Raw genomic sequence first — 227801 nt, forward strand, 5'->3', positions numbered from 1 at the left:
GGTCCATCCCGCTCGACAAGGCGCTCGACGACGTCCTCGTGGCGTTCTTTGCCAATGGCGAGGCCCTGCGCAAGGAACACGGTTATCCGGTCCGTCTCGTCGTGCCGGGTTGGGAAGGCAATATGTGGGTGAAATGGGTCCGGCGCATCGGCATCTATGACCAAGCTGTCGAGAGCCGTGAAGAAACCTCCAAGTACACCGATCTTATGCCGGATGGTCGGGCGCGGAAGTGGACCTGGGTGATGGATGCAAAATCCGTGATCACATCTCCCAGCCCGCAGGTCCCGATCCGTCACGGCAAGGGGCCGCTGGTCATTTCGGGGCTTGCATGGTCCGGCAATGGCAAGATCACCCGCGTCGATGTCTCCACGGATGGTGGCGTGAACTGGCAGGAGGCCCGGATCTCCGGAGACGCCAAATCGAAGGCGCTGACCCGCTTCCATCTCGACATCAACTGGGATGGCAGCGAACTGCTCCTGCAGTCGAGGGCCATCGACGAGACCGGCTATGTCCAGCCGACAAAGGATGCGCTGCGTGAAATCCGCGGACTTAACAATGTCTACCACAACAACGGAATTCAAACCTGGTGGGTCAAGGCCGACGGGGAGGTCGAAAATGTCGAAGTTGCGTAATCGTCTCCTTCTGTCGCTCGGGCTGGTCCTGCTTTCCACGCCAGCGATGTCGGAAAAGCTGGGGCTCGGACGTCCGGCTCTTCCAGAAGAATTGGCCGCCTGGGATGTCGCAGTGCTCCCCGACGGCAAGGGGTTGAAGCCTGGTTCGGGTGACGTGCTCACCGGTGAAGAAGTCTTCGGCGAGAAATGTGCAGTCTGCCATGGAGAATTCGCGGAAGGCATCGACAGTTGGCCTGTACTCGCCGGAGGCGATGGCACGCTGACCGATCGGCGGCCCGTCAAGACGATCGGCAGCTACTGGCCGCATTTGTCGACCGTCTGGGACTATGTGCATCGCTCGATGCCGTTTGGCGAGGCGCAGACGGTGACGGTCGACGAGACCTATGCGATCACCGCCTTCCTGCTCTATTCCAACGGGCTGGTCGACGAAGACTTCACACTGTCCGACAAGAATTTCACCGAGGTGACCTTGCCGAATGCAGACGGCTTCTATCCCGACGATCGCGCGGAGAGTGAGTATCCGCGGTTCAAGAGAGAACCCTGCATGAAGGATTGCGGTGCGCCGGTCAAAGTGACCAAGCGCGCCATCGAGTTGAATGTGACGCCAGAAGATCCCGACGGCAGGCCCGCCGGTACCTTGCCTCCCCTCGACACCTCGGCTGCGTCAGCGCCCGCGCCGCCGGCGGCTCCCGCACCGGCCGAGGTGGCCGAGGCGGCGAGCGACCCGGCCCCCGTACCTGCGGCAACCGTGCCAGCAGCCGATGTTCCTGCTGTCGCTCCGGCTGCCGCGCCAATTGAAACTGCGGCCCTGGATCCGGCCCTTGTCGGGCAAGGCGAAGCCGCTTTCAAGAAGTGCTCGGCCTGCCACAAGGTCGGCGAGGGTGCAAAGAATGGAACCGGGCCCGTGCTCAACGGCATCTTCGGAGCCGCCGCCGGTCATGCCGACAAGTTCAAGTATTCCAAGGCGCTTACGGACAAGGCGGCAGAAGGGCTGGTCTGGAACGAGGCCGAACTGGACGCCTTCCTCGAAAACCCGAAGGGCTTCATGAAGGGCACGAAGATGGCTTTTGCCGGGCTCAAGAAGCCGGATGAGCGTGCGGCGATCATCGCCTATCTGCGCAGCCTGGGGAACTGACACAATGGCAAGCCGTGGCTCGATCAGGCTTGCTCTCGTTATCGGCCTTCTGGCTTGGGAACCCGCTATCGCCCAGGAGTTGGGCAATTCGGCCGACGGCGCTCGCCTTTTCAAACGCGAGTGCTCGTCCTGCCATCACGTCGGTGCAGGCGCTCGAAATCGGGTAGGACCACAGCTCAATGGGGTTTTCGGCCGCAGAGCCGGGAGCATCGAGGGCTTCAAGTACTCGAAGTCGATCACCCGCATGGGGCAGGACGGCCTGGAGTGGCACCTTGAAACACTCGACGCCTATCTCACCAATCCGAAGAGTCTGGTTTCGGGCACTCGGATGAATTACCGCGGGATCGCGGAGACCGAAGACCGCTCGGCGATCATGGCCTATCTTCGTGAATGGTCGGACAACCCGCGCGATATTCCCGAAGCCGATCCGACGGCAAGCAAGCCGGAAGTCGATCTGGATCCCGCGATCCTCGGGATCAAGGGTGACCGCGAATATGGGGAGTACCTGTCCTCCGAGTGCACAACCTGCCACCAGAGCGACGGCTCCGACAAGGGCATTCCATCGATCACCAACTGGCCCGCTGCCGATTTCGTCGTCGCCATGCACGCCTACAAGCGCAAGCTCAGGCCGCATCCGGTGATGCAGATGATGGCAGGTCGTCTGTCGGAAGAAGAGATCGCCGCCCTCGCCGCCTATTTCGAAGAGGTTCAATAACCACGGGTGGAATCAACCGCTCAGGGAACGACAAAAGGGGAGAACGCTCATGAAACTGACAAGACGTACACTCATCGGATCGGGCCTGACGGCTGCAGCACTTCTCGCGGCACCCTCGGTTTTCGGTCAGGCAAAGCCGAAGATCGTGATCATCGGCGGTGGAGCGGGTGGCGCAACAGCCGCTCGCTATCTCGCCAAGGACGGTGCAGGCGCGCTGGATGTGACGCTGGTGGAAGCCAATCCTGTTTATACGACCTGCTTCTTCTCCAATCTCTATCTCGGCGGTTTCCGCGAATTCGAAAGCCTCCAGCACGGATATGACAAGATCGCAGCCGGCGGCGTCACCGTAATCAACGATCTCGCCACCGGCGTTGACCGCAACGCCCGGACTGTGACGCTGGCGGGTGGCCAGACGCTTGCCTATGATCGGCTGATCCTGTCTCCCGGTATCGACTTCAAGGATGGGTCCGTGCCGGGCTGGTCGGTCGAGGCGGCGGAAAAGATGCCGCATGCCTATAAGGCTGGGCCGCAGACGCAACTGCTGAAGTCGATGGTGGAGGCGATGCCGGCGGGTGGCGTCTTTGCGATGATTGCGCCGCCCAATCCTTACCGTTGTCCTCCCGGTCCTTACGAGCGGATCAGCATGATCGCTCATCTGCTGAAACAGAAAAACCCGACCGCCAAGATCATGGTGCTCGACCCGAAGGACAAATACTCGAAACAGGCCCTCTTCGAAGAAGGCTGGGCGAAGCATTATGACGGCATGATCGATTGGATCGGTCCGGATTTCGGGGGCGGTGCCGTGGAAGTTCGTCCGGACAGCATGGAAATCGTGGTCGACGGAACGGTGGAAAAGATCGATGCCTGCAACGTGATCCCCGGCCAGATTGCTGGCAAGATCGCACAGATTGCAGCCGTCACCGACGACAAGGGCTGGGCTCCCGTGCATCCGGAAAACATGAAGTCCAAGATGGACGACAATGTCTATGTGCTCGGCGATTCCAGCGCCCAGGGGGACATGCCGAAATCGGGTTTCTCGGCGAACAGTCAGGCGAAGGTTGCGGCCATGTCCATCCGCGGCGAGCTCCTGGGATCGAAGGTATTCCCTGCGAAATACTCGAATACCTGCTGGTCACTGATTGCGCCCGATGACGGCGTCAAGGTCGGTGCTTCCTATCAGCCTACGCCCGAGAAGATTGCGTCAGTGGAAAGCTTCATCAGCCAGACGGGCGAGGACGCGGCTTTGCGCAAAGCGACCTACGAGGAAAGCCTCGGCTGGTACGAGGGTATCACCACGGACATGTTCGGCTGATCGAAAACAAGGGAGGTGGCCCTCAGGGCTGCCTCCAGGACTTGGAGGGAATGATGTTGCTGCGGCGTAGATTTCTGGCAGGCATGGGTGCTTTCGGCGCGGCCGCGCTCCTGGGGCCGCAACGTGTATGGGCGTCCGCGCAGATAGCATTCGGTGACGTCCGGATCGACACGCTCTCGGACGGAAACCTTATGCTGCCGGCTGACTTCATCCTTGGCGGCATGCCGGAGGCCGAGCTCAAGGTGGTCGTCGAGGCTTTCGGCTTGTCGAGGGATCAACTGACCCCGCCATGCAACGTCACCCTGTTGCGCGATGGAACCCATACCGTTCTGTTCGATGTGGGGGCCGGCCCCGATTTTCAACCCTCAGCCGGCAAACTGGCCGAAGCCTTGAACCTGCTCAATGTGCCCGCCGAAGATGTCACCCATGTGGTGTTCACCCATGCTCATCCGGATCATCTGTGGGGCGTGCTTGATGATTTCGATGAACCGGTCTTTGCCAATGCCGCACACCTGATCGGACGCGCCGAGTTCGACTACTGGACAGATCCCGACACCGTTACCTCCATCGATCCGGCCCGCACGACGTTTGCCGTCGGCGCCGCCCGTCGCCTCTCCGCCATGGCCGATAGTCTCACCTTGCTGGAGGATGGCGGTGACGTCCTACCCGGTGTCGTTGCTCATCTCACGCCCGGCCACACGCCGGGCCACATGTCGTTTCGCGTAGGCGAGGGGCAGGACGCCGTCATGGTGGTCGGGGATGCCATCGGCAATCACCATGTAGCCTTCGTCCATCCCGAATGGAAGTCGGGCTCGGATCAGGATGCCGAGATGGCCGCGCGAACACGAGTGACGCTGCTTGACGACATGGCCAGGGACAAGACAGCGATCATCGGTTTTCATCTGCCGGATGGTGGTATCGGTCATGTCGAGAGAGAGGCCACAGGTTACCGGTTCGTCACTGGAGTCTGAGCCAGGCCGTGAACGACATCGGCACTGGCATTCGACTGATCAATCAGGAAATCCGTCAACACGGCTCCCACCCACATGCAGAAGAGGGCGAGCCAGGCAGTTGCTGCAAACACCGAGCCGCCCGTCACACCTGCTCCGATCGCACAGCCGCCGGCCAGCATCGCGCCGAAGCCCATGAGCACCGCGCCCAGCATCGAGCGGCGCATCTGTGTCTCGTGGGTGAAACCTTCGAATTTTAGCTGCCTGGAAAGGAGAGCGGACAGGAATGCCCCGAACACGACCCCAGGGATCAGGCCGATCTCAAAATCGAGTGCATGGTCTTCCGTCAGGAGGAACATCAGGGTGCTTGCCGAAGGGCCGGAGAAGGTAAGGGAATTGACTGTCACGGGCTCGAAAGCGGATTGTGCCAGAGAGAATGTGAAGATCCAACCAACCGCAACCGCGAAGCCCACGCCAGCGGCAAAGAACAATTTCGTCCATCCAATTTGGCGCCGAATGGCGAGAAACACGGCGAATGCGGCCGTCACCAGTCCGAGTATCAGCCCGCTTCCTGCCGGCGCGCCGATCATGGCAAGTAGATCGACATTCTGGCCGGCCGGTGTCGTCCAGAATGCAGCAAGATAGCTGCGCGCTGGAGCAAGCCAACCGTGCAGAGCCATCTGGGCAACGACAGCAAAGATCAGCCCCGAGATGAGTGAGCGCAAATTTCCAGTGGAGGCGAGGACCAGCAATCGGCCAGAACATCCCCTGGCGAGCACCATCCCGATGCCGAACATCAGCCCGCCGATGACGGCACCCGACCAACTGCCGGTGATCGACATCACCCGTGACGCGGACGGATCGAACAGGCCGGCCAAAATGGCAGCCTGCACCCAGACGACAGCGGTGGAAAAGGTCAGAAGCCAGACAGCCATTCTGGGCCCGACCTCGCGTCTGGCGACTTCAACCGTTGCTGCGCGTAGGCAGAAAGAGGATCTCTGCGCAGAAAAGCCGAAGATCGCTCCGGTGAGCGCGCCCAACAGCGCACCCAGCGCCGCCTCATCGAGGAGATCGAGCAGAGGAGCGAAATCCATTTTGAGTCCTGCCGGTGGTTGGGCAACAATATGAATATAAGAATAGTTCGAATTATATATGTCGTCAATTCATCGTCGGTTCAAATGCTGCTTGTCCTTCCCAAGCACCGTTGGCACACCGCATTACGGGTTTTCAGAACCGTCGGCGATGGGTAGGATGACGGTTGCCCGTAAGCCACCTTCTGCCCGGTTAAGAAGTGTGACATCCCCGCCCTGGGCGCGTAGAATGTCACGCGCAATCGTCAGGCCGAGACCGTGCCCACCGGTGTCGCGGGAACGGGACGCCTCGAGGCGCTCGAAGGGGCTGAACACGCGTTGTAGGTCCTGCGGTGGAATTCCGGGTCCGTCGTCATCGATATGAATGCGGGCGATGGATCCGTCCAATTCACCGCTGACGTGAACCTTCTCGCCGTATCTCTGGGCATTTTCGATGAGGTTGCGAACGGCGCGGCGCACCGGTAGCTCCCGCAGTGGTGTCGTGACGACCGGCATGCTGCCGAGTGTCACCGGGCTCGCGGTCGTGTTGAGCTCTTCTGCGAGGCGGGCGACCAGCGCGAAGGGGTCGGACGAACGCTTGTCACCTGTTTCGCTGAGCCCCCGAGCATAGGCCAGGGTCGTCTCGGTCATCTCCTGCATTTCATCGAGAATGCGTGTGATCCGCTCGCGCAGCTGATCCTCATCGACGAATTCGGCTTGCAGCCTGAGGGCCGTGATCGGGCTTCGCAGATCGTGGCCAAGCGCTGCCAGAATGCGGGTCCGCTCGTGGACTGCGTTCACAAGGCGTGCATGCAGACTGTGGAGTGCCTTCGCCAGGACCTTCACTTCGCTTGGACCGGTTTCGATGCGCTCCGGTGGGCCCCGGTCCAGATCCAGGGCGTCTGCCGTGCCGGCAAGCTGCCGCAAGGGAAGGGTGATGCGTGCCACCAGGAAACGCATGACGATCCAGACGGCGAGGGCAGAGAGGATCGCGCCGAGCAAAAGCCGCGGCGGCATGAATGCGCCGGGCCGCTCCAGGGAGGCCTCGATGTTAAGCCATTGACCGTCCGACGTCGGAAGAGACAAGCGCAGGATTGCTGGTATGAGGCCAATCCGTCGCGCGAACGCCGCCACGGGTTCATAGCCTGGATGCTCGACCGAACCGCCACGCGCTCCCAGCTCCATGCGCGCGTCTTCATCTGATGTCCCAGCGACGACGGTTGGCGTGTCGCTCAGCCGGAATATCACGCGTTCAGATCCGGCGGCCGAAAGAACGTCGTTCCTCGCCGGTTCAGGGATCGTCGGCAGGAGACCGACCAGGCGTTGACCCTGCCTTACAATATCCGCCCTTTGCTCCTCCACATGGGAGAGGCCCCGCTCGGCACCGAACAAGGCGAGGAACAGGATCTGGGTAAAGATCAGCGCGGCAAGGGTGGTCAGTCCGATCTGGGCGCTGAGATCCCTGGGCCATCCAACTCTCATGGCAAGACTGCCACGTCACAGGCGAGGCTGTAGCCTCCCGCCCGTATCGTTGTGATGATCGTCGGGTGTCCCGGATCGGGCTCGATCTTGCGACGCAGCCGGCTGATCTGGTTGTCGATCGCCCGATCAAAGACGTCTGGGGCCCGACTCTCGGTCAGATCCATCAACTGATCTCGGGACAGGACAAACCGGGGGCGTTCGAGGAAGACGATGAGAAGACGGAACTCCGTCGAGCTCAACGATATCTGCTTTTCGTCCTCGTCACGTGTCAGCTCCCGCGTATCCGTGTTCAGTGTCCATCCGGAAAAGGAAAGGCGTCGGCCGGAAAGGCTGCCGGCGAGGCTGGTCGTTCGACCGGTCCGCCGCAAGATGGCCTTGACCCTTGCCAGCAATTCTCTCGGGCTGAAGGGTTTCGGCAGGTAGTCGTCAGCTCCGACCTCAAGGCCGACAATGCGATCCGTCTCTTCGGCCAAGGCACTGAGCATCAGGATCGGTGGCCCACCTGCGCTGCTCAGCCGACGTGCGATCGAAAGGCCGTCTTCACCCGGCATCATGACGTCCAGGATCACGAGATCGAAGCGTCCGCCATGCAGGCACTTGTCCATCTCGGTTGCGTCGCGCGCAGCCGTGGTCCGGAAACCGTTCTTCTCAAGGTAACGGACCAGTCCGTCGCGGATGTCGCGATGGTCGTCGACGATCAGGATATGTGGACTTGGGTCGCTTGAGGTCATGGCACGTTTCTAGCGCATGATGGGGACCGTGTTCCACTCCTCCTTTGTCACGCCGGGTGTCAGTCCGCCGATCTGCGACAAACCGTTACAAAAGGGACCGCAGACGGCATCATCGTGCGACATGCATCCGTCATCACATGTCCATCGCAGTCGAGGCGGGGTGAAACAAACTTCGCCGCTCAAGACGCGCAAACAAGATCCGATGAAGAGGAACGCAAAATGCATAGTCTCAAGAAAACTCTGATCGCTGCCATGGCTCTGGCTGCTTCCGCCGCACCCCTGATGGCTCAGCAGCAGGGCAATCCTGGCGCCCACTTCCTAGAGAACTGGGATCTCAACGGAAATGGCGAAGCCACCCTTTCCGAATTGCAGTCCAAGCGCGGCGACGTCTTCCTCACCTTCGATTCCAACGAGGACGGGTTTATCGATGCCGATGAATACGTGTATTTCGACGAGGCGCGCGCCAACGACATGAAGGCCAATGCCGGCGGACATGGTGGGCATGGTGGCAGAGCCGACCGGGCGTCCCAGGGAATGACACTTCAGAACAACGACGCCGACCAGGACGGCAAGGTGTCGCGGGACGAATTCCTCGGGGGTGTCGTCGCCTGGATGGGCATGCTGGACCGGAACACAGACGGCGTCGTGACCACGGCTGATTTCGGTCGATAAAAGCCAGGCTTGCGTGGCTTTGTCGAATCTTTCCTCACCAGACATCCGCTTGGATGTCTGGTGAGGCTCGCAAACGCACGATATCGAACAACAAAAATATAGGTCTTTTTATATGTGTCTTGTTGCAGCCTAATCGCTGAGGCATCTTTACCGGTTGGGAAGATCGGGACGAAGGTCTTGAAGTCAACATCCCATTCAAAGATCGGCAGGAACGGGTGACCTGCAATATCAGCCACTGATGAAAAAAAGCCTCCCGATCGATCTGAACCTGTCCGAGCCAAAATTACCTCGACAGCGCAGCTGGTTTCGCAAGTGGTAACTGCTGGTGCTGCTGGTCCCAGTCTTCATGTTCTCAGGTGCTGTGCTGGGAATGTCTTTTCAGCTGACGGGATGGCAGAAGTTTCACGCGCTGGCGGGCTTCGACGCCGTCGCAATTCACGTCAAGCAAGGCCATGTCGACGAGTTTCTCGATGCTTTCCGGATCAACTATGAAGGAACCCGCCGCGAACCGGGAAACCTTCGCCTTGACGTGCTACGCAGCCCCGAGGATGACCACCGCAAGACCGCGCATTACTTGGAATGCGTCCGCCACATTGATCCCATCATCACAGGCCCGCGGACGAAAACCTTCTACAATGTGGAGATGGCCGATTTTGCGACGGACTGTCCCATTCAGTTGGCGCGGCCTTGCATATCGGATGGCAAGTCGTGCCGTGGACGAGTAAGTTTCGGACGGACATAGTGTATGTCCGCCCGTTTTGCTTAAGTCTGCTTCAGACGGATCTGATGGCACCACCATCCACGCGGATCTTGCTTCCCGTAACATAGGAGGCTGGCTCGGAGGCCAGGAAGATGGCAACGGCGGCAAATTCCTCCGGCCGGCCATAGCGTCCCGCCGGAATGCCGGCTGCGGATTCGGCGGCGACCTCCTCGACACTCTTGGCTGAGCGGCTGGCTGCGGCTGCGTCGAGTTCGTCCACCCTTTGTGTGTGAATGCGCCCCGGAAGAATCACGTTTACAGTCACGCCTTCCGCGGCCACTTCCGCAGCGAGTGTTTTCGACCAGCCGATCAGGGCCGAGCGAATGCCATTGGACAGCGCCAGCCGTGCGATCGGCTGCTCTACGCCAGAGGAGGCGATCGATATGATCCGACCCCAGCGCTTTTCCCGCATGCCAGGCAGAAGACTGGTGGTCAGATGGAAGATGTTGGCGGCCATCGTCTCGAAATGATTGAGCCAGTCCGTCCGTTTCGCATCGACGGCTGCGGCCGGTGGCGGGCCGCCAGAATTGTTGACGAGGATGTCGACACCCCCATCTGCTACGAGCGACTGGACGGCCTTATTCACGCTGTCGATATCGGAGAGGTCGAGCTGGAGCGGGATGACGGTACCTGACGTTGGTGCGAGCTCGGAAGCCCATGCCGAGATGGCCGAGGTGTTGCGGGCGGCGGCATGGACCGTCACCCCTTCTTCCGCGAGCCCTCGCGCGATCGCGGCACCCAGTCCACGGCTTGCACCCAGAACGAGAGCGGTTTTGCTTTTCAAGCCGAGTTCCATCAGCCGAGTTCCTTCAATCTTCTGTCCTGGCGCGCGATCAGGCGCTCGATCTCGCTGATATCGGCGGGAGACAGGGCTCCCCCCGGTTTGCGCAGTGCCGGCGTGGCGATCGCGCCGCGTTTCGCCATGATGTATTTCCGGATGGAAAGGCCAAGTCCCGGCTGCTGTTCGTAGCGCGCGAGGGGAAGATAAGCGTCGAAGATGTCCTGCGCGCGCTCCGGATTTCCCTGCTCGCTATAGTGAACGACGTCGCGCATCATTTCCGGATAGGCAAAGCCTGTCATGGCGCCGTCTGCCCCACGTGCCATCTCTTCGGGCAGGAAGACGCCGCCATTGCCGCACAGGATTGATATGCGCCTCTTGCCGGTCGTCTCCGAGGCGGTCCTTAGTGCGGTAATCTTGGAAAGACCGGGCCAGTCCTCGTGTTTGAGGCAGACGCAGGTCGGGATCTGATCGATGATCGTCTGGATGACGGAGACGGGGATGGTGACGCTCGTGACGAGCGGGAAATCCTGCAGCACGAAAGGCGTATCGCCGATGAACTCCGCCGCCTGCTTGTAGTAGGTGACGATCTGCTGATCGTTGCGCAGGGACGAGGGCGGAGCGATCATCACACCTGCCGCGCCGTCATCCATGACCATCAAGGTCAGGGCCTGCATCTGGGCAAAGCCCGCAGCAGAGACACCCGCCACAACCGGCACGCGGCCATCGACCCTGCGAAGGATACGGCGTACATAGGTCTGCGATTCCTCGATGGTCAGCTTTTGCGCTTCGCCCATCATCCCAAGCACGGTCAGTCCCGTTGCGCCGCGCTCGAGGTAGAAATCGACCATGCGGTCCGTGCTTTCCAGATCGAGATCACCCGTCTCCGTGAAAGGGGTGAGGGCTATGACGTAGACGCCTTTTGCCTCTTCATTCAGCCTCATCATTGGCTGTCTCCTTGATGTTTCGGATATCGTGCATGGCCAAAGAAGCCTTCGGGTTGGCCAATCATGTTTTCGAGCCCCATGCGCTCCATCAGCAACCGGGCTTGCCTGTCGGCTTCTGCGACGACCTCATCGATGTCGGTCAGCAGAGGGCGGCCGCCTTCGAGCAGGATCTGCCCGTCGATCACAACGGTGTCGACGTCATTGCCGTTGGCGAAGTAGGCAAGGCGGAAGATCGGCATCTGGTAGGGCGCGAGGTGAGGGCGCTGCATATCCACCACCACGATATCGGCTTTCTTGCCGACATCAAGGGAGCCAAGGTCCCGATCGAGCCCCAGGGCGGTCGCCGCATCGATCGTCACCATTTCGAGGGCCTTGCCCGGAGGCAGGACCGAGGGATCGCGAAAATGCGTGCGGTGATAGTGCATGCATTGCTGCATGTGCCGGAACATGTCCGCCGATCGGTCTGGCGCAGTTGCATCGGAGCCGATGGCCACCACAGCACCAGCCTCGATCAGTTCGATCGCCGGGCACCGGCCGAGGATGGAGGCGATGGCGCTGGGGTTATGGGCGATGCAGGTGCCGGTATCGGCAATGATCCGGATTTCTTCAGGCGTGATGTCGATGGCGTGGGAGAGGAGCGCATCCGGTCCGAGGATGCCGAGCTTTTCGGCGCGGGAGACGGAGCCCTTCCAGTGGCCATCCTGGGTGAAGGCCACGCCCGCCTCGCGCGAGAGCGCCCGCACGGCCTTGGTTTGTGCGACTGCTGCTTCGTAGTCTGCGGCTGACATGTCGCGCTGATGTTCGTCACGCAGGACGGGGGTGAGCAAGGCGATCTTCATTCGTCCGCGCCCGTGCCATAGGTCCATGAGTTTGCGGCTGACGGCAAACTGCTCCTCGAAGGTTACAGGCCGTTCTGACGCCTTGCCGTCGTGCCACGATGCATAGGTTCGCGGATGCGGAGGGCGGGTCGGTCCGACGGCGACGACCGAGCGCGTGCCGACTGCCGCGACGCCCTCGCAATGGGCGCTTCCATAGGCGACGTCATCCGTCCGCATGATCGTGTCGCCGCCACCGAGAAGCGAAACGCCGGTGGTGACGCCGAAGCGCAGGCGTTCGAGGGCTGCGAGCCGCGCCTCTGCGAACCAGAATTCCGGTGTCGAGCCGACAGTATAGGCAGCGTTGCAGATCTCTTCCCAGTGATTGCCTTGCTCCATGCCCATGGTCTTGATCAGACCGTGGCCGGCATGGGCATGCACGTCGATCATGCCGGGCATCACCACCTTGCCGCTGGCGTCGATATTCCGCTCGGCCTGGTATTCTCTGGCGATCTCGTCTGCTTGCCCGACCGCGACGATGCGATCGTCGAGAACGGCGAGCGCACCGTTGTCGAGAACGCGGCGACTGCAGTCCATGGTGAGGACGGTGCCACCGCTGATGATCAGGTCGGCGCGCCTCATGGTGCTCTCTTCCCGGACTGGAAGTCAGGGAGCCGCGTCACGTCGAGCACGCAATCCTGTCGCATGCGCCAGTCCGGCCAGGACCCGGACAGGCCTGTCACCCTCAGGGGATTGTAGAGATAGAGCCATGGGGGATCCACTTGCAGCGCGCGGAAGGCCTTCTCGAAGATCTCCGCACGTTCACGTGGATCAACAGTTGCCCGCCCCGCGTCGAGCAAGTCTTCGGCCTCGGCATTGTGAAAGCCCAGCCACCAGGAGCCTTGGGCTCTGTGATCGATCTTCTCGGCTAGGATGCGGAAGGTGCTCAAGGGGCTTGAATCGAAGACGCACATGTCGCGCACCTGCTTCAGGCGGACACCATGCGCATAGGCTTCGCGGTCTGTGTGGCGGTGAACGTTCAGCGTCACACCAATTGGGGCAAGCTGCTCCGCAAGAGCGGCTGTCAGTGCCTCGGCTTCATCGGGAAGGCGTGTCGGGCAGTCGACCTCGATGGTCAGGCTTTCGGCAAAGCCGGCCTCGGCAAGCAGCTTTTTTGCCTGATCGCGGTCAGGGCGCAGATCCTCCGATGGCAGGCTGCCGAAATGCACGGGGCTGACGAAGCCGGTCAGTGGCTTTGCTGCACCTCTCACCACCCGATCGATCAGGGCCTGGCGGTCAATCGCCAGATTGAGAGCGCGGCGGACGCGGCTGTCGGTCAGCGGCCCCTTGAAGGCATTGAAGAGATAGATGATGGCGACGGGGACGAGCGATGTGACCCGCGTATGCCTGGCCGTTTCTTCGAGCGCCTTGGATGCTTCGAAATCGAGGCTGTTTGCCACCTGCGCCTGGCCGGAGATCAGCATCTCCAGCCGCGCTTCCCGGTTTGGTTCCAGGCGGAACGTCAGTTCGGCATTGGCTGGTCGCTCGCCATGCCAGCTATCGAAACGCTGGAGGTGCAGGGCATGGCCGGGTTCGCAGGAAACCAGGTGGTACGGCCCTGTGCCGACCGGCTGCGCTGTGTCTCCCGCCTCGTAGCGGTCCAGTGCCGAGGGAGCGACCACGTAGCCGTAAACCAGGATATCGAGGAGATCGGCGATCGGCTTCGACAGGCGGATGGCGACTGTCAGGGGATCGACTGCCTCGATCTCCGCGTCTCCGAGATACTGATGCCAGACCCCGGGCGCGCCGAGCGTGTAGCCTTTGTCAGGGCGGGCCATGCGTATCAGCGATTGGCAGACGGCGGCCGCATCGCAGGGGCTGCCATCGTGAAATCTCAAGCCTTCGCTCAGCCTGAACGTCCAGTGTCGCGCATCTGGTGTAACATCCCAGGAGCTTGCGAGTGCTGGCACGTAGCCACCATCCTTGCCATAGCGCACAAGCCCGTCGAACAGGGCGTCGAAGACGGCCAGCATGTCATTCGCATCGGTGCAGTCATGCGGGTCTTCGAGGGCAAGGCGCGGTTGAACAATGACGACGGGCGAACTCACTGGCTTTTCCTTTCGGCATCGTTCCGATCATGGAGGTGGCATGCAACGGCGCTGCCATCCGGTTGGGGCGTCAAGACAGGACGCTCGATCGCACATCGATCGAAGGCCATGGGGCAGCGCGTCCTGAAGCAGCAGCCAGACGGCAGGCGCAGGGCACTTGGCACTTCGCCGACGATTTCGATCTTCGGTTTTGACAGCGACTTGTCGATGGTCGGCGCGGCCGAAAGCAGAACCTGCGTGTAGGGATGTTTCGGCTGGCTGAACAACTGGTCGCGGCTGGCGGTCTCCACCATGAAGCCGAGATACATGACCCCAATCCGGTCGGCGATGTGGTGAACCACCGAGAGGTCGTGCGAGACGAAGAGATAGGAGAGGCCGAACTCGTCGCGCAGGTCCATCATCAGGTTGAGGATCTGCGCCTGGATCGAGACGTCGAGCGCCGAGACGGGCTCGTCGGCGATGATGATCTTTGGCCGGACCGACAACGCTCGTGCGATGCCGATCCGCTGCCGCTGACCTCCCGAAAACTGATGCGGGTAGCGTCCAGCCTGTTCGGCATTGAGGCCGACCTTTGCCAGAAGTGCGATGGCCTCGTCATGGAGTTCGCGTCGGCTGAGCTTGCCCCCGGCCTGAGCGCGCCTCGGCTCCATCACGATGTCCCTGACCCGCTGCCGGGGGTCGAGGGAGGCATAAGGGTCCTGGAAGATCATCTGCAGCTTGCGGCGGATCGGGCGCATTTCGCGAAACTGCATGCGGGAAATGTCTTCCCCGTCGATCCGGATTTCGCCTGCGGTCGGCTCGTAGATCCGGGCAATCGTCTTAGCAACGGTCGACTTGCCGCAGCCGGATTCGCCTACCAGCGCCATGACCTCGCCCGGTGCAATCGACAGGTCGACACCGTTGACCGCCCGCAATTGTTTCTGGGGAGCGAGAAGCTTTCCCTTTCCGAACTGTAGCCGATCGAAAAGCCCCCCCACGGGGAAGGCTTTGACCAGACCTCGGACCTCAAGCACGGGGGTCGTCATAACGCCGTCTCCTCCAGCGGGAAGTGGCAGGCTGCATCGAGCGAGCCGCGTACGGGGGTAAGAGCCGGCGTTTCTGCCGAGCAGATGGCCTGGGCCCGGAAACACCGGTCCCTGAAGCTGCATCCCTTTCCGAGCGTGCGGATGTCCGGCACAGTGCCGGGTATCTGGCTGAGACGTTCCCGGCGATCGGTGATCTTGGGAATGCTGTCGAGGAGCCCGCGCGTATAGGGATGGGCAGGGGACTCGATGATCTCGCTCGTTAGCCCCCGCTCGACGACCTTGCCGCAATAAAGCACGACCACCCGGTCCGCCATCTCGGAGACGACGGCGAGATCGTGGGTCACGAGGATCATGGCTGCTCCGCGCTCGACAATCTGGCGCCGCATGAGCTTCAAGATCTGGGCCTGGACGGTGACGTCGAGCGCCGTGGTCGGTTCGTCCGCGATGATCAGGCGGGAACCGGCCAGGAGCGCGATGGCAATCACGACGCGTTGGCGCATGCCGCCCGAAAACTGGTGCGGATAGGCGTCGAGGCGGCTGGCGGCCTCCGAGATGCCGACATCCTCGAGCATCTCGATGCAGCGTGCGCGTCGCGCGCTCTGGTCGAGGTCGGTATGCAGACGCAGCATTTCGTCCATCTGGCGCCCGACCGTGTAGACCGGATTGAGAGACGTCATGGGGTCCTGGAACACCATGGCGATCTGGCCACCACGCACAGCGCGCATCTGGTCCTCGCTCTTGCGCGTCAGATCTTCGCCGGCAAAGACAATGCTGCCTGCCTCGATCCGTCCGGGTGGGTCAATGAGGCCGAGAATGGAAAATCCGATCACGGATTTCCCGCCGCCGGACTCGCCGACAAGGCCGACCACCTCGCCCGGGCGGACGTCGAAGCTGACGCCGTCGACGGCTTTCACCACGCCGCCGAAGGTATGGAAATGTGTCTTTAAATCCCGGACTTCGAGAAGTGCTTCACCCATGGTCGCTGTCTCCCTCGTCATCTCAGCCGCGGATTGAGTTCGTCCCGCAGGAAATCGCCGAACAGGTTGATGCCGAAGACGAGGAACATGATGAACAGTCCGGGAAACGCAGAGGTCCACCAGATGCCCGAAAACAGGACGTCGAAGCCCTCCTTGACGAGAAGGCCGAGCGAGGGCTCGGTGATGGGGACGCCGACGCCAAGGAAACTGAGCGAGGCTTCGATCAGAATGAAGGTACCAACCTGGATCGTAGCGACCACGATGAGCGGCGTCATGACGTTCGGCAACACGTGGCGCAGGATGATCTCGCCGTTTCCGAGCCCCGCCACCTTGGCCGCCTGGATGTATTCCTTCTGGATCTCGCTCAATGTCGATCCGCGAACGGTACGGGCGTAAACCACCCAGCCGACGGCGGTGAGCGCGATCAGAACCATGCCGATGCCCGTCCCGAAGGCCGACATGAGGAAGAGCGCGATCAGCATCGAGGGAAACGACAGCTGAATGTCTGCGATGCGCATGATGATGCTGTCCACCATGCCGCCGTAGTAGCCGGAGATCAGCCCGAGTGCTGTCCCGATCACGCAGGAGAAGATCATGGCGGCGAGGCCGATGAAGGCGGAGATCCGCGCGCCATAAACTATGGATGCGAGCACGTCGCGACCCTGCCCATCTGTCCCGAGCAGATACCTGCTATCACCACCCTCCAGCCATACCGGCGGCTTGAAGCTGTCCATCAGCTCCAGCTGGGATACGTCATAGGGATCCTGGGTGACAAGCAGCGGCCCGAATGTCGCAAGCAGGGCGAAGAAGGCGAGCAGTGCGCTTCCGAAGACGGCCGGCAGGTTTCGGCGGTAGTGAAAGAAGAATTCTGAAGAGAAGAACCCGGTCATGCGATCCTCACTTCACGGTAATGCGGGGGTCGATCAGCGTGTAGACGATGTCGACGATGAAATTGATGGCAACGAAGATGAAGGCGGTCAGCATCAGGTAAACGACGATGACGGGGCGGTCGCCGCGGTAGATGGAATCGATCAGCAGCTTGCCCGTGCCGGGCCATGCGAAGATGGTTTCGGTGATCGTTGCAAAGGCGATGAGATCACCGAGCTGCAGGCCGAAGATCGTCACGACCGGAATGAGAGCGTTCTTCAGGCCGTGCCTGAACAGGATGTTCTGGCGGGATGCGCCTTTGGCACGGGCGAACCGCATATAGTCCTGCCGCATCACCTCCATCATGCCCGCACGGGTCATGCGCAGCATGATGGCTAGGGTGGCCAGCGCCAGTGTCACGGATGGCAGGATGATGTGCGACCAGCCGTCCGCCGTGAAGATCGATATGCGCAGCCCTAGGATTTCGACCGTATCGCCGCGTCCGGAGGAGGGCAGAAACTGGTAGCGGACGGAGAAGAAGAAGATCAGCATCATGCCCACCCAGAACCCGGGGAGGGAAATGCCGAGCAGTGAGCCCGCCATGATGCCGCGAGACACCGGCTTGTTCGGATTGGCCCCGGCATAGACGCCGAGCGGCACGGCGATCACGGTCGCCAGCATGATTGCCACCAGCACCATTTCGATCGTTGCCGGCAGACGCTCCAGGATGAGGTCCATGGCGGGCTGGCGGAACACATAGGAGCGCCCGAAATCGCCCTGCAGCATGTTGCCGAGGAAGATGAAATATTGGCTCAGCAGGGATCGATCGAGACCCAGCAGACGGCGGGCCTGCTCGATCTCGGCGGTGGTGGAATCGATCGGGATCACCATGAAGACGGGATCGCCGGTAAAGCTCATCATCAGGAAGACGATGACTGATACGCAAAAGAGTACCAGCACCATCTGCAGGAGCCGCTTGATCGTATAACCCAGCAAGGCAGTGTCCCGTCATGAAGAAGTGAGAAATTCGGGACTGTCTCCCTAAAGGTCGACAGTCCCGCGCTCGTTCGGGTCGGGGCTTATTCCTTGACGTCGATCTCGTAGGCCCAGAGGAACTTGTCCGCACGCGGTGTCATCTCGACATTGGTCTTTGCGGCATAGAGATCCTGCTCGTAGTGGATCGGGATCATCGGGATGTCTTCCATCAGGATCTTGGTGACTTCCTGCAGGTATCCGTCGCGCTCTTCGAGCTTGGAGGTCGCATCGGCCTTGTCGATCAATTCGTCCACCTTCGGATTGGAATAGGATCCGCGGTTGACCTGGCCGTAACCTTCCTTCTTGTCGCGCGAGTAGAACATCACGCTGTACATCGAGCCGCCGTCACCGGAGGGAACGTCCCAGCCGCTCATGATCATGCTCGACTTGTCGCTCGGGACCCGGATGTAGCCGAAGAAGTTGGACTTCGGCATCAGGTTGAGCTTGAGATCGACCTTGATCTTGCCAAGCATCGACGCAAGCGCCTGCGCGATCTGCTGATCGTTGACATAGCGGTTGTTGGTGGTGTCGAGGGTCACCGTGAAGCCATCGGCGTAGCCGGCCTCCGCCATGAGAGCTGCCGCCTTCTCAAGATCGAAGGGATACATGTCTCGGAAGCTTGCGCCGTCGACATAGCCCGTGTGGGAAGCAGGGATGTATTGCTCTGACGGGGTCGACAGGCCGTTCATGATGATCTTGTTGATCGCACTGACGTCGATTGCGCGGACCATGGCTTCACGGACACGTCGATCCATCATCGGATTCTTGTCGAGCGCGACGGTGGGGCTCTTCTCACGATGGTCGATGGAGACCACGACGTTCAGCAGGCTCGGCTTGGTCATGACCTTGTAGCGGTCATCCGCCTTGACGCGGTCGACGTCGCGGACGTTGAGATCCTGGATGACATCGACTTCGCCGGTCAGCAGGGCTGCCGTGCGGGTGGCGCCATTGGTGATCGGACGGAACGTGACTTCTTCGATCTTCGGCGCACCGGCGAAGTAGTCGGCATTGGCGGCAAGCGTGATGTGATCTTCCTTGATCCATTCGACTAGCTTGTAGGGGCCGGTGCCGACAGGCTTCAAGTCCAGCTGCTCGTCGCCCACTTCCTTCGCATATTTCTCGCTGAGGATCAGGACGGCTGCCAGATCGTTCGGCAGGACCGCATAGGGCTTGGGCGTCTTGATCTCGACGGTGTAGTCATCGATCGCCGTGAAGGACGCGATGTTGGCGCCGAGATTGGCCATCAGCGACTTCTTCAGACGGTCGAGGGTGAAGACGACGTCGGACGCCTTGAAGTCTTCACCATTGTGGAACTTGACGCCCTGGCGCAGCTTGAACACCCAGGTCGTGTCATCCTTGAGCTCCCAGCTCTCTGCAAGGCCGGGTCCGAAGGACAGGTCGGCATTGCGGCGGACCAGGGGATCGTAGATGTGGTAGAACATGATGTTGCTGGACAGCTCCTCGCCCGCCTGGGGGTCGAGATTGACGGCGTCCGACGTCAGGCCGACGGTCAGTTCCTTGGCATGGACCAGGCCTCCCAGGGCCGTCGAGCTCAAGAGGACGAATGCGGCAAGGGCCGCGATACGTCCAGATTTCATGCGAAGATTCAGCATTCTTAGTTCCCCTTTTTTGGTATGCCGACATGTTTGCATGCGCGTTTTCACCGAAGTACGGATTGCACCTCGATCTGGTAGCCTTCCGGGTCTTCCAGCACGAAGGCTCGAATTCCGAGAGAGACGCTGTCCTTTGGTTCCGTCAGCCCGATCGCGTTCTGGCTTGAGAGAAAGCGATGCCAGGCGTCGACATCGGGCACGCGTATGCAAAGCTGCACAGGCTTGATCGGATTGGCGCGATGCATTCCGCGGGTCTCGTCGACAAGACCGACATAGGCATGCTCGGCAATCTTCAGGATCTTCGACCAGCCCTGATCGATCTCGAGCGGGAAGCCCATGACCTCTGTGTAGAAGTCCAACGCTCTGGGCAGGTCGACGTAGTAGAAGAAGGTGATGGCCTTCTCGACGATACCGTCATCGGGCCGGGTGGGTGCCTCAGTCATGTTGTGAGATCCTTGGGAAACCATGTGCTTTCGCTGCGGCGCAGATAGCGTCCGCTGCCGGGCTTGTTGAGGACCGATCGGCCGTCATAGGCGAGCCTGCCCGCGTGATAGGTTGCGGCCACCCGGGCGGCGAAACGCCGTCCGTCATAGGGGCTCCAGTTGAGGCCGTCCTGGGCACGGCTCGCGTCCCAGACATCGTCTCCCTCGGCGAGGATCGTGATGTCGGCATCGGCACCGGGGACGAGAGCCCCCTTGCGTGGATAAAGGCCGAAGAAGCGGGCGGGGCGTTCGGCGAGATATTTGGCGCTGTAATGCGCAGCATCGACGCCGCGCTGTTTTGCGACGGTGTAGAAGGCAGGCAGCAGCGTCTCCATTCCGGGTACGCCCGCTCCGGCATCGAAGATGCTGTCGGTGAACTTGTTGTCGATCGGCCAGCTGGAATGATCGGAGCTGACAAAGGCAATCCGGCCCTCGATCAGTTCCTGCCAGAGTCGATCGATCTGGCCGGGGCGAATGGGTGGGTTGACCTTCATCCGCGCGCCGAGCTCTTCACCGTCGCGTTCGGGATCGAACCAAAGGTAATGAACACAGAGTTCGCCGGTCGCCCTGAAGCCCTCTTGCGCATAATTGTCGACCAGCTTGAAGCCGCGCGGCGTGCTGATATGGACGATGTGGGCATGTCCGCCGGTATTGGCGGCGAGTTCGAGGAAGTGCACGGTCGATGCCAGTTCCGCGACTTCAGGCCGGCTCGGCGAATGCGCGGTGATGCCGTTTCGACCCTCGGCCCTTGCGCGCGCAACTCGGGAGCGCACGATTTCCTGATCTTCGTTGTGCAATCCAAGCGGCAGGTCGGTTGCCGAAAGCGCTTCCAGCAGATCCAGGGCGAGGGCCGCATCGATCCTCGGAAAACGGGTGGGGCTGCTCTCGAATGCGGAGATCTTGAAGGCGACGACGCCACCATCGGCGAGCGATTGCACTTCGTTCAGGGATTGCCCGGGCATGACCGTGCCGTAGAGCGCGACATCGCAATGGGCAAAGCGTTCCACGGCTTCGACCTTGGCGTCCAGATGCTCCCTGGCGCTCAGCGGGGTCGGGTTGTCGTAAGGCATATCGACGATGGTCGTGACCCCGCCGGCAATGGCAGATCGGGTCGTCGGTTCGATCCCGGGGAGGCCGAGATAGCTGCCCGCATGGGTCTGGCCGTCAACGATCCCCGGCAGGACGAAAGCGTCTCCAGCGTCGTGCACGGTGGCGGCTGCAGGGGCTTCGCCTTCTCCGATTGCGTGGATGATCGAGCCTGAGATCGCGACCCAGCCATTGGAGATGGTCGTTTCAGGCGTAACGATCCGCCCACGAATGACGAGATCAATGCTCAAAGCGCCCTCCTGCGATAGCCGAGTTCAGCCTGCATACAGGCAAGGGCGACGCCGGCCTGAACCGGGTCGATGACGGGCAAGCCCAGTTCCGTCTGCAAAGCCTCCCGGTAGGTCCCGAGGCCGGCGCAGCCGAGGATGACTGCCTCGGCACCATCCTCATCGCGAAGCACGGAGGCGATGCGCGTGACAGGAATGACAGCGTCTTGGGCGATGAGTTCAGCAACGGTCATGTCGATCGACCGATCGCCCGCAAGCCTGCCATCGAGTTGAAGGTCCTCAAGGTAACGCCTGTGGCGGTCAATCGAGGACGGTCCCATCGACACGATCCCGAAACGCTGTCCAAGCCCGAGCGCTGTCAGATACGCCGCTTCGGCAATGCCGACGACCGGGACATTCGTGGCGGCTCGTACGGCCGAAATGCCGGGGTCCGAAAAGCATGCGATGACGATGGCGTCTGCCTTTGCCGCTTGCACAGCTTCGATCAGCATCGGCACGACTTCGGCGACATGGGCATCCGTTTCGATACCCACAGGCGCGCCCTCGAGCTCAGTGCAGCGGATTTCGTGGCCCTTGCCTTCGAACGGTTTCAGGCACGCTTCCATCGAGCGTGTGACTACCTTCGAGCTGTTCGGATTGATCACCAGGATCTGTGCCACTGTTCCTCCAGGGACGGCTCTCCAAAGTCGTCATGCTGTGATATGCATCGTAGTATACTAAGAAATATCTCATGTCAAAGGCCGGCCGCCTTGCGAAGTCAGAAAAAGTGGAGGAAGACAGAATGGGGCGTAAAGCCTTATGATCCACGAGTGGGTCCACAGACCCCATCGAGTTTGGAGAGAAGCCGTCTTGCAGAGCCTCAGCGTTGAAAGTGATACCTCGCCGGCCCGGCAGAAGAAAATTTCCCTGACGGAGACCGCTTATGTTTCTCTGCGTGCGCGGGTGCTTTCCGGCTCATTGAGACCCGGGGCCGAGTTTTCTGAGCTCGAGCTGGCAGACCAGCTTGCCATGAGCAAGACGCCGGTGCGGGAAGCGCTTGGTCGATTGGTGGCGGAAGGACTGATCGAAGCCTTTCCGAGGCGCGGCTACCGGGTTACGCCCGTGACGGTAAAGGACATCAATGATCTCTTTGCGATCCGCGCGATGACCGAAGGTACGGCCGCCGCCATGGCCGCGCTCAATCTTTCAGCTGCAGACCTCGATCGGCTCGAAGCGCTGGCGGAAGCCCGCTACGACCCGCACCAGGGCGAGAGTGTCCAGTCCTTCGTCAAGGCCAACCGCGATTTCCACCTGGCGATCGCCGAGGGCGCGAACAATCCGCGGCTGTTGGCGCTGGTTGCCGCGCATCTCGACGAATGCACGCGTCTCTTCTACCTCGGTGCAGTTAGTCGCGACGTCAATCCGGAAACCAGCGCGGATCATCGACACATTGTCGATGTCTTGCGCCTGCGTGACCCCGACCTTGCCCGTGCGGCGATGGTCGAACACAGCGAGCACACACAGAAGGGCGTGCTGAAGGCCCTGATTTCTAGCGACACCACGGCGCTGACGCTATAGTGAGAGGCCGAGCATGCCGCGCCATATGTGGGGGTTTACACAATTCTCTGCGAGATCAGGCCGCCGCAACCAAAACATCCAGACGCAGGAAACTGAACGCGGTTTTGCGTGTTTGCGCTATGGGCGGATCTCACAAGACCGTTAATCCATGCTCTGATCCCCCTGGAGTGTGCCCCGTCTGTTGTCGAAAACGGCGGAAATCATGATCGGCTCCGGGCTTGTTGGAAGGCCAGCGGGAACATCAGTCGCCGGTCGGAGAGCAGGCGTTTCGGACCGCTCTCGATCTTCAGCGGGCGACCGGCCTTTCAAGTGGCTCGCTTACTGCGCTCGACGGTGGCTGGAGTGAAAAGGCATCGCCTAAAGTGCAGGCCGCTCGAAGCGTGCAAGATCGGGCTGCCACAGGTCCTGAACCTCCAGCATGTGACGGGCCTGACAGTAAAGGGAGAAAATCGTGGTCAGTGATACGACCAGATCGGGACGATCAACAGATGCTCGGTCAAAGGCCCTGACCAGAGCGTATTCAGCCGGTCCTCGCTTCACAAGCTCCCGGGCGAGTAACGCTGTTGGCCCGGCGAAAAGCGCCTGGCGCTGGAAGTCCTTCCTTTCGCCGGAAAGAGCCACATAACGCTCAAGGCGGGTCATGAAGTGACTGGGTGCGAACAATCGGTTGAGAAGCCACGTCATTCCCGATCGCAATTGCTCCTTGCTCATCTGAGCTGGAATGATGTTCGTGCTGACAAGTGAGGCTGAGTGATCGGATCCTTCGGTCAGGCGTCCCTCTTTGAGCAAGCGCGTGTGAAGCGGGGTTGTCTCGGGCGCGACGAGCACTCCTGGACTGATCAGAGGAAGAGGCATGCTCTGGATAAAGTCGAACTGCCGTTCAAAGATATCGACACCATCCTGATCGAAGCCGACGATGATGCCCCCATACACCATCAAGCCATGTTGAACGATCGTCTCGACCTGAGCAATGATGTCGTGCCGCAGGTTCTGGCGCTTGCCTGCCTCGGCGAGGCTTTGTTCATTGGGTGTTTCGATGCCGACGAACAGGGTTTCGAAACCGGAATTTCGCATCAGTGCGAGAATGTCGTGGTCGCGACTGATATCGATGGACACCTGCGTAGCGAAAGCTAGGCGCTCGTCCGGTGGGCGCGTATTCCAGTCCAGAAGCCGTTCGAGTAGCGCCCTGGTGCGCCGTCGCATCACCGTCAGATTGTCATCAGCGAAGAAGACACTGCGAACACCGCGATCACGCAGGATATCGAGTTCAGCGGTAATCTGGTCCGGCTCCTTCCATCTCTGCTTGCGTCCGAGATACTGGATCACGTCACAGAATTCGCAGTCGAACGGACACCCGCGAGACGTCTGGACCTGTGCAGACCAGGTCCGCTCGAGCGGATAAAGGTCCCAGCGCGGCACAGGTGAATCGACAAGCGCAGGCTTGCCTCCTTGATAGGTGGACTTGTATTTCCCTAAGGCGAGGTCTTCGAATAGCTCTCCGGCAATCTCTTCGATCTCGCCGATGACGAGAATGTCGCAATGCTCTCTGAGGGCATCCGGCGACAAAGAGGCATAGGAGCCCCCGATCAGCACGATCTTGCCGCGGCGTCTGAACTCGGCCGCAAGCTCGATCATCCGGGCCTGTTGGGTCACTTTTCCCGTGATGCCGACGTATCGAGCCGGATGGGACAAATCGACAGGATCGAGACGCTCCTCGCAGATCGTCACCTTCCAGTTGTCAGGGGCGAAGGCTGCGACCGTCGGGGTTGCCAGATCGGCAATCGCTGTCGCATTGACACCCGTCCATGCGCCGAGAACCTCCAGGCCAAAATAGCCCGGAGCGTTTTCTTCCGGATTGATCAGATAGATTTCGTGCATTGCGCAGGTAACCGCAGCGGGTGAGACCTCAGGAGAAGCAGACCTTGACGTTACGTCTGCCTCCCCCAATCATTCCGGGTTTTGCTCTGTCTTCCTGCCCCGCGTTGGGGCGGACACCATGGTTAGGGTGCTACTCGCGCAAGCCCTTAACCGAAGGATATTTTCTGACCACCCGGTTGCTTGATCCTCGGCGGAGCCATGATTCCCCCTGCGACGAGTTCCAACTCGTCATCAGACAGTTCATCATTTGTGGAAGCGTGATGGGCCAATGCCACGCTTAGCTCCTCGCTGGTGAACGAGAACCCTTCGCGCTCTCCAAGGGCAACGACGGCGTCTGCACCTTCCTGCAAGGCCACAGTCGCCTGCGCCTCCAAGGCCTGGTCGCTCCGCACGTGTTCGTAGAATTTTTCCAAAGCATCGATCGACATGACATGTCCTTTCTAGTTTTCAATTGTGAGCGGGATATACGCTTGAGGGTCCATGTGATCTCAAGATGGTTTCGACCCTGTCAGCGATCGGGGCAAAGCGGCGGCGGGTCAGGTGGACCATGCGTGGCCGCGAGGTGTCGGTGTAGTAAAGGGCCAGCGACTGGGGGCCGAAGAGCTCAACCTGCTTCCTGTAGCAGTGAAAATAGGCACCCACGGCGATGGCCGTGTGCCAATAGCTCGGATCGAGAAAGGCCTCAAAATACTCGATCAAAGGATCGGTTGGAGTGCCGTTCAAGCTCTCCGAGCCGGACAAGGTTTGCCAGCGCTCGCTGGAGGGGCCGGCCAGTACCCAGCCGACCAGTTCGCCCTGACGGCGCACCAAGCAACTGACTTCCGGCTCCAGTCGCGGCCACAGTCGCAATGGCCCTTGCATTTGCGCAGCATCATCGACAGCCAACAGATCCTTGACCCTTTGTTCGTCGGCGGCAGTCAGGCACAGCGGATCGAAACTGTAGACTGATTGCTTTGTCAGCTTCTCAGAGACCGGCGCCCAGCTTCCGACTGCCCCCACCATTGGGCCGGCTCTTCCGAGTACGAAAAGCCCGTCTTCGACTGGCGCGGTCCAGCCGGCCCGGACCAGCAGAGCACCAAGAGCTTCATGCCTTAGTCCGCGCTCCACAAATCGCACGGACATGGAGAGCGCGCCGCGTCCAAGCGCATCAGCCATCCAGGTTTCAAGAAGCCGCTGGCCCAGCCCCCTGCGGCGGTGCGCTGTTGCCACAATCAGTGACACCAGTTCTGCCTGTCCCTTATCGTCCACGAAGCCGAGTGCCAGGCCTACCGGTAAGCCTGCAACGACCGCGCCAATGGCAAACCAGCGGGGCGGAAGTTTCGCCATCAATGGACGCAGGCGCGGAAAGGTCAATTGAGAAAACAGGCTGGCATTGCCTTGAAGAGACAGGAGCCGAGCCTCGCCGCATGAGGCGGCCGGTAGGGAGGCTGCGTCAGCAAGCAGTGACGTTCCTCTGTGTGTCTTGTCCGTGATCATCAGCATGCACCTTTGGTCACCGGATATCTCCCGGCACCTGATTGGCCGGCAATGTGAAGCGACAGGTTGCTGATGAAAAGTGATCTGCGACGTATCTCTCCGTTGCGCCCAGATTTGGCCTCGCTGTTCGAAACCGATTGGTCGCACTTGCAATCGAGATCCGATAAGCCCTCAAATTACTGTTTTGGCTGAAGGGGCAAGCCACACCATGACGAAGATGCAGCGGGGAGACTTGGTCGATGAGCGCTGACAAGCTCTTTCGTCAGGAAGCGCTCCAGAAGCTTGCTTCCCCTGAACGGCTTGATGAAGCCGTACAAATCAATTCCAGAGGAACCTGGATTGCGGTCACGGCATTCGTAGCGCTTGCCTTACTCTTTGGGCTGTGGAGCGTGCTTGGACGAATTCCCTCGCGTGTCGAAGGACAAGGGATATTGCTCCTTTCGGGGGGGAACGTCATCGACACAGTCGCGCTCGCATCGGGCACTCTTGTCACGCAAGGTGTGGCGGCTGGTGCGGCGGTCACGCCGGAAATGACGATCGCGCGGATCGAGCAACCTGACATCGCGCTTCGGTTGGCGGACATGAACCGTCGCCTTGAAACGCTGATTGCAAACCGGCAGCAAGCATTGCTGGATGAAGAACAGCTGCGTCAGGCAAGACTTTCCAATACGAAAGCACGACGTGTTGCCTATGAAGGAAGGTCGCGAGACGCCCGACAGCGCCTCGAGGCCTATCAGGCGCAACTGAAGCGGCAGGAAAATCTGGTCGCCACTGGTGCGCTTGCTGTTGCAACCTTGCAGCAAACGCGGGAACAGATAGAGCTTGCGTCCCAGGATCTGTCCAATGTCGAAGCCAGCCTTCTGGAGATGGAGGCCTCAGGCTTTGCCTCGGATGCCGAGAGCCGGCGTCTGATCAGCACGCTTGATCAGGAGGTCGGCAAGGTTGAGGCAGAGCGGGATCAACTCGCGCAGACGTTGAGTGAATTCGGCAAGGTTCGGGCGCTTCAGTCTGGAACGCTGGTCGAATGGAAGGTCCCGTCCGGCACCTTTGTCGTGTCCGGAGCACCGGTCGCAAGCATCGCAACGGGCGATGGCGGCTTGGAAATGCGCCTTTTCTTACCACCGGCCAGTGGCAAACGGGTGCGGCCGGGCATGCGCGTCGACATCGAAATCTCCGGTCTGCCGCGCGAGCAATGGGGAACGCTGACCGGCCATGTCCACTCCGTCTCCGATTTTCCGGCGACCCGGGAGGGAATGCGCGCCATCCTGCAGAACGACACGCTGGTCTCAAGTTTCTCGTCGGATGGGGCACCTTTCACAGCGGTGATAACGCTTGATACAGATCCTTCTGCGGTGAGCGGCTATCGCTGGGTTGGAGGACCAGGCCCGGCCCAGGCGCTCAGCCATGGTGCGATCGGCAAAGCCAAGGTCACGATCGAAGAGCGCGCTCCCATCGATTTCCTGGTCCCCATGCTTCGCAGACTCACGAGCGCGTAACATGGCACCACGACCTCATGCCAAGCGGCGCAAGCCGGTGCCGACTATTCTGCAGATTGAACAGACCGAATGTGGGGTCGCTTGTCTCGCCATGATCCTGGCGTCATATGGGATGCATATCGGCCTCGAGCGACTGCGCGAAATGGCCGGTGTCTCGCGTGATGGCACGAGAGCAAGCAACCTCTTGAAGGCTGCTCGCAGAGTAGGCCTGACGGCGAAGGGGTTTCGCAAAGAGCCTGAACAACTCCACGAAGTTCCATGGCCCGCCATCCTGCACTGGAACTTCAACCACTTCGTGGTTCTTGAGGGGCTCAACGCAAGTTTCGCCTATCTCAACGATCCCGCGACTGGTCGGCGCAAGATCCCTCTGGATGAGCTCCGCCAGGCATTTACCGGTGTCGTCATTGCGTGTGAACCAGGCGCCGACTTCGAACCCTCAGGAGCGCAGCCATCCGTTCTTTCCGCTCTAGCGGAGCGGCTCGCAGGCACCCGGGCACTCTTGCCGCAGATCATCGTCGCATCCGGTCTCCTGGTCGTGCCTGGGGTCGCTCTTCCGGTGCTGTCCCGGGTCTTTGTCGATGACATATTGACCACCCGACAGACAGACTGGATCATTCCCTTCACTGTCCTCCTGGCGACCATCACGCTTGCGCAGGCGGCGCTCGTCCTGCTGCAACAGATGCTGTTGGCAAGGCTGGAGGTCCGCCTTGCCTTTCTTCCAGCGACGAAAATGCTCTGGCATATGCTGCGCCTTCCGATGAGCTTTTACGCTCAGCGTCATCCCGGCGAACTGGCAAATCGGCTGGACGCCAATGAAAAGCTGGCCAATCTTCTTTCAGGACAGTTTGCAACAAGCATTTTCAACCTCTTGAGCATGATCGTCTATGCAGGTGTCATGCTTCTGCTTGACCCGGTGCTGGCTGTCGCAATCATTCTCTTGCAATGCATCTATTTCCTCACGCTCAGCGTATCAAACCGTCTTCAGTCCCGTAATGCCCGGCTGCAAGCGGCGCAGTCGGGGAAACTGATTGCGGCGACGGTTGGCGCGATCCGAGCTATCGAGACCATCAAGGCATCCGCAACGGAACGGGAGGCATTCCAGCGCTGGGCGGGGCATCAGGCCCGGCTTTTAAGCCTGCGCAGCAGCCAGGGCAGGGTGGAGGCTCTGATTGGGATCGTGCCTGGGCTTCTTTCTGCCTTGTCAGCCGCAGCAGTTTTGGGCTTGGGCGGGCTGCGCGTCATGGACGGCGCAATATCGCTGGGGACTCTGATTGCCTTTCAGGCCCTGGCGGTCAGCTTCTACACCCCCATCGCCAGCCTCGTGCAGCTTGCCGGTCAAATACAAATGGTTAAGGCCGACATTGATCGTGCCGATGACCTTATGAGGGCGCCTGCCGCGCACTTTGAGGCTGAGGATGCAACACCGGCCAGTTTCGAATTGCGGGCCGAAGACCTGGTCTTCGGCTACAGTCCTCTCGACCCTCCCTTCGTCAATGGGTTCTCGCTGACATTAAGACCGGGTGCGCGGGTGGCACTTGTTGGCGGGTCCGGCAGCGGCAAAAGCACGGTTGGTCGCCTCCTTGCAGGTCTGTTCACTCCGTGGTCAGGCACGATTTCCATCGGGGGGATTGGGCTGAACGAATTGGATCCAGCACGCCGAGCGGCGATATGCGGCTATGTCGACCAGGAGATCTTCCTGTTCGAAGGCACGGTCGAGGATAATCTCAGCCTTTGGGACCCGGGCGTTTCGGATCGTCGCCTTATCCGGGCACTCTCTGATGCCGCCGTTCTCGATGACGTCATCATGCGCAAGGGCCAGCTCCTGTCTCAGGTCAATGAAGGGGGTACCAACTTCTCGGGAGGGCAGCGCCAAAGACTGGAAATCGCACGCGTTCTGGCCGCCGAGCCATCAATTGTCATCCTCGACGAAGCCACCTCAGCGCTTGATCCGGCAACGGAAAAGCGGATTGACGACAACCTGCGGGCACGCGGCTGCACGACCATCATTATCGCCCATCGGCTCAGCACCATCCGAGACTGTGACGAGATCATCGTCATGAAGGACGGGCGGATCGTCGAACGCGGTGACCATGAGACCCTGATGGCGGCTGCAGGAGAATATGCCGCGCTGATTGCTGAGGGTGCGGGTCATGGCTGAACCTCAAGCGACCATTGCCGGTGGCGCCAACAGACCCCTGTTTCTTGACGAGGCCGACCGCTTCTACAGGTTGATGCGTGGTTACGCCGATCTTTTTGCGATAGGCGGAGACGGTCTCAGACGGCATCTGTTCCGTATCGAGGTCGGTGAATATCTGTTTCCAGCCGTCTCTTTCGGCCAGCATCGTCTGTGCGCCATCGGTTCTCTTGGTTCGGAGTTTGCGGTCTGCGAGGCAGGCGCCCCAAAGCCACCGCCGGAAGCCGTCATGTCTTGGGTTCAGGCGATGATCGGTGTCCTAGGCCAGACGCCGCAGGGCTGGACTGATCGCATCCTCTTGACGGGAGAGTTCGATCTGCCTCAGGGCATGACAGTCTCTGCACCTCATCGGACACTCTGCTTCGTTCGCCCCTTGGACGGAACCGCGACCTGGTGCGATCGAACCTGGCCAGTTGGCCTTGAACTGCCGATCACCTCGACGACCTCGGTGACCGCCATTTCCGATGCGACCCTGCAGGTATCAGCCGAGTGCCCCGACCCCGCGATTTTGGTAGAAGGCCTCTGCTTCATCGGTGGCGAGGTCCTGTCGCAACTAGATCGCGAGGCGGCTCAACATGGCGCCCAGCTCGAAGATCGGCTTAACATCCGCCGTCAGGCCATGGACCGAAGCCTTGGCAAAAGCCTTTCGGATCTGCTGACCTTGAGGGAGCCGAAAACCGGTCAAATGTCATCTGCCCGGCTTTCGGTTTTTGTTGCCGTCATGCAGACGAGCGGATTGGATGTATCACAAGCTCTGCGACGGGATCTCGAGGCTCTGGGCGACAAAGGCTCTTACGAGCCGCTTTTGCGATCTGCGGGCCTTTACTATCGCCAGGTGATGCTCGACCACGACTGGTGGCACCATGACGGCACTGCGATGCTCGCAACGCTGAAGGATGGATCGCCCGCAGGCCTGGTTCCGGGCAAAGGCGGCGGTTGGCTGCTGGTGACGAACGAAGGTATGCGTCGCGTAACCAAACCGCTTGCGCAAGAGGTTTCAACGGGGGCGCTGCAGATCTATCCGCCGCTTGAGGATCGCCCCATAGGCCTCCTCGAAACCATGCGGTTTGGCTTTTCCGGCACACGCTACGATGTTGTCGCCACAATCACCGTGGCGCTGGTTGCCAGTTTGGTGGTCATGGTCCCGCCGATCGCAGCCACCATGCTTTTTCAGCATGTCGTGCCAGCTGGCGACCGGGGCAATCTGCTATTCATACTGGCGTCACTGGTCGCGCTTGCCTTTGGCCAGTCTGCCTTCGAACTGATGCGCAGCCTTTGCGTCGCACGGATAGAAACGCGTCTCGATTCGTCGATACAGGCTGCGCTTTTCCAGCGCCTTCTGAGGCTTCCAGTGAATTTCTTTCGGGCCTATTCCGCAGGTGATTTGACGGAACGGGTGCTGGGCATTCAAGAGGCACGCCAGATGATCACCGGCGCGACCATGTCTGGACTCTTCGGCGCGATGGGTGTGATCGCAAGTGCCGGGGTGCTGGTGTTCCTCGACTGGCGACTGGCATTGACGGGCATCGCTGTCCTTGCCCTCTTTCTTGTCATCTCGGCAATCCTCTCCTTCAGGCAGCTTGCACAGGAAAGACGCCAAGCAGCGATCCGGGGCCAGAACCAAGGTTTCGTGCTTCAATTGCTGATCGGCATGACAAAGCTGCGCGCAGCCCATGCGGAGAAACCGGCCCTCGCCCAATGGGCCTGGAAGAGCCTTGAGCACCGAAAGGCTTTTGCCACGTCAAGATCCATCCAGTCCGTGCATGCAGCACTTCTGGCACTGATGCCGTGGCTTTCCTTGCTGATGATCTATGTCACGCTTTTGTGGCTGATGAAGTCTGATCAGCAGCAAACGGCGCTGCTTGCTCTCTTGCCGTCTGGTGGAAGCACCGCTTCCACTGCGCTGCGCGAGCCTTTGACGGCCGCAGCCTTTATCGGTTTCACGACCGCCTTCGGGCAGATGACGACCGGATTGAAGGCGACAGTCGAGGCGTTTACCCATCTGGCAAGCGTGGCCCCCTTGGCAGAACGCACAGCCCCCGTGCTGAAAGCCGTGCCAGATGATGCCTCGACCAGTCGGGGATCATCACCACAACTCACCGGCAATCTTGTGTTCCGCAATGTCAGTTTCCGCTACGGCATGGATAGCCCCCTCGTTCTGAAAAACCTCGATCTTGAGATACAGCCGGGCGACTTCATCGCGGTCACCGGCCCTTCTGGGAGTGGCAAATCCACATTACTGCGCCTCATCCTGGGCTTTGAGACACCGGATACTGGCGAGATCTTTTATGATGGTATCCCGTCGCATGGGATCGAGCTTGCGTCGCTCCGGTCCCAGATCGGCATCGTGTTGCAGAATGGGGGCTTAAGCGCGGGCTCGATCTACGACAACATCGTCGGATCCTCCGGTCTAGGCGTTGCCGATGCATGGGCTGCGGCCAGAATGGTGGGCCTGGCAGAAGAAATAGAGAGCATGCCGATGGGCATGCACACCGTCCTGAACGACGGCGCCATGACCATCTCGGGTGGGCAAAGGCAGAGGATCCTGATTGCCCGAGCGCTGGTCAGAAAACCGCGGATCCTTCTGTTCGATGAAGCAACCAGCGCCCTGGACAACCGGACCCAGGCGATCGTCACACGCAGCCTGACCAGTCTCGAGGTTACGCGCATCGTCATCGCGCATCGTCTGAGCACCATCAAAGAGGCCGACCGGATCATCGTCCTCGATCGTGGCAGCCTCGTCGAAAGTGGCACTTACAACGACCTGATTAGCGCGGGCGGCACCTTCAGTGACCTCGCCCGCCGGCAATTGCTCTAGGAGATGGTATGCGCAAGGTTCTCTACATCCTTGGCCAGTTGAACGATGAAGATGCCGAATGGCTCGCCCGAACGGGGCGTATCAGGACCTGTAAGGAAGGTGAGGTTCTCATCAACGAGGGTGTGGCAACCCAAGATCTCTACTTCGTCTTGGACGGAGAAGTGGGCGTGCAGATTAAGGGCGTCGGCGAGGTTGCCCGCCTGGGTCGCGGTGAGGTGGTGGGCGAAATGTCCTTTGTCGATTCATCTCCGCCCTCCGCAACAATCCTGGCGCATGGTGGTGCAAGAGTGCTGGCGGTGGAGAAGGCCGCGATCGACGCACGTCTGCGACGGGATAACGGATTTGCCGGACGCTTTTACAAGGCCATCGCAATTTTTCTGGCCGATCGACTGCGCTCGACCATGGGTCGCATGCGCAGCACGGAAGGCTTGCATCGCGATCAAATCATGGACGATGAGCTCGATGAGAGCATTCTCGATCAGATTTCCCTCGCTGGCTCAAGGTTCGAACACATGCTGTCAATCCTGTCGAAGGTAAATTGAAGCCCATGGGGTGGGGCCAGCGAAGCTTACCCACCGCGAAAACCGTCATCGAAGTCTAAGCAATCCAGACGATGAAAGACAAAAGTAGAAGGATCACGCTCAGCATGGCCAATGGACCGGGCATACTGGACAGCCTCAAAGGGCAGTCGAGATCCTGGGTTGCCGAAAGCCTGCTGAGCGCTTGTGAACGAAAAAGTCGAGCCCCCTTGATCAGGGGCAAATCGGCGTCTTTCTCTGAAGACATGACACAGTGAACTCCCAGACATCAAAGTGGCAGCTAAATCACTCTGCAGCAGGGCAGCAAGAGGATATTGACGCCCCAGCTTTCCTCGGACGCCTCAAAGGCTTGATCAAGGGCAATAGGCGGTCGGTGCATACACCGCAGCTGCGCCAGTCTGCGCTCACCGAATGCGGTCTCACGGCATTGGCAATCATCTTTGCCTGGCACGGGGTCGATGTTTCACTCGAGAGATTGCGCAATGAGATCGGCTCGAGCCGACTGGGGCTCACGGCCCGCCAACTCCTCGAACTTGCCCGACGCTATGATTTCGAGACCAAGGCTTGTCGGCGTGAGATCGATCAACTGGCGACGCTTCCCCTGCCATTCATCGCCCACTACCGCTTCATACATTTCGTCGTCGTCGAGCATGTTTCAGACCAGCATGTCACGATCAACGATCCTGCAAGCGGGCCACAGCGTCTGACGATTGAAGAATTTGCCAGGGACTTCACCGGAATCGCCCTGACATTCATCCCACGCTTTGCGCCGCCGCCGCCGCCGGTCCATCCAGCAAGGCGTGAATTCTGGCTGCAGCTGAGCGACAATCGGGTTGCGGCAACCATCATTCTCCTGCTTTGCCTGCTGCAAACATCAGCAGTCGCGTTCGCGCTCGTGAGCATGGCCAAGGCTCTGGACGGACATCAGAAACCAAGCGTTGCGCTTCTCGCGTGGATCCTGGCGGCCATCTTGCATCTATTGCTGCACTGGAGCACCGAGAGCTTTGCAGAGCGCCTTTCCAATCGGGCACGAGACCTCACATGGCAGCGTTTCAAGAGTATGCCGCCCCAATGGTTTTCTACAAAGACGGCAAACCAGCTCGCGGATATTTTGATCCTCGGTGAGCGCTGGTCTTTGTTGCTACCCATTGCCGTTTCGCTTCTACGGTCGCTGCTCTTGATCCCGGTCGTTCTGGTTGCGCCGTTGATCCAGCTGCCCAATGGACTGGTCATCACATCGTTCACGGCAATCGCCTCTTGTATTGTTCTTGCAGCATGCCTTCGTCGCGGCGAGACCCGGATGAGAAGTATGCGTGAGGCGCAGCTTCTTATCCTGCCCAATACGCATATCCTTGCAGATCTTGAGAGCCGACAGTTTGCAGGGCGCGACAGCGAGCTCACCTCTTATCTGGCAGCAGAGCACGCTCAGATGCATTCGCAAGCACAGGTCAGCCTGGGCTGGCGGGCGAAACTCGATGTCTTGGTGTCTCTGCCGATTGTCCTCGCTCTGGCGATCATCATGACCGACGGCCTAGTCAGTCAAGATTGGGGAACTGCCGCAGCACTTGGCACAGTTTGTGTCGTGATTGGTCTCTGCCTGCGAACGGCACGACGCAGTTTTCCGGTTATTTCAGAAGTGATGGGACTGCTCTCGCGTTTGCACGACCTGCGTAACACAGACGCTGATCTAACAGGATTGCAGTCGCACCCGGGATCGCCCGCAGGCCTCGCCATTCATCTTGACGATACGAACCTGTTTTTGAGCAAGGGTGATCTGCTGCAGATTACTGGACCGTCTGGAAGCGGAAAGACACGACTGGCGCGCCAGATTGCAGGCCTCGAACCAAGCCCGAATGGCACCATTACCTTTGATGGAATGGCGACCGAAACGCTCTGTCATCAGGGATCGCCGCGGGTGCTGCTTGTCGACGAGCAGGTTCTCACGATCTCCGGCAGCCTGGCGGAGAACCTCTGTCTCGGTGATCGCCGCTTCGACCGCCAGGCCTTGGACGAGGTGCTGGATCTGGTCGAGCTCAATCAGGAGCTTTGCCAGCGTGGAGGGCTGGATCTGGAGCTTTTCGCGGACAGGCGGCTGTTGAGCGGCGGCCAGCTCCGTCGCCTGGCGCTTGCCCGCGCGCTGTTGCGCCAACCTTCGGTCATCGTTCTGGATGGAGCCCTCGATGCCCTGGATTCACCGCTTGCTGGACGTATCGTCAAGCGGCTGCGGGAACGACATATACTGGTTCTGATTGGTGAGCGTGGCACGCAATCACGCCGGCCGGACGCGACCATCGATCTGGGCCGTTGCTGATGGTCGATGTCGCGCGTTGTCTGGCAATCTTGGCGCAGGGCCTTCACCATAGGCAGGAAGCAGAGCTTCTGGTTGCAGCGCAAAAGCGGGGGCTTTCGCTTCGGCGCGTCCTGATGCAAGACCGGAACTGGAGAAGGCAGGATCTTGGGATCCTGGTCGCCTGGCAGGCATCGACAGAGCAATTCGTCGTGATCGATGTCACTGGCTGCGGATCACCATCTCGTGTCAGCATCGATGGCAGCCGGCAACGGCTGTCCAGGGTCGATTGCGCAGCCTTGAATACAGACATGCTTGCTCTTGCGACGCCGCAGGGGCGCTCGATCCACGCAAGCCTTGCTGCTCTCGCACTTCTCGTCATGCTGGCGGCACAGGCCTTGGTTCTCCTCGTAATTTCGGGTCATCCGCCTGGAATGCGCGCGGCATTGATCTTGTCGCTGGCGGGCCTTGCATGGATTGTGGCGCGCGTTGCCTATTCAATTGCCGCGTCGCGGGCGTCCATCTTGCTCGGATGGCGTCGTCATTCTGATCTCTTGGCCGAAATACTCGACGGAGGAGTGACGATCCTTCAGAGTCGCACGCCTCACGACTACGCCCGGGCGATGCGTGCATTGTTGAAGAACCGGGTCAAGACCTTGCGCGGAAGAATGGCCCTTCCGATGGGGCTTGCCAGTCTGTTGCCGGGTCTTGTGGCCTTGAGCATTTCGGTTCCGCAACTTGGTCTCTACTACGCTCTCACCTGGGCACCCCTGCTGGCTGGCGCAATCGCTTCTCGCCGTTTGGTGGGACTGATCGAAAATGCGGAAGGGCAGAGTTTGGGCGAGATGGAACAGCGGCTGGATCTCGCGGCGCAAGGCAGCTTGGGTTTGCGGCCGTTGGGCGCGGAGAGTTTTGCCCTGACGCGTCTGGAGGCTGCTCTGAGACGTCAGAGAAGACTTGCCCGTCGAAGGAGGACGCTGCAGCAGGTTATCCTTGCGTGTGAAGCATTGTTATTCGTGCTTGCAGGTGCGGTATCGATCATCTCAACAATGGACACGCCCCTCATCGGTTTGGTCACTGTGGCCAGCTTTATGGTTGCGCTGGGACTTGTGGAAGTCGGTCGCGCAGCAGCCGCCATGACTGCGAGCGGGGGATCGTCACATGATAACGCGTCCAAGAGTCGGTTCACACGCGACCTGGCTGAGGAGCACGAAGCACTCGAATCCATCGAACTGATTGCGGTCTCCTTCCAGTATCCCGGAGCGTCTCGCCCCCTGTTCAAGCCGCAAGATCTCAGCATCCGGCGGGGCGAGATTGTTGCCATCACAGGACCGTCCGGTGCAGGTAAATCGACCTTACTGAGGCTCGCCCTTGGCATCTTGCCGCCGACCACGGGTGAGGTGAGGATCAACGGGAAATGCGTTTGCGCACGAGAGCAGAAAATCTGGCGAAGACAGCTTGGTGTTGTTCTCCAGGATGAGCATATGGCCGTCGACACCCTCAAGTCCTTCCTGCAGGGGATGAGCGGCCTTTCACTCGAGACAGCGCTTCGAAGTTCCGACAGGCTTGGCCTTCTCAAGGAGATCGAGGCTTTGCCCATGGGCATTCAGACACTCGTTGCACAAGGGATGGTCCCGGCGGGTTTGCGGGAGCGCTTGCTGATTGCAAGGGTTCTCTTGCGGCAGCCATCACTGCTGATCCTGGACGAAGCGACAACTGGTCTCGACGAAGAGTTCCAGACCAGACTTCTGGAAGAGCTGCGCACAGCCGGGATCGGTGTCCTGATCGCAACACACCGCAAAAGCGTGGTGGCAATCGCTGACAGATGTGTGACGGTGACCCCAATCTAAACAAACGAGGCCTAAGGCCGCAACACTTCACCGGGTCAACAAGCCTGGTTCTTCCACTGCGAGTTTTAGGACAACAGCGGCTCAAAGAGGCGATGCCGTTCTTCCGACCAGCTGGCGCGTGGGGTTAGGTCGCCCAACAGGGAATAGCCGGGCGACCCTGAGGCAGGTCCTTATTTCGGCTTCCTCTCCGGATATGGAGGGCCGTAGAGAATAAAGGCGCTGAAAGATGTGCCGCCGGATGCGAGATCCAGCAATTCATCTGGCAATTCATCCAGTTTGAATGGGGCCCGCAAGACGATCGTGGCTTCGCCCGGCTTTTCCTCGATCACGTTGATCTTCAGGTTCGTGAGTGGGTTTTCCCGCTCCAGCACTTCGGCCAACGCCGCATGGGGGTCCTGTTTGAGACGTTCACGGAAGGCCGTGTCGTTGTTCGCCTTTTCAACCACGGCCTTTTCAATGTGAAGTCGCAGGTCGGACATCACATCAGTTTGCGCATTTAACATATTATCACCAGCATCTTTATAGACATCTGAATATTCAGACTTTCCAAGTATCGAGTCTTAAACGGTAAGGTCAATAATCATCCTGATGTTGGATACCGTCCAAAGCTGGGCAGAAATAACTTAGGGTTTTGAAGGCGGTCGCACCACACTGTAGATAATTTCCACGCTGATATCGCAGGGGCTTTGCTTTGGAACGACTGAATGACTCCATACATTTCATTCAAATTGAAAGCATACGTGAGAAAGAATTTCTGGAAGACTGTGCCGGTCTCACCTGGAAAAGCTATCGGCCGTTTCTTGAGGCAGCGCAGTGCGACAATCGCCTGGCTCTGGCCGCATGCGTGGGAAGCGTCCCCGTGGGATTGTGGTTGTCTGCCAGAACTCCTTCTGAAGACACACCGAAAACCCACACCCTTCTGTCGCTGTTTGTCGCTCCGGAATGGCGACGTCGCGGCTTGGCGACTGACCTCATGCAGGCGGCTGAGGGCGAGCTTTCAGCTCTTGGAATCTCATCCGTGACCACCAGCTATTCGTCGATATTGCCTGGCGCCGACGCGATGTCCTGCTTGTTGCGCAAACAATCATGGGCTGAACCTGTACCAGACCGCATTCGCATCTGTGGCCGTGTCGGTGATACGTTTGCCACCTCAAGGGCCTGGGATTTGCTGCTCAAGCGGCTGCAGCGCCAAGGTGTCCGCTATCTGAGTTGGGAAGAAGCCGGTGACGGCGTTCTCGAGCAAGCTGCGGCGATGGTCGATGCAGGTGAGGCACCCGCGTGGTCTGACCCGCGCCCATGGAAGGACGCCCTTTCCGCAGAGTTTTCACTGGCTATCTTCGATGGGGCAGTGGGCCTAGCCGGTTGGGTCATATGTGAGCGTCAGGGGAAATTGGACCGCTGGTATTTTCCCATTGGCTGGGTAACGCCGCCCGAACAGGATCGCGGGACCTTGGTTGGCGCATATCTTGAAGGCTCGATGCGCATTCAGACGGGCAACGGCGCGTCGGCACTTGCCGTCCTTGAGGCCTCACCCAGACAAGGCCGCGCATGGAGATTGTTCGAGAAGCATTTCTCCACGCTCGCACTTTGGTCCGATCGCCTGCTGATCTCACAGAAAAATCTCGGCATTGAACCGACACTGCTGATTGAATAGCTGCGAGAGCCACCGCGTCGGCCCTGTTTCGCAGGCGATAACCGACCAGCCCGCGCATTTGCAATCCAGGCGGCGACCATACCCAGTAGGGTATTCTGAAGGCGCTGACCTCTGGCGATACCTCGGCGTTGACATTCTGTAAGGCCGCCTCAGTAATCGGCTGAGGTTGCCTTTATCCAGCGGAACGGCGTTCGCCGACTTACCACCCGCGAATGCCTGTGCCCCAATGCTCTACGGTCTATGCTCGGACTGAATTCCAGCTCGACCTCGCCTCAGCGGCTGGCGACCAGCACGCCCGCCCCGACCATCAGGGCTCCAGCTCCGCGATTGAGTACGCCGATCTTTTTCGGATCAGACAGGGCCGTCTTTGCTTTGTAGCCGAGGAGCACATGCCCTCCGACTACGATCACCTCTATCAGGGCAATGATAAGCAGCAGTTCCACGGTATCGGACACGGTGAGGGGACGGATTCCGAGCACCCCCGGCAGTAGAGCCAAATAGAAGATCGGCATCTTGGGGTTGGAGATGTTGAGGAGGAAGCCCGTGAGGAACAGGCGGATCAGGCCGCCCCGCATCACGCGAGGTTTGATCTCTGGCTTCGAGCGCCACATCATGATGCCCGTGTAAATCAGGTAGATAGCACCGACATATTGGATGAAGCGCAGATTTTCGTTCATGTATTGGGCGATGGCGTTGAAGCCGATGGCCGCAAGGATGACGAAGAGAAAGATGCTGCAAACGACGCCGACACCATAGGCGACACCATGGGCAGGGCCGCTGGAGACGGTCTTGGATAAGATCGTCAGGTTGTCAGGGCCAGGGCTCGCCGCGAATACGAAGAAGGCCAGGCTAAACGTCAGAACTGTTTGTAAGTCCATCATGCGCTCCTTTTCTCCGTTAACTCATCGAATTTGAAATATCCGCCTTTGAAGTAATCGGTTCCGAGCTTCTTATAACGCTCAGCAGGGGCAGTATAACCGAACTCGAGGAAGAGCATTAGTGCATTCCGCACCTGCGCCGTGTGTTGAAGATCGGTGTGATAGAGCTTGTCGCTGCAAGGTCCACGACGTCATTTGCCTTTAGCAGGCGCATCTGACACCCGATGACATTTTGTGGGCGATCGCCCGCTCCGTCTGGATCAATCGACCCAGGGCAGAGTGCCCCTTGGCATACGGTGGGCGGCGGCCGTGGCGATAGCGGCGAGGATGAGGACCAGAAGCGTCGACAGGACGGCGACCGCGGCTGCTGCGGTGGAGTTGCCTTCGTATTGCAGGGCAAAGATCATGACCCCGATCGTTTCGTTGCCGGACGACCAGAGCAGGGCCGAGAGCGTCAGTTCGTTCAACGCCGTCATGACCACGAGGATCGCGCCGGCCGCCGCCGCGGGCAATACACCCGGCAGGAAGATCGCCAGGATGCGGCGCAACAGCCCGGCGCCTGTCACGCGGGCGGCTTCGTCAAGCGAGGGATCGGCTGACTGTGCCGCGGCAGCAACCGGCCGCAGGACCAGTGGCAGGAAGCGCGCCAAGTAGGCGATGACGAGGATCATCATCGTTCCATAGATCGAGATCCCGACAAGCGGCAGAGGCTTCAGGAAAGCGAGGATCATGCCAAGGGCGACGACTGTTCCGGGAACAACCCAGGGGGCTTCGATGATGATGTCCAGCAGTCGCAATACCGGGTTCTGCCGGCGCCTGGACACAAACGCCAGCGGCACGGCGACGAGCATTGAGATGGCAGCCGTGATCAACGCGAGTAAAAGCGAATTGGCAAAGGCGCGCCTTACAGTCTGATTGTCGAGGACAGCGTGGAACTGATCGAGGCTGATCGTATCTGGCCCAAATGCCACGCCTATGGCCGGCAAGAGTGCGGTCATCGTGAGAGCTGCGAGGGGCACCAAAGACAGGATCAGCACAAGGATCCAGATCAGGATCTCGATCACGGGTGCGCTGCGTCGCGCCACGAAGGGGGCGCCCGCCGGCAATGGCACGGCGAGACGGGTTGCAACGACATTGCGCATGACGATCGCGATCGCCGCCATTGCGGCGAGCACGAGGGCCAGCGTTGCCACCTGGCCAGCCGCTGCCGGACCAAAGCCGTTGAGGCGCTGGTAAATCAGAGTCGTCAGGACAGAAATGCGGCCGGGAATGCCGAGCAGTGCCGGCACGCCGAAATTGCCGATCGCGGCGGTGAAGGCGATCAGACTGCCGGCGAGAACCGAGGGCATGACGATCGGCAGCACGATGCCGGTTCCGATCCGCCCGGGCGGGATGCCGAGAATGCGCGCAGCTTCGATCAGGTCGGATGGCAGCGCCCGCAATGCGGCGCGCACGGCGATGAAGACGAGCGGCATGTGCTCGATGCCCATGACCAGTGCTATTCCGCCCACTGAATAGAGTGGATTGGTAGAACCCGGCGCTGCGGCAAGGCCAAGTGGTTTGAGGATCGGTGATTGTGAGCCGAAGAGTTCGATCCAGGCGAGCGCCATGGTTTGCGACGGCACGATCAGCGGCATCAGGATGAGGAAGGTCAGCGCTGCGCGTGTCCTGAGCTTGAGCAGGCTGACGGCAAAGGCAAGCGCCACGCCGATGAGCGTCGAGACGACGACAGACAGAAGGGCCGTCTGCAGCGTGCTGGAAAGCGCCCTGAGCGTCGAGCGGCTGGACAAGGTGGCAAGCATCAACCCGAGCGGTGTACCGTCCTCGCCGGGCTGGAAGGCGCTGGCAAACAGCCGGGCGAGCGGCCAGAGCGTCGTTGCGGCGACATAGAGAACGAGAAGGGAGACGAGCAGATGCTCGCCTCCCCAAGCCGGTATAGCCTTTCGGGTCTTGCCCCAGGCGGTGTCACGCATGCTAGGATCAGCCGCCGAAGAGCTCGGCGAACTTTTCCTTGTTCTCGGTGTCGGCCTTCAGCATGGCATCGCTGTCGGCAGGCAGGATTTTCAGCGTGGAGAGGGCCGGATAGCCTTCCGGCTGCGTGACGCCGGGCAGGATCGGGAAGTAGCCCTGGGCGGTCGCCTGTTCCTGCGCGGTCTTCGACAGCTGCCAGGCGACGAAGGTCTTGGCGGCGTCCACTGCATCCGAGCCCTTCAGCACGGCAACCGGCTGGGTGATCGAGCTCACGCCTTCGGTCGGGAAGACGAAGTCGACGGGCGAGCCCTTCTTCTTTGCATTGAGCGCCATGTATTCGATAATGATGCCATAGGCCTTCTCGCCGCGCGCAACGGCCTCGATGACCGTGCCATTGCCCTGACCGGCAACGGCGCCGGCCTCTGCCAGCTTCTCATAGTATGCCCAGCCGAATTCCGGTTGCTGCGTCATGGTGCCGACATGGATGACGGCGGCACCCGAATAAAGCGGGCTCGGCATGATCAGGCTCTTGGCAGCGTCAGCCGCGAGCAGGTCGTTCCAGCTCGTCGGGGCCGTCTTCACGAGGTCGGTGTTGTAGACGATGCCCGTGGTGATCACCTTGGTGCCGAAGAAAGTCTTGTCGGCATCGATGAAGGCAGGATCGATGCCCTCGACCGCAGCGTCGGTGAAGGCGAGCAGGCGGTCGTCGTTCTTCAGCTGGGTCATCGCGACAGTGTCGGCGATCAGAATGACGTCGGCGGGGCTATTGCCGGCGGCATATTCGGCCTGCAGCTTGGCCATGACTTCGGTGGTGCCGGAGCGGAAGAGCTCCACTTTGATTTCCGGGTGGTCGGCGTTGAAGGCTTCGATGACCTGGGTCATCTGATCCTGCGGCTGCGAGGTATAGACGGTGATCGTGTCCTGGGCCTGTGCGGTGAAGGCGAGACCGGCAAGGATCGTGGTGGTGAGGAGCGTGCGGATAAACATGGAAACCTCATTGAAGGGGGCGGAGCAGGCCCGGAAATTGTCGAATGCCGGCCCTTGGGCGGCAGGAGTTGTCGCCTAGCGCAGCGAGATGACGCCCGGACGACAGGTCGATGATCTTCGTGTGACATCGCCGTTGCTGGGAGTGCCCCCGCCTTCGCCGATCACCCAGCCGTCCGTGATGACAAGTTCGATCGGCGTGCCCGGCGCGATCCGCTCGTCGAGTGGCAGGCTGACGACGTCGCCGTCGATCTCGGTCGGCAGGCAATGGCTGAGAAGGCTGCCGTTCTGAAAGAACTGGCCGACGAGTTCGGTCTTCAGATGTCCGCCCTCGTTGACGCGCTTGAGATCCGAGGCATGAAAGCAGAGCCAGCCATAGCCGACGGGTGCATTTCCCGGCATGTCGAGAAGTTGCTGGCCAAGCATCACCCGGGTCCGGCCGCCTTCCGATTTGAGCACCCGGACCGGCAGTGTGCGACCGCGCCCGATGAAGCGGGCGACCATCGGCGAGGCCGGCTTCCGGTAGAGCTCCTCCGGCGTTGCCAATTGCTCCAGCCGACCGTGGTCCATGACGGCTACATGGGTCGCGACCGCCATGGCCTCGTCCTGGTCATGGGTGACGAAGACGAAGGTGGAGCCGGTCAGGCTGTGGATGCGACGGAATTCGGCAAGCATCGCCTCGCGCAGATGCGCGTCGAGGTTGGCGAGCGGCTCGTCGAGGAGGATCAGATTTGGTCGGGTCGCAAGCGAGCGGGCCAGCGCCACGCGCTGACGCTGTCCGCCGGACAGCTCGTGCGGGCGTCTGTCGCCGAGACCCGCGAGGCCGACGACCTTCAGCACCTCCTCGATCCGTGCGGCGCGTTCCCGGGGTTTCAATCCGCCGACCTTCAGGCCAAATTCGATGTTGCCGCGCACGGTCATCGTCGGCCACAGCGCGTAGGACTGGAATACCATGCCGATCCCCCGCTTCTCTGGAGGAAGGAAGGTACCATCACCGGCGACGATCGTCTCGTTGAAGCGAATTTCGCCCCCGTCAGGCGCCTCCAGCCCCGCGATCAGCCGCAGCACGGTGGTCTTGCCTGAGCCCGAAGGACCGAGCAGGGCGAGAAATGCACCGTCGGGGATTGTGAGCGAGACGCCGTCGACAGCCTGAAAATCGTCGAATCGCTTGGTGACGGTGGAAAGAGTAAGACGCGGCAAGGCTTTGGGCTCCCGAGTTTCCCTCGTCCTTTGCCACGTTCAGATGACGTCTGGATGAAGCCGCTGGCGTAGTTGCCATCTCCTCGGTGGTGAGCTTGTGGTGACCAATTTCAGTGGCTGTCATCCGTGTATTCGAGCAGAAGTTTCGCCTGTTTGAGATGCGGTGCGTCGATCATTCGGCCAGCGAAACGGAGCGCGCCTGAATTGGGATTGGCGGCAAATGCGTCGACGATCGCCTGGGCCTCGGCCAATTCCTTTGCGGAAGGCGTGAATGCCTGGTTGATGACGGGCACCTGCGCGGGATGGATCGCCATCATGCCATTGAAGCCGTCGAAGCGGGCGCGCCGCGCATAGGCCGCAAGCCCGTCCGCATCGGCAAGCGCGGGGTAAACGGTCTCGATCGCAGCCACGCCGGCCGCGTGGGCGCCAAACAAGGTCAGGGAGCGGGCGAGTTCGTAAGGGGCGGTGTAGCGGCCCGTCTCGTCGCGTGCGCCAAGCGCCCCGATGGCCGCCGGCAGGTCTTCCGCGCCCCAGGTCAGGCCGACAAGCCGGTCGCTGACGGATGTGTAGGAGCCCAGCTGGAAGATCGCGGCCGGGGTCTCGGTCGCGATCGGCAGGACGGGGATGCCGGGCGCTTTTGCGCTCAGGGCTTCTACCGTTGAAGCCCCCTCCGCCTTCGGCAGCACCAGCCCGTCCGGCGGCACTTCAAGGATCGCTGCGAGATCATCGTCCAGAAGGCCGCTGTCGAGCGGGTTGATACGGACGAGAAGCGGGATCCTGCCTTTGGTCAGGCGGAGGAAGTCCGCCGCCGCCCGCCGGGCCGCAGGCTTGGCGTCCAGCGTCACGGAATCCTCGAGGTCTAGGATCAGGGCATCGGCGCCGCAGCCGAGTGCCTTCTCCATGCGATCGGGTCTGTCACCCGGCACGAAGAGTAGCGAGCGCAGCCTCATTGGGGCCTCCGCGAGACGAGTGCGGAGCGCAGGCACTGGCAGACCAGTTCGCCCCGCTGGTTGAAGAGTTCATGCCGGAAGGTGACGATGCCGGCGGTTGGGCGCGATCGACTTTCTCTCAGGTCGGCAATCTCGCTCTCTGCCCGCATCGTGTCGCCGATGAAGACCGGCTTCGGCATGACGACCTTGTCGTAGCCCAGATTGGCAACCAGTGTGCCGAGCGTGGTATCGCCGACCGACAGGCCGACCATCAGCGAAAAGGTGAAGGTGCCGTTGACGAGGATCTGGCCGAATTCGCTCGCCTTCGCCGCTTCAACATCGAGGTGCAGCGGCTGCGGATTGTGGGTCATCAGCGTGAACATCAGGTTGTCCGTTTCGGTCACAGTGCGCCGGATCTCGTGAGAGATCCTGTCGCCCAGTTTCCAGTCTTCGAAATAGCGTCCGGCCATCATCCGTCTCCCTCGATCCTGACGAGCAGGCTGCCCTCGACGACCTGGCTGCCCAGGCAGGCTTTCAGTTCGGCAACTGTGCCATCGAAAGGCGCATGCAGCACCTGCTCCATTTTCATGGCCTCGATGGCGATCAGCGGCTGGCCGCGTTTGACGAGGTCACCCTTGGCAACGGAAACGGCGATGATGATACCCGGCATTGGCGCGATGATGGCGCCGTCGCTGGAGCCTCCACCATGACCAGCATGCCCGGCCCGCGGTGTTCCGAACTCCCACGCCTCGCCATCATGGAAAAGAACCCCGTTTTCCATTCGGACCGTCGTTTGAGCGCCATTCACCTGAACCAGATAAGGCCTCTTTCCAATGTCGACGGCGACCTGCCGGTCGATCTCGGCATTGAGGCGAAACCCCGTCAGAGCCGTCCAGACATCCTGCGATTGTTTCGGTAACAGGGCCGTTGCAGCGGCCTGCAAAACCGCTTCAGCCGGTCCACCTGGTGGCACAAGGTCTTCGACATGTCGCTCGATGAAGCCAGTGTCGACGGCGCCTGCCAGGAAGTCGGGATGGCGGAGCGTGCGGACGAGGAAACCGGCATTGCTGTGCACCGGCCAGACCTCAACCTTGCCCGTACCTTCGCAAAGCTTGCGGATCGCCTCTTGCCGGCTGGCGCCGTGGCTGATGAGTTTGGCCAGCATCGGATCATAATGCGGGGTGACTTCATCTCCCTGTTCGACGCCGCTGTCGATCCGAAGCGTATCCGGCAGACGAAGATGATCGAGCCGACCGATCGACGGCAGGAAACCGGTTGCCGGATTTTCCGCATAGAGCCGGGCTTCCATGGCCCAGCCGGTGATGGAAAGCTGATCCTGATTCAATGGCAGAGGCTCGCCAGATGCGATGCGCAATTGCCATTCGACCAGATCCTGTCCTGTGATCGCCTCGGTCACGGGATGCTCGACCTGGAGACGCGTGTTCATTTCCATGAACCAGATGCGATCAGCACGCAGGCCCTCGGAGGCGTCGGCGATGAACTCGATCGTACCTGCGCCGACATAATCGACCGCGCGGGCGGCCTTGACAGCCGCCTGGCAGACCGCATGCCGGGTCACAGCATCCATACCGGGCGCCGGTGCTTCCTCGATCACCTTCTGGTGGCGGCGTTGCAGCGAGCAGTCGCGTTCGAAGAGATGCACGACATTGCCCTTGGTGTCGCCAAAAACCTGCACCTCGATATGACGCGGTGAGAGGATGTATTTCTCGATCAGCACGCGGTCATCGCCGAAGGAGGACGCCGCCTCGCGCCGGCAACTGGCGAGCGCTGTTGCAAAATCCTCCGTCCGCTCGACGCGGCGCATGCCCTTGCCACCGCCGCCGGCCACCGCCTTGATCAGCACCGGATAGCCGATGGTATCGGCTTCGCGCTGCAGTCGTTCCGGGCTCTGGTCTTCTCCGAGATAACCGGGTGTGACCGGCACGCCGGCTGCGATCATCCGCTGTTTGGCGGCATCTTTCAGGCCCATGGCCCGGATGGCCGCCGGTGGCGCCCCGACCCAGACCAGACCCTCGGCCATCACGGCTTCGGCAAACTCGGCATTTTCCGACAGGAAGCCATATCCGGGATGGATCGCCTCAGCGCCGCTCCTCCTCGCCGCTTCGAGAATGCGGTCCTGCCGCAGGTAGCTGTCGCGGGCCGGCGCCGGACCGATCGGCAGCGCCTCATCGGCCTTGCGCACGAACGCCATGCCAGCATCCACATCCGAATGCACCGCAATCGTTCGGATGCCGAGCCGTTTTGCCGTGCGAATGATCCGCCTTGCGATTTCACCGCGATTGGCAATCAAGAGGCTTTCCATCATCTTTGCCTCACATCCGGAAAATGCCGAACTGCGCCCGTTCTGGGATCGGGGCGTTCAGCGTTGCGGAAAGGGCGAGGCCAAGCACGTCGCGGGTCTGGGCGGGGTCGATGATGCCGTCATCCCACATCCGGGCCGTCGCGTAATAGGGGTTGCCTTCGTCCTCGTATTTCTGGCGGATCGGCGCCTTGAAGGCCTCGGCCTCCTCCGCCGTCCAGCCTTCGGCGTCGCGATGGACGGTCGCCAGGACAGAGGCGGCCTGCTCGCCTCCCATCACCGAAATGCGCGCATTGGGCCAGGAAAACAGGAAGCGTGGCTGAAAGGCGCGGCCGCACATGCCGTAATTGCCGGCCCCGAAACTGCCGCCGATCAGCACAGTGACTTTCGGCACCTGTGCGCCCGCGACTGCGGTCACCAGCTTGGCGCCGTGTTTGGCGATGCCTTCCGCCTCGTATTTCCCGCCGACCATGAAGCCGGAAATGTTTTGCAGGAAGAGCAGCGGAATGCGCCTCTGGCAGGCGAGTTCGATGAAGTGTGCGCCCTTCAGCGCACTTTCGGAAAACAGGACGCCATTGTTGGCGAGGATGGCGATGGGCATGCCCCAGAGACGGGCGAAACCGCAGACAAGGCTTGCCCCGTAGAGCGGCTTGAACTCCTGCAGTTCGGACCCATCGACGAGACGGGCGATCACCTCGCGCACGTCATAGGGTGTGCGCAGGTCCTGCGGGACCACGCCGTAGAGCTCACTCGGGTCGAACAGGGGAGGGCGCGGTTTGTCCAGCTCAATGTCCACCGTCTTCGGTCGGTTCAGTGTCGCAACGATGTCGCGCACGATCAGTAGCGCGTGTTCGTCGTTTTCCGCCACATGATCGACAAGGCCGGACTTGCGGCCATGCACATCGGCCCCGCCCAGATCTTCGGCCGAGATCACCTCGCCGGTTGCGGCTTTGACCAGGGGTGGACCGGCGAGAAAGATGGTGCCCTGGTTGCGGACGATCACCGTCTCGTCGGACATGGCCGGCACATAGGCGCCGCCCGCCGTACAGCTTCCCATGACGCAGGCGATTTGCGGAATGCCGGCGGCAGACATCTGCGCCTGATTGTAGAAGATCCGGCCAAAATGATCGCGATCGGGGAAGACCTCGGCCTGATGCGGCAGGTTGGCACCGCCGGAATCCACAAGATAGATGCAGGGCAGTCGGTTTTCAGAGGCTATCTCCTGGGCTCTCAGGTGCTTCTTTACCGTCATCGGGAAATAGGCGCCGCCCTTCACCGTCGGATCATGGGCGACGATCATGCATTCGCGACCGGAGACACGGCCTATGCCCGTGATCATGCCCGCGCCCGGCGCCTCGTCACCATACATGCCGCCTGCCGCCAGTTGCCCGATCTCCAGGAAAGGGGAGCCGGGGTCGAGCAGTCGCAACACGCGATCCCGGGGCAGAAGCTTGCCACGCGCGACATGACGTTGGCGATGGCTTTCAGCCCCGCCCAATGCGGCGGTGGCCACCTTCGACCGCAATTCTTCGGCAAGCGCGGCGTTGCGGGCCGCATTGGCCTTGAAGCTTTCGCTGTCACGGTCGAGCATGGTCGAGAGTATCGGCATCAGCTTGTCTCTCCCGCGCCGATGACCTCCCGGCCGATCAGCATCCGGCGCACCTCGTTGGTACCAGCGCCGATATCGAGGAGCTTTGCATCGCGCCAATAGCGTTCGACGGGCCAGTCTTTGGTGTAACCCGCGCCACCCAGCGCCTGGATCGCCTGTTCGGCCACCTTCACCGCGCTTTCCGAGGCATAGAGGATCGCACCGGCGGCGTCCTGACGCGTTGTCCTGCCGGCATCGCAGGCTCGCGCCACGGTATAGACATAGGCGCGGGCGGAGTTCAGCGCCACGACCATGTCGGCGATCTTGGCCTGCATCAGCTGGAAGCTTCCGATCGGTCGACCAAACTGCCGACGCTCCCTGACATAGGGCAGGACGACGTCGAGGCAGGCCTGCATGATGCCGAGCTGGATGCCGGAAAGCACGACCCGCTCATAGTCCAGGCCGGACATCAGCACTTTCACCCCGCCGTTCAGCGGACCCATGACGTTTTCCTCAGGCACGAAGCAGTCCTGGAAAACGAGTTCGGCCGTCGGCGAGCCGCGCATGCCGAGTTTGTCGATCTTCTGGCCGATCGAGAAGCCGGGGAAATCCTTTTCGATGAGAAAGGCCGTGATGCCCTTCGATCCCGCTGCAGGATCCGTCTTGGCATAGACGACGAGCGTCTGGGCATAGGGAGCATTGGTGATCCAGAATTTGGTGCCGTTCAGGCGAAAACCGCCCTCGACCCTGTCGGCGCGGAGCCGCATGGAGACAACGTCGGATCCGGCGCCGGCTTCGGACATGGCAAGGCTGCCGACATGGTCTCCGGAAATCAGTCCTGGCAGATATTTCGCCTTCTGCTCATCCGAACCCCAGCGCGCGATCTGGTTGATGCACAGATTGGAATGCGCGCCGTAGGACAGGCCGGCCGAGGCCGAGGCGCGGCTGATTTCCTCGCAGGCAACGACATGTTCGAGATAGCCAAGACCCAGACCGCCGTCCGTTTCCGCAACCGTCATGCCATGCAGGCCGAGAACGCCCATGGCCGGCCAGAGTTCGCGCGGAAAGCGATCCTGCGCGTCGATTTCGGCGGCGATCGGCGCGATTCGTTCGCGCGCGAAACGCGCTGTCGTCTCGCGGATCGCCTCCGCCATTTCGCCAAGCCCGAAGTCCATCTCAGTCATGTGGCTTCCTCCAGGATATCCTGTCATGCGGTCCGGCCCAAGTCGGTCAGATATGCAGCGCGTGTCCCAAGGCCCTCAGAGAGGCTTCCTGCAGGGCTTCGCCGCGTGTCGGGTGTGCATGGATGGTCGCGGCGATATCCTCCAGCCGCGCGCCCATTTCGATGGCCATTGCGAAGGTCGAGGCAAGTTCGGAGACGCCCGCTCCAACCGCCTGAAGCCCCAGCACGACATGGGTATCGGACCGCGCGACGACGCGTACGAAACCATCTTCATCCTCCACCGTCATCGCCCGTCCGTTTGCGGTGAAGGGGAACTGGCCGATCTTGACATCGAAGCCGTGTCTGCGGGCTTCCTCCGGTAAGAGGCCGGCGCTGACGATTTCCGGATCGGTGAAGCAGATGGCCGGAATGCAGCGCTTGTCCCAGGCGCGCTTGCGGCCGGCAACGATCTCCGCGACCATTTCGCCCTGCGCCATGGCCCGATGCGCCAGCATGGGCTCGCCTGTCACGTCGCCGATCGCGTAAACCCCGCGCATGGATGTGTGGCAGCGGTCATCGACCTGCAGGAACGAACCGATCCGGTCGAGATCGAGTTCTTCCAGGCCAGAACCCGTGGTGCGCGGCCGTCGCCCGACAGCGACCAGAATGCGATCGGCCGGCAGCTCGCGCCGTCCCTCTGCGGTCTCGACGACCAGCGCCTCGCCCGTGTCGGAAAGCCCGACGGCCCTTGCCTCCGTCAGCACCTTGATGCCGCGTTCGCCCAGCCTGCGCAGAACCGGTTTGACCAGATCGGCATCGTAGAGCGGCAGGATCTGCGATGTCGCCTCAACCACGGTGACCTCGGACCCCATCCGGGCGAAGGCCGTTCCGAGTTCGAGCCCGATATAGCCGCCGCCCACGACGACGAGCCGTTTGGGCAGTTCGGTCAGCGACAAGGCTTCGGTGGAGGAAATCACTCGCCCGCCAAACGGCAGGGCTGTAAGCTCGACGGAATCAGAGCCGGTCGCAATCACCACGGTTTCGGCGCGGATGACCTGCTGGCCGGTTTCCGTGGACACTTCCACGGTCTTGCCGTCACGAAAACGGGCGCGGCCATGAACGATCTTAACCCGAGCCTTCTGCAGGAGGCCGGAGACACCACCGGTCAGTCTGCCGACAATCGCGTCCTTCCAGGCCATGGTTTTGGACAGATCGATCGAAGGTGCCTCGACGCGAATGCCAAGGGCGTTCTCGCCGAGGGAGAGGGCGCGGGTCTTGTCGAAGGTCTCCGCCGCATGGATGAGCGCCTTCGAAGGAATGCAGCCGACCGTCAGACAGGTGCCACCGGGGCGGCCTTCCTCAACGATGACGGTATCAATCCCAAGCTGTCCTGCCTTGATGGCGCAGACATAGCCCCCGGGACCGGCACCGATTATGAGAAGCTTGCAGGAAATCTCTTTCATGGCTCAGCCTTCGATAAAGATCAGCGCCGGGGTCTCCATCAGCACCCGCAGGCGCTGGACGAAGGTCGCCGCATTCCAGCCATCGACGACCCGGTGATCGAAGCTGGAGGACAGGTTCATCATCTTGCGCGGCACAAACTGCGTGCCGTCCCAGATCGGTCGGATCGCGATCTTGTTGACGCCGACGATCGCGACTTCCGGGTGGTTGATGACAGGGGTCGAGACGATGCCGCCAAGCGCTCCGAGCGAGGTGATGGTGATGGTCGAGCCGGTCAGTTCGTCCCGCGTCGCCGTGCCGGCGCGGGTGGCTTCGGCAAGCCGGTTCATCTCGCTTGCGCAATCCCATATGCCGCGCGCCTCGGCATGTTTGACCACCGGCACGGCAAGACCGGCGGCGGTCTGGGTGGCGATGCCGATATGCACCGCGCCGAAACGGGTGAGCACGCCGGCATCGTCGTCGAAGGTGGCGTTGACATCAGGTTGCTCGACGACCGCCTTGACCATGGCGCGCATCAGGAAGGGCAGGAGCGTGAGCTTTGGCTGGTCAGGCCGGCGTTCGGCATTCATCTTGGCGCGCAGTTCTTCAAGCGCTGTGACGTCCACTTCCTCCACATAGGTGATGTGGGGAATGCGCGAGGTGGAGACGACCATTTTCTCGGCGATCCGGCGCCGAAGGCCGGTCAGTTTGATCTCCTCCCGCGTGGTCTTCTTGGCGAGCCCGGAGACCGCAGGGGCTGGATCGGCACCGCGAGCGAGATAGTGCTCGACATCCTCGCGCAGAATGCGTCCGGCCGGACCCGATCCGCGCAACAGGCGCAGGTCGATGCCGTTCTCGCGCGCCAGCAGGCGGACCGAGGGGGCGGCGAGCGGCTTGTCGAATTCGGGTGAGGGTTGTCGGGCCGGAGGTGTGGCTGGTGCTGCCGGCGTGGCAGACTTGGGCGGCATGAGTGCCGGTTCGTTGGTTGTCGTTGCCTGTTGCGGCTCGGTTGTCGCGTCCACCGTCTCCGGTGTCGCCGGCTTCTCGTCTGCACCATCCGTTGCGATCCGGATGAGGGGCGCCTTGACCGCGATCGTGTCTCCCACTTCGCCGCCAAGCCAGACCACTGTGCCACTGACGGGTGTGGGGATCTCCACGGTCGCCTTGTCGGTCATCACAGCGGCGACCATCATGTCCTCGCGCACGGGATCACCGATCTTCACCATCCATTCGACAAGCTCAGCCTCGGCCACGCCTTCGCCGACATCGGGCATCTTGATCGTGAATTCGCCCATGGCTCAGGCCTCCATGACGTCGATGAGCGCGCGGCCGACCCGCGCAGGTCCCGGGAAATAGTCCCATTCCTGCGCATGCGGATAGGGCGTGTCCCAACCGGCCACGCGCATGACAGGCGCTTCCAGATGGTAGAAGCAATGCTCCTGCACCAGCGACACGATTTCGCCGCCGAAACCGGAGGTCAGTGTCGCCTCATGCACCACGACGCATCGGCCCGTTTTGGTGACCGACTTGACGATCGTGTCGAGATCGAGCGGCATCAGGCTGCGAAGGTCGATCACTTCGGCGTCGATGCCGGTCTCCTCAGCTGCGGCCAGCGCCACATGCACCATGGTCCCGTAGGTGATCACGGTAACGGCGGAACCCTCGCGGCGGATGTCCGCCTTGCCGATCGGGATCGTGTAATAGCCTTCCGGCACCTCGCCCAGTTCATGGCGGGACCAGGGCGTCACGGGCCGGTCGTGATGGCCGTCGAAGGGGCCGTTATAGAGGCGCTTGGGCTCCAGAAAGATGACCGGATCCGGATCCGCAATCGCAGCGGTCAGCAGGCCCTTGGCGTCATAGGGATTGGACGGGACAACCACTTTCAGGCCGCAGACATGGGTGAACAGTGCTTCCGGGCTCTGGCTGTGGGTCTGTCCGCCGAAAATGCCGCCGCCGGTTGGCATGCGCACCACGATCGGGCAGGTAAAGTCGCCATTCGACCGATAGCGGATGCGGGCCGCCTCCTGGGTCAGTTGGTCATAGGCGGGATACATGTAGTCTGCGAACTGGATCTCGACGCAGGGCTTCAGGCCATAGGCCGCCATGCCGATTGCGGCTCCCACGATGCCGGATTCGTTGATCGGCGTGTCGAAGCAGCGGGTCTTTCCATATTTTGCCTGCAGACCTTGGGTGCAGCGGAACACGCCGCCGAAATAACCGACGTCCTCGCCAAACACGACCACGTCGTCGTCGCGCTCCATGGAGACGTCCATGGCGCTGCGGACCGCTTCGATCATCGTCATTCTGGCCATGTCAGTATCCTGCCTTCTGACGCTGGCGGCGCAGGTGCGGGGGCATTTCGGCATAGACACCTTCGAAGATGTCCCGCACGGAAGGTTTGCCGCCGGCATGCAGCGTGCCGTTTTCCTCGGCCTTGCGCTGGGCCGTGATCACCTCGTCCAGGATCTCGGCTTCGGCCTGCACATGCCGTTCCTCCGACCATGCGCCTCTGTTGATCAGGTGTTTCTTCAGCCGCAGCACCGGATCCCCGAGAGGCCAGGCTTCGGATTCCGTTTTCGGGCGGTAAGCGCCCGGATCGTCGGATGTGGAATGCGCGCCGACCCGATATGTTACGTATTCCACGAGCGTCGGTCCTAGATTGCGCCGTGCCCGCTCGGCGGCCCAGCAGGCGACCGCGTAGACTGCGAGATAGTCGTTCCCATCGACCCTGAGCGCCGGAATGCCAAAGCCCAGCCCACGGGCGGCAAAAGTGCCCGAACCGCCGCGGGCAATGCCCTGAAAAGTGGAGATGGCCCACTGATTGTTGACGACGTTAAGGACCACGGGCGCCCGGTAGGTCGAGGCGAAAACCAGAGCCGAGTGAAAATCCGACTCGGCTGTCGAACCGTCGCCGATCCAGGCGGCGGCAATGCGGCTGTCGTTCTTGATCGCCGATGCCATGGCCCAGCCGACAGCCTGGACATACTGGGTGGCGAGATTGCCGGAAATGGTGAAGAAGCCATGTTCCTTGGAGGAGTACATGATCGGCAACTGTCGCCCGCGCAGGGGATCGGCCTCGTTCGAGAAGATCTGGTTCATCATCTCGACCATTGGATAGTCGTCCGCGATCAGAAGTCCGGCCTGCCGATAGGTCGGGAAGTTCATGTCGCCCTTCTGAAGTGCCTTGCGAAAGGCGCAGCTGACGGCTTCCTCACCGAGATGCTGCATGTAGAAAGAGGTCTTGCCCTGCCGCTGTGCCATCAGCATCCGAGCGTCGAAGGCTCGGAGCGTCATCATGTGGCGCAGGCCGGTTCGCAGTTCGTCGTCCGTCAGCAGGCCTGCCCAAGGGCCGACGGCCTCGCCATCGCGGTTCAGAACGCGAATGATCGAATAGGCGAGGTCCCGGATGTCCTCGGCGGCCGCATCGACCGGAGGCCTCGGCACCGATCCGGCCTTGGCAATCTTGACGTTGGAAAAATCGGGCTGGCCGCCCGGCCGAACGGCAGGTTCGGGGACATGCAGGCTCAGATGCGCAGGTTGCACCATCAGTCTCCTCCCGTGAAACCTGCTCCTCTCCCCAGGAGCAGATCAATCGAAGTGAATGGTAAGCGTCTTGTGAGTGGCAAGCCATGACAAAACTGCATCCAATTCTTTGGCCAGTTTTGCCATATGTCTTATGGGACAGCAGATGCCGGCTTTTGCCGTCTAAAGAGATCTGGAACTCTTGCGGAAAGCCTCGGGGCTCACACCCATCCATTTCTTGAAGGCCCGATAGAAGGCGCTCGGTTCCGAATACCCCAGGCGGGCGGCAATATCGCTAACGGTATCATGGGTGTTCATCAGCATGTCCCTGGCAAGATCACGGCGAATGTCGTCCTTGATGCTGGCATAGCTTTGTCCTTCGTCATGCAGGCGGTGGCGCAGCGTCGAAGACGACATCCGCATATCGCGAGCCAGATCTGCGAAGCTGCCCCAGTCTGCAGGCCCCTTCTGGTTCAATCGGCGTCTGACGGCAGCAGCCGTGCCGGCGTCATAGCGATAGCGGATCAGGATATTGGCCGGCGCTCCCCGAAGGAATTGCCGCAATGCCTGCTCGTTGCGCGCGATCGGCAAGGCCAGCATGGAGGAATCGAAGCCGAGGCGGCTCACCGGTTGCGAGAAGCGAATGGGAGCGCCGAAGAAAAGCCGGTGTTCGGCACTCAGTTTCGGTTCGCTGCAGCGAAAATCCACAAGGCGGATCGGAATACGTCTGCCCACCAGCCAGCAGGTCAATCCATGCAGGATGATCCAGTAGCTGCGATAGGCGAAGGCGGAGCGGGGTTTTCCGGTTTCGCAAAGCTCGATCACTGCGGTGCCGTCGCGAACCTCAAGCCGACCTGTCGGTTCCCCCAGGACGACATTCAGAAAACGCAAGGCCCGCCGCAGGGCTCGCTCCAGCGTTGGCGCATGCAGCACGCAATGGCACAGGAGCGTGAAGCTGCCGCGTGGCATCGTTCGTTCGCCGAGACCGAAACACTCGTCATTCAGCTCCTCGGCAATTGCGAGCCAGAGGCGCCCGAAAGTCTGGGTCGAAACCGGTTGGTCCACGACAGGCGGAAGACCGAGCCGGGACAGAAGCGGCTCTGTGGGCCTGCCTGCGCGTCTGAGGCTGTCGAGTGCCTCCTCGACGAAACCCGTCGAGATCATATGTCGTTCGGTCTCAGCCATGGTCCTCGTTCGACCTCAAGTGCGTCAGTGGCAAAAGTGGCCTCAAGAATGGATCAATTTCGTCATCGGTTGCAACTGTGAAACGCAGTAGAGTTTGCGCCATCGGCAGCTTCAGGCGAGGACTGAAGGGGAGGAGGGTCGATGCGCATCGAGAATGGCTGTTTCATCGTGACCGGCGGTTGCTCCGGACTTGGCGCGGCGACGGTGCGCATGATCAGCGAGGCGGGCGGTCGTGTCTTGATTGCCGATCGTGATCGCGATCGGTGGCCATCGCTTGTGCGGGAGCTCGGCGACAACGTTGCTTTTCTTGAAACAGACGTGACGCGTGCGCAGGATGGCGCTGCGGCAATCGAGGCTGCGACGAAAGCTTTCGGCAATGTGCGGGGATTGATCAATTGCGCCGGTGTGGCGCCTGCGGAGAAGGTTGTCGGCCGCGACGGGCCGCATGGGCTGGAGAGCTTCGAACGCACGATCGGGATCAACCTTGTCGGCACCTTCAACATGGTCCGGCTAGCCGCTGCCGCGATCCAGACGAACGAACCCGATGAGGAGGGTGAACGTGGCGTCATCATCAATACTGCTTCCGTTGCCGCCTTCGACGGCCAGATCGGGCAGGCGGCCTACGCTGCCTCCAAGGGCGGTATTGCTGCGATGACCTTGCCAATTGCTCGTGAACTCGCACGGTTCGGCATTCGCGTCATGGCGATTGCGCCGGGTGTGTTCGAAACGCCGATGATGGCGGGCATGCCGGAGCAGGTGCGCGAAGGTCTCGCGTCCAGCGTGCCCTTTCCGCCCCGCCTCGGCAGGCCGGTCGAATTCGCAGCCCTCGCCCGCCATATCATTGAAAACACGATGCTCAACGGGGAGGTCATCCGCCTCGATGGAGCCATCCGCATGGGCGCGCGCTGATCGCTGCTGAAGGAGAAAAGATGGGAGTTCAGGATCCAATCGTCATTGTCGGTTCTGCCCGAACCCCGATCGGGGGCTTTCAGGGCGAGCTGAAGGAGATGACCGCAGCCGCGCTGGGCGCTGCCGCCATCCGGGCGGCGCTCGACCGCAGCGGGCTTCCAGTCGAGGCCGTCGAAGAGATCCTGTTCGGCTGTGTCCTGCCGGCAGGCCAGGGCCAGGCGCCTGCAAGGCAGGCCGCGATCGGTGCCGGTCTGCCTTTCTCGGCGGGGGCTACGACCGTCAACAAGATGTGCGGTTCGGGCATGAAGGCCGCCATGCTCGCCCATGACTTGCTGGTTGCCGGGAGCGCCTCCGTCGCTGTTGCAGGCGGCATGGAGAGCATGACGAATGCGCCCTATCTGCTGGACCGCGCCCGCGCCGGCTACCGGCTCGGACATGGGCGTGTGCTCGATCACATGTTTCTCGACGGGCTCGAGGATGCCTATGACAAGGGCCGGCTGATGGGCACCTTCGCGGAGGATTGCGCCGAGGCCTACCAGTTTACGCGCGAGGCACAGGACGCCTATGCCGTCGCCTCGCTCACGCGGGCAACAAAGGCTATCGCCGATGGCGGCTTCGATCGCGAAGTCGTGCCGGTTGTCGTCAAATCCGGCAAGGCTGAACAGGAGATCAGCCGCGACGAGCAGCCAGGCAAGGCAAAGCCGGAGAAGATCCCGACGCTGAAGCCCGCCTTCCGCGACGGCGGTACGGTGACGGCTGCCAATTCCAGCTCGATCTCCGATGGTGCGGCTGCACTCGTCCTGATGCGACGCTCGGAAGCGGAGCGGCGCGGTCTTGCCCCGCTTGCCACGATCCTTGGGCACGCCACGCATTCGCAGGCGCCTAGCCTGTTTGCCACCGCGCCGATCGGTGCCCTCCAGAAGCTCTCCGATCGCATCGGCCTGCCACTTTCAGAGATTGACCTGTTCGAGATCAATGAGGCCTTTGCGGTCGTCGCCATGGCCGCGATGCGCGACCTCGATCTGCCGCATGACAAGGTCAATATTCATGGCGGTGCCTGCGCGCTGGGCCATCCGATCGGCGCCTCGGGCGCGCGGATCCTGGTGACGCTTATCGCCGCACTCGAACGGTACGATCTGAAACGCGGCATGGCGGCTCTCTGCATTGGCGGTGGCGAAGCCACGGCGATTGCCATTGAGCGGGCGTGATTGGAGGAAGACGGGATGGTTCTTTCGGAGCTTCAACAGCAGATCCTCGAGATGACGCGCAGCTTTGCCCGCGAGCGGCTTGCCCCAGGTGCCGCCGAACGCGACCGGCAACACCGTTTCCCACGCGAGGAACTGACCGAAATGGGTGAGCTTGGGCTGCTTGGCATGCTTGTGCCGGAAGCCTATGGGGGCTCGGACACCGGTGTGCTCGCCTATGCGATCGCGGTCGAGGAAATTGCCGCGGGCGACGGCGCCTGCTCGACGATCATGAGCGTCCACAGCTCGGTGGGTTGTGTGCCGATCCTGAAGTTCGGCACGGAAGAGCAGCGGCAGCGCTTCCTGCCGAAACTGGCTTCGGGAGAATGGATCGGCGGCTTTGCCCTGACCGAGCCACAGGCCGGATCGGATGCCTCCAACCTCAAAACCCGCGCACGGCGCGAGGGTGATCATTACATCATCGACGGTGCCAAGCAGTTCATCACCTCGGGCAAGAATGGTCATGTCATCATCGTGTTTGCCGTGACTGATCCCAGTGCGGCCAAGAACGGGATCACGGCCTTTATCGTGCCGACGGATACACCGGGCTACGAGGTCGTGCGCGTCGAGGAGAAGCTCGGTCTCAACGCGTCAGACACCTGCCAGATTGCCTTTAACGGGATGAAGATTCCCGTCGAGAACAGGCTCGGCGAGGAAGGGGAAGGTTATCGTATTGCGCTTTCCAATCTGGAGGGAGGGCGCATCGGGATTGCGGCCCAATCGGTCGGCATGGCGCAGGCGGCCTTCGAGGCGGCGCGCGATTATGCAGGTGAGCGAAAGGCTTTCGGCAAAGCAATCGCCGAGCATCAGGCGGTTGCCTTCCGCCTCGCCGATATGGCGACACAGATCGAGGCCGCACGACAGCTCGTCTGGCATGCAGCTTCGCTGCGCGAGGCCGGCATTCCCTGCATTTCGCAAGCCTCGATGGCCAAACTCTTCGCGTCCGAGATGGTCGAGCGCGTCTGCTCGGATGCGATCCAGATCCACGGTGGCTATGGCTATATGCGGGATTATCCGGTTGAGCGGATCTACCGGGATGCGCGCATCTGCCAGATCTACGAAGGGACCAGCGACGTTCAGCGCATGGTGATTGCGCGAAACCTGTAGGATGCCACATTGGGAGCGCTCGGGGACGGACGTGAAAACAGGGAGGAAATGCTATGCTTGAGACGATAGCCTTCATTGGTCTTGGCAATATGGGTGGGCCGATGGCTGCCAATCTCGTCAAGGCGGGGTATCCGGTCCGAGGCTTCGATCTTTCTGAAACAGCGAAGCTCGCCGCGACAGCAAGCGGCATCACGCTCTGTGATACGGCGGCGGAAACCCTGACCGGCGCCTCGATCGTCATTACCATGCTGCCTGCCGGTCATCATGTCCTGTCGGTCTGGAGCGAGCTCGTCGGGGCAGTCGATCAGGGGACGCTGATGATCGACTGCTCGACGATCGATGTGGACAGCGCCCGCAAATGCCATGCGCTTGCCAACGAGGCCGGCTGCCTGTCGCTCGATGCGCCGGTCTCCGGCGGAACGGCCGGGGCAAGTGCCGGCACGCTGACCTTCATGGTCGGTGGGGAGGCGGATGCTTTGAACCGGGGCCGCCCTGTGCTTGAAGCCATGGGACGGCGGGTCGTCCATTGCGGTTCGGCCGGTGCCGGCCAGGCTGCCAAGATCTGCAACAACATGATCCTCGGGATCACCATGGCGGGGGTCTGTGAGGCCTTCGTACTCGGTGAAAAGCTCGGGCTCTCGCATCAGGCCCTGTTCGACGTGGCCTCGACATCATCGGGCCAGTGCTGGGCGATTAGCACCAACTGCCCGGTTCCGGGTCCCGTTCCGACATCGCCGGCAAACCGGGACTACAAGCCGGGCTTTGCCGCCGCCCTGATGCTCAAGGACATGCGGTTGTCGCAGGAAGCGGCAAAATCGACCGGTGCGGCTACGGCTCTCGGCGCGCATGCGACTGAGCTTTACGAGCTCTTCGACCAGCTCGGGCATGGCGGCGAAGATTTTTCGTCGATCATCAACACCATCAGAGACAGGTCTCCCTGAAGAACAAGTTGCGGAGGCCCTTAAGCGACGAGCGGCATCAAGCCACCAGTACAGAGCTTGAGCTGCCGTGAACTCACGCGCTTCAGCAAGGCGGCATCATGGCTGATGGCAAGGATGCCGAGGCCCTGGCGGCGACGCTCCATGAGGAAGGACCAGATTTCCACCTGGGTGATCGGATCAAGCATGGCGGATAGTTCGTCGGCGACCAGGAAGCGGGTGTCGGGGCCAAGCGCCCTCGCCAGCACAACCCGTTGCAGTTCGCCGCCCGAGATTTCGTGCGGGTAGCGATCAAACCAGGCACGCGACACGCCGATGGCATCCAGCGTCTGATCATCCGGCTGCCAGGCTTCTGTGATGATCCGGCCCAGCCGCCATCGCGGATTGACGGCGAAGATCGAGGACTGGTGGATGTGTTGAACCCCGCAATAGCCCGGGGCAGGGGCTGCACCATCGAGGAGAACCTCACCCTTCTGGGGCTTCAGATAGCCCGCCACGATGCGGCCGAGCGTCGATTTGCCGGCGCCGGAGAGGCCGGAGAGGCCCAGGATCTCGCCTTCTTTAAGCGTCAGCGATGCACCCTCGAGGATGGTTTTTGCTTTGCCAAAACCGAAGTCGACATCTCTTACCTCAAGCACGCGCAGCCTCCCGCGCAAGCGGTGCGGCCGAGAATTGGTTTCCCGGCATGGCAAGCCAGAGCGCCCGCGCATAAGGTAGCGTCAGTTTCTGCCCCTGATCTGAAAACGCATTGGCCGGCTCGGTGCCCAGCAATCTGCCCTGTTCCAGGATAGCCACCCGGTCGGCATGGGAGACCGCGGTGATGAGATCATGTGTGATCAGAAGCACGGCCTTGCCGCGATCGGCGAGGCGGCGGAGATGACGAAGGACGTTTTCCGCAGCGTCCGGATCGAGCCCGCTTGTCGGCTCGTCGGCAACGATCAGATCGGGTTCCCCGATCGTGGCGATGGCGAGAAGCAGGCGGCGTGCCATGCCACCCGAGACCTGATGCGGATAAAGCCGCATGACTTCGGCGCCGAGGCCGAAGCTCTCAAGCGAGTCGATCAGCTCTGCCGTCGTTTTCGCTTTGCCGCTGCGTTTGGCGGCCCATAGCAATTGTTTGCCGCAGCGGGCCAGCGGATCGAGATGGCTGAGCGATTGCGGAACCAGCGCCATGCGCGGGCCTTGGCCTTTGCCGCCATTCGCCGCTTCAACCTGCTCCCCGTTCAGCGATATGTTGCCGCGCACGACAGCATTTTCCGGCAGAATGCCGAACAGGGCATGGGCAAGCAGGCTCTTTCCAGCGCCGGAAGCGCCCACCAGCGCCAGGATCTCGCCGCGATCCACCTTCAAGTCGATGCCGTCGAGGGCCGGTACTTCGCAGCGATGGATCAGGCCGTCGTAGCGCAGGAAGCCGATGGAGAGGTTTTCGACTGCAAGCATCACGTCTGCTCCTGCCGGGGATCGGTGAGCAGCCTCAGCCCATTGCCGATGGCATCGAAACTCAAGACCACGAGCAGCAGCGCCAGCCCCGGAAACAGACCGAGCCACCATTTGCCGGCGGAGAGGTAGCGCATGGAATCCGACAGCAAAACGCCGATGGCGGGTTTGGACGGTTCCAGTCCGAAGCCGATGAAGGTCAGGCCCGCCTCATGCAGGATGGCATGGGGGAACAGAAGCACGAGGCCGACGAGCAGCTGCGGCACGAGATGCGGCAGAAAATGATGCCGACCGATGTAGAACCAGGATTTGCCGAAGTGCCTGGATGCCTGCACGAACTCTGCCTGGCGCAATTGCAGCAGTTCGGCCCTCAGAATGCGGGTGAGCCGCGGCCAATGGGTGACGGCAACCGCAATGATCACCGCCGTGGTGCCGCCGCCAAGACCGAAGGAGATGAGGATCAAAAGCACGAAATGCGGCAGTCCCATCGCGGCATCGATCAGGAAGGACACGGCTTCATCGGCGAGCCGCCCGCCTGTTGTCGCCACAAGTGCAAGCAGCATGGCGATGACGACCGAGCCTGAAGCCGCAATCAGGCCAACCCAGAAACTTAAAGCCAGGCCATGCAAGGTCCGGGCGAACATGTCGCGTCCGAGCTGATCGGTACCGGCTAGATGGGACAATGACGGTCCAAGCAGGCGCGTGGAAAAGTCGGCATCAATGCCAAAGCCCCCAAAGAGATGGGTAGAGACGAGCACGGCAGCCAAAGCGAGCGCTGCGATGGTTGCGACTACAAGCGTTCGTATCCTGTGTCCGTCTGGCGCGCGGTCTGGGGCGGAGGGCGGGAGATCGAGGATTGCACTCATGCGATGCGCACTCCCGACGCCATGCGCGGATCGACCAGCCGGTAGAGAAGATCGGCAATCGCGTTGCCTAGGAAGACGACAAAGGTCAGCGCCAGTGTGATCGCTAGGAGCAGGGGCACATCGCCACGGATCCCGGCTTCCACGGTCGCCTTGCCGAGCCCCGGATAGGAAAACACCTGTTCGGCCAGAACCGAGCCACCGAAGAGTTCGCCGAGCGAGGCAAAGAGAACCGTGACCGCCGGGAGCGCTGCATTGCGTGCGCCATGACGCAAGGCAATGTCCATGCGCGAGGCGCCTTGCGCCTTGGCATAGAGCGCATAATCGGACTGCATGATCTCGATCATCTTGGCACGCGTGTGCAGCGCGATCTGGGCAATGCCGAGCACGCTGAGCGCCATCAGCGGCAGGGCAAGATGCCGGGCGCGATCAGCCAAGGTCACGTCATCAGGCAGCACGCCAATCGGAGCAGCACAGCAGATGGGCGCCCAGTTGAGCCCGACTGCAAAGACGACGAGCAGCATTATCGCCAGCCAGAAGGTGGGCGTCGACGCCAGCACATAGGAATAGAGCCGGATCACCCTGTCCGCCCAGGAGCCGGAAAAGGCACCGGCGATCACGCCTAGGGCGAAGCCGAGCACGCCGGAGAGCAGCCAGGCAAGCCCCATCAGGGGAAGCGACGCCTTGAACCTCGAGACGAGGACGTCGGCGACCGGCGCGTTATAGGTCATGGAGTAGCCTAGGTCGCCCGCCATCAGATTCTTCGCCCAACGCCAGAACTGCGTGGACGTAGGTTGGTCGAGCCCCCATTTCTCGGCAATCAGGGCGCGCTGCTCAGGTCCGACACGCGCGATGTCGGCGCCGAGATAGGCGTTGATGGGATCGACAGGGGAGTTCTTCGTCAGCGCAAAGGCAACGATCGCGACGGTCAGAAGGACGAGCACAAGCCGGATCGCCTTTGCAGCGATCAACCCGACCCAGCCGAATTGGCCCGCCTTACTCACACGTCCATTTCCAGTTCTGGATCATCGCGGTAACCGGCCATCCATGGCCATGCGGTTCGATCTGGGTGGCGCCAATCTCCAGGCATTCGTTCACGTAGTAGATGTGGTCGAGGTTGACGAGCCAAGCCCATGCGGCATCGCCCTTGGCACCGAAACCAGTCGTCCCGTCCCACTCGGCTTTTTGCCAGTCTGGGAAGGAGGCTTCCAGGCTTTGCGCACTCTGCGCTGCGGCAAGATGCCGGTCGACGGCGGGGTTTGCATAGAAGCCGGCGTTAAAGAATTCCACGCCGCCAAGGCTCGACTGGTAGAGATTGTAGACCTCGAGCGGCGAATGGCTGCCCCAGCCAAACATCACCGGCTCGGAATGCATGATGCGGTCGATTTCGTCCCAGCTCTTGCCGGTAGCCGTCGCTTCGATGCCGAGGCCCTTCAATTGTGCCGACACGGTTTCAGCCAGCATGCGTCGTGTGGAATCCGAAGCGGGGTAATTGATTGGGAAGGCTGCCCGGAGGCCATCTTTCACACGGATGCCGTCGTTGCCGAGCGTCCAGCCAGCGCTCTCCAGCTCGGTTTTGGCCTGCTCGAGATCGAAGCTTACCGCTGCGTCCGGATTGGACCAGGCGAGCCCGTCGGCCGGGCCCGCTGCCGGGCTCCCGTGACCGAGCAGGGCGACGTCTACCAACTGATTTCGATCGATCCCGAGATTGACGGCACGGCGGATGGCAGGGTCGGCGGTAACATCATTGCCGAGTTTCTTGCCCTCGCCGACGACCTTGCCCTCGTCTTTCACGATCGGGAAGACGATGCCTCTGTTGTCGACGGACCGGGTAACGATCTGCTTGAAGCCCTGTGGCGGCGTATCGGCGGCCGTTGCCGGCACGGAGACCATGTCCACCTGCCCGGCTTGTGCTGCCGCGAGACTCGTATCTTCTTCGGTAAACAGGAAGGTGATCCGCTCGAATGGCCCGGTCTCGCCATAATAGTTCGGGTTTTTCTCGACGATCAGCTGCTGGCCTTCGGTCCAGGAGACGAGCTTGTAGGGACCAGATCCGATCGGATTTCGCGCGTAGCCCTCGCCATAGCCGTCCGAGGGTACGATGCCGAGCGCATAGAGGTTCTCGGTGAAGGTGATCCAGGGCTTATTCAGCTTGATCTCGACGGTCTGATCGTCAATGACGCGGGCGGCCTCGAGTGCGGTCAGGTCAGCGGCGCTACCGATCTTGGCCGCCTCGTTGAAGGTGAAAGCGACGTCTTCGGCGTCAAGCGGCGAGCCGTCGGAAAACCGTGTGTCCGGCCGGAGCCTGATGGTCCATGTGAGCCGATCATCGGAGAGCAACCATTCCGTCGCCAGATCGGGACGGGTCTTCAAATTGGCATCGCGTGTCAGAAGGGTCGATTGAAAAAGCGGATGACCATAACGTCCCCAGCCCGTCAGAGGGTCGTAGCCGCCTTCGGGTTCGCCGCCGATGGCGAGCACCAGTTGCGATTTCGGCGTGGCAAGGGCGGTGCCTGACAAGACGGCGGCAGCGAAAGCAGTCGAAACTGCAAGCCGCAGAATTGCCTTGGTCATGAAAATTCCCCTATACCCAATCAGATGGTGTCGTAAGCACCCCCTAAGTGGCAGGACAATAATGCTGGGTGTGTATGATGTCTATATCAAAACATCATACGAAGGGAGTTTGATATGCAGCGCGTGACGATCACCCTTGATGACGACCTGATGCAGGAACTCGATGCGCTGATTGAGACACGCGGGGATCAGAACCGGTCGGAGGCGATCCGTGATCTCGTGAGAACGGGTCTGAAGGAAGCTACCCGAAATTCGAAGGGTGATGAACCCTGCATCGGCGTGCTGAGCTATGTCTACGATCACGCGGCCCGCGACCTTGCAAGGCGGCTGACAAACAGCTTCCATCATCATCACGACCTGACGATCGCGAGCCTGCATGTGCATCTCGATACCGAGAATTGCCTCGAAGTCGGCATCCTGAAGGGGTCGATGAACGAGGTGCAGCATTTTTCCGACCACATCACTGCAGAGCGATCGGTGCGCCACGGAAGTGTCCAGATCATACCACTGCAGGGCAGCGAAGACTGACCGCTCGGTTGGGTGGTCCATCCTTCGTCCCAGCCTCAAGCTCCGACAGGTCTCACCGAGCCTGGTGTGACGCCTTCGTGACCTCGGATCTGATTTCCGCCCCATGCTCGTCCAGTCGCGGTGGAGGCGAGACAGCAAATTCCGGCTCGCCGTCAAAGCTGTAAGGTGGCCGGACGGTCGTGAAGTCTCCCATCTCGGCGTTCGGAACGGTGACGGCAATTTGCAGATGCCTTGCTTGTGGGTCTTCGAGCGCCTCGTCGCTGTCGTAGGCCGGCGCATAGGGCACTTCGTTCGTTTCCAGCAAACCGCACCATTCGTCACGCGGTTTGCTTCGAAATACCGGAGCGAGAATGTCGATCAGCTCATCCTGATGCCGGATGCGATCCAGGCGCTCGCGGAAGCGGGGATCGTCTGCCAGGTGGCGCTGCTGGGTCGCATCGAGCAAACCTTCCCAGAACTTCTGTGGCGAGGAGAGATGGAAGGCGATCCATTTCCGGTCGGCGCATTCGAAGGTGTAGGATTGGCTGACCACCGGTCGCGACAAGGGCCCCATGACCTCTCCGGCGCTGTAGTAATGGGTAAAACTGTCCAGATTGAAGTGGCTCATGGCCTCCAGCATCGAGATATCTAGCCTGCGGCCCTTGCCTGTCTTTCCGCGCTCGATCAGGGCCGCGAGGATGCCGGTTGCCGCATAATGTCCCGTCACCGCATCGGCCAGAGCCGGGCCGATAACACGGGGTCGGTCGGGTGGTGTCACGAGGCGCAGAAAGCCGCTGGCCGCCTGTGCCACAGTGTCGTAGGCCGGTCTGTCGCGCGCCGGCCCTGAGGTTCCGAAGCCTGAAATCGCGCAGTAGACGAGCCTCGGATTGAGTGCTCGCAGTTCGGTTTCGCCCGCGCCGAGCTTTTCCGCGACCCCCGGCCGGAAGTTCTGGATGAACACATCTGCCGAAGCGATCAAGGCGAGAAAGACCTCGAGATCTTCGGGGTTTCGTGTGTCGAGGGCGATGGAGCGCTTGTTACGGTTGTAGGTCTGGAAATGCGGCGAGTAGAGCCCGCCTTTAAAGGCCCGGAATGGATCGCCTTCTCCGGGGCGCTCGACCTTGATGACGTCGGCACCGAGGTCTGCCAGTTGCATCGCTGCGGCCGGACCTGTGATGTAGGTCCCCATCTCGATGACCCGAATGGACTGAAGCGGCTTCATTCGGATGTCTCTCCGTCATAGGAAATGGCCAAATCCGCATGGTGGGACAGGATGAAGCCGATCGGGCGTTCGCTTTCCTCATAAAGATGGGCAGCAAGGCCGGCGGCGCGGGCGATCAGCGGGACCGCCTTGAGAGCCGCGAGCGGCCATCCCGCATCAAGCATGACGGCTGGAATGGCGCCCGAGACGTTGATGGGCAAAGGCCGGTTCATGATGCCGGGCGCGAGGTTGCCCAGCAGTCTGAGGGTGGCGATGTGCTGCCCGGAAATCTGCAGTTCGTCGGCCACGGCCAGCAGACGGTCCGCGCGGGGATCTCCGCCTGCATGCTGGGGATGACCAAGCCCCGGAACCTTCCGGCGCTCTTTCAGGAAAACATCAAGCGAGTGGCGGACCGCCGCTTCGTTTCCGCCAGCGGCGACCAGTTCGGCCAGATATCGTCCCGCGACCTCCGATGAGCCGGCAACAACGGTGCCCATGCCGAGAAGACCGGCAGCCATCGCGCCTTGCCAGGCCTCGGGGGCTGCTGCAAGCGTCATGCGGGCCGCCTGCACCGACGGAACCAGTCCGTGCTCGGCAATCGCGACCAGACAGGCATTGAGGGCCGTGGTCTGTCGCTTGTCCGGTCGTTTGCCGCAGACCAGCAGCCAGAAGTAATCGGTGAAATCGATCTTGCCGATCAGGTCATCACACAGATCATGGCCTCTGACCGTGATGGATGTCGCATCCGATGTGGCGATCGCGGTGAAAGCCTGGTCCTGCTTGCCAATTCTCATTCAGAGTTCCTTTTCGCATAGCGAAAATAAATTCACTTGCCGAATAATAGAACCTGTTCTAGCTTTGCGTCAACCCGGCGGGAGACGGGTCGGTCGAGTGGAGGATGTCGATGGGTCAGATCAATCAGTTCACGATCACCGAAGCGGTGAAGGAAAGTTTCCAGACCGAGGAGGGCAGTCGTTTCAAGTTCCTCCTGGAGACGTTCATCGATCACCTCCACGACTATACGCGTGAAGTGAACATGACCCATGACGAGTGGATGGGCATGCTGATGTTCCTCTATGATTGCGGGAAGATCTCCACCCCGGAACGGCACGAGTTCATTCTGCTGTCCGACGTCGTGGGCCTGTCCGCCCTGGTCGACATGATCAACACCCGCGGTGGGGCGACGGAAGGATCCAATCTCGGCCCATTCTACCTCGATGATGCACCGGAACTCGAATTGGGCGGCGATCTCGCCCGGGGGCGTGACGGCACAACGCTGCTGGTGCATGGCATCGTGCGTGACTCTCTTGGCAATCCGCTTCCGGGCGCGATCGTCGATACCTGGCAGGCGGATGGCAGTGGCACCTATCCGATCCAGGAGCATGGGCAGGACAAATACGACTTGCGTGGCAAGATCACCGCGGACGGCGAAGGCCGCTACTACTACACCACGGTCCTGCCGAAGCCCTATACCGTGCCTTATGACGGTCCGGTCGGACGGCTGCTTCGTGCCGGCAACCGGCATGCCTGGCGGGCAGCGCATCTGCACTTCATTATACGTGCCGAAAAAATGCGGGCGATCACGACGGAACTGTTCTTCGAGAACACCGAATACATCGACAATGACGCGGTTTTCGGAGTGCGAAAATCGTTGATCGCCAAACTGGAACCTGTCAAGAAATCCGAGGAATTCCCGTTTGCCCTCGAGAAGCGTCCGGACGCGAAGTGCAGGTTCGATTTCGTGCTTGCGCCCGAGGGCTGAACTTTGCTGGACAGGGTGGACATGGTTGAGGATCCGAAGCGATCGGCGGAGTTCGTTGAAGCGCTGGCAAAGGGGATCGCCGTCATCGAATGTTTCGATGCAGCGCATCCTGACATGACCCTGAGTGAGATCGCGCGGCGCGTCGGTCTTTCACCGGCTGCTGCCCGCCGAAGTCTGATCACGCTGTCGGCGCTCGGTTACGTCGGCTCGGTCGGAAAGCGGTTTTTCCTGAAGCCAAAGGTTATGACGCTCGGCTCCGGCTTCTACTTTGCCGCCCGCATCGATGAGATCCTGTTGCCGGAACTTAGGCAGATCGTCGAAACCCATGGTGACGCGGCCTCCATCGCCATGCTCGATGGGAACGACGTCATCTATATCGCGCACCATTCCACCCAGCGCGCGAGAAGGGCGACGGCCGTGGTCGGCGCGCGCTATCCCGCTCACGCAACCTCGCTGGGGCGCGTTTTGTTGGCGGGCCTGCCGAAGACCGAGCTCGAGCGCTACTTCGCGAGGGTGGAGCCGAAGGCGCTCACTTCACGCACAGTCACTGACAAGAATGCCCTGCGTGCGCTGATCGACGAAGCCGGGGAGCGCGGATATGCGACGACTGTCGATCAGCTCGATTTCGGGATTACGGCTCTCGCGGTGCCGATCCGCAATGCAGAGGGCAAGGTTACGGCTGCGGTCAATTCCTCGGGCTATTCGGGGCTAATCGGCCCGGACCAGATGGTGACGGACCGACTGGGTGATCTTCGGGTTGCTGCAGGCCGGATCAGCGCTGCTGCGGCCCGAACGCCAGCGCTGTCGGCAGCACTGAACGGTTAAGGGAGCCGAAGGGCCTGCGCCGGCTTTGCGCGCTCTGATTAATCAGCGAATTAAATTTCGTATTGCGAAGATTGGGAGGTGGGCATGTGTAAATTCTGTGACGTGAGACTGAGATCCCCTGCAGATTCCGGCGGAGGATCCGTTCCGCAGCTTGGTCGCTCCAGCGCGACGCAGCCGCTGCCGGCTGGACTGGGCCAGCCCGGTCGCAAGACCTTGATCAAGGGCGGCGCCGTCCTGTCCATGGATCCGTCCGTCGGCAATTACACCATCGGCGATGTGTTGATCGAGGGGGCGAAGATCCTCGCCGTCGGCCCCCACCTGGACTCTGCCGATGCGGCGGTCATCGATGCCAGCGGCATGATCGTCATGCCGGGTTTCATCGACACCCATCACCATCAGTTCGAGACCGCTCTGCGCAGTCTCTTGTCCGATGCCATTCTGGTGAATGACGGGCGTCCGGAAAGCACCGCCAATTATTATGAGTGGATGCTGCAGAAGTTTTCGGTCCTCTATCGCCCGGAGGATGTCTACATCTCCGAACTCGTCGGCGGCATTTCCCAGATCGATGCCGGTGTGACGACCGTGATGGACGTGAGCCAGATCCATCACTCGCCGGAGCATTCGGATTCCGCGATAGCTGCCCTCAGGGATGCCGGCCGCCGCGCCGTCTTCGGCTATTTCGAAGGCTGGGGCGATCTTGCCAAGTATCCGGGCGACGCTCGCCGGATCAGGGCCGAACATTTCTCCAGCGATGATCAATTGCTGACCATGGTGATGGGCGGGGAGATCTACCTGCCTTTCCATGAAGAGGCGTGGGCGACGGGTCGCGAGCTCGGTCTGCCGATCGCGCTGCATGTTGTCGGAACCTTCGGCATGCAGCCGACATTCGACGGCCTGGCCATGGCCGGCAAGTTCGGCCCGGACAATATCTTCATCCATATGACCGGCATGAGCGACATGGCCTGGCAGCGGGCGGCGGATGCCGGCGCGCATATCTCGCTCTCCGTGCCGATCGAGATGCAGATGCGCCACGGTGAACCGCCGCTTCAGAAAGCCCTCGACCTCGGTCTGCAGCCATCGCTTTCCACTGATGTCGAATGCACGATGACCGCAGACATGTTCACGCAGATGCGCTCGACGATCACCCTCCAACGGATGATCGCCAACGAGAAGGCGCTGCGCGGCGACGACTATCCCAAGCTGCTCTCGGCCATGGATGTGATCCGGTTCGCGACCATCGAAGGCGCGCGGGGCCTGAAGCTTGAGCACAAAACCGGAAGCCTCACGCCCGGCAAGGATGCCGATATCATTCTGCTCGATGCAACCGCGCTCAATGTGGCGCCCCTCAACCATGTGCCCGGCGCCGTTGTCACGCTGATGGAGCGCAGCAATGTCTCGACGGTCTTCTGTGCGGGGCAGGTCAAAAAGTGGCAGGGAAGCCTGATCGGTCACGATATCGGGAAGCTGCGGCGGGAGCTGGAGGCGAGCCGCGACTATCTGTTCGAGAAGGCGGGCGTTGAGCAGGATCTGTTTCGCCAGTAGCGCGAAACCTGGCGCAAAAAGAAGCTGACGGGCGCATTCCATACGGATGGGCCCGCCAGCTGTGCGGAAAAGAAGATGCGACCCGGAGCTCAGCTGCGGGTCCAAGGGCTCGATTGAGCCGCAGTCAGGCTTGGTTCTTTTGCACCAGCACGAAGTCGTGCTTCACTTCCCAGAATTCCTCGCTGAAACCGTATTCGGCGGCACGCTGCGGATCCCTGCGGCGGTCGAATTTCGCCAGCAGGCTTTCCTTGACGCCGAAGACGGCATCCGAATGGATGTACTGATCATCCGGATCGAAGATATGGGTGACAAGCGTCTCGTATCCATTCGCCTTGATAATGTAGTGCAGATGGGCCGGGCGATAGGGATGGCGGCCGAGCTTGCCGAGCAGCTGGCCGACCGGGCCGTCGTCGGGGATGGGATAGAATTTGGGCTTTACCGCCCGGAACCAGTAATGACCGTCCGACCCTGTGCGGAAGACGCCGCGCAGGTTGAAGTCGGGCTGGATACCCTTCTGCTGCACATCGTAGAAGCCCTCGTCATTGGCCTGCCAGACATCGATCACGGCATTTGCAATCGGCTTGCCCTCGGTGTCGAGGATGCGGCCTTCGATCACCATGTCCTCGCCCTTGCTGTCCAGGCAGATATTGGCACCCATCGGCACTTCGGGGGCGTCTGCCACGTGGAAGGGGCCTAGCACCGTGCTTTCCGAAGCGCCCGAGGGTTTGCGGTTGTTGACGGCGTCGACCAGCATCGAGACGCCGAGCACGTCTGACAGCAGGATGAATTCCTGGCGCCATTCGTTGCACATCTGACCGGTGCGGGTGAGGAAGAGGATCGCCTCCATCCACTCGTCCTGGGTCGGCTCCAACTCCTTGACCGCCTCATGCAGCTTGCGGGTGATGACCTCCATCACCTCCTTCAGCCGCTCGTCCTTGGCATTGGCGTTTCGGCCGCTCACCACCTCGACGGAGGTCTCCTCAGTGAAATAGCCCTTTTCGTGCGCGTGCATGGTCTTGCCTCACCGGTCCAGAATGGTTTTCAGGACGCGCCGCAGCTCGCCTTCGGGGTCTTTGATGGCTGCTTCCGTGCGCCATGCAACGTGATGATCGGGGCGAACGAGGAGCGCGCCGGAATCGCGGATTTCGCGGGCGCGGGCCCAATCGCCGGAAAAGTCCTGCCAGGTCTGGCGAGGACCGATCTTGTGAACCGTGATCGGCAGGCCGAACTCTTTGGACAGGGACTTTGCGGCCGCCACCCATCCATCGCCGCCGATGCCGGTCAGAACGGTGAAGACGCCATGGCCAGTCAGGTCGAGGCTCGAGACTTTTTCGCCTTCCGGGCCGAACAGCCAGACATGCGGCAGGCGGGCGCCGGGCCAGCTTGTCGGCTGGTGATGCAGCTCGGCATCCTTTTCGAAGGCCGGTTCCGGCTGGCCATCGGTGACGATGGCGCCCGACTTGTAGCGCTGGTTCATCTCCACGCCGTGCGCGTCGAATTCATAGACCTTGTGCGCAATCGCTTGGCGGATGGCCTCACGCTGCTTTTCCGCATCCGCCGTGTTGTCGCAGCGGGCGTCCATGTTTTCCTGCATCTTCACCGGGTCGACGGAATCGAGCATGCCGAGCGCCTTGAAGATCGGGCCGAATTCCTCGATCGACTTGTTGGCGCGGGTGACGATCTGTTTGGCAACCGGGGCGCGTTCGGCCTGGTAGCTGTCGAGCAGACCCATGCCGGCCTGGCCGCGGATGACGGCGGCGAGCTTCCAGGCGAGGTTGAAGGCATCCTGGATCGACGTGTTGGATCCGAGACCGTTCGACGGCGGATGGCGGTGGGTGGCGTCACCCATGCAGAAGACGCGGCCGTTCGACATCGTGGTTGCGTACATGTTGTTGACTGTCCAGGTGGAAACCGACTTGATTTTTGGCTGCAGGTCCTGGACGCCGACGAGATCGCGCACGACCTTGGTGGCAAAGGCATCATCGACCGCCGGCGCCGGCTGGTTGATGTCGTAACCCCAGACGATCAGCCACTCGTTCCACGGGCGGACCATGCGCACGAGACCCATGCCGATGCCGCCGACATCGGCACCCGGCTGCAGCACCCAGTAGAGCACCGAGGGGCGGTGGGCGACGTAGCGCGAGAGATCGCACTCGAAGAGGATGTTCATCGAGCCGGCGACGCCCATCTTGCCTTCGAAGGAGAGGCCGGCATGTTCGGCAACCTTGGAGTTGCCGCCATCGGCGCCGACCAGGAACTTCGATCGGATGGTGATGTCCTTGCCCGTCAGCCGGTCGCGGCAGGTGGTGGTAACACCGTCTGCATCCTGCACATGGCTCAGATATTCCGTCGACATGCGTGACTGCGCACCGCGCGAACAGGCGGTCTTGAAGAGCAGCGGCTCCATATAGGTCTGCGGCAGGTCGTTCATCCGCCCGGGCGAGGAGAGGAGATGTTCGGCGCGCGAAAGCGGATGGTTGCCCCAACTCTGCATTCGGCCGATCTCTTCGCCGGCGACCGCCGTGCAGAAGACGTTCTGGCCCATCAGGTCCTGTTCTGTCGCGAACATATAGGCTTCGTCCTCAACGTCGCGGCCAAGATCGCGCAGAACCTCCATGGTGCGCTGGTTGGTGATGTGGGCGCGCGGCGTGTTGGCGAGCCAGCGGTAACGGTTGATGACCATGGGCTCAAGGCCGTAGCTCGCGAGCAAGGCGGCGGTTGCCGAGCCGGCCGGCCCGGTGCCGATGATCAGGACGTCGGTTGTGATGTCAGCCATGTGGCCCTCCCTTTTTCGTTTGTTCAAGCGATCCACCCCTCAAGGTGCGGCGGACCGGAAAGAGTTCGATGCCGGTGCGGTCGGTGATCAGGCCCCAGATCCCGCGCGGTGCAAACAGCATGGTGACGATGGCGAGCGCCCCGAGCAGCAGCAGGTACCAGGACCCGTAGCTCGACAGCGCATTCTGCATCAGGAAGAAGATGATCACGCCGAGGATCGGCCCTTCGATGGTGCCGATGCCGCCGATCACCACGATGAAGATCACATAGGCCGTCCAGTCGGTGAGCGAGAAGGCAGCATCCGGCGAGATGCGGGCCTTCTGCAGATAGATGAGTGCGCCGACGACGCCGGTGATGAAGGCGGTGGAGAGGTAGATCACGAGCTTCAGCTTCTGGGCGTCCACCCCGAGTGCCCGGGCGGCCGTCTCATTGTCGCGCACGGCGGCGAGCCCTAAGCCCTGCTTGGAGCGCAGCAGGCGGTAGACGAACCAGATGGTCAAAACGAGCACGATCAGCGCCAGCCAGAAGGCGATGGCGTCGGCGGCTGCTGCGGTCCGCATGCCGAACCAGTCTTCGAGGAACGAGACGCCGAACATTTCGCGCGTCGCTTCGCGCGGAAGTGAGGTGCCTGTGCCGCCGCCGAGCGCCTTCCACTGGGCAAAGAGCAAGCGACCGACCTCGGCGATGACCCAGGTGCCGATGGCGAAATAGGGACCATAGAGGCGGAAGGCGAAGAAGGCGGTTGGTATCGAGACCAACACGGCGAAGAGGCCGGCAAGCGGGATGGCCAGGATCGGATCGACACCGAGAAGGATGACGAAGCCGAAGAGCGCATAGGCGCCGCAGCCGACATAGAGCTGCTGGCCGACGGAGATCAGACCGGCATAACCGGCGAGCAGGTTCCAGCTCTGCGCGAGCGCCAGCATGGTGAAGATGAAGAACAGATCCTGCACCACGCCACGCGAGACGACGAACGGAGCTGCCGCAAGGAGCAGCACGAAGAGGATGGCTGCAAGCGAGAACAGCGAGGACAGGCGCGTGCGCGTCTCGACCCGCCAGGATGGCGTCGGGCGCATGACTTTCGACAGGGTTTCTCGGTTGGCGTTCATCGTCACCTCAATCGACGGCGCGCGGGAAGAGACCCCGCGGACGGAACAGCAGGACCAGCAGGAAGGCGATATGGCCCGAGAGGATCTGCCATTCCGGATTGATGGCGGCCCCGACGGTCTGGGCCACACCTAAAATGATGCCGCCGGCGAGCGTGCCCCAGAGCGAGCCGAGCCCGCCAATGATGACGGCTTCAAAAGCATAGATGAGACGTGCCGGCCCGGCTGTCGGATCAAAATTGGCGCGGGTGCCGAGATAGAGGGCGGCGATGGTGACGATCACCATGGCGAGCCCGGTTGCGATGGCAAAGATCTGGTTCGGACGGATGCCCATCAGGCCTGCTGTCACGACATCGTCGGAGGTCGCGCGGAATGCACGGCCAAGCGCCGTCTTGTAGATCAGCTGGTTGAGGCCGACGATGACCAGGATCGCGGAGGCGAAGGTCAGGAGCGGCATCACGCCGGCATTGATGCCGCCGAGCGAGAGCGACGCCTGTTCCAGCGCGCCTGCGGGGATGCGCTGGCTGTCGGCGGTGAAGGCTTCGAGAAGCCCGTTCTGGATGACGATCGACAGGCCGAAGGTGACGAGCAGAGGCGGCAGGATGTCCTTGCCCAGCGTCCGGTTGAGCAGGTGATATTGCAGCAGGTAACCGACCCCGAACATCAGCGGACCGGCGATCAGGGCCGCCAGGAATGGATTCAGCCCAAGCGTCGAGACGAGCAGCAGGATGAGGAAGGCGGCGAAGACGATCAGGTCGCCATGGGCGAGATTGACGAGCCGCATGATGCCGAAAACGAGCGACAGGCCGGCGGCGAAGAGGGCATAGAGCCCGCCGAGCAGGATGCCCTGGAGAATGGTATCAAGCCAGTTCATGGGGTTCCGCTCCGAAATAGGCCGCGTGGATGTCGGCGCGGTCGAGTTCTGCGGGGCGCCCTTCCAGGGTGACCCGACCCTCCATCATGCAATAGACCCGGTCTGCAACATCAAGCGCCTGGGCGATGTCCTGCTCGACGATGACGATCGCCGCACCCGTTTCGCGGATGCGCGGGAAGGCGGCATAGATGTCCTTGATGACGACAGGGGCGAGGCCGAGGCTGAGTTCGTCGCAGAGCAGCACTTCCGGATTGGACATCAGCGCCCGGCCGATCGCGACCATCTGTTGCTGGCCACCTGAGAGTGCCGTCGAGGGGTTACGGCGACGCTCCTTCAGGATCGGGAAGAGTTCATAGACTGTTTCGAGCGACCAGGGACCGCTCACCTTTCGGCCGTGGCGACCAACGAGAAGGTTCTCCTCGACCGTGAGCGAAGGGAACAGCCGGCGCCCTTCCGGCACAAGCGCGATGCCTCGGGCCATGACGTCGGGTGATGCAAGCGCGCCGATCGGCTGGCCGCGATGCAGGACGGCGGCAGGATCATTGCGCAGCACGCCTGCTATCGAGCGCATCAGCGTCGATTTGCCCGCGCCATTTGCGCCGATCACGGCGATCGTCTCGCCGGGATTGAGGACGAGATCGACACCGAACAGGGCCTGGAAGTCGCCGTAGAAGGCGGTGAGGTTCTTCGTTTCGATGAGGCTCATGGTTCAGACCTCCATGCCCAGATAGATTTCGCGCACCTCGCGCGAATTCATAATGGTCTGCGGATCGCCATGGCCGATCATCCGCCCGAAGTTCAGGACCAGGATCTTCTCGGCGACCGCGTTTAAGGCGTGTAGAACATGCTCGATCCAGATGATCGCCATACCGCGCTGGTGAACGCGCTTGATCGTTGCGACGAGCTGCCGGCACTCGCCTTCGGTCAGCCCGCCGGCGATCTCGTCGAGCAGGAGAAGCTTGGGCCTGGTGGCAAGGGCCCGGGCGAGTTCCAGCCGCTTGCGCTCGAGCAGCGTCAGGCTGCCCGCTGGGCGGTTCGCCTTTGCGATCAGGCCGGTCTCGACGAGGATCTCGGCGCAGAATTCCGCGACCTCGGCTTCGCTGCTTTCACTGCCGAAGGCGCCAGCGACGATCAGGTTTTCGAAGACCGTCAGTCGCTCGAAGGGCTGAGGGATCTGGAAGGTGCGGCCCATGCCGGCGAAACAGCGCTGCATCGGTGGGACATTGGTCACGTCGCGACCATCGAAATGAACAGTGCCCTTGGCGACGGAGAGGTTGCCGGTGATCAGGTTGAACAGCGTCGACTTGCCGGCGCCGTTCGGTCCGATGATGCCCAGCGCTTCGCCGGGTTCGACGGAAAAGCCGATATCCTCGGCGACCACCAGGGCCCCGAAGGATTTCGACACACCATTCAATTCCAGGATCGGCATGGACACTCCTCCGTCAGGCTTGCGGCGCCCCGACAAGCACGGGACACCGCAGCCACATGCTTCACAGGGGTCAGCTCAGCGCTTCCACCTTGCCGCCGAGCGGGATGTTCGGTGCCTGGCCGTTTTCGACGACGACCAGATCGTAACCACCGCCGGATTTCAGCCGCCACTGGCCGCCGACGAGCGGGGTCTTGGCGACGTTCTTCTGGGCGAAGGGCGGCAGGTTGGCGTTGTTCCAGGCGATCGGGCCGACCAGCGTGTCGAGTTTGGTTTCGCCGATAGCCTTGGCTACCGCATCGCCATCCGTCACGTCTTCCGCGCGCTTCATGACGTCGACCGCCAGTTCGAAGAGCGCATGGGCAAAGCCGATCGGCTGTGTCCACGGGCGGCCGGTTGCCGTGGTAAAGGCGGCAGCCACATCGGAAGCGGTCTCGCCTGTCAGCGAGGACTTGAAGGGATGAGACGGCGTCCACCACACTTCGGTCGAGAGGTTGTGGCCGGCATCGCCCAGGGCTTCCACGGTCTGCGGGAAAAGCAGCGCCTTGCCGATCGAGGCGATCTTGGGTTTAAGGCCCTGCTGCTTGGCCTGATTCCAGAAGGTGGTCAGGTCAGGCGGGATCATCACGCCGGTGAGGATCTCGGTCTCGGCCTGCTTGAAGGCGTTGATCTGGGCGGAGAAATCGTCGGTCAGGTTTTGATAGCGGCCGGTGTCGGTCAGGCCATAGCCGAGCTTTTCGAGCACCGGCGGGAAGCCGACGACCTTGTCGCCCCAGGCATTGCCGTCGCCGTCGTTCGGGAAAAGGCCGCCAACCTTCTTATTGGTTTCGATCTGACCCCACATGCCGGTGAAGACGGCAATGATGTCCTCAAGACCCCAAAAGAAGTGATAGGCATAGTTGAATGGCTTCCAGCTCGCAGGGTCGCCGGGATTGCCCTGCTGTCCGATGAACCAGGGCTGCCAGGGGGCAACCGTTGACAGGCAGGGGACCTGCTCGGCTTCGCAAGTGGTGGAGACCGGATTGGTGGTTTCGGGCGTCGAGGAGACGAGCATCAGGTTGATCTCGTCGTCGACGACCAGTTCTTTCGCAACTTCCGCCGCACGGTTCGGGTTGGACTGGCTGTCCTTGACGATGACCTCGTAGTTCAGGCCCATCTTCTTGGTTGTGGCAAGGAAGCCGTCGATGACGAACTTGTCGGCTTCACCGAAAGCAGCGAGTGGGCCCGTCTGCGGGCTGACATAGCCGAGCTTCACCGCTGCTGACTGCGCAATCGCCGGGGCGGCAAGGCCCGAGGTTGCCAGCACGGCGCCACCGGCTGCCGTCGTCTGCAGGAATTTGCGTCTCGTGAACATGTTTCCTCCCATCATCGTCTCTCCTCCCAAAGAGTGCGCAGCGCGCGAGATGTCGTCTCTGTCAGTCGGGCCTGACGCCCTCCCAGGCCTTTTGCAGAAGTGTGCGGATCGACGAGCGGTCGATCGGACGCGGGTTCCAGTAGGGGTTTTCGGTGGCGATATTGGTCGCTCGATCCAGATCGGCTTCAGTGAGACCGAAATCCTTCAGCGATAGGGGCGCGCCGATCGACTTGGCAAAGTCCCAGAGACCGCCGCCGATGGAGCCGCCGAAGAGTTCGGCTGCTGCCTTGAGCTCTTGTTCGGCGGCCTCGGCATTGAAGGCGGCCGTGTGTGGCAGCATGACCGCATGGGTTTCGGCATGGGGCGTGTCGAAAGAGCCGCCCAGCGTGTGGCAGATCTTGTGGTGCAGCGCCATGCCGACAGTGCCGAGCACCGTGCCGCAAAGCCAGGCGCCATAGAGCGCTTCCGCCCGCGCCTCGGTGGCTTCAGGGCTCTTCACCAGAACCGGAAGGCTATCCCTAAATGCCCGTAGACCGTCGAGCGCCATCAGCGTCGAGACCGGGTTGCGATCCTGGGCGTAGAGGCCCTCGACCGCATGGGCCATGGCATTCAAGCCACTCGTGACGCTCATGCCGACGGGAAGACCAAGGGTCAGATCCGGATCATAGATCACCACTTCCGGCAGGATGCTGGCGTTCCGGACCGTCGTCTTTCGACCGCCTTCGGTCTGGCCGAGGATCGGAGTGACTTCAGAGCCGGCATAGGTCGTGGGAATGACGACCTGCAGCAGATCGGTGCGATAGGCGATTGCCTTGCCGAGCCCGGTTGTGGAGCCTCCACCGAGCGAGACCACGCAGTCGGCTTCTGTTTCGTGAGCGATCTTCAGCGCTTTCTCCGTCACATCGACGGGTGTGTGCATGACGGCACCCGAGAAGACACCAACTGAGAGGGCTCCGAGCCGATCGGAGAGGGCTTCTGCATCCGCCTTCTGGTGCGGCGTTGCGAGGACCAGCGCACGGCGGCAGCCGAGGGCTTCCACGGCGCCGCTAACCTCTGCGCTGCGGCCGGAGCCGAAAAGTATACGCGCCGGGCTGCCAGCATAGGTGAAGCTCTTCATTTTCCCCTCCCGGGCCGTGCGCGGACCATGACGAACTTGACGCTGATGCGCGAGGTGGGTTTTCCGTCGATCTCCGTCTGCTCGAACGGATGCACCAGTTCGGGTCGGACGCCGAACAGCGCATCTTCACCGAGTCTCGGATCCTCAGAATCGTAGATATGTGTGGTGATCGTCTCGAAGCCGGGTGCCCGCACGACGAAATGCAGATGCGCTGGACGGTGCAGCGGATAGCCCGCCTGGGCGAACAGCCGCCCCACAGGACCGTCACCGGGGACGCCGTAACCTGCCGGCCTCACCGTGCGATAGTGGAACCTGCCGTTCTGATCTGGGCGGAACAGACCCCGTAGGTTGAATTCGGGCTGCAGATCCGGCTGCTGGTTCTCGTAGAAGCCTTCGGCATTCGCCTGCCATGTTATGATTTCAGCCGTGGTGATCGGCAGGCCGTCCAGATCTTCGACGCGGCCCTCGACCAGCAGCGGCTCGCCTTCGCCGTCGAGCGAGATGGAACTGCCCAGTGCCCGCTCCGGGGTATCCGTCCGGAAGAACGGCCCGCGGATGGTGTTGGGGGTGGCGCCGGACGGGCGGCGAGAGTTGATCTCTTCCACAAGCGCCGAAGCGCCGACGAGATCCGAAAACAGCACCCATTCCTGGCGGCGTTCGTCCGAGGCGTGGCCCACTTCGGTCAGGAAGTCGAGCACTTTGCGCCATTGCTCCGGTGTCGGGCGGAATTCCTTGACGAGATCGTGCACATGGCAGACCACGGCAGAGAGCAGGCGCGCGGTTGCGTCATCGGTCGTGCCGAAGCGGCTCGTGAAAGCCTCGGCAGAGGTGGCTTCATTGAAGGTGATGAGGTCTGCGGCCCGCGACATGCATCTCCTCCCAAATCCGCATTGCTGGTCGAGAGGAAACTAGCAGGGCTCGCATGCAGGATTGATGATTTGTTTGGGAGTCAATATAACAATCCGTTATGAAGTTCGATGAGCGACACCTGATCCAACTGGCTGCCGTGGTCAAAACCGGCGGTGTAACCGAAGGTGCAGCCCTGCTGGGGCTGGCCCAGCCGGCTGTGTCACGCACTTTGTCGATGCTGGAAAAGAGAATTGGCGAACCGCTCTTCATCAAGGGTAGGCGCCCAATGCAGCCAACGCCGCTCGGGATTGCGCTGGCGGAACATGGGCTTGCCATGCTGGCTGCCTCCCGCAAGGCTTCCGATCTGATGGAAAGTTTCCGGGTCGGCAAAAGCGGCGTGGTGCGGGTTGGCGGCAGCCCGTTCTTCATGGATTCGCTGATTGCCGGCATGTGTGCCGAGTTTCAGGCGACCCATCCTGATGTGCGGATCGACCAGTCCTATGGCTATTTTCCGGATTTGCGTGCTGCTCTGAAGGCCGACCAGATCGATCTGGCGATCTGCCCGATCGATATTCTGGATGAGGGCTCGGGCCTTGCCTTCCAGCAGATCCTGCCTGGCCGCAATGTCATTGCCTGCCGGGTCACGCATCCGCTGCTCCTGAAACGTCGTCTGCAGCCGGCCCATCTTCTCGATTATGCCTGGGTGGCCCCGCCGCCTGGCAGTCCGCTGCTGGCAGACCTGCGAGCCCTGCTGCTCTCGTTCGGCGCGACTGAGATCCGCATCCGTTATTCGGGCGGGTCGCTTGCGAGTGTGGTCAATTATCTGAAAGCGGCGGACGCGCTGACCGTGATGCCGCATAGCGTGGTCTTTGCGCAGCGCAAGGAAAAGACGATCACGGCCCTGCCGATCAACATTCCACATCCGGAGCGCGCGCTTGCCATCCTCAGGCGTGTCGATGCGCCGCGGTCTCCGGCGGTCGAACAGTTTTCAGCCTTCATCCGCTCAGGTTTCGACAACCTGAAGCACCTGATCAAACGGCACGAGGAAGCCGTGGTCTGGGGCAGTTAACGGGCCCGCGAGGGCGGGCCCATTTGTTTCATGCAAGCGCTTCCATCTTGCCGGCGGTCGGGATGTTCGGTGCCGTCTTGTTGTCGACGATGACGAGGTCGAAAGTGCCATCGTCCTTGCGCCGCCACTGGCCGCCGACGAGCGGCGTCTTGGTGACGTTCTTGGCTGCAAAGGGCGGCACGCCCAGGCCGTTCCATTCGACGCGGCCGACGATCGTGTCGACCTTGGAAGAGGCGATTGCCGCTGCAACGGCTTCGGCATCGGTGACGTCGCTCACCCGTCCCATCACATTGGTCGCCATCTCGAAGAGCGAGTGGATGAAGCCGATGGGCTGTGTCCAGGGGCGACCGGTTTTGGCGGTGAAGTCGGCGGCGAGTTCGCCGGCGCTCTGGCCCGTCAGCGATGACTTGAACGGATGCTGCGCAGACCACCAGACCTCCGAGGAGAGGTTGTGGCCGGCCGCGCCAAGCGTCTCGACCGATTGCGGGAAAAGGATCGCCTTGGCGACGGTGACAGCCTTCGGATTGAAGCCTTGTTGTTTCGCCTGGTTCCAGAAGGTCGTAAAGTCAGGTGGAATGACGACGCCGGTGATGATGTCGCACTGGCCGTCCTTGAAGGCATTCACCTGGGCGGTGAAGTCGTCGGTCAGGTTCTGGTAACGGCCCGGATCCAGGAGATCGAAGCCGGCCTGAGCGAGGCCCGGCTTCAGGCCGACATTCGGATCACCCCAGGCATTGCCGTCTGCATCATTGGGGAAGAGGCCGCCGACCTTTTTGTTGGTGTCAAGCTGGCTCCACATGTTGGTGAAGACGGCGATGACGTCTTCCAGGCCCCAGAAGTAATGGTAAGCGAAGTCGAACGGTTTCCAGCTTTCTGGGTCGCCTGGATTGCCTTGCTGGCCGATGAACCACGGCTGCCATGGCGCCTTGGTGGAGATGCACGGGATGCCTTCGGCCTCGCAGGTGGTGGCGACCGGATTGGTGTTTTCCGGGGTCGAGGCGACCAGCATCATATTGATCTCGTCGGAGAGGATGAGTTCCTTCGCCACATCCGCTGCCCGGTTCGAGTTGGACTGGCTGTCCTTGACGATGATCTCGAAGTTCTTCCCCGCCTCGGTCGCGAGGAAGGAAGCGATGTTGTAGGCGTCACTCTCGCCGAAGCTCGCCAGCGGGCCGGTCTGCGGGCTGACATAGCCGAGCTTGATCTTGGCCCCTTGGGCGATCGCCGGTGCAGCGAGGCCCCCGAAACCATAGGCGAGACCGGTAGCAGCCCCTGCCTTCAGCAGTTTTCTGCGCGTAATCATGCTGTCCTCCTCCCAGTTGTGTTTGTGAAACTATGCCGCGACGCGGCGAAATGGCCGGCTTCCCTCCATAAGATCCTGCAGGATCGCGTCCAATGCTGCGACTTCCATCTCGGACGCCTGGTGTGTTCGGCCCGGAAACAATTCGCATCGGAGCCTCGCCCGCGCCCTCCCAAGCGCTTCCGAGGCTTCTGCGAAAGCCGAGACAGGGATCCAGGGATCCTGATCGGAGCCGGTGAGATAGACGGGCATGCCGTCGAGATCGCGTGCGGGACGCTGGTCCGCCGCCTGACCCACACGGCAGCCGGTGAGATTGACCATCGCGCCGTTCCATGGCCCGAAGGCCATGGCATATTCGAGCGACAGGCAGGCGCCCTGGCTGAAGCCGCCGATCAAGAGCGGTTTTTTCGCACCGCCTGCCTGTCGCAGGGCCCCCACAAGCCCGTTGATATAGTCGAGTGAGGCCGTCAACTCGGTGCGTGTCGGGTCTGTCAGCGCGTCGGTCGCACGTGCCGCATACCAGCTGTTGCCGCTTGCTCGGGGCAGGCAAAAGGCCACCCCGCGCACCGAGAGCTTGCCGATCACCTGCTCGATCATGTCCTCGGGCGATTGGGTTCGCCCATGAACGAAGACGCAGAGTACCTCGGCCTCCGCGGGTGCAACTCCTGCGGATAGCGGCTCGCCGTGAATGGCCATGCTCGCCTCCGGATCAGAAGTTGGCGGGTTCGAGACCGGCGATCAGCTCTTCGCGGCGATCCTCGAACCATGGCGGGAAGACGAGCGTCGAGCCGATGGCGTCGGCCGGCTCGTCCTTCGCCCAGCCGCCTTCGACCGACCAGGCGATCTCGAAGAGCGCCCCGCCTGGCGAGCGGACGTAACAGGATTTGAAGTAGTTGCGATCCTTCTGGTCGGAGACGTCGGTGAAGCCGAGGCCTTCGATATGCGCCTTGAGCTTCAGCTGGTTCTCCTCGTTGACCGTGTTGAGCGCAAGGTGATGGATGGTGCCACCCGATAGCGTCCAGGTGCCCTGCGGCCCGGTCGGCTGGTGAAGCACCTCGACCATGCTCGTCGGACCACCATTGTTCGGCACCGAGAACATCAGGCCCTCGTCGCTGTCGGCTTCCTTCTTCATGCCCATGCCAATCGTCAGGAAGTCGTCCATCGAGGTGCGGTCGAAGACGGCGATGGCTGCGCCGTAAATGCCGCGGATGCCCTGTACCTCGCCAATGCCCTCGGCCTCGTTGGTGATCGGCGGGCGGGTGTCCGCCGGGCTCTCGACCAGTTCATGGTCGATGCCGCAGGGATGGGCGAGCGCCACGCGGGTGATGCCGAAGCGGCTGGTCTTGGCGGCAGGAATGCCGCGCTCGTTCAGCCTGTCGACCCAGAAATCGGCCGAACCGACGGGGATCGACAGCTGGATGATCTTCGACTGGTTCGTGCCGCGTTTGCCGAAGATGCCGGGCTTCTTGAAGGGGAAGGTGGTGACGATGGTCGAGGGGTCGCCGCTCTTGGCACCGTAGTAAAGGTGGTAGACCGGGATTGTGCCATCGAAAAGCACGGTGCGCTTGATCGAATGCAGGCCAAGCGTCTTTGTATAAAAGTCATAGTCCTCCTGAGCGCCGTCGGTGCTCAGCGTGAGGTGATGATAACCCGAGATGAACGACATGTTTCTTCTCCTCCAGAAACTGCAAATATACGGATCGCGCCGATCCCCGACACACGGGCCCTCCAGCGGCTGACCATGCCGCACCCGTTCTCCTCGTGTCGGAGCGGATCTGCTCCAATTGTCAGACTATAGAGGGCGCAAGGCCGTCTGTTGATAAAATTGCTTATGCTCGATATAGCAGATCGCTATGAAGATCGATGAGCGTCATCTCGTCCAGCTTGCAGCCGTCGCCGAAACCGGTGGTGTCACGGAGGGTGCTGCCATGCTCGGCATGACACAGCCTGCGGTTTCGCGGACACTGTCCATGCTGGAGCGCCGGGTGGGTGAACCACTCTTCACGCCAGGCAAGCGCCCACTGCAACTGACACCGCTCGGCCAGCAGCTGGCCATCCAGGGTCGCTCGATCCTGGCCGCATCGCGCAAGGCGGTGGAGATCGTCCGCAGTTTCCAGTCAGGCACGACCGGGCGGATCAAGGTGGGCGGTGTGCCTTTCTTTATGGATGCCGTCATTTCCCAGATGATCGCGAGTTTCCAGTTGCGCGAGCGCGACATCATGGTCGAGCAGTCCTACGGCAACCTGCCAGATCTGCTGACCGAGCTCGATTCCAGCCAGATCGACGTTGCCATCACCCCGATCGGCAGCACGGACCTGAAGAGCGACTTCGAGTTTCAGCCGATCCTGCCCGGGCGCAACGTCCTGACCTGCGCCGTCGGGCATCCGCTGCTGAGGAAGCGGCGGCTGAGCATCGAAGACATCATGACCTATCCCTGGGTCGCGCCGCTTCCTGGCTCGCCTCTGGTGCTTGATTTGCACAATATCCTGATCACGCTGGGGATCAGCGAGTTGCAGGTTCGCTATTCCGGCGGCTCGCTGCTGTCGGTCGTCAACTACATCGCCTCGACCGATGCGCTGGCGATCCTGCCGCATTCGGTGGTCTTTTCCTTCAAGGGTGAGAACAAGATCTCCATCGTGCCCGTCGATATCCCGCAGCCGGAGCGGACGCTTGGCATCATCACCAAGCGCAAGACCTATCCGAACCCGGCCTGTCGCAAGTTTCAGGAACATATCGTCCGGGAATTCACCGACCTGAAGAAGGTGATCGAGCGCCACGAGAGATCGATCGTCTGGGGTGAGGGGCCCTTCCTTCCGGAACGGGATCGCTGATCCATTCCCGAGCCTATCCTCGGTGCCTGCGAAAAAAATGTTCTAAAGAGCGTAACGAAACGCAGTCTGCGCCGTCTAATCCGTGTAACCCCCAACGCGTCAGCGGAACCGTCAATGACAAGCACAGACCAAATGCCAGGCGCTTTAGCAACTGGCTGGACAAAGCCCAAGCGCTTCGATCGCAACCTCGTCGTGATCGGTGCGGGCTCGGCCGGGCTCGTCTCTGCCTATATCGCCGCAGCCGCCAAGGCGAAGGTGACGCTCGTTGAAGCCAACAAGATGGGTGGCGATTGCCTGAACTTCGGCTGTGTTCCGTCCAAGGCTCTGATCAAGAGTGCCAAGGTGGCGCATCAGATGCGCCATGCCGATCATTACGGTCTTGAAGCGGTCGAACCCAAGGTTCCCTTCTCGGCTGTTATGGAGCGGATCCACAAGGTGATCGCGGAGATCGAACCGCATGACAGCGTCGAGCGCTATACGGGTCTCGGCGTCGAGGTTCTCCAGGGCTATGCGAAGCTGATCGATCCGTGGACGGTGGAGATTGCGCTGAGCAGCGGCGGTACACAGCGGCTGACGACGCGGGCGATCGTGATCGCAACCGGCGCGCAACCCTTCGTGCCTCCGATCCCGGGCCTGGCTGAAGTCGGTTATCTGACCTCCGACACTTTATGGGAGCGGCTGCGCGACCGGCCGGAGGTGCCGCGTCGTCTCGTCGTTCTCGGCGGCGGGCCGATCGGGTGCGAGCTCGCACAAAGTTTCGCCCGGCTGGGCTCGCAGGTCGCTCAGATCGAGATGGCCCCGCGTGTGATGATGCGCGAGGATCCAGACGCGGCCGGCTTTGTCGAGGCGTCGCTGAAGGCCGATGGTGTGCAGGTGCTGACTGGCCACAAAGCGGTCTCCTGCGGCACGGATGGCGACGACAAATGGATCGAGGTGGAGCATCCCGGCGGCCGGGACCGTATCGGCTTTGACGAGATCATCGTCGCCGTCGGACGCGCGCCGCGTCTGAAGGGCTTCGGGCTCGAGGAACTCGGTATCAAGGTCGATCGGGTTGTCGAGACCAACGATTATCTTCAGACGCTCCACCCGAACATCCTGGCCGCCGGTGACGTGGCAGGGCCTTATCAATTCACGCATGTTGCCGGGCATCAGGCCTGGTTTGCCGCGATCAATGCGCTGTTTGGTGATCTCAAGCGCTTCAAGGCCGACTACTCGGTCATCCCCTGGGCGACCTTTACGGACCCGGAAGTGGCGCGCGTCGGCCTCTCTGAAACGGATGCAAAGGAGCAGAACATCCCCTACGAGGTGACGCGCTTCGGCATCGATGATCTCGATCGGGCAATCGCCGACAGCTCTGCACATGGCTTCGTCAAGGTGCTGACTGTACCCGGCAAGGACAAGATCCTCGGCGTCACCATCGTCGGCGAACATGCAGGCGATCTGCTCGCGGAATTCGTCTTCGCCATGAAGCACGGCCATGGGCTCGGAAAGATCCTCGGCACGATCCACATCTACCCGACGCTGGCCGAAGCGAACAAGATGGTGGCCGGGCAGTGGCGGCGCGCGCATATCAATGGTTTTCTGCTGTCGCTGCTTGAGCGCTTCCAGACCTGGAGGCGTGGATGATCGATGCGAAGATCCTGCCCCTGCAAAAGGCGGCGCTCCAACCAATCGCCGAGTTTCTTGCGAGGCGCGGCGTGCGGGCCGATCAGATCAGCGTCGTCGGTTTTATCGCCGGATTCGGAGCCTTTGTGGCACTCGGCTTCGGGTACTGGCTGGCCGCGCTTCTGCTGATTCTATTCAATCGTGCCTTTGATGGCCTCGATGGTGCGGTTGCGCGTATTCAGGGGCCGACGGATCGCGGTGCCTATCTCGACATCGCGTTGGACATGGTCTTCTACGCCTTGATCCCGCTCGGCTTTGCGATCGCCTCGCCAGAGGACAACGCTCTGCCGGCAGCGATACTCATCGTCTCCTTCGTCGGCACGGGCTCTTCCTTTCTCGCCTTTTCGGCGGTTGCAGCAAAGCTTGGCCGCAACGCGCCAGAGTTTCCGACCAAGGGCATCTATTATGCGGGCGGTCTGGCGGAGGGTTTCGAGACGATCGCCGTCTTCGTCGCCATGTGCCTTTTCCCCGAGAGCTTCGCCGTGATTGCCTACGGTTTTGCCGCGCTTTGTGCGTTGACCACTGTCATTCGCTGGCGTCAGGGATGGGTCGCCTTTTCGGAGGGACCGCGATGAAGGCTCGACACGCCGTTTCAGCCGGCCGCGTTCAAACGGTCGAGTGCGTTGCGAACCGCCAGCCGGGCGCGATGCAGGAGAACGCGCATATTGCCTTCGCCGATGTTGAGCAATGCGCAGACCTCGCTGGGGTCGAGTTCCTGCTGGCCGCGAAGGATGAGCACGGCCCGTTGCGCCGGCGGCAGAGTGTCGATCACCTCTTCGACGTGCTGCAGCACGCTTCGACCCTCGATGTGACGTTCCGGGGTCAGGTTCTCCCAGAGTTCCGGGATCTGGCGCCAGTGGCCGCGACCGTCAAACGCGTCTGCCAGGCTGTCGCCACTGGCGTGATTGTCGAAGAAGACGGTGCGTCCTTCGCGGCGGGCACGGCTGCGCGCCTTGTTGATGAGGATGGTGTAGATCCAGCTTGCAAGCGAGCTGCGGCCCTCGAAAAGGTCGATGCGACCGAGCACGGCGATCCATGTGTCCTGAACGACCTCCTCGGCAAGGTGCCGGTGCTGGACGATGCCGGTGCAGAAACGGATAAGCGCGGCATTGTGGCGCCGATAAAGAATGTCGAAAGCCGCAGCATCGCCATCCACCAGGCGCAAAACCAGAGCCTGATCATCCCCTTCGACCTGCGTCACGCCGCCCCTCACATCAATCCGGCGGCCATTAGCGAAACAATCATCTTTAAAGTCCAGCCGCATTCGCCCCCATCAAGTCATAGTGACCATGCCGTGTCTGTCGTCGCTGGCGATGCGGTCTTACAGCGCGTCGACTGCTTTTCTGGAGATGTCCATGACTGAACGCAACGCGTCTCGCCCCGGCCATCTATCGTCGGATGCGAACGAGCCCGCCTCACCAACCACGGCCCGCAGAAGCAAAATCTGGCGGTTTACGCCTGTGGTCGTCGTCCTTGCTGGCCTTGCTCTCGGCTATGCCTTTGGCCTGCAGGACTATCTCAGTCTGGCGTTTCTCGCTGAACAGAGGCAGGCCCTGAAGGCCTATGTCGATGCCAATTTCCTCTGGTCGGCAATGCTTTTCCTTGGGATCTACATTGCCGCCGTCGCCTTCTCCTTCCCGGCCGCTTCGGTGTTGACCATCTTCGGCGGCTTTCTATTCGGCTGGATGATCGGTGGCGCACTCGTCGCGGTCGGTGCCACGGTCGGGGCCTCGATCCTCTTCCTTGCGACGCGATCGGCCTTCGGCAGTTTCCTTCGCCATCGCGTCGACGGTGTCGTGAAGAAGCTTGCCGACGGCTTCCGCGAAAACGCTTTCGGCTACCTATTCGTCATCCGTCTGGCGCCAGTCTTTCCGTTCTTCGTGGTGAACATTGCCGCAGCTCTTTTCGACATCAGCCTTGGCCGTTTTTTCGCGGCGACGTTCTTCGGCATCCTGCCCGGCACCTTTGCCTATGCCTATCTCGGGCAGGGTGTCGACAGCGTGCTGCTGGCCGCACAGGAGAGCGGCCAGGAAGCGAAGATCTCGGATCTTGTCACCCCGGAAATCACGCTCGCCTTTTTCGCGCTGGCGCTTGTCGCGCTGATCCCGACCGTGGTGCGGCAGATCCGCAAGCGGGGTGCTTCGCGATGAACAGTGAGATCACAGGGTTGGGGGAAGCTTAAGCCATGTTTCGATGCAGCGAAGTCGCCGAACGGGCGAGCCTTCTGATCGATGGCGAACTGGGCTTGTGGCCACGATTGAACATCCGTCTTCATCTGGCGATGTGTCGGGGATGCCGGGCATTCGTCGAGCAAATGCGGATAACCCGCGATCTTGCCGTATTGGCTGGGGCTTCGGAGGATCCGCTGCCGAGTGCCGAGATCGAGGCCGCGCTGGCCAGACGACGGATCCAGTCTGGACGACCATCATGAAATCCGTCGGACATCACGAGCGTAGTTCCAGAAAAAAGAGCCAATGTGCTCGAATGCCATACGGTCAATTTCAGGGAGAAGGGCAGATCATGCGATTAATGACAGGGATTTTCGCCGCAGGGTTCATCGCGGCCGCCAGCGGTTTGCCAGCACTTGCGTCCGGCCCGGATCTTTCCGATTGGGCTGCCATCGAGAAGAGCGCTTCCGGCCAGACGGTCTATTTCAACGCTTGGGGTGGGTCGGAGAACATCAACGCCTATCTCGAATGGGTCGGCGCCGAGATGCAGTCGCGCTACGGAGTGACCGTCATCCAGGTGAAGCTCGATGACACCGCGAGTGCGGTCGCCAAGGTGATTGCCGAGAAAGCCGCCGGCAAGGACGCGGGTGGCTCCGTCGATCTCATCTGGATCAACGGCGAGAACTTCGTTTCGATGAAGCAGCAGGAGCTGCTTCTGACACCGGGCTGGGCGACTTCCTTGCCGAACTGGGTTTATGTCGATGTCGAAAACCAGCCGACGATCCTGACCGATTTCACCGAGCCGACGGAGGGGTTGGAAAGCCCCTGGGGCGGCGCGAAGATGGTCTTCTTCTATGATAGCGCCCGGACCGACGCCTCAACCCTGCCTGACAGCGCAAGCCAACTGCTCGACTGGGCAAAGAAGAACCCCGGGCGCTTCTCCTATCCGGCTCCGCCTGATTTCATCGGTTCGTCCTTCCTCAAGCAGGTGCTGAGTGAAGTGATCGACGATCCGGGCAAGCTTGCCGAACCGGTGAACGAGGCAAGTTTCGAACGGGACGTCGAGCCGCTCTTTGCCTATCTCGACCAGCTTCATGACGCCGCATGGCGGTCGGGCAAGGCCTTTCCGCAAAACTATCCGGACATGAAGCAGAAGCTCGCCGATGGCGAACTCGACATCATCTTCGCCTTCAATCCGTCGGAAGCCTCTGCCGGCATCAAGGCAGGGGAGCTTCCCGACACGGTGCGATCCTTCACCTTCTCCGGCGGCACACTCGGCAATACCCATTTCGTTGCCATTCCCTACAATGCTAATGCCAAGGAAGGTGCGCTGCTGACGGCGAATTTCCTGATTTCGCCGGAGGCGCAGCTGCGCAAGCAGGATCCGACCTATTGGGGTGACCCGACCGTCCTTTCGATGGCGAAGCTGCCGGATGCCGATCGTTCTGCTTTCGCAGCACTCGATCTCGGTGTTGCGACGCTTTCGCCTGAAAAGCTGGGACCCGTTATCGCCGAGCCGCATGCCAGCTGGATGGAGCGGATCGAAGTCGAGTGGCGTCGACGCTATGCCAGCGGCAACTGAGCCGTGCAGGGAAGTCTGAAGGCTCGCAGTTTTGTCGATCGTTTGACCGCGCTTCTTCCTAGAAGCGCGGTCTTGCTGACGCTCGGCCTGTTGCTGCTGCCAATCGCCTTCGGCCTTCTCGGAACGCTCCTGCCAGCCTTTGGCTACCTGCCTGCGCTCGGCGGTGTGGGCCTCAGCCTTGAACCTTTCCGAGCTCTCGTTGCTACTCCGGGGCTTGTTCCGGCTGCCGTTCTCAGTCTGGTTACTGGGCTTGTCGCCACCATCCTCTCGCTCGGTATAACCCTGTTGTTTGTCGCGGGCTTCGCCGGGACACCCGTTCTTGCGCGCATCCAGCACATCATATCACCGCTCCTCGCCGTGCCGCATGCTGCCGCGGCCTTCGGGCTCGCCTTCCTCATCGCGCCCTCCGGCTTTCTCATTCGGCTCGTGGCGCCGCTCTTCGGAATAGAGCGGCCGCCCGACGTTCTCATTCCGCATGATCCCTGGGGGCTGGCCATGATCGCCGGCCTCGTGATCAAGGAAACGCCCTTCCTGTTCCTGGTGACCTTGGCGGCTCTGCCGCAGGTCGACCTCACTGCTGCCCGCAGGCTGGCAGCCTCTTTCTGCTATGGGCGGATTGCGGGTTTCGTCTATCTGCTCTGGCCAGCGCTCTACCGGCAAATCCGTTTCGCTGTTTATGCCGTCATTGCCTACTCGTCCTCGGTCGTCGACGTTGCCGTGATCCTCGGCCCCAATCTGCCCGGCACACTTGCCACGCGTCTCGTGCAGTGGATGAACGACCCTGACCTTTCCGTGCGGTTTCTCGCGTCGGCCGGTGCCGTATTGCAGCTCGGCGTCACCCTCACCGCACTGCTTGCATGGTTCGGTCTGGAAAGATTGAGCACCATACTGCTGAGATCGTTCGGCGATCGCGGCTATCGTTTCGTGCATGACCTGACGGTCCGCAGGCTCGCGATGATCGCAGTCACCATCATAGGCGCAAGCGTGTTCGCGGGTCTTTTCCTCCTCGGTCTTTGGTCGCTCGCTGGCCTCTGGCTGTTTCCAGATCTTCTGCCGCGCGATTTCACCGTGCGCAGCTGGATGACGACCCTTCCGCGCATCGGCGATCCCCTCGTGACGACGCTGATCGCGGGGCTTGCCTCGACGCTGATCGCGGTGGTGCTGACTGTCGGCTGCCTAGAGCGCGAAATCCAGACGGGACGACGGGGCGGCGACAGGAGCCTGCTGCTCCTCTATCTGCCGCTCATCGTGCCACAGATCGCCTTCGTTTTCGGCCTTCAGCTGCTCTTTGTCGGTAGCGGTAGTGATCAACGCCTCACCGCTCTCATCCTGGTGCATCTTGTGTTCGTGCTGCCTTACGTATTCCTGTCCCTTGCCGATCCGTGGCGGGCGCTCGATCGCCGCTATGAAATCATCGCCACCGCGCTCGGCCGCTCACGTCTCTCGGTGCTCCTGTCGATCCGCCTGCCGATGCTGATCCGCCCCATCCTGACCGCTCTTGCCGTCGGCTTCGCGGTCTCGGTTGGGCAATATCTGCCGACGGTTCTGATCGGGGAGGGGCGGCTGACTACCATCACCACGGAAGCTGTCGCACTCGCCTCTGGCAACAACCGCCGCGTCATCGGAGTCTATGCCCTGTTGCAGACCATTCTCCCCTTCCTCGCCTTCGCGCTTGCCGCGCTTTTGCCGGTTCTTCTCCATCGCAACCGTCGTGAGATGAGGGTGTGATGATGCCGCAAAGTCAGGTCGCCACGGGCCTTCGCCTCTCCAGCATCGTGATCCGCCTCGGAGATTTCAGGCTGATCGCGCTCGATACAGAAGTGCCCCCTGGCTCGATTTTCACAGTCATGGGTCCTTCGGGCTCAGGGAAATCGACACTGCTTTCCTTCATCGGCGGTTTTCTCGAGCCTGCCTTTCATGCGGAGGGTGGCGTCTCCGTTGGTGATGTTGATCTTCTGGCGCTTGCGCCGGAGCAGCGACGGGCTGGTATCCTCTTCCAGGATCCGTTGCTCTTTCCGCATATGTCCGTCGGCGCCAATGTTGCCTTCGCCATTCCCGGCGAGGTTTCGGACCGGAAGCTCAGATGGCGGATGGCAGCCGAGATCCTTCGGGAGATGGAGTTACCGGGCTTTGAGGATCGCGATCCGGCGACGCTTTCAGGTGGCCAGAAGGCGCGCGTGGCGCTCGCCCGTGTCCTGCTCTCGCAACCCCGCCTGCTGTTGCTCGATGAACCCTTCTCCAAACTCGACATGGCGCTTCGCAACCAGATGCGCTCACTCGTCTTTGACCGCGCTCGCAGCGCCGGTCTGCCGGTCATTCTTGTCACGCATGACGAGGCCGATGCGGAGGCGGCAGGCGGACCGGTGCATCGGCTTGGCGATCAGGAGAACGATCATGGATGAAGACGCCGGCATCAACGCCGAGATCCTGCTGCTCGGTGGTGGCCATGCGCATGTCGAGGTGATCCGGAGGCTTGGCCAGTTGGGTCTCGGGGCGAGGATGATGCTCGTCTCCCCCGGCCGATTTGCGCCTTATTCCGGCATGCTCCCAGGCTATATCGCCGACGTCTACAGTTTTGACGACTTTCATATCGATCTGGCCGCATTGTGCTTGCGCTTCGGTGTGACCTTTCTCGAAACATCTGCCAGGCACATCGATCCCGAAGAACGCATCGTGCGCCTCGCAGAGGGCGGCGCCGTCGGCTACCGCTACCTTTCCGTCGATATCGGTTCCACGCCGTCGTTGCCGCTGGGGATATCAGCCGGCATTTCCGTCAAGCCGATTTCAAGTTTCACCGATCGCCTCGGACGGCTCGACGCTCTCATCGCTGCAGGCGAGCGCGTGAGGCTCGCAGTCGTGGGGCAGGGGGTGGCGGGGGTCGAGGTCGCTTTCGCCTTGAAGCAGAGATTTTCCGGCCGGGATGTCGAGATTGCGCTGATCGGTAGGTCTACGGTACCAGTGCCGGAGCGTAGCGTTCGAGCACGGCAATTGGTGGAGAGAGAATTGCAGGTGGCAGGGATCGCCCACCATCCGACTTTTGACGTGGTCGCTTTTCACAATGGCGAAGTCGTCGCGCGGGATGGCCGCCGCCTTGTCGTCGACGAAGTCATTTGGACGACCTCAAGCGGTTCGCAAGGGTTCCTGCGAGACACCGGGCTTCTGCTGGATGCCGGGGGGTTCATCCGTGTCGACGAAAACCTTCGCTCCCTGTCGCATCCGGATATCTTCGCCGCCGGCGACGTGGCGTGTCTCGCCGATCCGCGTCCCAAGGCGGGTGTCTTTGCGGTCCGTCAGGGTCCCGTTCTTGCGGAGAACATCCATCGGAGCTTGAAGGGGGAGGCGCTCGAAGCCTATCGCCCGCAGCGATCCTGGTTGGTGCTGATATCGCTGCCGAACGGCCGGGCGATTGCCGACAAATGGGGATTGGCCGTTGTTGGGCGCTGGGTTGCCCGCTGGAAGGACCGGATCGACCGAGGTTTCATGCAACGCTACAAGTCGGATATGTGATCGCGCACTCCGTCACCGGGACGTGGGCTGTTGTCGGCGTGAAAAAAGCCCCGCACACCGAAGTGTGCGAGGCAGGCCAGGGAGACCCGGGGGAGTTGGGCAGGGATTAGAGGTCGCCGAGCAGTTCGTTCACGCGGCTTTCTGCCGAAGCGAGTGCTTCGTCGACCGACTTGTCGCCATTGACGGCGGCGCCGATTTCTTCGCCGATGATGTCCTGGATCGGGAACTGGCGCTGGACTTCAGCCGGCAGCGCACGGCCGGTCTGGGCGATCTTCGCGATGTTGTCACGATGCGGGAGTGCCTTGAATTCCGGCATGTCGAAGACAGCCTTGGCGGCTGGCAGGTGGCCGGTGCGGGCCCACTGGAAGTCGTTATCTGCGAGGAACTTGAAGAGCTTGCCGACGGCGTCCACCTGCTCCGGCGAGCGATCCTTCTTCGGCATGACCCAGCTGTGGCCATCGGCATAGGTGCTGTCCTGCGCCGCAAAGAGTTGCGGTACGGGATAGACGGTATAGCTGTTCGAGAGCGCCGTGCCTTCCTTCTCGGACTGGGCGACATAATCCCCGATCAGCCAGGTGCCGTTGATGGCAATCCCGCCTTCGCCGTTGGCAAAGCCCGAGACGGCGGCAGCATAGTCGAGGCCGGTCGTCGAGATGCCCTCATCCTTGGTGGCCTTCATCAGCTCGACGGCAGCCTTGGCTTCCGGCGTGTTCAGCTTGATTGCCGTTGGATCCGAGAAGAAGTCGGAGTTCTGCTGCTGCAGCAGGGTGTAGAGAATGCGCGCGTAGGAGGCCGTCTCGTTGGCCATGATCTGGATCAGATAGGGTTTTCCGGTCTTTTCCTGGAACTGCTTGCCCTGGGCGATCAGTTCTTCACCTGATGTCGGGAGCATCGGCGTGCCGTCCGCGTTGACGAGACCTGCCTCCTTCATGAGGTTCAGGTTGACGTGGAAGAGCATTGTCCAGTTGTCGAAGGGCAGCCCATAGAGCTGGCCTTCCTTGGTGACGCCATTGCGGCCCGCATCGGTAAAGTTCTCCGGCGACACGCCCTGAGCGGCCAGGACTTCGTCGATCGGCTCGATCAGGCCACGGCTCTGATAGTCTGAGATCGCGGAGTAATGCATGGAGACGACGTCGGGTGCTGCACCGGAAGCCAACTGGGCGTTCAGCTGGTCGTAACCCGGCCATTCGACCGTGGTGACGTTGACGTCGATATCCGGATTATCGGCTTCGAACTTGTTGACGAGTGCGGTGATGATGCCGCATTCGCCGACGGCTGCCGATACGTCGGTCACGCTGCCATAATCCGCCTCGCAGGCGCCGAAGAAGCGTTGCAGCTCGATTGTGGTTTGCGCCTGCGCCGAGGCGCCGTAGCCCAGCGCAGCGATCGCAACGGTGGTCATCAGAATCGTTTTCATCGTGTCTCACTCCCTTGTGTCGGGCTCTTGGCCCTGTTGGAATAAAGCCGGCCGGCTCCTCTCCGGCCGGGTAGGCTTCACTTCACCGCGCCGCCGGAAACGGCCGTCACGATGTGTTTCTGGAAGATCACGTAGACGATCAGCGCCGGGACGCTGGCGAAGACCGCCTGGGCCGCGAGAAAGCCCAGGCCCTCGCTCTGGGCAAAGTTGGATTGCGACGAAGCAAGCCCTACCGTCAGGGTGTACATTTCCTTCTTGGTCGCAGAGATCAGGGGCCACCAGTAGTCGTTCCAGCCGCCCAGGAAGGTGAAGATACCGAGCGTCGCCTGTGCAGGCAGGGTCTGCGGCAGCATGACCTTCCAGAAGATCCGCCATTGCGAGGCGTTGTCGAGCAGGGCCGCCTCGTCGATCTCCTTGGGGATCGCCCGGAAGAACTGCGTCATCAGGAAGACACCGAAGGCGCCGGACAGGCCCGGCAGCATCAGGCCGAGATAGGTGTTGTGCAGGCCGAACCAGTTGAACATCTGGTGGCGGGCGATGATGACCGCCTGTTCGGGTACTGCGAGGCCGAAGAGGACGATGATGAACAGCGTCCGGCGGAAGGGGAATTCGAGCCGCCCAAATCCGTAGCCGGCGAGCGACGACAGCACCAGAACCAGCAGGGTCTGACCGCTGGCCACGACGAGGCTATTGAAAAACCAGCCGAAGACCTGTGAGGAATGCCAGATGTTCAGGTAGTTGGCGATCGTGTACGGCGCGCGGAAAACCGAGTCCGTCCCGACCATCAGATCCTGGTTGCTCTTGATCGACAGGCCGATCAGCCAGGCCACCGGCGCCATCATGACGACGGAGAGGAGGGCGGCGCCCCAAAGCAGTGGCCTGTAGGTCGTCAGCACTTCCGGCTTGTAGGTGTCGTCTCGGGCGGTCATGCGCCGTCCTCCGTCTTGCGCGTGGACACGATGTACTGCGCCATCGCCGCCACGAGGATGATCAGGAAGAGGTATTGCGACGCTGCTGCCGCACGACCGACATCCCATCGGACGAAGCCGACTTCGTAGATGTACATGACCAGCGGACGCGAGGATCCGTTAGGGCCGCCGTTGGTCATCAGTTGGGCCTGTCCGAACAGCTGGAACTGGAAGACGATCTGGATGATCGTGACCAGCATGATGGTGCGCGCAATCGACGGCAGGGTAATGCGTGTCAGGACGCGCCAGGGGCCGGCATTGTCCAGGGAGGCTGCTTCATAGAGATCCTGAGGGACCTGCTGGAGTGCCGCCAGAAAGAGCATCATCGGCAAGCCGACACACCACCAGACGGTCGCGACACCGACGGCGAACAGCGACCAGCCTTTGGTCGAGATGAAGTTGATCTGGTCGATGCCCGCCTGCGCGAACAGCACGGACAACAACCCGTCTCCCGGAATGAAGACGAAGCGCCAGATCAGGGTGACGACGGTCACCGAGAGCACCGAGGAGGAAAAGAAGAGCCCTCGGAAGAAACTGGTCGTGCGCGTTGTCCTGTTGAGCGCCAGCGCCAGGAACAGGCCCAGCGCCACGAGTGTCGGCACGCTGACCAGGACAAAGACGATGGTGTTGCGCAGGGCCTGCAGGAAGACGGCGTCGCCGGCGACCCGGAAGTAGTTGGTCAGGCCAACAAAGCGGCCCGGACCGAAGAGATCCACCTTGTGCAGGCTGAGCCACATGCCCCAGAAGAGGGGAAACACGAGTAGGGCGATGAAGACCAGCAGATAAGGCAGGATGAAGAGCCCATGGCTCCACTGACTGCGGCGATAGCTCTCGGCCATGTCACTCCACCTCCCTGCGATAGGCGCGACCATCGGCGCCGAAGAGGTGGAAGGCATGCGGATCGGCCGAGACCATGACCCGGTCTCCGGCCTTGATCAGCGAGCGGCCGTCTGCTTCCACGACAAGCTTGCTGCCGTCGTCGAGCACGCCGTAGACGAGAGATCGATCGCCAAGGCGCTCGACCACTTCGGCCGTCAGCGGCACGCCGCTGGCTCCGTCGGTGACGATGCCGACATCTTCCGCGCGAATGCCGAGTGCTGCACCTTCAGGACTGGAACCATCCGCGACATGGAAGCCGGTGTCGACAGTTCCAAGGCCTGCCGTACTGACGGCAAGGCCTGTCGCGGTGTTCTGCCAGGCGGCAACGGGCAGGAAGTTCATGGCCGGAGAGCCGATGAAACTTGCGACGAACTTGCTCGCCGGACGCTGATAAACATCCATCGGCGTCCCGATCTGTTCGATCTTGCGGGCGTTCATGATGACGATCCGGTCGGCAAGCGTCATCGCTTCCACCTGGTCGTGGGTGACGAAGATCATCGTCGAGCCGAGGCGGTGGTGCAGTTGCGCAAGCTCGAGACGCGTGCGGCCACGCAAGACAGCGTCGAGGTTCGACAATGGCTCGTCGAACAGGAATGCCTTGGGCTCCTTGACGATGGCGCGACCAATGGCGACGCGCTGGCGCTGGCCGCCCGAGAGCTTTTGCGGCTTGCGGTCGAGCAGGTGGCCGATTTCAAGCGTCTCGGCGGCAGCGAGCACGCGGCTCTCGATCTCGCCCTTTGCCATGCCGATGTTTTCGAGCCCGAAAGACATGTTCTGCTTCACTGTCATATGCGGATAGAGCGCATAGGACTGGAAAACCATGGCGACCCCACGCTTGCCTGGTGGCAGGGTGTCGACGCGCTGGCCGGCCACCGAGATGGTGCCGCCCGTGACGTCTTCGAGGCCCGCGATCATGCGGAGCAGGGTCGACTTCCCGCAGCCCGAAGGGCCAAGGAAGACGACGAATTCGCCGGCTTCGATGGACAGTGAAATGTCCTCGAGTACGGTCAGCGCGCCGTAGCGCTTGGTGACGTTGTCAATTTCAATCGAAGCCGACATGGTTTCTCCTCCCCGTCGTCGATTGGTTACTGGCCCAGCCGGATCATCCGGTAGCTGAGCGGCGCGATCTCTCCCGTGAGGCGTCCGCTTTCGATGATTGCTCCATCGCCATCTACCGGCGCGACGGTCTGCTGCTCGGGGCCATTGACGGCTTTCAGCGCATGGCCTGCGATCACCTTGTCCATGATCACCTGGCGATAGCCGAAGCCTTCGAGTGCGACATCAAGAGTGATCGCGTCGGTCTCGTGGCGGTTGACGATGAAGAGGGTCAGCGCGCCGTCCGTGTCGCTCTCGACAGCAGAGACGTCGAGATAGGGAACGGCGTCTGCAAATTCGGTCGAATAACCAGGGCAGTCGATCGACAGCTGGTAGGAGGTGCCGCGTCCATAACGCGAGGCGAAGAGGTAAGGGTAGTAGGTCGTCTGGCGCCAGGCCGGGCCGCCGGGCACGGTCATGATCGGGGCAATCACATTGACGAGCTGCGCCAGGCAGCCAACCTTCACCACGTCTGCGCGGCGGATGAAGGTGTTGAGGATGCAGCCGACCTGCAGCACGTCCTCGAAATTGTAGATGTCTTCGAGAAGCTCAGGCGCATGCGGCCAGCCATCGCGGCCTTCGAGAACCTTCCGGTCGGCTTCGTTGGAATGGTACCAGACGTTCCACTCGTCGAAGCTGATATAGACGTCCTTCTTCGAGCGCTTCTTCGCCTTGGTCACCTTGATCACGGAAGCTATGGTCTCGATGTAGTCATCGAGGCGGGCGTTCTGCGCCAGATAGGCGGCCGTGTCGCCGGCATGGTTCTCGAAATACATATGGAGGCTGATGTAATCGACGCTGTCATAGGTGTAGTCGAGGACGGTCGCTTCCCAGGCCGGATAGGTCGGCATCTTCGGGGAAGAGGAACCGCAGACGACGAGCTCGATCGACTTGTCGAAAGCGCGCATGGCCTTGGCGGTCTCGAAGGCGACGCGGCCATATTCTTCAGCCGTCTTCTGGCCAATCTGCCAGGGACCGTCCATCTCGTTGCCGAGGCACCAGAGCTTGACGTTCCACGGCTCCTCGCGTCCGTTCTTGCGGCGCAGATCCGACCAGTAGCTGCCGCCTGGGTGGTTCACGTATTCCAGGAAAGCGCGGGCTTCATCCAGGCCGCGTGAGCCGAGGTTCACAGCCAGCATCATCTCGGTGTTGGCGGCCTTGGCCCAGTCGGCGAATTCGTGGATGCCGACCTGGTTGGATTCCGAGGTATGCCAGGCGAGATCGAGGCGAACCGGGCGCTCTTCCTTCGGCCCGATGCCATCTTCCCAGTTATAGGCCGAGACGAAGTTGCCGCCGGGATAGCGGACTACGGGGACATCGAGTTCGCGTACCAGGTCGATCACGTCCTGGCGCATGCCGTTTTCGTCGGCAGTCTGGTGATCGGGCTCATAGATGCCGGTGTAGACCGCGCGACCGAGGTGTTCGACGAAGGATCCATACAGACGTGGATCGATCGTGCTGATCTTGTAATCGCGGTGAACGGTGCCGACAGCCCGCATGTGCATTTCCTCCAAATATATCCGTTTTTCGGATATCTATCATAATTGAGGATATGATACACGGGATCGACCGGAGGTCAATCCGGCAACATGCAGGGGAAATAGGAGGGGGCGCTTCAGGTCTTGATGCGCAGGACAATGTCCTGGTCGTAATTGCCGAAGCCTCGGCCGAAGATGTTGATTCCGCCGGGATGTTCGGCCGTTTCCGGCACTTCGATCCGAACGCGGATCGATCGGTGATCGAGCAGTTCGAGGTCGCCGAGTGTCGTCTCGGAGACCCGCATGCCATCGATGAAGGTGCCGTTGTCCGTCACCCGGAAACTTTTGAGAACGCCATACTGGCTGCCGCGCAGCTTCCACCAGTCAGGCGTGAACTTGCCGCGCCGGTCACCGAAATCGCCGGGTGAGGTCCAGGTCGCGACCGCCTTGCCATTGATAGAAATGGTGATGTCGGACGGCCAGTTTTCGGAGGTGCCGGGCACTTCCGAGGAGAGCTCCATGAGCAGCTCGAGTTCCCGGATCGGTGCGCCCTTGATCCTGGCATTGTTGGGAAACTGATAGTCGACGTAGCCGCGCGTGAACCAGAGAAGGCCCGCCTTCATGCGGTCCGGAGACAGGAAGGTGTCGGGGCTGTCGAGATAACCGATGATCGCATCTGGGCCGCACATGCCGCAGGGAGCGTAGACGTCGTAGCCGCTATAGAGGCCGACCGGCATGGAGACTTCGATTGCCTCGTCCGTCGCCTCATTGGGGCGCGTAAACGTGAGGACGATCTCGTCATGAACGGCATGACAGATCTTCTGACTGCCCTTGCGTGCCTTCTGAACCTCGGTGCGAACCAGGCCCGCTTCTTCCATCTGGTTGAGATGTGTGGATGTGGTCGATTGCGGGAGTTCCAGCACCTCGGCAATCTCGTTGACGTTGAGTGGGCCTCTGGCGTGAAGCAGTTCCAGGATCGCCAATCGTGCCGGCGCGGCGAGGCTCTTGAGGACATCCTTGCCGTCTTCCGGCGTGATCATCAAAAAACGGCTGCTCAAATCGGGTCCCCCTGCATTTCTCAATGCGTATCAGAATTCCTGATTAAAACAAGTCTAGGGAGTGCGCTCCGGTGGCTCCTGAGCGTGATGCGGTTGTCTTGGAGCCCCAGTTTCCGGTTGATGGCGCGTGTATACATCTGGCGCTAAAGGGGCGGGTTTCCGCGCCTGTGAAGCGTCTCACCGCAGCTTTTGTTGACATGATGTATACATTGTGGCTCTCTAGCGTTCGATAGAGGAGGAGCTGTCATGTCCAAACCCACCTTTCCGCTGAATGCCTGGTACGCGGCGGCCTATGATGTCGAGTTGAAGCGCCAGCTCTTGCCGCGGACGATCTGCAACAAGCCGGTTGTCCTGTATCGCAAGGAAAATGGCACCCCTGTCGCGCTCGCTGATGCCTGTTGGCACAGGCTCGTGCCGCTGTCGCTCGGGCGGCTCGAGGGTGACAACGTCATCTGTGGCTATCATGGTCTCGAATTCGACGAGACGGGGCGCTGTGTATACATGCCGTCGCAGGACACGATCAATCCGTCGGCCTGCGTCAAGTCCTATCCGATCGCCGAGAAGCATCGCTTCATCTGGATCTGGCCGGGCGATCCAGCGCTCGCCGATCCCGCACTCATCCCCGACATGCACTGGAACCAGGATCCCGACTGGGCCGCCGATGGCAAGATGATCGAGGTGAAGTGCGATTATCGTCTGGTTGTCGACAATCTGATGGATCTCACCCACGAGACCTTCGTGCACGGCTCGTCGATCGGCAATCGCGCCGTCGCCGAGGCGCCGTTCGAGGCAAGCCACTCCGATCGCTTCGCTTACATCACGCGCTGGATGGAAGACATCGACCCGCCGCCCTTCTGGCGCAAGCAGTTTGGTCGCCCGGGCAAGGTCGACCGCTGGCAGATCATCCGCTTCGAGGCGCCTTGCACTGTCACCATCGACGTGGGCGTTGCAGAGGCCGGCACGGGTGCCAAGCAGGGTGACCGCTCAAAGGGCGTCAATGGCTATGTGCTGAACACGATCACGCCGTCGACGGACAAGACCTGTCTCTACTTCTGGGCCTTTGCCCGCAATTACGACCTCGGCAACCAGGCGCGAACGCATGAGCTGCGCGAAGGCGTGGCCGGTGTCTTCCGCGAGGACGAAGAGGTGCTCGAAGCCCAGCAGCGGGCGATCGATGCCAATCCCGATCACCAGTTCTACAACCTCAACATCGATGCCGGATCGATGTGGGCGCGCAAGCTGATCGACCGGATGATCGACGCCGAACTGAAGCCACAGGCCGGGCCTCATGCGGTCGCTGCGGAGTGATGGCATGACGGCTGATAACGAACGCGCTCCGAAACAGCAGACGGCAAAGGCGCTGCTTGGGCTGCGTGACCTTATCCTGACGGGTGAAATCGAACCGGGCGAGCGGCTGTCGGAAGTCGCTCTCGCAGAGCGTCTTTCGGTGTCGCGCACGCCGCTTCGTGCCGCTTTGCAGCGGCTCGAACAGGAGGGCCTGGTCGCGCTCATCCCGTCCGGCGGTTACGCCGTGCGTTCGTTCAGCCGGCAGGAGGTGATCGATGCCATCGAGTTGCGGGGTGTGCTGGAGGGCACCGCCGCGCGGCTTGCCGCCGAGCGAGGTGCGACGCCGGCCCGGATGAAAGCCATTCGCGAGGTCGTCGCCCAACTCGACGATGTCTTGTTGGCCGAGCCGTCTGCCATGGATTTCGAGCGCTACGAGGCTCTGAACGGCAGGTTTCATCGCCTGCTCTGGGACCTTGCCGGCAGCGAGGTTCTGCGCCGGGAGATCGAGCGGATGACGAGCCTGCCCTTTGCGAGCCCGAATGCCTTCGTCAACACGGAGTTCGATGTGCCGGCCTTCTACAGGACGCTGGTCGTCGCGCAGGCGCAGCACAAGGCAATCGTTTCGGCGATCGAATTGCGGGAGGGGGCGCGGGCCGAGGCGCTGGCGCGGGAGCATGCGCGGCTTGCCCGGCAGAACCTCGATTTCGTGCTGGAGGAGCAACCCGATCTGCGCCGCAAGGTTCTGGCGCTTGCCCTGATGGCGGGCTGATCGGATCTGGGATCATCTGGGAGGATTTCATGCGTTCCAAGCTGGAATGGCGCGCGGCCCGCGTCATATCGATCGAAGCCCCGGCGGAGGATGTCCGGGCCGTCACCTTCGCGGTGGATGGGCTGCGGCAGGCCTTCGATCCGGGGTCGCATACCAATATCAAGGTCGTCATCCGGGGTGAGCCGGCAATTCGAACCTATACGGTGCTGCCGAGCGCGCCGGACACGCTGAAGATCGCGGTCAAGCTGCATCCCAACAGTCGGGGTGGCTCAGCCTTCGTCTGGAACATGGCTGTCGGTGACGAGACCGAGATGACCGAGCCGGAGAACCGTTTCGAGCTCTCCTGGCGGGCGTCGCGTTATCTGCTGATCGCCGGCGGTATCGGGATCACGCCGATCTATGGCATGGCAAAGGCGCTGGTCGCGCGCGGTCATTCCGTGCGGCTGATCTATGGGGCGAAAAGCCGGGCGCAGATGGCTTTTGTTGATGAGTTGCAGGCTTTGCTGGGGGATGGTCTCGAGGCCTTCGTGCAGGACGAGGGCCAGGCCTTCGATCTCGCAGCTGAATTTGCCGCGCTTCCTGTCGATGGCGAGGCCTATATCTGTGGTCCGCACGGTCTGCTGGAAGCCGCACGCAATACCTGGCGCGAGAGTGGTCGCTCGATGAGCCGCTTGCGCTTCGAGGTCTTCGGCGACAGCGGGCGCTTTGCCGAGCAACCGTTCTCGGTCACGGTTCCGCAATACGGCCGAACCGTCGAGGTGCGCGCCGACCAGACCATGCTGGATGCGCTGATGGAGGCGGGGATCGACATGGTCTATGACTGTCGCCGCGGTGAATGCGGATTGTGCGCGGTCAGCATCGTCGACGCATCCACGCCGATCGATCATCGTGACGTGTTCTTCTCTCCGGAAGAGCGACACGAGGGAGAGAAGATGTGTGCCTGTGTCTCGCGTGCGGTTGGGGGAAGCGTGACGATCGACACCGGCTATCGGCAAGAGGCATTGCGGGCCTGAGCCGGCAGTTGGATCAGTCGCTCTCACCCTCGATCAGGATCATCGGCCAAAGGCGCCTGCGAACAGCATCCGGATAGTGGTGCGTGAAATCCGGCATGGTCGCCAGCAGGCTTTCTGCCAAGGCGATCCCGAGCCCCCTCAAATCCGGGCGAAAGCAGGTGAGAACCGGGTGCAGGAACTGGGCCTGGGGGCTGTATTGGCCGATGACCGCGATATCCTTGCCCGGCTTCAATCCCACTTCCTGCAGGCCGCGATAAAAGCCGACCACGGTCGCCTCGTTGAGGAGGATGATCGCTGTGGGGCGGTCGCGTGATTTCATCACCTGCTGGGCGACGTGATAGCCGCCAGGTTCATTCGGGCCGGAGCGATAGACATGCGCTGGGTCGAGCTCCAGTCCGTGGCGGGCGAGCACGACGCGGCAGTGGTTCTCGAACACATGGCCGAGATTGATGTCGCCATGGGGACGGCTGATCGCAATCCGCTTGTGGCCGCGCGCCACAAGGCGTTCGATTGCGTCTTCTGCCATGCCTTCGAAATCCAGATCGTACCAGGGCTGGCCGACATCCGTCTGGCTTCGCCCAAGGGTGATGAAGGGTATCTTCGTCTTGTGCAGGAGCTCGAAGCGGGGATCCTGGTGGCGCGTGGCCGACAGGATGATGCCATCGGCGAACCCCCGGGCGACGATTCGCTTCAGGTAAGCGTCCGGATCTTCTTCCGATGAGCAGAGCAGGGCGACGAGGTCGAGCTTGTGGCGGGCAAGCACCGTCTGCATGCCGTCGAAGACGCGCATGAAGAAGGTATCTCCTTGGCCGGTAATGTCATGGCCGGTCTGCATCATGAAGCCGATTATGCCGGTTGCGCCCTTGCGTAGCGAGCGGCCGGCCTGGTTGGCCACGTAACCCAGCTTCTCTGCGGCTTCCAGAACGCGTCGGCGTGTCTCCTCGTTGACGTCGGGCTTGCCATTCAGCGCGCGCGAAACCGTACCGATGGAAATATCCAGATGTTCGGCCAGCTCGCGAATGCCTGTCATTTCCCCTCCCCAAGCGGTGGTCCGTAATCGTTTACGAAAAACTATTGACACATGCGGGGTCTCGTTCATAGTGTCGTAAACGTTTACGGGATGTGCGGAAGAGCAGTTTCACTCATCCCTGGGAGGATATCAGTGACATCAAGAGCCGTTTTGTGCGGGTGCGGAGCTATGGCTAAAGGCTGGCTTCGAGCGCTTCAGTCTGCTTCCGATTTGGGCCGAGAGGTCGAAATTGTCGGTCTCGTCGACCTCGACCCGACGACGGCGAAGGCGCTCGCGGCTGAATTCGCCCTGGAAAACGTGACCATCGGAACGGATCTCGCATCGGTGATCGAGGCGACGCGCGCGAACATGGTGTTCGACGTGGTGGTGCCGTCGGCGCGCTTCGCCGTCGTTTCGACCGCGCTCAAGCTTGGCTGCCATGTGCTGTCCGAAAAGCCGCTCGCCACATCCATGGATGAGGCCAAGGCACTGCTTTCCCTCGCCGCAGAGACTGGCCGAGTTCATGCCGTGGTCCAGAATCGTCGTTTCATCTCCGGTGTCCGACGCCTGCGTCGCGCCGTCGAGGATGGCTTGATCGGGGAGCTCTCCGGAATTCATTGCGACTTCTTCCTCGGGCCGCATTTTGGTGGTTTCCGCGAGGCCATGGACAATGTGCTTCTGCTCGACATGGCGATCCACACCTTCGATGCCGCCCGCTTCGTATCCGGCAAGCAGCCGCTTTCGGTCTATTGCGTCGAGAGCAATCCGCCCGGCTCCTGGTATGCCCATGGCGCGTCGGCGAACGCGATTTTCAAGCTCTCTGGCGATGCTGTCTTCACCTATCGCGGCTCCTGGTGCGCCGAAGGGCGGCGTACGAGCTGGGAGAGCGCCTGGAGGCTCGTCGGCTCGAAGGGCATGATCACTTGGGACGGCGAAGAAGGCTTCGAGGCCACGGTCGCCGGCAGTGAGCCCGGCCTGCTGCGCGGTCAGCAAATCTTGCCCGTGCCGTTGGCGCCTGACGAGGACGAGACGCACGGGCATCGGAGCGTACTCGCGGAATTCATCGACGCCGTAAAATCCGGGCGGAAGCCCGAGACTGCGAGCGACGACAATATCAAGAGCCTGTCCATGGTGTTCGGCGCGATCGAAAGCGCCAGGACCGGACTTCCCGTCAGCATTTCAGTCGAAGGATACTGAGCCCGTGAGCAATTCTGCACATTCCATCCGCATCGGAACCATGGTCAGCGCCAGCGGCGGCAAGGCGGCCGAGCGGATCGGACAGATCGCCGATATGGGCTTCGAGAGCTTCGAGCCCTTCTTCTGGCAGACCACCAACGGTCAGGATCTTGCCGATCTCGGCAAGCGTTGCGTCGAGGCGATCGGCGATCGCGACATCACCATCTCGACGCTCGGCATGTTCGGCAATCCGCTGGAAGAGACCGACGTGGATCTCCAGACCCTTCAGGGCTGGAAGGATTGCATCGACAATGCCCATCATTTCGGCGCGACCTGCGTCGCCGGTTTTACGGGTCGTATCCGTAACCGCCCACTGACGGAGAGCCTGCCGCGCTATCGCGAAATCTGGAGCGAGCTCGCCAAGCGTGCTGCCGACAAGGGCGTGAAGATCGCTTTCGAAAACTGCGCCATGGACGGCAACTGGCAGACCGGCGACTGGAACATCGCGCACAATCCGGATGCCTGGGAGCTGATCTTCAACGAGACGCCGGACGATCACATCGGGCTCGAATGGGAGCCCTGCCATCAGATGGTCTATCTGATTGATCCGATCCCGCAGATCCGCAAATGGGCGCACAAGTTTTTCCATGTGCATGGCAAGGACGCGACGATCCGCTGGGACGTGATCCGTGAACACGGCGTCTTCGGCAAGCATCCCTTCGTCTTCATGCGCACGCCGGGCTTCGGCGACACCAACTGGACGGATGTGATTTCCGAGCTCCGGATCGCGGGCTGGTCCGGCTCGATCGACATCGAGGGCTGGCACGATCCGGTCTATCGCGACGCGCTGGAAATGACCGGCCAGGTGCATGGCCTGAATTACCTGAAGAATTGCCGGGGCGGGGATTTCGTCACCGATCCGGTCTGAGCTTTCGGAAATATGGGTCTTGTGGAGGACAAGGCCCATGCAAAAACCCAAGAGGAGGAAACCATGGGTATTCGCAAGCATATCGCCTTCGGCGCCTTGGCGCTGGCCAGTGTCTCCTTGTTCGGGCTATCGGCCCAGGCAGAGGACGTGAAGATCACCGTCTGGTCGCTCGACCGCGACATCCAGCCGGCACCCAATCTGATCAAGGACTTCAATGCACTCGGCAACGGCATCACGGTCGAATACCGCCAGATCCAGTTCGACGACGTCGTCAGCGAGGCGATGCGCGCCTATTCGACCGGACAGGCGCCCGATATCATCGCGATCGACAACCCCGAGCATGCCTTGTTTGCCTCACGTGGCGCCTTTCTCGACCTGACGGACCGGATCGCGAAATCGGAAGCCATCAAGACCGAAAACTACTTTGCCGGACCGCTTAATTCGGTGACCTGGGACGGGAAGCTCTTCGGTGTGCCGAAGGCCACCAACACGATCGCCCTCTACTACAATGCCGACATGTTCAAGGAGAAGGGCCTCGATCCGGACAAGCCGCCGCAGACCTGGGCGGAACTCCTCGATGCCGCGCGTAAGCTCAACGATCCGGCGAAAAACGTCTACGGCCTCGCTTTTTCGGCCAAGGCCAGCGAAGAGGGGACCTTCCAGTTTCTTCCCTGGGCGCAGATGGGCGGTGGCGGCTACCAGGCAATCAATGCCGAGGGCGCTGTGAAGGCGCTCGAGACTTGGAAAATCCTGATGGACGAGAAGCTCGCCTCTCCTGACAGCCTGACGCGCGGACAGTGGGATTCCACCGGCACCTTTAACTCTGGGAATGCGGCCATGGCGATCTCCGGGCCATGGGAGCTGAACCGGATGAGCGATGAAGCCAAGTTCGACTGGCGCGTGGCGCTTCTGCCGGTGCCGGAAGCCGGTGCCGAGCGCTCGTCGGCCATGGGTGACTTCAACTGGGCAATTTTCGCCAACACGAAGCAACCGGAAGAAGCCTTCAAGGTCCTGGAATACTTTGCCGCACAAGATGACCAGATGTTCGAGAAATTTGGCCAGCTGCCGGCCCGTTCCGACATAATCCTGCCGGCGACCGGCAACGAGAGGAAGGACGCGGCCCTCAAGGTCTTCCAGGAGCAATTGCAATATGCCCAGCCGCGCGGGCCGCATCCCGAATGGCCGAAGATCTCCAAGGCGATCCAGGATGCCATCCAGGCGGCGCTCACGGGTCAATCGTCGCCTAAGGAAGCGCTCGATCAAGCGGCTGAAACCATCGCGGCCATCACCGGTTGACCCTATCCGCAGGGGTCCGAAGACCTGCTCTCAACGTGTCGGATCCCTGTTCAACCTATCTCCCGGAGGGCCGTCCTCGTTCCGACAAGTGGCGGGGGCGGCCTGACCGGAGATGTCAATCGCGATGCGGAGACCAGCATGCGCAAGATACTGTCCAGCCTGACTGATGGCCGCGGTTTCGATATCGGCCTGATGGCGCTGCCGCTCGCCTTTCTCTTCGTTCTGTCCGGCTTGCCGTTGCTCTACAACGTGCTGATGAGTTTCCAGGAAGTCGACATGTTCTCGCTCGGGACGTTCTTCCGGCCCTTTGTCGGCTTCAAGAACTATGTCTCCTTGTTCGCTCAACGCGAGACCTGGCCGATCCTGAGCAACACGGCGATCTTCGTCGTGGCTTCGATCGCCGGGCAGTTCGTTATCGGCTTTGGTCTTGCTCTTTTCTTCTGGACGAATTTTCCAGGCGCGTCCTGGCTACGCGGTCTCTTTCTCGTCTCCTGGGTCATGCCCGGTCTCGTCGTCGGGGCGATCTGGAACTTGATATTGTCGGGTGATTTCGGCGTCTTGAACTACGTCCTGCGGGAAGCAGGCATCATCTCGCAGAACATCTTCTGGCGCTCGGATCCGAACTACTCGCTCTGGGCCGTGATCATCGCCAATATCTGGCTTGGGACATCCTTCAACATGATCCTGCTTTCCGTCGGTCTTTCCGGTATCCCGAAAGATCTCTACGAGGCAGCGGAACTGGATGGTGCCAATGTCTGGCAACGGTTCTGGACGATCACGCTGCCGATGATGCGCTCGACCATCGGGGCGATCATCTCGCTCGGGCTGATCTTTACCCTGCAGCAGTTCGACCTCTTCGCCGCCATCACATCGGGCGGGCCGAACAATTCGTCCAATGTCGCGCAATACTGGGCCTGGGATCAATCCTTCCGGCAATATGACTTCGCCCGTGGAGCCACGATCTCTGTCCTGATGATCGTCGTCGTGATGTTCGCTTCGGTGGTCTATGTCCGCTCGACCAAGCAGGAGGTACGCGGATGAGCGAGACCTGGCGCAACCGACTGATGCTGGCGATCGCAATCGTGCTCGCCGCAATCTATCTCTTCCCGCTCTACTGGATGTACATCACCACCTTGAAGAGCGGTTCCGCGATGTTCGCCACGCCGCCCAGCTTTTGGCCGTCCGATCCGCAATGGTCGACCTATGCCTATGTCTGGGAGAGCCGCAACCTTGCCCGCTATATGTGGAATTCGCTGGTCATCGCGTTCGGCGCGGTCGCTCTGATCACGGTTCTCGGAACCGGTTGCGCTTACGTGCTTGCTCGCTATCGCAACGGATGGATCGATATCGGGCTCTTCCTGATCCTGATGCTGCAGGTGCTGCCGGCCTCCTTGATGATTACCCCCATCTTCGTCGGCTTCTCGCAGCTCGGCATGCTCGAATACCCGCGTACCGCCGTGATCATCGCGATTGCTGCGAAGAGCATGCCCTTCTTCGTCGTTTTGGTGCGCGCCACTTTCATGAGCGTGCCGATGGAGCTCGAGGAGGCGGCGCTGGTTGATGGGAATTCGCGGATCGGTGCCTTCTTCCACATCGTTCTGCCGCTCGCGCGCAACGGCATCCTGGTGTCCGCCATCCTGATCTTCATGCAGGCCTTCGGCGAGTTCGTCTATTCGAAGTCGATCATCCAGGCGGTCGAATACCAACCCGCAAGCGTCGGCCTTAATTCCTTCATGGGCCCCAATACCAATGAGTGGAACAACATCATGGCCTTTGCCACGATCTATGTGACACCCATCCTTGCCGTTTTTGTTCTCTTGCAGCGCCGGATCGTCTCCGGGCTCACGTCTGGAGCTCTCAAATGACCCATCAGATCGAATTATCCGGCGTCAACAAATATTACGGCGCCTATCACGCGCTGCGCGACATCGATCTCAAGATTCGCAAGGGCTCCTTCGTGGCGCTGGTCGGACCGTCCGGTTGCGGCAAGTCTACCTTGCTGCGGTCGCTGGCCGGGCTCGAAAGCATCTCGGCAGGTGACCTGATCATTGCAGGCGAGCGCATGAATGGCGTACCGCCGCGCAAGCGCGACCTTGCCATGGTCTTCCAGTCCTATGCGCTCTATCCGCACATGACGGTTGAAGAGAACCTCACTTATTCACTGCGTATTCGGGGTGTGAAGAAGGCAGAGGCGAAGAAGGCAGCGGAAGAGGTGGCGGCGACGACGGGCTTGTCCAACCTGTTGCATCGTTATCCGCGCGAGCTCTCCGGCGGCCAGCGCCAGCGCGTGGCGATGAGCCGGGCGATCATCCGGCATCCCAAAGCGTTTCTGTTCGATGAGCCGTTGTCCAATCTCGATGCCGCCCTTCGCGTGCACATGCGCAAGGAAATCCGGTCGTTGCATGACCGGCTAGGTGCCACCTCCGTCTATGTCACCCATGACCAGATCGAGGCGATGACCATGGCCGATCACGTCGTCGTCATGCGGCATGGCGTGATCGAGCAGCAGGGGCCTCCGCTCGAGCTCTACGATCGGCCGGTCAACAAGTTCGTTGCCGGCTTCATCGGTTCGCCGGCGATGAACTTCATCCCGGCCAAGGTGGGTGCCGATGGGCGGTCTCTGGTTTTCGAACTCGGCAATCCACAATTCGTGACCCTGGATCGGCCTCTGCCAACAGCCTCAAAGCTGATTGTCGGCCTGCGGCCAGAGCATCTCAGGCTGGTTCAGGAAGCAGACGCACAGATCCGACTGCCGGTCGGTGTCGTCGAGAGCACGGGCTCAATGACCTATATCACGTCTTCCACGACACCCGAGATCAACGTGGTCGTGACGGATCGTCAGCCTCTCAGGTCGGGCGAGATGATGTCGCTTGGCTTCGATCCGGCGCATCTGCACCTGTTCGATGCCGACAGCGAACGACGGATCGATATCGCCGGCTGATCCAGAGCGTCAGACGTCCAGTGTCGTCTGGCGCTCCCAGGCCGTGAAGTGCCCGCAATAGCTGTTCCACTCGTCATGCTTGAGCTTGAGATAGGCGTCTGAGAATTCAGACCCAAGCGCTGCTTTCAACACGTCGTCCAGTTCAAAGGCTCGTAGGGCATCGAGGAGGTTCAGCGGTAGCCGGGGCGCATCCTTCACCGTATGGCCGTCGCGGTACATGTCGATGTCGTAATGCGGGCCGGGATCGGCGTTGCTCTTGAGCCCGCTCAAGCCTGCCGCGATGATGATCGACTGCAACAGGTACGGGTTTACGGCGCCGTCTGGCAGGCGCAGCTCGAAGCGGCCAGGACCGGGTACGCGCACCATGTGCGTGCGATTGTTGCCGGTCCAGGTGACGGTGTTCGGTGCCCAGGTGGCGCCGGAGACAGTGCGCGGGGCGTTGATGCGCTTGTAGGAATTGACCGTCGGATTGGTGATCGCGGCGAGTGCCGAGGCGTGTTTCATGATGCCGCCAAGGAAGGTCTTGCCCTTGGCCGACAGGCCGAAAGGCATGTTCTTGTCGGCGAAGGCATTCACCTTGCCATCGATGTCCCAGACCGAGATATGCGCATGGCAACCGTTGCCAGTGAGACCCTTGAAGGGTTTCGGCATGAAGGTGGCGCGCAGCCCGTGTTTCTCGGCGACCGACTTCACCATGAACTTGAAGAAGGAATGCTTGTCGGCCGTCTTCAGCGCGTCGTCATACTCCCAGTTCATCTCGAACTGGCCGTTCGCATCTTCGTGGTCGTTCTGGTAGGGCTTCCAGCCGAGCTCCAGCATGTGGTCGCAGATCTCGGCGATCACATCATAGCGGCGCATCAGCGCCTGCTGGTCGTAACAGGGCTTTTCGGCCCTGTCGTATTCATCCGAGATCGTCTCGCCGTCTGGAGAGATCAGGAAGAATTCCGGTTCGACGCCGGTTTTCACGCGCAGACCCAGATCTGCCGCTTCCGCGACCAGGCGCTTGAGCATGACGCGCGGCGCCTGAGCGACCGGTTCGTCTTCCATCATGCAATCGGCGGCAACCCAGGCGACCTCAGGCTTCCATGGGAGCTGGATGACGGAAGAGGCATCCGGAATGGCGAAAAGGTCGGGATGGGCCGGCGTCAGATCGAGCCAAGCGGCAAATCCCGCGAAACCGGCGCCGTCCTTCTGCATCTCTGCGATCGCCTGTGCCGGGACCAGCTTGGCACGCTGGGCGCCGAAGAGATCGGAGAAGCTGATCATGAAGTATTTGATGCCTCGCTCCGCAGCGAAGCCTGCCAGATCCTGTGTCACGTCGTTCCCCTGTTTTTATGGATTGAGACACATGTGTTGAAAAACAATGGCCGCATCCGTGGGATCAGGATGCGGCCATCAGGGCTTTTAAAAACCTCCCTTGCCGGGATACCAGCTGGTGCCGGCGAGGGGCACCTGGGCCATGGCGGCAGCCTCCATCGTCAGTGCGCAGAGATCCTCCGGCTCCAGATTGTGCAGCTTGTTCTTGCCGCAGGCACGGGCGATCGTTTGCGCTTCCAGCGTCATGACCTTCAGGTAGTTGGCAAGGCGGCGACCTGCGGCGACCGGATCGAGGCGTGAGGCGAGCTCTGGATCCTGGGTGGTAATGCCGGCCGGGTCCTTGCCTTCGTGCCAGTCGTCATAGGCCCCGGCCGTGGTGCCCAGCTTCTGGTATTCCTCTTCCCACTTCGGGTCATTGTCGCCGATGGCGACCAGCGCTGCCGTGCCGATCGAGACGACGTCTGCACCGAGCGCCAAGGCCTTCGCCACATCAGCGCCCGAGCGGATGCCGCCGGAGATGATCAACTGCACCTTGCGGTGCATGCCGAGGTCCTGCAGTGCCTGAACGGCCGGGCGGATACAGGCGAGCGTCGGCATGCCGACATTTTCGATGAAGACGTCCTGCGTCGCCGCCGTTCCGCCCTGCATGCCGTCGAGCACGACGACATCGGCGCCAGCCTTCACGGCAAGAGCGGTGTCGTAATAGGGGCGGGCGCCGCCGACCTTCACATAGATCGGCTTTTCCCAATCGGTGATTTCGCGCAGTTCGAGGATCTTGATCTCGAGATCGTCGGGGCCGGTCCAGTCTGGGTGGCGGCAGGCGGAGCGCTGGTCGATGCCCATCGGCAGGTTGCGCATCTGGGCAACGCGGTCGGAGATCTTCTGGCCGAGCAGCATGCCGCCGCCGCCGGGCTTCGCCCCCTGACCGACCACGATTTCGATCGCATCGGCGCGGCGCAGATCCTTCGGATTCATGCCGTAGCGGGAGGGAAGATACTGGTAGACCAGCTTTTCGGAATGGCCGCGTTCCTCATCGGTCATGCCGCCGTCGCCCGTCGTGGTTGAGGTGCCTGCGAGTGTTGCGCCGCGTCCCAAGGCTTCCTTGGCATTGCCGGAGAGGGCGCCGAAGCTCATGCCGGCAATGGTGATCGGGATCTTCAGCTCGATCGGTTTCTTGGCAAAGCGGGTGCCGAGGACCACCGAGGTATCGCACTTCTCGCGGTAACCTTCGAGCGGATAGCGGGAGATGGATGCACCGAGGAACAGCAGGTCATCGAAATGCGGCACCTTGCGCTTCGTGCCGCCGCCTCTGATGTCATAGATGCCGGTAGCTGCCGCTCGGCGGATTTCGGCGAGTGTGTGGTCATCGAAAGTGGCGGACTTGCGCGGCGGGGTGAAGGGGTTGTGGTAGCTCATCAGCTTTTCCTCGCCTCAATACGCGTCGGCATTGTCGATGTTGAAATTGTAGAGCTTGCGGGCCGAGCCGTAGCGCTTGAACTCTTCGGGTTGCACGTCGCTCACGCCGGCCTTGGTCAGCAGTTCGGCGAGCTTTTCGAGATGTTCGGCGCGCATTTCCTTTTCGATGCAATCGGCGCCGAGGCTTTTCACCGAGCCGCGTACGAAAAGTTTCGCTTCATAGATGCTGTCGCCCAGGGCCTCACCCGCATCGCCGCAGACGACGAGGTGGCCGGACTGGCCCATGAAGGCCGACATGTGGCCGATCGAGCCGTGCACGACGATATCGATGCCCTTCATCGAGATGCCGCAGCGGGAGGCGGCATTGCCCTTGATGACGAGCAGGCCGCCGCGACCGGTGGCGCCAGCATATTGCGAGGCGTCGCCCTCGATCACCACCGTGCCGGACATCATGTTTTCAGCCACGCCAGGACCAGCCGAGCCATGGATGGTGACGGTGCCACCGTCATTCATGCCGGCGCAGTAATAGCCGACCGATCCCTTCACCTCGACGGTGACAGGCGCATCGATGCCGACGGCAACAGCATGATGGCCACGCGGGTTCACCACCTCGAATTCGAGGTCGTTTGCGCCGGTGCCGAGATTGTGGAGCGCGCTGTTCAACTCGCGAAGCGGGGTATGGGAGAGATCGAAGATTGGCATTGTGCAAGCTTTCTCGGTGTCGCGGTTCAGGCGGCCTTTTCATGGTCCCAGAAATAGACGGTCGCCGGTTCCGGCTCCCAGACGCGGGCGGTCTCGATGCCCGGCAGGTTGACCAGGGCGCGGTATTCCGAGCCGAAGGCGACATACTGGTCGGTCTCGGCCATGACGGCTGGCTTGCAGGCGATCGGGTCGCGCACGACGCCGAAACCGGTCTTGGTCCCGACAACGAAGGTGAAGAAGCCATCGAGATCATCAAGCGCACCGGTCAGTGCTTGCCCCAAATCCTTGCCCTTTGCCATTTCTGCCGTGAGATAGGCCGCTGCCACTTCGCTATCGTTCTCGGTCTCGAAGGACATGCCTTCGCGGATCAACTCGCGGCGCAGATTGTTGTGGTTCGACAACGAGCCGTTGTGCACGAGGCATTGGTCTGCGCCTGTCGAAAAGGGGTGGGCGCCGAGCGTGGTGACAGCACTCTCGGTGGCCATACGGGTATGGCCGATACCGTGGGTGCCACCCATGGTACGCACACCGAAGCGCTGCACGACGTCCTTGGGAAGGCCGACTTCCTTGAAGATCTCGACGCTTTCGCCGGAGCCCATAATGCGGACGTGAGGGCGGATTTCGGCAAGGGCCGCGCGGATCTCGGTCAACTGGGCTGCACGGATCGAAATGACCGCGTGAGTGCTCTTGAGGGAGACGGCTGCGTCGATCCCCGCCTTGGCCAGATCTTCGGCGAGGCCCGTAAAATCACTTTCCGGCGTGGCGGACTGGATCGTGACCTTGGCGGTCTTGCCGTCGACGCCGCCATAGATGGCGATGCCGGCCGAGTCCGGTCCTCGGTCGGTCATGATGATCAGCATGTCCGAGAGGAGGTCGCCGAGCCGGGGCTCCAGCGCCTTGTCCTTGAGAAACAGACCTACAATGCCGCACATCGCCACGCCCTCCAAAGTCTCTGGAGAAAGGGCTAGCAGCGGCGATCACGAAAATCAATCGAAGGGAATAAAGTTTTCCTGTTGGGCAACTATCGGTGTTGTGGATAGGAGATGATCGAGAGGTAGCGCGCCGGCAGGCTTACGAGCTCTTCCGGGCCGTGCGGGGCGTCGGCGTCGAAGAAGAGGCTATCGCCTGCCTGCATCCGGTAGAGGCTATCCCCGTGGCGATAAACTACTTCGCCCTCCAGCATGTAGAGGAACTCCATGCCTTCGTGCTGGAAAGTCGGAAAGACGTCCGATTCCGCGTTCAGCGTGATCAGATAGGGCTCGACGACGACGCCCGAGGTGTTGTTTTCGATATGGCCAAGCAGGCTGTAATGATGTCCGGCGCGGGTTCCCCGGCGCTCCAGGTTCACGCCTTCGCCCGCCTTGACGAAGCTCGCCGATTTCGGCTCCTCGAAGCCACGGAAGAAGGCGGTGATCGGCATTCCCAGCGCCTTGGACAGCGCCTGAAGGGTGGTCAGCGAAGGCGATATATTGCCGTTCTCGATCTTTGAGAGCATGCCGACCGACATGCCCGTTGCCGCGGCGAGATCGGCAACTGTTATACCGAGCTTCTTGCGATAGGTGCGCACCTCATGGCCAATCGCCATTTCGAGATTGTTGGCGCGGGGCTCGCGTACGGCATGGGGATCCTGCGTCAGCGCCGGCTTCAGGCCGTTCGCCGGTGTCTTGGTTGTCTTTGCCATGGATCCTCCTCGCACTCCGCCGATTTTACCTGATGCTGTAACGGATTCTGCGCCGCTGCCCAATGGGCGAAGAGCAGGCGGTCACAGTCCGACAAAGACCAGGACGGCGAGCACGATTGCCGCCAGGAAGACGGTGTCGGCAACCAGCAGGCCTATCGCCCGTCCGCCGATCTTGAAAACCTCGGGCAGGGAGGTCTTCACACCGACGGCGGCGATTGCCACGAGCAGCGCCCAGCGTGAGACCATGCCCGCCCAGTCGCCGACCACGGGTGGGATGCTGACGAGCGAGTTCAAGGCAGCCAGCAATAGGAATGCGACCACGAAGCCAGGCAGGAGGGGCGGGCGCTTGACGTCGCCGGAGACCGTGCGGCGGAAGGCGAGTGCGGCGACCAGCACGACTGGGGCCAGCATAGTCACACGGATGAGCTTCACGAAAACCGCTGTCTCGCCTGCAGGGACGGAGACCGAGAAACCGGCGCCTGCGACTTGAGCGACGTCATGGATCGTCGAGCCCAGAAAGATACCGGTCTGGTGGTCGTCGAGACCCGCAAGGCTTGCCAGGATCGGGTAGAAGATCATGGCGAGCGTCGACAGCATGGTGACGCCGATGACCGTGAAGACCATCTGCTGGTCGGCTTCCTTGCTGCGGTTTCCAAGCGTCGCGGAGATCGCAAGGGCTGCCGAGGCGCCGCATATGGCGACCGCGCCGCCCGTCAGCACGCCGAACTGTGTGCCTTGGCCAGAGAGGCGCGAGGCGAGGATGCCGAAGAGGATGGTGAGCAAGACTGCGCCAACGATCATGACGATCACCGCAGCACCCAGTTCGGCGAACATCGCGACACTCACCCTGAGGCCGAGCAACGCAATGCCCACCCGCAGCACCGTGCGCGACGCGAAGTCCAAGCCTGCTGCCGTCTTCGGATCTTCTGCAAGGAAGTGCAAGGCCAGCCCGATCAGGATCGCCAGCAGCATGGCCGGTGCGCCGTAATGTTCAGACAGAAAGGCGGATGCGAGAGCGATCAAGACCGTGACGGACAGACCGGGAAACAAGGCTTGCCAGCGCTCGCGCAGGGTCAAGGGGCGGCTGTCCCGCTCCTGCTTGGGCGAGGCAATGGACGGGTCTGGCATGGATCACCTCTGGTAGAGCGCCCCGTGCATGGTGGTATCAGATGATGCGGAGGGCGGAATGAAGGGATGCGCGGCGTACCGCGCATCCCTGATGTCGTCAGTTCAGATCAGCTGCGCGTTCGGCGTCAACCTTCTTCTGGGCATCGGCAACCGCTGCTGTGAACAGGTCGAACACTTCGGCTCCGCCTGTCACATTCGTCTTGAACCAGTCGAAGACGGGCGAGACGGCGGTCTTGAAGGCTTCCTTCTCGGCAGGCGTCGGCACGTAGATCTCGCCGCCGGCCTTGGCAAAGTCCTGATAGGCGGCGATTTCCTTGCGCTTTGGCGAGGCGAAGGTCGCCTGCTGAAGGGCTGCGAATCCGTCAACGACGATCTGCTTCTGATCCGGCGTCAGGCCCTGGAAGCGGTCATTCGACATCCACCAGAAGGCGCCCATGTAGCTGTGGCCGTCGAGTGTCAGATATTTCAGGCCGGCATCCGGGAACTTCATGGACATGATGTCGGTGATGCCGTTTGCCGTGCCTTCGACCACGCCGGTCTGCAGCGAGGTGAAGAGTTCCGGCCACGGGATCGGGGTCGGCGCGGCTCCCACGGCGGTCGCCACCTGCTGCGGCAGATCGGCCGGGACGGTGCGCATCTTCAGACCCTTCAGATCTTCCGGTGTCTTCACCGCCTTCTGAGTATTGGCGTAGTTGCGCCAGCCGCCGGTGTTGCCGATGGTCATCAGGCGGATCTTGTTGTCGCTATCGGCCAGGGCCTTTTCGCGCAGCTTGCGTGTGAAGTCGCCGGTCAGCACGGTCTCTGCCACGCGGTCGTCGCTCATCAGGTAAGGCAGGTCGAGAACCTGGATATAGGGGAAGAGGCCGGCTGCCCCGCCCGAGGTCGAGATGTAGATATCGAGCGAGCCGTCGGCGACGCCCTGGAGGCATTCTTCACCCGTGGCGCAGAGCTGGGTACCGATGAAGAGTTCGACGGCGATCGCGCCGTTCGAGGCGTTCTCGACATAGTTCTTGAAGACGACAAGGCCATCATAATCCTCGTCGTTTTCGTTGGAGTTGGCGGTGGCGCGCAGCGTGATGTCTGCTGCCTGCGCAACACCGGTGATGGTGAGTGCGCTGGCCAGCAGCACGGTTTTCAACATGGACTTGAGCATTCTGGTTCCTCCCTTTTCTCAAGTTAGTCGACGAAGCCCGCAAGGCGCGGGAGCGTGAGCGTCAAAGCGGGGAAATAGGTGATCAGGAAGATCACAACGATTTCCGCCGCCAAGAACGGCAGTGTGGCCTTGGCGATCGTCTCGACCTTTAGGCCGGAGACGGACGACGAGACGAAGAGTACCAGGCCCATGGGTGGGGTCAGAAGGCCAACCGTCAGGTTGACCGCCATGATGATGGCGAAGTGGACGGAATCCACACCCATCTGTGTGAATATGGGGCCGAGGATCGGGCCGAGAATGATGATTGCCGGACCTGCATCGAGGAACATGCCAACGACGAAGAGCAGCAGATTGATCAGCAGCAACAGGACCAGCGGATTTTCACTCAGGCTCAGGATGATCGAGGCCAGCAGCTCAGGCGTGTGCGAAAGGCTGGCGACCGTCTTGAAGGCCATTGCTGCGCCTACGAGAAGCAGGACAACCGCCGAGGTCATGGCGGCGCGCATCAGAATTCTCGGCATGTCGCCGAGTTTCAGACTGCGCAGCACGAAGAGGCCAATGAAGATTGCGTAGCCGACGGCAACGGCAGAGGCTTCCGTCGGCGTGAAGATGCCGCCGAGAATACCACCCATGATGATGACCGGTGTCATCAGCGGCCAGAAGGCATTGAGGCTTGCGCGGCCACGTTCGGACCAGGTTGCTCGGGTCGTCGCAGCGGGCAGGTTCTCGCGATCGGCAAGCAGGTAGACGATCGCCATGAGGCTGAGGCCGATCAGGACACCCGGAACGATGCCAGCCAGGAAAAGCGCAGCCACGCTTTCGCCCATGACATAGGCATAGATGATCATGATGCCGGACGGTGGGATGATCGGGCCGATGATCGAGGATGCCGCCGTGACGGCGGTCGCAAATTTTCGGCTGTAGCCCTGCTTCTCCATCGCCGGGATCAGCATCGAGCCAAGTGCGGATACGTCCGCCACGGCCGAGCCTGACAGGCCGGCAAACAGCATCGAGGACAAAATGTTGACGTGCGCGAGGCCGCCGCGCAGATGGCCGATCACCGCCTGGGCGAACTCGACGAGACGCATGGTGATGCCGGCCCGGTTCATCAGTTCCCCGGCCAGCATGAAGAAAGGGATCGCCATCAGCGGGAAGCTGTCCATCCCGTTATAGACATTGCGATAGAGAAGCACGATGTCGCGCTCCTGGCCGTTCAGCCAGAGCAGAATGCCGGGCGCTGCGATCAGGCCGAACACGATCGGAAAGCCGAGCAGCAGAAGGATCATGAAAAGGGGGAGGAAAAGTGTCAGCATCACTCGGCTCCCAGTCCTGCGAGCGAGGCGACCGGCTCGAGCTTTTCTTGATGTCCTGTCAGTTCGATAAGGCTGCGCAGGATCAGTTCGATGCTGACCACAAACATCATGGTTACACCCGTTGCGAGCGAAGCCATCATCCAGCCGCGCGGCACCTTCATCCAGGTGCTGAGGTCCAGAGATGTTGGTACGGAAATCGCCGGCATGGCAAATCGTCCGCCGAGCCCTGTCACTTCAGCCCAGCCGATGCGCATGGCGACATAAAGCAGGACCGCCGCCAGTCCAAGGAAAAGCAGGTTGATCAGGCCGCCGATCAGACGCGGAAAGATGTCGAGGATCATCGTGATGGCGACAAAGCCGCCCTGGCGGAATGCCGTCGGCACCATCAAGCCCGTCATCCAGAGCATCAGGAAACGGGAGCCTTCCTCACTCCAGGGCAGAGCATTGCCGAGGACGTAGCGAAAGAAGACCTGAACGAGAATGAACACGAGCATGATGCCGAGTGCGCCGGCCCCAAGCCACAATCCGACCGTCAACACGGCAGCGTTCAGCCGGCCGAGCAGATTGGTCAGGTTCGAAAGTGCCGTCATGTCTCCACCCGTTTCTTGTCATCGGTCAATTCGGCGCACTATCGAAGACTTGTTCCCGCCGCACAAACACGGCTGTTCCCCATTCAGATCCGCGCGGAGCAATCTTCTACTCGCAGACTTGTTCCGGATCGTCTTCGACCGTCGCGCCGCAGCATGTATTTCATGCTGCCGACGACCTCCTCCCAAATTCAATTCAGACGGCGAAGCGTCCGAACCGTCCCCCCGAGAAGCACAGCGGTTCTCCCTGCCGATGTGCGACCCTTAACACCCTGCCGATGATGATCGTGTGATCCCCGGCGTCATGCTGCGCCTGTTCGGCGCATTCGAAACGCGCGAGCGTGCCGGGCAGAACCGGCACGCCTTCGTCGTTGAACCTGACCTCGATCCCGTCGAAGCCATTGCCGCCGCGTGTGAAGGCGGCGCTCAGGTGATCCTGATCCGCGCCGAGCACGTGGATCGCGAAATGTCGGGCGCCCGTAAATGCGCCGTATCGAGATGAACTCTTGGCCGGCGACCAGAGCACCAGAGGCGGATCGAGCGAAACCGAGGCAAAGCTGTTCACCGTCATGCCGATCGGACCGTCTGAGGTCGTCGCGGTCACCACGGTCACACCCGTGGTGAAGCTGCCCAGTGCATTGCGAAAAGCACGATGGTTGTCGGCGCCGGGAACGAAGACGGCCTCCAACGCATGAATGTCATTAGCAGCCATCATCAGGCGACCTCCTGTCCGATCGCAAGAGTATAAAGCTCGAACCAGGTCTGGCGATCCAGCTCCACCTTCGTCGCGTCTGCAATCTTGGCAATACGATCGAGTGAATTGGTGCCCATGACCGGCATGATGGTGGCCGGATGACGCAGCAGCCAGGCACCCGCGACAGCCGTTTCGTCGACGCCATTTTCTGCGCCAATGCGCTTCAGGGCCGACAGGAGTTCCGGCTTCGATCCGTCGAGGAGGCGTCCGCCACCCAGCGGCGACCAGGCCATCGGCGACACCATGCGTTCCTGCAAATAGGCGAGATCGCCGTTCACAAAGGTATCTGTCGCAAGCAGGCTCATCTCGATCTGGTTGGTGACGAGGTTGTTCTCCATCGAAGACTGCAGCAGCGAGAAGTCCCAGGGGCGGAAATTGGAAACGCCAACGGCGCGTACCTTGCCGGACGCTACGAGCGCATCGAGAGCCGGGCCCGTTTCATCGGGATCAATCAGAGGGTCGGGGCGGTGGATCAGCAGCAGGTCGACATGATCGGTGCCCATGTCGGTGAGCGAGGCTTCGACCGAGGCGGTGATGTGAGCCGCCGACGTATCGTAGTACTTGACGCGGGCTGCCGAATGGCGACCGACCGGGGCGACGATATCGCATTTGGTGACGATCTCGAGCTTGTCGCGCAGGCCGGGGGAGGCCTTCAGCGCGTTGCCGAGGATCGCTTCTGCGGTGTAACCGCCATAGATGTCGGCCTGATCCATGGTGGTGATGCCCTGGGCGAGGCAGGCCTCGATCTTGGCCTGCACATGCTTGGGCGAGGTGTCGGCATCGTCGCCGATGCGCCACATGCCGTAGACCAGGCGGCTGAAGGTGAGATCAGGGGTAAGATTGACGCGCTGCATCAGCGGCGAACTCCATTTCCGAGAGGTGTGGGCGGCGTTTCCGAGGGGACGCGGCCATAAGCGTGGGGAAGCGAGACAGTCTTGAGTTCCGGCAGCACCTTGGTGCCGAAGTGAACCGCCTCGTCGATATGCGGATATCCTGACAGGATGAAGGCGCGGATGCCCATCTTCCTATACTCTTCCAGTTCCGAGAGGATCTGGTCGGTGGAGCCGACGAGTGCTGCACCACAGCCGGAGCGGGCGCGGCCGATGCCGGTCCACATGTGCGGCTCGATATAGCCAAACTGGTCGGCGAGCTCGCGGGCGCGGGCCTGATGGGCGACACCGAGCGAGATCGAGTCATGTGCACGATCGCGGATCAGCTTGCCATATTCGTCATCGAGCTTCGATACGATGTATTCGGCGTATTCGCGGGCTTCCTTCTCGGTGTCGCGGACGATCATGTGGACGCGCAGACCGTAATCGAGGGTCCGGCCATGGGCTTCGGCGCGCGCATGCACAGCCTTCATCCGCTCGGCGAGCTGGTCCTTCTTCTCCGGCCACATCAGATAGACGTCGCATTGCGCGCCGCAGAGCTCCAGCGCATCGGGGGAATAGCCGCCGAAATAGAGGAGTGGGCCACCGTTCTGCTGATACGGGCGGGCGGGCTCGGTCGAGACGCCCTTGAACTGGTAGACCTCGCCTTCGTGGTCGATCGTGTCACGCGTCCACGCCTGGCGGAGGATCTCGACCACCTCATGGCTGCGCTTGTAGCGGAAGGCACTGTCTGCGACTTCGCCTGGAAAATCCGAGCTGATGACGTTGAGCGTCAGGCGGCCCTTGAGCATGTGGTCGAGGGTCGCAACCGTGCGCGCCAGCATGATCGGCTGCATCTCGCCGCAGCGGATGGCGGCGAGCATGTTGATCTTGGACGTGATCGGGGCACAGCCGGCGACGAAGCTCAGCGTGTCCTGGCCTACCTGATAGGAGGAAGGGCAGAGGATGTTGCGAAAGCCCAGCTGCTCGGCCTTCTGGACGATGTCGGAGCAGTGCTCGAAGCTCGACCGCAAAGCTCCATCAGGCACCCCGAGAAATTGATAATCGTCAGAGCAAAGGGCTGCGAACCACGACACTTCCGCGCCATCGATATCGGCCGATGTGACAGGTACGACAGTCATTGAGGTCTCCTCCAAGGCTCCAACTTTCCTCTTGCCTAACACTCGATTTGATGTAGATCAATAGTGTATCAATTTTTTCTCGGCGATACCGAAGTGCCACAGAACTCCGCAACGCAGCCGCCCGGCAGCCTTCCCATCTATGTGCAGATTACCGAGCTTCTGGTGCGTGATATCGCGGCGGGACGGCTGATCGACGGTGAAAAGCTGCCGCCAGAGCGGGATATGGCCGAAGAACTCGGCATTGCCGTCGGCACTTTGCGCAAGGCATTGGCCGAGCTGCAAAATCGCGGGCTGCTGGAGCGCATTCAGGGCTCCGGCAATTACGTGCGGGCGATCTCCGATCCGAAATCTGTTTATTCGATGTTCCGGCTTGAACTCCCGGGCGGCGGCGGTTTGCCGACCGCCGAGATCCTGTCGATCGACCGACTGCCGAAACCGGACGGGCTGCCGACATTCGGCACGTCCGCGGAGGCGCATCGGATCCGGCGTTTGCGGCGTCTTTCCGGCCGTCCGGCGGCGCTTGAGGAAATCTGGCTCGACGGGTCTTACGTCGAGACGATTGACCCCGAGGCGGTCTCGGAATCCCTCTATCTGTTCTATCGCACCAAGCTCTCGCTCTGGATTGCGAGGGCCGAGGACCAGATCGGTCTCGACGTGGTGCCGGACTGGGCGCCTGCGAGCTTCGGTCTGAGGCCAGGCGCGCCCGCCACACATATTCAACGCATCAGCCAGGATCAGGAGGGAGCCCGTGCGGAAGTCTCGCGGACCTGGCTCGATCACACCGTCGCCCGATACGTATCGCGGCTGAAATGACATAACCGCGAGGAGCGGTTCAATTGAGGAGGAAAGCGTGGCAGGACTTCAATACGGGATCATCGGTTGCGGCATGATGGGGCAGGAGCACCTGCGCAACATCGCCCTTCTGCAGGATGCATCGGTGGTCGCGATCTATGAGCCGGATGCCGGCATGCGCGCGCTGTCAGCGGAGGCTGTCCCGACGGCAAAGATGGTCGCCTCGATCGAGGAGCTGCTTGCTGTCGAGGCCGTGAACTGCCTGCTGATCGCAAGCCCCAACTATCTGCATCTCGAGCAATTGGAAAAGATCGCTGGGATCCGGCCGCTGCCGGTGCTGGTGGAGAAGCCGTTGTTCACCGATTCTGCCGATGCTCCGCGCCTTGCCGCCCTGCGAGCTGCCTATCCGGCGCCGATCTGGGTCGCCATGGAATACCGCTACATGCCGCCGGTCGCGCGGATGATCGAACAGGCGGACGATGCCACCGGTGGCATCCGCATGTTGACCATCCGCGAGCATCGTTTTCCGTTTCTCGAAAAGGTCGGCGACTGGAACCGGTTCAATCGCAACACGGGTGGGACCCTCGTCGAGAAATGCTGCCATTTCTTCGATCTGATGCGGCACATCCTGAAATCCGACCCGGTTCGCATCATGGCTTCGGGTGGACAGTCCGTGAATCATGTCGACGAGGTCTATGACGGAAATCGCTCCGACATTTGGGACAATGCCTATGTGATTGTCGACTTTGCCTCCGGGGCGCGGGCGATGCTCGAGCTCTGCATGTTTGCCGAAGGTGCCCGCTATCAGGAGGAAATCTCGGCAGTTGGCCCCACCGGCAAGATCGAGTGCCTGGTGCCAGGACCCGGCCGCTTCTGGCCCGAACATCTCGGCGAGCCACCGATTGCTCAGGTCATCATCTCACCGCGTGATCCGAAAGGGCCGCGCGTCGTCGAAATTCCGGTTGATCCGCACCTGCTGGAAGCCGGTGACCACAACGGCTCGACCTTCTATCAGCACCAGCGCTTCCAGAAGGCGGTAAAGGGCGAGCGGCCGGTCGAGGTTGCGCTCGATGACGGCTGGTGGGCGGTGGCCATGGGGCTCGCAGCACAGAAGTCTGCAGAAACGGGGCAGGCGGTCACCTTTCCGCTGCCATTTTCACCCCAGGGATCATGACGCGATAACCGTCCTTCCACCTTTCGCGCTGGGGGGGCGAACCATTCACCACTTCCTGCGTTGCCTCCTCGTGGCAGCGTAGGAGAAGCAGCGGTGACAGATTATCTTTTTGGCCCCGTCATTGAAGATGACGGGGTTTTGTTTCGGTTGTGGGCGCCGCATTGCAAATCGGTGACGCTCGAAATTGACGGCGCTCCTGCGAAGGACATGGATCGGCAGGCGGATGGCCTGTTTCGCCTCAAAGTCACTGGGGCACGGCCGGGTACCCGCTATCGGTTTCGACTGCCGGATGGCCTCATTGTCCCGGATCCTGCAAGTCGGCACCAGCCCGAGGACGTTTTCGGGCCGAGCGAGGTCGTCGATCTTTCGACGCAGAAGACCCGCGACGCCATTTGGCGCGGGCGGCCCTGGGCGGACATGGTCATCTACGAGCTGCATGTCGGCACATTCACGGATGAGGGTACCTTCCAAGCTGCGATCGACAGGCTGGATCACCTCGGCAACCTTGGGATAACGGCCATCCAGCTGATGCCGATCGCCGATTTTCCCGGTCGTTGGAACTGGGGTTATGACGGTGTCATGCCGTATGCGCCGGACAGTCGGTATGGACGACCGGACGATCTGGCGCTGCTCGTTCAGGCGGCCCATCAAAGGGGCATCTCCGTGTTCCTCGATGTCGTCTACAATCACTTCGGCCCGTCCGGAAACTTCATGCCGGCTTATGCGCCGCTGTTCTCGCCGCATCATCAGACGCCGTGGGGCGACGGCATCAACTTCGATGATGCGCAGAGCGAGATGGTGCGCGCATTCCTGATCGAAAACGCGCTCTTCTGGATCGGGGAGTTTCATGTCGATGGACTGCGGCTCGATGCCGTGCACGCCATCCGCGACGACAGTGAACCGCACTTCTTGCACGAACTCGCGGCGCGTGTGCGGGAGCGTTTTGCCGATCGCCACATTCATCTGATCGTCGAGAACGAGGAGAATGACCCGCTTCTGCTCGAGCGGGGCCAGCCCAGTACCGCCACGTTCGACGCTCAGTGGAATGACGACGTCCATCACGCCTTGCATGTGGCCACGACCGGCGAGACCTTTGGCTACTACGCCGATTACCGGGATGCGGGTGCGGCTCTTGCAAAGGCTCTGGCGGAAGGCTTCGTGTATCAGGGTGACGTGATGCCCTATCGCGGTGAACGGCGCGGCCGTCCGAGCGCACATCTCCCACCTTCGGCCCTCGTTTCATTCCTTCACAATCACGACCAGATCGGCAACCGTGCCCAGGGTGACAGAGTGATGGCCGCGCTTCCCGAACAGGCGCTCGCCTTCGCCGTTTCGCTGATGCTGCTCTCACCGCAAATTCCCATGCTATTCATGGGCGAGGAGTGGTGTTCAAAAAAGCCATTTCCCTATTTTTGCGATTTCGACAAGGAGCTCAACGCAGCCGTACGCAACGGCCGGCGGAATGAGCTCTCGAAGTTGCCGGGTTTCGACGGGGAACATGTGCTCGACCCGACATCGGCGGAGACATTCCGCTCTGCGATCCTCGACTGGGAGCAGGCAGGTTCAAAGCATGGTTCGACCTGGATCGAACGCTACCGCCAGCTCATTGCGCTTCGGCGAGAGCGTGTCGTGCCGTTGCTGGCGCGGATGCGTCAGGGCGGGCGTTATGCTGCCGAGAATGGCGTCATCCGTGTCGAGTGGCCGCTTGAGGACGGACGGCACTACATACTTGTCGCCAATCCCACATCGCATGCCGTGAGTGCCGCCTTTGAGGTGGATCCTATCGAGATCATCTATGCGCTTGGCGAGCGCCGACCTGACGCTCGCGGGCCGTGGTCTCTGGTCTTTGGCGTCACGGGGTGACGCCAGCGACCTCACCGCTTGCAATGCGGTCAGGCACCCATCCGGTCCGCCAGATGCATGACCTCGAGTGCCGATTTCGCCACCATGTCGGCGCCGATATTGCCGAAGGCGCGCGGGTCCTTCATGACGGCCGGACCACCGACCGCAATCTTCATCGGACCCGGGCTGCGCCTGGACTGAACCCGGCGAATGGCAGAGGCGCATTCATCGACTTCGTCGACACGGCCGACCGAGATACCCAAAAGAGTGTAGGAGGAATTCGACAGGCGCATGTAGAGGCTGTCGTTGAGTTCGAGGTCCGCACCACCTTCGACGTCCCAGCCCATGTCGCGAAAACATGAAGCAACGATCGATACGCCGATGGTGTGCAGGGCGCCCGGGGTCCGCGCCAGTAACACGCGGCGCGCCTTTTGGCGATCGCGAATGGTCTGGCTGCGGTTCTGCGACAGATGGTTGACGATCATGCCGAGCCTGGTTGAGGCCACCGCAACCTGGATGAAATCGGTTTCGTCATTGCACCAGAGCCGACCGAGTTGCGCGGCGACAGGCGAAAAAAGCTGGATCGCGAGCGTGTGCATGGGCAGGTCAGTGCGCTGCAATTCCTCGATGATCTCCCGGTGACCACGAGGATCTGCCTGGACGAGGGCCTCAGTGAGCGCGGATCGGTAGGTGATCGCCTTGTCGGTTCCCGGCAACTCCCGCGCCTTCGGATCCAGTTCCGGATGCAGATGGAAATCGATTTCCGGCGGCATCTCGCTCACGCGCGGACCTTTTGTCATATCCGCATGGCTCGCTCCCACGAGCCGCGGCACGGCATCCCGGATCGCGCCTTCGAGAATGCGCTGCTCCAGGCTTGTCAGCCGCGTGTCCGACTTTGACAGCGAAGACCTACCATCACCATTGTACGGAGGTTCGTCCGCCCCGCCGGGTGGTCCCCCGTTCTTTTCACCCGCCATATCACCCTCCCGGTCATCGGCTTGGGCAGATCCGCTCATCCCGATGGGATATTAGTGCATTCTTGCGCCGACGCCAAACCTCTCGTAGTCGAATACGCCTGATGCCGTCTTGTGGTTTAGTTCAGCGGTCCTCCGCGCGGTGGAGGCGCGTCGGCAGTTCCTGCTGTCCGGCCCTTGCGGACCTGCGAATATCGGCATTAGGCCTTGCCACCGTAAGGCCGTTGCGCGCTGCAGCCGCAATGTGGCGGGCTGTCAGCTTGGCTTCCTCGTACATGTCCTCGGGGCTTGCCTGGGCGATGAACGTGTCCGGTAGCGTCAGGGTCCGGACGGCACAACGTCCGTCGAGCATGCCGCGATTGGCCAGATGATGAAGAACGAGTGCGCCGAACCCGCCGGTCGCGCCTTCCTCGACCGTCACCAGCATCGAATGGTTGTCGACGAGTTCAGCCAGAAGCGCGGTATCGAGCGGCTTGGCAAAACGCGCGTCGGCGACCGTCACGGAAATTCCTTCGAGTGCCAGAAGGCGGCGGGCCTTGAGACAGTCGGCAAGCCGGGTGCCGAATGACAGGAGCGCGATCTGGCCTCCCTGCTCGATGATGCGACCGCGGCCGATCGGCAGAACTTCGCCACGGATCGGAAGGGGGACGCCCGTGCCCTCGCCACGCGGGTAGCGAAATGCAATAGGACCGTGATCATGGGCTGCTGCCGTCGCAACCATGTGTACGAGTTCAGCCTCGTCGCTTGCGGCCATCACTGTAAAGCCGGGCAGGTTGGCGAGATAGAGAATATCGAAGGCGCCGGCATGGGTAGGGCCGTCAGCCCCGACCAGCCCGGCTCTGTCGATCGCGAAACGGACAGGCAACTGCTGCAGGGCCACATCATGGACGATCTGGTCATAGGCGCGCTGCAGGAAGGTCGAATAGATCGCGCAGAATGGTTTCATGCCGCTGGCCGCGAGACCGGCCGCGAAGGTGACGGCATGCTGTTCGGCAATGCCGACATCGAAGGTGCGATCGGGAAAGGCGGCTCCAAAGCGGTCGACACCGGTGCCGGCCGCCATGGCGGCCGTGATCGCGACGATGCGGTCATCCGTTTCCGCTTCCGCAATCAGGGCGTCGGCGAAGACCCGCGTGTAGCTCGGCGCCTTTGCTTCTGCCTTGTTTTGCTTGCCCGTTGACACATCGAACGGGTTCACGCCGTGATACTTGTCCTCGGCTGCTTCGGCCGGTGCGTATCCGGCTCCCTTGCGCGTGATAACATGCAAGAGGATCGGACCATCCTTCTCGTCCCGCAGTTCTGCCAGAAGTGGAACCAGCACGTCGAGATCATGCCCGTCGACCGGTCCACGATAGTCGAAGCCGAAGTTCTCGAACACGTTGCCGACATTCGTCCCGGCTTTCCGGCGGACGTCCGACAGGTGGCGGTTGAGCGCTCCGGTCGAGGCTGAAATCGACATGTCGTTGTCGTTGAGAATGACGATCAGCGGGCGGCCTGATGCCCCGGCATTGTTCATCGCTTCGAAGGCCATGCCGGCGGACATCGCGCCGTCGCCGATGATGCACACGACATGTCCGTCTTCCCCCTTCAAGTCCCGGGCAGTGGCAAAGCCGAGGCCTGCTGAAATCGACGTGGACGAGTGAGCGGCACCGAAGGGGTCGAAAGGGCTCTCGCCACGACGGGTAAAGCCGGACAGGCCGTCCTTCTTGCGCAGGCTGCGCATGCGGTCCCGCCGTCCGGTCAGGATCTTGTGCGGATAACACTGGTGGCTGACATCCCAGATGATCGTGTCGCGCGGGGCTGAGAAAGAGGCGTGGATGGCGACAGTCAGCTCTATCACGCCAAGACTGGAGCCGAGGTGGCCGCCGGTTTCGGAGACAACCCGAAGTGTCTCGCCGCGCAGTTCCTGCGCGAGACGACAGAGCGCCGCCTGGTCCATGCTTTTCAGGTCGTCAGGGACGCGCACCTGGTCAAGCAGAGGGGTGGCGACGTCATTCGCAAAAGAAAAACCCACTGTGCTCTCCTCCCACGAAAGAGCCCAATTCTCCTGGGTCCGCTGTCGCTGCGAGCGCCGATTTGGCGCATCCGGTGGGCGGTTGCCTGAGACTGGTGCAATATCTGCATATTCGGAGAAGACGAGCGATATGTAAACTTTTTTTTACACTTTTTCGCGGAATTCCGCCGGAATCTGCATCCCGGCGGAACGAGCCCCCAGAGATCAGGGGGCCGGGAAGGTTTTCATATGAGCGATTACGTCGGCGATTTCCTTCGGATCCTTCAAGCCGGCAAAGGCCATGCGCGTGCCCTTGACCACGCCACGGGGATTCTCGAGGTAAGCGGCCAGCTGTGCGTCATCCCATACCTTGCCGGCGCCGAAATCGGTCATTGCCTTGGAGTATTTGAAGCCTTCGGCTATGCCGGGCTGGCGCCCGATCACGCCCTGGAGAGAGGGGCCAACCTTATGTTTGGCGTCGGCGACGTTGTGACAGGCCGCGCATTTCTTGAACACGGCCTCTCCGGCTGCAGCGTCTCCTTCCTGCGCGAAAGCGTTCTGAGACAGCAAAAGGGCTGCGACGGTGCAAGCGGCTGCAATTATCCTCGACATGTGTATCCTCCCATGGCATCGCGGATGAAGTAACAAATCATGCTGGCATAAAATTGACCCGTCCGGTTCACTCGCCGGGTGGTTCGCCTCTCATTCTGAAGCCAAGCTTGGAACCAGAATGCAGGCGATATGCTTCAATATACGGAAACCAACCCGGAGCTGGATCATGGCCGCAGTCGTCTTTCTCGTCATTGTTCTCGCAGCCGCCTCGAGCGGCGCGGTCTTCAAGCCCGGCGAGTGGTACGAGAACCTGCGCAAACCGAGCTGGACACCGCCCAAATGGGCCTTTCCCGTCGTCTGGACGATCCTTTATGTGCTGATCGGCTATGCAGGCTGGCTGATCTGGGATGTCGCCGGCTGGTCCCTGCCCATGGCCGTGTGGTCAGTGCAGATTGTGGCCAATGCTCTCTGGTCCTATTTCTTCTTCGGCATGCGGCGTATGGATCTAGCGCTTGTGGATGTTTCAGTTCTCTGGCTTTCCGTTGCGCTGTTCATCCTGGTTGCCTGGCCTGTGGCGCCGCTCGCATCGGTCTTGTTCGTTCCCTATCTCGTCTGGGTGACGGCTGCCGGCGCACTCAATCAATCCGTCCGCCGCCTCAACCCGGAGTCCTGAGCCGCAAGCCTGATCCGTAAATCGATCAGGAAGGCGACCAGCGAGATAGCCAGCAGCAGGGCCAGCCACAGAACCTGTGTCTGGCGCATGGCCAGCCCGAAGGCGGCGAGAAGAGCGCTGCCCGAGATGGCATTGGGCGCGAGATTGACGAAAGTCGATCGTGGCTCTGGTGATCGCCGGGCGACGATCAGGGTGATTGCCCACAACAGCGCAATCGCCACCGCACTGATCCAGCCCGACGCGAAGAGGAAGACCAGCGATGCCGTCATCTTTGCCCTGCAGGGATGCCGAACAGCTTGGCGAGATCTTTGAAGAAAACGCGCAAATGGGCAAGGGGGTCACGGCGCACGAGTTTCTTGTTGAGATAGGATTCCCAGGTCAGCCGCTGCACGTCGGGATCTGCGCACATGGCCACGAACTTCTCGCGCAGCCTGTCGTTGCGATACCAGATCTTCTGCATGATGCCGAGGATCAGGAAGACCCTGCCATGAGCCCGCATGAAGGTCCGGCGCGCATCGGCCAATGCCCGCCCGCTATTCGACAGCAGTGACTGGTGCACGGCGTCTGCCGATAGCCTTCCGCAGAGCATGGCGTAATATATGCCTTCGCCCGAAGACGGGGCGACGGTGCCTGCGGCATCGCCAGCGAGCAGAACGTTGCGGCCGTTGTCCCAGCGCTTCATCGGCTTCAAGGGCAAGGGCGCCCCTTCTCTTCGGATGACCCGACAGTCGCCAAGGCCGGCCGCAAGCTTCAAGGCCCGCGTCGCCTCCCGGATGTTGTGACCCTTGACGGCCGTGCCTGTGCCGATGCTGGTGTGGCCCCCATGGGGGAAGACCCAGCCATAGAAGTCAGGCGAGATGCGGCCATCATAGACGACGTCACAGCGGTCGGCCTTGAAGACGGACTCATCGGCGTTGGACGGGCTTTCGACGATCTCGTGATAGGCAAAGACATAGGGCGGCTTGCGGGAGGCCGGGAACATCAGGCGCCGCACGGCCGAGTTGGCGCCGTCTGCACCGATGACGCGTCGGGCCCGGATCTGGATCGGTTCCGGACCGGCATCCTTGGCCGTCGATTCCACTGTCAGTTCGAGCAGGCCGCCGTCTCCTTCCGCCATCTTGTCGAGCTTGCCGCAAAGTCTCTCCGCTCCGGCGTCGGCGGCGCGCTGACGAAGGTAAGGGTCGAAGGCGGCGCGATCGACCATGCCGACATAACCGATGTCGCCGATCGTCATGTCCACGGTCCGACCTGATGGTGCGATGATCCGCGCCGCATTGGCGCGCGCCACCAGCTGGGCCTCGGGAATGGCGAAATCGGCCAGCGCTCTCGACGGGATTGCCCCACCGCAGGGCTTGATCCGGTTGTCCGGGTCGACGAGGAGCACGCTATGCCCCTTCTCGGCCAGCCGCTCGGCGGCCATGGCACCACAGGGGCCTCCACCGACAACGACAACGTCATAAATCTTCGACATGCGCGTCTCCCTGCCGGGCATCCGGCCTCAGGGTTCATTCTCCAGGCATGATAGCAGCGTCTTGAATCGGGGCTTGCGATCGCATCGACTGATGTCCGATACGCGTTGCGACGAGTGCCGACACGAGGAAAAGGCCCGCCTCAATCGAGAAGACCGCCGCGAAAGCATGTGCATCACTCGCCATCAGCCAGCGGCCGAGATCGAGCGCCACCGTTCCCAGGACGCCGCCGAGTCCAAAGGCGATAGCCTGTGCTGCACCCCAGACGCCCATCCGCATTCCGTAGTTGGATGTCCGGCCCTGTCCCGCAAGGATCATCATCGTGCCGACGGCTGCTACCGCAAAGGCGCCGTTGGTCGCGCCGAGCAGGAAGATGTTGAACTCCAGCGGCCAGAAGGGTGCGGCTTGCGTGGACAGCGCAAGGGCGCCCAAAGCCACTGCCGAGCCGAAGCAGCCCCAGGTGATGAAATGTCTCGGCAGATTGGGATAGTGTTTTCCAAGGAGCGCGCCCGAAAGCCCAACTGTCATCATGCCAAGCAGCACGCCGCCATGCTGGATGCCTGAGAGCGCCGTCGTTTCGCCCGGCGTCATGCCGAAGAGAAGGCCGGCATAGGGCTCAAGGATGAGGTCCTGTGTGGCGAAGGCCAGCATGGAAAGGAAGATGAACAGTGTGAAGAGTCGCGCCTCGCGGTCATCGAGTACGTCTCGCAAGCTTTCCCGGAAGCCCGCAACCGCGGGGCGCTCTTCCGATGCCCCCACCGTCGGTCGGGCCTCCATGCCCGCCACTCCGACGATGCCGATGAGGAAGGCAACCACGCCGGTCGCTGCCGTGACGGCGACCAGGCGCTCGTGGGAATAGGGATCGAGCTGCGCGCCAACGACGATGGATGTCACGATGATGCCTGTGATCATCAGCATCCAGGTGATCGTCGCGGCTGCTGCGCGTTTTTCGACTGCCGTCTTCATGGCGATCAGCGCAAGCAGAGATGTTCCAGAGGCGCCAATGCCGATGCCGATCAGGATATAGGCGACGATCGCTGCCATGATGCCGGCGAGAACCGACTGCTCGAAGAGAAGTGTCGTTGCAGCCGCGCCCGTTCCAGAAACGGCGAGGAGGGCAAGGCCGCCGAGGATCCAGTGTGTTCGGGATCGGCCGGTATCGGACTTGTGGCCCCAGATGGGGCGGGTGATCTGGACGCCGTAGTGCAGGCCGACCAGCAGACCCGGGATGACGGCGGCGAGACCGAGTTCGACGATCATCACCCGGTTCAGGGTCGAGGTCGTCAGCACCACGATTGCGCCGAGTGCTGCCTGGACGAGGCCCAGCCGGATGATCGCGAACCAGCCGAGGCCCTCGTCTGCGGAGCGGCTGGATTGGGGCTTGATGGCAAGCTGACGCATGATCGCGCTTTCTATCCGAGGGATGGCGCGGGGGGCGTCAGTGATCCGAGCGCCACAGCTGCCGCCATCATACCGGTGACATAGAGACCCACACCCACCGCCGAGTACCAGACCGCCTTGCCTTCGGGATCACGCAGGAAACGGATCATGCAGAGGAGTTGCAGGGCGAGAACGACGCCGACGAGGATTGCCCCTGTCTCTAGGCCGGCCTGTGCGAGCAGAAGGATGACGCAGGCCTGTGGGACGGCCATGACGAGGCAGGCAATCCGGGCAGCGTTGAGGGCGCCGTGCAGAACCGGCAGCGTGTCGACGCCCATCTGCTGATCGCCCTTGATCGATTTGAAATCATTCAGCGTCAGGATGCCGTGAGCGCCGACGCCGTAGAGAAGCGCAATCAAAAGGGTGCGGGTGGACGGCGCATGGCCGAGCGCTGCCGTCGCGGCCGTGATCCAGGGCAGGGTCTCATAACTCAGGCCGACAACGCCATTGCCGATCCAGCCATTTTGCTTGAAGCGGAAGGGTGGCGCGCTGTAGCCCCAGGCGAGCGCGAGGCCAACCAGAGCAGCGGCAAAGACGAGTGGTCCAAGAAATGCTGCAACGGCCATGGACAGAACGGACATGACTATTGCGATGGCCAGTCCCCATTGGCCGGGCATTCGGCCCGATGGAATGACCCTATGCGGCTCGTTGATCGCGTCGACGTGGCGATCGAACCAATCGTTGACTGCCTGGCTCATGCCACACAGCAGCGGTCCGGCGAGGAGTACGCCGAGCGCGATCGGAAACCACCGGTCGCCTATGCCAGCTCCCGAGGCAATCGCGCCACAGGCAAAGGCCCACATCGGCGGAAACCATGTAATCGGCTTCAACAACTGCACCACCGCCTTAGGCGACGGGTAGGAGGCTGCCGGGACATGGGAAGGGATCTGAGCCATGGGAGGAGGCTAGTCCGCACCCTGGGATGTGTCAACTAAAATTGACAGTCTTGATCGTCTGTCAGGCGTGACGATCGGAGCCGGGACGGTAGTCCTCAAGCCCGTGGCGCCGCAGCTTGATATAGAGGCTCTGGCGCGAAAGGCCTAGGATCTCCGCTGCATAGGCGCGGTTGTTGCTGGTTTGGTCGAGTGCCGCCTCGATGCAGATCTTTTCGATCACATCGAGGGATTCCCGGATCAGGTCCTTGAGCGGAACCTTGCCCACGAGTGCGGAAAAGCCCTCGGCCTGGTCGGACATGCCCGGAGACGGAATGGTCAGGCGCTCATTGCCCGTCTGCTGTGGGATCACGATCAACTGGATCGTGTTGCTGCTGGCATTGAGCCGGGCCGAGATGCTGACGGCGCTTTCGCCGGAAAGATTGTCGGTCAGGGTCGAGGTGAAGCCGCGAATGGACGGCTCGTCCAGGAGGCGCGTGTAGAGCACGCGGATATCGATGGCGGCGCTCGTGAACCAGGATCCGATGTTGCGGCCGAGAACCTGGGTCAGGGACGGCGCATGAATGAGGTCTAGAAACAGGGTATTGGCCGCGATGACGACACCTTCGGCATCCGTCAGCAAGACGGCCTCAGGCAGATCCGCAATCTCGACCCCCGTGCCGCCGACCGGCCGCTCCGTACGCTGGCGCTTGCTTTCCTTGTCCTGGTCGGCTGGCCAGATCGCCAGAAGAACATTGGTGATGCCGTTTTCCCGATAGGAGCGGATCGTGAGCGAAACGGGCTCGCCCTTGGCGACGCTTACGCCATCCACATTGACCGGATTGGGACTGTGGCGTGCCTCGCTGATCGCGTCTCCAACCCGATCGCGGTCTTCCTTGGCGAAGAGGTCGCGGATGGACTTGCCGGACAGGGGGGCGCCGGTCGAGGACAGAAGCGTGCTGGCAGCCGGATTGGCATCCAAAATCGTACGCCGTTCGCCATCGAGCATGACATAGGCGACGGTTGCGACCTTGAAAGCTGTCCGATAACGGGTCTCGGCTTCCTTCAGTTCGCGGTAGTCGGCCTCCAGTTCCATCTGCGTCTGGACGAGGCGCTGCTGGTCGAGCATCTGCTGGCGCAGCTCGCGGCCAACCACGATGGTATAGGGAAAGTCTCGGGCGGTGTAGGCGGAGTAGACGACCGGAAGATCGGGCTTCCCGCTGCACTTGTGGTTGACCTGGTAGCCGCGCAGGGGGCGGTGGCTGGTCTCTGCCGACAGCATGGAGTCGATCTTCGGGACCGACTCGATCGTCACGCAGTCCTGAAGCCGCTTGCCAACCGTCTTTGACAAGCCATAGTCGGCAAGATCCTTGTTGGTGAAATAGACTTGTGAGATGATCGAGGACTGGTCGACGAGCAGAACGACGTCTGCGCCGAGGCTCACCAGCGAGCCTATCGAATCCGGATCGAGCGTCTTCAACAGGCTGTCTGCAACCGCGAAGCCATCTGTACCGCTATGACCGTTCAGTGGCTTCATGGAGTGAGCCAATCGATTCCGCTGGGTGTAACCACTGCCGTTCGGCCGGCGGCGCTAGCCTGCTGGCTGATTCTTTCCAATTCATAGTAACTTTCGCAGATCTTCACGGCGGAGTAAACGCTGTCACAGATGCAGTCAATCCCCAAACCTACAAGAAAATCAACGGAATCCAGCGCTGCTGTGCCGCCGACGATGAGGGGTAGGCGCGGCCCGGGGCGAAGCTTGCGCACATCCTGAACCAGGGTCTTGAATTCTGTAGCAAGCCGGATGTTGCTCCAGCCGATGCAGGCGACATCCGCCTCTTCGACGGCACGTGCGAAGGTCGGCGTTCTCAAGGCCGAGGGCTCAAGCACCTCGCTTGTCCAGCCAAGGCTGTCGAAGAGCAGGCCAATCAGGTGCGGCATCAGCGTATGCTGCTCGCCAGACGGCGTCATGATCAGCGCTGCGGGCGCATTTCGATTGCGATCGGCTTCCCGCAGGTCGAGCGACAGGGAGATTGCCAGCGCCTGCAGACGGGAGGTTCCTATTGTGACGTCGATGAAGTCGCAGTCATCCGAGACCCATTCCCGGCCGAGCAGGCGCGCGACGGTTTCCAGGAACAGAACCTTGACATAGTAGGGCCGGCCCCGCGGAAGTTCGTGGTCGAGAAACGCGCGCAGGGACGCCATGCGCGTGCGCGGGTGAAGAACGAGAATACGAAACTCAGCGAGCGCCCTTTCGTAGAGGCGATCGTGCTCCAGACCTCGGTCGTAACGTGTCGACAGCTTTTCGGCGGTCATCGAAGCCACCGTTCCCTCGATTAGGCGGCGGAGCTTCTCCCCGTCGCTTTGGGCTAGGTATGCTCTCTTGCCTTCCACGGCAACCCTTGTGAGCGGCTGCAGGCCCTCGCAATGCGACGGGGCCGTGCCATTTGGCCTCTCATTCATCCCTTGAAGTGATCCGTCCATCATCCCGCGCCGTGCTCCCCGCCCGCGAAACCGTTTCAATGCGGCGTCAGGCGTGGACGGCAGGCATCACGTCAGACGAGCAGGGGTACAATGTACTCACTTTTCATTTCTGTAAATAAAAATATACGTCAATCTAAGTTGACACTTCTGCTGTGGCGGGCGTAGTCTTGACCCAATCCGATTTCCTTTGGGAGGGGATGGGAGAAGGGATGACCGCCATGCGCATACCCACACCATCGGCATCAAGCCGAGCCCTTTACACACCGGACGAGCGCCGCAGGCGCGATGAAAGTGTCTGGACCTTGGTGCAGGGTATTCTTGCTCCCGTGCAGTTCTTTGTTTTCCTTGTCAGCCTCGGTCTGATCTTTCGCTTTCTGGCGACGGGTGAAGGCCTGTTTGCCGCCCAGGTGTCCATCGTCGTGAAGACGCTGACGCTCTATGCGATCATGATCACCGGCTCGATCTGGGAAAAGGTCGTGTTCGGCCGCTATCTGTTCGCCCGCCCGTTCTTCTGGGAAGACGTCTTCTCGATGCTGGTCCTGGCGCTGCACACCGCCTATCTCATCGCCCTGTTTGCCGGTTCGCTGACCTCAGACGCGTTGATGGCGCTCGCGCTTGCAGCCTATGTCACCTATGTGATCAATGCAGGCCAGTTCCTCTGGAAGCTGCGGCTTGCGAGGCTCGATCATGCCGAAAACCTGAGATCGTCTGCTGCACTTGGCAATGGCTCCTCTCTGACTGGGGGCGCGTCATGAACCAGCCGCTCGTCTCTTGCGCGACACCTTCGGCCACCATCCGGCAGCGCGGCCAGCATGAAGTCTTCTGTGGTCTGACGTCCATCATCTGGCTGCATCGCAAGGTGCAGGATGCCTTTTTCCTCGTGGTCGGGTCGCGCACCTGCGCCCATCTCATCCAGTCTGCTGCCGGCGTGATGATCTTCTCCGAGCCGCGTTTCGCAACGGCCATCATGGAGGAGCGCGATCTCGCCGGCATGGTCGACATGCATGACGAACTCGACCGCGAAGTCGCTCGCCTGCTCGAGCGCCGTCCCGATATCCGGATGCTGGTGCTGGTCGGCTCCTGTCCGTCGGAGGTCATCAAGTTCGACCTCAACCGCGCCGCCGAACGGCTAGACAAGCGTTTCGGCTCGAAGCCGCGCGTCCTTTGCTATTCCGGCAGCGGCATCGAAACGACCTTTACCCAGGGTGAAGACAATTTTCTCGCGGCTCTGGTGCGCGACCAGTCCGTGCATGGCGCAGGCGACAAGGTCGCCAAGCTCGTTGTCGCCGGCTCGGTTGCCGATGTGGTGGAAGACCAGTTTGCCCGGCTGCTCGATGATCTCGGTTTGGAAGACGTCGTCTTCCTGCCAGACCGCAGCAGCGAACGTCTGCCTCAGATCGGCCCCCACACCCGCTTCATCCTCGCTCAGCCCTATCTTGGTGCCACAGCCGCCGCACTCGAAAGCCTCGGTGCAACGCGCATCAATGCAATCTTCCCGCTCGGCGAAGAGGGTACCACGGCGTGGCTTAAGGCGATTGCCGATACGTTTGGCGTGTCGCCGGCCCGTTTTGCCGCTGTCACCGAAGCTCCGCGCCGCCGCGCGCTCGAAGCGACCGCGCATTACCGCAGTGCCCTCCAGGGCAAGCGTGTCTTCCTCTTCCCCGACAGCCAGATGGAGCCGTCTCTCGCCCGCTATCTCAGCCGCGAGCTCGACGCCGAGATCATCGAGGTCGGCAGCCCCTATCTGCACCGCGAGCATGTGGCTGGCGAACTCGCCATGTTGCCGCCGGGCGTCTCCATTTCCGAGGGCCAGGACGTCGAGATCCAGATCGACCGTTGTCGCACGGCAAAGCCCGACCTCGTCGTCTGCGGCATGGGGCTTGCCAATCCCTTCGAGGCGCAAGGCATTGTTACCAAGTGGTCGATCGAATTCGCCTTCACACCGATCCAGGGCTACGAACAGGCAGGCGACCTCGCCGAGCTCTTCGCCCGCCCGCTGACACGCAAGGCCATGATCGCGGGCGACCGCTCCGGAAATCGGAGGGCCGCATCATGAAGCTCACCATGTGGACCTATGAAGGACCGCCGCATGTCGGTGCCATGCGGATCGCCGCCTCGATGAAGGGCGTGCACTACGTGCTGCATGCGCCGCAGGGCGATACCTATGCCGATCTGTTGTTCACCATGATCGAGCGTCGCCCCTCGCGTCCGCCCGTCACCTACACCACCTTCCAGGCGCGTGATCTCGCAGGCTCCACGGCCGATGTGTTCAAGACCGCCTGCCGCGATGCGGTCGAGCGCTTCCAGCCGGATGCGCTTCTGGTCGGCGCCTCCTGCACGGCCGAACTTTTGCAGGACGATCCGGCGGGGCTTGCCAAGACGCTCGATGTCGGTATCCCGGTCGTGCCGCTGGAGCTTCCTTCCTATCAGAAGAAAGAGAACTGGGGTGCGGCGGAGACTTTTTATCGGCTTGTGCGCAGCTTTGCCGGCGGTCGCGAGCGTCCCACTGAGATTGCCCCGAACAGCTGCAACATCCTCGGTCCTTCAGCCCTCGGTTTCCGTAACCGTGACGACGTCACCGAAATCTGCCGACTGCTTGCCGCGAACGGTATCGACGTGCGTGTCGTGGCACCCCTCGGTGCAACCGTAGCCGACCTCGCCCGCCTGCCGGACGCCGCCTTCAACATCGTGCTCTATCCCGAGATCGGCGAGAGTGCGGCGCGCTATCTGAAGAAGACCTTCGGCATGCCCTTCGTCTCGACCGTGCCGATCGGCATCGGCGCGACGCGCACCTTCCTTGCGGAGGTCCGAGCGCTAGCAGGCCTTTCGAACGATGAACCTGTCGGCGAGGCTGAGGACCGGGCAACCTGGTATGCCCGCTCGGTCGACAGCAATTACCTCACCAACAAGCGCGTTTTCGTCTTCGGTGACGCGACCCATGCGATCGCTGCTGCCCGTATCGCAGCCCGAGAACTCGGCTTCAAGGTCTGCGGCATCGGCACCTACATGCGCGAGTTCGCCCGCGAAGTGCGTGAGGCTGCGGAAGAGTTCGGCGTTGAGGCCTTGATTTCCGACGACCATCTCGATGTCGAGCAGGCCATCATCGACGCCCGCCCGGAGCTTGTTCTCGGCACGCAGATGGAGCGCCACATCGCCAAGCGGCTGCGCGTTCCCTGCGCCGTCATCTCGTCCCCCGTGCATGTCCAGGATTTTCCGGCCCGCTACTCGCCGCAAATGGGCTTCGAGGGCGCGAATGTCATCTTCGACAGCTGGGTTCATCCGCTGATGATGGGGCTTGAAGAGCACCTTCTGCAGATGTTCCGGGATGACTTCGAGTTCAACGATCAGGCGCAGGCATCGCATCTGCATGCCCACGCCCCGGCAGCCGCGGCTGCTGCGACCGAAGTGGTCTCCGACGATGAGACGCTTGTGCTTGCCGAGGTGCCCGCCGATGACGCGGCCTGGACGCCAGATGCCGAGCGCGAGCTGAAGAAGATCCCCTTCTTCGTGCGTGGCAAGGCCCGCCGCAACACCGAACTCTTCGCCGCCCGCAAGGGCATCCGCCCCATCACCGTGGAGACGTTGTATGACGCGAAAGCCCATTTCGCCCGCTGACGCGACCCCGGTCCGGGTGGTGTTCGTGACACTCGACAATCATATTGTCGCAGCTGTCGATGATGCACGGCGCAGCCTCGCACAAGACCTGCCGGGGCTCACACTCTCCGTGCATGCCGCAACTGACTGGAACGACAATCCGGCGAGCCTTGAAGCCTGCCGCGCGGCGATCCTTGGTGGCGACATCATCATCGTCTCGATGATCTTCGTCGAAGAGCATGTGCGCGCCATCGCAGACGTGCTGGAAGCACGCCACCTCGAATGCGACGCCATGGCCTGCTGCATGTCGGCCGGCACGATCATGAAATACACGACCATGGGTCGCTTCAAGATGAGCGAGGAGCAGAAGGGTCCGCTGGCACTCCTGAAGAAGCTCCGTGGAAAAAGCTCGCGTGGTGGCAAGGACAGCGGCCGCACAGCTGGGGAACGCCAGCTCGCCATGCTGCGTCGCCTGCCGCAATTGCTGCGCTTCATTCCGGGGACCGCGCAGGACGTGCGCAACTACTTCCTGACGCTGCAATACCGCATTGCGGCTTCGGACGAGAATGTCGCCAACATGGTCCGCCTGCTGGTCGGCAAATATGCCAAGGGCGAGCGCAAGGGCCTCCAGGGCCGCATCACGGTCGGAGATCCGGTCGAGTATCCCGACATGGGGCTCTATCATCCGGGCCTGAAGCCACGGGTCACGACGCAGCTCTCCAGCCTGCCGCACAAGGCCGGCGCGCGCGGCACGATCGGGCTTCTGCTTCTGAGAACCTACATCCTGTCTGGCGATACCGGCCATTATGACCGTGTCATCCGCGAGCTGGAACTGCGCGGCTTCAATGTCGTGCCGGTGTTTTCGAGCGGTCTCGATATGCGCGGCGCAATCGAACGCTTCATGACGCCAGCTGCCGGTGGTTCGCGCATCGATGCACTCTGCTCGCTGACCGGTTTCTCGCTGGTCGGCGGACCGGCCTATAGCGATGCCGCTGCCGCTGCCCAGACACTGGCTGCGCTCGATGTTCCCTATTTCTCGGCGATGGCAACCGAGTTTCAGAGCAAGGAAGTCTGGTTTTCGTCGACGCAGGGGCTGACCCCGATCGAAACCACGCTGATGGTGGCGATCCCGGAACTCGACGGCTCGATCGGTTCCATGGTCTTCGGCGGTCGCTCTGACGCGGGTGGCGGGGCGAGAGCCTGCATCTGCTCGCGAGAGCTTGCCTCCTGCCCGTCCGGCAGGGCCTGCATGCAGCCCGATGACGAACGCGTCGTGCTGCTCGCCGATCGCCTCGCTGCCATGGTCGACCTGCGCCGCAAGGAACGTGCCGAGCGCCGTATCGCCATTGCGATGTTCAACTATCCGCCGAACAGCGGCAGCATCGGCACCGCCGCCTATCTCTCCGTCTTCGAGAGCCTGTTCGAGACCATGCGTCGGCTGAAGTCGGAAGGGTACGATGTCGACTTGCCCGCCGATGCCGAAGCGCTGAAGGACGGCATTCTTGAAGGCAATGCAGCTCTTTATGGCGTCGAGGCGAATGTCCACACGGTCATCCCCGTCGACCAGCATGTGCGCAATGAAAAACACCTCGCCGATCTCGAATCAAAGTGGGGACCGGCTCCGGGACGTGTTCTCAGCAATGGGCGTGGCATCTTCGTGCTCGGCCGCCAGTATGGAAACCTGCTGATCGCGATCCAGCCGCCCTTCGGTTATGAGGGCGACCCGATGCGCCTGTTGTTCGAGGGCGGCTTTGCCCCGAACCATGCCTTTGCCGCCTTCTACCGCTATCTGCGCGAAACCTACCGCGCCGATGCCGTCTTGCATTTTGGCACTCATGGTGCACTGGAGTTCATGCCGGGCAAGCAGGTGGGCCTCTCTGCAGATTGCTGGCCGGATCGCCTCCTGGGCGCGCTTCCCAACTTCTATCTCTACGCCGCCAACAACCCGTCCGAAGGCACGATCGCCAAACGACGGTCGGCTGCAACGCTGATCTCCTATCTGACGCCGCCGATCACGCATTCCGGGCTCTACAAAGGCCTGACGGAGATCAAGGGCAGCCTGGATCGCTATCGCAGTGCAGCTCCCGAGGCGCGCGTCGAGCGCGAGAGGCTGTTCCAGCTCATTCAGGTGCAGGCCGAGCAACTGGACCTGGGCAAGAATGGTATCGCGCTCGCCGAATCCGACGTGGTGCTGGCGCTCGTGGCCGAGGTGGCTGAAGTCGAATACGCGCTCATTCCGCACGGTTTGCACATTGCCGGTCGCGCAATGGAAGAGAACGAGCGTTTGGAAATGCTCGACCATGTCGCCGCCAACATGCCGCCTGCCGTGCGTCCGCACCTTCAGACTGAGTTGATCGCCGCGATCGCCAAGGGTGACGCCGCGACGATTACGCGGATGACGAAGAATGCCGTGGGTGAGCTCAAGGACAGTATCGACAAGCTGGTGACGATGAACCGCGAACTGGCGAACAACGGCGAGATCGATGGCCTCGTCAGGGCGCTGGACGGCCGCTATGTCTTGCCGTCGCCCTCTGGTGACCTGTTGCGCACGCCGGAACTGCTGCCAACCGGTCGCAATATTCACGGTTTCGATCCCTTCGGCATTCCGAGCGCCTTTGCCATCCAGGATGGCGAACGCCAGGCAGCGAAGGTGCTCGAACGCTATCTCGCGACCGATGGACGCCTGCCGGAAACGGTGGCCGTTGTTCTCTGGGGCACCGACAATCTGAAGACCGGCGGCGCGCCGCTGGCGCAGGCCATGGCACTCATGGGTGCGCGGCCCAGACTCGATGCCTATAACCGCGTCTGCGGCGCCGTTCTGGTGCCACTCGAAGAGCTGCAGCGTCCGCGGATCGATGCGGTCATGACGCTGTCTGGCATCTTCCGGGATCTCCTGCCGATCCAGGCGAGCATGCTGGCCGAGGCGAGCTATCTCGCAGCTGTCGCAGACGAACCGGTCGAGATGAACTTCATTCGTAAGCATGCGCTCGCCTATTGCGAAAGCCATGGCTGCGACATCGAGGCGGCGGCTTACCGAGTGTTTTCGAATGCCGACGGCGCCTATGGCTCCAACGTCAACATGCTGGTCGCCTCGTCCTCCTGGAGTGACGATGACGAGATCGCGCAGACCTACAGCAATCGCAAGAGCTTCGCGATCAACCGTCGCGGCAAGACCAGCGCGCAGGCCGAGGTCTTTGATGCGATGATCGGGCAGGTCGACATGGCCTACCAGAACCTCGATTCCGTCGAGATCGGGGTGACCACGATCGAGAACTATTTCGACACGCTGGGTGGCCTGACCAAGGCTGTCAACAGGGCCAAGGGTGGCGGTTCGCTGCCGGTCTTCATCTCCGACCAGACACAAGGCGAGGGACGTGTCCGCACTCTCGGTGAGCAGGTCGCTCTGGAGACTCGGACACGCACGCTCAATCCGAAGTGGTTCGAAGGCATGCTGAAGCATGGCTACGAGGGCGTGCGCAACATCGAGACGCAGGTGACCAATACATTCGGCTGGTCGGCGACAACAGGCGATGTCGACCCCTGGGTCTACCAGCAGATCACCGAGACCTTCGTGCTCGATACCGAGATGCGCGAACGGCTGGCCACACTCAATCCGGCGTCTGCCGCGCGTGTCGCCAACCGGCTGATCGAGGCGCATGAGCGCAACTATTGGCAGCCGGATGCAGAAACGCTCGCCGCTCTGAAACAGGCCGGTGAAGAATTGGAAGACCGTCTCGAGGGGCTGGTCAGGGAGGCTGCCCAATGAACATCTACACCCATGGCAAGATTGCCGAACGCGAGGCACGCATCGCCGAGAAGCTCCGGGAGCGCGCAGATGGCGAGGGCAGCGTTCAGGTGCATCTCGACCCGACGATGGAAATCGACGGAGCCAAGGTCTTCGCGGTCTACGGCAAGGGCGGGATCGGCAAATCGACGACATCGTCGAACCTCTCGGTTGCCTTCTCCATGCTCGGCAAGCGCGTGCTGCAGATCGGCTGTGACCCGAAGCATGATTCGACCTTCACGCTGACCAAAAGTCTGATCCCGACCGTCATCGACGTTCTCGAAAAAGTCGACTTCCATTCGGAAGAACTCCGTCCGGAAGACTATATGGTCGAGGGCTATAACGGCGTTCAATGCATCGAGGCGGGTGGTCCGCCGGCCGGCACCGGCTGCGGCGGTTACGTCGTTGGCCAGACGGTGAAGTTGCTCAAGGAGCATCATCTGCTCGACGACACCGATGTCGTGATCTTCGACGTTCTCGGCGACGTGGTCTGCGGCGGCTTTGCCTCGCCGCTGCAGCATGCCGAACGCGCGGTCATCGTCGCCGCCAACGACTTCGATTCCATCTTCGCGATGAACCGGATCGTCGCCGCCATCAAGGCGAAGTCGAAGAACTACGATGTGCGCCTCGGCGGCGTGATTGCCAACCGTTCGCGCGAAACGGACCAGATCGACCGCTACAATGCGGCGATCGGGCTGACGCGCCTCGCCCATGTGCCGGACAGTGACCATGTGCGGCTGAGCCGGCTGAAGAAGAGCACGCTGTTCGAGATGGGCGACAGCCCGGAGATCCTCGGCATCCAGAAGGAATACATGCAACTGGCCGAGCGCCTCTGGGCAGGCACCCCTGCGCTTGAGGCCGAGCCTATGAAGGACCGGGAAATTTTCGAATTTCTCGGTTTCGAGTGAGGTTGTCATGAGCCAGACCGATTACATCAGACGCACCGGCGAGATCGAACACTACTTCGACCGCACCGCGCTCGATGCCTGGAAGCGGCTGACCGGCGACCAGCCGGTGAGCGGCATTCGCGCCACCGTGCGCAAGGGGCGCGAAGAGATGCGTGGCACGCTTGCTTCGTGGCTGCCGCAGGACCTCACAGGCTGGCGCATCCTCGATGCAGGCTGTGGCTCGGGAGTTCTGTCCTTCGAGCTCATCGCACGTGGTGCCGAAGTCGTCGGCATTGATCTGTCCGCGCAAATGATCGCGCATGCCCGCCAGCGGGCGCATGACCTCGAAGCCGCCCATGGTCGTTTCAAGGGCTCCGTCACCTTCCACAGCGGCGACATGCTCGACCCACGCCACGGGCGTTTCGATGCCGTGGTCGCGATGGATGTACTGATCCACTACCGCCCGGCAGACGCCGTGCGTGTGCTTCACACTTTGGCCGAGCGCACCTCCCGCCAGATGATCTTCACGCTGGCCCCTGGATCCCGCCTGCTGCGGGCGATGCTTGCTGCCGGCAAGGTTTTCCCGCGCGGCAATCGTGCGCCGGCGATCTACCCGGTCGATCCGGAGCGACTTGTCGCACAGATGGTCAACCATCCGGAGTTTGCCCATTGGCAGGCCGGTCGCAGCCACAAGGTTGCCGTTGGCTTCTACACATCGCAGGCCATGGAGGTGATCCGGTCATGACGATCGCTGCCGCCAACCGCAAAATGATCTCGTTCTGGCAGAAGCTCGGAACGCGCTTCATGCCGTTTGCGGATGCGGCGTCGGCAGAGATGCCGTTGTCGAGGTTGTTGCGGCTGTCGCTCTTCCAGATCTCTGCCGGTTGCGTACTCGTCCTTTTGACCGGGACACTGAACCGCGTGCTGATTGTCGAACTCGGCGTTTCCGTCGCGCTCGTCTCGGCGGTGGTTGCCATTCCGGTTCTTGCCGCTCCGCTCAGGCTCCTCTTCGGTTTCCGGTCGGACACCTATAAATCGGTGCTGGGCTGGCGGCGTGTGCCCTATGTCTGGCTCGGCAGTCTGCTGCAGTTCGGTGGTCTGGCGATCATGCCCTTTGCGCTGCTGCTCCTGCAGTCACAGACCATCGGACCCGACTGGGCGGGCGCTGCGGGTGCGAGCCTCGCCTTCATTCTCACCGGCTTCGGCATGCACATGTCGCAGACGGCGGGTCTGGCGCTCGCCAGCGACCTCGTGCCCGAGGAAAAGCGCCCGCGCGTCGTCGCGCTTCTATACTTCATGCTGCTCACCGGCATGATCGGGGCCTCCAGCTTCTATAGCATCTTCCTGGTCGATTTTTCCCCGAAGGTGCTGATCCAGGTCATCCAGGGCACGGCGCTGCTCACCATCATCATCAACGTCATCGCCATCTGGAAGCAGGAAGCCCGCGACGTGCGCCGCTCGGCCGTTGACCGGGATCTGTCGAGCTTCTTCGATGCTCTCGACGATTATCGCAGTGCCCCTGGTGTCATGCGTCTGCTGCTGGCTGTTGCCATCGGATCTGCGGCCTTCTCCATGCAGGACATCCTGCTCGAGCCCTATGGCGGCGAAATCCTCGGCCTCACTGTCGGCGAGACGACGCGCCTGACTGGCATTTGGGCCTTCGGCACCATGGTCGGCTTCGCCTGGGCCGCCCGCAGCCTGCAGCATGGTGCTCAGATGTACCGGGTGGCGGCGCGGGGCTTGCTGATCGGTCTCGGCGCCTTCTCGGCCGTCATCTTCGCCTCGCCGCTCGGCGTTACCGCGCTCTTCCATCTTGGTGCCTTTGGCATCGGGCTCGGCGGCGGTTTGTTTGCCGTCGGCACGATGCTCGCCGCCATGGGTATCGCCGAGCGCTCGGACAGTGGTCTCGTCGTGGGCGCCTGGGGTGCCGTGCAGGCTACCGCCATCGGTGCGGCCATGCTGGCCGGCGGGGTGATCAAGAACACGATCAATTCACTGGCGCTCAATGGCTCGCTGGGTGACGTCATGATGACGCCGGCTGCTGGCTATCTGGTCGTCTACAGCTTTGAAATCATTCTCCTCTTTCTGTGCCTGGCGGTTCTCGGTCCACTGACCGGCCGGCGCTATCAGAGGGACTATCTGCAAGACATGCGTTTTGGATTGGCGGAGCTGCCCGGCTGATTGCCGGCAGATGCGCTTTACACGGGAGGGTCTGGATATGACCGGGTCGCTGGTTGGGAATATCGATGTCGCACAAGTGGTGCTCTATGTGTTTTGGCTCTTCTTCGCGGGGCTGATCTGGTATCTGCGCCAGGAAGACCGCCGCGAGGGCTATCCGCTCGAAGAAGATGTCTCGGGCCGTTACAACAAGAGCCCCTGGCTCTTCGTGCCGCCGAAGAAGACCTTCATCCTGCCGCATGGCCAGGGCGTCCGGCATGCTCCTGACTTCAAGCGTGACGAACGCACCTTCTCGAGCCGCCGCATCGCGCCGGCCCCGGGCTATCCGATCGAGCCGGTTGGCAATCCGCTGCTCGCGGGCATCGGCCCCGGCTCCTGGGCCGAACGTTCCGACAAGCCTGACGTGACCGCCCATGGCGATGCCCGCATCGTGCCGCTCCGTGTCGCCGAGGGCTTCGGCCTTGCCGAAGGCGCCGCCGATCCGCGTGGCCTTGCCGTCCTCGGTTGCGACAAGCAGATTGCCGGCACAGTCAAGGATATCTGGGTCGACCGGGCCGAGCATCTGATCCGCTACTATGAGGTGGAACTCGCCGATGGTGGACGCACCGTGCTTTTGCCGAACAACTTCGTCGTCTTCCAGACCGGTCGCGGCAATGTCCGGTATCTCTACGTGCATGCTGTCACCGCCGCGCAGTTCGCCGATGTACCAGCCACTGCTCGTCCGGAACTCGTGACCCTGCTCGAGGAAGACAAGATCGCCGCCTACTTCGGTGCGGGTCTCCTCTATGCGGATCGCTTTCGTCAGGAGCCACTGCTGTGAAACAGTTCGTCACACGAGAACATGAGATCGAGCCGCTGCCAGGCCTTCCAGGCGTGCCTCCGGCCGGCGAAGTCATCCTCTGGCAGGGGCGGCCATCGTCTGCCCTTGTCGCCCGCTATCTTTTGAAAGTCCGCTGGATTGTCGGTTATTTCCTGATCCTCGCCAGCTGGGCCGTGCTTGCCGGCTTGAACGATGGTCAACCTGTCGGCGGCATCGTCTTTTCGGTGGCTGTCCTGACCGCCTTGGCCGGGGTGCTGATCGGCATGATCGAGCTCTTCGCCTGGGCCGTTGAAAAGACGACCCTCTACACGATCACCACGGAGCGCATCGTCATTCGCTTCGGTGTGGCAATTTCGATGACGCTGAACCTGCCGTATCGGCAGGTCGACGGTGTGGCTCTCGCACGGCTCGGCGAAAAGGCGGGCATGATCGCCATTGCCCTTCTGCCAGAGCAGCGCCTGTCCTGGCTCATCCAGTGGCCGCATGTGCGGGGCTTCCGTTTCTCAAGGCCGGAGCCAAGCCTGATCTGCCTGCCCGACGCGGACAAGGTGGCGAATGTGCTGTCGGCCGCGATCGGCCAGTATCGTGGCGCGCGTGCCGAGCAGCCACGGATCATCATGCAAGAGACGGCCGGAAGCGCCATGCCGCCTTCCGTCGTTGCAGCCGAATAGGAGCCGTGTGATGGGATCGGCCTCGCATCTCGGTTACTGGGCGGACCGCAAGGGCAAGACGCCCAATCGTGTGCCTCGCGGCGTGTTTCTTGGTCTTGTCGGTCTCCTTGCTTTTACGGCAGGCGCAATCCTTTTCGGAACAACCACAGGGATCGGGCTCGTCAAGCAGCAGCAGGCTGCACCGATCGCCATCCGCGATCTCACCATCACCCGCACCACTTCAGATTTCGTCGTGGTGAGAGACGCTGCGACTGGCCAGGAGATTGCAAGCTATGCGCCACAGGCCGGTGGCTTTGTGCCAGGCTCCTTGCGTGCATTCGAGCGCATGCGCCAGGTCTCCAAGGTACCGTTCGATACGCCATACCGACTGATCAAGTGGGATGCGGGCGGACTGAGCCTGTCTGATACGGGCACCGGCGAGCGAATCTATCTCGATGCATTCGGCCCGGACAACGTGGCTGCATTTGAAGCCCTTCTGGGCTCACAGGGAGGAGAAAACCAATGAACCCGGTCTTTGCCTTGATGCGACGGAAGGAGACGGTCGATTGTACCGTTGAGATCAACAACACCTTCGAGGCGCTCGGTGCGCACTTACGGTTCGACAACGGCGTGGTGGTCCATCCCGGTGACGAAGTGCAGGTGCATGGCGCACCGGTCTCCATCCCCTATGGCTCCTGCCAGAATTTCCGCCGCAAGGCGACCATCACCCGGGCGGGTTTCCTGGAGCGGGCCTGGACCCGCGCAACCGGGGATCTCGACATGATGGAATTGTGCGAATTCAGCTTCACGGAGAGGGCACTGTCATGAACAACCATGTTTCGCCTGTTGATCTTGCCGATCACGAGCCGACCGTCGAAGAACGCATGGCCGGGGTCAGCGACACGACCCGCAGCGCTCTCGTCTCCACGATGCTGACACCGCGCTTCTACACCACCGATTTCGAGGAGATGGACAAGATCAATGTTGAGCCGGTGCGCGCCGAATGGGACGTGCTGATCGCGCAGATGAAGAGCGATCCGAACCGCGGGCACTTCAAGCGCAACGAACAGTGGGACGATATCGACATCGACGCCCTGCCGGACGATCTTCGCGAGGAGTTCATCGATTTCCTGGTTTCCTCGCTCACCTCGGAATTTTCCGGCTGCGTGCTCTACAAGGAGATGAAGCGACGCGGCAAGAACCAGGAGATCTGCGAGCTCTTCGGCTATATGAGCCGCGACGAGTCGCGCCATGCCGGCTTCATCAATGATGCGCTGAAGGAATTCGGCATCGGCGTGAACATGGGCTTTCTGGCAAAGGCGAAGAAGTACACCTTCTTCAAGCCGAAGTTCATCTACTATGCGACCTATCTCTCCGAGAAGATCGGCTATGCCCGCTACATCACCATCTACCGGCATCTCGAAAAGCATCCGGACAAGCGCTTCCACCCGATTTTCAAGTGGTTCCGTGAATGGTGCAATGACGAATTCTCCCATGGCGAGGCTTTCTCGCTGATCATCCGCTCCGACAAGCGGCTGATGGAGGGCATGAACAAGTACTGGATCAAGTTCTTCCTGCTTGCCGTCTTCGCTACCATGTATGTGCGCGACCACATGCGGCCGGCCTTCCACAAGGGTCTCGGCGTCGATATCGACGACTACGACATGAAGGTCTTCCGGCTGACGAGCGAGATCTCGCGCCAGTGCTTCCCGCTCGTGCTCGATCTCGACAATCCGGCCCTGCATGAAGGCTTCCGCCGGATGGAGCGGATCAACCGCAAGGTCATGGCGGCTGACGCAAAGGGTGGCCTCTCGGGCAAGATCGCCAAGGGTTTCTGGTCGGCGGCCGCAGCGGTCAATTTCGTCCGGATGTATGCGATCCCGACCAAGTCGAACGCCATCCCGGCGACGTCCCGCCTGCAGCCGGTCTGGTGAGGAGATTGCCATGACCTTCACGCACCCGCTCGCTGTCGTTCTGGTCGCCATCTCCGTATGGTGGCTTTCGACCGGGCTGGTGCTCGCCATGGTCAACCGATCCGACGGGCCGCGGGGCAGGGGCCTTGTTCTGATGGGGCTGATGACCGTGATCGGCGCATTCGGTTTCGGGCTGATGCTCTGGGGCGCACAGGAGCCGACGGTGCTCGGCTCCTATGTCGGCTTCTTCGGAGCGCTGCTCGTCTGGGCTTGGCACGAGGCTGCTTTCCTGACAGGGCTACTGACAGGACGACGGACGGGTGAGTGCCCGCCAGGGCTGACCGGCTTCAGCCGATTCCGGGCGGCCTGGGAGGCAGTCAGCGATCACGAGATCGCCATTCTGGTGACCGCGATTGCCTTGTGGTTAACGCTCGAGGGATCGGCCAATCTCTTCGGGCTCGCCGCCTTCGGTCTGCTCTGGGGTATGCGGATCTCTGCCAAGCTGGTGATCTTCCTCGGCGCGCCGCATGCCGTCAGCGAGCTGATGCCGAAGGGCATCCGCCATCTCAAAAGCTATTTCAAGACCGACCGGATGACGCCGCTGTTTCCGATCTTTCTGGCGATCGCGGCCGGCATCTTTGCCGTCCTCGTCGTCGGTGCCAACCGCGCGACACATGCGCATTCGGTGGTCGGACACACATTGCTCGCCACCTTCATGGCGCTTGCCATCGTTGAGCATCTGGTTCTCGTCCTTCCCGTCTCGGACACGGCGCTCTGGCGCTGGGCGATGGCGCGCCAGGATCGGGCCAATCTTGCCATCCGCCCTGCGGCGGAAGGCGTTTCCGCACTCAAGGAGGGTGGGCCGGTGTCCGTGCCGCACACCTCCTGGACAGCAATTGCAAAAGACACGATCGGGAAGAGGAAAGACTGATGACTGTTTTCCAGCACATGGAAGAGGCGCTTGCCGGCCTGCATACTGCCGGCAATTACCGCGTGTTCGCGGATCTTGAGCGTCACTGCTCGGCCTTTCCGAAAGCCGTGTTTCACCATGGTGACGGGACGGCCCGCGACGTCACCGTCTGGTGCTCGAACGATTATCTCGGCATGGGCCAGAACCCGCTCGTGACGGAACGGATGATCGAGGTTGTGCGTAAGTGCGGCGCCGGTGCCGGCGGCACGCGCAACATCTCCGGTACCAATCATTATCATGTCCTGCTCGAGCAGGAGCTGGCGGACCTGCATGGCAAGGAAGGCGCGCTGATCTTCACATCAGGTTACGTGTCCAACTGGGCAGCGCTCGGCACGCTGCTCGCAAAGATCCCCGGCATCATCTGCTATTCGGACTCGCTCAATCACGCCTCGATGATCGAAGGCATCCGTCATTCCCGCTGCATCAAGCGGCAGTTCCGCCACAATGACTACAAGCATCTGCGCGAGTTGATGGCAGCGGACGATCCTGCCGCGCCGAAACTGGTCGCCTTCGAGAGCGTCTACTCGATGAATGGCGATATCTCGCCGATCAAGGAGATCTGCGATGTCGCCGACCAGTTCGGTGCCCTGACCTATCTCGACGAGGTGCATGCGGTCGGCATGTACGGGCCGCGCGGCGGTGGCGTGGCTGAGCGCGAAGGCCTCATGGACCGGTTGACGGTCATCGAGGGCACGCTCGGCAAGGCCTTCGGCGTCATGGGCGGCTACATCACCGGTCCCGCCGTGCTGGTGGATTTTGTTCGCTCGTTTGCGTCAGGCTTCATCTTCACCACCGCGATCCCGCCGGCGCTTGCGGCTGGGGCGACTGCGTCGATCCGCCATCTCAAGGAAAGCCCCTTCGAGCGCCATATGCATCAGGCGACGGTCGCGAAGGTCCGGCGGGCGCTCGACGTGCGGGGTATCCCGCACATGCACAACCCGAGCCACATCGTGCCCGTCATGGTCGGCAATGCGGCCAAGTGCAAATGGATCTCGGACGTGTTGCTCGACGACTTCGGCATCTATGTCCAGCCGATCAACTATCCCACGGTCGCCGTTGGCAAGGAAAGACTGCGCATTACACCGACGCCGCTTCACACAGACGCGGATATCGAACACCTTGCCGAAGCGCTCTGTTCGCTGTGGTCGAAATGTGCATTGGCCAGGGCGGTTGCCTGAGGATTACAAAAGCCGTATCGGCACGGCGCAGCCAGGAGTTTGGAGCCGGACAGGATGACGGACAGCATTTACATTCCGGCGATTGCCGGCGACGGATCGCTCTATCCGATCGAAAAGATGCAGGCGCATCTCGACGGACAGCTGCATCTGGCCGTGTCCGTCTTCGTCTTCGACGGTGACCTGTTGCTCATCCAGAAACGTGCATCGACGAAGTATCACTGCGCCGGACTCTGGGCGAATACCTGCTGCACCCATCCCCATTGGGACGAAACGGTCGAGGACTGCGCTGAGCGCCGCCTGACCGAAGAGCTCGGCTTTACCTTACCGCTCACGCGCCATCAGACCGTGGAATATGCTGCCGATGTGGGCCAAGGGCTGAAGGAGCACGAGCGTGTGACGCTGTTCAGCGCCCAGGTCGACAGCCGTACCCTGCAGATCGCGCCTGTTGAAGGCGAGGTCGAAGAGACCCGCTGGATTGGTCCTCGTGACCTGATGCGGGAAGTGCTAGAGCGTCCGCAGGATTTCACGCCCTGGTTCCGCATCTACTTGCAGCGCTTTCCGGGCTTGAGTTTTGCCGAAGCTGCCTGATAACCCACACCGATCCCCCATCTCTCCTCATCTCAAACATAGTCAGCATCGGTAGCCCGAAGGTTACCGATGCTGACTATGTTTGCTGTGGTGGGACAAGCAGACGGGCGAAACGCGCAAAAGGAAAGGGAGCCCGAGAGCTCCCCTTCCCCATGCGGCCCGCCTTGGGAGGCCGTCAATCGCTGGCGGTCTGGTTCTCGGCCGGTAGCACTGCAGCGGCCGTCTGAGAGGTTGTCTTCATCGGCAGTGCACTGCTCTGCTCCGCCGGTGCCATCCGTTGGGTCACGCCCGGCTGATAGGTCGTGAAGTCCGGCACCGTGATCGGGCCCTTCTTGGCCAGGGAGTCGACATAGTCCTGGAGCATCGAGACACCGTAGAGCGGCTTCTGCACACCAGCATGGCAGGTTGCACAACCGACCTTGAAGACATCGCCTTCCGGTCCCTTGCGGGTGTCCGGGAAGACCGGCGTCAGGCCGACCATGTAGTTGGCGTTGATGTCGCGGGTCATGCGGATGCCGTGCCAGGCTGTGACGCGCTGCGGCGGGCTTTCATCCCAGGCGTTGAAGGCTCTGGAGTTGTGGCAAGTGGTGCAGTTCACGCCGAGCGATTCCGACATGTGCATCATCAGTGACCAGGTGGCTTCGGTTTCCTTCGTCCCGGCGAGGTTGGTGCCGGTCGGCAGAGCTGTCGTCGAATGAACACGGATCTGCTCGGCTTCGAGAAGGTAGTCCTTCAGCACGTTCTGTGGCAGGGACGAATTGCCTGCGAACTTCGCCACGACATTCTGGCCCGCGCGGTTCTGGGTCATGCCGCCGGCTGGCTTGGGCTCCAGATCCTCGTACCAGTAGTTGGCAGGGATCGCCTGGCCACGGTGACAGGTGTAGCAAGTGGCGCCAACCTGACCGACATGGGCAGTCCAATCGACATTGATCGCCTGAGTCATCTGGATCATGCGGCGGGAGACAACTTTCTGGTAAACCTCGTCGGAGGCGAGGTTTTCCGGATTGTGGCAGTAGTTGCAACCCACTTCAGGCGCGATCCATTCGGTGATCGAGGCCATGAACTGGTTGAACTGGTCGTCCGAGAGATCGCCGAGGATCTGCACATTTTCGTAGATGTCACCGGCCCTGTCGCCCGCGGGGTCAGCTTCCCATGGGGCTGGCGGCACGACGTTCGCAAGCTTCAGTGCTTCCTGCTTTTCGACATCCCGGTGGACATACATACCGGTGCCGCGAAAGCCGATCTGTTCGCTCTCGACGGGCGGAGCATCCCAACCGGCGCCGACGAAGCTTGCGATCGTCAGCAATGAACCGGCGGAGACGGCGAAGGGAATCCAGAGTTTCATCGTCGTTCTCCTCAAAGCGCCGGGTCGACGACGCCGGGATAGCCCGGCAGCGGGGACACGATCCCGTGGTTGATGCCCCAAAGGTACCAGTTGTCGACAACGGTGCCTGTCAGCAGGATGCCGATGCCGCCGGTGATCGGGGTCAGAATGGCGAACCACCAGGCCCAGCGGTGGACAGATTCCATGGTGGCGTTGAAGCCCATGGTCCATCTCCAGAAGAGGGCTGCGCGTTCGGAAGCGGTGCCGCGATCGGTGATCTGTTCCAGTTCGCGTTCACCACCATACTTGCCGACGGCCAGGATCGTCGCGCCATGCATCGCAAAGAGCAGTACCGAGCCATACAGGAAGACGATCGAGAGGCAGTGGAACGGATTGTAGTAGAGGTTGCCGTAGCGGATCGAGAAAGCAGCCGTCCAGTCGAGATGCGGGAAGATGCCGAAGGGTACGGCTTCCGAGAAGTTGCCCATCAACAGTGGACGAATGAAACCGAGCACCAGGAACAGCCAGATTGCGGCTGCAAAGGCCCAGGCGACATGAGTCCCCATCTCCAGCTGGCGTGCCCGACGATAGACGCGCACCCACCACAAAAGGACCGACATGGTCAGGAAGAAGCCTGCGATCAGCCACCAGCCACCTTCCGCGAGCGGCGGCAGGACCTTCAGGCCGTATTGTGCAGACGGCGGTTCTAGACCCAGCCAGAAGAGCTGGCGTACGAACTGGATCGGATCCCAGCCGACCGAAGCCAGCATGTTGAGGCCGATGATTTCGAAGGCGATCAAGCCGAAGACCAGCGACAGTGTGCCGAGCCAGCCGAGATAGATCGGTCCGATCTGGGCATTGCCGATGATACCGAACAGGCGGACGAAGATCGGTTTGCCGGTGCGCGGGCTGTCGCCTGCGGGAAGGGGCATGCCTTCTTCCGCTGGACCGCTGACCTGGATCGGCGTGATGATGTTTTGATATTGCGCTAAGAACATGGTCCGGTCCCCCTCAGTTCCAGATCGGCAGCGTCAGCCACCAGTTCCACCATTGCGGCCAGCCCTGGTTCCAGAACGGTCCGCTGATGACGATGCAGACGGCGCTCCAGAAGCCCGCGTTCAGCGCCAGGATCAGGCCGAGGCGGTGGATGCCCAGCGTGCCGATCGAGTAGCCGATGATGTCGCGGAAGAATGTGTCTTCGTATTCCGGCGTCTTCACCTCTGCCTGCTTTCCGGCTTCGGTGATCGATGAACCTGGATTGGCAGCGGACAGGATGAGGCCACCATGCAGGGAGAGCGCCAGCGTCGTGGTGAAGAAGAAGGTCACCGCGATCATGTGCGCCGGATTGTAATGGAAGTGCAGATATTGGTAGCCGACGTTCGAAACCCAGTCGAGGTGGCTGAAGATGCCGTAGGGAAAACCATGTCCCCAGGCGCCGAGCAGCAGCGGACGGAAAACGACGAGCGTCGCATAGGCGAAGATCGCGACGGAGAAGGCGAAGGGTACGTGGTAGCCCATGCCGAGCTTGCGGCAGATCTCCACTTCACGCAGGGCCCAAGATATGAACGCACCCAGCGCGCAGACGGTAACTATCTGCCAGAGGCCGCCTTCCTTGAGTGGCGCCAGCGCTAGACCGTAGGACAGGTCGGGTGGCGCGATCGAGATCCGCCAGATGTTCCAGGTCGGACCGATGGCCGCGCCATAGACCAGAAGTGCAGTCCCGAGGATCGCGAAGAATGCCGTGGTGACGCCGAAGAACCCTACATAGAAGGGTCCTACCCAGAAATCGAAGAGATCGCCCCCGAGCAGTGTCCCGCCTCGTACGCGATATTTGCGTTCAAAACTCAGCAGCGCCATGTTCGTTTCCTCCAGAGGTGATCAGCCAGGCGGCGTTGTCGGGTCATGCCGTTTGGCGGCGGGCGAGACCGAAGTGCCGCCCGCTGCCGTCTTGGTTCTTCAGCCAATGAGCCGGAAATCCACGCCTTCAGAGTGGGACTGCTCAACAGAGCTGGTCGTGAGGGGTTTGCCCTCGAACCAGTTGTAGCGGTCCGTGCTCAGCAGGATGAAGTGGATCAGGATCGCTAGCGTGAATAGGAATACAGACAGTGCAACCAGCGCCTTGCGCGGGTCGAACATAAGCCAGACTCTCCACATATCGCGTCCTCCTCAGGTCAACATCGGCAGAAGCGTGAGAGCCGTCTGGTTAATGCCCTCGAGAGAGCTGTAACCTTCCGGACCCGGGATCCAGGGACGCCACATCCAGACCAAGATATGCGCGACGATGGCAATCGCCGTGAATATCATGAAGCCTTGGATGAAGAATCCATGGACCTCGCGCGCTTCGCTTTCGGTCAGACCCGAAAGTGAAACATTTGATGTTTCAGCCATCAAATTCACCTCCTAGTCTCGAACACCGCGGCGCCCCCGCGGCGGGGTTTCGGGAGGTCTTTGAAAAGACCTGCCGGGTTTCTGCCGGTGTCGAGAACACCGGCAAAGGGATCGGGTCACGCGTGGAAGGCGTAACCGGCAGCTGCATAGGCCGAGGAGCGAGCCTCGGCGAAGATCGATTGAGCGGGCCGCTCGGCGGCCTCTTCCGCATGGCCGGTCATGCGCGACGCGACGGCCGCGAACAGGCAGAGCGGATAGAGGAGCAGGTAGAGGCGCCGCATGTTCTGGCGCTCGGACTGGCGGTCGCGATGTCGACGCAGGTCCTGATCGGATCGGGTTGCAGTGACCATGGCTTTGCCTCCAGTTGTCCCGTTGATGGGTCTCGTTCCGATGTTCATGCGTAGGCTCCCTCTAGGCGGGCGGCCGTTTCGACATGATCGCGGGTAACTTCGTTATTTTCGGCGCGGCGGGCTTCGCGTTCCGCTGCTTCCCGCAGCCGCTTGGCGGCCGAGATGCGGACGAGGACCGGCTCGTTGCCGATGAATTTTTCGAGCGACGCCTGGGCATCGGATTGCCAGGCCATTTCCGTGCGCGGGCGGGCCGTCGTCGCCTCGATCGCGTCCAATTCTCCGGCGCGCGGCAGGATGTCGAACAGCATGTCGAAAAGCGCGTTGCAGACTTCCTGGATCAGCCAGGCCGCACCCGAATAACCCATGACAGGTGTGCCGGGATGGCGGCGCACGATGGCGCCCGGATAGGACAGCTGCACGAACTTGCCGCGGGCCCCGCGCTCGGCCATGTACATGCGCTCGTTGAACGAGCCGAACATGATCATCGGCGGTTTCTTGGCGGTCAGTTCCGCAACCTCGATATTGTCGGTCTTCGATCCGGCCTTGCGCGAGATCGCGAAGTTGCAGGGCAGGCCCATTTCCTCTTCGAGGAAATTGCGGATGCCGCGCACATAGGTCTCGTTTGCGACGATCGCGAAGCTTGCTGTTGCAAAGAAGTCCTGGGTGACGGAGCGCCAGAGATCCCAGAGCGGCTTCAGCGTCGTGTGCTTTTCCTTCAAAATGAAGGGTTCAGGGTCGAGGCCGAGCATGTCGCCGAGTTCGCGCAGGAAGGCCGTCGTCGAATGGATGCCGATCGGTGCCTGCAGATACGGGCGGTCGAGCGTTTCACAGAGCAGGCGGCCGAATTCGCGGTAGAGGCAGATATTGGCATCGGCATCGGCGAGCTTGCGGACGTCTTCGAGATGGCTGCCCAATGGGAAGACCATGTTGATTTCGGCGCCCAGTCCCTCGACGAGACGGCGGATTTCCGCCATGTCCGAAGGCATGTTGTAGGTGCCGTAGATCGGGCCGATGATGTTGACGCGGGGCTTTGCGCCTTCCGGACGTCTGCGCGGTGCGGGCACCTTGCCGCCCTTGGGGCCGAATTCTGTCCAGAGCCATTTCAGGGCTCGGTCGGCGCTCTGCCACTGGTCTTCGTCGATCGTGCGGGGCAGGAAGCGGACAATGTTGGAACCTTCCGGCGTCACGCCACCACCGATCATTTCGGCGATCGAGCCGGTAACGACGACGGCCGGCAGGTCCGGATCGAGCGCGAGACGCGCCCGCTTCATCGCACCTTCCGTGCCATGTTGACCAAGTTCGTCTTCGGAAAGACCCGACACGACGATCGGCAGCTCGTGCGGAGGCAGGGCGTCCGTGTAGTGGAGGACCGAGGTGACCGGCAGGTTTTCGCAGCCCACCGGGCCGTCGATGATCACCTGGAGACCCTTGATCGCGGTGAAGGCATAGACGCTGCCCCAGTATCCGCCGGCTCTGTCGTGGTCGAGGATCAGCATCCGACACTCTCCCCATTGTCGACGGCGTTGCGGGACTGCTTGACCTTGGCGGCGAATTTCTTGCGATAGGCGCTGCGATCTTCGGGCACGTTTTCCCAGATGCCAGCGCCATCGCCCTGGCCTACGCCTTCAAAGAAGGCGTTCATGGCGAGGAAGCGGTCCTTGTTGCCGATCGCGGCGTTGATCACGGCGGGCAGCGAGGCGACGCCGGCCGGACCCATCAGTGGCCGGGCAGAGATCAGATTGGTGAAGTAGAGGGCAGGGGTGGCGCTCTCCTTGGCCTTCTGCACCACGGGGGTCGTGCCGATGGCGAGGTCCGGCTTGAACTCATTGAAGGCGGCGAGGTCCTGCTCCAGCGATGCGCGGAAGCGCAGTTCCACACCATGCGCGGAAAGCCATTCGGCGTCCTCGGAGTTGTAAGGCGTCTTCGGACAGGCCGTGCCGACATAGCGCAGGTCCGCGCCGAGTTCGACGAGCAGGCGTGCGACCAGCAGTTCGGAGCCTTCGTAGCCTGACAGCGTGATGCGGCCGTTGATCTTGTGCTCGGCGAGTGCTGCCTTGATTGCGCCGCGCATGGCATTGCGGCTGATATTGGTCTTCGCCTCCGGGACGTTGCAGCTGTCGCCGATCGCCTTCAGCCAGGCATCGGTACCGTCGATACCCACAGGGGCCGATCCGACGATCGGACGACCGGCCGCCTGGAATTCGCGGATGCTTGCCGTGTAGAAGGGATGGATCGCAGCCACAGCGGCGCAGTCGAGAGCAGAATAGAGCTCGCGCCATTCGCGGACGGGAACGGTCGGGCCGGCAGCAAGGCCCATGGGCTCCAGCATGCCGCCGATCACAACTGGATCGACCGGGAACATTTCGCCGAGCAGGGTGACGGTCGGTCGATCCTTCAAGCCACCACGCGGACGCTGGACCGGGCCTTCGCCGATTTCCTGGCGGGCATAGGCGAGCATCGCGCCTGACAGCACGTCTTTCGCTTCCGCATGGGTCGGGACACCAAAGCCGGGGACGTCGATGCCCACGATGCGGACGCCGTCGATTTCGCGTGGCAGCATGCGGAGCGGCACGCCCGAGGCCGAGGGGACGCAGAGGTTGGTGACGACGACGGCGTCGAACTTCTCCGGATCCGCCATCTGGTGCACGGCCTCGACGATGTCCTCGTATAGTTTGCCGGTGACGAGCGTTTCGGAGGAGAAGGGCACATAGCCGACGGAGCGCTTCGCGCCGTAGAAATGCGAGGTGAAGGTCAGGCCGTAGACGCAGCAGGCAGAGCCCGAGAGGATCGTGGCGACACGGCGCATACGCAGGCCGACGCGGAGCGAGCCGAAGGCCGGGCACATAGATTGCGGCTGATCATGAGGGCCCTTGGGATAGTCCGCCTCGAAGCGATCCATCAGTTCGCCTTGGCCAGCGGCACGGGCCGCTGCCTTGGAAAGCTCGACGCCGCCATGGCATCCAATGCCGTTTGTGTCTGCGGTCGCCATGTCGCCAAGGACGGCGGCATCGTTGCCGACGGGAGCGATCCCGCCAGCGTCGTCCAGCTCGAATTCCTTGCGCAGGTCATCCATGATGTTCACCCGATCTCATACGTTGTCGTAGACGACTTCCAGCGACGGCCGTTTCAGCGCGCCCGTGGCGCACATGTCTTCCGGCAGGGCTGGCTGGAGCTTGTAATCGGCGCCTGTTTCGCTGGCGTCGAAGAGGCCGAGCAGGCCATCCTGGTCGAGCGGCTTCGGGAGGATCGGCGGCGCTTCGGCCAGATTGATCGAGAGCGCCTCGAAGAGGGGACCCCAATGGCTCTCATGCGTGCCGATGATCTGATAATTCGCGCTCTTGCGCCTGATGTCGTCGTCCTGCGGGATCGAGGCGAGCACCGGGATGCCAACGGCGTCCGCAAAGGCTTGGGCTTCACCCGTACCGTCATCCTTGTTGATGACGAGACCCGCGACGCCGACATTGCCGCCGAGATTGCGGAAGTATTTCACCGCAGAGCAGACATTGTTCGCGACATAGAGCGATTGCAGGTCGTTGGAGCCGACGACGACGACCTTCTGGCACATGTCGCGGGCGATCGGCAGGCCGAAGCCGCCGCAGACCACGTCGCCGAGGAAGTCGAGCAGGATGAAATCGAAGTCCCATTCATGGAAGCCGAGTTTTTCCAGGGTTTCGAAGCCATGGATGATGCCGCGTCCGCCGCAGCCGCGACCGACTTCCGGTCCGCCGAGCTCCATGGCAAAGACGCCGTCGCGCTTGAAGCAAACGTCGGAGATCGAGACTTCCTGACCAGCTTCCTTGCGGCGCGAGGCTGTCTGGATGATGGTCGGGCAGGCGCGCCCACCGAAAAGCAGCGAGGTCGTGTCGCTCTTCGGATCGCAGCCGATCAGCAAGACCTTCTTGCCGAGTTGCGCCAGCATGTAGGAGAGATTGGCGAGCGTGAAGCTCTTGCCGATGCCACCCTTGCCGTAGATCGCGATGATCTGCGTATCCTTGGTCACCTTGCCGGTCGCCGGGGCATCGGGTTCGATGGCGGCTTCGTCACGAAGGTTCTCCTGCAGGCGCTCCAGGCCGTCTTGTGCGAGGTCGAGGCTCATGCGGCATTCCTCCAGTCGATGATCATTTTCAGGCAGTCGGGGTCTTTGAATGCGGTCCGATAGGCCGAGGCCGCATTCGATGGGTCGGAATGGTGGGTAATCAGGCCGCCTAAGGAGAGGCGCCCGGAGTCGACAAGGGCGAGCACCGCCTGGACATCCGCCGGCGTAAACTCCGCGGAGATGGCGATGGAGGCTTCCTTCATGAAGGCCGCCGGAAAGGCGAAGTCGAGCCGTTCGCCATAAAAGCCGGCGAGCACGAGTTCTCCGCGCCGGTTGAGGCGCGCGATGGCCTTGTCGACAACGCTGGGATCGCCGCTTGCATCGATGATGGCGTCGTGACGCTGGTCGCCGGCGGCCTCTGGTGTCTCGACGACATATCCGGTCGCTCCATCGCGGCGGGCAAGGCGTGTCTCCCAGACGGTCGGCGCCGAATGCCCGGTTGCCATGACAATCCGGGCGATCAGGCGGCCGAGGACGCCATGGCCGATGACAAGTGTGGCTGGATGTGCCGACCGACAGACGGCGTGGTGTGCGGTTGCCGCCAGCGCAAGCAGGGCTGCCTCTTCCGCATTCTCAAATTGGGTCTTGACGGTGCGGGCACCGGGAACCACGAGCCTTGCGGCGCTGGCACCGAACAGTCCGGCAGCATCTTCATAACAATTGGCGCCCGGGACGAAGACCTGATCTCCGACGGAGCGGCCGGAGTCTGGCCCGGCCTCGACCACCGTGCCAACCGTCTCATAGCCTGGGACGAGTGGATAACGCATGCCCGGAAAGGCTGGCATGGTGCCGTCGTAGAGCAACTTCTCTGTGCCACTCGAAACGCCGCTGAAGCAGGACTCGACAACCACGTCCGACGCCTCGGGCGCACGGAGCGCCAATCGCCTGACGGCGAGTATTCCCGGTTTTTCAAAGACGATGGCTGAACTGCGCATTGTCGTGCCCTCCCCGGACACGGGATGCTTTCTGCTCCCAATTGTCATCTTAAGATTACGCATCAAAGTGTCAATCAAAATTTACACTTGGGGCTGTGAAGTTCACCAACAATCAGCGCTTGGCGATCACAAGGCCTGCCAGGAGGGGATTTGTTGTGGTGGCAACCTTCGCGCCGGCGAAGCCGCTACGGGCCAAGAGTGCGATAATTTCACTGGCGGTCCGGCAGCGGCCGGATCCCATGGCGGTGAAATAACTGGTGAAATAGATGGCTGCGAGGTTGGGGCCGTCCGTATTGCCGGCCATGGCTTCCGCGACCAGGAGATGGGTGCCGGGTGCGAGATGCCGGTGCAGGTTGGCAAGGATCTTCAGGACGCGGTCGTCATCGTGATCGCAGAGAATCCGGACCAGCGTCACGCAGTCCTGGTCGGCCGGAATGAGATCGCGCGTGAAATCACCGGGGTGCAGTCTACTGCGGGTCAAAAGACCGCGCTCCTGCAGGTGGCGGGTTGCAAGCTGTGTGACCGCGGGCAGATCGAACAGCGCGAGCCGTGTCGCGGGATGCCGCGCGCCAATGGCTGCGAGGAATGCGCCTTCGCCGCCGCCGACATCGAGTACGGATCGGTATTGGCCGAAGTCGTGGGATGCAAGGAGACAGTCGGCCAGCATCGCCTGGCTCTCGCGCATCAGCGCGGAGTAGGGTGCGGCCTCCTCGTTGCCGATGCTGGCGGGGTCGCTGCCCCTCACATAGGCCCAGTAGCGGCGGAGTTCGGTATCGCTGCGATCGCCGCGCCAAAAGGCGGGCGCATCAGCGAGATCGCGGTATAACATGTCATGATGCCGGATCATCTCCCGCAGACCGCGATCGGCGGCGAGCACCGTGCCGGCATCCGAGAGCAGCCAGAGATCAGGGGCGAGGCTGACGACGAGATCGAGCCGTCTTGCCTGCTCGAGCAGACGCCGCATGGCGTCCGACGGCATGCCGCAGCGGGCAGCAATTGCATTCGTGGACAATGCCTCGCCGTCCAGGGCCTCGAAGATCCCGACACCCACACAGGCAGACAGGATCTGGGTGTGGACGAAGCCTGTTGTCAGGCGAAACAGATGATTGGCCTTGCGGTTGGCGATCTGCCGCAGCAGCGGCATCCGCGAAACGAACGCGCGGAAGCGGGGCGAGGCTATCTGGCGGCTTCGCCAGAGACGAAAACCGATCGCCACCGACTGCAGGAGGCTTTGTCGATGGTCCGCTCGCGCCTCGCTGGTGCGGATCGGCGGGCTGGCATCGAAGCCTCTTCCGCCTCCGGTATCCATGGTCTTACGCCGCGCTGGTGGCGAGCGTTTTCGGCATCAGCCGTGTCGCTTCGTTACGGATCATCGCGCGGAAAGCTTCCGCACCGGGGCAGTCGGGCACGCTCTCGACGGCCTCGGTGACAAGACGCTTCAGGCGAACCAGCGCCGCTTCGAGGCCGATGCTGGCGACGATGTTCGGCTTGCCATTGCGGCTGTCCTGTCCGGCCGGCTTGCCGGCGTCGGACTGTCCCACCGCGTCATAGAGGTCGTCGGCCACCTGATAGGCAGCGCCGAGCGCGTCTGCGAGCACCAGCCATTCCCTCGGATTGCCGCCCGAGGCGATCGCGCCGGTCGACACGGCACCGCTGAACAGCGAGGCGGTCTTGGCGCGATGATAAGCGGTGATGTTGATTTCGGGTTCGCTTTCCCAGGCCTGGCCGGCCACGAGGCCATAGGGGCTGCCCACAGCATTAGCGATGGTGGCGATCATTGGTGCGGTCAGAAGCGGTGTCTGCTGTGTTTCCCGGGCGACCGTCTCGAAAGCTGCGATGATTAGGCCGTCGCCGACAAGAAGCGCGATCTCTTCACCGAATTGGGCATGTACGCTCGGCGCGCCTCGACGCGTCAGCGCATTGTCGAAGCATGGCATGTCATCATGCACGAGGGATGCGCAATGCAGGAGTTCGATGGCCACGGCAGCACTGTCGGCGGCATTCGGCTCACGGTCACCGCAGGCGGCCGCGACCGCAAGGCAGAGCCGAGGCCTGATACGCGCACCTCCGGGAAACACCGCATGCCGAAGGGCTTTCGCCAGGATGGGTGGGCATCCATTGGCGGTCGCATAACGCAGGGCGCGCTGCATGCCGGTTTCGATGCGCTCGGGGAAATCCATTGGGTTGACCTCCGGAGAATGCGCTGTTGTAAAATTTGCGCAACTCAATAATGTGTAAATCAAGATTGACACATTAAGTCCGTAAGTCAACTGGCCACAGGAGACGAAGGTGCCTGTTTCGACAGACGATACCGTGCTGGTGATCGGTGCCGGCATGGCGGGGCTCTCGGCTGCCATTCGATTGGCTGCGGCCGGATATCGCGTCGTTGTCTGCGAGGCGCAGGCCGAGGCCGGCGGCAAAATGCGTCGTGTCGAAGCGGCTGGCAGAGGCTTTGATGCGGGGCCGACGGTGCTGACGATGAAATGGGTCTTCGAGGCACTCTTTGCCGCTGCGGGACGCAGAATTGAAGACGAACTCAGCCTGGTCCCATCGAGCGTGATCGCGCGCCATTACTGGCGGGGCGGGGTCTGTCTTGATCTGCATGCAGACCATGACGAAACGATCAGGGCGATCGGAGACTTTGCCGGACGGCGCGAGGCAGAGGGATACCGGCGCTTCGCGGCCGACAGCCGGCGGACGTTTGAGGTGTTGAAAGACAGTTTCATCGACGCCACCAGACCCAATCCGGTTTCCCTGTCTCGTCGCATCGGGCTCGGTCGGCCGGCGGATCTGCTCGCGATCAAGCCGTTCTCGACGCTCTGGTCTGCGCTTGGCGGCTATTTTTCCGATGTGCGCCTTCGCCAGCTTTTCGGTCGTTACGCCACCTATTGCGGCTCTTCGCCCTTCCTGTCTCCGGCAACACTGATGCTGGTCGCGCATGTCGAGCAGGAGGGTGTCTGGACCGTCGAGGGCGGGATCAGGGCGCTTGCCATGCGTCTCGAAGCGCTGGCTGTCGAGCTCGGCGTCGAGTTTCGCTATGGCGATCCCGTCAGCGAGATCCTCATCGATCCCTCGCGTCGGGCCGTGTCCGGTGTGGTCACCCGAACTGGCCGACGGGTGGATGCCCGGCAGATCGTCTACAACGGAGATGTCGCCGCGCTGCCCCGGCTGATCGGCGCCTCGCCTCCGGACCCGGCTCGCAGTCGGGCACAACGGTCTCTGTCAGCCCTTGTGTCATGCAGCGTCGCCGAGCCTAAAGGTGTCGAGATTGCTCATCATACGGTGTTCTTTTCCGACGACTACGAGCGCGAGTTCGAGGCGATCTTTAAACGGCGCGAGGCACCTTCCGATCCGACCGTCTATCTCTGCGCTCAGGACCGCGATGCGACCGGTCGCCTAAAGGCCGGCGGTGTCGAGCCGGAGCGCATCTATGCCCTGATGAACCTCCCGGCGGATGGAGATCGTCACCGGTTCGATGAAAGCGAGGTCAATGCATGTCTGAAGAGCATGGAACGGCGACTGTCACTGAACGGTCTGACGCTCTCGAACCCACAGGCTACGGCGAACATCACGACTCCGGATCGCTTTGCGAGCCTCTATCCGGGAACGGGGGGAGCGCTATACGGGATGGCCTCGCACGGGTGGATGGCATCCTTCGCCCGGCCGGGATCGGAGGGGCCGCTGCCGGGGCTTTATCTGGCGGGGGGCAGCGTACATCCGGGGCCGGGGCTGCCGATGGCGGCGCTTTCCGGCAAGCTCGCGGCCGAACGGTTGATGGCGGACCGGCCTTTGACCAGGCGGTCGCACCTGGCGGCTATCACTGGTGGTATGCAGACGGAACGAGTGACTGCGGACAGTTCGCCTTCACGGTGATCGCCTTCATCGGCTCCGTGTTTTCGCCCTACTATCACTGGTCCGGCCGGCGTGATCCGGAAAACCATATTGCCTTCAATGTCGCGCTCTACGGGCCGCAGGGTCACGCCTGGGCGATGACCGAGCGTGGCAAGGCCCGGCTCAGTCGCGACAAGCACTCCCTGGCGATCGGCAAAAGTTCGTTCCGCTACGATGGTTCAGGCTTCGTGATCAGCTTCGACGAGATCTTCCTGCCCTGGCCCGGCCAGCGTTTGCTGCCAAAACGCATGCGGGGCGAAATCCGGCTAGTGCCGGATTTTCTTGGTGCGCGGGCCTATGGTCTCGATCGCGCCGGGTTTCATGCCTGGCAGCCAGTCGCCCCCAATGGGCGGGTCACCGTCGCCTGCGAGGCGCTGCCCGATGGTGGATGGACGGGGGCGGGCTATCACGACATGAACCATGGCGCCCGTCCGCTTGAGACGGATTTTTCCGGCTGGGACTGGGCCAGGGGCAATACGGGCGATGGCCGTACGGTGATCCTCTACGATTCCGTGCTTGCCGACGGGACGAACAGCCGCTTCGGCCTCGTCTGCGGTCGTGACGGTGCGGTGGCGGACTTCGATCCCCCGCCACGAAAACTGCTACAGCGCGGGTTCTGGGGCGTCGGCGGCGGTATCGCCTGCGACGGTGGCACAACTCCCGTCTTGAAAAACGCTCTCGAAGACACGCCGTTTTACCGGCGCTCGCTGGTCGAAACGGTGATTGCCGGGGATCCGGTCGAGATGATGCAGGAGACGCTCGATTGTCGCCGACTGGCAAATCCGGTCGTCAGGCTGATGCTTCCGTTTCGCATGCCGCGCCGCGCCTAGTCGGTTTTCGGCTCGTCCGTAAGAGGCTGGCTCGCTTGCCGCTCGCGGGCTTCCGCCTCGCGCTTCGCTTTTTTCAGATCGCGCATCTGCCAGACATAGAAGGCGATCGCCAGGCTGAAGACGAAGATGGCTTCGATGATGCCGAAATAATGCTCAAGCAAGGCTCGCCGCCTTTTCCCGCGCCGCGTCTCGGCGTCTCAGCGTCTCAATACGTGCGTCGGCATGAAGCCTCAGCAGAATGTCGGTTACCCGTCCCACGGCCGTCTCCCCATCAGATGCTGGCGTGTCGGGGCGTTGCGTCGGGGCACTCTCCCGCAAGATGCCGCTGAGTGTCACCAGCGATCGTGCGACAGGTTCCGTCCCGGCATGGAGATCGCGCACGGCCGTCGCCGTCCAGCGGCTATCGTCGGAGCGTGCCTTGATCAGGAGGCCAAGCTTGGTGCTGAGTCCCGTTGTCGCGCGATGGTTGACGCTGTCATAGCCATTGGCTGCAATGGCCTGGCCGATCGCCTCATAAACCAAGGCGGCAGTGCGGATCGCATGACGACAGGATTTCGGCAGGCTGCGGATGCCGGCATGGCCGAGCCGGTAGTGGCGGGCAGCCTCGTCGAGCAGCCGCCTTACCACCAGACCGAGCGCGGGGGTGAATTGCGGATTATGCAGGAAGGCCGCGACGTCGACACCCTGTTCTTCCAGCCAGTCGAGCGGCAGATAGAGCCTGCCGTTTCGGGCGTCTTCCCCGACATCGCGGGCGATGTTGGTCAGTTGCATAGCGATCCCGAGGTCGGCCGCGCGGGAAAGCGCAGCCCTGTCGCTGACGCCCATCACCGATGCCATCATCAGCCCGACGCTTGCAGCAACACAGGTCGCATAGGCTTTCACGTCGTCGATGGTCGCGTGGCGCCGCCCGTCCAGATCCATGGCAAAGCCGTCGAGCAGGGCTTCGACCACCGGCTTGGCAATGGCATGGTCGTGCACCACCCGTGCGAAGGCGCGGTCGCAGGCAAAGGGTGCCGGTGCCCCGGCATAGATCAGGTCCAGCCGCTCGCGCAGGCGCTGGAGGGCTGGCATGCCGCTGCGTGGATCATCTATCAGGTCGTCGGAATGCCGACAGAAGGCATAGAGCGCGCGCGCGGCCTCGCGAGTCGGTCCCGGCAAAAGCAGAGAGGCGAGGTGAAAGGATTTCGACCCCCGACGAATGGCGGCCGAACAGGCTCTTTGATCCTCGAAGTCTCCGGAAAAGCCATAGTTCAAGAGGATTGGCCGACGGATCGTCGGACGGGCCAGATAGGCTTCGGAGTGGGACGGGTGTGTGTCTGTCATTGTGCAGATCCTCTTCCGCGACCTTCCCAAGTGCCGGCTGGTAGGGTTGCCGGATCCGGCACCAGATCGGCGACGATGCGCGCCGACGACACGACGCCGGGCAGGCCTGCACCGGGATGCGTGCCGGCACCGCAAAGGAAGAGATTGTCGAGTTCCTCGCTTCTGTTGTGCGGTCGGAACCAGGCGCTCTGGAGGAGCTTGGGTTCGAGTGCAAAGGCGGCCCCCTGCCACGAAAGAAGTCTGTCCCGGAAGTCGAGCGGGGTCGCAATTCGCGAGGAGACGATGCTCTCTGAAAGACCGGGCAGCAGGGTTTCCTCGAGCCGTTTTTCGATCTTGTGCCGGTAGATTTCTGCTGCCTCGTTCCAGTCGGTCCCGCTTTCGAGGTTTGGCACCGGGCTCAAGACGTAGAAGGTATCGCCGCCGGGCGGAGCCAGCGAGGGATCGCTGGCCGTCGGTCGATGCAGGTAGAGGCTGAAATCGTCTGCGAGGCGGTGGTTCCGGAAGATGTCGTCGAGAAGTCCTCGATAACGCGGGCCGAAGAGCATCGTGTGATGCAGGACATCGTCATAGCGGCGGTTCGTGCCGAAGTACCAGACGAAGAGGCTCATCGAATAGTCGCCACGTTTAAGCTTGGCATCGGTCCAGCGTTTCCGGGGATGGTGCTTCAGGAGCTTGCCATAGGTGGTGGCGGGATCGGCGTTCGAAACGATGATATCGGCAGCGATCCGCTCGCCGGAGGCCAGCCGCACGGCCGTTGCCCGACGTCCCTCCGTCTCGATGTCAGTGACCGTCTCGTTCAGCCGGATGCGTCCGCCGTTGCGGGTGACAAGCGAGGCGATGCCGCGCACCAGCGCGTTCGTGCCGCCGATTGCATGGTGCACGCCGTATTTGCCCTCGAGATGGGCGATCAGGCAGTAGAAAGAGGTGGCCGAGAAGGGGTTACCGCCGATCAGCAGCGGATGGAAGGAGAAGAGGGTGCGCAGCTTGTCGCTCTTGAAATGCTTCGAGACGACCGAATAGACGGAGCGATAGCCGCCCAGGCGCACCAGACCGGCAAGCGTCTTTGCCGTGAACAGCAGGCTGTGGAAGGGTTTGTGCGCCAGTTGCTCGAAGGCGACTTCATAGATCCGCCGGCTCTCGTCGAGAAAGCTGCGATAACCAGCGACATCCCTGGGTTCGATCCTCGCGATCTGTGCTTCCATCGCCGCGCGGTCGCCGGAATAGTCGAAGACCGTACCGTCGTCGAAGCGCACCCGGTAAAAGGGGGTGTTTGGCCGGAGTTCGACATCGTCACTCAGGCGACCGCCGCAGTCATGCCACAGCTTTTCGAAAAGCCAGGGGGCGGTGATGATGGTCGGCCCGGCGTCGAAGGTGAAACCGTCCTGGCGATGGGCATAGGCCCGTCCACCGGGTTCGTCCAGCGGATCTATGATCGTGACACGATAACCTTTGGCGCCGAGCAGGGCACCGGTCGCGAGACCTCCCACGCCAGCACCGATCACGATCGCATGCGGTCTGTTGTCGATGGGTTTGGGCTTGTGTCTGGGAAAGCGGCCGGCGACATTCATGCTGCATCCGCTCCGTTCGGTCGCTGGTTTCCAATGGCCTCGTCCAGCCACCGCACGACGTCGGCGGGCCGGCATTCATGCAGAAGGTGTCCTCCCGTGTCGGTCAGCACGAGCCGGCTCCCAGGAGCCTGTCGCGCTGCGTGACTGGAGTTTTCGATCGGTACCATGGGGTCGTCCTTGGCGGCAATCAGCGTCATTGGGAAGGGCAGGCGCTGCAAGGTGGCGTCGAAACGGGACAGGTCCCAGGCGGCCATCATGCCGAGCGCGCCTCGAACATGGGCGGGGGAGGCCAGCAGCATGCGGTAGAGTGCGCGCCCTTCCTCATCGATCGGTGAGCCGGTGGCGGTCAGCAGATTGCCGCCGAGCGGCGTCACCCGTGACATCAGGGAAAACATCGAGGCGGAAAAGGGGTTGGCGAAGAGCGCCTTGGCCAGCGGCGAAAACAGTGCGTTGCCACGTATCGGCAGGTAGGCGCCGTTGATGCCGATGACATGGCGCGGTACGGCGGAGGCCTTGCTGGCCGCCAGTGTGACGGCGATGGCCGCACCGGCCGAATGTCCGAGAATGACGGCTGGGCAGCGATCCAGTCGAGAGACCAGTTCCGTCAATGCCCGCACCATCCCGGGAAGTGAGAGGTCTGTTGGTCCGCGCGGACGGGTGAAGCCGTGGCCGGGAAGGTCGGGCGCCACGACGCGAAAGCGCGCGCTGAGTAGCGGCAACAGATGCCGCCAGGAATGGGAGGATGCACCCGTCCCGTGCAGCAGCAGGATCATCGGTGCGGTGTCCGGCCCCGCAATCTGCACATGCCAGTCACAGGCATTGGTCTTCACGAACTGGCTTGCGCTGCGGTTCGGCCAGTTGCGGCCGTCCGTTTCCCAGTTCAGTCGATCGCGCCCGAGTGTCATACACGCGCCTCCTGCATCGAACGGTCCACGAGCTGCGACACATGACCGGCATCGGCTTTTCGCAAGATGTGCAAGTCGGCGCCGAGCATGCTCGCAAGAGTGGTCACGCTTTCGCGCGGGCGGCGTGCAATATCGATGCAGATTGTCTTCAAGTCCCTGGATTTGCAGTTTCGGGCAAGACGCGAGAGTTCTTCGGCGGCCAGGGCCCGATCAGGGGTGCCATCGAGGGCGATGTTGCCGCTCCCATCGGTCAGCAGGACAAGCACAGGGCTGCTGCCGCGTCGCTCGACGGAGAGCGCGAGCTCGAGGCCGGCTTTAAGCCCCGCGGCAAGTGGCGTTGGCCCGCCGCCGGGAAGAGCAGCGAGTTGGCGTTTCGCGGCGGTGAGCGACCGGGTCGGTGGCAGAAGCAGCTCGGCGCTTGTGCCCCTGAAGGCGATCAAGGCCACTTCGTCGCGGCGGACATAACATCGCGCCAGCAGCTGTTCGATCGCGCCCTTGGTTTCGCCTAGGCGCTCCAGTGCGGTGGAACCCGAGGCGTCGACGACAAAGATTGCCGTCGAGGGGGCTGCATGGCGCAAACGCAGATACCGGAAGTCATCGCGGCTGACATAGGCGCGCGGCGCCGTGGCTCCTGACGATGGACGAGGGTTCGCCACACTCAGAGCCTGACGTTGGGCCGCGCGGATACGCTGAAAGGGCGCTGCTGCGCGCAGGGTCGCGATGATGTCGGGCCGGGCCTCCGGATGGGGCGGCGCTAGCCCAATGCCGAAAGGCCGACCCCGCCGGGTATTCTTGTGCAGGTCACCCGACTTACCCGACCCGCCCGCATTGCGGCTTGGACGCTGGGCGATGGTGAGCCAGGGATCTGCCGAGAGCGCACCTGCCTTGATGGCCGCCAGCATTTCCGTCAGCGCGTCGAGCTGTGTCGGCTTGTCGGAATTGCTGTCTTGATCCTGATCGGCCGGGTCCGTGGGAGCCGAGGGGGCAACCGGTTCTTCGAGCTGTCCGGGAGTAGCATCTGTCGATTGATCGTCCGGCTGCTCGGCTGGCGCTTCAGCCTGAGGCGCCAGTCGCAGACCGAGGCACAGGCGAAGGGTTGTCAGCGCGTCGCGCTCCTCAACTGCCGTACGGTCCTCGCGACACGCCAGAAGTCGTGCCGTGCGTGCGAGATGCGCCAATATGCGGGTCGAGCTATGGCCTGATATCGCCGAGATGGTGGCGAGGCCCTTCAGCAGCCGATCGTCGATCGTGACATCCTGCCAGGTGGCGACCGGGGTCCGCAACCGGGCTGGCTCTGTCTCTGGGCTGCTCACATGATGCCAGCCGATGCCGTCGAGATCGATGCGCAGCGCGAGGCGATCGGCAAGTCCGCCGGAAAGCGGGGCTTCATCATCAAGGGATTCATCGAGGGCGACCAGCAGAAAGCTGCTCTCTGCAGGTTGATCCATCGCGCGGGCGACCATGGCTGCGAGCGATGGGTCGAGGCGCTCTGCCATGGGAACCATCAGTCCGCCGCCTTCGGCCCGAGCCAGAAGCCCCTGTTGCCGGACGAGGCTTCCTGTCGCAGCGGTTGCCGCGAGGTCGACGCCGCCTGAGAGGTTGGCCGCAGATGTACCGGGTGGCAGGCGGACAAATCCGATATTGAGGCGTTCCTGCAGGAGGGAAATGACGTGATCGCGTACGCCACCCGACCGGGCCCTGAGCCAGACGCCGCCGAGGCTTGAGCCTCCCAGGCCAAGTAGCTCGATCGCCAGCTGCGCATCCGCCCAGAGTTCCGCGCCCCTGTCATCAAGGGCTTTCTCATAGGCGTCGTGGGGGCCGAGTTCAGCCATGGGCGTGACGGTCTTTGCCGGTGTCGTCGATCGACGCCAGGGCGCGCTCGATGCGGGGTGCAGAACCGGCATCGTCGAGCGGGTCACGGCGCAGACGGTGGCAAAGCACCATGGGTGCGATATCGGCTACATCATCCCATGTGACCTGAAGACGCGCGGAGAGCGCTGCGGCAGCCCGGCTGGCGCGCATCAGGGTCAGCTCGCCGCGCATGCCGTCGATCCCGAGACGCAAACAGAGTTGCGACATGCGCCTGACCACATGATCAGGGATCTCCACCTGACGGAGAATTTTTCGCGCGGCGATCACGCGGCGACCGACTGCGGCGTCGCGCTTGGCCCAGAGCTTAACGAAACCGCGCGGGTCCGTCTCGTAGGTGTCACGGCGACGGATCACCTCGATGCGTTGGTCGAGATCGTCGATGGTGCGGACGTCGACGGAAAGACCGAAGCGATCGAGCAATTGCGGTCTGAGATCTCCTTCTTCCGGATTGCCGCTGCCGACGAGGACGAAACGGGCGGCGTGGCGGATGCTCAGGCCTTCGCGCTCGACGACATTGACGCCAGAGGCTGCCGCATCGAGGAGGAGGTCGACCAGATGGTCCTCCAGCAGGTTTATCTCATCGATGTAGAGGAAGCCGCGGTTGGCGGCGGCCAGGAGCCCGGGCTCGAAGTGCTTCTCCCCGGCGACCAGGGCCTTTTCAATGTCGAGCGAGCCGCAGACCCGATCTTCCGTCGCGCCCAGAGGAAGATCGATCATTGGTGCGCGATGCTTCACTATAGCAGGTGGCTTCAGGCCGCTTGGGGGATTGCAGACGGTGCAGGCGGATTGCGGCTCTGCCGGGAGGCAGTTGTAGCGGCAACCGTCGCGCGTTTCGATCGGTGGCAGCAGCTCCGTCAGGGCGCGGACTGCCGTGGATTTTCCCGTGCCGCGATCGCCGAAGATCAGCACGCCGCCGAGCAGAGGCTCGACGGCCGCCATCAAGAGGGCCTTCTTCATGTCCTCCTGGGCGACGATGGCGGCGAATGGGAATGGTTGGGCCATGGGTCCCGCCTCAGCTTGAGTGTAAAATTTAGTTTACACTTTTTAATGTCGCTTTGAAGGGGGTGTGCTGAGAATCTTCTGTCCAAATAAAAATGGCCGCGCTTGCCGCGCGGCCATATGTCCTCAGGTCAGTCCTTTCAGGTGCGTAGCACCCGGTAGATTGCGGGGATCACCAGGACCGTCAGCAGGGTCGACGAGATCAGGCCGAAGAGCAGCGAGATCGCCAGCCCCTGGAAGATCGGGTCGGTCAGGATGACGGCTGCACCGATGATCGCCGCAAGCGCCGTCAGGAGTATCGGCTTGAAGCGGATCGAACCGGCTTCGATCAGGACATCGGTCAGTGTTTTCCCGGTGTGATCGGCGTGGCGGATGAAATCCACCAGCAGGATCGAGTTGCGCACGATGATGCCGGCGAGCGCGATGAAGCCGATCATCGAGGTCGCTGAGAATGGTGCACCGAAGAGCCAGTGGCCGCCGAGGATGCCGATGAAGGTCAGCGGCACCGGCGTCAGGATGACCAGCGGCACCTTGAACGAACCGAACTGGGCGACGACGAGGATATAGATGCCGAGGAGCGCAATCATGAAGGCGGCGCCCATGTCGCGGAAGGTCACCCAGGTGACTTCCCATTCGCCATCCCAGAGAAGCGTTGCCTGATCTTCGTTGGTCGGCTGGCCGTTGAGGGAGATCACCGGCTTGGGAAGTCCCGTCCAGTCCTGCGCGTCGATCGCTTCCTGCACGGCGAGCATGCCGTAGAGGGGGGCCTCGAAGTCGCCGGCGAGTTCCGCCGTCACCATCTCGGCATTGATGCCGTTGTGACGGAAGATCGGCAGCGTGGTCTTTTCGTCGATGACGCGCACGACGTCGCCGAGTTCGACGACACCCTTGTCGCCGGGCAGGACATTGGCCGGCATCGGCGTCGAGAGGAAACGCTCGTCGATCACCTTCTCACTCTTGGCGCGTTCCAGCCGGATCGGGATCGGCGGACGGCCTTCGCCGCGATGCGAGTAGCCGATGGTCTTGCCGTTCGCGAGGATCGCGATGGTGTCGAAGACATCGCCTTCCTCGACACGGTAGAATTCCGCGTCGTCGGTCGAGATGACCAGCCGCTTGCGCGGTGCTTCCACGCCATAGGAGTTGTCGACGTCGACGATGAAGGGCACCGAGCGGAAGGCTGCCTCGACCTTTTCGGCCACGGCGCGGCGGATCTCAGGCGTTGGGCCATAGATCTCGGCGAGCAGGGTTGCCATGACCGGCGGTCCCGGCGGTGGCTCGACGACCTTGAGGCTGGTGCCCTCGGGCATGGCAATGCCCGAAATCTTCCGGCGGATATCAAGCGCAATGTCATGGCTCGTGCGATCACGCTCCGCCTTGGGCGTCAGGTTGATGGCCACGTCACCCTGATAGGAAGCGGCGCGCATATAGGCGTGGCGGACAAGACCGTTGAAGTTGAAGGGGGCTGCTGTTCCGGCATGCGTTTGGACGGAGACCACTTCCGGCATATCGAGCACGGTGCGCCCCACGGCCTGGGCTACGGCATCGGTCGCCTCGACGGATGAGCCTTCCGGCAGATCGATGGTGACCTGCAGCTCCGACTTGTTGTCGAAGGGAAGCAGCTTCACCGTGACATGCTTGGTGTAGAAGAGGCTCAGCGATCCGAGTGTCAGTACGCCGACGAGGATCAGGAAGACCCAGCTGCGGGTCTTTGTTGCAAGGATGGGGCGGGCGGTTGCCGCGTACATCCGGCCCAGTATGCCGCCGGTCTCGTGATCGGCATGGGCGTGCACGGGTGCGTTGCCGGCGACCTTCAGCATCAGCCAGGGAGTGACCATGACGGCGACGAAGAAGGAGAAGATCATCGCGGCCGAGGCGTTGGCCGGGATCGGGCTCATATAGGGGCCCATCATTCCGGAGACGAAGAGCATCGGCAGGAGGGCGGCGACGACGGTCAGTGTCGCGACGATCGTCGGATTGCCGACCTCGGCAACCGCTTCGATGGCGCTGCGCTGGCGCGAGCGCTTGTCGCCCATGCCCCAGTGGCGGGCGATATTCTCGATGACGACGATGGCGTCGTCGACGAGAATGCCGATCGAGAAGATGAGCGCGAAGAGCGACACCCGATTTAGCGTGTAGCCCATCAGCCAGGAAGCGAAGAGGGTGAGCAGGATCGTCACGGGAATGACGATCGCCACGACCAGCGCTTCGCGTCTGCCGATCGCCAGCCAGACCAGCGCGATGATCGAAACGGTCGCGAGGCCCAAGTGATAGAGGAGCTCGTTCGCCTTTTCATTCGCGGTTTCGCCGTAGTCACGGGTGACCTCGACACGGATGTCCTCTGGGATCAGCTTGCCTTCCAGGGCTTCGACGCGCTCGAGGATCGCCTCGGCGACCACGACCGCGTTGGAGCCGGCGCGCTTGGCGATGGCAAGTGTGACAGAGGGCACGCGTTCGACGGTATCGCCGTCCTTGCGCAGGGTGGAAACGAGGGCTTCGCTGGTGTCTGTGGCAAAGTCGATGGTCGCGACATCGCGGACATAGACCGGCCTGCCATCGCGGGCCGTCAGCAGGAGATTGCCGATCTCGGCCGGGGAAGCGAGGGTTTCGCCGGCGATTACATCGATCTGACGACCGTTTTCGCGGACCTGAGAGGCCGGCATCGCCGTATTGGCGCCACCGACCTTGCCGGCAAGCTGCTGCAGCGTGATGCCGTAAAGGGCGAGCTTTTCCGGCTGTGGCGAGATGCGGATGATCTCGTTGGTTTCGCCGACGACATAGGTGAGGCCAACATTATCGACCTTGGCGACCTCGTTGCGGACTTCGCGGACGATGCGGGTCAGGTCGTTTGCGCCCACATGGCCGCTCGCGTCTTTCGTCGGGGAGAAAGTGAGGGTGACGATCGCAACGTCATCGATGCCACGGCCGACCACCTTGGGCTCGGCGATGCCGACGGGGATGCGGTCGATGTTGGCGCGCACCTTGTCGTGGACGCGCAGCACCGCGGCATCCGCGGAGGTGCCGACCAGGAAGCGGGCGGTGACCATGACCATGTTGTCCATGGACTGGGAGTAGATGTGCTCGACGCCGTTGATGCTCTTGACGATGGTTTCCAGCGGCTCGGTGATCAGCTTCTGCGCATCGTCGGCGCGCAGGCCCGGGGCCTGGACGATGATGTCGACCATGGGCACGGAGATCTGTGGCTCTTCCTCACGCGGGAGCGAGAGCAGGGCCACAAGACCGAAGGCGAAGGCGGCGATCAGGAAGAGTGGTGTTAGCGGCGACTTGATGAAGGCGCGTGTCAAATGACCGGCAATGCCCAGATTGGTCATTGGCGTGTCGTCATCCGGCCCTGCGGGATTGGGTGAGTTGTCGACGGGAGTGCTCATTCTGTCACCACGATATCGCCGGCCGCGAGGCCTGAGAGTATTTCGACCTGTGTCACTCCGCCGATCTCCAGGGTTTCGCCAGCGACCACGGCGCGCTCGACGACCTGATCGTTTTCACGCACGGCGACGAAGTTGACGCCTGACCTGTTCGACAGGGAGGCTGCCGGCACCACGAGTGCCCGGCGTTTGCCGATCGGCAGTTCCACCAAAACCCTTGCCGCGACGAAATCGGTATCGAGTCCGTCTACCTCGACATCGGCTGTCACCCGGCCACCTTCGATCTGCGGATAGATCTTCACGAGTTCGCCTTCGAGCGTCGTGCCGCTCGCTTCGATGCGGATCGGCGCCCCCTGTGTCAGGTCCTGTGCATGACGCTCGGGGATCGCGAGCCGCAGGAAGAAGCCGCCGCCGGCGATGGTCGCAATCGTCTCGCCTGCCATGACGACGGAATCGCTGGTCACGGGAACGGCGATGATACGCCCTTCAGAGGGGGCCAGCACTGCGCCTTCCGACGCCTGCTGGACTAGAACGGAGCGCTGGGCTTCTGCCTGGCGTACCTGGTTGGTCATGACGTCCAGCTGGGTCTTCAACTGATCGAGGCGCTGGGTGCTGGTAGCGCCACTGCGCACCAGCCGGTCAGCACGATCCAGTTCGACCTGAGCATCCCGCAGAGAAGCGTTCAGGCCCTGAAGCTGGGCATCGACGGCCTTGATCTGGAAGTCGATCTTGTCGTCCTTCACCTCGGCGATCACATCGCCAGCCTTGACGATGTCGCCTTCGGTGACATTCAGCTGGACGAGGGTGCCGCCCAGCCTTGCTCGGGCCAGTACGCTGTTGCGTGGCTGGATCTGGCCGTAGACCGCCTTCATCTCTGTGATGTCGACGGCTTCGAGTTTGAGATCAGCGGCATGGCTGACGGTCAGTCCCATGGCTGTCGCAGCCGCAAACAGGGCGATGAAGGCGGATTTCGGCATGACTTGTTCCTTAGAATGCTGTGCCGGGGCGAAGCCCCAGCTTGCGGAAAATCGTGGCCGCCGGGCAGAAGCCGGTGAAGGCCGACTGTATCATGTTCACGCCGATAAAAGCGGTGAACCAGACGAAACCTGGATGCACGAAGTATGTCAGCAGGAGGGAAAGCAGGATCATGAACCCTGCAAAGACGAGAACGGCGCGATCGATCGACATGTTTTTCTCCTTAAGATACATATCTACGATGATACGTATATATTAGATAAGCTTGTGTCAAGCCGTCATCCGCAGAATGGATGACGGTGTCGGCTGCCGCGTCAGGCGGCGCAGTCGGATGTTTTGCAGAAGCTGTCGTATAGAGTGCCGATGATGGCGCGCGCCGGTTCGCTCTCGATCCGGTACCAGATGGTCTGACCGTCACGCCGTCCCATGATGATCTTTTCCCGGCGCAACAACGCCAGATGCTGCGACACGGTGCTGTCGCGGATCCCTAGGAATTCGGCAAGCTGACCGACGGAATGCTCGCCGTCGGCAAGGCGGCAGAGGATCAGCAGTCGATATCGATTGGATAGCGACTTGAGGAGTTCGCTGGCCATATCGGCACCAGCCTTCATCTGTTCAGGATCAATCTTCATAGATACGAATATATATGAGAAATCGGCACTGGCAAGTGTTGACACCTACGACAGATCTTAAATATATAAAAAACGTTATGTGTAAAGCGGCGACTTCGGTGGGCAGCCGTCTCAAGAAGGAGTTCTCATGAGCATTCGCAGCATCGATCCAAGTTTCCATGTCACCGGACAGATCAAGCCGCAGGAGCTGCAAGCGATTGCCGAACTCGGCTTCAAGGCCATCGTCTGCATGCGGCCGGACAAAGAAGGCTTCTTTCAGCCGGCCTTTGACGAAATTGCAAATTCAGCCCGTGAGGTCGGGCTCGACGCGCATTATCTTCCGGTAGTCCCGGGCTCCATATCCTTTGATCAGGCGCGCGAGCTGAAAGCGATCATCAGCCGGCAGTCGGGACCGATCCTCGCTTATTGCGCATCCGGCCAGCGATGTGCCGCAGCCTATGATCTTGCCAAACGCGTTCCCTGAAGCGGAGCGATGCGTCCCATGGTGCCTTCAGATCTTCGTTGATTAGGGCTGACTACTAAAATTACCAATCGACGGCATCGGTGAATTGCCGTCCTATGCGCAACTCTGATCTGGAGTTGTGCCCATGGATCAATTGCGTGCCAAACTTGATCGGGACCGATTGGTCGTCCATCCCGGTGTCGAGAAGCATCTCGGGGAACCCGTGTGGCAATTGGCGAGCGGCTATCTTGGCCATTCCGGCTTCGACAGGGCTGTGCTCGCCTATTGCCGCAGCATGGTGGAAGCCAATGCCTTCCGCTGGCCAGCCAACAAGATCTTCGCGCAGAAGATGCGCTACATCACCTGCTATATGCTGATCGGGCTGTCGGCACGTTTCGAGGAGGGCACGGGCCCTGCGCCGACCATGACCCTGCTGCAGACGTTGGTGCCCGGCAGCGCTCGCCAGGTCAGCGATCTCATTTCGGGGCTGCGGGCCGGTGGCTATGTCGTGGCAGAACAGAATGCGCGAGACCGGCGAGAAATCAGGTTGCGTCCAACGCCGCCCCTCGTCATGGAGATCGCCCGCTCCCCTCTTGCCTTCATTGCCGCGTCCGCAATGCTTGAAGGCCATTCGCTTCGGGAGGTCCTGGACGCCGATGTGTCGCTGGTCTACCGCCTGATCGGCCGATCGACCATTGCCTTCCAGTCGATGGATGTCCTGTTCACGCCCTTCGAGACGGTCGTCGACTTTACCGGTCGCGACAGCGGATATCTCATTCTTTGTGCAGTCATGGGTGCCCACCTGGCCGGCGCGCTGGGTGAAGACTGGCCGCTTGCGCTCACCTATGATGCATTGTCGCAGCGGTTTCAGGTGTCTCGCCAGCACGTTGGAAATGTACTGGCGATCGCGACGACGCAGGGGAGACTCAGCATTCACGGTGGTCGGATCGGCGCGGTCGAGCCCTCGCTGCTGCAAGAATTTTCCTGGTGGAGTGCCGGACAGATGGCGCATTTCACCATGCTCGCCCGATGACGGCCATGTCCGTGGCATCAGTTGCGGATTCTCCTGATTGATTTAGATATTCTTTAATTACTGGTGGGCTAAATTGATTTGGAGTGCAGGGCAGGCCTCTGCCGCCGGGATCCCCGGTGAACCAATATCGTGACACGGTGCCAGCCGACGTAGGCTTGCAGCAGGAGGAAATCGCAGATGAATACGACGTCGAACACCGCCGATGCCCTCGAAATCATCGCCTTTCGGCTTCATCAACAGGAGTTCTGCGTCAAGACGACATCGATCCGCGAAATCCGCGGTTGGGCTCCGGTTACGCCCATCCCGCACTCGCCCTATGAAGTTCTCGGCGTCATGAACCTTCGCGGAACGGTCATCCCGATCGTCGATCTCGCCGTGAAGCTCGGCATGCCGGCCGCCCAGGCGACGGAGCGCAGTGCCGTGGTCGTCACCGAAGTCAACGGCATGACCGTCGGTCTGCTGGTCGACGGCGTCTCCGACATTCTGACCGTGTCTGGCAGCACGCTGCAGCCTCTTCCTGCTGCGACCGGTCCAAGTGCAGCCTTCTCCGATGGCATCATCGCCCATGACAAGAGCATGATCTGCTTCCTCAGCCTCGAGCGCATGTTCGGCGATGACGACCCGTCCGCCTGGGGCATGGCAGCCTGAAATAACTCCGGGGGCGTAAGCCCCCTTAAGTCTTCCGGCCGACGCTGACTGACCATCACACTTTGCTTGCGATTCTGCCCGAAAGCGGCGTCGCTTGGGCGCGGCCCCTGGTGGAGCTGCGACTTCATCAAGTGTTAGGGGCCAGCTCTGATAGCGAACAGCTTCCGAAATTCCCATGTTTGTAGCAGGATGTCGCCGGTCGAGCGCCGAGGTGACGCCGTGTCTGCATAATCGGACAAAAGCCCTTCTGGGCTACCTGGGCGAAGGCCTTGCCGGCACGCATGGACGCGAGTGGCCTCAGGGCCGCCGGTTGTGTTTTAGATGCGCGCCCTTCAGGCCGCCGTGTCCAGGGTCTGTAGATCGCGTCGTGCTGCATAGGCCGGGGCCGCCGCCGCGCAGACGTCGACGTGCGACAACACTTCGTCGGCGAAGGCCTGTGCATTCAAGATCGCCTTCTCGCTGCCTGGAGTCTGGGCGTTGTCCAGCTTTCGAAGCGGGCGATGCATGTCAAACATTTCGCGGAAGGCGGCGCGTTCGGCAATCGGTGTGTCGAAGACACGGATGTCCTGTTCCGACAGCAGACGCTTCACCGCCTGCATCGATCGCGTCGTGATGGCCGGATTGACCCTGGACAGGACGACGGAATGCGGGATGCGGATGCCGGCCTTACGGTCGAGGTAGCGCAGGAGATCGAGGACCTGAGCGCCGCCCTGGGCGTCCATGCTCGAGCCCTGGATCGGAACGATGACGTGATCCGACAAGCCGACGGCCGAGGCGAGCAGGGGTGACTGTAGGCCCGGCAGATCGATGATGACGAAATCCCACTGGCTGCGGCGCTCGTGGACGATCTTCTGGATCGTCGGCGCCGACACATAGGTTTCGATGGAGAGCCTCGGCATCAATGCTGCGCCTTCGTACCACTTCGAGAACCACCGCTGGGGGTCGGCGTCTATCACGCAAACTCGATAGTTGCGGTGGAGAAGTTCAGTGGTCAGAAGGAGGGCCGCAGTTGTTTTTCCTGCGCCACCCTTCGTGTTCGCGAAGGTGATCACTGCCATTGGGTATTCCTGTCTCGAATAGCGGGAGCCGGAATCGCTCATGCGGAGGCACAGGCATCGTGCGTCGGGAAATATAAAGAAAACTGGTTAACAGAAAATTACGAAATTTAGGGAGGGCGAGCCGTAACCCCTGTATTTCAGGGCTTTCTCGTTCTCCTGCTTTGCCTATACTCGGCCAGTGCGGTCGGGTCGGTTAACCTTTCGACCTTCGAGGTTGCGGTGTGGGACGGTGAAGTGTAGCTAAAGTTTATGCTGCGATGCACAACATATAATAGTACTTTTGGACTTTACAGGTCTCGAGCCTTTGCCTATGCATAATGCCAGGCACCGTGGAGGCGGTGTCTTTTCAAGGGAGGACATCATGACATTTCTTCGCAAGCTTGCGCTCAGCGCAAGCGTGATTGCACTCGGCTGCTCGTCTGCCATGGCTGCAGACCTGACCGTTGGCTTCTCGCAGATCGGTTCGGAATCCGGCTGGCGCGCTGCTGAAACTTCCGTCACCAAGCTTGAGGCTGAAAAGCGCGGCATCGAACTGAAGTTCGCCGACGCACAGCAGAAGCAGGAAAACCAGATCAAGGCTATCAGAGGCTTCATCGCCCAGGGCGTTGACGCCATTCTCGTCGCACCTGTCGTCGCAACTGGCTGGGAAGACGTTCTGACCGAAGCCAAGGAAGCCGAAATCCCGGTCATCCTGCTCGACCGCGGCGTTGACGCTCCGCAGGATCTTTACCTGACCTCGGTCGCTTCCGACCAGGTGAAGGAAGGCCGCGTTGCCGGCGAATGGCTTGTCAACACCGTCGGCGACAAGCCGTGCAAGGTCGTTGAGCTTCAGGGTACCGTCGGTTCAACGCCTGCGATCAACCGCAAGAAGGGCTTCGAAGAGGCTATTGCCGGCAAGGCGAACATCACCATTGCCCGCAGCCAGACCGGTGACTTCACCCGCGCCAAGGGTAAGGAAGTCATGGAAGGCTTCCTGAAGGCCGAAAATGGCGGCAAGGACATCTGCGCCATGTACGCCCACAACGACGACATGGCCGTCGGCGCCATCCAGGCGATCAAGGATGCCGGCCTTAAGCCGGGCACTGACATTCTCGTCGTCTCGATTGACGCTGTTCCGGATATCTTCGCCGCCATGGTTGCCGGTGAAGCCAATGCGACCGTGGAACTGACGCCGAACATGGCAGGCCCTGCCTTCGATGCGCTCGACGCATTCATGAAGGACGGCAAGCAGCCGGAGAAGTTCATCATCACGGAATCCAAGCTCTACACGCCTGCGGACAACCCGCAGGGCGAGTATGACAACCGCAAGGGCCTCGGTTACTAAGGTAACCCTCCCGGCCGAGACCCCGCCCCACCCTGGTGGCGGGGTCTCTGTCGCTTTCTCCCGGCTTCGATCGGGGATAGCTTCATGGGAGAGGGGGAAGAGGCAATGACCGAGCATCCATCGATCGTGCTTGCAGCGGCGGGCATCACCAAAACATTCGGAAATCATACGGCGCTCGACGGCGTCGATATCGCGTTTCATCGGGGCGAAGTACACGCACTCCTCGGCGAAAACGGTGCCGGCAAATCGACGTTGATCAAGATCCTGACGGGCGCCTACATTCCCGATGGCGGAATGATCTCCGTCGATGGCGAGAACGTCAATTTCACGACGCCACAGCAGGCCCAGGCACTCGGCATCGGCACGGTTTATCAGGAGGTCAACCTTCTGCCGAACATGACCGTGATCGACAATCTCTTCATCGGCCGACAGCCGACCAACCGCTTCGGTCTGGTCGACAAGCGTCGGATGGAGCGCGAATCCCGCGAAATACTGACCACCTATGGTCTCGACATCGATGTGAAGGCCGAGCTTTCGACCTTTTCCGTTGCCGTCCAGCAGATCATTGCGATCGCGCGCGCCGTCGAACTCTCCGGCAAGGTGCTGATCCTCGACGAGCCGACCGCCAGTCTGGATCGGTCGGAGGTCGAGAAGCTCTTCGGCATCGTCCGGCAACTGCGCGACCGTGGGCTTGCCATCGTCTTCATCACCCATTTCCTCGATCAGGTCTTCGAACTCTCGGACCGCGTGACGGTTCTGCGTAATGGACGCCTTGTCGGGACGCAGGCGATTGCCTCGCTCGATCGGACCAGCCTGGTACGCATGATGCTCGGCAAGGACCTGGCATTCCATCATCCCGACGTTCTCGGCGAAGAGGGCGAAGTCGGCGAGACGCTGATGCAGTTCGAAGGTTTCGGTCTCACCAACAGCGTCCAGCCCTTCGACCTGAAGATCCATCGCGGCGAAGTCGTCGGTGTGGCCGGGCTGCTCGGCTCCGGTCGTACCGAGATGGCGCGGCTGATGTTCGGCATCGATCAGGCAGACAGCGGCTCGATCACGATCGACGGCTCGACGCGTCAGGTGCGTAATCCGCGCGAGGCGGTCGAACTCGGCTTTGGCTTCTGCCCGGAAGATCGCAAGATCGACGGCATCTTCGGCGACCTCTCCGTGCGCGAGAATATCGTGATCGCCATGCAGGCCCGGCTCGGCTGGTTCAAGGCGCTCAACCGCGACGAACAGCTGGAAATTGCCGGCAACTTTATCGAGGCGCTCGACATCCGCACGGCGTCTGCCGAGCTTCCGGTCAAGCTGCTCTCCGGCGGCAACCAGCAGAAGGTGATCCTCGCCCGGTGGCTCGCCACCGACCCGCGTTTCCTGATCCTCGACGAGCCGACGCGCGGCATCGATGTCGGTGCCCATGCCGAAATCGTGCGCATGATCAGCCGATTGCGGGAAGACGGATTGGCTCTCGTCGTCATATCCTCAGAGCTCGACGAGATCGTCAGCTATTCCTCGCGTGTTGTCGTCATGCGCGATCGCAAGATGGTCGCCGAACTGCATGGCGCCGACATCACTCCCGGTGTCATCGTCCAGACCATCGCCGCGCTGCCGGCGGAGGTCGAGGCATGAAAAGGCTTTCCATGTCGCGCATCATTTCCCCGCAGCTACTTGCCTTGGCCGGTGTGCTGTTCTTCAACTGGCTGGTCTTTCCCGGTTTCTTCAACATCACATGGCAGGATGGCCGGCTGTTCGGCAGCCTGATTGACGTCATCAATCGCGGTGCACCCGTCGCAATCCTGGCGATCGGGATGACCGCGATCATCGCGACCAAGGGGGTAGACCTTTCGGTTGGTGCCGTGATGGCGGTCGCCGGAGCTGTCGCTGCGACCTCAGCCGTCGCCGGGCAGCCCCTGATCGTGACGCTTGCCGCGGCGCTTGCCATTGGAGTGCTGTGCGGTCTCTGGAACGGAGTTCTGGTCGCCTATCTCGGCATCCAGCCCTTCGTCGCCACACTGGTGCTGATGGTGGCGGGGCGAGGGGTGGCACAGCTGATTACCGAGGGGTCGATCGTCACCTTCTCCGATCCGGCGCTGATCTTTGTCGGCACAGGTTCGCTTTTCGGACTGCCGATGCCGGCCGTCATCGCGATCGTTCTCATGATCGTTGCGCATCTCTTCATGCGGCGCACGGCAATCGGCCTGTTCATCGAAGCCATTGGCATCAATCTTTCGGCGGCCAATTATACGGGGCTCCGCAGCAGGCTCGTGATCCTTTGCATCTATGCCTTCGGTGGATTTTGCGCAGCTATGGCCGGCATCATCGCCGCTGCCGATATTCGCGGGGCCGATGCCAACAATGCCGGCCTCTGGCTCGAGCTCGACGCGATCCTCGCGGTCGTCATCGGCGGTACATCGCTGCTCGGCGGGCGCTTCTCGATCCCGATGTCGGTGATGGGCGCGATCATCATCCAGGCGATGAATACCGGCGTGCTCGTCTCGGGCTTCCCGCCGGAATTCAACCTGATCGTCAAGGCCGGCATGATCATCATCATTCTGGTGCTGCAATCGGCCCGGATCGCCCAGTTGCTCGGGCGCAAGTTCGGCCCACGCCAGGCGGTTCCGACCACCCCCACAAAGACCGCAGACCAAACTTCGGGACAGGCACGATGAATCCGCGTTATCGCCCTCTCGCCGCGACCACACTCATCTTCGTGATCGCCTACGCCATCTGCATTTTCCAGTTTCCGGCGATGTGGTCGACGCGGGTGTTCGGCAACTTCCTGACGGACAATGCCTTTCTCGGCATCGCGGCAGTTGGAGCCACCTTCGTCATCATTTCCGGCGGCATCGATCTCTCCGTCGGGGCGGTGATCGGCCTGACCGGCGTGATCACGGCCATTCTGATTTCCTGGGTCGGCATCCATCCCATGGCGGTCTTTGCGATCGTGCTGGTTCTGGCCGCGGCCTTCGGGGCGTCGATGGGCGCGGTCATTCATTTCCTACAGGTGCCACCCTTCATCGTGACGCTGGCCGGCATGTTTCTCGCTCGCGGTCTGGCATCGGTGCTCAGCCAGGATTCCATCCCGATCGACCACGAATTCTATCGGACGATCTCCAGCCTCTACTACCGGCTGCCCGGTGGCGGACGTCTGAGCTTCATCGGCCTGCTGATGCTCGCCACCTTCCTCGTCTTCGGGTTCATCGCCCACAAGACGCGGTTCGGCTCCTATGTCTACGCCATCGGTGGCAACGTCAATTCCGCGTCGCTGATGGGGGTTCCGACCGGGCAAGTGACCATCGGCATCTATGCCTTGTCGTCCTTCCTGGGCGGGCTCGCGGGGATCGTCTACTCGCTCTACACTTCCGCGGGCTACCCGCTGGCGGCGGTCGGCATCGAACTTGACTCGATTGCAGCCGTGGTGATAGGCGGAACCTTGTTGACGGGCGGTTATGGTTTCATCTTCGGAACCCTGATCGGGGTCATGCTGCAGGGCCTTGTCCAGACTTACATCGTCTTCGATGGGACGCTCTCCAGCTGGTGGACTAAAATCGCCATCGGGTTCCTGCTGTTCATGTTCATCTTGCTTCAGAAGCTGGTGTTTACCGCGCAGACCGGGCGTACGCGCCTGAAGAAGGCCCCTGCATGAGTGAGCCGGGGAGCCTTCTTCGCTCCCTGTCCGGGCGGTCGACGGCGCGTAACTACCATTCGCATGTGATCAACGAGATCGGGGCCGGGGTTATCTCCGGCCGTTACCCGATCGGCACGACACTGCCGAATGATGCTGAATTGATGGAGGAATTCGAGGTCTCGCGCACGGTGTTGCGCGAGGCCTTGAAGACTTTGGAGGCCAAGGGGCTGCTCGAAGCCCGCCCGAAAGTTGGCACCAAGGTCGCCAAGAAAAGCCGCTGGAGCCTTTATGATCCGCAGGTGCTCGCCTGGCACCTGGAAGCTCCGGTTGATGCGGAGTTTCTGTCCGGTCTGCATGAGGTGCGCCGTTCGCTGGAGCCGCAGGCGGCGGCCGAGGTGGCGCGGCGTCGCACCGCCGACCAGATCCGCCTGATGCTCTACTGGATCCACCAGATGGAGACCTCGCTCGGCTCCTTGCAGAATTTTGCACTCGCGGATTTCGAACTGCACCGCATCATCGCGGATTCGGCGCATAATCCCTTCGTGCGGGCACTATACGGCGTCATCGAACTTGCCCATGCGCTGGCCTACAAGGCGCTGATGGCGGCACCGGATCCCTGCCTTCTGGACGCGGTCCTCGACAAACACCGGCTCTTGGTCAACCGGATCGAGTATGGCGACGAGGCCGGAGCCAGAAATGCCATGCTCGAGACCATTGAGCACGACCGCGAGGTGGCGCAGCGATCCGGCTGACACGCTCCAGGGTTGGCTGAGGTCGACAAGTTCAGAGAGCGAGCGCGTCCTTGAGTGTGCGGGCTTCGGCCATGGTGAGGTCGAGATCGGCCTCAATATGGTCGATGTGGTGCAGCATGAGATGCGTCGCCTTCTTGGTGTCGCCCTTTTCCAGCGCATTCAGGATTTCGTCGTGCTCGTCATGTCCGCAGCTCGAAATGCCGGTGCGGCCGTAAAGCGCGATGACGAGAGACGAGCGGGCGACAAGTTCGTCCATGAATTTTTCCAGCACTTGGTTGCCCGCCACCTTGGCCAGCATCAGGTGGAAATCACCCGACGCCTTAATCTCGGCGCGTCTTGCGTTCGCGCCGCGTTCGGTGCGGTAACGCGCCTCTTCCTTCAGGTGTTCGCGCAGGGCGGCGATATCGGAAGGCGTGATGCGCTCGGCGGCGGCGGCAATGATGCCGGCCTCGATCAGGCGGCGCGATGCGAAGACCTGGCGTGCCTCTTCCGTGCTCGGATTAGAGACGAAGGCCCCCCGATTTCTCTCGGTGCGGACCAGACCCTCGAAGGCCAGCATCTGCAGCGCGTCGCGCACGACCGTCCGGCTGACGTCGAAAAGCGTGCCGACTTCGGCTTCGGAGAGCTTTGTGCCGGGGGCAAGGCGTCGGTCGACGATCGCGTCACGCAAAGCGTCGCGGATCGCCCGGGCGCGGTCTTCGAGATTGGGGTCGAGTTGCCTGCGGAGTGAGCTGTTGGCGGTCATGGGATCATCCGGTGTCTGATAGTCTTGTAGCCCGCAGATCGAACTTGCGAAAGATCTATCCGACACCAAGGCTCCATAAGATTGCATACAATTTAGATCTCAATTTGAAGGCAATCGATTAATTGCTGTGCATGCAGTCGTATCAGTTGCTCATTCCTTTTGCGCTGCAGCAATTGCTTTCATGGGATTCAAGCACTTAGCGACGTGGCGTCGAACTGGCACGGCTTATGCATCGTCCTTTGCGAGACGAAGGAGCCGCCATGACGAAAGCCGCCGACATCGAACTCGCTGCCGTGACCAAGGTTTACGGTGCTGCGACTGCAGTTCATGCCATCAGCCTCAAGATTCCGGCTGGTACTTACTGCTGCCTGCTCGGCCCTTCCGGTTGCGGCAAGACATCGACGCTCAGAATGGTCGCCGGGCATGAAAGCGTGTCGTCTGGCGATGTTGTCTTCGGCAATAACAATGTGACCACGCTGCCGCCTGCGCAGCGTGGCACGGCGATGATGTTCCAGTCCTATGCGCTGTTCCCGCATCTCGATCTTGTCGACAATGTTGCGTTCAGCCTGAAGATGAAGGGTGTCGACAAGGAGACGCGCCGCGCGCAAGCGCTGGAGATGCTCAAGCTGATGCAGCTCGAGCCCTATGCCGAGCGTCGTCCGGCCCAGTTGTCCGGTGGACAGCAGCAGCGCGTAGCACTTGCGCGTGCCTTGATCACGAGGCCCGAGGCTTTGCTGCTAGATGAGCCCCTCTCTGCGCTCGACCCGTTTCTTAAGATCCGCATGCGCGCCGAACTGAAGAAACTGCAGACCTCGCTCGGCATCACTTTCGTGCATGTGACCCACAGCCAGGAAGAGGCGATGGCGCTCGCCGATTTGATCGTCGTGATGAACGAGGGGCGCATCGAGCAGGCGGCGACGCCGCGTGCTGTCTTCGAGCGGCCGGCCACGGCCTTTGTCGCGCGCTTCATGGGCGACCACAATGTGCTCACCGGGCGCATCGTCGAGCGCACCGCCGATGGCTTGTTTATCGAGGTGATCGGTGGCGGCCGCTTCTTCGCGCTCGGTGCAGCACCTGTCGAGGATGAAGCGGCCGATATCGCAATCCGCACGGATCATGTGCGCATTGGTGCTGTGCCGGCCGATGGTCTCGGCTTCGACGGTATCGTCTCGAATGTCGAATATCTCGGCGCCAAGGTGAAGCTGACCGTCACCACCGCCTTTACCGATGAATTCACCGCCGTCCTTACGGACGCGGCCTTCTTTGCCTCTCCGGTTCGCGTCGGGGAAGGCGTCACCCTGTCATGGGATCAGCCGGATTCGATCGTCCTCGGACGCATCGTGAAGTGAAGTCAAACCAATAAAACCAGGAGAACAGCGCAATGTCAGACAGCAGCAAGACGAAGAAGGGCGTATCCCGCCGCACATTCCTGAAGACCGCATCGGCCGCCGCCGGCCTCGCCGCCGGTTCGGGTGCCATCACCGGCTTCCCGACAATCTGGGCGCAGAACCCGATCACGCTTCGCCAGTTCGGCACGGGCGTGTCGAACATCAATGCCATCGCCCAGAAGTGCAAGGAAGACCTCGGCATCACGCTTGAGATGACGGCGACGGATTCGGACGCTGCAGCCCAGCGCGCCGTGACCCAGCCGATGTCCTATGACATCGCCGACATCGAATACTGGATCCTGAAGAAGGTCTATCCGACCGGCGTCATCCAGCCGATGGAAACCTCGAAGCTCAAGTTCTACGACAAGGTCGTGCCGCTCTTCAAGAACGGCAAGCTGCTGCCGGACAGCGTAATCGCGCAGGGGACTGCGCCGCACACGGTCGGCTATGTCGAAAGCAAGGATGCCAAGACTTTTGCATCCGGCGAAACCGAACTCTTCACGATGATGCCGACCATCTACAATGCCGATACGCTCGGCATCCGTCCGGACCTCGTTGGTCGTGAGATCTCGTCTTGGGCCGACATCATGGACCCGGCCTTCAAGGGCAAGACCTCGATCCTCAACATTCCGTCGATCGGCATCATGGATGCCGCGATGATCTGCGAAGCCATGGGCATCATCAAATATGCCGACAAGGGCAACATGACGCAGGCCGAGATCGACACGACGATCGACTTCCTCATCAAGGCGAAGCAGGACGGCCAGTTCCGCGCCTTCTGGAAGTCGTTCGATGAGTCAGTCAACCTGATGGCATCGGGCGAAGTCGTCATCCAGTCGATGTGGTCGCCGGCCGTTGCTGCCGTCCGCTCGAAGGGTATCGCCTGCAAGTATCAGCCGCTCAAGGAAGGCTATCGCTCGTGGGGTGGTGGTCTGGGTCTTGCCGCCCACCTCACCGGCGCGCAGCTCGACGCGGCCTATGAATATATCAACTGGTACACCTCCGGCTGGGTCGGCGGCTATCTCAACCGCCAGGGCTACTACTCGGCCTGCATGGAAACCGCGAAGGAATTCATGTCCGCCGACGAGTGGGGCTACTGGATCGAAGGCAAGGCTGCGACCGGCGACATCATGTCTCCGGAAGGTGCCGTGATGGAAAAGGCCGGTGCGGTTCGCGACGGCGGCTCCTTCGAAGAGCGCATGGGCAAGGTCGCCTGCTGGAACTCCGTCATGGACGAAGATCGCTACATGGTCCGCCGCTGGAACGAGTTCATCGCGGCTTGATCTCCCACCCTCCCCTTGAGGGGGAGGTTAGCCACAAATGCCTTCTCCCCGCTTGCGGGGAGAAGGTGGCGGCAGCCGGATGAGGGGCAACCTTCCCGGTCCGCTCTTTTCGAAGCGACAGGAGACCTAACATCATGGTGGAAGTGCGATTTCTGGGTGTCGGCAAGCCGAAGCCGAAACGCGTCATCCGTGTGCCGCTTGGGCTCGTCTCCTATCTGCAGGCGACGCCGCTCATGCTCATCCTCGGCTGCTTCCTGCTGCTGCCGATCCTGATGATCGGGACGGTGTCCTTCTGGGACTACGACTTTGCCCAGATGTATCCCGACTTCGTCACCTTCAATTACACGGAAACACTCGGGTCGTGGGTCACCTGGAAGATCTATTTCAACACGTTGAAATTCGCCTTCATCGTCTGGGCGATCACGCTCTTCGTCGGCTTCTGGGTCGCCTATTTCCTCGCATTTCACGTCCGCACCTCAACGATGCAGAGCGTGCTTTTCCTCGTCTGCACCGTGCCGTTCCTGACATCCAATATCATCCGCATGATCTCCTGGATCCCGGTGCTCGGGCGAAACGGGTTGATCAATACGGCGCTGGTCAATGCCGGCATCGTGCCACAGCCGATCGAGTGGCTGCTCTATTCCGATTTCGCCGTGGTGCTTGCCATGGTGCATCTCTACACGCTGTTCATGGTGACGCCGATCTTCAACACGATGATGCGCATCGACCGGTCGCTCTTGGAAGCCGCGCGTGACGCCGGTGCCAGCGGCTGGCAGATCCTGACCAATGTTATCATCCCCTTGTCGAAACCCGGCATGGCGATCGGCACGATCTTCGTCGTGACGCTGGTCATGGCGGATTTCTCCACCGTGCAGGTCATGTCCGGCGGGCAGAGCGCCTCGGTTGCCCTGATGATGAAGAACCAGATGTCGCTGCTGCAATATCCGGCCGCTGCCGCCAACGCCGTCGTGCTCTTGGCGCTGGTTCTGCTGATGGTTGCCGCCATTCTGCGTGTCGTCGATATCAGGAAGGAGCTTTGAGATGAACACCGAGAAACGATCGCGCGAATTCTACGTGCTCGCCATCTTCTTCACCCTCTTCGTACTCTTCCTCTACGGCCCCTTGTCTGCAATTGTGATCCTCTCCTTCCAGGGGCCGAATGGCGGCCTTACCTTTCCGCTGAACGGGGTCTCGCTGCGCTGGTTCGCCAACCTGTTCGAGCAGCAAGCGGTCGGTGATTTCGGCGGTTCGTTTCGCCGTTCCTTCGCGCTCGGCTTCATGGTCATGGTGGTCACGGTGGTCGTTTCGCTGCTGGCGGGCCTTGCCTTCCGCCGCAAGTTCGCCGGGGCGACGGCGCTTTTCTATCTCTCGGTTGCCAGCCTCGTTGTGCCCTCGATCATCATTTCGCTCGGCATCGGCGTGTTGTTCAGCCAGCTGGGTCTTCAGCCGGCCTGGTATACATCCGGTTTCGGCGCGCATCTTACCTGGACGCTGCCTTTCGGCGTGCTGATCATGTTCGCGATCTTCAACCGTTTCTCACCTGCTTACGAAGAAGCCGCGCGCGATCTGGGTGCCACCTCCTGGCAGACCTTCCGCCACGTTGTCTTGCCGATGATCGCGCCGCCGCTGATCGGGGTCGGACTCTTCGGCTTCACGCTCTCTTATGATGAATTCGCCCGCACGCTGATGACATCGGGTACCTACAACACGCTGCCGCTCGAGATCTACGGCATGACGACCAATGTCACGACGCCGGTGCTCTACGCGCTCGGCACTGTGACCACGCTCTTCTCCTTCCTGGTGATTGCGGGAACGCTTGGGCTCATCATGGCCATGAACCGCCGTCGGGGGCGGGCGTGATCGCATGAAGATTGCTGTCATCAATCCGAATACGACGACCAGTATGACTGCGACGATCGCGGATGCGGCGCGCCGTGTGGCCCATTCCGAAACCGAAATCCTGGCGATCACCTCGTCGATGGGGCCAGTTTCGATTGAGGGCTATTATGACGAGGTCTTCGCGGCGCCCGGCCTGCTGGTGGAAATTGCCAAGGCCGAACGCGAAGGGGCCGATGCAATCGTGATTGCCTGCTTCGACGATACCGGGCTGGATGCAGCCCGGGCGCTGGCTGCTATTCCGGTCATCGGCATCTGCGAGGCAGCGGTCTCTACAGCCGCATTCATAGCCCAGCGTTTTTCGATCGTGACCACCATGGAGCGCTCGCGGCTCCCAGTCGAACATCTGGTGCATCGCTACGGCATGGGCAGCCGCTGCAAGGTGCGGGCTGCCGATGTGCCGGTGCTGTCGCTGGAAGACCCAAATTCCAACGCTCGTGACCGGCTGCGCAGCGAGATCTCGGCAGCGCTCAAGGACGATAGAGCCGAGGCGATCGTGCTCGGCTGTGCTGGTATGGCCGATCTAACGGCAGCGTTGCGGCAGGAGTTCGGCGTGCCTGTCGTTGATGGCGTGGCGGCGGCCGTGAAACAGGCGGAAAGCCTTGTTGCGCAGGGCTTGTCAACCGCCAAGCGCGGCTCCTATGCGACGCCGGTCTCCAAGACCTATCACGGCGAGCTCGCCCGTTTCTCTCCCGCTGCCATGGGCGTATGAGCGTGGCAGAGGATGTGCAGATCAGGGTGCTGACGGCTGGCGAAGTCGAGGATCTCGTTGGCTGGGCGGCGCTCGAAGGCTGGAACCCGGGGTATGGCGATGCCGCAGCCTTCCGTTCCGCCGATCCAGAAGGTTTCATTGGCTGCTTTGTTGACGGGCGGCTCGCCGCCGGGATTTCCGCCGTGCGCTATCGGGACGGCTTCGGCTTCATTGGGCTTTATATCTGCCATCCGGACTTTCGGGGTAGGGGCCTCGGCCGGCGGGTTTGGGAAGCTGGAATGGCGCATCTGGCGGATCGCGTGATCGGCCTCGACGGGGTTGTCGAGCAGCAGGCGAATTATGGCTGCATGGGTTTTGCGCCCGCCTATGACACCGTGCGCTGGAGCATCGAGCGCATGCCGGCCCTGCCTGCGAGCTTCGCACGGTGCGAGGCGATCACCGAGGGTGATACCGGCGAGATCCTTGCGCTCGATCGGGCTTTCTTTCCCGCGCCGAGAGAAGACTTCCTCACAGACTGGCTGAAGCCGCCGCGCCGCGCCTTCCTCTGCCGACGGCAGGGTGTGGTGGCCGGTTATGCCGTGATGCGACCTTGCCTCAACGGCTACAAGATCGGGCCGCTGTTTGCCATGGATGGGCGAACGGCGGAGGATCTGCTGAAGATCTGCCTTGCAAACCTCAAGGGCGAGGAAGTGCATCTGGATGTGCCGGAATACCAGGAAGGGTTCCGCTACCTGCTCGGCCGTCTCGGCTTCAGGCAAGGTTTCCAGACGTCGCGCATGTATCGAGGCGAGCCGCCGTCCGTGCAGAAGACGGGCGTCTATGCGATCACCACACTGGAACTCGGCTGAGGTTTCTCAGTCCGCCATGCCTGACGGTGCGGCAAGCGGGAGCATATCCTTGTAAATGCCGGGCGACGAGCCGGGGATGGCGATGGCACCGACACTCTTTTCATAGAAGCCCATGGGGCCGGCGCCGCCGATGATCGCATAGCCGTATCCCTGGTCGCGCATGTCGAGGAGCGTGCGGATCAAGAGGGCATGGCCGATGCCCCGGCCGCGGGCCTTCTCGTCCACGCCGGTCGGGCCAAAGAAACCCTTCATGGTGGCCTCGTGGCAGGCAAAGCCGAGCAGCGTTTCGCCTTCATGGGCAATCCAGCAGGTCACAGGCTGGCGCATGATTGCCGCCGTCGCCTCCGATGCCCAGCCGGCGCCGAAACGATGCTCGATCCAGGCCGTTATTCCGGCAAGTTCGGGTACCAGTGCGCGCCTTATGGTCACGCCCTGGGCCGTCATACGCTGTTCAAGGTCCGGATCGACGTGAAGCTCATAAAGCTTCACCAGCATGTCTGCGGCCATGTCAGTCTTCCCTGTGGTCTTTGGCGAAGTCGAGGCCAAGGATGGCAGCGCCGACGAGGCCCGGCTCCACACGGCAGGCTGCGGGAACGACGATCGGATTGCCGAACTTGCGCAGGATGCGTGCTCGCAAGGCCTTATCGATGCGGGTCAGCAGTTCCGGAACATTCGAAAGGCCACCGCCAACGGGCAGGATGGTGGTTCCGGTGACATTGACCACGACCGAGAGCGGATCGGTGAGGATGTCGACATAGACATCGATGGTGCGTTCGGCCTTCGTGTCACCCGTCAGCCAGTCGGCGATGATTTCTTCGCTCGTCAGCTGTTCGGCGTGAATGTGCTTGTGCAGCTTTTCGAGGCCCCGCGCGCTGCAGATCGCATCGATACAGCCGATCTGGCCGCAGCCGCACTGGAAGCGTGGCACGTGTATCGGAGGCGTGCCGGCTTCCGTCGGCTGTATCGGCCCATGGCCCCATTCGCCGGCGAAGCCACTCTCGTTGATCAGCTTGCCGTCTATGACGAGGCCGCCGCCGACGCCGGTGCCGAGGATGACGCCGAACACGACCCGATGGCCGCGTGCAGCGCCAATGCCGGCTTCGGCCAGCACGAAACAGTCGGCGTCATTAGCGACGATGACCGGCAGGCCGAGGGCGGCTTCGAGATCGGCCTGCAGAGGCCGGCCATGGATGCAAGGGATATTGGCGACAACGGCGTTCGAAGTGTCGGGATCGATGACACCGGCGATCGAGATCGCAATGCAGGCCGCTCGCTCACCGGCGATGGCTTCGGCTTCCGCGATGACGGAAGCAAGTGTTGCGACGAAGGCGTCGAAATCGTGGATCGGGGTGGGCTTACGCGGGAAGGGGCGGATGTCTTCAGGGTTCGTTGCGAGCGCACCCTTGATGGCCGTACCGCCGATGTCGAAGCAGACGATCATGCGAAGGCCCTGCTCGGCGCGGTGTCGGCAGCATGGACGCAGGCGCCTGCGATCCAGGTCGAGTGGATGTCGAGATCCGGGCTCAGGACAATGAAGTCGGCATCCTGGCCTGCAGCTAGGCTTCCTTTGCTCGGCGCGCCAATGGCCTCGGCGGGATAGAGCGATGCCATGCGCAGCGCTTCTTCCAATGGTTGTCCCAGCTTTTCGTGCACGTAGCGAACGCAGGAGAGCATGTCGATGTCGGCGCCAGCCAGCGTTCCATCGGCAAGCGTCAGTCGGCCATCGCGGCGGTAGACGGTCCGGCCGTTCAGGTCGAAGCTTGTCTCATCAGAGCCAATGGTCGACATGGCATCGGTGACGAGGAAGATGTGGGCGGGGCCGGTCTTGGAGGCGAGCGCGATCTTCATGGTGACAGGGTCGACATGGAAGCCGTCAGCGATCAGGCCGCAATGCAGGGTAGGCGAGGTGAGAGCTGCGCCGACAAGGCCTGGTTCGCGATTGCCAAGCGGGCTCATGGCGTTGAAGAGATGGGTGACGAGCGTCGCCCCGGCTTCAACATAGGCCTCGACGCTGGCGCAGCTCGTGTCGGTGTGGCCAAGGCTGACGCGGTAGCCAGCCTCAACAAGGCGCTTGACCTGATCCGGTGTGACACTTTCCGGTGCGACGGTGATCATCGGGATGCCGAAACGCGATGCCTGCTCGACGAGATAGTCGAGATCGGCTTGCGCCATCGGGCGGATCAGGGCCGGATCATGGGTGCCCTTGCGGGCGATCGAGAGGTGCGGGCCTTCCAGATGCAGGCCGAGATAGCCCGGCTCGCCAGCGGTAGCTGCTGCCTCGCCGGCGGTGATTGCCTCGCGCTTGATCTCCGGTGCATCCGTGATCAGCGTGACCATAAGCGCTGTTGTGCCGTAGCGGGCATGGGCCTCGCAGATCGTGCGGATGCCGGTGACAGTCGGATCGTTGTTGAACAGCACACCACCGCCGCCGTTCACCTGCAGGTCGATGAAACCGGGGGCAATCAGCGCATCGCCCAAATCCTGCCTGATTATGCCGGCGGGCAAATCGGCGCTGGATAGAACAGCCTTCACCTGGCCGTTGTCGACCAGGAGGGCTGCATCTTCGTGGAACTGATGCCCATCGAAGATGCGGCTTGCAGTGATGGCCAAGGCTTGTCTCATTGGGTCTCGGTGACTTTCTTCAGTGCGACCGGCTTGTCGGGATTGAAGCCGCGCGCACGGGAGAGGGATTCGATAAAGCCATAATAGGGAACGATGAGGGCCAGCGCATCCGTGATTGGATGTCCGGTTGCGATGAAGGGCAGCTTGTGGCCGGCCGTCGCCTGATCCGAGGTGATGAAGCAGGTGGCGTTGCTGGCCGCAAGCTTCGAGACGGTGCCGGCGATCGAGGCCTCGGCCTTGTCGCGGGCGGCAAAGGCAACGACGGGAAAATCACGACCGACAATCGAGACGGGACCATGCAGGACTTCGGCGGAGGAATAGGCCTCCGCATGCAGTTCGCAGGTTTCCTTGCATTTGAGTGCGGCCTCGGCTGCGATGGCAAGTGTGGGACCGCGACCGAGCATGTAGAGCGACTCGGCCGACTTCAGCGGTTCGAGCAAGGCGCTCCAGTCGAGGGCAAGCGCCTTTTCGAAATGCTCGGGCAGCGTGTTCACGGCGCGAGTGAGTGCGTCGTCACGGCTCCAGCTTGCAAGGATGGCAAGGCCTGCCACGATCGAATTGACGAAGGACTTGGTGGCGGCAACCGCGATTTCGGGACCCGCCTTGATGTCGATGGCGAAAGTTGCGGCATCGGCGAGCGGCGAGGGCAGGGTGTTGACCAGGCTCACCGTGGTTGCGCCGCCGTCCCGGGCTGCTCTGGCCATGGCAACGATGTCGGGGCTTGCGCCGGACTGGGAGACGGCAAAGGCTGCGGCCTTGCCGAGCTTCATCGGCGTCTCGTAGATCGAGGCGAGCGAGGGACCGAGCGAGGCGACCGGCAGGCCCATCTGCAGCTCGATTGCATATTTCAGGAAGTGCGCCGCATGATCGGAAGAGCCGCGGGCGATCGTGACGACCACGCCTGGGTCCTTGTCGCGCAGCGCGTTCGCCGCTTCTGATATCACGGTCCTGGAGCTATCCAGCAGTCGGGCAGCGGCTGCGGGGATCTCGTCGATCTCCTCACGCATCTTGGTGGTCATCGGGCAAACTTTCAGTCTTGAGGCTTCATGGGCGAGCCGATGCCGAGTTCGGCAACCAGGTCATAGGCATCGCTGCGATAAAGTGCGCGCGACATTTCCATCACGCGGCCGGTTTCGAGATAGGCAATGCGCTGCACCGAGAGGGCCGCAGAGCCGGGGGGCACGCCGAGCAGCTTGGTTTCCTCGTCCTTCAGGAGGACGGCAGAGATGCGCTGATTTGCCCGTACGGGCCGGATCCCGGCATCCAGCAGGCAGAGATAGAGGGAATCCTCTATTCTGTCCGGATCCGGCAGCAGGTCGTCCGGCAGGCTCGTGCGCTCCAGCGCAATCGGCATGTCGTTGGCCGTTCTCAGACGGTCGATCCGGGCGACACGGGCGCCACCGACGAGGCCGAGCATCATGGTTTCCTCTGCGGTCGGATAAAACAGGCCGCGTCCCAGCCAGCGAGAGCCTGCGACCATGCCGCGCCGTCGCATGTCTTCGGTAAAGGATGTCAGCTGGCTGAGCGGCTGTTGCATGCGTGGGACGGGTTTGACGACGAAGGTGCCGGACCCACGACGACGGATGAGCAGGCCTTCTTCCACGAGTTCGTCGATCGCCTTGCGCACTGTGACGCGGCTGATATCGGCCGCCTCGGCGATGTCGCGTTCGGCCGGGAGTGCGTCGCCATGCTTCAGGCGACCGGACGCGACGGCGTCCTCGATCATCTTGCGGAGCTTGACGTAAAGCGGTCCGCCACGGACCGATTGAAGCTGTTCCAGGGGAAGGGACGTGCTCATGCGGTTCCTCTGGCTTCGTGTTGGGGGACGCGCCGTCGGAGGGTCGATGTGCAATCCGTCATCAGCATCGGCATGTTTCCGTCCCTCGGTGGTCTTTGTGAAAACAATACCAACCAGAAACCTATTTCGCAAATGGTTTTGAAAAGGGTGGGCTCGATAACAGTGAAATGTAGAAATTTCATCGTCAAAACAGCGATTTGCACGATTTACCTTCGGATTCCTGGGGTTCTGGCTTTACGATTGGACTAGTTTTGGTATCTTAAATTAACGATTGGAGAGGGGCCAATCCAAAGCCTTTCCTCTTTGCCGCCGAATTGGAGTGCGCGGCGCTGGGAACTGCGATGTTTCGCTCTTCATCCGATTTCGGCGACTGATGTGAAAACTATTTTCATGTGGCGTGGGAATTTTGCTTCCCATGTTGACGATGTTGGATTTTTGACGCAGTCTACGAAAAATAATTACGAAACCAGGGGAATACACTATGAAGGTCGCCATTATCGGACTCGGATTCCGTCTGGGGTATCTGGGTCGGGTGTTCAGGGAGATCGACCCGACTTTCGAGATTGTCGGTTATGTCGATCCGGCGCCGGCCGGCATGGCGACGCTTGATGAGCATGGTATCTCTCCCGGCAAGGTCTATGACACGCCTGAAGCCCTGATCGCCGGCGAAACATTCGATCTTCTGATGATTGGGTCGCCGAACCACCTGCATCTCGATCATATCCGGCTCGGCCTTGAGGCTGGTCTGACCGTTTTCACCGAAAAGCCGATCGTCACCAGCATCGAGGAGAGCTACGCGCTTGCCTCTCTGCTCAACACATACGGTCACGACCGCCTGCTGGTCGGTCTCGTCCTGCGTTACTCCCCGCTCTATCGCGATCTGCGCAAGGCGCAGGAAGAGGGGCGTCTCGGCAATGTCGTCTCGATCGAGGCCTCCGAGCACATTCAGCCCTATCACGGCGCTTTCTTCATGCGCGACTGGCGTCGCTACGGTCGTTATGCGGGCGGCTTCATGCTGGAAAAGTGCTGCCACGACCTCGACCTTTACAACGGCGTTGTCGGTGCGCGCCCGCGTTTCGTCGCGAGCTTTGGCGGTCGCAAGAGCTTCGTGCCGGAAAACGCGCCTGAGGCAGAAGGCGTCAACGATCTCAACGTCTATCACCGCAAGCCGAGCGGCTGGCAGGGCTCCGACAAGGTCTTCGACAGCGACGGTGACATCATCGATTTTCAGACCGCGATCGTCGAGTACGAGAACGGCGTGTCGATGACCTTCCATACCAATCTCAATGTGCCGGACGAATTTCGCCGCTTCTGCGTGATCGGTTCGAAGGGCATGGCGGAAGGCGATTTCGTCCGCGGCTTCATGGATGTGCATGACGCCCGCACCAATGAGAAGGTGATCGCCAACACCTACAAGGCGCCGTCCGCGCTTTCGCAGCATTACGGCGCCGACGAGCAGATGGCCGAGGATGTCATCGCCTTCGTCCAGACGGGCGCCAAGCAGCCCGTGTCCGCCATCGATGCGCTGGAAGCCGGTATTCTGGCGCTCGCCATGGACGAAGCACGCCTCGCCCGCAAGGTCGTGGATCTGAAGCCGGTATGGGAAAAGTTCGATGCATGCCTGCATGGCGCGTCGGACGCTTCCGTCCGCGCCCGGTCGGCGTAAGGGAGCGGTCGGATGCAAGCTCGCCAAAGTGCCATCATCTTCGCCTGGCTGCTGATCGCGCCGGCTCTTCTCTACATTGCCGTCATCGTCGCCTATCCGCTGGTCGATACCTTCATCCTGTCCTTCACAGATGCGTCGCTTCGAAAGACGACGAACTGGGTCGGCTGGACGAATTACGAGAAGATTTTCAACGACACCTTCGGCGAAGTCATCGTCAGGACCTTTATCTGGACCTTCTTTTCGGTGTCGATCAAGATGATCATCGGTACCTTCGGTGCGGCCATGCTGAATGCAGCCGTGCCTGGCCGGACGCTCTTTCGTGTGTTGACGATGCCGCCGTGGATCGTGCCCATGGCGATTGGCATCTTCATGTGGGGCTGGATGTATAACGGCCAGTTCGGCATGATCTCCGGCGTGCTTCAGCGCATGGGCGTGGTCGATGGCCCCGTCGCCTTCCTCGCCTATGGTTCAACGGCCTTCTGGGCGACGATCTTCACCGATGTGTGGATCGGCGTGCCGATGGTGACGCTCTACATGCTCGCTGCCATGCAGGCGATCCCGCAGGATCTCTACGAGGCTGCCTGGACGGATGGCGCCGGTCGCTTCTATCGCTTCCGCCGCATCACTATGCCGCTGATCCTGCCCGCCATGATCACCATGTCGATGCTGTCTTTGATTGCGACCTTCAATTCCTTCGACATCATCTGGATCCTGACGCGCGGCGGTCCGAGCGGTGAAACCACCACGATGATCATCGACACCTATCACACGGCGATCGGCTCGAAGAAGTATGGCGAGGGCGCTGCCCGTGCGGTCCTGATCTGCATCTTCCTTTCGATCTTCTGCGTCGCCTATTTCCGCGTCACCAGCCGTCTCTCGCAGGAGCATGCCCGATGAGCTACGACAAGACAGCCCTGATCAACCGCTATCGCTGGTATGAACTGGTTGGCATCTATGCCGGGATCGCGGTGTTCCTGACCTTCGTTCTGGCGCCCTTTGTCGAAGGCTTCCTGGTGTCGCTGAAGCCGCTCAGCCAGCTCTTCTCCTCGCCCTACCGCTTCTTCCCGGAGAACGGCTCCTTCGATGCCTACATCACGATGTGGGACAGTGTGCCGGGCTTTGCCCGCTATATCTTCAACTCCTTCTTCATCTCGACGATAGCGACCGTCGTTGTCCTCCTACTGGTCGTGCCGGCATCCTATGCCTTCGCCCGTTTCGAGTTCCGCGGTCGTGGTCAGTTGCTCGCCGCCTTCCTTGCGGTCAACATGTTCTCGGGCGCCGTATTGCTCATTCCACTCTTCCGGCTCATGCGCTCGCTCGGCGTGCTCAACACCTATTTCGCGATGATCGTGCCGGGTGTCGCCTTCCTCATTCCGTCAGCCATCTGGTTGCTCCGCACCTATATGATGCGCATTCCGCGTGAGCTGGAAGAGGCCGCCTATGTGGATGGCGCGGGCTATTTCTACACCTTCCGCCGGGTGGTCCTGCCGCTTGCCACGCCGGGCATCGCCGTGGTCGCGATCACCACCTTCATCGGCGCCTATGCCCAGCAGTTCATCTTCGCACTGACCTTCAACTCCAAGACCGAATACATGCCGCTGCCGATCGGGTTGTTTGCCTATTTCGGTCGCCAGGAGGTCATCTGGAACGAGCTGATGGCGGCGAGTTTCGTGGGGATCGCACCCGCCATGATCGTGATCTTCTTCCTGCAGCGCTATCTCGTCAGCGGCCTGACCGCCGGCGCGGTTAAATAAGGGCTGCCAACCAAAATTCGGGCCAACCGGACGCTTTCAACCTGTCAACAAAGGGGAACTATCGATGACAAGAAAATTGACCATGCTCGCAGGCTCATTCGCCTTGCTCGCAAGCTCGGCGCTCACCACGCTGGCCGCGGACCAGGAAATCAGCTGGATCTATTGCGGCGACAAGATCGACCCGATCCACGAGAAGTACATCGCCGAATGGGAAGGCAAGAATGCCGGCTGGAAGGTAAAGCCCGAAGTCGTCGGCTGGGAGCAGTGCCAGGATAAGGCCACCACGCTTGCCGTCGCAGGCACGCCCGTTGCCATGGCCTATGTCGGCTCGCGCACGCTGAAGGAATTCGCCCAGAACGAACTCATCGTCCCGGTTCCGATGACGGACGAGGAAAAGGCCTCCTACTATCCGAACATCGTTGACACCGTGACCTTCGAGGACACGCAGTGGGGTGTTCCTGTCGCTTTCTCGACCAAGGCCCTCTACTGGAACAAGGATCTGTTCAAGGCTGCCGGCCTCGACCCGGAAAACCCGCCGAAGACCTGGGCTGACACCATCGCTGCCGCCAAGCAGATCAAGGAAAAGACCGGCACTGCCGGCTATGGTCTGCCGGCGAAGACCTTCGACAACACCATGCACCAGTTCATGCATTGGGTTTACACCAATAACGGCAAGGTCATCGACGGCGACAAGATCGTCATGGACAGCCCCGAAGTTCTCGCCGCGCTTCAGGCCTATAAGGACATCACGCCTTACTCCGTTGAAGGTGCGACTGCTTACGAGCAGAACGAAATCCGCGCGATCTTCCTCGACGGCAAGGTCGGTATGATCCAGGCGGGTTCGGGCGCTGCCTATCGCCTGAAGGACACTTCGATCAACTGGGGTGTTGCCCCGCTGCCGGTCGGTCCGGCTGCCAAGGGTGAAGGTACGCTGCTGATCACCGACAGCCTTGCGATCTTCTCCGGTTCGGGCGTCGAAGAAAAGGCGATCGAGTTTGCCAAGTACATCACCTCGACTGATATCCAGCACGAATACGAGCTGCAGGGAGGCGCTGGCCTGACCCCGCTGCGTCCAGGTGCGGTTGTCGACCAGTTCGTCGCCAACGAACCCTTCTGGAAGCCGTTCATCGACGGCATCGCCTATGGTGGTCCGGAGCCCCTCTTCACCGACTACAAGGGCTTCCAGAACGTCATGATCGAAATGGTCCAGTCGGTTGTCACCGGCAAGACCGAGCCGGCCGAAGCGCTGAAGAAGGCTGCAGCCGATCTCGAGCAGTACAAGTAATCTCGGGTAACCGAGGCTCCGCGGGCCGGGATCGGCCCGCGGATTTCATCAAGCGGATTTGGCCGGTCCTTTGAGGAACGGCAATGGAGACTGAGGGTCGTGGGTCAGCTATTTCTGAAAAAGGTGCGCAAGTCGTACGGGCATTTCGAGGTCATCAAGGGTGTGGATCTCGAGGTGAAGGACGGCGAGTTCGTCGTTTTCGTCGGTCCCTCGGGCTGCGGCAAGTCCACGCTGCTCCGCATGATCGCGGGCCTCGACGATACGACCGATGGTGACATCGTCATCGATGGCGAGCGCGTCAATGACAAGCCGCCCGTCGAGCGCGGCATCGCGATGGTCTTCCAGTCCTATGCGCTCTACCCGCATATGTCGGTCTTCGAGAACATCGCTTTTCCGCTGCGCGTCGAGAAGCTCTCCGAAGAGCAGATCCGCGAGAAGGTGGGTGCGGTCGCCAAGATCCTGCAGCTTGATCAACGCCTGCAGCAACGTCCCGGCCAGCTTTCCGGCGGCCAGCGCCAGCGTGTTGCCATCGGCCGCGCCATCGTGCGCGAACCGAAGATCTTCCTTTTTGACGAGCCGCTGTCCAACCTCGATGCGGCGCTGCGCGCCGACATGCGCATCGAACTCACAAAGCTGCATCGCGACCTCGAAGCGACGATGATCTACGTCACCCACGACCAGATCGAGGCCATGACCATGGCCGACCGGATCGTGGTGCTGAATGCCGGTATCATCGCCCAGGTGGGTGCGCCGCTCGAACTTTACCACAAGCCAGAGAATACCTTCGTCGCCGGCTTTATCGGCAATCCCAAGATGAACTTCGTGCCGGTCACCTGCGTCGGTGTCGACGCGATCGGGGTGACGATTTCCTATGAAGGCCAGACGGCGCTGATCCCTGTCGAGGCGCGTTCGGACCTCGTCGGCCAAAAGCTGACGCTTGGCATCCGGCCTGAACACACGCGTCTCAGCGAAGGCGATATCAACATCATGGTGACGCCCAGCGTCGTCGAGCGGCTCGGGATCAACACGATCGCCTATGCTGCGTTGCAGAACGGCGAACCCTATTGTGCGCTCTTGCCGGGCTCGGCGCCGATCCGCGTCGAGCAGCCGATGGTGACAGGCATCATGGCGGCCGATTGCCACCTTTTCGATGCCAATGGCCAGGCGCTCGAACGCCGCATCGACTGGCGCACCCTTGACCTTCCGGCCTCCGTCACGGCGGCCGAATGATACCAAATCTCGACGATAGGAACCTATAGGATCGCTTACTGCCGGTCTCTGGTTAGGCGCGGCGTGCCGGGCGATGCTTGTGCATCGGCCAAGCGGCACAACAACGCCTGAGGCCGGCAATAAGCCACCTTCGGTCGGCTTCCCGGTCCTTCTGGCGTCGTCGAGTTCCTTGACCGATGCGAAAGCATCGCTCGTCGGACCTCTCCTAGCCAGAAGGACCGCTCGAGCCGATCCTATAGGCTCCTATCGTCGAGACTTGGTATTCGTTCCTCCCGGCCATGCCAAAGGCCAATCCCCTGGTCCGCCTTCGGGCGGACCTTTTTTCGTTTGGGCTCCATCGCATTCAGCAGATTGCGACAGGGTCCAACACTGGCAATCTTCGCGACATGAGTGTATAAATGCACCTTTAGTGCAACTAAAATTACGGGCCTCCTCTGCTGTTCAAAGGGATATGTAGATCCGTATAGTGAGATGGATTGGGGCCAGGATTGAAAACGCCCACGAGGGATAAATTCGCTCGGCAAGGCTATAGCTTCCTGATCATTTGCCTGTTTCTCCTCGCGATCTTGCTCGTGAGTGGCCCGTATAAGGCGGGTACGGACTATTCCGCAGCGCAGCTGCGACAAGCCTCCGACTATGTGCAGGCGCTCGTGCCGGATACTCAGATTTTCCTCTATCCAAACGGGCAGCCAACCACCAAAATTCATGCTGATGCGACCTTTGCACGCGCTGTCTCCGAGAGCCTTATGCGTGAAAGACCCGGTCGTTATCGGCGGGCATGGGGAACGGAGGATATCGCGATCGTCGCTGTCGAGAACTTCTTCACGGCCGATCGGGAAGCACGTCTAAGGCAGCTTCGGGACCTTCCTCTGCCTGATTTCCTCAAGGAGGGCATGCTTGTATTGCCCGAGTCAGACCTTGGCTGTCATGCCGCAAGTTTCCAACAGTTCGGTTGGGCTGTTGGCGGCTACGTCCTTGTTGATCTCGGTTATTACCGTGAGGATTCCAAACCCGCAATTGACTGTGTCTTGGCTGGGTTCGATGCTGTCGATGGAATGCCGCTCAAGGGCAATTCATTTGATCAGGCGCTTCTGCCCGGTGCCGATGTCCGGCTCGTCATCGTGGATTACGTACGCCTCTGCGCCCATAAGGGCGTGTCGGATGCGCAAGACGGTCTGCGTTCGAGGCACGGCATCAGTTCTCTGCCGTCGATTGGGTGCGTCAGGCAAGAACTCTCAATGGCACTCAGCCAAATTCCGGAGCCTTCGGCCAAGTAGCAATAGAATGTGCCGGTTCGGAATTGGGCCAGACGCTACCAGACAAGCCCACGCGCCGCGACTTCCTCCACGCGGGTGACGATGCCGTCGCGGTGGAAGGTCATGACATCGAAGAGGTTTGAGACGACGCAGGTGTGGTTCGGGATGATCCTGACCTTCTCGCCGATCTCGGGGCGTCGCCCCTCAACCTTCGACAGATCGACCGTGCCGTGCTCCTCGGAGAGGACGGAGATCATGGCGTCCGGATACTCGACGATCATGCCGTAGTCGGAGAAGCCGAGGAGGTCCGAGGTGAGCGCCTTGGAGCCTGAATCAAGGATGGCGCGATCCTTGGTCGGGCGTGAGACAACGGTGGCCAGGATGTGCATGGCACAGTCGTCGAGGCTGCAGTGACCCGAGCGGGCCATGGCACGATCGTTGTAGACATAGGTGCCGGCGCGGTGCTCGGTCGCCGATGTCACCTTGTGGGCGGAGAAGAGGCTGGGCGTGCCGCCATTGGAGACGATGGGGCAGGCAATGCCACGGGCCGCGAGGCCGGCGATCGTGGTCGCGAAGAATGCCTCGACGGCTTCCTCGGTGTCGGCCTTGGGGTAAGTCAGGATACCGCCAAAGGTGAGGCCGGGGGCGGCGACGATTGTCTCGGCAAGTGCTACGGCCGCTTCAGGACTCTGGACGCCACAGCGTCCGCCGCCCGTGTCGCATTCAACGAGAACCGTGAGCGGGTGCGTCTGTGAGAAAGCGCAAGAGAGACCGCGCACGGTGGTCTCGCTGTCCGCGACGACCTTCAGGCCCGAAATGCGGGCGTTCAGATCGACGAGACGCTTGTGCTTCTCGCTGCCGAGAATGTTGAAGGTGATCAGCAGGTCTTCAAATCCGTGATCGGCGAAGATCTCGGCTTCGGTGATCTTCTGGCAGTTGATGCCTTTCGCCCCCGCCTTCACCTGTTCTGCAGCGATCTCAGGGATCTTGTGGGTCTTGATGTGCGGACGGAAGGCGAGGCCATGGCTGTCCATGTAGGTCTGGACGCGGGCGATGTTGGCGGCGAGCTTCTGTTCGTCGATCAGTGGAAGCGGGGTCGAGAGTTCTGATATCGACTGGCCGGGCTTTGGGCGCGTGAGTTCCATCAGGCGGCCTCGCTGCCTTCGGGCGTCTCGTGCGGATTGGCCATGATCGGCCAGATATCGCGGCGCACATGGCGATAGGCGGTCTTGGCCGGATCATTCGGATAGGGCGTACCTGCGGCGCAGTAGAGAATTTCCGCGGCGATCTGCGAGAAGGCCGCATAGAAGTGGTTGGTCGACTTGATGACGAGGAGATGTTTGCTCGTCGGGTCGATGCCGAGTGCCTTGAAAAGCGAGGGATCGTAGCTCTGGACGCGGACCGAGCTAAGAATGATGTCGATACCCTCAAGCCGGATATGGGCAGCATCGCCGAAGGGGGCGATGCTGTCGCCGAAGCGCATTTCGGCATTGGCTACGACCTTGACCACCTTCACCAGCCCGTCGATCGGATGGCCGGTGCCGGGGGCCGATTTTGCGCCGAAACGCAGCGGGATTTCAGCGCCTTCGCCGGCGGCCATGCAGATCTGCACGGCGATCGGGTCCCAGATCATGCCGACGGCTGCGTTGGTAACGCCACGCGCCAGCATTTCCTCCAGGATCACGGTCGCGTCGCCCGCCGTTCCGCCACCCGGATTGTCCCACATGTCGGCGATGACGACGGGGCCTTCAGGGTAAGCGAGCGCCTGGTCGAGGGCGGTCTTTTCGTCGATCTGCGGCATCATGAAAGTGCCGCGCTTTGCAAAAAGCTCAAGACCCAGGTCGCGAGCGAGCATCGCGCCTTTGTCGGCATTGCCGTTGGTCACCGCGATCGTCTTGGTGCCCATTTCAGGCACGTCGCCGGCCATGAAGCCATGAATGACCGAGAGCGACAGAACGTCTGCATCCACTTTTTCGATGGCCATAAGTCTGTCAACAAAGCTGCGCATAGGCTCGCGCGAGGTCGGGAAGATATCGATCATCCGGCAGTCGAAGACCGACATGACCGGCTTGACGCGGCCTTCCAGCGTGTCGACTGCGATACGCCAGAGATCTTCGGCGCGGTCGACGAAATCCGTATGCGGGAATTCCTTGAAGACGACGAAGAAATCGGCGGCAGCGACACGTTTTGCCGTCAGGTGGCTGTGTGGATCGAGTTCTGCGCAAAGAAGGATGTCCGGGCCGATGATCTCGCGGATGCGGGCCAGCAGATCACCTTCCGGGTCGAGATAGCCGTCAGCGACCATAGCGCCATGCAGGCCGAGAACGACAGCATCGACGGGCATGGCTGCGCGCAATTGATCCAGGATCTCGTCGCGCAGGCTCTCAAAGGTCTGACGGTTGACGAGACCCGCCGGGTCCGCCCAGGTCGCGGTGCCCTCTATCAGCGTCCAGCCCCTGTCAGTGCAGACCTTGCGGCCGACTGTGATCGGCGCGGTGCAGAGCGTGGGGGTCGCGGGATGTTGTCCCGGAGGTGCATAGAGCGAATCCTCGAAGGCGCGCCGGTCGATGCAGATCGGGGAGAAGGTGTTCGTTTCCGTTGCAAGCGCGGCGGTGAATATGCGCAAAGGCTGACCTCCTGGTTTCAAGGGTTTGAGGGCGGTTCAGCGCTTGCCCATCGGATTGGGCAGATAACCGGTAAAGCCGGAGATTTTCCAGCGGCCTTCATGCAGGCGGCAATAATAGAGCGTCTGCCAGCGCATGACGTCGAGTGTGCCATCCGTCTTCTTGATGCCGCCGTCGAACTTCTTGCGTACGAGCGCCGTCTCGCCTGAAATCTCGATCTCTTCCAGCGTCGTCGTGGTGAAGATCGCGGTGCGCGGGTCCTCGCCATAGGTCTGGGCAGCGAAGTCCTTGGCCTGCTTCAGCCACTCGTCGCGATAGGCGGGAAGATTGGGGAAGGCCAGCGTCCACTTGTCCGGATCTTCTTCGCGATTGCCGCTGATGCCGATGAAGCCGTCTTCGACAAAGTCCTGGGCAACCATGCTCCAGTCAGCGGCGAGAAAGGCATCGATATCGCGGGGGACAAGCATCTCCCAGATCGAGTGGCGGGCTTCGTCCGTTGCCGGAAACGGATTGTGGAATGGGTCGCGCATTTCTTCCCCGTTTTTAAATTCTTTTCATGAATGTCGATTTTGTCTGGTCAAAATCCGTTTTTTGTGGTCGCTTGTCAACGATCGAAGAAAATAATTTGCACGAGGGGTGTCCATGACGATCAAGCGTTACGGGGCCGAGAAGGCAGGTGCGGGTGGCCAGCGGCTGCCGTTCGCCCGCGCCGTCGAGGCCGATGGCTGGCTCTATGTCTCCGGCCAGGTGGCTATGGAAGATGGTGAGATCATCCCGGGCGGCATCATCGAGCAGACCCACAAGACGATCGCCAATGTCATCGCCATTCTTGAAGAGGCAGGTTACGGCCTCGAGCATGTCGTGCGCTGTGGTGTGTGGCTCGATGACCCCCGCGACTTCTGGACCTTCAACAAGATCTACCAGCAGTATTTCGGCGAGCACCCGCCGGCGCGGGCCTGTGTTCAGGCCTCGATGATGGTTGATTGCAAGGTTGAGATCGACTGCGTAGCCTTCAAGCCTTCGAAGTAACAGAGAGGGCAAGGCATTGGATATCTTCGCGCGCATTCAGGAAGAGGCAGGGCAGTTTTCGGCCTCCGAGCAACGCATCGCGGATATCCTGCTCAATTCCTTCGACTTTGCGGTCAATGCCTCGATCATCGAACTTGCCGAGAAGGCAGAGGTCTCACCGCCCACGGTGACGCGCTTCTGCCGACGTCTCGGCTGCCAGAACTTCGCCGATTTCAAGGTGAGCCTGGCGCGCACGGCCTATGTCGGGGTGCGCTATCTCAACCCGGAGGCCCAGAGCACTGAGCCGGCCGACGTGGCGAGTGATGTCATCACCAAGGCGCAGAACGCCATGTTCATGGTGCATCGGGCGCTCGATCCTGTCATCCTCGACAAGGTGGCGGACCGGCTGGCGCGGGCAGAGATGGTCTATGCCTTCGGCTCCGGGGGCAATTCCTCGATGATCTCGGGCGAGATCCAGAACCGGCTGTTTCGTCTGGGATCGCGGGTGACGGCTTCTGCCGACCACAACATGCAACTGATGCTGACGGCTGCTGCACGCTCCAACGATGTGCTGATCGGCTCATCGTTTTCGGGGCGCAATGCCGAGCTGGTGAAATGCTTCAAGCTTGCCCGCGAGAACGGCATCACCACGATCGCGCTCACCCAGAGCAACAGCCTGGTGGCCGAAGCGTCCGAACTCGTCATCGGTATCGACCTGCCGGAGGGTGAAAACATCTTCCGGCCGACCTCGACGCGCTTTGCCTATCTCGCGGTCGTCGACGTGATCGCGAGCCTGGTTGCCTATCGCAATCGCAAGCAGTCGCAAGTGACGCTGCGCCATATCAAGCAACAGCTGGTCGAACACCGCGATGGCGGGGACGACCGGCAACTTCTCGGAGACTGAGCCATGTCCGCATCGATGTCGGAGATCCGCCGTGACGCATAAGGTTGCCGTCGTAACGGGTGCTGCCGGAGATATTGGTCGGGCGATCGCCAAGCGTCTGGCCGACAGCCATGACGTCGTCGTGCTGCTCGATCTGGATTCTGCTGCATTGGACAAGGCAATCGTTGAGCTCGGAAGCGATCCGCGCTTCGTTCCGCTCACCTGCGATGTGACGGACGAGACGGATCTCGCCGAGACCGCTGCTCGCGTGGCCGGCCATGGCCTCGTCCATACGCTGGTCAACAATGCCGGTGCGGCGCGGGCCGTCAGCCTCGGCGATACCGATGGCGAGATCTGGCGCAAGGACAATGCGCTTAATCTCGAAGCGCCCTTCTTGTGCTTCCGCGCTTTTGAGGAGGCGCTGAAGGTGTCCAAAGGCGCTCTCGTCAACATTTCCTCGGTCAATGGGATGGCTGTCTTCGGTCACCCTGCCTATAGCGCGGCCAAGGCCGGGCTTATTCATCTGACCAGACTGATTGCCGTCGAATACGGCAAATACGGTATTCGCGCGAATGCGGTGGCACCCGGCACTGTGCGCACCCAGGCCTGGGAGGCGCGCGCTGCGGCCAATCCTCAAGTCTTCGAAGAGGCCAAGCGCTGGTATGCGCTGCGCCGGATCGCGACTGCGGAAGACATTGCCAATGCGGTGTTTTTCCTCTCGAGCGATCACGCGGCGGCCATCACGGGCGTGTGCCTGCCCGTCGATTGCGGGCTGACGGCCGGTCAGGCCGAACTCGCGCGAACCTTCTCGCAATCCGACAATTATTGATATCGTAAAGCCCGGAGCATTCCCCATGGCAACAGAAATCCAGTTCCGCCTCGAAAACGCGTGGCATCCGGTGGAGGGCGACGCTTGCGGCGCCTTCGTCTTCACGCTGGTCAATCTCTCCGATGTCGCGCTTGCCGATTTCAAGCTCGCCTATACGTCGCTGACCCGCGTCAAGGACACCGAAGAGCCGATCCTCGAGAATGCCGTGTTCCTGAAGCGCAATGCCAATTTCCACCAGTTCGCGCCGCCGGCCGGCTTCGTACTGCAGCCGGGTGCCTCCTGGACGTTCCGGGTCGGTGGCCTCTGGCGCCCAGCCAAGCATCGGACGGATGGGGCGAAGTCCGCCTACATCACGCTCTCGACCGGCCAGCATGCGGCCGTTGCGGTCGCGGATTTGATGCTCGGCGGAGGCAACAGTGCCCCGCCGCCGGCCTTGTTGCCTGAGGGGAAGGTTTCCCAGCCCTTTGCCATGCTGCCCTGGCCGGCATCGGCCGAGCTGGTGGCCGGCGAAGGCTTCCCCGTCGCGCTTTATCCGACGGAAGGCGCCTCGCTGGTTGAACTGCGCACTGTCGAAAACGTGCTGCGTCTCTTCTGCCGCCTCTTCGCGGTCGGCCATGCGCCGCTGTCGCTGGCATCTGTGCATCAGGGGCGGGCGATCGTCCTCAAGTCCGACGAAGCGCTTGGCGCCTCCGCCTATCGGCTGGACTTTGCCGCTGATGGTATCACGCTCGCCTATGGCGATGTCGCTGGCCTGCAATATGCGCTGACCCTGCTCTCGCAGACGCTGCACGGTGCGCGCACGCAGCCGGAGACGTTCCGTTTCCCGATTTCCGGCACCATCACGGACAAGCCGCGCTACGACTGGCGTGGTTGCCATCTCGATGTCTCCCGCCAGTTCTTCCCCGTTGCCGACGTCAAACGTTTGATCGACATCCTCGCCTGGTTCCGGATGAATACCTTCCACTGGCATCTGTCCGACGACGAAGCCTGGCGCCTGGAAATCAAGGCCTTCCCGCAGCTCACGACCCTTGGCGTGTTGCGCGGCCCGGACGAACCGCTACTGCCGCAACTCGGCAATGGAGCCGAGCCGGTTGGCGGCTTTTACGCCCAGGACGAGGTGCGCGACATCGTTGCCCATGCCGCCGCCCTTCAGGTCGAGGTGGTTCCTGAGATCGATGTGCCCGGCCACAGCACGGCGATGCTGGTGGCCCTGCCTGAACTCGTCGACGGCCAGGAAGCGCCTGACAGCTATCGCTCGGTCCAGGGCTATCCGAACAATGCGCTGAACCCGGCGATCGAATACACCTACGAGGTGCTGGGCAAGGTCTTCGACGAAATGGTCGAGCTCTTCCCGTCGAAGCTTATCCATATCGGTGGTGATGAAGTGGCGGCCAATACCTGGATGGCTTCGCCACTTGCCCGCAAGCTGATGCAGCAGGAGGGCATCGAAGGCACCTTTGGGCTGCAGAGCTATTTCATGAAGCGGATCCAGAAGATGCTGGCCGAGCGCGGCCGCAAGCTCGCTGGCTGGGACGAGGTCAGCCATGGCGGCGGCGTCGATCCGGAGGGAACGCTGCTGATGGCCTGGCAGAAGCCGGAGGTCGGGCTGGAACTCGCCAAGGCAGGCTACGATGTCGTCATGACGCCGGGCCAGGCCTATTACCTTGATATGGTGCAGGACGAGGCCTTTCAGGAGCCGGGTGCAAGCTGGGCCGGCACCGTGCCGCCGCACCACACTTATACCTATGAGGCGGTCGCCGAGTTTCCAGCCGAACTTGCGGCCCGTATGCGCGGCGTGCAGGCCTGCATCTGGTGCGAACACTTCCTGACCCGTGACTACTTCAACCACCTCGTCTTCCCGCGCCTTCCGGCCATCGCCGAGGCCGCCTGGACGCCGAAGGACAGCAAGGACTGGCTGCGCTTTGCGGCCATCGTCCGTCTGAGCCCCCGCTACTGAGGATTTGAGCCCTATGACCTTCCGCATCGCCGTTGGCGGTATCCACACCGAGTGCTCGACCTCATCTCCCGTTCTGATGCAGCCCGAGGATTTTCGCGCGCTGCGCGGGGCGGAGCTGCTGGCGCATGAGTATTTCGACTTCCTCGATGCCGAGGGCGTTGAACACCTCCCGCTGCTGCATGCGCGTGCCGTTCCCGGTGGGCCCCTGGCGCATGGCACCTATGAGGGGTTCAAGGCGGAGTTCCTTGAGCGGCTGAAGGCTGCACTGCCCATCGACGGGCTCTATCTCGCCATGCATGGCGCGATGAATGTCGAAGGCATTGATGATGCCGAGGGTGACTGGATTTCGGCAGCCCGTGCTGTTGTCGGATCGGATGTGCCGGTGGCGGCGAGCTACGACCTGCATGGCAATGTCACTCAGAAGATCGTCGATCAGCTCGATATCTTTGCCGGTTATCGGACGGCGCCGCATATCGATGTGCGGGAGACCATGGTTCGTGCCTGGTCGATGCTGGTTCGGGCGCTGAAGACCGGCGAGAAGCCGGGCGTTGCCTGGGCGCCGGTGCCGGTTCTTCTGCCCGGTGAACGGACGTCAACCGAAGACGAGCCGGCAAAGAGCCTTTATCTGAAGCTTCCGGAACACGACGCCGTTCCCGGTGTCTGGGATGCCAACCTGATGGTGGGCTATGTCTGGGCTGACGAGCCGCGCGGCACGGCCTGCGCCGTCGTCACGGCCGTCGACAAGGCTGCGGCGGAAAAGGTTACGGCTGCCATTGCCCAATCCTACTGGGATGCACGCGAAGACTTCCGCTTCGGCCCGGTCACGGGACCGCTTGAGGACATGCTCGACATTGTCGAACGCACCGAGACACGGCCGATCATCCTCGCCGATTCCGGTGATAACCCGACCGGGGGTGGTGTCGGCGACCGGGCGGATGTGCTCAAGGCGCTTCTGGCGCGGTCGATCGATGACGTGCTGATCGCCGGAATTACCGACCGTCCCGCCGTCGAACGCTGCTTTGCAGCCGGCGCCGGTGCACGGGTTTCGTTGAAGGTTGGCGGCTCTCTCGATCCTGCAAGCCCTTCCGTCGAGGTGGAGGCGGATGTCGTCTTTCTCGACGATCCCGGCTCGGCGGGCGAGAGGCAGGCCGTCGTCAAGATCGGCGCTATCACGCTGGTGCTCGCAGCGCGGCGTCGGCCCTATCACAACATCGCGGATTTTACCCGGCTTGGGCTCGATCCGACCACAGTGCGGCTGCTTGTCGTCAAGTCCGGCTATCTCTCGCCCGAGCTTGCGCCGATCGCCAATCCCAACCTGATGGCGCTGACGGATGGTGTGATCAACCAGGACATCGAGAACCTGCGGAGCCATCGTCGCCACCAGCCAAGCTATCCCTTTGTCAAGGATTTCAGCTATACGGCAAAGGTGTTCTTCTCGACGCGATTCCCTTGAGACATTGATGTCGGTGCCGCCCTTCCGGCGGCACGATCCCCAACTCGATTGTACCCTTGATGTTGTCCTCCTTTTCGGTGGTCTATCGCCACAAGCCGATCCGGGTCAGTGCGGCCGCGATCTTCTTCTTCGGCTTTTCTGGCGCCGCGACGTCCCCCTACATGTCGCTGATCGGCATCCGCGAACTCGGACTGTCGGACGCCGTCTATTCGGTGCTGATCTTCCTGGCTGCTGTGGTGAATGTCAGCGCCAGCGTGACCGCCGGGATCATTGCGGACAGGCTAGGCCATTTTCGCTCGCCGATGATCCTGGCCGCCATCTTCGGCATTATCGGCTTCGGGCTGGTCTATGTGGTGCCGACGCCAGTGATGTTTGCGATTGCGACGCTGGTGTTGATCCCGGTCTTCGGCACGATCAATTCGCTGATCTTCGCCAATATCCGCGCGGTTTCCTCCGGCATGGCGGTGCGCGAGTTGATGGCGGTGAACTCTGCTGTTCGTGCCATCCTATCCGCCTCCTGGGTGCTGGTGCCCGGGATCGTCGGTGCTCTTTTGATCGGGCAGCCGAGCATGCTGCCGGCCTTTCTTCTGGCGAGCCTCGCCTGTGTCGTCTGCCTCCTGCTCTTCGTCTTCGGGCTTGAGCAACTGCCGCCGGTGCAGGAGGGGGAGCGGCAGCACTACTCCTTCTTCCGCTCCATCCGGCAGATCGGTTCGGCAAGCGTGTTGCCACGGCTTCTGGCGATTTCGCTGATCTCGGCGATGCTGCATGCCAATGGCACAGTCCTCCCCTTGATCGTCACCGGCAAGGCCGGCGGAACACCGGCGGATGTCGGCGTGATCGTCGGCATCGTCGCCTTTCTCGAGATCATCTTCATCCTCTTCTGGGGATGGGTCGAAGCCAGAACCTCGATCCTCTTCGCCATGGTCACGGCAGCGCTGATCTATTGCAGCTATCTCGTCTTCCTCGGCCTCGCCGACCGTCCCATGGACGTCTATTTGCTCACGATCGTTGCAGGCCTTGGGGCGGCCGGCATCATCGCGATCCCGATCACCTATCTGCAGAACCTGATCGCTGACCGGGCCGGTCTCGGCAGCTCGCTGATTGCGGTCAACATTTTCCTCAGCGGTGGAATGGCCTCGCTGATGTTTGCGCTGGGCACCAGCATAAGCGACTATGCGGGTACGGCGATCATCGCGTCGATTGCGGGCTTTGTCGGCGTCGGTCTCTTGTGGGTGCTCGACAGGACGCCTCGCGTAAAGATGGAAGGTTGAGGGAGGAGCATGGTGATATCTCGGCAGGAAGCCCCCGGACCGCTGCTCGAAATCTGCGTCGATGACGTTGCGGGTCTCGAGGCTGCCATTGTCGGTGGGGCAGACCGTATTGAGCTTTGCTCTGCGCTCGGCTCGGGCGGCCTGACACCGTCTCGTGGGTTCATGGCCATCGCTGCAAATGCACCGATCCCCGTCCATGCGCTGATCCGTCCGCGTGCCGGGCATTTCACCTATTCGAAGGATGAGATCGCCGTGATGGAGGCGGATATCCTGGCTGCGCGGGAGGCGGGGCTTGCCGGTGTGGTGATCGGGGCGACCACGATGGATGCCGCGCTGGATATCGATGCGATCCGTCGGTTGATCAGGGTCGCTGAAGGCCTTGATCTGACCCTGCATCGGGCGATCGATGTGGTCGCCGACATGGAGGCCGCACTCGATCTTGCCATCGAACTCGGTTTTTCCCGCGTTCTCACCTCAGGCGGCGCGCGTCATGCGGAGGAGGGGCTGGCGGTGATCAAGCGCCTCGCCCGCCACGGCGCAGGTTGCATCTCGATCATGCCCGGTGGTGGCGTTCGGCCGGAAAATGCCGCCATTTTTCTCGCTGTCCCTGAAATCCGCGAACTGCATGCTTCGTGCAGCCAGGCTGACATGGGGCAGGATCGACTGGTCGAACTCGGTTTTGAGGATCAATCCGTCCGTCGCACGGATGCCGACACGGTTCGGAGGCTCAAGGTGTCGATGGTTATGCGCTCTTAGTGACGTCTTCAGGATGCGAGGGCCTGAGTGTCCTGCAGGGCGAGCCGCTTCAACGTCTCCTCCGCTGTCATAGGTTTCCCAAAATAATACCCCTGGACTGCCCGGACACCGAGATTTTCGAGGATGCGCAGTTCCTCTTCGGTTTCGACGCCCTCTACGATCGCTTCCAGCTCCATCTCGTAGCACAGCGCCAGCACCGACTTGACGATGTTGAAGCTTGTGCGGCGGGTGTGAATGTTGCGCACGAAGCTGCCGTCGATCTTGATCTTGGTGAGCGGCAGCTTGTGCACGTGGTTCAAGCTCGAATAACCGGTGCCGAAGTCATCCAGCGAGATGCCGGCGCCGAGCTCACGCAGCATCTGGATCGACGCGCTTGCCTGCTCGAAGTCATGCATGACGGCGGTTTCAGTGATTTCGAAATTGATGCGGCGTGGGTCGAAGCCGCTCTTCAGGACAATCGAGACGATCTTCAACGTGTTCTCCGGTGACGTCAGATCGTGCGGAGAAAGGTTGAAGGAGAGATAGACGTTGTCGGGCCAGAGCGCGGCGGTCTTCAGCGCCCGCTTCAGCAGCATGCGTGTCATCAGCGTGATGCGGCCGTTGTGCTCCGCAACGGGAATGAATTCCGCAGGTGATACCTGACCGATCCGCGGGCTTTCCCAGCGGGCAAGAGCTTCGAAGCCTATGCAGACGCGCCGATCGACGCAGGTGATCGGCTGGTATACGAGCGATAGTTCCTTGTCGAGATCAGCAGAAACCAGCGCTTCCTCGACGATCTTCTGTCGGTTCAGTTCATTTGCCTGGATGGCATTGAAGATGACCGTGCCGGCACGATGACGTCGTTTGGCTGTATAGAGGGCGTAGTCGGCGAGTTCGTAGATTTCCTGGCCGGTTGCGCCGACGTCAGGATAGAGCGCAAAGCCGACCGAGCCGGTCACCTGGACCATGCCGCTGCCAATATTGATGCGTTCGGCAATCAGTTCGCAGACCTTTTCTCCGAGCGCGACTGCATCGCTTTCGGCCACGCCGCCCTGCAGAAGCAGACCGAATTCGTCGCCGCCGAGACGGTAGACCGATAGCCGCTCGTCCGTGATCGTCGACAGGCGGTTGCTGATCTCGATCAGCACCTTGTCACCGGCCGAGTGACCGTAGAGATCGTTGACGGGCTTGAAACCGTCGAGATCGATAACACCCACAGCCAGCCTGCCATTGCTGCTGCTGGCGCGGCTGAAGGCCGTTTCGAGCATATGGAAGAAGCTGCGGCGGTTGGCGAGCAGGGTCAGGCTGTCGAGATTGGCAAGGCGCAGGTTCTCGTCCGAAAGCGCCTGCATCGCCTTGTTCTGCTCCTGGAGGGCGTGCTGCTGCAGCATCAGGACATTGCGGGATTCATGCAGTTGGCGAAAGTCGCGGTAATGCGAGACGAGGATCATGATCATCGCCATCGTCACCAGAATGACATTCACGCCGGTCGCAATGAGGGTCGGCTCGCCCGACAGGAGCATGACCACGAAAAAGGGCAGGTTGACCGTGACCGTGACTATCAGGGCTGCCGACCTCAGATGCATCAGGCAGAAGATGCAGCCGATGACGGTGATTGCCATGAAGAAGGCGACATGGGCCTTCTGGTATGGGTCGCCATAGGGCAGAAGCGAGACCGACCAAGCGGTGCAGAACACCGCGATCGGAAAGGACAGGATGTTCGTGGCCTTCAGCTGTCGATAGGCCTGTTCTGGCGTGCGCTCACGTGTGCGCCCGCGCAGCCAGATCAGCGAGCGCAGTGCAAAGAGGCTCGCCATCACCACCGGCAGATAGACGACGAGATAGTCGGGCGCCGCACCCTGATGCGTCCAGGCCAGCGAGACCATGTTGGTCGCGAGAATGAAATACAGAAGCGGGACCTGCTTCGAAAAGGCTTCGAACTGAGCAGCGGTCAGCGCTGGATTGCCGTTCGGAACCTTGAGTAGGTCGAGCCAGCGTCCTGCATGTTTCCGGATGCCCTGTGTTGTCCCCTTGTCGTTCACGCTTGCAGCTTCTCCCCGTCGCTTCAAGTCGAATAACCTATATGAGATTCCGTTAAAATTACGGAAATTGCTGATTATCAAATTCCGGCGATGCGGCGCGCTTCAGGCCAGATGCTCGTTGCAGTTCCCATGTGCCGCAGATATCAGGATTGCTGATCCAGGGAGCTTTTTTGATCGTGACAGCAAGACTTCATGCGTTTGTTGGCCTTTTCGTGGTTCTCAGTGCAGCGATGCCGGCCGCCGCTCAGGAGTGGCAGGCGACGGAAAAGGTCGATCACTATAACGTCAATGGTGCATCGCCGATGGCGCTCTACCAGTCGATCGGCGAGCGCGGCCCGAAACTGAGCCTTGGTCGCGTAATCGCCCATACGACCTTCAAGCTCACCTGGCAGCGGGATTATCAGCAGCAGGGGCAGGCTTGCGTTCTGGCGTCTGCCAAGCCGAGGCTTGTTATCACCTACACGCTGCCGAAGCCCGCTCAGAAGCTTTCTCCCGACGTGGCGGCAAAGTGGCAGGCCTTTTACGACGGCATCGTCGAGCACGAGAAACTGCATGGGCAGTTCATGAAGGACCTCACGCAAGCGATCCAGGATGTGTCCATCGGCTTGCGCGATGAAAACGATCCGGGCTGCAAGAAGGTCCGCGCGGCGCTGCAGGCCCAGCTGAAGCCGATATCGGATGCGCATGTGGCGCGCCATAGCGAATACGACCAGGTCGAGATGTCACCGGGAGGTGCTGTGCATCAGCTGATCCTGGCCTTCCTCAACCCTTGAAATGAAAAGGCGCCCACATGGGGCGCCTTCAATTCTCTATCAGACCCGTTCCAGGGCGATCGCGATGCCCTGGCCGACGCCGATGCACATGGTGGAGAGCGCATAGCGCCCGCCTGATACCTTCAGTTCCAGGGCTGCCGTTCCGGCGATGCGTGCGCCCGACATGCCAAGCGGATGGCCAAGCGCAATCGCGCCGCCATTGCGGTTGACGCGCGGGTCGTCGTCGGCAATGCCGAGATCGCGGAGCGTGGCGATGCCTTGGCTTGCAAAGGCTTCGTTCAGCTCGATGACATCAATCTGCTGCTGCGTCAGACCGAGGCGGGCGAGCAGCTTCTTCGAGGCTGGGGCCGGGCCGAAGCCCATGATGCGCGGCGGGACGCCTGCCGTCGCTCCACCCAGGATGCGGGCGATGGGGTTGAGGTTATATTTCTTCACGGCGGCTTCCGAGGCGATGATCAGGGCGGCGGCCCCGTCATTGACGCCCGACGCATTGCCGGCGGTGACGGTGGCACCTTCCATCTTGTTGACCGGCTTCAGCTTGGCGAGCGCCTCGACCGAGGTCGCGCGCGGATGTTCGTCACGGTCGACGATCACGGGATCGCCCTTGCGCTGCGGCACGGTGACGGCCACGATTTCCTTCGCCAGTCGGCCATTGGCTTGCGCTTCCGCCGCCTTGGCCTGGCTGCGCACGGCAAAGGCATCCTGGTCTTCGCGCGAGACCTTGAAGTCGATCGCCACGTTGTCGCCGGTCTCTGGCATGGAATCGACGCCGTATTGCTTCTTCATCAGTGGATTGACGAAGCGCCAGCCGATGGTGGTGTCGTAAATCTCGGCATTGCGGGAGAAGGCGGTTTCCGCCTTGGGCATGACGAAGGGCGCGCGGCTCATGCTTTCGACGCCGCCTGCAATCATCAGCTCGGCTTCCCCAGCCTTGATTGCACGCGCGGCGGTGATCACGGCATCCATGCCAGAGCCGCAGAGGCGGTTGATCGTGGTGCCGGTGACGGAGACGGGGAGACCCGCCAGCAGGGCCGACATGCGGGCAACATTGCGGTTGTCTTCGCCGGCCTGGTTGGCGCAGCCGTAGATCACGTCCTCGACGGCTTGCCAGTCGATGCCTGAATGGCGCTCCATCATCGCCTTCAGTGGTACGGCGCCGAGATCATCAGCGCGGACGGAGGAGAGCGAACCGCCGAAACGGCCGATGGGCGTGCGGATATAGTCGCAGATAAAGGCTTCGGTCATGGCTTGTACTCCTTACAGCGCGGGCACGACGAGGTCGGCAACCGGACCGTCGGTATGCAGCTTGGCGCCGGTCATGGCCTGAAGCTCGTCCATGGTCATGGGGCCAAGCTTTTCGCGCACGACGAAGCGGCCGTCGACGATGTCGATCACGGCATGGCTCGTATAGACGCGGGTGATGCAGCCGACGCCGGTCAGCGGAAAGGTGCAGCGCTCGACGAGCTTCGGCTTGCCGTCCTTGGTGACGTGTTCCGTGATGACGACGACCTGCTTTGCGCCATGCACAAGATCCATGGCGCCGCCAACGGCGGGGACGCCCTTGGAGCCGACGCGCCAGTTGGCGAGGTCGCCATTTTCGGCAACCTGATAGGCCCCGAGAATTGCGACGTCGAGATGGCCGCCGCGGACCATGGCAAAGCTGTCGGCATGGTGGAAGAAGGCGGAACCCGGCTTCAGCGTGACCGCCTTTTTGCCGGCATTGATCAGGTCCCAGTCTTCTTCGCCAGCGGGCGGGGCCTCGCCGAAGTTCAAGACGCCGTTCTCGGTGTGGAAGATCGCTTCGCGGCCTTCCGGCTGGAACTTGGCGACCATTTCCGGAAAGCCGATGCCCAGGTTCACATAGGCGCCGTCAGCGATGTCCTGGGCCGCGCGCCAGGCGATCTGGGCGTTGGAGAGCTTGATGTCTTCGCGGGTGTCGATTGCAGCTGCGTCGCTCATGCGTAAACCACTCCGGCGCGGATCAGCGCTTCTTCCTGTTGCGGGTTGGCGACTTCAACGACGCCATCGACAAAGATGCCGGGGGTGATCACCTGTTCCGGATCGATCTCGCCGGGCTTCACGATCTTCGAGACCTGGGCGATGGTCTTGGCGGCGGCCATGCACATGAGGGGATTGAAGTTGCGGCCGGCCATCCGGTAGGTCAGGTTGCCATGCGTGTCGCCGAGATGCGCCTTGACGATGGCGAAGTCGGCCTTCAGCCAGCGCTCCTGCACGTATTTGCGGCCATCGAACTCAGCGATCACCTTGCCGTTTGCCAGTTCCGTACCGAAGCCGGTCGGGGTGTAGAAGGCTGGGATGCCTGCGCCGCCGGCGCGGATGCGCTCGGCAAGCGTGCCCTGCGGAACGAGTTCCAGCTCGATCTCACCGGCGAGGTAGCGGTCTGTGAAGGCGCGCGGGTCGGAGGAGCGCGGGAAGGAGCAGATCATTTTCTTGACCATGCCGGCATCGATCATCGCGGCAATGCCGATGCGACCATTGCCGGCATTGTTGTTGATGACCGTCAGGTTCTTCGGCCCCTTGTCGATCAGCGCGTGAATGAGCTCGATCGGTGCGCCGGAGCCGCCGAAGCCTCCGATCATGACGGTTGCGCCATCGCCGATCTCGGCCACGGCATCCGCCAGGCTAGCAATTCTCTTGTCCATGGGAACTCCCGTTTCCTCGAGCGCGGTCTGGCCGCTTTCTCCTGTCACCAAATATGATCGTGAAAACCTCGACAGCAAGCATTTTGTGCGATATTTGATATTTGTTCGATAATCGCACGAATATGGGTGGTGGGCTATGACGATCGGTGAGCGTGATCTGATGGGTGGTTTTGCCAAAGGCTTGAAGGTGCTGGAAGCTTTCGGGCCGGAGCGCCAGCGGCTCAGCATCACCGAGGCAGCCGAAACCAGCGGCCTCGACAGGGCGACGGCACGGCGTTGCCTGCTGACGCTCTCGGAGCTCGGCTATGCTGACTATGACGGCAAGTTCTTCTCGCTGACGCCGAAGATTCTCCGGGTCGGTCATGCCTGGCTTTCGGCGACGCCGCTGCCGGTTCTGCTGCAGCCGCATCTCGATCAACTGTCCGAGCGTGTGGGGCACAGCGCCTCGGCCTCCATTCTCGACAATACCGAGATCGTCTACATCGCCCGCGCTGCACAGAAGCGGGTCATGTCGATCAACCTGATGCCGGGATCGCGGCTGCCGGCCTATAGCGCTTCGATGGGGCGGGTGCTGCTGGCCGCGCTTTCGGATGCCGAGGTCGATGCCATCCTCGCCGCTTCGCAGATGAAGGCGCATACGCCCCGGACGTTGACCGATCCTCGTTTGCTGAAAGAGGAAATCGCCAAGGTGCGGCAGCAGGGATATGCAGTGATCGACCAGGAATTGGAGATCGGTCTCTGTTCGATTGCCGTTCCTGTCAGCAACGACCGGGGCCGTGTGGTGGCTGCCATCAATGTCGGCGCGCCGGCTGCAATTCTGCCCGCCGCCGATCTGGCCGCCCATTGCCTGCAGGCGATGCTGGAGATGCAGGCAAGGCTCAAGCCGCTGCTGCCCTGAGCGTCAGGCTTTTGCCGCTTCCGTTGCTGCCTCGCGGATCGTGCGCATCAGAAGCGCCAGCGGCATGGAGGGCACGGCATCTGCCCGAACCGTCAGACCGACCGGCCCCTTCGTTTCGCTGGTGTCGATCGGCAGGGCCGCCAGTGTGCCGTCGGCGAGGTCCGTTGCCACGACGCCGGCGGAGATGATCCATATAGCATCGGTCTGGCGCACGAAGGCGCGACCGAAGCTGTCGGAAACCGTTTCGATCTGGGTTGGAATGCCGGAAATGCCGTTCGCGATCAGGAAGCGCTCGACGAAGGGGCGAATGATTGAAGCCCGTGTGGGCATCAGCACCGGATAACGCTCAAGCTCGCCGAACAGGTCGGAGCCGGCCAAGAGGAGCGGATGACCAGCGCGGACGCAGAAGATCACCTGCTCGGAATAAAGATGCTCGAAGGAGAAGCCGGTCATCTGCTCCGGTGCCGCGAGACGGCCGACGACGAGGTCGAGATCGCCGACCCGCAACTGTTCGAGCAAAACGGCGTTTTCGCCGGTGACGATCTTGATGCGGGCGGGCACGTCCTCCTTGAGGAACAAGGTCATGGCCTGCGGCATGATGCGGGTGGAGACCGTCGGCAGGGCTCCGATCCGGATCGGCGGGGCGTCGGCATGCAGGGCATGGGAGACGGAATCGAAACCCTGGCGGAGCGCGGTGAGTGCTGCACCTGCGTGCTTGAGGAAGGCTTCGCCATAGCGGGTGATGCGGATGCCGCGTCCGTCCTTTTCGAACACCGCGACGCCCAGCACTTCCTCAAGTTCCCGGATGGTCTTGGTCACCGCAGGCTGGCTGACATGCAGGAGTTCCGCCGCCTTCATCACGCTCTTCTGGCGCGAAACCTCCACGAAGGTCTGCAGATGGCGAAACTTGATCCGGTTATCGATCATGGCAAAACATAACCCTATGGTTAGGTGTTTCGTGGAAAACATCATTTTACCTAACCAAATCGCGTGAGCAATATGGTGTCAACGGAGGAGGAACCCGTGCAGTTCGTTCAGGTCAACGGCGTCAGCCTGCATCACCAGATCATTGGTGGGCCGGGCAACAAGCCGGTCATCGTCTTCATCAATTCGCTCGGAACCGATTTCCGCATCTGGCGCGACGTAATCGTCGGGCTTGCCGGTAGCTATCCGCTGCTGACCTATGACAAGCGCGGGCATGGGCTTTCGGATGTCGGGCAGGCCCCGTACTCGATCGAAGACCATGTCGATGACCTGATCGGTTTGCTGGAGCATTTGAAGGTCTGCAATGCCGTCATCTGCGGGCTTTCCGTGGGCGGTCTGATTGCGCAAGGCCTCTATGCCCGCCGGCCTGATCTGGTGAGGGCGCTTATCCTCTGCGACACGGCCCACAAGATAGGGACGGCGGAGATGTGGGCTGCCCGCATCGCAGCCATCGAGGAGGATGGTCTTGAGGGCATCGTGGATGGTGTGATGGAGCGCTGGTTTACGCCGGCCTTCCGCAGCAGTGACCCGGCCTTCCCTGGCTATCGCAACATGATGCTCCGCCAGCCGGTCGACGGCTACATGGGCACATGTGCTGCGATCCGCGATGCCGATTATACCGAAGTTGTCGGTCAGATCGCTGTCCCGACGCTCTGCGTCGTCGGCGACCAGGATGGGGCGACACCACCCGATCTCGTGCTGTCGCTTGCCAAGCTCGTCCCCGGCGCGCGCTATGAAATCATCAAGGACGCCGGACACATCCCCTGTGTCGAGCAACCGGAAATGCTCACCACCATCATCGAGGCCTTTCTCGCGCCCGTTATTTCAGGAGAGGCAGCCCATGGCTGATGCCCGCAGTCCTTCAGATCGCTATCGGCAGGGTATGGCGACCCGCCGCCGTGTGCTGGGTGATGCCCATGTCGATCGCGCCTCGGCGTCGGCCACGCCGTTTGATCAGCCGTTCCAGGAGATGATCACGGAGGGGGCCTGGGGCACCGTCTGGTCGCGGCCCGGCATCAGCCCGCGCGAACGCTCGATGATCACCATCGCACTGCTCGCAGCCCTCGGCCACGACGAAGAAGTCGCCATGCATGTGCGCGCCACCGCCAATACCGGGGCGAGCCGTGAGGATATCACCGAAGCGCTGATGCATGTCGCGGTCTATGCCGGCGTTCCCGCCGCCAACAGGGCTTTCAAGATCGCCAAGCACGTGTTTGATAAGCTGGATGCCGGCGAGACCGGGGGAGGGAGCCATGACTGACCTTTCGAACAAGAAGCCGGAAACGGGCGCCTTCTTTGCGCGCGACCGCAACTTGCATCCGCCGGCCTATACCCCGACCTACAAGACCTCCGTCCTGCGGTCGCCGCAGAAGGCATTGCTGTCGCTCGATGGCACCAAGTCCGAGATAACGGGCCCCGTCTTTGGCCACTCCATTCTGGGTGAGCTCGACAACGACCTGATCCACAACTTCGCCAAATCAGGCGAGAGCGCGATCGGCGAGCGCATCATCGTGCATGGGCGCGTGCTCGACGAGCGCGGACGGCCTGTGCCGGGTGCCCTCATTGAGTTCTGGCAGGCCAATGCCGGTGGTCGCTATCGGCACAAGAAGGAAAGCTATCTGGCAGCGCTCGATCCGAATTTCGGCGGCTGCGGGCGCACCATCACCGACGAGAACGGCTACTATGCCTTCCGCACCATCAAGCCCGGTCCTTACCCTTGGCCGAATGGCGTCAACGAC

General features: G+C 61.6%; 212 protein-coding genes and 1 pseudogene (2 of these 213 running past the window's edge). 95 read left to right on the plus strand and 118 right to left on the minus strand.

Going from position 1 to position 227801, the window contains the following annotated elements:
* The 5 genes in view from soxC to BSY240_RS17390 are tightly spaced (at most 50 nt apart) and all read left to right on the plus strand, a layout consistent with a single transcriptional unit that may run on beyond the window.
* Positions 1-632 carry the end of a sulfite dehydrogenase gene (gene soxC / locus BSY240_RS17370; protein WP_069043126.1) on the plus strand. The gene continues 640 nt to the left of window position 1, outside the view, so the window shows 632 of its 1272 coding nt (coding positions 641-1272); its start codon lies off the left edge, out of view; it ends in the stop codon at positions 630-632.
* On the plus strand, positions 616-1767 hold the full coding sequence (locus BSY240_RS24560) for a c-type cytochrome (RefSeq protein ID WP_069043127.1): 1152 nt from the start codon (positions 616-618) through the stop codon (positions 1765-1767). Before soxC ends, BSY240_RS24560 begins: the two co-directional genes overlap by 17 nt.
* 4 nt (positions 1768-1771) lie before the next feature.
* The gene (locus tag BSY240_RS17380; protein ID WP_069043128.1) at positions 1772-2482 is read left to right on the plus strand and encodes a c-type cytochrome; all 711 of its coding nucleotides are present in this window, start codon (positions 1772-1774) and stop codon (positions 2480-2482) included.
* 49 nt (positions 2483-2531) lie between these two features.
* Complete coding sequence (locus BSY240_RS17385) at positions 2532-3794, plus strand: NAD(P)/FAD-dependent oxidoreductase (RefSeq protein ID WP_069043129.1); 1263 nt, start codon at positions 2532-2534, stop codon at positions 3792-3794.
* A 50-nt stretch (positions 3795-3844) separates the two neighbouring features.
* A complete protein-coding gene (locus BSY240_RS17390; protein ID WP_069043130.1) occupies positions 3845-4765 on the plus strand; it encodes an MBL fold metallo-hydrolase in 921 nt (306 codons plus the stop codon).
* Here BSY240_RS17390 and BSY240_RS17395 read toward each other — a convergent pair.
* From BSY240_RS17395 to BSY240_RS17405, 3 genes are all read right to left on the minus strand, one after another.
* On the minus strand, positions 4741-5838 hold the full coding sequence (locus tag BSY240_RS17395; protein WP_069043131.1) for a YeeE/YedE family protein: 1098 nt from the start codon (positions 5836-5838) through the stop codon (positions 4741-4743). The genes BSY240_RS17390 and BSY240_RS17395 overlap by 25 nt on opposite strands.
* Before the next feature lie 123 nt (positions 5839-5961).
* Complete coding sequence (locus BSY240_RS17400; RefSeq protein WP_069043132.1) at positions 5962-7296, minus strand: sensor histidine kinase; 1335 nt, start codon at positions 7294-7296, stop codon at positions 5962-5964.
* Positions 7293-8027, minus strand: coding sequence for a response regulator (locus BSY240_RS17405; protein ID WP_069043133.1), 735 nt, complete (start codon positions 8025-8027; stop codon positions 7293-7295). The genes BSY240_RS17400 and BSY240_RS17405 overlap by 4 nt, the downstream gene beginning before the upstream one ends.
* 219 nt (positions 8028-8246) lie before the next feature.
* Between BSY240_RS17405 and BSY240_RS17410 the strand changes: the two genes are divergently transcribed.
* Positions 8247-8699, plus strand: a complete 453-nt coding sequence (locus tag BSY240_RS17410; protein WP_054147677.1) for a calcium-binding protein — start codon at positions 8247-8249, stop codon at positions 8697-8699.
* Between the two features lie 370 nt (positions 8700-9069).
* Positions 9070-9354: pseudogene (locus BSY240_RS17415) on the plus strand (antibiotic biosynthesis monooxygenase); the annotation flags it as partial.
* 118 nt (positions 9355-9472) lie between these two features.
* Here BSY240_RS17415 and BSY240_RS17420 read toward each other — a convergent pair.
* The 12 genes from BSY240_RS17420 to BSY240_RS17475 all read right to left on the minus strand — a co-directional run bounded on the left by BSY240_RS17420 (position 9473) and on the right by BSY240_RS17475 (position 22099).
* Positions 9473-10255 carry an SDR family oxidoreductase gene (locus BSY240_RS17420; protein WP_069043134.1) on the minus strand — a complete coding sequence of 261 codons (783 nt, stop codon included), beginning with the start codon at positions 10253-10255 and terminating at the stop codon, positions 9473-9475.
* On the minus strand, positions 10255-11184 hold the full coding sequence (locus BSY240_RS17425) for a dihydrodipicolinate synthase family protein (RefSeq protein WP_069043135.1): 930 nt from the start codon (positions 11182-11184) through the stop codon (positions 10255-10257). Before BSY240_RS17425 ends, BSY240_RS17420 begins: the two co-directional genes overlap by 1 nt.
* Positions 11181-12641, minus strand: a complete 1461-nt coding sequence (locus BSY240_RS17430; RefSeq protein ID WP_069043136.1) for an amidohydrolase family protein — start codon at positions 12639-12641, stop codon at positions 11181-11183. Before BSY240_RS17430 ends, BSY240_RS17425 begins: the two co-directional genes overlap by 4 nt.
* The gene (locus BSY240_RS17435) at positions 12638-14107 is read right to left on the minus strand and encodes an ABC transporter substrate-binding protein (RefSeq protein WP_069043137.1); all 1470 of its coding nucleotides are present in this window, start codon (positions 14105-14107) and stop codon (positions 12638-12640) included. Before BSY240_RS17435 ends, BSY240_RS17430 begins: the two co-directional genes overlap by 4 nt.
* Entirely contained in the window at positions 14104-15132 is a 1029-nt protein-coding gene (locus BSY240_RS17440) for an ABC transporter ATP-binding protein (protein ID WP_069043138.1), read from the minus strand. The genes BSY240_RS17435 and BSY240_RS17440 overlap by 4 nt, the downstream gene beginning before the upstream one ends.
* Positions 15129-16109, minus strand: a complete 981-nt coding sequence (locus BSY240_RS17445; RefSeq protein WP_069043139.1) for an ABC transporter ATP-binding protein — start codon at positions 16107-16109, stop codon at positions 15129-15131. The genes BSY240_RS17440 and BSY240_RS17445 overlap by 4 nt, the downstream gene beginning before the upstream one ends.
* A gap of 17 nt (positions 16110-16126) precedes the next feature.
* Positions 16127-16999, minus strand: coding sequence for an ABC transporter permease (locus BSY240_RS17450; RefSeq protein ID WP_069043140.1), 873 nt, complete (start codon positions 16997-16999; stop codon positions 16127-16129).
* A gap of 7 nt (positions 17000-17006) precedes the next feature.
* Positions 17007-17972 carry an ABC transporter permease gene (locus BSY240_RS17455; RefSeq protein ID WP_069043141.1) on the minus strand — a complete coding sequence of 322 codons (966 nt, stop codon included), beginning with the start codon at positions 17970-17972 and terminating at the stop codon, positions 17007-17009.
* Positions 17973-18055: 83 nt separating this feature from the next.
* Entirely contained in the window at positions 18056-19624 is a 1569-nt protein-coding gene (locus BSY240_RS17460; RefSeq protein ID WP_069043142.1) for an ABC transporter substrate-binding protein, read from the minus strand.
* Between the two features lie 47 nt (positions 19625-19671).
* Complete coding sequence (locus tag BSY240_RS17465) at positions 19672-20067, minus strand: VOC family protein (protein ID WP_069043143.1); 396 nt, start codon at positions 20065-20067, stop codon at positions 19672-19674.
* A complete protein-coding gene (locus BSY240_RS17470) occupies positions 20064-21443 on the minus strand; it encodes a dihydroorotase (protein ID WP_069043144.1) in 1380 nt (459 codons plus the stop codon). Before BSY240_RS17470 ends, BSY240_RS17465 begins: the two co-directional genes overlap by 4 nt.
* Positions 21440-22099, minus strand: a complete 660-nt coding sequence (locus BSY240_RS17475) for an aspartate/glutamate racemase family protein (protein WP_069043145.1) — start codon at positions 22097-22099, stop codon at positions 21440-21442. The genes BSY240_RS17470 and BSY240_RS17475 overlap by 4 nt, the downstream gene beginning before the upstream one ends.
* Before the next feature lie 190 nt (positions 22100-22289).
* Here BSY240_RS17475 and BSY240_RS17480 point away from each other — a divergent pair, with 190 nt between their 5' ends.
* Complete coding sequence (locus BSY240_RS17480) at positions 22290-22997, plus strand: GntR family transcriptional regulator (RefSeq protein WP_054147690.1); 708 nt, start codon at positions 22290-22292, stop codon at positions 22995-22997.
* Between the two features lie 357 nt (positions 22998-23354).
* Here the strand turns inward: BSY240_RS17480 and BSY240_RS17485 are convergent, their stop codons facing one another.
* The 3 genes from BSY240_RS17485 to BSY240_RS17495 all read right to left on the minus strand — a co-directional run bounded on the left by BSY240_RS17485 (position 23355) and on the right by BSY240_RS17495 (position 26351).
* A complete protein-coding gene (locus BSY240_RS17485) occupies positions 23355-24632 on the minus strand; it encodes a radical SAM protein (protein ID WP_171901592.1) in 1278 nt (425 codons plus the stop codon).
* Between the two features lie 389 nt (positions 24633-25021).
* A complete protein-coding gene (locus tag BSY240_RS17490) occupies positions 25022-25303 on the minus strand; it encodes a Nif11-like leader peptide family RiPP precursor (RefSeq protein ID WP_069043147.1) in 282 nt (93 codons plus the stop codon).
* A 19-nt stretch (positions 25304-25322) separates the two neighbouring features.
* A complete protein-coding gene (locus BSY240_RS17495) occupies positions 25323-26351 on the minus strand; it encodes a GNAT family N-acetyltransferase (RefSeq protein WP_171901593.1) in 1029 nt (342 codons plus the stop codon).
* 239 nt (positions 26352-26590) lie between these two features.
* Between BSY240_RS17495 and BSY240_RS17500 the strand changes: the two genes are divergently transcribed.
* The 6 genes from BSY240_RS17500 (at position 26591) to BSY240_RS17530 (ending at position 37535) form a co-directional block, all read left to right on the plus strand.
* On the plus strand, positions 26591-27847 hold the full coding sequence (locus tag BSY240_RS17500) for an NHLP bacteriocin system secretion protein (RefSeq protein WP_069043149.1): 1257 nt from the start codon (positions 26591-26593) through the stop codon (positions 27845-27847).
* A gap of 1 nt (position 27848) precedes the next feature.
* Positions 27849-30005, plus strand: a complete 2157-nt coding sequence (locus tag BSY240_RS17505) for an NHLP family bacteriocin export ABC transporter peptidase/permease/ATPase subunit (RefSeq protein ID WP_069043150.1) — start codon at positions 27849-27851, stop codon at positions 30003-30005.
* Positions 29998-32859, plus strand: a complete 2862-nt coding sequence (locus BSY240_RS17510) for an NHLP bacteriocin export ABC transporter permease/ATPase subunit (protein ID WP_069043151.1) — start codon at positions 29998-30000, stop codon at positions 32857-32859. The genes BSY240_RS17505 and BSY240_RS17510 overlap by 8 nt, the downstream gene beginning before the upstream one ends.
* An 8-nt stretch (positions 32860-32867) precedes the next feature.
* Positions 32868-33401, plus strand: a complete 534-nt coding sequence (locus BSY240_RS17515) for a cyclic nucleotide-binding domain-containing protein (RefSeq protein ID WP_069043152.1) — start codon at positions 32868-32870, stop codon at positions 33399-33401.
* A 346-nt stretch (positions 33402-33747) separates the two neighbouring features.
* Positions 33748-35709 carry a cysteine peptidase family C39 domain-containing protein gene (locus BSY240_RS17525; protein WP_069043154.1) on the plus strand — a complete coding sequence of 654 codons (1962 nt, stop codon included), beginning with the start codon at positions 33748-33750 and terminating at the stop codon, positions 35707-35709.
* Entirely contained in the window at positions 35709-37535 is a 1827-nt protein-coding gene (locus BSY240_RS17530; RefSeq protein WP_069043155.1) for an ATP-binding cassette domain-containing protein, read from the plus strand. Before BSY240_RS17525 ends, BSY240_RS17530 begins: the two co-directional genes overlap by 1 nt.
* A 170-nt stretch (positions 37536-37705) precedes the next feature.
* On the opposite strand, the gene BSY240_RS17535 is transcribed toward BSY240_RS17530, so the two are convergent.
* Positions 37706-38038, minus strand: a complete 333-nt coding sequence (locus BSY240_RS17535) for an NHLP leader peptide family natural product precursor (RefSeq protein WP_082347527.1) — start codon at positions 38036-38038, stop codon at positions 37706-37708.
* Between the two features lie 188 nt (positions 38039-38226).
* On the opposite strand from BSY240_RS17535, the gene BSY240_RS17540 reads away from it, so the two are divergent.
* The gene (locus tag BSY240_RS17540) at positions 38227-39189 is read left to right on the plus strand and encodes a GNAT family N-acetyltransferase (RefSeq protein WP_083229662.1); all 963 of its coding nucleotides are present in this window, start codon (positions 38227-38229) and stop codon (positions 39187-39189) included.
* A 272-nt stretch (positions 39190-39461) separates the two neighbouring features.
* Here BSY240_RS17540 and BSY240_RS17545 read toward each other — a convergent pair whose 3' ends face one another.
* The 14 genes from BSY240_RS17545 to BSY240_RS17610 all read right to left on the minus strand — a co-directional run bounded on the left by BSY240_RS17545 (position 39462) and on the right by BSY240_RS17610 (position 56368).
* Positions 39462-40067, minus strand: coding sequence for a LysE family translocator (locus BSY240_RS17545; RefSeq protein WP_054147703.1), 606 nt, complete (start codon positions 40065-40067; stop codon positions 39462-39464).
* Positions 40068-40327: 260 nt separating this feature from the next.
* Positions 40328-42040 carry an ABC transporter permease gene (locus tag BSY240_RS17550; RefSeq protein ID WP_069043157.1) on the minus strand — a complete coding sequence of 571 codons (1713 nt, stop codon included), beginning with the start codon at positions 42038-42040 and terminating at the stop codon, positions 40328-40330.
* Between the two features lie 7 nt (positions 42041-42047).
* Entirely contained in the window at positions 42048-43025 is a 978-nt protein-coding gene (locus BSY240_RS17555; RefSeq protein ID WP_069043158.1) for an ABC transporter substrate-binding protein, read from the minus strand.
* A 75-nt stretch (positions 43026-43100) separates the two neighbouring features.
* Complete coding sequence (locus tag BSY240_RS17560; protein ID WP_069043159.1) at positions 43101-44222, minus strand: ABC transporter ATP-binding protein; 1122 nt, start codon at positions 44220-44222, stop codon at positions 43101-43103.
* A gap of 110 nt (positions 44223-44332) precedes the next feature.
* Positions 44333-45172, minus strand: coding sequence for an HpcH/HpaI aldolase/citrate lyase family protein (locus BSY240_RS17565; protein ID WP_069043160.1), 840 nt, complete (start codon positions 45170-45172; stop codon positions 44333-44335).
* Positions 45169-45621, minus strand: a complete 453-nt coding sequence (locus BSY240_RS17570) for a MaoC family dehydratase (RefSeq protein ID WP_069043161.1) — start codon at positions 45619-45621, stop codon at positions 45169-45171. The genes BSY240_RS17565 and BSY240_RS17570 overlap by 4 nt, the downstream gene beginning before the upstream one ends.
* Positions 45621-47477: an acetyl/propionyl/methylcrotonyl-CoA carboxylase subunit alpha gene (locus BSY240_RS17575; protein WP_069043162.1), complete on the minus strand. Its 1857-nt coding sequence runs from the start codon at positions 47475-47477 to the stop codon at positions 45621-45623. Before BSY240_RS17575 ends, BSY240_RS17570 begins: the two co-directional genes overlap by 1 nt.
* A 7-nt stretch (positions 47478-47484) precedes the next feature.
* Positions 47485-49080: a carboxyl transferase domain-containing protein gene (locus tag BSY240_RS17580; RefSeq protein WP_069043163.1), complete on the minus strand. Its 1596-nt coding sequence runs from the start codon at positions 49078-49080 to the stop codon at positions 47485-47487.
* Positions 49080-50243 carry an isovaleryl-CoA dehydrogenase gene (locus BSY240_RS17585; RefSeq protein WP_069043164.1) on the minus strand — a complete coding sequence of 388 codons (1164 nt, stop codon included), beginning with the start codon at positions 50241-50243 and terminating at the stop codon, positions 49080-49082. Before BSY240_RS17585 ends, BSY240_RS17580 begins: the two co-directional genes overlap by 1 nt.
* A gap of 46 nt (positions 50244-50289) precedes the next feature.
* The gene (lpdA, locus tag BSY240_RS17590; RefSeq protein WP_069043165.1) at positions 50290-51684 is read right to left on the minus strand and encodes a dihydrolipoyl dehydrogenase; all 1395 of its coding nucleotides are present in this window, start codon (positions 51682-51684) and stop codon (positions 50290-50292) included.
* A gap of 3 nt (positions 51685-51687) precedes the next feature.
* The gene (locus tag BSY240_RS17595; protein WP_069043166.1) at positions 51688-52956 is read right to left on the minus strand and encodes a dihydrolipoamide acetyltransferase family protein; all 1269 of its coding nucleotides are present in this window, start codon (positions 52954-52956) and stop codon (positions 51688-51690) included.
* A 3-nt stretch (positions 52957-52959) separates the two neighbouring features.
* A complete protein-coding gene (locus tag BSY240_RS17600) occupies positions 52960-53973 on the minus strand; it encodes an alpha-ketoacid dehydrogenase subunit beta (protein ID WP_054147729.1) in 1014 nt (337 codons plus the stop codon).
* Between the two features lies 1 nt (position 53974).
* Positions 53975-55207 carry a 3-methyl-2-oxobutanoate dehydrogenase (2-methylpropanoyl-transferring) subunit alpha gene (locus BSY240_RS17605; protein WP_069043167.1) on the minus strand — a complete coding sequence of 411 codons (1233 nt, stop codon included), beginning with the start codon at positions 55205-55207 and terminating at the stop codon, positions 53975-53977.
* 159 nt (positions 55208-55366) lie between these two features.
* A complete protein-coding gene (locus BSY240_RS17610; RefSeq protein ID WP_069043168.1) occupies positions 55367-56368 on the minus strand; it encodes an AraC family transcriptional regulator in 1002 nt (333 codons plus the stop codon).
* A 141-nt stretch (positions 56369-56509) separates the two neighbouring features.
* Between BSY240_RS17610 and BSY240_RS17615 the strand changes: the two genes are divergently transcribed.
* From BSY240_RS17615 to mmsB, 4 genes are read left to right on the plus strand one after another with little or no spacing between them, the layout of a single operon-like run.
* Positions 56510-57277, plus strand: a complete 768-nt coding sequence (locus BSY240_RS17615; protein ID WP_069043169.1) for a 3-hydroxyacyl-CoA dehydrogenase — start codon at positions 56510-56512, stop codon at positions 57275-57277.
* A 20-nt stretch (positions 57278-57297) separates the two neighbouring features.
* Positions 57298-58485, plus strand: a complete 1188-nt coding sequence (locus BSY240_RS17620) for an acetyl-CoA C-acyltransferase (RefSeq protein ID WP_069043170.1) — start codon at positions 57298-57300, stop codon at positions 58483-58485.
* A 15-nt stretch (positions 58486-58500) separates the two neighbouring features.
* The gene (locus BSY240_RS17625) at positions 58501-59628 is read left to right on the plus strand and encodes an acyl-CoA dehydrogenase family protein (RefSeq protein ID WP_069043171.1); all 1128 of its coding nucleotides are present in this window, start codon (positions 58501-58503) and stop codon (positions 59626-59628) included.
* Between the two features lie 53 nt (positions 59629-59681).
* Positions 59682-60569 (plus strand): 3-hydroxyisobutyrate dehydrogenase, encoded by an 888-nt coding sequence (gene mmsB / locus BSY240_RS17630; RefSeq protein WP_069043172.1) that lies wholly within the window; start codon positions 59682-59684, stop codon positions 60567-60569.
* 20 nt (positions 60570-60589) lie between these two features.
* Here the strand turns inward: mmsB and BSY240_RS17635 are convergent, their stop codons facing one another.
* Genes BSY240_RS17635 through BSY240_RS17655 form a run of 5 tightly spaced genes read right to left on the minus strand, consistent with a single transcriptional unit; the run spans position 60590 to position 65440 of the window.
* Positions 60590-61204 (minus strand): ABC transporter ATP-binding protein, encoded by a 615-nt coding sequence (locus tag BSY240_RS17635; protein ID WP_069043173.1) that lies wholly within the window; start codon positions 61202-61204, stop codon positions 60590-60592.
* A complete protein-coding gene (locus BSY240_RS17640; protein WP_069043174.1) occupies positions 61197-62006 on the minus strand; it encodes an ATP-binding cassette domain-containing protein in 810 nt (269 codons plus the stop codon). The genes BSY240_RS17635 and BSY240_RS17640 overlap by 8 nt, the downstream gene beginning before the upstream one ends.
* The gene (locus BSY240_RS17645; protein WP_069043175.1) at positions 62006-62869 is read right to left on the minus strand and encodes an ABC transporter permease; all 864 of its coding nucleotides are present in this window, start codon (positions 62867-62869) and stop codon (positions 62006-62008) included. Before BSY240_RS17645 ends, BSY240_RS17640 begins: the two co-directional genes overlap by 1 nt.
* Positions 62866-63870, minus strand: a complete 1005-nt coding sequence (locus BSY240_RS17650) for an ABC transporter permease (RefSeq protein ID WP_236759277.1) — start codon at positions 63868-63870, stop codon at positions 62866-62868. Before BSY240_RS17650 ends, BSY240_RS17645 begins: the two co-directional genes overlap by 4 nt.
* Complete coding sequence (locus BSY240_RS17655; protein ID WP_069043176.1) at positions 63863-65440, minus strand: ABC transporter substrate-binding protein; 1578 nt, start codon at positions 65438-65440, stop codon at positions 63863-63865. Before BSY240_RS17655 ends, BSY240_RS17650 begins: the two co-directional genes overlap by 8 nt.
* A gap of 114 nt (positions 65441-65554) precedes the next feature.
* On the opposite strand from BSY240_RS17655, the gene nikR reads away from it, so the two are divergent.
* The gene (nikR, locus tag BSY240_RS17660; RefSeq protein ID WP_006724913.1) at positions 65555-65968 is read left to right on the plus strand and encodes a nickel-responsive transcriptional regulator NikR; all 414 of its coding nucleotides are present in this window, start codon (positions 65555-65557) and stop codon (positions 65966-65968) included.
* Between the two features lie 52 nt (positions 65969-66020).
* Here nikR and BSY240_RS17665 read toward each other — a convergent pair whose 3' ends face one another.
* Both BSY240_RS17665 and BSY240_RS17670 read right to left on the minus strand, forming a co-directional pair.
* Entirely contained in the window at positions 66021-67169 is a 1149-nt protein-coding gene (locus BSY240_RS17665) for a CaiB/BaiF CoA transferase family protein (RefSeq protein WP_069043177.1), read from the minus strand.
* On the minus strand, positions 67166-67942 hold the full coding sequence (locus BSY240_RS17670; RefSeq protein ID WP_069043178.1) for a citryl-CoA lyase: 777 nt from the start codon (positions 67940-67942) through the stop codon (positions 67166-67168). Before BSY240_RS17670 ends, BSY240_RS17665 begins: the two co-directional genes overlap by 4 nt.
* 110 nt (positions 67943-68052) lie before the next feature.
* On the opposite strand from BSY240_RS17670, the gene BSY240_RS17675 reads away from it, so the two are divergent.
* From BSY240_RS17675 to BSY240_RS17685, 3 genes are all read left to right on the plus strand, one after another.
* Positions 68053-68910 (plus strand): dioxygenase family protein, encoded by an 858-nt coding sequence (locus BSY240_RS17675; protein WP_054147743.1) that lies wholly within the window; start codon positions 68053-68055, stop codon positions 68908-68910.
* Positions 68911-68931: 21 nt separating this feature from the next.
* Entirely contained in the window at positions 68932-69735 is an 804-nt protein-coding gene (locus BSY240_RS17680) for an IclR family transcriptional regulator domain-containing protein (RefSeq protein WP_069043179.1), read from the plus strand.
* A gap of 84 nt (positions 69736-69819) precedes the next feature.
* Positions 69820-71277, plus strand: a complete 1458-nt coding sequence (locus tag BSY240_RS17685) for an amidohydrolase family protein (RefSeq protein ID WP_069043180.1) — start codon at positions 69820-69822, stop codon at positions 71275-71277.
* A gap of 124 nt (positions 71278-71401) precedes the next feature.
* On the opposite strand, the gene BSY240_RS17690 is transcribed toward BSY240_RS17685, so the two are convergent.
* The 9 genes from BSY240_RS17690 to BSY240_RS17730 all read right to left on the minus strand — a co-directional run bounded on the left by BSY240_RS17690 (position 71402) and on the right by BSY240_RS17730 (position 80798).
* Positions 71402-72289 carry an intradiol ring-cleavage dioxygenase gene (locus BSY240_RS17690; protein WP_069043181.1) on the minus strand — a complete coding sequence of 296 codons (888 nt, stop codon included), beginning with the start codon at positions 72287-72289 and terminating at the stop codon, positions 71402-71404.
* 9 nt (positions 72290-72298) lie between these two features.
* Entirely contained in the window at positions 72299-74053 is a 1755-nt protein-coding gene (locus BSY240_RS17695) for an FAD-dependent oxidoreductase (RefSeq protein ID WP_069043182.1), read from the minus strand.
* Positions 74046-75161 (minus strand): branched-chain amino acid ABC transporter permease, encoded by a 1116-nt coding sequence (locus BSY240_RS17700; RefSeq protein WP_069043183.1) that lies wholly within the window; start codon positions 75159-75161, stop codon positions 74046-74048. The genes BSY240_RS17695 and BSY240_RS17700 overlap by 8 nt, the downstream gene beginning before the upstream one ends.
* Before the next feature lie 7 nt (positions 75162-75168).
* Positions 75169-76032, minus strand: coding sequence for a branched-chain amino acid ABC transporter permease (locus tag BSY240_RS17705; RefSeq protein ID WP_069043184.1), 864 nt, complete (start codon positions 76030-76032; stop codon positions 75169-75171).
* A complete protein-coding gene (locus tag BSY240_RS17710; protein WP_069043185.1) occupies positions 76019-76738 on the minus strand; it encodes an ABC transporter ATP-binding protein in 720 nt (239 codons plus the stop codon). Before BSY240_RS17710 ends, BSY240_RS17705 begins: the two co-directional genes overlap by 14 nt.
* 3 nt (positions 76739-76741) lie before the next feature.
* On the minus strand, positions 76742-77461 hold the full coding sequence (locus BSY240_RS17715) for an ABC transporter ATP-binding protein (RefSeq protein WP_069043186.1): 720 nt from the start codon (positions 77459-77461) through the stop codon (positions 76742-76744).
* A gap of 70 nt (positions 77462-77531) precedes the next feature.
* Positions 77532-78812: an ABC transporter substrate-binding protein gene (locus tag BSY240_RS17720; protein WP_069044033.1), complete on the minus strand. Its 1281-nt coding sequence runs from the start codon at positions 78810-78812 to the stop codon at positions 77532-77534.
* Positions 78813-78873: 61 nt separating this feature from the next.
* On the minus strand, positions 78874-79929 hold the full coding sequence (locus BSY240_RS17725; RefSeq protein ID WP_069043187.1) for a maleylacetate reductase: 1056 nt from the start codon (positions 79927-79929) through the stop codon (positions 78874-78876).
* Entirely contained in the window at positions 79926-80798 is an 873-nt protein-coding gene (locus BSY240_RS17730; RefSeq protein ID WP_069043188.1) for a dioxygenase family protein, read from the minus strand. Before BSY240_RS17730 ends, BSY240_RS17725 begins: the two co-directional genes overlap by 4 nt.
* Positions 80799-80896: 98 nt before the next feature.
* On the opposite strand from BSY240_RS17730, the gene BSY240_RS17735 reads away from it, so the two are divergent.
* Positions 80897-81847 carry a LysR family transcriptional regulator gene (locus tag BSY240_RS17735; protein WP_069043189.1) on the plus strand — a complete coding sequence of 317 codons (951 nt, stop codon included), beginning with the start codon at positions 80897-80899 and terminating at the stop codon, positions 81845-81847.
* A gap of 28 nt (positions 81848-81875) precedes the next feature.
* On the opposite strand, the gene BSY240_RS17740 is transcribed toward BSY240_RS17735, so the two are convergent.
* Genes BSY240_RS17740 through BSY240_RS17750 form a run of 3 tightly spaced genes read right to left on the minus strand, consistent with a single transcriptional unit; the run spans position 81876 to position 84813 of the window.
* Positions 81876-83150 (minus strand): ABC transporter substrate-binding protein, encoded by a 1275-nt coding sequence (locus BSY240_RS17740; RefSeq protein ID WP_069043190.1) that lies wholly within the window; start codon positions 83148-83150, stop codon positions 81876-81878.
* A 30-nt stretch (positions 83151-83180) separates the two neighbouring features.
* Positions 83181-83843 (minus strand): alpha/beta hydrolase, encoded by a 663-nt coding sequence (locus tag BSY240_RS17745; protein ID WP_069043191.1) that lies wholly within the window; start codon positions 83841-83843, stop codon positions 83181-83183.
* Between the two features lie 13 nt (positions 83844-83856).
* Positions 83857-84813 (minus strand): VOC family protein, encoded by a 957-nt coding sequence (locus tag BSY240_RS17750; protein ID WP_054147757.1) that lies wholly within the window; start codon positions 84811-84813, stop codon positions 83857-83859.
* A 187-nt stretch (positions 84814-85000) separates the two neighbouring features.
* Between BSY240_RS17750 and BSY240_RS17755 the strand changes: the two genes are divergently transcribed.
* The 3 genes from BSY240_RS17755 to BSY240_RS17765 all read left to right on the plus strand — a co-directional run bounded on the left by BSY240_RS17755 (position 85001) and on the right by BSY240_RS17765 (position 88218).
* Entirely contained in the window at positions 85001-85978 is a 978-nt protein-coding gene (locus BSY240_RS17755) for a LysR family transcriptional regulator (RefSeq protein ID WP_054147758.1), read from the plus strand.
* A gap of 114 nt (positions 85979-86092) precedes the next feature.
* The gene (locus BSY240_RS17760; protein WP_236759278.1) at positions 86093-87604 is read left to right on the plus strand and encodes a dihydrolipoyl dehydrogenase family protein; all 1512 of its coding nucleotides are present in this window, start codon (positions 86093-86095) and stop codon (positions 87602-87604) included.
* Positions 87601-88218 (plus strand): CDP-alcohol phosphatidyltransferase family protein, encoded by a 618-nt coding sequence (locus BSY240_RS17765; protein WP_069043192.1) that lies wholly within the window; start codon positions 87601-87603, stop codon positions 88216-88218. Before BSY240_RS17760 ends, BSY240_RS17765 begins: the two co-directional genes overlap by 4 nt.
* 17 nt (positions 88219-88235) lie before the next feature.
* Here BSY240_RS17765 and BSY240_RS17770 read toward each other — a convergent pair whose 3' ends face one another.
* Positions 88236-88844, minus strand: coding sequence for an RNA polymerase sigma factor (locus BSY240_RS17770; protein WP_069043193.1), 609 nt, complete (start codon positions 88842-88844; stop codon positions 88236-88238).
* A 154-nt stretch (positions 88845-88998) separates the two neighbouring features.
* Between BSY240_RS17770 and BSY240_RS17775 the strand changes: the two genes are divergently transcribed.
* The 6 genes from BSY240_RS17775 (at position 88999) to BSY240_RS17795 (ending at position 94900) form a co-directional block, all read left to right on the plus strand.
* A complete protein-coding gene (locus BSY240_RS17775) occupies positions 88999-89793 on the plus strand; it encodes a TVP38/TMEM64 family protein (RefSeq protein ID WP_069043194.1) in 795 nt (264 codons plus the stop codon).
* 35 nt (positions 89794-89828) lie between these two features.
* Positions 89829-90074, plus strand: a complete 246-nt coding sequence (locus BSY240_RS23755) for a zf-HC2 domain-containing protein (RefSeq protein ID WP_083229664.1) — start codon at positions 89829-89831, stop codon at positions 90072-90074.
* Positions 90075-90160: 86 nt separating this feature from the next.
* On the plus strand, positions 90161-91393 hold the full coding sequence (locus BSY240_RS17780) for an ABC transporter substrate-binding protein (RefSeq protein ID WP_069044035.1): 1233 nt from the start codon (positions 90161-90163) through the stop codon (positions 91391-91393).
* 72 nt (positions 91394-91465) lie between these two features.
* Positions 91466-93121: an ABC transporter permease gene (locus BSY240_RS17785; protein ID WP_236759279.1), complete on the plus strand. Its 1656-nt coding sequence runs from the start codon at positions 91466-91468 to the stop codon at positions 93119-93121.
* Positions 93121-93795, plus strand: coding sequence for an ATP-binding cassette domain-containing protein (locus BSY240_RS17790; RefSeq protein ID WP_083229665.1), 675 nt, complete (start codon positions 93121-93123; stop codon positions 93793-93795). The genes BSY240_RS17785 and BSY240_RS17790 overlap by 1 nt, the downstream gene beginning before the upstream one ends.
* Entirely contained in the window at positions 93788-94900 is a 1113-nt protein-coding gene (locus tag BSY240_RS17795) for an FAD-dependent oxidoreductase (RefSeq protein WP_069043196.1), read from the plus strand. Before BSY240_RS17790 ends, BSY240_RS17795 begins: the two co-directional genes overlap by 8 nt.
* 106 nt (positions 94901-95006) lie before the next feature.
* Here BSY240_RS17795 and BSY240_RS17800 read toward each other — a convergent pair whose 3' ends face one another.
* The 6 genes from BSY240_RS17800 to BSY240_RS17825 all read right to left on the minus strand — a co-directional run bounded on the left by BSY240_RS17800 (position 95007) and on the right by BSY240_RS17825 (position 101795).
* On the minus strand, positions 95007-96317 hold the full coding sequence (locus BSY240_RS17800) for an extracellular solute-binding protein (protein WP_069043197.1): 1311 nt from the start codon (positions 96315-96317) through the stop codon (positions 95007-95009).
* A gap of 77 nt (positions 96318-96394) precedes the next feature.
* A complete protein-coding gene (locus tag BSY240_RS17805) occupies positions 96395-97246 on the minus strand; it encodes a carbohydrate ABC transporter permease (protein WP_069043198.1) in 852 nt (283 codons plus the stop codon).
* Positions 97243-98124: a carbohydrate ABC transporter permease gene (locus tag BSY240_RS17810; RefSeq protein WP_069043199.1), complete on the minus strand. Its 882-nt coding sequence runs from the start codon at positions 98122-98124 to the stop codon at positions 97243-97245. Before BSY240_RS17810 ends, BSY240_RS17805 begins: the two co-directional genes overlap by 4 nt.
* A gap of 1 nt (position 98125) precedes the next feature.
* The gene (locus BSY240_RS17815; RefSeq protein WP_069043200.1) at positions 98126-99223 is read right to left on the minus strand and encodes an ABC transporter ATP-binding protein; all 1098 of its coding nucleotides are present in this window, start codon (positions 99221-99223) and stop codon (positions 98126-98128) included.
* Positions 99224-99249: 26 nt separating this feature from the next.
* The gene (gene arfA, locus BSY240_RS17820) at positions 99250-100758 is read right to left on the minus strand and encodes an arabinosylfuranosidase ArfA (RefSeq protein WP_069043201.1); all 1509 of its coding nucleotides are present in this window, start codon (positions 100756-100758) and stop codon (positions 99250-99252) included.
* A gap of 116 nt (positions 100759-100874) precedes the next feature.
* Positions 100875-101795 carry an ArsR/SmtB family transcription factor gene (locus BSY240_RS17825; RefSeq protein ID WP_069043202.1) on the minus strand — a complete coding sequence of 307 codons (921 nt, stop codon included), beginning with the start codon at positions 101793-101795 and terminating at the stop codon, positions 100875-100877.
* 246 nt (positions 101796-102041) lie between these two features.
* On the opposite strand from BSY240_RS17825, the gene BSY240_RS17830 reads away from it, so the two are divergent.
* The 3 genes from BSY240_RS17830 to BSY240_RS17840 are packed head-to-tail and all read left to right on the plus strand — an operon-like array spanning position 102042 to position 104864.
* The gene (locus tag BSY240_RS17830) at positions 102042-103103 is read left to right on the plus strand and encodes an aromatic ring-hydroxylating dioxygenase subunit alpha (protein ID WP_069043203.1); all 1062 of its coding nucleotides are present in this window, start codon (positions 102042-102044) and stop codon (positions 103101-103103) included.
* A gap of 4 nt (positions 103104-103107) precedes the next feature.
* Positions 103108-103851 (plus strand): GntR family transcriptional regulator, encoded by a 744-nt coding sequence (locus BSY240_RS17835; RefSeq protein WP_069043204.1) that lies wholly within the window; start codon positions 103108-103110, stop codon positions 103849-103851.
* A 29-nt stretch (positions 103852-103880) separates the two neighbouring features.
* On the plus strand, positions 103881-104864 hold the full coding sequence (locus BSY240_RS17840; protein ID WP_069043205.1) for a PDR/VanB family oxidoreductase: 984 nt from the start codon (positions 103881-103883) through the stop codon (positions 104862-104864).
* Positions 104865-104877: 13 nt separating this feature from the next.
* Here BSY240_RS17840 and BSY240_RS17845 read toward each other — a convergent pair whose 3' ends face one another.
* Positions 104878-105894 (minus strand): LacI family DNA-binding transcriptional regulator, encoded by a 1017-nt coding sequence (locus tag BSY240_RS17845; protein ID WP_069043206.1) that lies wholly within the window; start codon positions 105892-105894, stop codon positions 104878-104880.
* Positions 105895-106026: 132 nt separating this feature from the next.
* Between BSY240_RS17845 and BSY240_RS17850 the strand changes: the two genes are divergently transcribed.
* The 6 genes from BSY240_RS17850 to BSY240_RS17875 all read left to right on the plus strand — a co-directional run bounded on the left by BSY240_RS17850 (position 106027) and on the right by BSY240_RS17875 (position 112214).
* On the plus strand, positions 106027-107070 hold the full coding sequence (locus BSY240_RS17850) for a Gfo/Idh/MocA family protein (protein WP_150127495.1): 1044 nt from the start codon (positions 106027-106029) through the stop codon (positions 107068-107070).
* Positions 107071-107074: 4 nt separating this feature from the next.
* Entirely contained in the window at positions 107075-107977 is a 903-nt protein-coding gene (locus tag BSY240_RS17855; protein ID WP_069043208.1) for a sugar phosphate isomerase/epimerase family protein, read from the plus strand.
* 63 nt (positions 107978-108040) lie between these two features.
* Positions 108041-109273, plus strand: coding sequence for an ABC transporter substrate-binding protein (locus BSY240_RS17860; protein WP_069044037.1), 1233 nt, complete (start codon positions 108041-108043; stop codon positions 109271-109273).
* Between the two features lie 138 nt (positions 109274-109411).
* Entirely contained in the window at positions 109412-110314 is a 903-nt protein-coding gene (locus tag BSY240_RS17865) for a carbohydrate ABC transporter permease (RefSeq protein WP_054147777.1), read from the plus strand.
* Positions 110311-111138: a carbohydrate ABC transporter permease gene (locus tag BSY240_RS17870; RefSeq protein WP_054147778.1), complete on the plus strand. Its 828-nt coding sequence runs from the start codon at positions 110311-110313 to the stop codon at positions 111136-111138. Before BSY240_RS17865 ends, BSY240_RS17870 begins: the two co-directional genes overlap by 4 nt.
* Complete coding sequence (locus tag BSY240_RS17875) at positions 111135-112214, plus strand: ABC transporter ATP-binding protein (RefSeq protein ID WP_069043209.1); 1080 nt, start codon at positions 111135-111137, stop codon at positions 112212-112214. The genes BSY240_RS17870 and BSY240_RS17875 overlap by 4 nt, the downstream gene beginning before the upstream one ends.
* Positions 112215-112223: 9 nt before the next feature.
* Here BSY240_RS17875 and glnT read toward each other — a convergent pair whose 3' ends face one another.
* The 12 genes from glnT to BSY240_RS17935 form a co-directional block, all read right to left on the minus strand.
* Complete coding sequence (gene glnT / locus BSY240_RS17880; protein ID WP_069043210.1) at positions 112224-113531, minus strand: type III glutamate--ammonia ligase; 1308 nt, start codon at positions 113529-113531, stop codon at positions 112224-112226.
* A gap of 87 nt (positions 113532-113618) precedes the next feature.
* Positions 113619-114947 carry an FMN-binding glutamate synthase family protein gene (locus BSY240_RS17885; RefSeq protein WP_069043211.1) on the minus strand — a complete coding sequence of 443 codons (1329 nt, stop codon included), beginning with the start codon at positions 114945-114947 and terminating at the stop codon, positions 113619-113621.
* Between the two features lie 15 nt (positions 114948-114962).
* On the minus strand, positions 114963-115649 hold the full coding sequence (locus BSY240_RS17890; protein ID WP_069043212.1) for a GXGXG domain-containing protein: 687 nt from the start codon (positions 115647-115649) through the stop codon (positions 114963-114965).
* 26 nt (positions 115650-115675) lie between these two features.
* Positions 115676-116581, minus strand: a complete 906-nt coding sequence (locus BSY240_RS17895; RefSeq protein ID WP_069043213.1) for a class II glutamine amidotransferase — start codon at positions 116579-116581, stop codon at positions 115676-115678.
* Between the two features lie 89 nt (positions 116582-116670).
* Complete coding sequence (locus BSY240_RS17900) at positions 116671-117330, minus strand: helix-turn-helix domain-containing protein (protein ID WP_069043214.1); 660 nt, start codon at positions 117328-117330, stop codon at positions 116671-116673.
* 81 nt (positions 117331-117411) lie between these two features.
* Positions 117412-118458, minus strand: coding sequence for a YeiH family protein (locus tag BSY240_RS17905; RefSeq protein WP_069043215.1), 1047 nt, complete (start codon positions 118456-118458; stop codon positions 117412-117414).
* Positions 118459-118555: 97 nt separating this feature from the next.
* Positions 118556-119611 (minus strand): TRAP transporter substrate-binding protein, encoded by a 1056-nt coding sequence (locus BSY240_RS17910; RefSeq protein ID WP_069043216.1) that lies wholly within the window; start codon positions 119609-119611, stop codon positions 118556-118558.
* Positions 119612-119634: 23 nt separating this feature from the next.
* Positions 119635-120924 carry a TRAP transporter large permease gene (locus tag BSY240_RS17915; RefSeq protein ID WP_054147787.1) on the minus strand — a complete coding sequence of 430 codons (1290 nt, stop codon included), beginning with the start codon at positions 120922-120924 and terminating at the stop codon, positions 119635-119637.
* Positions 120924-121514, minus strand: coding sequence for a TRAP transporter small permease (locus BSY240_RS17920; protein WP_054147788.1), 591 nt, complete (start codon positions 121512-121514; stop codon positions 120924-120926). Before BSY240_RS17920 ends, BSY240_RS17915 begins: the two co-directional genes overlap by 1 nt.
* Before the next feature lie 193 nt (positions 121515-121707).
* Positions 121708-122226, minus strand: a complete 519-nt coding sequence (locus BSY240_RS17925) for a flavin reductase family protein (RefSeq protein ID WP_069043217.1) — start codon at positions 122224-122226, stop codon at positions 121708-121710.
* Entirely contained in the window at positions 122226-123119 is an 894-nt protein-coding gene (locus BSY240_RS17930; protein WP_069043218.1) for an aldo/keto reductase, read from the minus strand. Before BSY240_RS17930 ends, BSY240_RS17925 begins: the two co-directional genes overlap by 1 nt.
* Entirely contained in the window at positions 123119-124276 is a 1158-nt protein-coding gene (locus tag BSY240_RS17935; protein WP_054147791.1) for an LLM class flavin-dependent oxidoreductase, read from the minus strand. Before BSY240_RS17935 ends, BSY240_RS17930 begins: the two co-directional genes overlap by 1 nt.
* A gap of 63 nt (positions 124277-124339) precedes the next feature.
* Here BSY240_RS17935 and BSY240_RS17940 point away from each other — a divergent pair, with 63 nt between their 5' ends.
* The 3 genes from BSY240_RS17940 to treZ all read left to right on the plus strand — a co-directional run bounded on the left by BSY240_RS17940 (position 124340) and on the right by treZ (position 128105).
* Positions 124340-125089 carry a GntR family transcriptional regulator gene (locus tag BSY240_RS17940; RefSeq protein WP_150127496.1) on the plus strand — a complete coding sequence of 250 codons (750 nt, stop codon included), beginning with the start codon at positions 124340-124342 and terminating at the stop codon, positions 125087-125089.
* A gap of 37 nt (positions 125090-125126) precedes the next feature.
* A complete protein-coding gene (locus BSY240_RS17945) occupies positions 125127-126242 on the plus strand; it encodes a Gfo/Idh/MocA family protein (RefSeq protein WP_083229668.1) in 1116 nt (371 codons plus the stop codon).
* A gap of 93 nt (positions 126243-126335) precedes the next feature.
* The gene (gene treZ / locus BSY240_RS17950) at positions 126336-128105 is read left to right on the plus strand and encodes a malto-oligosyltrehalose trehalohydrolase (protein ID WP_069043219.1); all 1770 of its coding nucleotides are present in this window, start codon (positions 126336-126338) and stop codon (positions 128103-128105) included.
* Positions 128106-128134: 29 nt separating this feature from the next.
* Here the strand turns inward: treZ and BSY240_RS17955 are convergent, their stop codons facing one another.
* The 3 genes from BSY240_RS17955 to BSY240_RS17965 all read right to left on the minus strand — a co-directional run bounded on the left by BSY240_RS17955 (position 128135) and on the right by BSY240_RS17965 (position 131663).
* Positions 128135-129061 (minus strand): cobalamin B12-binding domain-containing protein, encoded by a 927-nt coding sequence (locus BSY240_RS17955; protein WP_236759280.1) that lies wholly within the window; start codon positions 129059-129061, stop codon positions 128135-128137.
* Between the two features lie 121 nt (positions 129062-129182).
* Positions 129183-130997, minus strand: a complete 1815-nt coding sequence (locus BSY240_RS17960; protein WP_236759386.1) for a 1-deoxy-D-xylulose-5-phosphate synthase — start codon at positions 130995-130997, stop codon at positions 129183-129185.
* Positions 130998-131276: 279 nt separating this feature from the next.
* Positions 131277-131663: a c-type cytochrome gene (locus BSY240_RS17965; RefSeq protein WP_069043220.1), complete on the minus strand. Its 387-nt coding sequence runs from the start codon at positions 131661-131663 to the stop codon at positions 131277-131279.
* Positions 131664-131829: 166 nt separating this feature from the next.
* Here BSY240_RS17965 and BSY240_RS17970 point away from each other — a divergent pair, with 166 nt between their 5' ends.
* Positions 131830-132276: a TspO/MBR family protein gene (locus tag BSY240_RS17970; RefSeq protein WP_054147795.1), complete on the plus strand. Its 447-nt coding sequence runs from the start codon at positions 131830-131832 to the stop codon at positions 132274-132276.
* Here BSY240_RS17970 and BSY240_RS17975 read toward each other — a convergent pair.
* The 6 genes from BSY240_RS17975 to BSY240_RS18000 all read right to left on the minus strand — a co-directional run bounded on the left by BSY240_RS17975 (position 132243) and on the right by BSY240_RS18000 (position 138373).
* Positions 132243-132545 carry a hypothetical protein gene (locus BSY240_RS17975; protein ID WP_054147796.1) on the minus strand — a complete coding sequence of 101 codons (303 nt, stop codon included), beginning with the start codon at positions 132543-132545 and terminating at the stop codon, positions 132243-132245. The two genes, BSY240_RS17970 and BSY240_RS17975, sit on opposite strands and share 34 nt — an antisense overlap.
* A complete protein-coding gene (locus tag BSY240_RS17980) occupies positions 132542-133747 on the minus strand; it encodes a geranylgeranyl diphosphate reductase (protein WP_150127497.1) in 1206 nt (401 codons plus the stop codon). The genes BSY240_RS17975 and BSY240_RS17980 overlap by 4 nt, the downstream gene beginning before the upstream one ends.
* A 34-nt stretch (positions 133748-133781) precedes the next feature.
* On the minus strand, positions 133782-135146 hold the full coding sequence (locus tag BSY240_RS17985) for a BCD family MFS transporter (protein ID WP_069043222.1): 1365 nt from the start codon (positions 135144-135146) through the stop codon (positions 133782-133784).
* 11 nt (positions 135147-135157) lie between these two features.
* The gene (gene chlG, locus BSY240_RS17990) at positions 135158-136081 is read right to left on the minus strand and encodes a chlorophyll synthase ChlG (RefSeq protein WP_069043223.1); all 924 of its coding nucleotides are present in this window, start codon (positions 136079-136081) and stop codon (positions 135158-135160) included.
* A 61-nt stretch (positions 136082-136142) separates the two neighbouring features.
* The gene (gene ppsR / locus BSY240_RS17995) at positions 136143-137594 is read right to left on the minus strand and encodes a transcriptional regulator PpsR (RefSeq protein WP_069043224.1); all 1452 of its coding nucleotides are present in this window, start codon (positions 137592-137594) and stop codon (positions 136143-136145) included.
* Entirely contained in the window at positions 137591-138373 is a 783-nt protein-coding gene (locus tag BSY240_RS18000; RefSeq protein WP_069043225.1) for a cobalamin-binding protein, read from the minus strand. Before BSY240_RS18000 ends, ppsR begins: the two co-directional genes overlap by 4 nt.
* Positions 138374-138750: 377 nt before the next feature.
* Between BSY240_RS18000 and bchF the strand changes: the two genes are divergently transcribed.
* Genes bchF through idi form a run of 15 tightly spaced genes read left to right on the plus strand, consistent with a single transcriptional unit; the run spans position 138751 to position 155103 of the window.
* Positions 138751-139296: a 2-vinyl bacteriochlorophyllide hydratase gene (gene bchF / locus BSY240_RS18005; RefSeq protein ID WP_069043226.1), complete on the plus strand. Its 546-nt coding sequence runs from the start codon at positions 138751-138753 to the stop codon at positions 139294-139296.
* On the plus strand, positions 139293-140597 hold the full coding sequence (locus tag BSY240_RS18010) for a ferredoxin:protochlorophyllide reductase (ATP-dependent) subunit N (RefSeq protein WP_069043227.1): 1305 nt from the start codon (positions 139293-139295) through the stop codon (positions 140595-140597). Before bchF ends, BSY240_RS18010 begins: the two co-directional genes overlap by 4 nt.
* A complete protein-coding gene (gene bchB / locus BSY240_RS18015) occupies positions 140594-142156 on the plus strand; it encodes a ferredoxin:protochlorophyllide reductase (ATP-dependent) subunit B (protein WP_069043228.1) in 1563 nt (520 codons plus the stop codon). Before BSY240_RS18010 ends, bchB begins: the two co-directional genes overlap by 4 nt.
* Positions 142128-145901 (plus strand): magnesium chelatase subunit H, encoded by a 3774-nt coding sequence (locus tag BSY240_RS18020; protein WP_069043229.1) that lies wholly within the window; start codon positions 142128-142130, stop codon positions 145899-145901. The genes bchB and BSY240_RS18020 overlap by 29 nt, the downstream gene beginning before the upstream one ends.
* Entirely contained in the window at positions 145898-146827 is a 930-nt protein-coding gene (gene bchL / locus BSY240_RS18025; RefSeq protein WP_054147805.1) for a ferredoxin:protochlorophyllide reductase (ATP-dependent) iron-sulfur ATP-binding protein, read from the plus strand. The genes BSY240_RS18020 and bchL overlap by 4 nt, the downstream gene beginning before the upstream one ends.
* 7 nt (positions 146828-146834) lie before the next feature.
* Positions 146835-147551, plus strand: a complete 717-nt coding sequence (bchM, locus tag BSY240_RS18030; RefSeq protein ID WP_054147806.1) for a magnesium protoporphyrin IX methyltransferase — start codon at positions 146835-146837, stop codon at positions 147549-147551.
* Positions 147548-148987: an MFS transporter gene (locus BSY240_RS18035; RefSeq protein ID WP_083229670.1), complete on the plus strand. Its 1440-nt coding sequence runs from the start codon at positions 147548-147550 to the stop codon at positions 148985-148987. The genes bchM and BSY240_RS18035 overlap by 4 nt, the downstream gene beginning before the upstream one ends.
* 37 nt (positions 148988-149024) lie before the next feature.
* Entirely contained in the window at positions 149025-149804 is a 780-nt protein-coding gene (gene puhA / locus BSY240_RS18040; RefSeq protein ID WP_054147807.1) for a photosynthetic reaction center subunit H, read from the plus strand.
* Positions 149801-150475 (plus strand): photosynthetic complex putative assembly protein PuhB, encoded by a 675-nt coding sequence (gene puhB / locus BSY240_RS18045; protein ID WP_069043230.1) that lies wholly within the window; start codon positions 149801-149803, stop codon positions 150473-150475. Before puhA ends, puhB begins: the two co-directional genes overlap by 4 nt.
* A 10-nt stretch (positions 150476-150485) precedes the next feature.
* The gene (gene puhC, locus BSY240_RS18050; RefSeq protein WP_054147809.1) at positions 150486-150980 is read left to right on the plus strand and encodes a photosynthetic complex assembly protein PuhC; all 495 of its coding nucleotides are present in this window, start codon (positions 150486-150488) and stop codon (positions 150978-150980) included.
* Complete coding sequence (locus tag BSY240_RS18055) at positions 150977-151282, plus strand: hypothetical protein (RefSeq protein ID WP_082347540.1); 306 nt, start codon at positions 150977-150979, stop codon at positions 151280-151282. Before puhC ends, BSY240_RS18055 begins: the two co-directional genes overlap by 4 nt.
* Positions 151283-151338: 56 nt before the next feature.
* Positions 151339-152388 (plus strand): magnesium-protoporphyrin IX monomethyl ester (oxidative) cyclase, encoded by a 1050-nt coding sequence (gene acsF, locus BSY240_RS18060; RefSeq protein WP_150127557.1) that lies wholly within the window; start codon positions 151339-151341, stop codon positions 152386-152388.
* 10 nt (positions 152389-152398) lie between these two features.
* A complete protein-coding gene (puhE, locus tag BSY240_RS18065) occupies positions 152399-153298 on the plus strand; it encodes a putative photosynthetic complex assembly protein PuhE (protein WP_069043232.1) in 900 nt (299 codons plus the stop codon).
* The gene (hemA, locus tag BSY240_RS18070; protein WP_069043233.1) at positions 153298-154515 is read left to right on the plus strand and encodes a 5-aminolevulinate synthase; all 1218 of its coding nucleotides are present in this window, start codon (positions 153298-153300) and stop codon (positions 154513-154515) included. The genes puhE and hemA overlap by 1 nt, the downstream gene beginning before the upstream one ends.
* 54 nt (positions 154516-154569) lie before the next feature.
* On the plus strand, positions 154570-155103 hold the full coding sequence (gene idi, locus BSY240_RS18075) for an isopentenyl-diphosphate delta-isomerase (RefSeq protein WP_069043234.1): 534 nt from the start codon (positions 154570-154572) through the stop codon (positions 155101-155103).
* A gap of 175 nt (positions 155104-155278) precedes the next feature.
* Here the strand turns inward: idi and pufC are convergent, their stop codons facing one another.
* The 12 genes from pufC to BSY240_RS18135 form a co-directional block, all read right to left on the minus strand.
* Positions 155279-156448, minus strand: a complete 1170-nt coding sequence (pufC, locus tag BSY240_RS18080; protein WP_054147814.1) for a photosynthetic reaction center cytochrome PufC — start codon at positions 156446-156448, stop codon at positions 155279-155281.
* Positions 156449-156459: 11 nt separating this feature from the next.
* Positions 156460-157425: a photosynthetic reaction center subunit M gene (pufM, locus tag BSY240_RS18085; RefSeq protein WP_069043235.1), complete on the minus strand. Its 966-nt coding sequence runs from the start codon at positions 157423-157425 to the stop codon at positions 156460-156462.
* A 13-nt stretch (positions 157426-157438) separates the two neighbouring features.
* Positions 157439-158284 carry a photosynthetic reaction center subunit L gene (gene pufL / locus BSY240_RS18090; protein ID WP_054147816.1) on the minus strand — a complete coding sequence of 282 codons (846 nt, stop codon included), beginning with the start codon at positions 158282-158284 and terminating at the stop codon, positions 157439-157441.
* Between the two features lie 99 nt (positions 158285-158383).
* Entirely contained in the window at positions 158384-158581 is a 198-nt protein-coding gene (gene pufA / locus BSY240_RS18095; protein WP_054147817.1) for a light-harvesting antenna LH1, alpha subunit, read from the minus strand.
* A 12-nt stretch (positions 158582-158593) separates the two neighbouring features.
* On the minus strand, positions 158594-158815 hold the full coding sequence (gene pufB, locus BSY240_RS18100; protein ID WP_006724822.1) for a light-harvesting antenna LH1, beta subunit: 222 nt from the start codon (positions 158813-158815) through the stop codon (positions 158594-158596).
* Between the two features lie 116 nt (positions 158816-158931).
* Complete coding sequence (locus BSY240_RS18105; protein ID WP_054147818.1) at positions 158932-159165, minus strand: hypothetical protein; 234 nt, start codon at positions 159163-159165, stop codon at positions 158932-158934.
* Between the two features lie 44 nt (positions 159166-159209).
* Positions 159210-160661 (minus strand): chlorophyllide a reductase subunit Z, encoded by a 1452-nt coding sequence (bchZ, locus tag BSY240_RS18110; RefSeq protein WP_069043237.1) that lies wholly within the window; start codon positions 160659-160661, stop codon positions 159210-159212.
* The gene (gene bchY / locus BSY240_RS18115; RefSeq protein WP_083229754.1) at positions 160655-162238 is read right to left on the minus strand and encodes a chlorophyllide a reductase subunit Y; all 1584 of its coding nucleotides are present in this window, start codon (positions 162236-162238) and stop codon (positions 160655-160657) included. The genes bchZ and bchY overlap by 7 nt, the downstream gene beginning before the upstream one ends.
* Before the next feature lie 15 nt (positions 162239-162253).
* On the minus strand, positions 162254-163261 hold the full coding sequence (locus BSY240_RS18120; RefSeq protein ID WP_069043238.1) for a chlorophyllide a reductase iron protein subunit X: 1008 nt from the start codon (positions 163259-163261) through the stop codon (positions 162254-162256).
* Complete coding sequence (bchC, locus tag BSY240_RS18125; RefSeq protein ID WP_069043239.1) at positions 163258-164196, minus strand: chlorophyll synthesis pathway protein BchC; 939 nt, start codon at positions 164194-164196, stop codon at positions 163258-163260. The genes BSY240_RS18120 and bchC overlap by 4 nt, the downstream gene beginning before the upstream one ends.
* A 112-nt stretch (positions 164197-164308) precedes the next feature.
* Complete coding sequence (locus BSY240_RS18130) at positions 164309-165505, minus strand: methyltransferase (protein ID WP_083229671.1); 1197 nt, start codon at positions 165503-165505, stop codon at positions 164309-164311.
* A gap of 4 nt (positions 165506-165509) precedes the next feature.
* Positions 165510-166376 carry a polyprenyl synthetase family protein gene (locus BSY240_RS18135; protein WP_054147823.1) on the minus strand — a complete coding sequence of 289 codons (867 nt, stop codon included), beginning with the start codon at positions 166374-166376 and terminating at the stop codon, positions 165510-165512.
* A gap of 109 nt (positions 166377-166485) precedes the next feature.
* On the opposite strand from BSY240_RS18135, the gene crtD reads away from it, so the two are divergent.
* Both crtD and BSY240_RS18145 read left to right on the plus strand, forming a co-directional pair.
* Entirely contained in the window at positions 166486-168069 is a 1584-nt protein-coding gene (gene crtD, locus BSY240_RS18140) for a 1-hydroxycarotenoid 3,4-desaturase CrtD (protein WP_083229672.1), read from the plus strand.
* On the plus strand, positions 168066-168917 hold the full coding sequence (locus tag BSY240_RS18145) for a hydroxyneurosporene synthase (RefSeq protein WP_069043240.1): 852 nt from the start codon (positions 168066-168068) through the stop codon (positions 168915-168917). Before crtD ends, BSY240_RS18145 begins: the two co-directional genes overlap by 4 nt.
* Here the strand turns inward: BSY240_RS18145 and BSY240_RS24215 are convergent.
* The 10 genes from BSY240_RS24215 to BSY240_RS18190 form a co-directional block, all read right to left on the minus strand.
* Positions 168914-169078 (minus strand): hypothetical protein, encoded by a 165-nt coding sequence (locus BSY240_RS24215; RefSeq protein ID WP_153762894.1) that lies wholly within the window; start codon positions 169076-169078, stop codon positions 168914-168916. The genes BSY240_RS18145 and BSY240_RS24215 overlap by 4 nt on opposite strands.
* Entirely contained in the window at positions 169071-170240 is a 1170-nt protein-coding gene (locus tag BSY240_RS18150) for a phytoene/squalene synthase family protein (RefSeq protein ID WP_069043241.1), read from the minus strand. The genes BSY240_RS24215 and BSY240_RS18150 overlap by 8 nt, the downstream gene beginning before the upstream one ends.
* On the minus strand, positions 170237-171808 hold the full coding sequence (locus BSY240_RS18155) for a phytoene desaturase (protein ID WP_069043242.1): 1572 nt from the start codon (positions 171806-171808) through the stop codon (positions 170237-170239). The genes BSY240_RS18150 and BSY240_RS18155 overlap by 4 nt, the downstream gene beginning before the upstream one ends.
* On the minus strand, positions 171805-172713 hold the full coding sequence (gene bchO / locus BSY240_RS18160; protein ID WP_069043243.1) for an alpha/beta fold hydrolase BchO: 909 nt from the start codon (positions 172711-172713) through the stop codon (positions 171805-171807). The genes BSY240_RS18155 and bchO overlap by 4 nt, the downstream gene beginning before the upstream one ends.
* Positions 172710-174545 (minus strand): VWA domain-containing protein, encoded by a 1836-nt coding sequence (locus tag BSY240_RS18165; RefSeq protein ID WP_069043244.1) that lies wholly within the window; start codon positions 174543-174545, stop codon positions 172710-172712. Before BSY240_RS18165 ends, bchO begins: the two co-directional genes overlap by 4 nt.
* Complete coding sequence (gene bchI, locus BSY240_RS18170) at positions 174538-175587, minus strand: magnesium chelatase ATPase subunit I (RefSeq protein WP_069043245.1); 1050 nt, start codon at positions 175585-175587, stop codon at positions 174538-174540. The genes BSY240_RS18165 and bchI overlap by 8 nt, the downstream gene beginning before the upstream one ends.
* Before the next feature lie 137 nt (positions 175588-175724).
* On the minus strand, positions 175725-178913 hold the full coding sequence (locus BSY240_RS18175) for an efflux RND transporter permease subunit (RefSeq protein WP_069043246.1): 3189 nt from the start codon (positions 178911-178913) through the stop codon (positions 175725-175727).
* Between the two features lie 53 nt (positions 178914-178966).
* A complete protein-coding gene (locus BSY240_RS18180; RefSeq protein WP_083229674.1) occupies positions 178967-179944 on the minus strand; it encodes an efflux RND transporter periplasmic adaptor subunit in 978 nt (325 codons plus the stop codon).
* Between the two features lie 10 nt (positions 179945-179954).
* On the minus strand, positions 179955-180155 hold the full coding sequence (locus BSY240_RS18185; protein WP_006724805.1) for a YgaP family membrane protein: 201 nt from the start codon (positions 180153-180155) through the stop codon (positions 179955-179957).
* 101 nt (positions 180156-180256) lie between these two features.
* Positions 180257-180574, minus strand: coding sequence for an ArsR/SmtB family transcription factor (locus tag BSY240_RS18190; RefSeq protein WP_006724804.1), 318 nt, complete (start codon positions 180572-180574; stop codon positions 180257-180259).
* 127 nt (positions 180575-180701) lie between these two features.
* Between BSY240_RS18190 and BSY240_RS18195 the strand changes: the two genes are divergently transcribed.
* The 3 genes from BSY240_RS18195 to BSY240_RS18205 all read left to right on the plus strand — a co-directional run bounded on the left by BSY240_RS18195 (position 180702) and on the right by BSY240_RS18205 (position 182697).
* A complete protein-coding gene (locus tag BSY240_RS18195; RefSeq protein ID WP_069043247.1) occupies positions 180702-181037 on the plus strand; it encodes a beta-lactamase hydrolase domain-containing protein in 336 nt (111 codons plus the stop codon).
* A 124-nt stretch (positions 181038-181161) separates the two neighbouring features.
* Positions 181162-182049: a MarR family transcriptional regulator gene (locus BSY240_RS18200; RefSeq protein ID WP_069043248.1), complete on the plus strand. Its 888-nt coding sequence runs from the start codon at positions 181162-181164 to the stop codon at positions 182047-182049.
* A 177-nt stretch (positions 182050-182226) separates the two neighbouring features.
* On the plus strand, positions 182227-182697 hold the full coding sequence (locus tag BSY240_RS18205; protein WP_054147833.1) for a chemotaxis protein CheW: 471 nt from the start codon (positions 182227-182229) through the stop codon (positions 182695-182697).
* Between the two features lie 332 nt (positions 182698-183029).
* Here the strand turns inward: BSY240_RS18205 and BSY240_RS18210 are convergent, their stop codons facing one another.
* Positions 183030-183755 carry a ParA family protein gene (locus BSY240_RS18210; protein ID WP_069043249.1) on the minus strand — a complete coding sequence of 242 codons (726 nt, stop codon included), beginning with the start codon at positions 183753-183755 and terminating at the stop codon, positions 183030-183032.
* Positions 183756-184116: 361 nt separating this feature from the next.
* Here BSY240_RS18210 and ytfQ point away from each other — a divergent pair, with 361 nt between their 5' ends.
* The 5 genes from ytfQ to BSY240_RS18235 all read left to right on the plus strand — a co-directional run bounded on the left by ytfQ (position 184117) and on the right by BSY240_RS18235 (position 189459).
* Positions 184117-185079 carry a galactofuranose ABC transporter, galactofuranose-binding protein YtfQ gene (gene ytfQ / locus BSY240_RS18215; RefSeq protein WP_054147835.1) on the plus strand — a complete coding sequence of 321 codons (963 nt, stop codon included), beginning with the start codon at positions 184117-184119 and terminating at the stop codon, positions 185077-185079.
* A 105-nt stretch (positions 185080-185184) separates the two neighbouring features.
* On the plus strand, positions 185185-186708 hold the full coding sequence (locus BSY240_RS18220; RefSeq protein WP_069043250.1) for a sugar ABC transporter ATP-binding protein: 1524 nt from the start codon (positions 185185-185187) through the stop codon (positions 186706-186708).
* Positions 186705-187748, plus strand: coding sequence for an ABC transporter permease (locus BSY240_RS18225; protein ID WP_069043251.1), 1044 nt, complete (start codon positions 186705-186707; stop codon positions 187746-187748). The genes BSY240_RS18220 and BSY240_RS18225 overlap by 4 nt, the downstream gene beginning before the upstream one ends.
* Entirely contained in the window at positions 187745-188725 is a 981-nt protein-coding gene (gene yjfF, locus BSY240_RS18230) for a galactofuranose ABC transporter, permease protein YjfF (RefSeq protein ID WP_054147838.1), read from the plus strand. The genes BSY240_RS18225 and yjfF overlap by 4 nt, the downstream gene beginning before the upstream one ends.
* Complete coding sequence (locus BSY240_RS18235) at positions 188722-189459, plus strand: FadR/GntR family transcriptional regulator (protein WP_069043252.1); 738 nt, start codon at positions 188722-188724, stop codon at positions 189457-189459. Before yjfF ends, BSY240_RS18235 begins: the two co-directional genes overlap by 4 nt.
* Positions 189460-189490: 31 nt before the next feature.
* On the opposite strand, the gene BSY240_RS18240 is transcribed toward BSY240_RS18235, so the two are convergent.
* Complete coding sequence (locus tag BSY240_RS18240) at positions 189491-190204, minus strand: GntR family transcriptional regulator (RefSeq protein WP_054147840.1); 714 nt, start codon at positions 190202-190204, stop codon at positions 189491-189493.
* Positions 190205-190464: 260 nt separating this feature from the next.
* Between BSY240_RS18240 and BSY240_RS18245 the strand changes: the two genes are divergently transcribed.
* The 6 genes from BSY240_RS18245 to BSY240_RS18270 all read left to right on the plus strand — a co-directional run bounded on the left by BSY240_RS18245 (position 190465) and on the right by BSY240_RS18270 (position 196331).
* Entirely contained in the window at positions 190465-191553 is a 1089-nt protein-coding gene (locus tag BSY240_RS18245; RefSeq protein WP_069043253.1) for an ABC transporter ATP-binding protein, read from the plus strand.
* 32 nt (positions 191554-191585) lie between these two features.
* Positions 191586-192875 (plus strand): ABC transporter substrate-binding protein, encoded by a 1290-nt coding sequence (locus BSY240_RS18250; RefSeq protein WP_069043254.1) that lies wholly within the window; start codon positions 191586-191588, stop codon positions 192873-192875.
* 134 nt (positions 192876-193009) lie between these two features.
* Positions 193010-193915 (plus strand): ABC transporter permease, encoded by a 906-nt coding sequence (locus BSY240_RS18255; protein WP_069043255.1) that lies wholly within the window; start codon positions 193010-193012, stop codon positions 193913-193915.
* A gap of 1 nt (position 193916) precedes the next feature.
* Positions 193917-194735 (plus strand): ABC transporter permease, encoded by an 819-nt coding sequence (locus tag BSY240_RS18260; RefSeq protein ID WP_069043256.1) that lies wholly within the window; start codon positions 193917-193919, stop codon positions 194733-194735.
* Positions 194736-194739: 4 nt separating this feature from the next.
* Positions 194740-195483, plus strand: a complete 744-nt coding sequence (locus BSY240_RS18265; protein ID WP_069043257.1) for an aspartate/glutamate racemase family protein — start codon at positions 194740-194742, stop codon at positions 195481-195483.
* Positions 195480-196331, plus strand: a complete 852-nt coding sequence (locus BSY240_RS18270; RefSeq protein ID WP_069043258.1) for a GNAT family N-acetyltransferase — start codon at positions 195480-195482, stop codon at positions 196329-196331. The genes BSY240_RS18265 and BSY240_RS18270 overlap by 4 nt, the downstream gene beginning before the upstream one ends.
* Before the next feature lie 6 nt (positions 196332-196337).
* On the opposite strand, the gene BSY240_RS18275 is transcribed toward BSY240_RS18270, so the two are convergent.
* The 5 genes from BSY240_RS18275 to BSY240_RS18295 are packed head-to-tail and all read right to left on the minus strand — an operon-like array spanning position 196338 to position 200751.
* Positions 196338-196838: a GNAT family N-acetyltransferase gene (locus BSY240_RS18275; RefSeq protein ID WP_069043259.1), complete on the minus strand. Its 501-nt coding sequence runs from the start codon at positions 196836-196838 to the stop codon at positions 196338-196340.
* 1 nt (position 196839) lies between these two features.
* Positions 196840-197772, minus strand: coding sequence for an ROK family protein (locus BSY240_RS18280; RefSeq protein WP_069043260.1), 933 nt, complete (start codon positions 197770-197772; stop codon positions 196840-196842).
* Positions 197769-198953, minus strand: coding sequence for an N-acetylglucosamine-6-phosphate deacetylase (gene nagA / locus BSY240_RS18285; protein WP_069043261.1), 1185 nt, complete (start codon positions 198951-198953; stop codon positions 197769-197771). Before nagA ends, BSY240_RS18280 begins: the two co-directional genes overlap by 4 nt.
* Positions 198950-199972 carry an SIS domain-containing protein gene (locus tag BSY240_RS18290; RefSeq protein WP_069043262.1) on the minus strand — a complete coding sequence of 341 codons (1023 nt, stop codon included), beginning with the start codon at positions 199970-199972 and terminating at the stop codon, positions 198950-198952. The genes nagA and BSY240_RS18290 overlap by 4 nt, the downstream gene beginning before the upstream one ends.
* 11 nt (positions 199973-199983) lie before the next feature.
* Positions 199984-200751: a GntR family transcriptional regulator gene (locus BSY240_RS18295; protein ID WP_069043263.1), complete on the minus strand. Its 768-nt coding sequence runs from the start codon at positions 200749-200751 to the stop codon at positions 199984-199986.
* A gap of 481 nt (positions 200752-201232) precedes the next feature.
* On the opposite strand from BSY240_RS18295, the gene BSY240_RS18300 reads away from it, so the two are divergent.
* From BSY240_RS18300 to BSY240_RS18325, 6 genes are all read left to right on the plus strand, one after another.
* Positions 201233-202417 (plus strand): Gfo/Idh/MocA family protein, encoded by a 1185-nt coding sequence (locus BSY240_RS18300; protein ID WP_069043264.1) that lies wholly within the window; start codon positions 201233-201235, stop codon positions 202415-202417.
* A gap of 12 nt (positions 202418-202429) precedes the next feature.
* A complete protein-coding gene (locus BSY240_RS18305; RefSeq protein ID WP_054147853.1) occupies positions 202430-203314 on the plus strand; it encodes a carbohydrate ABC transporter permease in 885 nt (294 codons plus the stop codon).
* Positions 203311-204171, plus strand: coding sequence for a carbohydrate ABC transporter permease (locus BSY240_RS18310; RefSeq protein ID WP_054147854.1), 861 nt, complete (start codon positions 203311-203313; stop codon positions 204169-204171). Before BSY240_RS18305 ends, BSY240_RS18310 begins: the two co-directional genes overlap by 4 nt.
* A gap of 64 nt (positions 204172-204235) precedes the next feature.
* The gene (locus tag BSY240_RS18315) at positions 204236-205456 is read left to right on the plus strand and encodes an extracellular solute-binding protein (RefSeq protein ID WP_054147855.1); all 1221 of its coding nucleotides are present in this window, start codon (positions 204236-204238) and stop codon (positions 205454-205456) included.
* Positions 205457-205555: 99 nt separating this feature from the next.
* Complete coding sequence (locus BSY240_RS18320; protein ID WP_069043265.1) at positions 205556-206686, plus strand: ABC transporter ATP-binding protein; 1131 nt, start codon at positions 205556-205558, stop codon at positions 206684-206686.
* A 488-nt stretch (positions 206687-207174) separates the two neighbouring features.
* Positions 207175-207963: a hypothetical protein gene (locus BSY240_RS18325; RefSeq protein WP_069043266.1), complete on the plus strand. Its 789-nt coding sequence runs from the start codon at positions 207175-207177 to the stop codon at positions 207961-207963.
* A gap of 35 nt (positions 207964-207998) precedes the next feature.
* Here the strand turns inward: BSY240_RS18325 and BSY240_RS18330 are convergent, their stop codons facing one another.
* From BSY240_RS18330 to BSY240_RS18340, 3 genes are read right to left on the minus strand one after another with little or no spacing between them, the layout of a single operon-like run.
* Positions 207999-209087, minus strand: coding sequence for a D-TA family PLP-dependent enzyme (locus tag BSY240_RS18330; RefSeq protein ID WP_069043267.1), 1089 nt, complete (start codon positions 209085-209087; stop codon positions 207999-208001).
* Positions 209087-210568 (minus strand): M81 family metallopeptidase, encoded by a 1482-nt coding sequence (locus BSY240_RS18335; RefSeq protein ID WP_069043268.1) that lies wholly within the window; start codon positions 210566-210568, stop codon positions 209087-209089. Before BSY240_RS18335 ends, BSY240_RS18330 begins: the two co-directional genes overlap by 1 nt.
* Before the next feature lie 36 nt (positions 210569-210604).
* Positions 210605-211096 carry a hypothetical protein gene (locus BSY240_RS18340; RefSeq protein WP_069043269.1) on the minus strand — a complete coding sequence of 164 codons (492 nt, stop codon included), beginning with the start codon at positions 211094-211096 and terminating at the stop codon, positions 210605-210607.
* 112 nt (positions 211097-211208) lie between these two features.
* On the opposite strand from BSY240_RS18340, the gene BSY240_RS18345 reads away from it, so the two are divergent.
* The 7 genes from BSY240_RS18345 to BSY240_RS18375 are packed head-to-tail and all read left to right on the plus strand — an operon-like array spanning position 211209 to position 218723.
* Positions 211209-211595 (plus strand): RidA family protein, encoded by a 387-nt coding sequence (locus tag BSY240_RS18345; RefSeq protein WP_054147861.1) that lies wholly within the window; start codon positions 211209-211211, stop codon positions 211593-211595.
* A gap of 16 nt (positions 211596-211611) precedes the next feature.
* Complete coding sequence (locus BSY240_RS18350; RefSeq protein ID WP_054147862.1) at positions 211612-212478, plus strand: MurR/RpiR family transcriptional regulator; 867 nt, start codon at positions 211612-211614, stop codon at positions 212476-212478.
* Between the two features lie 31 nt (positions 212479-212509).
* Positions 212510-213286 carry an SDR family oxidoreductase gene (locus BSY240_RS18355; protein WP_054147863.1) on the plus strand — a complete coding sequence of 259 codons (777 nt, stop codon included), beginning with the start codon at positions 212510-212512 and terminating at the stop codon, positions 213284-213286.
* 25 nt (positions 213287-213311) lie between these two features.
* The gene (locus BSY240_RS18360; RefSeq protein WP_069043270.1) at positions 213312-215243 is read left to right on the plus strand and encodes a beta-N-acetylhexosaminidase; all 1932 of its coding nucleotides are present in this window, start codon (positions 213312-213314) and stop codon (positions 215241-215243) included.
* A gap of 13 nt (positions 215244-215256) precedes the next feature.
* Positions 215257-216696 (plus strand): M81 family metallopeptidase, encoded by a 1440-nt coding sequence (locus tag BSY240_RS18365; protein ID WP_069043271.1) that lies wholly within the window; start codon positions 215257-215259, stop codon positions 216694-216696.
* A gap of 59 nt (positions 216697-216755) precedes the next feature.
* Complete coding sequence (locus BSY240_RS18370; RefSeq protein ID WP_069043272.1) at positions 216756-217967, plus strand: MFS transporter; 1212 nt, start codon at positions 216756-216758, stop codon at positions 217965-217967.
* 9 nt (positions 217968-217976) lie between these two features.
* Positions 217977-218723 carry a copper homeostasis protein CutC gene (locus BSY240_RS18375; protein WP_069043273.1) on the plus strand — a complete coding sequence of 249 codons (747 nt, stop codon included), beginning with the start codon at positions 217977-217979 and terminating at the stop codon, positions 218721-218723.
* Between the two features lie 8 nt (positions 218724-218731).
* Here the strand turns inward: BSY240_RS18375 and BSY240_RS18380 are convergent, their stop codons facing one another.
* Positions 218732-220744 (minus strand): putative bifunctional diguanylate cyclase/phosphodiesterase, encoded by a 2013-nt coding sequence (locus BSY240_RS18380; protein ID WP_069043274.1) that lies wholly within the window; start codon positions 220742-220744, stop codon positions 218732-218734.
* 176 nt (positions 220745-220920) lie between these two features.
* Here BSY240_RS18380 and BSY240_RS18385 point away from each other — a divergent pair, with 176 nt between their 5' ends.
* Entirely contained in the window at positions 220921-221517 is a 597-nt protein-coding gene (locus tag BSY240_RS18385; protein ID WP_335622521.1) for a DUF922 domain-containing Zn-dependent protease, read from the plus strand.
* Positions 221518-221556: 39 nt separating this feature from the next.
* On the opposite strand, the gene pcaF is transcribed toward BSY240_RS18385, so the two are convergent.
* Genes pcaF through BSY240_RS18400 form a run of 3 tightly spaced genes read right to left on the minus strand, consistent with a single transcriptional unit; the run spans position 221557 to position 224180 of the window.
* The gene (pcaF, locus tag BSY240_RS18390) at positions 221557-222762 is read right to left on the minus strand and encodes a 3-oxoadipyl-CoA thiolase (RefSeq protein WP_069043275.1); all 1206 of its coding nucleotides are present in this window, start codon (positions 222760-222762) and stop codon (positions 221557-221559) included.
* A gap of 12 nt (positions 222763-222774) precedes the next feature.
* The gene (locus tag BSY240_RS18395) at positions 222775-223476 is read right to left on the minus strand and encodes a 3-oxoacid CoA-transferase subunit B (RefSeq protein WP_069043276.1); all 702 of its coding nucleotides are present in this window, start codon (positions 223474-223476) and stop codon (positions 222775-222777) included.
* Positions 223473-224180 carry a 3-oxoacid CoA-transferase subunit A gene (locus BSY240_RS18400; RefSeq protein WP_069043277.1) on the minus strand — a complete coding sequence of 236 codons (708 nt, stop codon included), beginning with the start codon at positions 224178-224180 and terminating at the stop codon, positions 223473-223475. The genes BSY240_RS18395 and BSY240_RS18400 overlap by 4 nt, the downstream gene beginning before the upstream one ends.
* A gap of 142 nt (positions 224181-224322) precedes the next feature.
* Here BSY240_RS18400 and BSY240_RS18405 point away from each other — a divergent pair, with 142 nt between their 5' ends.
* Positions 224323-225078: an IclR family transcriptional regulator gene (locus tag BSY240_RS18405; protein WP_069044047.1), complete on the plus strand. Its 756-nt coding sequence runs from the start codon at positions 224323-224325 to the stop codon at positions 225076-225078.
* Between the two features lie 3 nt (positions 225079-225081).
* Here BSY240_RS18405 and pcaQ read toward each other — a convergent pair whose 3' ends face one another.
* Positions 225082-226005 carry a pca operon transcription factor PcaQ gene (pcaQ, locus tag BSY240_RS18410; RefSeq protein ID WP_069043278.1) on the minus strand — a complete coding sequence of 308 codons (924 nt, stop codon included), beginning with the start codon at positions 226003-226005 and terminating at the stop codon, positions 225082-225084.
* 96 nt (positions 226006-226101) lie between these two features.
* On the opposite strand from pcaQ, the gene pcaD reads away from it, so the two are divergent.
* The 3 genes in view from pcaD to pcaH are tightly spaced (each overlapping or abutting the next) and all read left to right on the plus strand, a layout consistent with a single transcriptional unit that may run on beyond the window.
* Positions 226102-226911, plus strand: a complete 810-nt coding sequence (gene pcaD, locus BSY240_RS18415; protein WP_069044048.1) for a 3-oxoadipate enol-lactonase — start codon at positions 226102-226104, stop codon at positions 226909-226911.
* Positions 226904-227323, plus strand: a complete 420-nt coding sequence (gene pcaC, locus BSY240_RS18420) for a 4-carboxymuconolactone decarboxylase (protein ID WP_054147873.1) — start codon at positions 226904-226906, stop codon at positions 227321-227323. The genes pcaD and pcaC overlap by 8 nt, the downstream gene beginning before the upstream one ends.
* Positions 227316-227801, plus strand: the 5' portion of a protein-coding gene (gene pcaH / locus BSY240_RS18425) for a protocatechuate 3,4-dioxygenase subunit beta (protein ID WP_069043279.1). 264 nt of this gene lie beyond the right edge of the window; the window shows 486 of its 750 coding nt (coding positions 1-486); it begins with the start codon at positions 227316-227318; the stop codon falls past the right edge of the window. The genes pcaC and pcaH overlap by 8 nt, the downstream gene beginning before the upstream one ends.

Source organism: Agrobacterium sp. RAC06, from assembly GCF_001713475.1.
In the GTDB taxonomy this organism is placed as follows: domain Bacteria; phylum Pseudomonadota; class Alphaproteobacteria; order Rhizobiales; family Rhizobiaceae; genus Allorhizobium.

Bases quoted from the DNA above. Each gene is read 5' to 3' on its own strand.
- BSY240_RS18150 (WP_069043241.1), bottom strand. From the start codon at position 170,240: ATGACAGACACACACCCGTCCCACTCCGAAGCCTATCTGGCCCGTCCG.
- pcaC (WP_054147873.1), top strand. From the start codon at position 226,904: ATGGCTGATGCCCGCAGTCCTTCAGATCGCTATCGGCAGGGTATGGCG.
- BSY240_RS17485 (WP_171901592.1), bottom strand. From the start codon at position 24,632: ATGATCGAGCTTGCGGCCGAGTTCAGACGCCGCGGCAAGATCGTGCTG.
- BSY240_RS17595 (WP_069043166.1), bottom strand. From the start codon at position 52,956: ATGGGCGAATTCACGATCAAGATGCCCGATGTCGGCGAAGGCGTGGCC.
- BSY240_RS18270 (WP_069043258.1), top strand. From the start codon at position 195,480: ATGAGCGTGGCAGAGGATGTGCAGATCAGGGTGCTGACGGCTGGCGAA.
- BSY240_RS17710 (WP_069043185.1), bottom strand. From the start codon at position 76,738: ATGAGCCTCATCGAAACGAAGAACCTCACCGCCTTCTACGGCGACTTC.
- BSY240_RS17715 (WP_069043186.1), bottom strand. From the start codon at position 77,461: ATGCCGATCCTGGAATTGAATGGTGTGTCGAAATCCTTCGGGGCCCTG.
- BSY240_RS18190 (WP_006724804.1), bottom strand. From the start codon at position 180,574: ATGAAGATTGATCCTGAACAGATGAAGGCTGGTGCCGATATGGCCAGC.
- BSY240_RS17755 (WP_054147758.1), top strand. From the start codon at position 85,001: ATGAAGATCGATGAGCGTCATCTCGTCCAGCTTGCAGCCGTCGCCGAA.
- BSY240_RS17840 (WP_069043205.1), top strand. From the start codon at position 103,881: ATGCGTTCCAAGCTGGAATGGCGCGCGGCCCGCGTCATATCGATCGAA.
- BSY240_RS17800 (WP_069043197.1), bottom strand. From the start codon at position 96,317: ATGAAAACGATTCTGATGACCACCGTTGCGATCGCTGCGCTGGGCTAC.
- chlG (WP_069043223.1), bottom strand. From the start codon at position 136,081: ATGGCTCAGATCCCTTCCCATGTCCCGGCAGCCTCCTACCCGTCGCCT.
- BSY240_RS17730 (WP_069043188.1), bottom strand. From the start codon at position 80,798: ATGTCGCGGGCCGCAGACCTCATCACCTTCAATGAAGCCACCTCTGCC.
- pufA (WP_054147817.1), bottom strand. From the start codon at position 158,581: ATGTGGAGAGTCTGGCTTATGTTCGACCCGCGCAAGGCGCTGGTTGCA.
- BSY240_RS17690 (WP_069043181.1), bottom strand. From the start codon at position 72,289: ATGCACGCGCACGAAAAGGGCTATTTCACTGAGGAGACCTCCGTCGAG.
- BSY240_RS17750 (WP_054147757.1), bottom strand. From the start codon at position 84,813: ATGTCGTTCATCTCGGGTTATCATCACCTCACGCTGAGCACCGACGGC.
- bchB (WP_069043228.1), top strand. From the start codon at position 140,594: ATGAAGCTCACCATGTGGACCTATGAAGGACCGCCGCATGTCGGTGCC.
- BSY240_RS17720 (WP_069044033.1), bottom strand. From the start codon at position 78,812: ATGTTCACGAGACGCAAATTCCTGCAGACGACGGCAGCCGGTGGCGCC.
- BSY240_RS18105 (WP_054147818.1), bottom strand. From the start codon at position 159,165: ATGGTCACTGCAACCCGATCCGATCAGGACCTGCGTCGACATCGCGAC.
- BSY240_RS17830 (WP_069043203.1), top strand. From the start codon at position 102,042: ATGTCCAAACCCACCTTTCCGCTGAATGCCTGGTACGCGGCGGCCTAT.
- BSY240_RS17975 (WP_054147796.1), bottom strand. From the start codon at position 132,545: ATGACGGCATCGCTGGTCTTCCTCTTCGCGTCGGGCTGGATCAGTGCG.
- mmsB (WP_069043172.1), top strand. From the start codon at position 59,682: ATGCTTGAGACGATAGCCTTCATTGGTCTTGGCAATATGGGTGGGCCG.
- BSY240_RS18260 (WP_069043256.1), top strand. From the start codon at position 193,917: ATGAACACCGAGAAACGATCGCGCGAATTCTACGTGCTCGCCATCTTC.
- BSY240_RS18400 (WP_069043277.1), bottom strand. From the start codon at position 224,180: ATGGACAAGAGAATTGCTAGCCTGGCGGATGCCGTGGCCGAGATCGGC.
- bchC (WP_069043239.1), bottom strand. From the start codon at position 164,196: ATGCGCAGTTCAGCCATCGTCTTTGAAAAACCGGGAATACTCGCCGTC.
- BSY240_RS18305 (WP_054147853.1), top strand. From the start codon at position 202,430: ATGCAAGCTCGCCAAAGTGCCATCATCTTCGCCTGGCTGCTGATCGCG.
- BSY240_RS18255 (WP_069043255.1), top strand. From the start codon at position 193,010: ATGGTGGAAGTGCGATTTCTGGGTGTCGGCAAGCCGAAGCCGAAACGC.
- BSY240_RS18365 (WP_069043271.1), top strand. From the start codon at position 215,257: ATGACCTTCCGCATCGCCGTTGGCGGTATCCACACCGAGTGCTCGACC.
- BSY240_RS17610 (WP_069043168.1), bottom strand. From the start codon at position 56,368: ATGGCTGAGACCGAACGACATATGATCTCGACGGGTTTCGTCGAGGAG.
- BSY240_RS17550 (WP_069043157.1), bottom strand. From the start codon at position 42,040: ATGCGTGACACCGCCTGGGGCAAGACCCGAAAGGCTATACCGGCTTGG.
- BSY240_RS17445 (WP_069043139.1), bottom strand. From the start codon at position 16,109: ATGGGTGAAGCACTTCTCGAAGTCCGGGATTTAAAGACACATTTCCAT.
- BSY240_RS18265 (WP_069043257.1), top strand. From the start codon at position 194,740: ATGAAGATTGCTGTCATCAATCCGAATACGACGACCAGTATGACTGCG.
- BSY240_RS17925 (WP_069043217.1), bottom strand. From the start codon at position 122,226: ATGATGGCTGCTAATGACATTCATGCGTTGGAGGCCGTCTTCGTTCCC.
- BSY240_RS18180 (WP_083229674.1), bottom strand. From the start codon at position 179,944: ATGCCGAAATCCGCCTTCATCGCCCTGTTTGCGGCTGCGACAGCCATG.
- BSY240_RS17515 (WP_069043152.1), top strand. From the start codon at position 32,868: ATGCGCAAGGTTCTCTACATCCTTGGCCAGTTGAACGATGAAGATGCC.
- BSY240_RS18280 (WP_069043260.1), bottom strand. From the start codon at position 197,772: ATGATCGTCTGCTTCGACATCGGCGGTACGGCCATCAAGGGTGCGCTC.
- BSY240_RS17655 (WP_069043176.1), bottom strand. From the start codon at position 65,440: ATGACCAAGGCAATTCTGCGGCTTGCAGTTTCGACTGCTTTCGCTGCC.
- BSY240_RS17700 (WP_069043183.1), bottom strand. From the start codon at position 75,161: ATGAACGCCAACCGAGAAACCCTGTCGAAAGTCATGCGCCCGACGCCA.
- BSY240_RS17565 (WP_069043160.1), bottom strand. From the start codon at position 45,172: ATGAGGCTGCGCTCGCTACTCTTCGTGCCGGGTGACAGACCCGATCGC.
- BSY240_RS18210 (WP_069043249.1), bottom strand. From the start codon at position 183,755: ATGGCAGTGATCACCTTCGCGAACACGAAGGGTGGCGCAGGAAAAACA.
- BSY240_RS17585 (WP_069043164.1), bottom strand. From the start codon at position 50,243: ATGACTGAGATGGACTTCGGGCTTGGCGAAATGGCGGAGGCGATCCGC.
- BSY240_RS17580 (WP_069043163.1), bottom strand. From the start codon at position 49,080: ATGCCGATACTCTCGACCATGCTCGACCGTGACAGCGAAAGCTTCAAG.
- BSY240_RS18155 (WP_069043242.1), bottom strand. From the start codon at position 171,808: ATGAATGTCGCCGGCCGCTTTCCCAGACACAAGCCCAAACCCATCGAC.
- idi (WP_069043234.1), top strand. From the start codon at position 154,570: ATGACGGACAGCATTTACATTCCGGCGATTGCCGGCGACGGATCGCTC.
- BSY240_RS17845 (WP_069043206.1), bottom strand. From the start codon at position 105,894: ATGACAGGCATTCGCGAGCTGGCCGAACATCTGGATATTTCCATCGGT.
- BSY240_RS17860 (WP_069044037.1), top strand. From the start codon at position 108,041: ATGGGTATTCGCAAGCATATCGCCTTCGGCGCCTTGGCGCTGGCCAGT.
- BSY240_RS17425 (WP_069043135.1), bottom strand. From the start codon at position 11,184: ATGATGAGGCTGAATGAAGAGGCAAAAGGCGTCTACGTCATAGCCCTC.
- nagA (WP_069043261.1), bottom strand. From the start codon at position 198,953: ATGAGACAAGCCTTGGCCATCACTGCAAGCCGCATCTTCGATGGGCAT.
- BSY240_RS18315 (WP_054147855.1), top strand. From the start codon at position 204,236: ATGACAAGAAAATTGACCATGCTCGCAGGCTCATTCGCCTTGCTCGCA.
- BSY240_RS17555 (WP_069043158.1), bottom strand. From the start codon at position 43,025: ATGTTTATCCGCACGCTCCTCACCACCACGATCCTTGCCGGTCTCGCC.
- BSY240_RS23755 (WP_083229664.1), top strand. From the start codon at position 89,829: ATGTTTCGATGCAGCGAAGTCGCCGAACGGGCGAGCCTTCTGATCGAT.
- BSY240_RS17970 (WP_054147795.1), top strand. From the start codon at position 131,830: ATGGCCGCAGTCGTCTTTCTCGTCATTGTTCTCGCAGCCGCCTCGAGC.
- BSY240_RS18175 (WP_069043246.1), bottom strand. From the start codon at position 178,913: ATGACCAATCTGGGCATTGCCGGTCATTTGACACGCGCCTTCATCAAG.
- BSY240_RS17685 (WP_069043180.1), top strand. From the start codon at position 69,820: ATGTGTAAATTCTGTGACGTGAGACTGAGATCCCCTGCAGATTCCGGC.
- bchZ (WP_069043237.1), bottom strand. From the start codon at position 160,661: ATGCTGATCCTCGACCACGACAGAGCCGGCGGATACTGGGGCAGCGTC.
- BSY240_RS17910 (WP_069043216.1), bottom strand. From the start codon at position 119,611: ATGCTCAAGTCCATGTTGAAAACCGTGCTGCTGGCCAGCGCACTCACC.
- BSY240_RS18205 (WP_054147833.1), top strand. From the start codon at position 182,227: ATGAATACGACGTCGAACACCGCCGATGCCCTCGAAATCATCGCCTTT.
- puhA (WP_054147807.1), top strand. From the start codon at position 149,025: ATGACCGGGTCGCTGGTTGGGAATATCGATGTCGCACAAGTGGTGCTC.
- BSY240_RS18235 (WP_069043252.1), top strand. From the start codon at position 188,722: ATGAGTGAGCCGGGGAGCCTTCTTCGCTCCCTGTCCGGGCGGTCGACG.
- BSY240_RS18360 (WP_069043270.1), top strand. From the start codon at position 213,312: ATGGCAACAGAAATCCAGTTCCGCCTCGAAAACGCGTGGCATCCGGTG.
- BSY240_RS24560 (WP_069043127.1), top strand. From the start codon at position 616: ATGTCGAAGTTGCGTAATCGTCTCCTTCTGTCGCTCGGGCTGGTCCTG.
- BSY240_RS17605 (WP_069043167.1), bottom strand. From the start codon at position 55,207: ATGGTGCAACCTGCGCATCTGAGCCTGCATGTCCCCGAACCTGCCGTT.
- BSY240_RS17805 (WP_069043198.1), bottom strand. From the start codon at position 97,246: ATGACCGCCCGAGACGACACCTACAAGCCGGAAGTGCTGACGACCTAC.
- BSY240_RS17920 (WP_054147788.1), bottom strand. From the start codon at position 121,514: ATGACGGCACTTTCGAACCTGACCAATCTGCTCGGCCGGCTGAACGCT.
- BSY240_RS17640 (WP_069043174.1), bottom strand. From the start codon at position 62,006: ATGCTTGCAGTCGAAAACCTCTCCATCGGCTTCCTGCGCTACGACGGC.
- BSY240_RS17380 (WP_069043128.1), top strand. From the start codon at position 1,772: ATGGCAAGCCGTGGCTCGATCAGGCTTGCTCTCGTTATCGGCCTTCTG.
- BSY240_RS18295 (WP_069043263.1), bottom strand. From the start codon at position 200,751: ATGAGCACGTCCCTTCCCCTGGAACAGCTTCAATCGGTCCGTGGCGGA.
- BSY240_RS18250 (WP_069043254.1), top strand. From the start codon at position 191,586: ATGTCAGACAGCAGCAAGACGAAGAAGGGCGTATCCCGCCGCACATTC.
- bchY (WP_083229754.1), bottom strand. From the start codon at position 162,238: ATGGATGACCTGCGCAAGGAATTCGAGCTGGACGACGCTGGCGGGATC.
- BSY240_RS17870 (WP_054147778.1), top strand. From the start codon at position 110,311: ATGAGCGAGACCTGGCGCAACCGACTGATGCTGGCGATCGCAATCGTG.
- BSY240_RS17875 (WP_069043209.1), top strand. From the start codon at position 111,135: ATGACCCATCAGATCGAATTATCCGGCGTCAACAAATATTACGGCGCC.
- BSY240_RS17490 (WP_069043147.1), bottom strand. From the start codon at position 25,303: ATGTCGATCGATGCTTTGGAAAAATTCTACGAACACGTGCGGAGCGAC.
- BSY240_RS18245 (WP_069043253.1), top strand. From the start codon at position 190,465: ATGACGAAAGCCGCCGACATCGAACTCGCTGCCGTGACCAAGGTTTAC.
- BSY240_RS17600 (WP_054147729.1), bottom strand. From the start codon at position 53,973: ATGGCCAGAATGACGATGATCGAAGCGGTCCGCAGCGCCATGGACGTC.
- BSY240_RS18240 (WP_054147840.1), bottom strand. From the start codon at position 190,204: ATGACCGCCAACAGCTCACTCCGCAGGCAACTCGACCCCAATCTCGAA.
- BSY240_RS18120 (WP_069043238.1), bottom strand. From the start codon at position 163,261: ATGAGCCTCGACCTCGCACAAGACGGCCTGGAGCGCCTGCAGGAGAAC.
- BSY240_RS17625 (WP_069043171.1), top strand. From the start codon at position 58,501: ATGGTTCTTTCGGAGCTTCAACAGCAGATCCTCGAGATGACGCGCAGC.
- BSY240_RS18020 (WP_069043229.1), top strand. From the start codon at position 142,128: ATGACGCGAAAGCCCATTTCGCCCGCTGACGCGACCCCGGTCCGGGTG.
- BSY240_RS18370 (WP_069043272.1), top strand. From the start codon at position 216,756: ATGTTGTCCTCCTTTTCGGTGGTCTATCGCCACAAGCCGATCCGGGTC.
- BSY240_RS17865 (WP_054147777.1), top strand. From the start codon at position 109,412: ATGCGCAAGATACTGTCCAGCCTGACTGATGGCCGCGGTTTCGATATC.
- arfA (WP_069043201.1), bottom strand. From the start codon at position 100,758: ATGCGGGCTGTCGGCACCGTTCACCGCGATTACAAGATCAGCACGATC.
- BSY240_RS18010 (WP_069043227.1), top strand. From the start codon at position 139,293: ATGAACCAGCCGCTCGTCTCTTGCGCGACACCTTCGGCCACCATCCGG.
- BSY240_RS17900 (WP_069043214.1), bottom strand. From the start codon at position 117,330: ATGGCAAAGACAACCAAGACACCGGCGAACGGCCTGAAGCCGGCGCTG.
- BSY240_RS17815 (WP_069043200.1), bottom strand. From the start codon at position 99,223: ATGTCGGCTTCGATTGAAATTGACAACGTCACCAAGCGCTACGGCGCG.
- BSY240_RS17935 (WP_054147791.1), bottom strand. From the start codon at position 124,276: ATGACTGTCGTACCTGTCACATCGGCCGATATCGATGGCGCGGAAGTG.
- pcaF (WP_069043275.1), bottom strand. From the start codon at position 222,762: ATGACCGAAGCCTTTATCTGCGACTATATCCGCACGCCCATCGGCCGT.
- BSY240_RS17955 (WP_236759280.1), bottom strand. From the start codon at position 129,061: ATGGCGGGTGAAAAGAACGGGGGACCACCCGGCGGGGCGGACGAACCT.
- BSY240_RS17895 (WP_069043213.1), bottom strand. From the start codon at position 116,581: ATGTGCGGCATTGTAGGTCTGTTTCTCAAGGACAAGGCGCTGGAGCCC.
- BSY240_RS18345 (WP_054147861.1), top strand. From the start codon at position 211,209: ATGACGATCAAGCGTTACGGGGCCGAGAAGGCAGGTGCGGGTGGCCAG.
- BSY240_RS17695 (WP_069043182.1), bottom strand. From the start codon at position 74,053: ATGGCTGACATCACAACCGACGTCCTGATCATCGGCACCGGGCCGGCC.
- BSY240_RS17440 (WP_069043138.1), bottom strand. From the start codon at position 15,132: ATGACGACCCCCGTGCTTGAGGTCCGAGGTCTGGTCAAAGCCTTCCCC.
- BSY240_RS17670 (WP_069043178.1), bottom strand. From the start codon at position 67,942: ATGAGAATTGGCAAGCAGGACCAGGCTTTCACCGCGATCGCCACATCG.
- BSY240_RS17890 (WP_069043212.1), bottom strand. From the start codon at position 115,649: ATGCCAATCTTCGATCTCTCCCATACCCCGCTTCGCGAGTTGAACAGC.
- BSY240_RS18300 (WP_069043264.1), top strand. From the start codon at position 201,233: ATGAAGGTCGCCATTATCGGACTCGGATTCCGTCTGGGGTATCTGGGT.
- BSY240_RS17980 (WP_150127497.1), bottom strand. From the start codon at position 133,747: ATGTCGAAGATTTATGACGTTGTCGTTGTCGGTGGAGGCCCCTGTGGT.
- hemA (WP_069043233.1), top strand. From the start codon at position 153,298: ATGACTGTTTTCCAGCACATGGAAGAGGCGCTTGCCGGCCTGCATACT.
- pufL (WP_054147816.1), bottom strand. From the start codon at position 158,284: ATGGCGCTGCTGAGTTTTGAACGCAAATATCGCGTACGAGGCGGGACA.
- BSY240_RS18290 (WP_069043262.1), bottom strand. From the start codon at position 199,972: ATGACCACCAAGATGCGTGAGGAGATCGACGAGATCCCCGCAGCCGCT.
- BSY240_RS18220 (WP_069043250.1), top strand. From the start codon at position 185,185: ATGACCGAGCATCCATCGATCGTGCTTGCAGCGGCGGGCATCACCAAA.
- BSY240_RS17570 (WP_069043161.1), bottom strand. From the start codon at position 45,621: ATGGCCGGACGCTATTTCGAAGACTGGAAACTGGGCGACAGGATCTCT.
- BSY240_RS17430 (WP_069043136.1), bottom strand. From the start codon at position 12,641: ATGAGGCGCGCCGACCTGATCATCAGCGGTGGCACCGTCCTCACCATG.
- BSY240_RS18340 (WP_069043269.1), bottom strand. From the start codon at position 211,096: ATGCGCGACCCATTCCACAATCCGTTTCCGGCAACGGACGAAGCCCGC.
- BSY240_RS18310 (WP_054147854.1), top strand. From the start codon at position 203,311: ATGAGCTACGACAAGACAGCCCTGATCAACCGCTATCGCTGGTATGAA.
- bchI (WP_069043245.1), bottom strand. From the start codon at position 175,587: ATGGCCCAACCATTCCCATTCGCCGCCATCGTCGCCCAGGAGGACATG.
- BSY240_RS18135 (WP_054147823.1), bottom strand. From the start codon at position 166,376: ATGGATTTCCCCGAGCGCATCGAAACCGGCATGCAGCGCGCCCTGCGT.
- pufM (WP_069043235.1), bottom strand. From the start codon at position 157,425: ATGTTCTTAGCGCAATATCAAAACATCATCACGCCGATCCAGGTCAGC.
- BSY240_RS17385 (WP_069043129.1), top strand. From the start codon at position 2,532: ATGAAACTGACAAGACGTACACTCATCGGATCGGGCCTGACGGCTGCA.
- pcaQ (WP_069043278.1), bottom strand. From the start codon at position 226,005: ATGATCGATAACCGGATCAAGTTTCGCCATCTGCAGACCTTCGTGGAG.
- BSY240_RS17510 (WP_069043151.1), top strand. From the start codon at position 29,998: ATGGCTGAACCTCAAGCGACCATTGCCGGTGGCGCCAACAGACCCCTG.
- bchO (WP_069043243.1), bottom strand. From the start codon at position 172,713: ATGACACTCGGGCGCGATCGACTGAACTGGGAAACGGACGGCCGCAAC.
- BSY240_RS17395 (WP_069043131.1), bottom strand. From the start codon at position 5,838: ATGGATTTCGCTCCTCTGCTCGATCTCCTCGATGAGGCGGCGCTGGGT.
- BSY240_RS17915 (WP_054147787.1), bottom strand. From the start codon at position 120,924: ATGCTGACACTTTTCCTCCCCCTTTTCATGATCCTTCTGCTGCTCGGC.
- BSY240_RS17810 (WP_069043199.1), bottom strand. From the start codon at position 98,124: ATGGCCGAGAGCTATCGCCGCAGTCAGTGGAGCCATGGGCTCTTCATC.
- BSY240_RS18225 (WP_069043251.1), top strand. From the start codon at position 186,705: ATGAAAAGGCTTTCCATGTCGCGCATCATTTCCCCGCAGCTACTTGCC.
- BSY240_RS17505 (WP_069043150.1), top strand. From the start codon at position 27,849: ATGGCACCACGACCTCATGCCAAGCGGCGCAAGCCGGTGCCGACTATT.
- BSY240_RS18195 (WP_069043247.1), top strand. From the start codon at position 180,702: ATGAGCATTCGCAGCATCGATCCAAGTTTCCATGTCACCGGACAGATC.
- BSY240_RS17985 (WP_069043222.1), bottom strand. From the start codon at position 135,146: ATGCGTCAGCTTGCCATCAAGCCCCAATCCAGCCGCTCCGCAGACGAG.
- BSY240_RS18130 (WP_083229671.1), bottom strand. From the start codon at position 165,505: ATGGATACCGGAGGCGGAAGAGGCTTCGATGCCAGCCCGCCGATCCGC.
- BSY240_RS17745 (WP_069043191.1), bottom strand. From the start codon at position 83,843: ATGGCCATTCACGGCGAGCCGCTATCCGCAGGAGTTGCACCCGCGGAG.
- bchF (WP_069043226.1), top strand. From the start codon at position 138,751: ATGACCGCCATGCGCATACCCACACCATCGGCATCAAGCCGAGCCCTT.
- BSY240_RS17500 (WP_069043149.1), top strand. From the start codon at position 26,591: ATGAGCGCTGACAAGCTCTTTCGTCAGGAAGCGCTCCAGAAGCTTGCT.
- BSY240_RS17390 (WP_069043130.1), top strand. From the start codon at position 3,845: ATGATGTTGCTGCGGCGTAGATTTCTGGCAGGCATGGGTGCTTTCGGC.
- BSY240_RS17795 (WP_069043196.1), top strand. From the start codon at position 93,788: ATGGATGAAGACGCCGGCATCAACGCCGAGATCCTGCTGCTCGGTGGT.
- BSY240_RS18330 (WP_069043267.1), bottom strand. From the start codon at position 209,087: ATGGAACTCACGCGCCCAAAGCCCGGCCAGTCGATATCAGAACTCTCG.
- BSY240_RS17420 (WP_069043134.1), bottom strand. From the start codon at position 10,255: ATGGAACTCGGCTTGAAAAGCAAAACCGCTCTCGTTCTGGGTGCAAGC.
- BSY240_RS17665 (WP_069043177.1), bottom strand. From the start codon at position 67,169: ATGAAGCCGCTTCAGTCCATTCGGGTCATCGAGATGGGGACCTACATC.
- BSY240_RS17530 (WP_069043155.1), top strand. From the start codon at position 35,709: ATGGTCGATGTCGCGCGTTGTCTGGCAATCTTGGCGCAGGGCCTTCAC.
- BSY240_RS17620 (WP_069043170.1), top strand. From the start codon at position 57,298: ATGGGAGTTCAGGATCCAATCGTCATTGTCGGTTCTGCCCGAACCCCG.
- BSY240_RS17725 (WP_069043187.1), bottom strand. From the start codon at position 79,929: ATGAAGAGCTTCACCTATGCTGGCAGCCCGGCGCGTATACTTTTCGGC.
- BSY240_RS18275 (WP_069043259.1), bottom strand. From the start codon at position 196,838: ATGGCCGCAGACATGCTGGTGAAGCTTTATGAGCTTCACGTCGATCCG.
- BSY240_RS17450 (WP_069043140.1), bottom strand. From the start codon at position 16,999: ATGACCGGGTTCTTCTCTTCAGAATTCTTCTTTCACTACCGCCGAAAC.
- BSY240_RS17460 (WP_069043142.1), bottom strand. From the start codon at position 19,624: ATGCTGAATCTTCGCATGAAATCTGGACGTATCGCGGCCCTTGCCGCA.
- BSY240_RS17680 (WP_069043179.1), top strand. From the start codon at position 68,932: ATGGTTGAGGATCCGAAGCGATCGGCGGAGTTCGTTGAAGCGCTGGCA.
- puhC (WP_054147809.1), top strand. From the start codon at position 150,486: ATGGGATCGGCCTCGCATCTCGGTTACTGGGCGGACCGCAAGGGCAAG.
- BSY240_RS17740 (WP_069043190.1), bottom strand. From the start codon at position 83,150: ATGATTACGCGCAGAAAACTGCTGAAGGCAGGGGCTGCTACCGGTCTC.
- BSY240_RS17885 (WP_069043211.1), bottom strand. From the start codon at position 114,947: ATGAGCTACCACAACCCCTTCACCCCGCCGCGCAAGTCCGCCACTTTC.
- pufB (WP_006724822.1), bottom strand. From the start codon at position 158,815: ATGGCTGAAACATCAAATGTTTCACTTTCGGGTCTGACCGAAAGCGAA.
- BSY240_RS18200 (WP_069043248.1), top strand. From the start codon at position 181,162: ATGGATCAATTGCGTGCCAAACTTGATCGGGACCGATTGGTCGTCCAT.
- BSY240_RS17545 (WP_054147703.1), bottom strand. From the start codon at position 40,067: ATGGACTTACAAACAGTTCTGACGTTTAGCCTGGCCTTCTTCGTATTC.
- ppsR (WP_069043224.1), bottom strand. From the start codon at position 137,594: ATGAAGCCACTGAACGGTCATAGCGGTACAGATGGCTTCGCGGTTGCA.
- pufC (WP_054147814.1), bottom strand. From the start codon at position 156,448: ATGAAACTCTGGATTCCCTTCGCCGTCTCCGCCGGTTCATTGCTGACG.
- BSY240_RS17965 (WP_069043220.1), bottom strand. From the start codon at position 131,663: ATGTCGAGGATAATTGCAGCCGCTTGCACCGTCGCAGCCCTTTTGCTG.
- BSY240_RS17575 (WP_069043162.1), bottom strand. From the start codon at position 47,477: ATGATGGAAAGCCTCTTGATTGCCAATCGCGGTGAAATCGCAAGGCGG.
- BSY240_RS17645 (WP_069043175.1), bottom strand. From the start codon at position 62,869: ATGAGTGCAATCCTCGATCTCCCGCCCTCCGCCCCAGACCGCGCGCCA.
- BSY240_RS17790 (WP_083229665.1), top strand. From the start codon at position 93,121: ATGATGCCGCAAAGTCAGGTCGCCACGGGCCTTCGCCTCTCCAGCATC.
- BSY240_RS17960 (WP_236759386.1), bottom strand. From the start codon at position 130,997: ATGGACCAGGCGGCGCTCTGTCGTCTCGCGCAGGAACTGCGCGGCGAG.
- BSY240_RS18395 (WP_069043276.1), bottom strand. From the start codon at position 223,476: ATGAGCGACGCAGCTGCAATCGACACCCGCGAAGACATCAAGCTCTCC.
- BSY240_RS18375 (WP_069043273.1), top strand. From the start codon at position 217,977: ATGGTGATATCTCGGCAGGAAGCCCCCGGACCGCTGCTCGAAATCTGC.
- bchM (WP_054147806.1), top strand. From the start codon at position 146,835: ATGAGCCAGACCGATTACATCAGACGCACCGGCGAGATCGAACACTAC.
- acsF (WP_150127557.1), top strand. From the start codon at position 151,339: ATGGCCGGGGTCAGCGACACGACCCGCAGCGCTCTCGTCTCCACGATG.
- yjfF (WP_054147838.1), top strand. From the start codon at position 187,745: ATGAATCCGCGTTATCGCCCTCTCGCCGCGACCACACTCATCTTCGTG.
- BSY240_RS17615 (WP_069043169.1), top strand. From the start codon at position 56,510: ATGCGCATCGAGAATGGCTGTTTCATCGTGACCGGCGGTTGCTCCGGA.
- BSY240_RS17765 (WP_069043192.1), top strand. From the start codon at position 87,601: ATGATCGATGCGAAGATCCTGCCCCTGCAAAAGGCGGCGCTCCAACCA.
- BSY240_RS17410 (WP_054147677.1), top strand. From the start codon at position 8,247: ATGCATAGTCTCAAGAAAACTCTGATCGCTGCCATGGCTCTGGCTGCT.
- BSY240_RS17495 (WP_171901593.1), bottom strand. From the start codon at position 26,351: ATGATCACGGACAAGACACACAGAGGAACGTCACTGCTTGCTGACGCA.
- lpdA (WP_069043165.1), bottom strand. From the start codon at position 51,684: ATGAAAGAGATTTCCTGCAAGCTTCTCATAATCGGTGCCGGTCCCGGG.
- bchL (WP_054147805.1), top strand. From the start codon at position 145,898: ATGAACATCTACACCCATGGCAAGATTGCCGAACGCGAGGCACGCATC.
- BSY240_RS17835 (WP_069043204.1), top strand. From the start codon at position 103,108: ATGACGGCTGATAACGAACGCGCTCCGAAACAGCAGACGGCAAAGGCG.
- BSY240_RS17705 (WP_069043184.1), bottom strand. From the start codon at position 76,032: ATGAACTGGCTTGATACCATTCTCCAGGGCATCCTGCTCGGCGGGCTC.
- BSY240_RS18185 (WP_006724805.1), bottom strand. From the start codon at position 180,155: ATGTCGATCGATCGCGCCGTTCTCGTCTTTGCAGGGTTCATGATCCTG.
- BSY240_RS18055 (WP_082347540.1), top strand. From the start codon at position 150,977: ATGAACCCGGTCTTTGCCTTGATGCGACGGAAGGAGACGGTCGATTGT.
- nikR (WP_006724913.1), top strand. From the start codon at position 65,555: ATGCAGCGCGTGACGATCACCCTTGATGACGACCTGATGCAGGAACTC.
- BSY240_RS17405 (WP_069043133.1), bottom strand. From the start codon at position 8,027: ATGACCTCAAGCGACCCAAGTCCACATATCCTGATCGTCGACGACCAT.
- BSY240_RS17760 (WP_236759278.1), top strand. From the start codon at position 86,093: ATGACAAGCACAGACCAAATGCCAGGCGCTTTAGCAACTGGCTGGACA.
- BSY240_RS17930 (WP_069043218.1), bottom strand. From the start codon at position 123,119: ATGCAGCGCGTCAATCTTACCCCTGATCTCACCTTCAGCCGCCTGGTC.
- ytfQ (WP_054147835.1), top strand. From the start codon at position 184,117: ATGACATTTCTTCGCAAGCTTGCGCTCAGCGCAAGCGTGATTGCACTC.
- puhE (WP_069043232.1), top strand. From the start codon at position 152,399: ATGACCTTCACGCACCCGCTCGCTGTCGTTCTGGTCGCCATCTCCGTA.
- BSY240_RS17905 (WP_069043215.1), bottom strand. From the start codon at position 118,458: ATGCCAGACCCGTCCATTGCCTCGCCCAAGCAGGAGCGGGACAGCCGC.
- BSY240_RS17775 (WP_069043194.1), top strand. From the start codon at position 88,999: ATGACTGAACGCAACGCGTCTCGCCCCGGCCATCTATCGTCGGATGCG.
- BSY240_RS18165 (WP_069043244.1), bottom strand. From the start codon at position 174,545: ATGGCTGAACTCGGCCCCCACGACGCCTATGAGAAAGCCCTTGATGAC.
- BSY240_RS17535 (WP_082347527.1), bottom strand. From the start codon at position 38,038: ATGTTAAATGCGCAAACTGATGTGATGTCCGACCTGCGACTTCACATT.
- BSY240_RS17735 (WP_069043189.1), top strand. From the start codon at position 80,897: ATGAAGTTCGATGAGCGACACCTGATCCAACTGGCTGCCGTGGTCAAA.
- BSY240_RS17400 (WP_069043132.1), bottom strand. From the start codon at position 7,296: ATGAGAGTTGGATGGCCCAGGGATCTCAGCGCCCAGATCGGACTGACC.
- BSY240_RS17465 (WP_069043143.1), bottom strand. From the start codon at position 20,067: ATGACTGAGGCACCCACCCGGCCCGATGACGGTATCGTCGAGAAGGCC.
- BSY240_RS17675 (WP_054147743.1), top strand. From the start codon at position 68,053: ATGGGTCAGATCAATCAGTTCACGATCACCGAAGCGGTGAAGGAAAGT.
- BSY240_RS18035 (WP_083229670.1), top strand. From the start codon at position 147,548: ATGACGATCGCTGCCGCCAACCGCAAAATGATCTCGTTCTGGCAGAAG.
- BSY240_RS18000 (WP_069043225.1), bottom strand. From the start codon at position 138,373: ATGACCGCCGAAAAGCTGTCGACACGTTACGACCGAGGTCTGGAGCAC.